152 protein-coding genes, 2 tRNA genes, 5 pseudogenes and 1 riboswitch are annotated in these 182,583 nt (G+C 62.4%); of the genes and pseudogenes, 101 read left to right on the forward strand and 58 right to left on the reverse strand.

From position 1 onward, the window contains the following. Nucleotides 1-77 precede the first annotated feature (77 nt). Complete coding sequence (locus DGA31_RS13180; RefSeq protein WP_109512860.1) at nt 78-629, forward strand: arsinothricin resistance N-acetyltransferase ArsN1 family B; 552 nt, start codon at nt 78-80, stop codon at nt 627-629. Between the two features lie 26 nt (nt 630-655). Here the strand turns inward: DGA31_RS13180 and DGA31_RS13185 are convergent, their stop codons facing one another. The 7 genes and pseudogenes from DGA31_RS13185 to DGA31_RS30280 all read right to left on the reverse strand — a co-directional run. Continuing rightward, on the reverse strand, nt 656-1,729 hold the full coding sequence (locus tag DGA31_RS13185) for an ArsO family NAD(P)H-dependent flavin-containing monooxygenase (RefSeq protein WP_109512861.1): 1,074 nt from the start codon (nt 1,727-1,729) through the stop codon (nt 656-658). 37 nt (nt 1,730-1,766) lie between these two features. Further along, nucleotides 1,767-2,189 (reverse strand): arsenate reductase (glutaredoxin), encoded by a 423-nt coding sequence (arsC, locus tag DGA31_RS13190; RefSeq protein WP_109512862.1) that lies wholly within the window; start codon nt 2,187-2,189, stop codon nt 1,767-1,769. 20 nt (nt 2,190-2,209) lie between these two features. Then, a complete protein-coding gene (gene arsH, locus DGA31_RS13195; protein ID WP_109512863.1) occupies nt 2,210-2,923 on the reverse strand; it encodes an arsenical resistance protein ArsH in 714 nt (237 codons plus the stop codon). A 47-nt stretch (nt 2,924-2,970) separates the two neighbouring features. Next, nucleotides 2,971-3,441 (reverse strand): arsenate reductase ArsC, encoded by a 471-nt coding sequence (locus DGA31_RS13200; RefSeq protein WP_109512864.1) that lies wholly within the window; start codon nt 3,439-3,441, stop codon nt 2,971-2,973. A gap of 16 nt (nt 3,442-3,457) precedes the next feature. Beyond that, nucleotides 3,458-4,741, reverse strand: coding sequence for an arsenic transporter (locus tag DGA31_RS13205; protein WP_109512865.1), 1,284 nt, complete (start codon nt 4,739-4,741; stop codon nt 3,458-3,460). A 24-nt stretch (nt 4,742-4,765) separates the two neighbouring features. Beyond that, on the reverse strand, nt 4,766-5,122 hold the full coding sequence (locus DGA31_RS13210) for a metalloregulator ArsR/SmtB family transcription factor (RefSeq protein ID WP_060708143.1): 357 nt from the start codon (nt 5,120-5,122) through the stop codon (nt 4,766-4,768). Beyond that, nucleotides 5,119-5,217: pseudogene (locus DGA31_RS30280) on the reverse strand (arsenate reductase ArsC); the annotation flags it as partial. The pseudogene DGA31_RS30280 and the gene DGA31_RS13210, both read right to left, overlap by 4 nt. A 124-nt stretch (nt 5,218-5,341) precedes the next feature. On the opposite strand from DGA31_RS30280, the gene arsN2 reads away from it, so the two are divergent. Next, nucleotides 5,342-5,806, forward strand: coding sequence for an arsenic resistance N-acetyltransferase ArsN2 (gene arsN2, locus DGA31_RS13220; RefSeq protein WP_109512866.1), 465 nt, complete (start codon nt 5,342-5,344; stop codon nt 5,804-5,806). A gap of 182 nt (nt 5,807-5,988) precedes the next feature. Here arsN2 and DGA31_RS13225 read toward each other — a convergent pair whose 3' ends face one another. Further along, nucleotides 5,989-6,756 (reverse strand): SIR2 family NAD-dependent protein deacylase, encoded by a 768-nt coding sequence (locus tag DGA31_RS13225; protein ID WP_109512867.1) that lies wholly within the window; start codon nt 6,754-6,756, stop codon nt 5,989-5,991. Between the two features lie 89 nt (nt 6,757-6,845). Further along, the gene (locus tag DGA31_RS13230; protein WP_109512868.1) at nt 6,846-7,106 is read right to left on the reverse strand and encodes a hypothetical protein; all 261 of its coding nucleotides are present in this window, start codon (nt 7,104-7,106) and stop codon (nt 6,846-6,848) included. A 98-nt stretch (nt 7,107-7,204) separates the two neighbouring features. Between DGA31_RS13230 and DGA31_RS13235 the strand changes: the two genes are divergently transcribed. Continuing rightward, nucleotides 7,205-8,878, forward strand: coding sequence for a DUF262 domain-containing protein (locus DGA31_RS13235; protein WP_109512869.1), 1,674 nt, complete (start codon nt 7,205-7,207; stop codon nt 8,876-8,878). Between the two features lie 686 nt (nt 8,879-9,564). Here DGA31_RS13235 and DGA31_RS13240 read toward each other — a convergent pair. The 3 genes and pseudogenes from DGA31_RS13240 to DGA31_RS13250 all read right to left on the reverse strand — a co-directional run. Further along, nucleotides 9,565-11,025, reverse strand: a complete 1,461-nt coding sequence (locus DGA31_RS13240) for a hypothetical protein (RefSeq protein WP_109512870.1) — start codon at nt 11,023-11,025, stop codon at nt 9,565-9,567. Continuing rightward, on the reverse strand, nt 11,022-12,008 hold the full coding sequence (locus DGA31_RS13245) for a nucleoid-associated protein (protein WP_161959187.1): 987 nt from the start codon (nt 12,006-12,008) through the stop codon (nt 11,022-11,024). Before DGA31_RS13245 ends, DGA31_RS13240 begins: the two co-directional genes overlap by 4 nt. 383 nt (nt 12,009-12,391) lie before the next feature. Then, nucleotides 12,392-13,252 (reverse strand): annotated as a pseudogene (locus DGA31_RS13250) (cation:proton antiporter); the annotation flags it as partial. A gap of 193 nt (nt 13,253-13,445) precedes the next feature. On the opposite strand from DGA31_RS13250, the gene DGA31_RS13255 reads away from it, so the two are divergent. Together DGA31_RS13255 and DGA31_RS13260 are read left to right on the forward strand one after the other, a co-directional pair. Continuing rightward, nucleotides 13,446-14,282 carry a DMT family transporter gene (locus DGA31_RS13255; protein WP_109512872.1) on the forward strand — a complete coding sequence of 279 codons (837 nt, stop codon included), beginning with the start codon at nt 13,446-13,448 and terminating at the stop codon, nt 14,280-14,282. Nucleotides 14,283-14,295: 13 nt separating this feature from the next. Beyond that, nucleotides 14,296-14,691, forward strand: coding sequence for an MAPEG family protein (locus DGA31_RS13260; RefSeq protein WP_056840570.1), 396 nt, complete (start codon nt 14,296-14,298; stop codon nt 14,689-14,691). 26 nt (nt 14,692-14,717) lie between these two features. Here the strand turns inward: DGA31_RS13260 and DGA31_RS13265 are convergent, their stop codons facing one another. Further along, entirely contained in the window at nt 14,718-15,122 is a 405-nt protein-coding gene (locus DGA31_RS13265; protein WP_109512873.1) for a DUF1090 domain-containing protein, read from the reverse strand. Between the two features lie 42 nt (nt 15,123-15,164). Next, nucleotides 15,165-16,862: an NAD-dependent DNA ligase LigB gene (gene ligB, locus DGA31_RS13270; protein WP_109512874.1), complete on the reverse strand. Its 1,698-nt coding sequence runs from the start codon at nt 16,860-16,862 to the stop codon at nt 15,165-15,167. 208 nt (nt 16,863-17,070) lie between these two features. Here ligB and DGA31_RS13275 point away from each other — a divergent pair, with 208 nt between their 5' ends. Further along, the gene (locus tag DGA31_RS13275) at nt 17,071-17,691 is read left to right on the forward strand and encodes a LysE family translocator (RefSeq protein ID WP_109512875.1); all 621 of its coding nucleotides are present in this window, start codon (nt 17,071-17,073) and stop codon (nt 17,689-17,691) included. A 59-nt stretch (nt 17,692-17,750) separates the two neighbouring features. Continuing rightward, nucleotides 17,751-18,296 carry an RNA 2'-phosphotransferase gene (locus DGA31_RS13280; protein ID WP_109512876.1) on the forward strand — a complete coding sequence of 182 codons (546 nt, stop codon included), beginning with the start codon at nt 17,751-17,753 and terminating at the stop codon, nt 18,294-18,296. Nucleotides 18,297-18,672: 376 nt separating this feature from the next. Here the strand turns inward: DGA31_RS13280 and metK are convergent, their stop codons facing one another. Beyond that, on the reverse strand, nt 18,673-19,863 hold the full coding sequence (gene metK / locus DGA31_RS13285) for a methionine adenosyltransferase (RefSeq protein WP_056840577.1): 1,191 nt from the start codon (nt 19,861-19,863) through the stop codon (nt 18,673-18,675). A 2-nt stretch (nt 19,864-19,865) separates the two neighbouring features. Next, on the reverse strand, nt 19,866-20,879 hold the full coding sequence (locus DGA31_RS13290; RefSeq protein WP_056840578.1) for an ArsR/SmtB family transcription factor: 1,014 nt from the start codon (nt 20,877-20,879) through the stop codon (nt 19,866-19,868). 256 nt (nt 20,880-21,135) lie between these two features. Here DGA31_RS13290 and tkt point away from each other — a divergent pair, with 256 nt between their 5' ends. The 7 genes from tkt to fba all read left to right on the forward strand — a co-directional run bounded on the left by tkt (nt 21,136) and on the right by fba (nt 27,509). Further along, the gene (gene tkt, locus DGA31_RS13295) at nt 21,136-23,133 is read left to right on the forward strand and encodes a transketolase (RefSeq protein ID WP_056840579.1); all 1,998 of its coding nucleotides are present in this window, start codon (nt 21,136-21,138) and stop codon (nt 23,131-23,133) included. 81 nt (nt 23,134-23,214) lie between these two features. Then, nucleotides 23,215-24,264, forward strand: coding sequence for an erythrose-4-phosphate dehydrogenase (gene epd / locus DGA31_RS13300; RefSeq protein WP_109512877.1), 1,050 nt, complete (start codon nt 23,215-23,217; stop codon nt 24,262-24,264). 15 nt (nt 24,265-24,279) lie between these two features. After that, on the forward strand, nt 24,280-25,446 hold the full coding sequence (locus DGA31_RS13305; RefSeq protein ID WP_109512878.1) for a phosphoglycerate kinase: 1,167 nt from the start codon (nt 24,280-24,282) through the stop codon (nt 25,444-25,446). Between the two features lie 24 nt (nt 25,447-25,470). Further along, entirely contained in the window at nt 25,471-25,701 is a 231-nt protein-coding gene (locus tag DGA31_RS13310) for a hypothetical protein (RefSeq protein WP_056840582.1), read from the forward strand. 74 nt (nt 25,702-25,775) lie between these two features. After that, on the forward strand, nt 25,776-25,970 hold the full coding sequence (locus tag DGA31_RS13315) for a hypothetical protein (protein WP_056840583.1): 195 nt from the start codon (nt 25,776-25,778) through the stop codon (nt 25,968-25,970). Between the two features lie 31 nt (nt 25,971-26,001). Further along, nucleotides 26,002-26,328 (forward strand): MliC family protein, encoded by a 327-nt coding sequence (locus DGA31_RS13320; RefSeq protein WP_109512879.1) that lies wholly within the window; start codon nt 26,002-26,004, stop codon nt 26,326-26,328. Between the two features lie 116 nt (nt 26,329-26,444). Next, a complete protein-coding gene (fba, locus tag DGA31_RS13325; RefSeq protein WP_056840585.1) occupies nt 26,445-27,509 on the forward strand; it encodes a class II fructose-bisphosphate aldolase in 1,065 nt (354 codons plus the stop codon). Between the two features lie 112 nt (nt 27,510-27,621). Here the strand turns inward: fba and DGA31_RS13330 are convergent, their stop codons facing one another. From DGA31_RS13330 to DGA31_RS13345, 4 genes are all read right to left on the reverse strand, one after another. Then, nucleotides 27,622-28,068, reverse strand: a complete 447-nt coding sequence (locus DGA31_RS13330; RefSeq protein ID WP_109512880.1) for a RidA family protein — start codon at nt 28,066-28,068, stop codon at nt 27,622-27,624. Between the two features lie 30 nt (nt 28,069-28,098). Continuing rightward, nucleotides 28,099-29,079 carry an alpha/beta fold hydrolase gene (locus DGA31_RS13335; protein ID WP_241509585.1) on the reverse strand — a complete coding sequence of 327 codons (981 nt, stop codon included), beginning with the start codon at nt 29,077-29,079 and terminating at the stop codon, nt 28,099-28,101. Between the two features lie 239 nt (nt 29,080-29,318). Continuing rightward, nucleotides 29,319-29,738, reverse strand: coding sequence for a DUF3010 family protein (locus DGA31_RS13340; protein WP_056840588.1), 420 nt, complete (start codon nt 29,736-29,738; stop codon nt 29,319-29,321). Between the two features lie 55 nt (nt 29,739-29,793). Next, entirely contained in the window at nt 29,794-30,204 is a 411-nt protein-coding gene (locus DGA31_RS13345) for a lysozyme inhibitor LprI family protein (RefSeq protein WP_056840589.1), read from the reverse strand. A 227-nt stretch (nt 30,205-30,431) separates the two neighbouring features. On the opposite strand from DGA31_RS13345, the gene DGA31_RS13350 reads away from it, so the two are divergent. The 6 genes from DGA31_RS13350 (at nt 30,432) to etfB (ending at nt 38,307) form a co-directional block, all read left to right on the forward strand. Then, nucleotides 30,432-31,409: a dipeptidase gene (locus DGA31_RS13350; RefSeq protein WP_056840590.1), complete on the forward strand. Its 978-nt coding sequence runs from the start codon at nt 30,432-30,434 to the stop codon at nt 31,407-31,409. An 82-nt stretch (nt 31,410-31,491) separates the two neighbouring features. Continuing rightward, complete coding sequence (locus DGA31_RS13355) at nt 31,492-32,022, forward strand: DUF5943 domain-containing protein (protein ID WP_056840591.1); 531 nt, start codon at nt 31,492-31,494, stop codon at nt 32,020-32,022. Nucleotides 32,023-32,139: 117 nt separating this feature from the next. Then, complete coding sequence (gene dgcA, locus DGA31_RS13360; protein ID WP_109512882.1) at nt 32,140-34,200, forward strand: dimethylglycine demethylation protein DgcA; 2,061 nt, start codon at nt 32,140-32,142, stop codon at nt 34,198-34,200. Between the two features lie 144 nt (nt 34,201-34,344). Then, complete coding sequence (dgcB, locus tag DGA31_RS13365; protein ID WP_109512883.1) at nt 34,345-36,297, forward strand: dimethylglycine demethylation protein DgcB; 1,953 nt, start codon at nt 34,345-34,347, stop codon at nt 36,295-36,297. Beyond that, nucleotides 36,297-37,517, forward strand: a complete 1,221-nt coding sequence (gene etfA / locus DGA31_RS13370; RefSeq protein ID WP_056840594.1) for an electron transfer flavoprotein subunit alpha — start codon at nt 36,297-36,299, stop codon at nt 37,515-37,517. Before dgcB ends, etfA begins: the two co-directional genes overlap by 1 nt. Next, entirely contained in the window at nt 37,507-38,307 is an 801-nt protein-coding gene (etfB, locus tag DGA31_RS13375; protein ID WP_056840595.1) for an electron transfer flavoprotein subunit beta, read from the forward strand. The genes etfA and etfB overlap by 11 nt, the downstream gene beginning before the upstream one ends. Nucleotides 38,308-38,563: 256 nt before the next feature. Here the strand turns inward: etfB and DGA31_RS13380 are convergent, their stop codons facing one another. Together DGA31_RS13380 and gbcA are read right to left on the reverse strand one after the other, a co-directional pair. Further along, entirely contained in the window at nt 38,564-39,997 is a 1,434-nt protein-coding gene (locus DGA31_RS13380; RefSeq protein ID WP_109512884.1) for a glycosyl hydrolase family 18 protein, read from the reverse strand. Between the two features lie 744 nt (nt 39,998-40,741). After that, a complete protein-coding gene (gene gbcA / locus DGA31_RS13385) occupies nt 40,742-42,040 on the reverse strand; it encodes a glycine-betaine demethylase subunit GbcA (protein WP_109512885.1) in 1,299 nt (432 codons plus the stop codon). Between the two features lie 318 nt (nt 42,041-42,358). On the opposite strand from gbcA, the gene gbcB reads away from it, so the two are divergent. Further along, nucleotides 42,359-43,459 (forward strand): glycine-betaine demethylase subunit GbcB, encoded by a 1,101-nt coding sequence (gbcB, locus tag DGA31_RS13395; RefSeq protein ID WP_056840598.1) that lies wholly within the window; start codon nt 42,359-42,361, stop codon nt 43,457-43,459. 406 nt (nt 43,460-43,865) lie between these two features. Here gbcB and DGA31_RS30745 read toward each other — a convergent pair whose 3' ends face one another. Continuing rightward, nucleotides 43,866-44,738 carry a methyl-accepting chemotaxis protein gene (locus tag DGA31_RS30745; RefSeq protein ID WP_421957966.1) on the reverse strand — a complete coding sequence of 291 codons (873 nt, stop codon included), beginning with the start codon at nt 44,736-44,738 and terminating at the stop codon, nt 43,866-43,868. Then, nucleotides 44,721-45,578, reverse strand: a pseudogene (locus DGA31_RS30750) (MCP four helix bundle domain-containing protein); the annotation flags it as partial. The gene DGA31_RS30745 and the pseudogene DGA31_RS30750, both read right to left, overlap by 18 nt. A 233-nt stretch (nt 45,579-45,811) precedes the next feature. Between DGA31_RS30750 and DGA31_RS13405 the strand changes: the two are divergent. Together DGA31_RS13405 and DGA31_RS13410 are read left to right on the forward strand one after the other, a co-directional pair. Beyond that, nucleotides 45,812-46,045: a hypothetical protein gene (locus tag DGA31_RS13405; RefSeq protein WP_056840600.1), complete on the forward strand. Its 234-nt coding sequence runs from the start codon at nt 45,812-45,814 to the stop codon at nt 46,043-46,045. Beyond that, nucleotides 46,042-46,341, forward strand: a complete 300-nt coding sequence (locus DGA31_RS13410; RefSeq protein WP_056840601.1) for a cell division protein ZapA — start codon at nt 46,042-46,044, stop codon at nt 46,339-46,341. Before DGA31_RS13405 ends, DGA31_RS13410 begins: the two co-directional genes overlap by 4 nt. Before the next feature lie 43 nt (nt 46,342-46,384). Here DGA31_RS13410 and DGA31_RS13415 read toward each other — a convergent pair whose 3' ends face one another. After that, complete coding sequence (locus DGA31_RS13415) at nt 46,385-47,428, reverse strand: threonine aldolase family protein (RefSeq protein ID WP_109512887.1); 1,044 nt, start codon at nt 47,426-47,428, stop codon at nt 46,385-46,387. A 111-nt stretch (nt 47,429-47,539) separates the two neighbouring features. Between DGA31_RS13415 and DGA31_RS13420 the strand changes: the two genes are divergently transcribed. The 9 genes from DGA31_RS13420 (at nt 47,540) to fdhA (ending at nt 59,621) form a co-directional block, all read left to right on the forward strand. Then, nucleotides 47,540-48,277 carry a TraX family protein gene (locus DGA31_RS13420; protein ID WP_056840603.1) on the forward strand — a complete coding sequence of 246 codons (738 nt, stop codon included), beginning with the start codon at nt 47,540-47,542 and terminating at the stop codon, nt 48,275-48,277. Between the two features lie 217 nt (nt 48,278-48,494). Then, nucleotides 48,495-49,712 (forward strand): alanine transaminase, encoded by a 1,218-nt coding sequence (alaC, locus tag DGA31_RS13425; protein ID WP_056840604.1) that lies wholly within the window; start codon nt 48,495-48,497, stop codon nt 49,710-49,712. 666 nt (nt 49,713-50,378) lie between these two features. Continuing rightward, nucleotides 50,379-51,632 (forward strand): serine hydroxymethyltransferase, encoded by a 1,254-nt coding sequence (gene glyA, locus DGA31_RS13430; protein WP_109512888.1) that lies wholly within the window; start codon nt 50,379-50,381, stop codon nt 51,630-51,632. A gap of 16 nt (nt 51,633-51,648) precedes the next feature. Next, nucleotides 51,649-52,899 carry a sarcosine oxidase subunit beta family protein gene (locus DGA31_RS13435; protein WP_056840606.1) on the forward strand — a complete coding sequence of 417 codons (1,251 nt, stop codon included), beginning with the start codon at nt 51,649-51,651 and terminating at the stop codon, nt 52,897-52,899. Nucleotides 52,900-52,915: 16 nt separating this feature from the next. Further along, nucleotides 52,916-53,212 (forward strand): sarcosine oxidase subunit delta, encoded by a 297-nt coding sequence (locus DGA31_RS13440; RefSeq protein WP_056840607.1) that lies wholly within the window; start codon nt 52,916-52,918, stop codon nt 53,210-53,212. Further along, nucleotides 53,209-56,229 carry a sarcosine oxidase subunit alpha gene (locus DGA31_RS13445; RefSeq protein WP_056840608.1) on the forward strand — a complete coding sequence of 1,007 codons (3,021 nt, stop codon included), beginning with the start codon at nt 53,209-53,211 and terminating at the stop codon, nt 56,227-56,229. Before DGA31_RS13440 ends, DGA31_RS13445 begins: the two co-directional genes overlap by 4 nt. A gap of 147 nt (nt 56,230-56,376) precedes the next feature. Beyond that, on the forward strand, nt 56,377-57,009 hold the full coding sequence (locus tag DGA31_RS13450) for a sarcosine oxidase subunit gamma (protein ID WP_056840609.1): 633 nt from the start codon (nt 56,377-56,379) through the stop codon (nt 57,007-57,009). Between the two features lie 224 nt (nt 57,010-57,233). Further along, a complete protein-coding gene (locus DGA31_RS13455; protein ID WP_056840610.1) occupies nt 57,234-58,091 on the forward strand; it encodes a formyltetrahydrofolate deformylase in 858 nt (285 codons plus the stop codon). A 330-nt stretch (nt 58,092-58,421) separates the two neighbouring features. Next, a complete protein-coding gene (gene fdhA, locus DGA31_RS13460; RefSeq protein WP_056840611.1) occupies nt 58,422-59,621 on the forward strand; it encodes a formaldehyde dehydrogenase, glutathione-independent in 1,200 nt (399 codons plus the stop codon). Between the two features lie 244 nt (nt 59,622-59,865). Here fdhA and DGA31_RS13465 read toward each other — a convergent pair whose 3' ends face one another. Next, nucleotides 59,866-60,753: an acyltransferase gene (locus DGA31_RS13465; protein WP_109512889.1), complete on the reverse strand. Its 888-nt coding sequence runs from the start codon at nt 60,751-60,753 to the stop codon at nt 59,866-59,868. Between the two features lie 170 nt (nt 60,754-60,923). Between DGA31_RS13465 and rloA2 the strand changes: the two genes are divergently transcribed. From rloA2 to creC, 3 genes are read left to right on the forward strand one after another with little or no spacing between them, the layout of a single operon-like run. Further along, the gene (gene rloA2 / locus DGA31_RS13470) at nt 60,924-61,427 is read left to right on the forward strand and encodes a retropepsin-like aspartic peptidase RloA2 (protein ID WP_056840613.1); all 504 of its coding nucleotides are present in this window, start codon (nt 60,924-60,926) and stop codon (nt 61,425-61,427) included. 56 nt (nt 61,428-61,483) lie between these two features. Continuing rightward, nucleotides 61,484-62,176, forward strand: coding sequence for a two-component system response regulator CreB (gene creB / locus DGA31_RS13475; protein WP_109512890.1), 693 nt, complete (start codon nt 61,484-61,486; stop codon nt 62,174-62,176). Continuing rightward, the gene (gene creC, locus DGA31_RS13480; protein WP_109512891.1) at nt 62,177-63,592 is read left to right on the forward strand and encodes a two-component system sensor histidine kinase CreC; all 1,416 of its coding nucleotides are present in this window, start codon (nt 62,177-62,179) and stop codon (nt 63,590-63,592) included. Nucleotides 63,593-63,948: 356 nt separating this feature from the next. Here creC and DGA31_RS13485 read toward each other — a convergent pair whose 3' ends face one another. Further along, complete coding sequence (locus DGA31_RS13485) at nt 63,949-70,074, reverse strand: membrane-targeted effector domain-containing toxin (protein ID WP_161959188.1); 6,126 nt, start codon at nt 70,072-70,074, stop codon at nt 63,949-63,951. Nucleotides 70,075-70,365: 291 nt separating this feature from the next. Here DGA31_RS13485 and DGA31_RS13490 point away from each other — a divergent pair, with 291 nt between their 5' ends. The 7 genes from DGA31_RS13490 to DGA31_RS13520 are packed head-to-tail and all read left to right on the forward strand — an operon-like array spanning nt 70,366 to nt 78,508. Beyond that, entirely contained in the window at nt 70,366-72,123 is a 1,758-nt protein-coding gene (locus DGA31_RS13490) for a carbamoyltransferase family protein (protein WP_109512893.1), read from the forward strand. Continuing rightward, entirely contained in the window at nt 72,107-73,237 is a 1,131-nt protein-coding gene (locus tag DGA31_RS13495) for a glycosyltransferase (RefSeq protein ID WP_109512894.1), read from the forward strand. Before DGA31_RS13490 ends, DGA31_RS13495 begins: the two co-directional genes overlap by 17 nt. Next, the gene (locus DGA31_RS13500) at nt 73,237-74,133 is read left to right on the forward strand and encodes a GNAT family N-acetyltransferase (RefSeq protein WP_056840620.1); all 897 of its coding nucleotides are present in this window, start codon (nt 73,237-73,239) and stop codon (nt 74,131-74,133) included. Before DGA31_RS13495 ends, DGA31_RS13500 begins: the two co-directional genes overlap by 1 nt. Continuing rightward, a complete protein-coding gene (locus DGA31_RS13505) occupies nt 74,130-75,536 on the forward strand; it encodes a PIG-L deacetylase family protein (RefSeq protein WP_109512895.1) in 1,407 nt (468 codons plus the stop codon). The genes DGA31_RS13500 and DGA31_RS13505 overlap by 4 nt, the downstream gene beginning before the upstream one ends. A gap of 37 nt (nt 75,537-75,573) precedes the next feature. Continuing rightward, nucleotides 75,574-76,530, forward strand: coding sequence for a glycosyltransferase family protein (locus tag DGA31_RS13510; protein ID WP_109512896.1), 957 nt, complete (start codon nt 75,574-75,576; stop codon nt 76,528-76,530). A 39-nt stretch (nt 76,531-76,569) separates the two neighbouring features. Beyond that, on the forward strand, nt 76,570-77,343 hold the full coding sequence (locus DGA31_RS13515) for a glycosyltransferase family 2 protein (protein WP_056840623.1): 774 nt from the start codon (nt 76,570-76,572) through the stop codon (nt 77,341-77,343). Then, a complete protein-coding gene (locus DGA31_RS13520) occupies nt 77,333-78,508 on the forward strand; it encodes a hypothetical protein (protein ID WP_109512897.1) in 1,176 nt (391 codons plus the stop codon). The genes DGA31_RS13515 and DGA31_RS13520 overlap by 11 nt, the downstream gene beginning before the upstream one ends. 159 nt (nt 78,509-78,667) lie before the next feature. Here the strand turns inward: DGA31_RS13520 and DGA31_RS29805 are convergent, their stop codons facing one another. Both DGA31_RS29805 and DGA31_RS13525 read right to left on the reverse strand, forming a co-directional pair. Continuing rightward, entirely contained in the window at nt 78,668-78,835 is a 168-nt protein-coding gene (locus DGA31_RS29805) for a hypothetical protein (RefSeq protein WP_153811675.1), read from the reverse strand. A gap of 147 nt (nt 78,836-78,982) precedes the next feature. Next, a complete protein-coding gene (locus DGA31_RS13525) occupies nt 78,983-79,621 on the reverse strand; it encodes a BUD32 family EKC/KEOPS complex subunit (RefSeq protein ID WP_109512898.1) in 639 nt (212 codons plus the stop codon). 115 nt (nt 79,622-79,736) lie between these two features. On the opposite strand from DGA31_RS13525, the gene msbA reads away from it, so the two are divergent. Both msbA and hldE read left to right on the forward strand, forming a co-directional pair. Then, nucleotides 79,737-81,539 (forward strand): lipid A export permease/ATP-binding protein MsbA, encoded by a 1,803-nt coding sequence (msbA, locus tag DGA31_RS13530; RefSeq protein WP_056840626.1) that lies wholly within the window; start codon nt 79,737-79,739, stop codon nt 81,537-81,539. 118 nt (nt 81,540-81,657) lie between these two features. Continuing rightward, nucleotides 81,658-83,079, forward strand: a complete 1,422-nt coding sequence (gene hldE, locus DGA31_RS13535) for a bifunctional D-glycero-beta-D-manno-heptose-7-phosphate kinase/D-glycero-beta-D-manno-heptose 1-phosphate adenylyltransferase HldE (protein ID WP_056840627.1) — start codon at nt 81,658-81,660, stop codon at nt 83,077-83,079. A 271-nt stretch (nt 83,080-83,350) separates the two neighbouring features. Here the strand turns inward: hldE and DGA31_RS13540 are convergent, their stop codons facing one another. The 4 genes from DGA31_RS13540 to DGA31_RS13555 are packed head-to-tail and all read right to left on the reverse strand — an operon-like array spanning nt 83,351 to nt 86,714. Continuing rightward, nucleotides 83,351-84,313 carry a hypothetical protein gene (locus DGA31_RS13540; protein ID WP_056840628.1) on the reverse strand — a complete coding sequence of 321 codons (963 nt, stop codon included), beginning with the start codon at nt 84,311-84,313 and terminating at the stop codon, nt 83,351-83,353. Between the two features lie 36 nt (nt 84,314-84,349). Continuing rightward, entirely contained in the window at nt 84,350-85,165 is an 816-nt protein-coding gene (locus DGA31_RS13545; RefSeq protein ID WP_056840629.1) for an aldo/keto reductase, read from the reverse strand. Beyond that, the gene (locus tag DGA31_RS13550; protein ID WP_109512899.1) at nt 85,162-86,337 is read right to left on the reverse strand and encodes an NAD(P)/FAD-dependent oxidoreductase; all 1,176 of its coding nucleotides are present in this window, start codon (nt 86,335-86,337) and stop codon (nt 85,162-85,164) included. Before DGA31_RS13550 ends, DGA31_RS13545 begins: the two co-directional genes overlap by 4 nt. Before the next feature lie 44 nt (nt 86,338-86,381). Then, nucleotides 86,382-86,714: a DMT family transporter gene (locus tag DGA31_RS13555; RefSeq protein WP_056840631.1), complete on the reverse strand. Its 333-nt coding sequence runs from the start codon at nt 86,712-86,714 to the stop codon at nt 86,382-86,384. A gap of 85 nt (nt 86,715-86,799) precedes the next feature. Here DGA31_RS13555 and DGA31_RS13560 point away from each other — a divergent pair, with 85 nt between their 5' ends. After that, entirely contained in the window at nt 86,800-87,690 is an 891-nt protein-coding gene (locus tag DGA31_RS13560; protein ID WP_109512900.1) for a LysR family transcriptional regulator, read from the forward strand. Between the two features lie 36 nt (nt 87,691-87,726). Continuing rightward, entirely contained in the window at nt 87,727-88,998 is a 1,272-nt protein-coding gene (waaA, locus tag DGA31_RS13565) for a lipid IV(A) 3-deoxy-D-manno-octulosonic acid transferase (protein ID WP_109512901.1), read from the forward strand. Between the two features lie 284 nt (nt 88,999-89,282). Here the strand turns inward: waaA and DGA31_RS13570 are convergent, their stop codons facing one another. After that, the gene (locus DGA31_RS13570; protein WP_056840634.1) at nt 89,283-90,722 is read right to left on the reverse strand and encodes a TolC family outer membrane protein; all 1,440 of its coding nucleotides are present in this window, start codon (nt 90,720-90,722) and stop codon (nt 89,283-89,285) included. 150 nt (nt 90,723-90,872) lie between these two features. Further along, a riboswitch (TPP riboswitch) is annotated at nt 90,873-90,977 on the forward strand. 157 nt (nt 90,978-91,134) lie between these two features. Here DGA31_RS13570 and thiC point away from each other — a divergent pair. Then, complete coding sequence (thiC, locus tag DGA31_RS13575) at nt 91,135-93,024, forward strand: phosphomethylpyrimidine synthase ThiC (RefSeq protein WP_056840635.1); 1,890 nt, start codon at nt 91,135-91,137, stop codon at nt 93,022-93,024. A 174-nt stretch (nt 93,025-93,198) separates the two neighbouring features. Beyond that, nucleotides 93,199-94,488 carry a putative hydroxymethylpyrimidine transporter CytX gene (gene cytX, locus DGA31_RS13580; RefSeq protein ID WP_109512902.1) on the forward strand — a complete coding sequence of 430 codons (1,290 nt, stop codon included), beginning with the start codon at nt 93,199-93,201 and terminating at the stop codon, nt 94,486-94,488. Here cytX and DGA31_RS13585 read toward each other — a convergent pair. Continuing rightward, nucleotides 94,457-95,203 (reverse strand): RsiV family protein, encoded by a 747-nt coding sequence (locus DGA31_RS13585; RefSeq protein ID WP_056840637.1) that lies wholly within the window; start codon nt 95,201-95,203, stop codon nt 94,457-94,459. The two genes, cytX and DGA31_RS13585, sit on opposite strands and share 32 nt — an antisense overlap. A gap of 211 nt (nt 95,204-95,414) precedes the next feature. Between DGA31_RS13585 and DGA31_RS13590 the strand changes: the two genes are divergently transcribed. The 9 genes from DGA31_RS13590 to DGA31_RS13630 all read left to right on the forward strand — a co-directional run bounded on the left by DGA31_RS13590 (nt 95,415) and on the right by DGA31_RS13630 (nt 104,941). After that, nucleotides 95,415-96,035 carry an NUDIX domain-containing protein gene (locus tag DGA31_RS13590; protein ID WP_109512903.1) on the forward strand — a complete coding sequence of 207 codons (621 nt, stop codon included), beginning with the start codon at nt 95,415-95,417 and terminating at the stop codon, nt 96,033-96,035. Further along, nucleotides 96,026-96,478 carry a DUF1249 domain-containing protein gene (locus DGA31_RS13595; RefSeq protein WP_056840639.1) on the forward strand — a complete coding sequence of 151 codons (453 nt, stop codon included), beginning with the start codon at nt 96,026-96,028 and terminating at the stop codon, nt 96,476-96,478. The genes DGA31_RS13590 and DGA31_RS13595 overlap by 10 nt, the downstream gene beginning before the upstream one ends. A gap of 343 nt (nt 96,479-96,821) precedes the next feature. After that, nucleotides 96,822-97,631, forward strand: a complete 810-nt coding sequence (gene cpdA / locus DGA31_RS13600; protein WP_082481733.1) for a 3',5'-cyclic-AMP phosphodiesterase — start codon at nt 96,822-96,824, stop codon at nt 97,629-97,631. Between the two features lie 82 nt (nt 97,632-97,713). After that, a complete protein-coding gene (locus DGA31_RS13605; RefSeq protein WP_056840640.1) occupies nt 97,714-98,331 on the forward strand; it encodes a YqiA/YcfP family alpha/beta fold hydrolase in 618 nt (205 codons plus the stop codon). Between the two features lie 65 nt (nt 98,332-98,396). Further along, entirely contained in the window at nt 98,397-100,301 is a 1,905-nt protein-coding gene (parE, locus tag DGA31_RS13610; protein WP_109512904.1) for a DNA topoisomerase IV subunit B, read from the forward strand. Then, on the forward strand, nt 100,298-101,272 hold the full coding sequence (locus DGA31_RS13615) for an esterase-like activity of phytase family protein (protein ID WP_109512905.1): 975 nt from the start codon (nt 100,298-100,300) through the stop codon (nt 101,270-101,272). Before parE ends, DGA31_RS13615 begins: the two co-directional genes overlap by 4 nt. Beyond that, nucleotides 101,269-101,790 (forward strand): retropepsin-like aspartic protease family protein, encoded by a 522-nt coding sequence (locus DGA31_RS13620; RefSeq protein ID WP_109512906.1) that lies wholly within the window; start codon nt 101,269-101,271, stop codon nt 101,788-101,790. The genes DGA31_RS13615 and DGA31_RS13620 overlap by 4 nt, the downstream gene beginning before the upstream one ends. A 13-nt stretch (nt 101,791-101,803) precedes the next feature. Continuing rightward, nucleotides 101,804-104,059 carry a DNA topoisomerase IV subunit A gene (gene parC / locus DGA31_RS13625; protein ID WP_056840644.1) on the forward strand — a complete coding sequence of 752 codons (2,256 nt, stop codon included), beginning with the start codon at nt 101,804-101,806 and terminating at the stop codon, nt 104,057-104,059. A 180-nt stretch (nt 104,060-104,239) separates the two neighbouring features. Next, nucleotides 104,240-104,941: a PqiC family protein gene (locus tag DGA31_RS13630; RefSeq protein ID WP_056840645.1), complete on the forward strand. Its 702-nt coding sequence runs from the start codon at nt 104,240-104,242 to the stop codon at nt 104,939-104,941. A gap of 98 nt (nt 104,942-105,039) precedes the next feature. On the opposite strand, the pseudogene DGA31_RS30755 reads toward DGA31_RS13630, so the two are convergent. Both DGA31_RS30755 and DGA31_RS30760 read right to left on the reverse strand, forming a co-directional pair. Then, nucleotides 105,040-105,750: pseudogene (locus DGA31_RS30755) on the reverse strand (histidine kinase); the annotation flags it as partial. Between the two features lie 74 nt (nt 105,751-105,824). Then, nucleotides 105,825-106,545 (reverse strand): annotated as a pseudogene (locus tag DGA31_RS30760) (histidine kinase); the annotation flags it as partial. A gap of 130 nt (nt 106,546-106,675) precedes the next feature. Here DGA31_RS30760 and serB point away from each other — a divergent pair. After that, nucleotides 106,676-107,890 (forward strand): phosphoserine phosphatase SerB, encoded by a 1,215-nt coding sequence (gene serB, locus DGA31_RS13640; RefSeq protein WP_056840647.1) that lies wholly within the window; start codon nt 106,676-106,678, stop codon nt 107,888-107,890. 29 nt (nt 107,891-107,919) lie between these two features. On the opposite strand, the gene DGA31_RS13645 is transcribed toward serB, so the two are convergent. From DGA31_RS13645 to DGA31_RS13660, 4 genes are all read right to left on the reverse strand, one after another. Next, nucleotides 107,920-109,698 (reverse strand): molecular chaperone, encoded by a 1,779-nt coding sequence (locus tag DGA31_RS13645; RefSeq protein WP_109512907.1) that lies wholly within the window; start codon nt 109,696-109,698, stop codon nt 107,920-107,922. A 268-nt stretch (nt 109,699-109,966) separates the two neighbouring features. Then, complete coding sequence (asd, locus tag DGA31_RS13650; protein ID WP_056840649.1) at nt 109,967-110,830, reverse strand: archaetidylserine decarboxylase; 864 nt, start codon at nt 110,828-110,830, stop codon at nt 109,967-109,969. A 55-nt stretch (nt 110,831-110,885) separates the two neighbouring features. Then, entirely contained in the window at nt 110,886-111,701 is an 816-nt protein-coding gene (locus DGA31_RS13655) for a rhodanese-like domain-containing protein (RefSeq protein WP_109512908.1), read from the reverse strand. Between the two features lie 86 nt (nt 111,702-111,787). After that, the gene (locus DGA31_RS13660) at nt 111,788-113,317 is read right to left on the reverse strand and encodes an HDOD domain-containing protein (protein WP_056840651.1); all 1,530 of its coding nucleotides are present in this window, start codon (nt 113,315-113,317) and stop codon (nt 111,788-111,790) included. A gap of 217 nt (nt 113,318-113,534) precedes the next feature. Here DGA31_RS13660 and motA point away from each other — a divergent pair, with 217 nt between their 5' ends. After that, nucleotides 113,535-114,386, forward strand: a complete 852-nt coding sequence (gene motA, locus DGA31_RS13665) for a flagellar motor stator protein MotA (protein WP_056840652.1) — start codon at nt 113,535-113,537, stop codon at nt 114,384-114,386. 3 nt (nt 114,387-114,389) lie between these two features. Next, a complete protein-coding gene (gene motB, locus DGA31_RS13670; RefSeq protein WP_056840653.1) occupies nt 114,390-115,406 on the forward strand; it encodes a flagellar motor protein MotB in 1,017 nt (338 codons plus the stop codon). A 286-nt stretch (nt 115,407-115,692) separates the two neighbouring features. On the opposite strand, the gene rsgA is transcribed toward motB, so the two are convergent. Further along, a complete protein-coding gene (gene rsgA / locus DGA31_RS13675) occupies nt 115,693-116,724 on the reverse strand; it encodes a small ribosomal subunit biogenesis GTPase RsgA (RefSeq protein ID WP_056840654.1) in 1,032 nt (343 codons plus the stop codon). 139 nt (nt 116,725-116,863) lie between these two features. On the opposite strand from rsgA, the gene orn reads away from it, so the two are divergent. Further along, nucleotides 116,864-117,397, forward strand: a complete 534-nt coding sequence (orn, locus tag DGA31_RS13680) for an oligoribonuclease (protein WP_109512909.1) — start codon at nt 116,864-116,866, stop codon at nt 117,395-117,397. Between the two features lie 98 nt (nt 117,398-117,495). Beyond that, nucleotides 117,496-118,107: a trimeric intracellular cation channel family protein gene (locus DGA31_RS13685; RefSeq protein WP_056840656.1), complete on the forward strand. Its 612-nt coding sequence runs from the start codon at nt 117,496-117,498 to the stop codon at nt 118,105-118,107. A gap of 74 nt (nt 118,108-118,181) precedes the next feature. Here the strand turns inward: DGA31_RS13685 and queG are convergent, their stop codons facing one another. After that, nucleotides 118,182-119,288, reverse strand: a complete 1,107-nt coding sequence (queG, locus tag DGA31_RS13690) for a tRNA epoxyqueuosine(34) reductase QueG (RefSeq protein ID WP_109512934.1) — start codon at nt 119,286-119,288, stop codon at nt 118,182-118,184. A gap of 63 nt (nt 119,289-119,351) precedes the next feature. Between queG and DGA31_RS13695 the strand changes: the two genes are divergently transcribed. The 12 genes from DGA31_RS13695 to DGA31_RS13750 all read left to right on the forward strand — a co-directional run bounded on the left by DGA31_RS13695 (nt 119,352) and on the right by DGA31_RS13750 (nt 134,411). After that, nucleotides 119,352-120,848: an NAD(P)H-hydrate dehydratase gene (locus tag DGA31_RS13695; protein WP_109512910.1), complete on the forward strand. Its 1,497-nt coding sequence runs from the start codon at nt 119,352-119,354 to the stop codon at nt 120,846-120,848. Next, nucleotides 120,836-121,318: a tRNA (adenosine(37)-N6)-threonylcarbamoyltransferase complex ATPase subunit type 1 TsaE gene (gene tsaE / locus DGA31_RS13700; protein ID WP_056840821.1), complete on the forward strand. Its 483-nt coding sequence runs from the start codon at nt 120,836-120,838 to the stop codon at nt 121,316-121,318. The genes DGA31_RS13695 and tsaE overlap by 13 nt, the downstream gene beginning before the upstream one ends. A gap of 14 nt (nt 121,319-121,332) precedes the next feature. Continuing rightward, nucleotides 121,333-122,751 carry an N-acetylmuramoyl-L-alanine amidase gene (locus tag DGA31_RS13705; protein WP_109512911.1) on the forward strand — a complete coding sequence of 473 codons (1,419 nt, stop codon included), beginning with the start codon at nt 121,333-121,335 and terminating at the stop codon, nt 122,749-122,751. Continuing rightward, complete coding sequence (mutL, locus tag DGA31_RS13710; protein ID WP_056840659.1) at nt 122,748-124,715, forward strand: DNA mismatch repair endonuclease MutL; 1,968 nt, start codon at nt 122,748-122,750, stop codon at nt 124,713-124,715. Before DGA31_RS13705 ends, mutL begins: the two co-directional genes overlap by 4 nt. Further along, a complete protein-coding gene (gene miaA / locus DGA31_RS13715; protein WP_109512912.1) occupies nt 124,716-125,687 on the forward strand; it encodes a tRNA (adenosine(37)-N6)-dimethylallyltransferase MiaA in 972 nt (323 codons plus the stop codon). It begins immediately after the preceding gene. A gap of 92 nt (nt 125,688-125,779) precedes the next feature. After that, complete coding sequence (gene hfq, locus DGA31_RS13720) at nt 125,780-126,040, forward strand: RNA chaperone Hfq (RefSeq protein ID WP_056840661.1); 261 nt, start codon at nt 125,780-125,782, stop codon at nt 126,038-126,040. 12 nt (nt 126,041-126,052) lie between these two features. Beyond that, on the forward strand, nt 126,053-127,354 hold the full coding sequence (gene hflX, locus DGA31_RS13725; protein ID WP_109512913.1) for a ribosome rescue GTPase HflX: 1,302 nt from the start codon (nt 126,053-126,055) through the stop codon (nt 127,352-127,354). A 96-nt stretch (nt 127,355-127,450) separates the two neighbouring features. Further along, nucleotides 127,451-128,641, forward strand: a complete 1,191-nt coding sequence (gene hflK, locus DGA31_RS13730) for an FtsH protease activity modulator HflK (protein WP_056840663.1) — start codon at nt 127,451-127,453, stop codon at nt 128,639-128,641. Continuing rightward, nucleotides 128,641-129,510, forward strand: coding sequence for a protease modulator HflC (gene hflC, locus DGA31_RS13735; protein WP_056840664.1), 870 nt, complete (start codon nt 128,641-128,643; stop codon nt 129,508-129,510). Before hflK ends, hflC begins: the two co-directional genes overlap by 1 nt. A gap of 271 nt (nt 129,511-129,781) precedes the next feature. Next, the gene (locus tag DGA31_RS13740; protein ID WP_109512914.1) at nt 129,782-130,966 is read left to right on the forward strand and encodes an ATP phosphoribosyltransferase regulatory subunit; all 1,185 of its coding nucleotides are present in this window, start codon (nt 129,782-129,784) and stop codon (nt 130,964-130,966) included. 54 nt (nt 130,967-131,020) lie between these two features. Beyond that, the gene (locus tag DGA31_RS13745; RefSeq protein WP_056840666.1) at nt 131,021-132,313 is read left to right on the forward strand and encodes an adenylosuccinate synthase; all 1,293 of its coding nucleotides are present in this window, start codon (nt 131,021-131,023) and stop codon (nt 132,311-132,313) included. A gap of 163 nt (nt 132,314-132,476) precedes the next feature. Then, nucleotides 132,477-134,411, forward strand: coding sequence for a methyl-accepting chemotaxis protein (locus DGA31_RS13750; protein ID WP_109512915.1), 1,935 nt, complete (start codon nt 132,477-132,479; stop codon nt 134,409-134,411). 219 nt (nt 134,412-134,630) lie between these two features. Here the strand turns inward: DGA31_RS13750 and DGA31_RS13755 are convergent. Further along, nucleotides 134,631-134,717 (reverse strand) — tRNA-Leu (locus DGA31_RS13755). Between the two features lie 78 nt (nt 134,718-134,795). Next, nucleotides 134,796-134,882, reverse strand: a tRNA-Leu gene (locus DGA31_RS13760). Nucleotides 134,883-135,106: 224 nt separating this feature from the next. Between DGA31_RS13760 and rnr the strand changes: the two genes are divergently transcribed. The 15 genes from rnr to azu all read left to right on the forward strand — a co-directional run bounded on the left by rnr (nt 135,107) and on the right by azu (nt 156,757). Continuing rightward, complete coding sequence (gene rnr, locus DGA31_RS13765; RefSeq protein WP_056840668.1) at nt 135,107-137,722, forward strand: ribonuclease R; 2,616 nt, start codon at nt 135,107-135,109, stop codon at nt 137,720-137,722. Further along, nucleotides 137,719-138,477, forward strand: a complete 759-nt coding sequence (gene rlmB, locus DGA31_RS13770; RefSeq protein WP_056840669.1) for a 23S rRNA (guanosine(2251)-2'-O)-methyltransferase RlmB — start codon at nt 137,719-137,721, stop codon at nt 138,475-138,477. Before rnr ends, rlmB begins: the two co-directional genes overlap by 4 nt. Nucleotides 138,478-138,694: 217 nt before the next feature. Further along, the gene (locus tag DGA31_RS13775; protein WP_109512916.1) at nt 138,695-139,711 is read left to right on the forward strand and encodes a catalase family protein; all 1,017 of its coding nucleotides are present in this window, start codon (nt 138,695-138,697) and stop codon (nt 139,709-139,711) included. Between the two features lie 48 nt (nt 139,712-139,759). After that, the gene (locus DGA31_RS13780) at nt 139,760-141,727 is read left to right on the forward strand and encodes a LodA/GoxA family CTQ-dependent oxidase (RefSeq protein ID WP_206606837.1); all 1,968 of its coding nucleotides are present in this window, start codon (nt 139,760-139,762) and stop codon (nt 141,725-141,727) included. Continuing rightward, nucleotides 141,724-142,788, forward strand: coding sequence for an FAD-dependent oxidoreductase (locus DGA31_RS13785; RefSeq protein ID WP_109512917.1), 1,065 nt, complete (start codon nt 141,724-141,726; stop codon nt 142,786-142,788). The genes DGA31_RS13780 and DGA31_RS13785 overlap by 4 nt, the downstream gene beginning before the upstream one ends. 211 nt (nt 142,789-142,999) lie before the next feature. Next, nucleotides 143,000-143,425, forward strand: coding sequence for a 30S ribosomal protein S6 (gene rpsF, locus DGA31_RS13790; RefSeq protein WP_109512918.1), 426 nt, complete (start codon nt 143,000-143,002; stop codon nt 143,423-143,425). A gap of 28 nt (nt 143,426-143,453) precedes the next feature. Further along, nucleotides 143,454-143,684 carry a 30S ribosomal protein S18 gene (gene rpsR, locus DGA31_RS13795; RefSeq protein ID WP_002551829.1) on the forward strand — a complete coding sequence of 77 codons (231 nt, stop codon included), beginning with the start codon at nt 143,454-143,456 and terminating at the stop codon, nt 143,682-143,684. Between the two features lie 39 nt (nt 143,685-143,723). Then, nucleotides 143,724-144,620 carry a YybS family protein gene (locus DGA31_RS13800; protein WP_056840672.1) on the forward strand — a complete coding sequence of 299 codons (897 nt, stop codon included), beginning with the start codon at nt 143,724-143,726 and terminating at the stop codon, nt 144,618-144,620. An 18-nt stretch (nt 144,621-144,638) separates the two neighbouring features. Beyond that, the gene (gene rplI, locus DGA31_RS13805; protein WP_056840673.1) at nt 144,639-145,085 is read left to right on the forward strand and encodes a 50S ribosomal protein L9; all 447 of its coding nucleotides are present in this window, start codon (nt 144,639-144,641) and stop codon (nt 145,083-145,085) included. 121 nt (nt 145,086-145,206) lie between these two features. Continuing rightward, nucleotides 145,207-146,601: a replicative DNA helicase gene (gene dnaB / locus DGA31_RS13810; RefSeq protein WP_056840674.1), complete on the forward strand. Its 1,395-nt coding sequence runs from the start codon at nt 145,207-145,209 to the stop codon at nt 146,599-146,601. Nucleotides 146,602-146,750: 149 nt separating this feature from the next. Beyond that, complete coding sequence (locus tag DGA31_RS13815) at nt 146,751-149,063, forward strand: YgiQ family radical SAM protein (protein ID WP_109512919.1); 2,313 nt, start codon at nt 146,751-146,753, stop codon at nt 149,061-149,063. Between the two features lie 290 nt (nt 149,064-149,353). Further along, nucleotides 149,354-152,650 carry a transglutaminase family protein gene (locus tag DGA31_RS13820; RefSeq protein WP_109512920.1) on the forward strand — a complete coding sequence of 1,099 codons (3,297 nt, stop codon included), beginning with the start codon at nt 149,354-149,356 and terminating at the stop codon, nt 152,648-152,650. 178 nt (nt 152,651-152,828) lie between these two features. Further along, entirely contained in the window at nt 152,829-155,324 is a 2,496-nt protein-coding gene (locus DGA31_RS13825) for a circularly permuted type 2 ATP-grasp protein (protein ID WP_109512921.1), read from the forward strand. After that, nucleotides 155,324-156,217 (forward strand): transglutaminase family protein, encoded by an 894-nt coding sequence (locus tag DGA31_RS13830; RefSeq protein WP_056840678.1) that lies wholly within the window; start codon nt 155,324-155,326, stop codon nt 156,215-156,217. The genes DGA31_RS13825 and DGA31_RS13830 overlap by 1 nt, the downstream gene beginning before the upstream one ends. Nucleotides 156,218-156,310: 93 nt before the next feature. Next, complete coding sequence (gene azu, locus DGA31_RS13835) at nt 156,311-156,757, forward strand: azurin (RefSeq protein ID WP_056840679.1); 447 nt, start codon at nt 156,311-156,313, stop codon at nt 156,755-156,757. Nucleotides 156,758-156,874: 117 nt separating this feature from the next. Here the strand turns inward: azu and nadE are convergent, their stop codons facing one another. Together nadE and pncB are read right to left on the reverse strand one after the other, a co-directional pair. After that, the gene (nadE, locus tag DGA31_RS13840) at nt 156,875-157,702 is read right to left on the reverse strand and encodes an ammonia-dependent NAD(+) synthetase (RefSeq protein WP_109512922.1); all 828 of its coding nucleotides are present in this window, start codon (nt 157,700-157,702) and stop codon (nt 156,875-156,877) included. 32 nt (nt 157,703-157,734) lie between these two features. Continuing rightward, complete coding sequence (pncB, locus tag DGA31_RS13845) at nt 157,735-158,946, reverse strand: nicotinate phosphoribosyltransferase (protein WP_109512923.1); 1,212 nt, start codon at nt 158,944-158,946, stop codon at nt 157,735-157,737. A gap of 330 nt (nt 158,947-159,276) precedes the next feature. Here pncB and DGA31_RS13850 point away from each other — a divergent pair, with 330 nt between their 5' ends. Further along, nucleotides 159,277-160,230, forward strand: coding sequence for a hypothetical protein (locus DGA31_RS13850; protein WP_152035033.1), 954 nt, complete (start codon nt 159,277-159,279; stop codon nt 160,228-160,230). A 122-nt stretch (nt 160,231-160,352) separates the two neighbouring features. Here DGA31_RS13850 and DGA31_RS13855 read toward each other — a convergent pair whose 3' ends face one another. Next, entirely contained in the window at nt 160,353-161,309 is a 957-nt protein-coding gene (locus tag DGA31_RS13855) for a GlxA family transcriptional regulator (protein WP_109512936.1), read from the reverse strand. Nucleotides 161,310-161,508: 199 nt separating this feature from the next. On the opposite strand from DGA31_RS13855, the gene DGA31_RS13860 reads away from it, so the two are divergent. Beyond that, nucleotides 161,509-161,847, forward strand: coding sequence for a hypothetical protein (locus tag DGA31_RS13860; protein ID WP_056840683.1), 339 nt, complete (start codon nt 161,509-161,511; stop codon nt 161,845-161,847). Here DGA31_RS13860 and DGA31_RS13865 read toward each other — a convergent pair. Continuing rightward, nucleotides 161,820-162,788 carry a hypothetical protein gene (locus DGA31_RS13865; RefSeq protein ID WP_109512925.1) on the reverse strand — a complete coding sequence of 323 codons (969 nt, stop codon included), beginning with the start codon at nt 162,786-162,788 and terminating at the stop codon, nt 161,820-161,822. The two genes, DGA31_RS13860 and DGA31_RS13865, sit on opposite strands and share 28 nt — an antisense overlap. A gap of 586 nt (nt 162,789-163,374) precedes the next feature. Between DGA31_RS13865 and DGA31_RS13870 the strand changes: the two genes are divergently transcribed. The 6 genes from DGA31_RS13870 (at nt 163,375) to DGA31_RS13895 (ending at nt 169,972) form a co-directional block, all read left to right on the forward strand. Further along, nucleotides 163,375-164,511 carry a branched-chain amino acid ABC transporter substrate-binding protein gene (locus DGA31_RS13870; RefSeq protein WP_056840685.1) on the forward strand — a complete coding sequence of 379 codons (1,137 nt, stop codon included), beginning with the start codon at nt 163,375-163,377 and terminating at the stop codon, nt 164,509-164,511. Nucleotides 164,512-164,673: 162 nt separating this feature from the next. Beyond that, on the forward strand, nt 164,674-165,588 hold the full coding sequence (locus DGA31_RS13875; RefSeq protein ID WP_056840686.1) for an ABC transporter permease subunit: 915 nt from the start codon (nt 164,674-164,676) through the stop codon (nt 165,586-165,588). 2 nt (nt 165,589-165,590) lie between these two features. Continuing rightward, nucleotides 165,591-166,889, forward strand: coding sequence for a high-affinity branched-chain amino acid ABC transporter permease LivM (gene livM / locus DGA31_RS13880; protein ID WP_056840687.1), 1,299 nt, complete (start codon nt 165,591-165,593; stop codon nt 166,887-166,889). After that, a complete protein-coding gene (locus DGA31_RS13885) occupies nt 166,886-167,761 on the forward strand; it encodes an ABC transporter ATP-binding protein (protein WP_056840688.1) in 876 nt (291 codons plus the stop codon). The genes livM and DGA31_RS13885 overlap by 4 nt, the downstream gene beginning before the upstream one ends. Then, the gene (locus DGA31_RS13890; protein WP_056840689.1) at nt 167,758-168,474 is read left to right on the forward strand and encodes an ABC transporter ATP-binding protein; all 717 of its coding nucleotides are present in this window, start codon (nt 167,758-167,760) and stop codon (nt 168,472-168,474) included. The genes DGA31_RS13885 and DGA31_RS13890 overlap by 4 nt, the downstream gene beginning before the upstream one ends. 733 nt (nt 168,475-169,207) lie before the next feature. Further along, complete coding sequence (locus DGA31_RS13895) at nt 169,208-169,972, forward strand: SDR family oxidoreductase (RefSeq protein WP_109512926.1); 765 nt, start codon at nt 169,208-169,210, stop codon at nt 169,970-169,972. A 221-nt stretch (nt 169,973-170,193) separates the two neighbouring features. Here the strand turns inward: DGA31_RS13895 and DGA31_RS13900 are convergent, their stop codons facing one another. The 7 genes from DGA31_RS13900 to fabR form a co-directional block, all read right to left on the reverse strand. Then, complete coding sequence (locus tag DGA31_RS13900) at nt 170,194-171,345, reverse strand: AGE family epimerase/isomerase (RefSeq protein ID WP_109512927.1); 1,152 nt, start codon at nt 171,343-171,345, stop codon at nt 170,194-170,196. 74 nt (nt 171,346-171,419) lie between these two features. Next, nucleotides 171,420-171,992, reverse strand: a complete 573-nt coding sequence (locus tag DGA31_RS13905; protein ID WP_109512928.1) for a HupE/UreJ family protein — start codon at nt 171,990-171,992, stop codon at nt 171,420-171,422. 34 nt (nt 171,993-172,026) lie between these two features. Then, nucleotides 172,027-172,644, reverse strand: coding sequence for an urease accessory protein UreG (gene ureG, locus DGA31_RS13910; RefSeq protein WP_056840693.1), 618 nt, complete (start codon nt 172,642-172,644; stop codon nt 172,027-172,029). 16 nt (nt 172,645-172,660) lie between these two features. Continuing rightward, a complete protein-coding gene (locus tag DGA31_RS13915; RefSeq protein WP_109512929.1) occupies nt 172,661-173,335 on the reverse strand; it encodes an urease accessory protein UreF in 675 nt (224 codons plus the stop codon). Beyond that, entirely contained in the window at nt 173,332-173,832 is a 501-nt protein-coding gene (ureE, locus tag DGA31_RS13920; RefSeq protein WP_056840695.1) for an urease accessory protein UreE, read from the reverse strand. Before ureE ends, DGA31_RS13915 begins: the two co-directional genes overlap by 4 nt. A 294-nt stretch (nt 173,833-174,126) precedes the next feature. Then, the gene (locus DGA31_RS13925; protein ID WP_109512930.1) at nt 174,127-175,578 is read right to left on the reverse strand and encodes a trypsin-like serine peptidase; all 1,452 of its coding nucleotides are present in this window, start codon (nt 175,576-175,578) and stop codon (nt 174,127-174,129) included. 136 nt (nt 175,579-175,714) lie between these two features. After that, the gene (gene fabR, locus DGA31_RS13930) at nt 175,715-176,341 is read right to left on the reverse strand and encodes an HTH-type transcriptional repressor FabR (protein WP_109512931.1); all 627 of its coding nucleotides are present in this window, start codon (nt 176,339-176,341) and stop codon (nt 175,715-175,717) included. A gap of 150 nt (nt 176,342-176,491) precedes the next feature. On the opposite strand from fabR, the gene DGA31_RS13935 reads away from it, so the two are divergent. Continuing rightward, nucleotides 176,492-178,558, forward strand: a complete 2,067-nt coding sequence (locus tag DGA31_RS13935; protein WP_109512932.1) for an AsmA family protein — start codon at nt 176,492-176,494, stop codon at nt 178,556-178,558. A 157-nt stretch (nt 178,559-178,715) separates the two neighbouring features. Here the strand turns inward: DGA31_RS13935 and DGA31_RS13940 are convergent, their stop codons facing one another. After that, nucleotides 178,716-179,258: a ferritin-like domain-containing protein gene (locus tag DGA31_RS13940; protein WP_056840698.1), complete on the reverse strand. Its 543-nt coding sequence runs from the start codon at nt 179,256-179,258 to the stop codon at nt 178,716-178,718. A 206-nt stretch (nt 179,259-179,464) separates the two neighbouring features. On the opposite strand from DGA31_RS13940, the gene DGA31_RS31045 reads away from it, so the two are divergent. Continuing rightward, nucleotides 179,465-179,551, forward strand: coding sequence for a small membrane protein YohP (locus DGA31_RS31045; RefSeq protein ID WP_442963079.1), 87 nt, complete (start codon nt 179,465-179,467; stop codon nt 179,549-179,551). 70 nt (nt 179,552-179,621) lie between these two features. Here the strand turns inward: DGA31_RS31045 and osmE are convergent, their stop codons facing one another. Beyond that, the gene (gene osmE, locus DGA31_RS13945; RefSeq protein ID WP_056840699.1) at nt 179,622-179,960 is read right to left on the reverse strand and encodes an osmotically-inducible lipoprotein OsmE; all 339 of its coding nucleotides are present in this window, start codon (nt 179,958-179,960) and stop codon (nt 179,622-179,624) included. Nucleotides 179,961-180,155: 195 nt separating this feature from the next. Between osmE and DGA31_RS13950 the strand changes: the two genes are divergently transcribed. Together DGA31_RS13950 and DGA31_RS13955 are read left to right on the forward strand one after the other, a co-directional pair. After that, a complete protein-coding gene (locus DGA31_RS13950) occupies nt 180,156-181,046 on the forward strand; it encodes an alpha/beta hydrolase (RefSeq protein WP_056840700.1) in 891 nt (296 codons plus the stop codon). Between the two features lie 116 nt (nt 181,047-181,162). Beyond that, a complete protein-coding gene (locus DGA31_RS13955; protein ID WP_056840701.1) occupies nt 181,163-182,173 on the forward strand; it encodes an AI-2E family transporter in 1,011 nt (336 codons plus the stop codon). The last annotated feature ends 410 nt before the right edge of the window (nt 182,174-182,583 follow it).

Raw genomic sequence — 182,583 nt, forward strand, 5'->3', positions numbered from 1 at the left:
CTAAGAGGGAGCGTGGGGAAATCGAAAATTTGTTCCGAAAAAGGTACTGTTACCGCTTTGGATCATGGATGACCGATATGGCTTTGAAAATCCGTACGGCGAAGGTAGCAGATGCTGTAACCATCCAGCGCATTTACGCCCCCATCGTTTCAACAACGGCCATCTCGTTCGAAGAGATTCCGCCAAGTGCTGAGGGAATCGCTCAGCGAATAGCGACAACGCTTCAGACATATCCCTACTTGGTGGCCGAAGAAGGTGGGGAGATCAAGGGCTATGCCTACGCAAGCCAGCATCGCGCTCGTCCGGCCTACCGATGGGCTGTCGACGTGACGGTGTATATAGCCGAGTCGGCTCGCCGGCAGGGCGTTGGCCGTGAACTCTATGAAACCTTGCTTCCGATTCTCGAACAGCAGAGGTTTCGCGCAGCTTACGCCGGAATTGCGCAGCCCAATGAAGGAAGTGTCGGTCTGCACGAGTCGCTAGGATTCGTACTCGTTGGGACGTATCCAGAGGTGGGCTTCAAGCTTGGAAAATGGCACGACGTCGGTTACTGGAGGCTTGGGCTGTGCCAGGTAACTCCTCCACTCGAGCCTATTCTCTTTCCCGAGCTTGAAGTCGTATCACAGTAGGCGTATTCGATTTGCGTCGCGAGCCATCAGGCTTCGCTTGCGAGATAGCTTTGCACTTGCTTGACTACATCTCGAGCGGTGCGGGTTACTCCGATCAATGTCGCAGAGGCGAGCCCCGTCCAATCGCCGTAACCCACCAGCCACAGATTGGGTGAAACAACACTCCGGTTTTCGTTCACAGCTACTTTGCCATCCTGGACTACAATGCCCAGGCTGTTCAGGTGGTCGAGCGCTGGAGAAAACCCAGTGCACCAGATGACGACATCCACCGCTGTTTCGTCTCCTGATGACCAAACAACGCCTGTTGAAGTGAAGTGCGTGAATGGCCGTACTGCGCTCAATACACCGCGTTCACGAGCGCCCTTCACCGATGGCACCATTACGATGTCGCCCAGCCCCCCAGCGGGCTTTTCAGGTTCCACGCCATCCTGTTGCGCCTTCAATCGAGCAGTAGCTCGTTCGAACAGGACGCGCCCATCAACCTCATCAGGTAGAAACTTTGGGGCCTCTTGAGTTACCCAGGTTGCCTGAGCCACTTTAGAAACCTCGGAGTAAATCTGGGCTCCCGAGTTGCCACCACCCACGACAAGGACGGTTTTCCCCTCAAATTCATTGGGCCCAACGTAATGAGCGGAATGAAGCTGCCGCCCTGAGAACAACTCCTGTCCGGCATAGCTCGGGGTAAATGGGCGGCTCCAGGTGCCTGTTGCACTGATAACCGCCTTGGCATCCCAGTTTCTATCCCCGGAGACAACCCGTAATCCTTCTTCGATTTTTTCGACACGGGTCACCCTGGTGGATCGGATGATGGAGAAGTCATATCGACGCTCGTACAGAGTCAGATAGTCGATAACATCATCCCGGTGAGGCGTTTCTTCTGATACGGCAGGCATCGGCCAGCCCGCAATCGAGCTCCATGCCGATGGAGAGAAGAGTCGCAGCGAGTCCCAGCCATGCCGCCAGGCTCCTCCTGGTGCCGACTCCGCATCGAGCAGCACGTAAGACAAGCCTGACCGCTTCAAAAAATAGGCGACTGTCAGCGCGGACTGGCCACCACCAGTGACTACAACATCAAGTTTCGGATTCTGACTCACCAGCATCCTCCAGACTCATTGGCGACAATTCGCCGGTGTCGTTTCAGACTCTGCGACCTTGCTCATCAATGACGACTTGTCCGTCTTCTTTGATGAAGCTGCCACGCTGCTCTTGCGGTAACAGGTCGAGGACTGCCTCTGAAGGACGACACAAGCGTGTCCCCAAGGGCGTCACGACGATGGGGCGATTGATCAGAATGGGGTGAGCCATCATGGCATCGATGAGCTGATCATCAGTAAGTGAGGTATCACCGAGTCCCTGCTCCTCGTAGGGAGTGCCTGTGATACGAAGCAGGGCCCGCACCTCGATACCCATATCTTTGATCAGCCTGACAAGCGTGGTGCGGTCAGGTGGGGTCTGTAGGTACTCGATAACCGTCGGCTCGTCTCCGCTGTTGCGGATCAGCTCCAAGGTATTGCGAGAGGTTCCACATTGCGGGTTGTGATAAATCGTTATCTGACTCATACCGTTTCCTCGCGGTGGTATCAAATGGAGCGCTGGTTGACGCGTTTGGAAAGCTCTTCGGCGGACTCTTTACGCTCGGAGTACCGATCAACCAAATAATCCTGGCGATCCCGCAACAGCAGGGTGAACTTCATCAGCTCTTCCATCACGTCCACGAGACGGTCGTAGTACGAGGACGGTTTCATACGACCTGCCTCGTCAAACTCGGTGAACGCCTTTGCTACCGAAGATTGGTTTGGGATGGTGAACATCCGCATCCATCGACCCAGTACGCGCAGCTGATTAACCACGTTGAAAGATTGCGAGCCACCGCAGACCTGCATCACTGCAAGGGTCTTTCCTTGCGTAGGTCGTACAGCACCTATCGCCAGCGGAACCCAGTCAATTTGGGCTTTGAATACTGCGCTCATGGAGCCGTGACGCTCAGGGGAGCACCACACCTGTCCCTCAGACCATTGCATCAGCTCGCGCAGCTCAGCGACCTTGGGATGTGTATCGGGAGCGTCATCCGGAAGCGGCAAACCCGAGGGGTCGAAGATTTTGGTTTCGGCGCCAAACTCCTCCAGCAAACGGGCTGCTTCCTGAGTCACCATACGGCTGAAAGAGCGCTCTCGCGTCGATCCGTACAAAAGCAGAATTCGAGGCTTATGGAGTGACGGTGTACGCGGCTCCAGTTGCTCCAACGACGGAATGTCGATCAAGTCGGTGTGTACGTTTGGCAATGTGTCTTGCATATAAACTCCTACCACGGCGCCGGCTAGGCCACCGCCTCGGTTGATCTTTAAAGCGAACCGATGCGGTTCAGTTCAGCTTTCAACTGGTCAGGGCTCATGGTCTTGAGCGGCAGCGCAAGAAACGCACTCACGCGTTCGTGAATTTTGGCCAGTGTGGTTTCGAACGCTGCGCTAATGTCTGCTTCCGACCCGGTGGCTTCGGACGGATCAGCCAGCCCCCAATGCGCCTTTAAGGCTGGGCCGAAGAAGATGGGACATGCTTCTCCTGCAGCCCGATCACAGACGGTAATCACGATGTCGGGAGGCGAGCCCTCGAAAGCATCCGAAGCCTTGCTGCGCAAGCCCGCAGTGGAGATACCCGCCGCCTCCAGCGTTTGCAATGCCCGTTGATTCACCCGGCCACTGGGAAAGCTTCCTGAGCTGACGGCTTCTACACCCTTGGGCGCCAAGTGGTTGAAAAGCGCCTCGGACAGAATGCTGCGGCAGCTGTTGTGGGTGCACATGAACAAGACTTTCATCAGACGATTCCTTGATTCAGAAACTGAGGCGCAGTGCCAGGGCGGACAATGTGGCGACGAGGATGGGCACGGTCAGCACGATCCCGGTCTTGAAGTAGTAACCCCAGCTGATCGTTATGTTTTTCCGGGCTAGCACGTGCAGCCACAACAGAGTGGCCAAGCTCCCAATTGGAGTGATCTTCGGGCCCAAATCGCAGCCGATGATGTTGGCGTAAACCATCGCTTGCTGGACTACACCATCGACTTCAGCGGCATGAATGGATAAGGCGCCTACCAGAACGGTGGGCATGTTGTTCATGATCGAAGACAGCAACGCTGTTAGCAGCCCTGTACCAAGGGACGCGCCCCAAACGCCATAACCGGCGAACACGTTCAGGATCTGCGCAATGTGGTCGGTCAGGCCGGCGTTCTTCAGGCCATAAACAACCAGGTACATCCCCAAAGAAAAGATCACTACCTGCCATGGCGCCTCTTTGAGCACCTTGCTTGTATTGATGGCGTGACCACGAGCCGCGATGACGTAAAGAATGAATGCACAGACCGCTGCAATGGCGCTGATTGGCACCCCCAGTGGCTCAATGACGAAGAAGCCGATCAGGAGTAGTGCCAACACCCTCCAGCCGGCTACAAAAGTGGCCCGGTCGTGGATTGCTTCGTCCGGATTGTCCAGTTGGTTGAGGTCATAGGTCTTTGGTAATTCTTTGCGGAAAAACCACAGCAGCATGGCTAACGTCGCCGCCACGCTGACGATGTTTACCGGCACCATGATCGATGCATATTCGTTGAAGCCGATATCGAAGTAGTCGGCAGAAACGATGTTGACAAGGTTGGAAACCACCAGCGGTAAGCTCGCCGTATCGGCGATAAAACCGGCTGCCATGACGAATGCCAAAGTAGCCGCAGGAGAAAAACGCAACGCCAGCAACATAGCGATCACAATGGGTGTGAGGATCAATGCTGCTCCGTCATTGGCGAACAGTGCCGACACCGCTGCGCCCAGCAGGACGATAAATGCGAACAGCTTGCGGGTGCTCCCGCCTCCCCATCGGGCCACATGCAGCGCAGCCCACTTGAAAAAGCCTGCCTCATCAAGCAGCAGACTAATGATGATGACCGCGATGAAAGTCCCAGTGGCATTCCAGACAATGCGCCAAACCTCTGGTATGTCGGCAAGGGTAACGACACCTGCCAGCAACGCCACGATGGCACCGAACATCGCACTCCATCCAACCCCAAGCCCCTTGGGTTGCCAGATGACAAGGACGATGGTGGCGATAAAGATCAATACGGCAATCAGCATTTCATTAATCCGGTTGGGCGTGAATCAGCTACACACGGCTTGGTTGATCGGACGGTCGTTCATGCCGCAGAGGCGCTTAGCCTCGGTTTCCAGCCATTGCTGATTGGCGTCTACCACTTCCTTCAAAACTGCCGTCACCCACGCGGGCAAGTCAGGATTCAGTCGGTAATACACCCATTGGCCTTGGCGACGATCCAACAGCAAACCGGCGGAGCGCAGCAGCGCCAAATGACGAGAAATCTTCGGCTGACTCAGGTCAAGTGCTGCCGTCAGCTCGCATACACACAGCTCACCTTCACTCACGACAAGCAGCGAAATTTTTGCTCGGGTGTCATCCGCCAGGCACTTGAATAAGGTGGTGGGGTTCATGGGTTCTGTCATAGATCCTCCAGGTGTTTGGTCTTGACCAAAACGAAGAGCTTGATGCGCTCGTGGATGTCGTGGAGCGTGTGGTGAAATGCGCCGGGATCGTCGCTAGCTAATGCATACGAAAAATCGAATATATGCTTTGTCGAATATTCGGTAAAGCGAATATGATGATTGCTGCTTCGGCTTGAGCCGTGACAGGCCATACCAACCGGCACAGAAGGAGACGAAGGGATGGGTAAGGAGATGGTGATCCAGGCAACGGAAATAGCCGAAGGACAACGGCAGCGTTTTCGCGACGCGCTGAAGTCCGCTGACCTTCCAGCAGATGATATTGATCTTCCAGGCCGAACCTTTTTTGAGTTCAGACAGGACAGTGAGACGGTCGCATGGGGAGGATTCGAAACGCATGGTGCGGACGGGTTGCTGCGTTCCCTGGTCGTAGTCTCGACACACAGATCGAAGGGGGTCGGTGTCACGGTGCTTCGGGTCATTGAAGCGAAAGCCGCCGAGCAGGGAATCGCTCGACTTCATTTGCTGACAACAACTGCGCCAGGCTTTTTTGAGCAGCAGGGCTATGCAGTAAATCAACGAGGCTCTGCGCCACCTCTTATTTCTCAGACGGAGCAGTTCATGGGGCTTTGCCCTGGCTCGGCTTGCTACATGTGCAAGGCGTTATCTGGAGCGGCAAGAAGGTAGTCGTTGAGATAAAGATGTACGTTGTGGTCAAAGCGTAAGCGGAGCGCGCAGGCCCACGACGGGCCAAAGGCTTGAGGATGGAAGCCCGTAGGGCCGAAACCAGGCATAGCCGGGTTCGGTTTACGACAGCCGTACCCCGAAGGGGGCAAGCTCAAAGCAGAAGTGATATGGATCACCGCCAACTACGATGCAGGATGGTTGCCGAACGTCTCGCGAAGCAGGCTCTGCATCACCACCGAAGCAGGGCCTTCAAGAAAGTGCTCTTGGCTGCTGACATCGAAGCGCACAGGATTAATGTGGACAACAGTCGCCCCGTGGCCCAAAGCACGTAGCGGAAGCTCAGCAGCTGGGTAAACAATCCCGGAAGTACCAATCGAGAGGAAGACATCACATTCCTCAGCAGCTGCGAGCCCTGCGCTCCATGCATCCCCAGGCAGCATTTCACCAAACCACACAACGCCTGGCCGAACATACCCGTTACATGCGGTGCATCGCGGCGGCTCAATCCGACGTCCATCCTCAGGCAGTGCGTCAGACGTGAGAGGCAAGGTATGCGCTTGCCCACAGTCAATGCAGCGGGGCGCATGCAGGCTGCCATGCAGGTGAATCACATCTCGGCTGCCAGCGCGCTCATGAAGGTCATCAACGTTCTGGGTGACCACGGTCAGACTAGGGACATGCTTGGCAAGCTCAGCGATAGCGAGATGAGCACCGTTTGGCTGCGCCTGGAGAACCTTGTGCCGACGCCATTCGTACCATCCCCAACACAATGATGGATCGGCTCTGAATGCTTCGCTGGTGGCGAGCTGTGCAGGATCAAACCGCTCCCACAGCCCTGTGAGTGCGTCTCGGAATGTCGGGATGCCACTCTCCGCCGATGCACCTGCCCCGGTAAAGACCACGACGTGCTGAGTGTCCCTCAACTGCTTAGCCAGGGTACTGATGGTCATGAGCATTCCTTGGGCCGGATACTGTTGAGGTGCCAACACTTTGGGCATTGGATTGGTGGCTGCTGTTGTCGGCCAAAAACCAAGGGATCCTACGCCAATTCTCTTTCAGCCATGCGATCCAGAAGCGCTTGAGGATGAATGCGGTAAGTGCCTACACCAACCCGCTGCGTGAAGTGGTCATAGGTTGGGCTGCTAACGCCAGTGGTCATCTCCGAATTGGATAGGAAGACGCCTGTGTAGGTTTCAGCTACGTCGCTGAAAAGCTGGATAACAGCTTGCCTCGTGACAATCAGACCTTTGCCAAGATGACCGTCGATTACAGCAACCAGCACATTGGTGCGCAGACTCATGTCGTGTTCCTTTTGTCAGGGAGAACTGGCAGGGGGTCGCTAGCTATTTTTGCTGGCTAATGGCTATTCTCTCATCATTTCTACAGCAAGGAACGCGCATGAAGCTTAATCCACTCCACCTCAAGATCGCTGGTTTGCTTGAAGGCAGGCTTTTTCGAATCCCAGAGTACCAGCGCGCCTACTCTTGGACATCTCGCCAGCGTAAAGACTTATTCGGCGACATCGAGGAGGCATTTCGATCTGGTCGGGAGCATTTCATGGCTACTTTGGTCGCCTTGGCCAAGGAGAAAGAAACCCGCCTTCTCGGCGTTGACGAGTTCAAGACTGTCGAGCTGGTTGATGGCCAACAACGTGTAACGACTCTCATCATCCTTATGAAGGCGATTGAGAAGGCTCTAGACAACGACGATGCTACGCAAGCCAAGGTGCGACGGGAGTTGGGTGAGCTCCTTGTAAAGGGAGACGACCATTCTCTGATTCTGCTTCAGACAAACCATGACGCGAGTCAGGTTTTCACCAACTACGTCCGCAAGGGAGTGGTGGAGGAAGGCTCAGCCAAAACTGCTGCAGATCAGAACCTGGTTGAAGCTGCCCGTGACTGCGAACTCTTTGTGAGCAAATGGTTGGCTCGTGGAGATACGATCTTTGAGCTGTTGGTGACCATCAGGAACAAGCTAACGATCATTTACCATGAGATTTCTGACGAGGCTACGGTATACCGAGTCTTCGAGGTTCTTAACAGCCGTGGGCTGGATGTGAAATGGATCGACAAGCTTAAAAGCCAGCTAATGGCACTCATTTTCGAGCACGTTGAGGGTGGCACTCGCGACGAGGCAGTGTCTGAAATGCAAGACGTCTGGAGGGGCATTTATCGCTCGCTGGAAAACAGCACACGAATAGGAGACGAAGCTCTCCGCTTCGCAGGAGCATGGGCGTGTGACGCACGACCGAATCGGATTCCCAGTGAAGCAGACTCGACCGCATTACTAACCTTGAACGCGGGCACGCAGTTAAAAACGATTGCAGAGGTTGGTCATGAGCTCGAAGGGGTCGTGCAAGCAAACCTGCGCCTTTTCCGGGATCCGCGCCTTCGCGCTGTTACGCGCATTGTACACGCTCGATTTGTTGCGGCAGCGATACTGCTGCGGAAGTTCGACAAGAAGACAGAGCAGGAACTACTCGGTAAATGGGAGCGAGCTACTTTCAGGATCTACGAGCTGGCGAGCCGGGACAGCCGGCACAAAGTTGGGGAGTATATTCGTCTTGGCTATGAAATCTACCGGAACAACCTGAGCAAGGATCTAATCCTCAGTGGGTTGGAAAAAATCTCCAAGGGTTATTCGATTGACCAAGTTTTGGAGAATATTGAGTGGCTGAGCAGCTACGATGGCTGGCAAAATCAGCTGCGCTATGTTCTGAACCGTTATGACGAACACTTGGCCAAGCTCGCAGGGCAGAAGCTAAATGAGAGCCAATGGGGAAAGATCTGGGAGCAGGATGCCGCTAGCTCAATAGAACATATCGCACCGCAGAGCAGTGGCGTCGACTGGATGCACCATCTCGGGAATCTGACGATGCTGCCACCTGGAACAAACTCTTCGCTAAAAGCTAGGCCTCCCGTTGAGAAAATAGACGTCTATCGAAGCTGCGGCCTGATTGCCACGATCCATGTCGGCCAACAGATTCATGAAGCTGGTTCTTGGACAGAAGACATGGCTTTAGCTCGAGCAAAAAGCATCGAAGATTTTATCAGGCTTGAATGGGCGGACTGAGCGATAAGTGGGTGGTGACTGTAGTTTGACGACGCCCCAAAAAAGGCCGATCACTATTTTGCTCAAGGCGTGCATCCTGGAAACTTCTGGCCACACTGGCATAGCGCCTCAGCGTAGCTGGAGAATGGCGATAGGCTACTGCCCTCCCTCAGCGCAGTTATGGCGGAAATACCCAGCCTGTATGCCCGGATCTACCCATGAGCTTGGACGTACATAGAGGGATGAATGCCTTCAGAGAAACCTCGGTCTTTTCGCTTTTTACCCGGTGGGGAGTGTCGGCCTCCGATGGTAGGAGCACGTAATGATCCCGATCTGGCACATTAAGCCTATTTTTCACGCTCAATGTGCCGATTCGGGATCACTGCGTAGCGCTTGCAGGGCCGAGACGGCGGGATGGTCGCCATTCCTAAGGGGGCACGGTCTTCAGATGCGAGATGGGCGAATGGTTCGAATCAAACCAAGCGGCCACGGTTTGCAAGATCGATGGACGAGTGGTCGCAATGCCTAAAGGTGGGCACGGCCTTCAAGGGAGATATGGTCGTATTGTTGCGATTCCGAAATGCAAGCAAGGGGCCGAAAGCGATGAAGTCCGCATTCAGGTGAAAGGTTAAGCGCCCAAATTACAACTGTTGGGCTGAACTATTACCATCCAGTTTTGATGCAGCATTATGATATTGTTGCTTTATTTAGAAGCTACCATAAATTATAGATAGAAGGTTTTTTATGCAATTCCACATCGAGACAAGGTAAGAGTTAAAATATTTGTCCACAACATCAGGCGCTGCAAGTGAAAGGAAGTAATGAACAATGGATGCGTACAGGAAAAAGCACACAGTCCAAGCAAACCAGTAAACGGTGCGTCCAGCGGATATAGGCTTCTCAACCAATCGATGCCAGTCATCAGCAGACATGAAGCTATAGAGTTTTTTACGCCATCCTTCGCGGCTGCTATCCCCAAGGCTGTTGAACCTCAAATTTGATAGAGTGTTTATCAGGATACTAAATATCAGAAGCGCGGAAACGCCTAAATAGAGAACTGTCATGGCTGTAGTCTCGACACCTGTTTTTACCATCGGAGTTCTGAGGGCTAATACAATACCAGCCACAGCAAAGTCTCTCCAGAGCGCAGATATTAGATCTCTTGTAGCAGTCTGGGTCTTGTTTACCTCCTCTTGCAAGCCCTTGCGCAGATCCCCCAAACTCTTTACCGCCTCCTTGCTCTGATCTTGAAGGTGAAAGGCAAATGCTTCCTTTGCACCAGACAGGCTGTTTCTCAGAAGAGGTTTCAAACCTGAGGGCCATGTCGCATCGTTGTTCCAGTTAATGGCGATGTGATTGTTAAATAGCTGGAATTTTGTTTCAGATTCCCGAGGCGTAGAGTAAATCCACTGGCAGGTCTCATGCATCGTTATGAAATCGACGTCTGTCCAGTTGATGGGCTCCTCTACGGTTATCGGTAGAGAGCGACCCCCTCGGAAAACAACATGCGTTCCGCCATCTTCCCTTCGGATTTCGGTAGGCAAGCAAAATGCGAGCTTTTCTACTGCGACATTTTTCCAAGTCTTGAAGGTTTCGCTTTCCGCTACTGGCTCCGTTAGCAGCAACCAGGGTTCGAGCGATGAGGGCGCGTAAGCTTGGGTAAGATCTCGGACTGTTTTCCAAGGCTTTTCAGGGCAATGGGTAGTGGTTGGTAGATCCTTATGGCCACCCATCTCTGTTACTGAAAAGCTATAGGTGGAAAAATCGATGACCTCGCCCGCTACCCAAATGCACATTTTTTTTTGCAGTTGCTGCGGTGAGGATAGGCCTGCTCGTAGCCAGTTTTCAAAGCCCTTTAGCGTTAGAAAGTAGCACCAGTGACGTTCTACCGGTTTTTCGAGAATAATCGTCAATCTATCGTTTTCTATGTCCGCATACTGGAAGGTACTAACCTCAATGCTGTCCGAAACTTCCCCAAATAGCTCTATCAGCCCCAGTCCCGCAGTTTTAATGCGAGAGGCAAAGTCTTTTAGCTCGCGGACAAAGTCAATAGAAACATTACTTACTTCGTCGATTCGGAACGTGCCTGCGGTTTCAACCTGAGCAGACCCACCTGACAACGAAAGCCGTTCAAAGAAATTATGAAGCTCTAGGGCTAAATTTTTCATGATTCACGTAGGCGACTTGTTCGGATGGTAATGACGGTTTCATCTGCCCCATTGTCAATAGTTAAACTACCTTTTGCGCGTGCGGGCATATTGATCGTTATACCTTCGCTTGTTACGTATTTTTTTGCTTCATTGGTTGGTAGTTCATCGTTGTCATAAGCAAAGACCTCGCCTGTCAGGTTGAGAGCTTCTAAATCTTTGTTGAAGGTTTCTCGAATTTCATCTCCCCCATTAATGCCAAAGAAGTCGGTGAAAAATTCCTCGACTTCAAATTCCTTGCGCTTCTTCGCTATTTCAATAACTTTTTCAGAAACTTTGGAAGTAATGGTAGGCGGCAGATCGCCTAGATGCGTTCTGACAGTCTTTTTTATAGCCTTGACAAAGTCTGCTGTCATTTCCTTGGAGTTTCGCAGGCGCTCCACACCTAGAAACTCTTTAAAGAAATCACTGATCCCAGATCGGCTCATCTTGTCGATGATTACTACTTCTGAATCATGTGAATCCAAATCTATCAGGGCAGATTTTTGAAGCGCTTTTGGTGATTCAGTAAAGTTGTTGGTCACAGCCTGAAGTATAGCTTTAGCACCCTGTGTTTCAAATGTTACTACTTTTTCAGAGTCGTATTTAATGAGTGAGTAAAATTTCTTGTTCCCTGTAATCAAACCAATGACAATCAATACCCCTGATTTCATCCGTCTATCACCAAGTCGGTGAAATTGGCGGGCTAGACTCTTAGACACGTCCACAAAATCAGACTCGCCTTTTTCCCACCCTTTCAGTTTTGCTTTTACTTGGGATATTTCAGCGAAAGAAAACTTATTACCTTTAAGAGTTTCTTTGATTCGTTCAATAAAGAACGGCTCGAATGTCCCAAGGGGAGTGTCGTCAAAAAGTATGGGGTCGTCGGCCCGGTGATGTACCACGTGAAATATAAAATTCACGATTTTCAGGGCGTCTATTTCTTTATCGGTAAGAGTGGCCAAGGTAATCCCTCATCCTTGCTAGTGGCGACGTGATATCAATCATCGATATAAGCACCTTTCTAGCATTATGCCTAGCGCCTTCCATAGCCTTTGCGATGAAACACTACTGTATGAATATACATACACCGAGGGCATTTGCCAGCACCTAGCTTCAATAAGGATTACCTATCCGATGGAAGGCCAGTTGGAGTGCGTCAGGCGTCTTGGCTTGGGCTGTAACCCTGACCTAGGTATTTTGGGAGTCGAAGTTGGCTGCAGGCGCGGCGATTAGCTTAGTCAGCAGCTTGGCAGGGATAGAGGGGGGCTTCCCAGCTTTAAGTGGCGTTGTACACTCCCTCTCGATGTGACAAGAATGGTTGCTTTTCTGGCCCCTTTGGGAAAACCCAGAAGCCGTCCATGTAGCGTCGGGTCATGTCGTTCATCGCCAGGTTGCGCCCCAGGTTGCCGATGATCAGGCCGGCCACCACCATTGCGATGGGCGCCGAGACATGCAGTTCGGAGGCCATCGCCGAGCCGCCGATGACCAGCGCCAAGGTCAGCATGACTTCGATCTGGTGCTGCTCGATGCTCTTGATCATCAGGTACACCGCGTAGCCGATCAGGCCACCGAACAGCGCGCCACCGATGGCTTCATGGGCAAACAGCCAGGCGGTTTCGCCAACGCTCGGGGTCTCGCCCAGTTGCGCGATGCCCAGCAGCACCGTGAAGACCACCACGGCGGTGCCGTCGTTGAACAGGCTCTCGCCGACAATCGTGGTCTTCAGCGGTTTGGAGGCATTGGCGGTGCGCAACACACCGAGCACGGCGATCGGGTCGGTAGGAGAAATCAGCGCGCCGAACAGCAGGCAGTACAGGAAGCTGACGTGCCAGCCGAACAGGGCAAAGATCCACCAGGCCAGGGTGCCGATGACCACGGTGGCGATCAGCACGCCAAAGGTGGCCAGCAGGCCGATCGGCCAGCGGTAACTCTTGAGGTCGGCGAGGTTGACGTGCAGGGCGCCGGCGAACAGCAGGAAGGACAGCATCCAGTTCATCAGCAGGTCGCCGAAGTCGATCTGGCCGATCAGTTGCTGGACGCGTTCTTCAAGCCCTGGAAAACCCGCCACGCTCAAGCCTTGCAGGATCAGGGAAAACAGCAGGGCGGTGACCATCACGCCGATGGTCGGCGGCAGGCCGATAAAACGGTAGTTCACATAAGTGAGCAGGGTGGTCAGGCATATGAAGGCAGCAGCAAGTTCAAGCATCCGTAAAGTCCGTATCCATCATGTATCAGGGTGCATTTCAGTGGGTCAGGCGCACGCATTGACCCCCGGGAACCGTTCATAGTGCACCACCGGGGAAATTTTTTGCCACACACGGTGGCTTGACGCAGCGCTGAGCCTGTCGGGCGGACGGATCATCGACTATGCTCGCGGACTGTCCTTGAGGAACACGGGTGTGCTGGCAACCGCATTGGTGTTGATGGCGGCGGTGCTGCACGCCACCTGGAATACCCTGGTCAAATTCAGTGGCGAGCGTCTGCTGGTGATCGCCAGCATGGATTTCGTGGCCCTGGTGTTTGCCTTGCTGGCGCTGGGTTTCGTCACACCGCCTGCCGCGACTGTCTGGCCCTGGCTGATCGCCTCGGCGCTGTTCGAATTGCTCTATCGAGGGCTGTTGATCAAGGCCTATCAGGTCGGTGACCTGGGGCTGGTCTATCCCTTGATGCGCGGCTTGTCGCCCCTGGTGGTGCTGGGCCTGACTTTGCTGTCTGGCGGCGAGGTCCTGAGCAGTGGGCAAATCCTGGGCATCCTCTTGATTCCTGCCGGGTTGGCCTGCCTGCTCTGGCAGGGCGGAGGCGGCGTGCGATTACCCTGGTCGATGCTGCCGGTGGTGGGGCTGATCGGCCTGTGCATCGGCAGTTATACCTGGATTGACGGGCAGGCCCTCACGCTCGGCGCGCCGCCGCTGGATTACCTGGTGTGGCTGACGCTGATCAGTGCCTGGCCGTTTCCGGCAGCGGCCGTCGTCTGTCGGCGCCCTGCCTTCGTGTTGTTCTGGCGCCAGCAGTGGCGACTGGGAATGAGCGTCGGGCTGTGCGTGCTGGTGAGCTATGCGCTGGTGCTGTGGGCCATGCAACTGGGGTCGGTGGCCGAAGCGGCGGCCCTGCGCGAAATCAGCGTGGTGCTGGTGGTGCTCATGGGCATGCGCTACCTGCAAGAACCTTTCGGGCGTCCCCGGCTCTTAGCTTGTGCCCTGGTATTGCTCGGCCTGTTGGTCATGAAGCTCAATTGAAAGGAACGAAAAAATGACAGTAGCCTTCTGGTGCGTATTGATCGCGATCATCCTGCCGATCCTGTGCGCAGGCATCGCCAAGTTCAGCAGCGGCTTCAAGATGCGCGACAACCACGACCCGCGCGACTACCTCGAGGATCTTGAAGGGCTGCCACGGCGTGCCCATGCCGCGCAACTCAATGGCTACGAGGCCCTCCCGGCGTTCGCGGCGGCCGTGATCATTGCCCATATCGCCGGCAATGCGCAGTTGGTGACCATCGATGTGCTGGCGGTGTTGTTCATCACCACGCGCCTGCTGTACATCATCTTCTACCTGGCCGACCTGGCCATGCTGCGCTCGCTGATCTGGCTGGTCGGCATGGGCCTGATCATCGCGCTGTTCGGTGTCTCGGCATTTCCGGCGGCCTGACCGGGATAGCCACAGAGCGCGCCGGCTCAGTCCTGGACTTTTTCAAGCTCGGCCTGGGCTTCGAGCAGTTCCTTGCGCGACTCGGCCAGCTTGTCTTTGCGCTTGTTGATTTTCTCCGGGTCGCCCTTGGCCATGGCCTGGTTGAGGTCAGTCTGGCGGCGGCTCACTTCGCGCTTGGCCTCCAGCACTTTCTGCTCGCGCTGTTTAAGCAGCGAGGTTTCGCTGCAATTGGCGTTGGCTTCGCTCAGGGCCTTTTCCAGGCCGGCCTGTTGGCGTTTGTCACCGTCGGCCTTGGCCTGCTGAAGCTTGCTGCTGATGTCCTGGCTCTTGAGCAGGCACTCCGGGACCGGCGCGGGCATCTCGGCGGCCAGCAGGGCAGAGGGCGCCAGGGTGCAGGCCAGCAACAGGACCAGGGGGGAAACGCGCTTCATGTGTACTCCTTGTGAAGGCCGGGCGGGGTCGACAACCCGGTATTAAAAACCCGCAATGTTCAAGGCGTGCAGTCGATCGCGCAGCGCCAGCACCTGCGGGTCGAGAAAAAAGGCCTGCAATTGCGCCGCCCGCCCAGGGCCGATGCCGGGTTCAGCCTGCCACTGCTCAAGGCTGCGTTCGGCCAGTGGCTGCCAGTGGTCAGCCAGCCGGGCGTCGCCGGTCGGCGGCAGGCCCAGGGCCTTGAGCCAGAGCTGAAAAGGCTTGTCGCGTGCGCTTTGCAGGCTGGCGAACAGTTTGGCGGCGCTGCGTTCGCCAAGGCCCGGCATCTTAACAAGCTCGGCGGCTTCGAGGGTCATCCAGTCGAGCAGATTGTCGAGTCGTCCTGCAGCCAGCAATTTGTCCCAGGTGCCGGGCCCCACGCCTGGCAGGTTCAGCGCCTGCTTGCCGGACAGCCAGACCAGGCGGGCCTTGAACTGGCTTTCACAGCCGGGCGTGGGCTGCCAGCAACTGAGCGCATGAAAGGCTTGCGGGTCTGGCACTGCCAGTTCGACGCGCTCGGTGCTGCGCAGCACCACGCTGTCCAGGCGCGGGATGGTCAGCCCGGCCAGGCTCAGGGCGATCTGGTCGCCGGGACGGATGTCCATTTCCCGCCAGCGTTGCAGCGAGCCGGCACTGAGCGAGCGGATGGTGCGGTCGTCCAGGCGTACCGGGTGTACATCCAGCACCGGGGTGATGCGACCGCTACGGCCAATGTTGAAGTTCACCTTGCGCACTTCGGCCAGGGCAGTGGCATAGGGGTATTTCCAGGCCACTGCCCAGTAAGGTGCCTTGGCCTGCCAGCGCTCGGCCGCCGGACGCCGGCCCTGGCGCAAGACCACGCCGTCGCTGGCGAAGGGCAGCGGCTGGCGATACCAGAACTCACGCCAGTGGCGGGCATTTTCAAACGTTTGCAGTGGATGGGTGTAGGCCAGGCTGTCGGCAAAGCCCATGGCCTTCAGGCCCGTCAGGCGCTCGGGCAGGGTCGCCGGCCCATCGGGCCAGTCCCAGACGAACAGGCCGATCCGGGCCAGCTCCGCATCAAGGGGATCATGACGGGCCAGGGTGCCGGCGACTTTACTGCGGGCATTGGCGCTGCCGGCGCTGGCCTGCACATGATCGCTCAGGCGCCAGTACAGCTCGCCTTGCAGCACGGCGTTGTGGGGGCCTGGCAATTGACCGGGAATGGCGGCCATGCGCAGGGCGTGCGCGGTCCAGTCCTGGCCGTGCACACCATCGCCGCGACTGATGGCCCGGCTCAACCGGCCCTGCTCATACACCAGCGTGACCGCCACGCCGTCGACCTTGGGCTGGATCCACAGGTCCTCGCGGCCGTTGAGCCACTGCGCCACGGCCTGGTCGTCGGCCAGCTTGCCAAGGCCCGTATGGAGCACGGGATGAGGCACTGGGCCCTTGGCCGTGTTGAGTGGGCTGTCCGTGCTGTTGGCCGGCAGGTCAAAGCACTGTCGCCAGTGGGCCAGTCGCTCGCGGGCCTGGTCGTAGATCTCGTCGGCCACCTGTGCAACGCCCTGGCGATGGTAGCTGTCGTCCCACCGGCTGATCCGGTCCTGCAGCGAGCGAACTTCCTGCCCCGCCCTGGACGCGTCCCAATCCGGGCAGGCCTGGGCATAGGTGGGTGCAGCGGTCGACAGCAACCCCAGGCTCAAGCCCAGGGCGGTGATAAAGCGAATGGTCAATGACATCGAAAGCATCCTTGCCGAGAACGATGCCCGACAGGCTAGTCAGCTTTGTGCAGGCCTGGCTGTCGGCGTGGTCACCGGCTTTTGCAAGGCGTTAGCAGATGTGTCGCAGCAGTACAGTCAGGGGGTGTAAACATCCGTGGCTGTGCCTTGAGATGGCACGGGGCGCGTGTCAGATTGCAGGTCGCTGTCTTGCTCTGGAGAACCTGCAATGGACCTGTCGACCCTCGCCGTATTCATTCCCGCCTGCTTTGCGCTGAACATGGCGCCCGGCCCGAACAACCTGCTGTCGGTCAGCAATGCCAGCCGTTACGGCTTTGTCCGCGCCTGCACCGGCGGCGTCGGTCGCCTGCTGGCGTTTGCGATCATGATTGCCCTGGCGGCGGTGGGGCTGGCGGCGGTGCTGCACACCAGCGAGTGGCTGTTCCATGTGATCAAGGTGGTGGGCGCAGCTTACCTGTTCTACCTGGCCTGGCAGCTCTGGCGCGCGACGCCGCAAGCCGATGAGCACGTCGGCATGCGCACGGCCAGTGTGTTGCGGCTGGCGCGCCAGGAGTTTCTGGTGGCCATCGGCAATCCCAAGGCCATCCTGCTGTTCACGGCGTTCCTGCCGCAATTCGTCGACCCGGCGCAAGACGTCACGGCTCAGTTTGCCGTGCTGGGCGGGCTGTTTCTGCTGATGGAATGCGTGGCCATCGCGCTGTATGCCGTGATGGGCGTGCACGCCCGCAAGCTCTTTGCGCGTCCGTCCAGCAGGCAACTGTTCAACCGTGTGTGCGCCGGTCTGCTGGCCAGTGCGGCATCGGCCTTGCTGGTGGCGCGTCGGGCCTGATCTGAACCGGGCGCAATGACGCCGGTCTCAAGGCTCGAACATTGACGAATAGGGACATCATGAACAGCAAGCAGTTGTCTGAAACCAGCAAGTTTCTGAGTTATGTGCTGCGTCACGAACCGCAAGCGATCGGCCTGCAACTCGACAGTGAGGGCTGGGCGGATCTTGACGCGTTGATTGCCGGTGCCGCTACGGACGGTCGGGTGCTGGACCGGGCGCTCATCGAGGCGGTGGTCGCCGGCAACGACAAGAAGCGCTTTGCGTTTTCCGAAGACGGCCTGCGCATCCGCGCCGTGCAGGGGCACTCGACCAGAACGGTCGAGCTTCAACATGTGGAGAAAACCCCGCCGGTGCTGCTGTACCACGGCACCGCCACGCGGTTTCTGGAATCGATCATGCAACAGGGGCTGATTGCCGGCAGCCGTCATCATGTGCACCTGTCAGACGACGAGACAACGGCAGTGTCGGTAGGGCAACGCTATGGCAAGCCGGTGGTGCTGCACATTGAGGCGGCGCGCATGCAGCAGGCCGGGTTCCGGTTTTTCCAGGCCGACAATGGCGTGTGGCTGACCGAGGCAGTGCCGGTGGGGTTTATCAGGCAGTGAGTGCCTTTCCCGGCTGAAGCGGATCGCCGCCCGACGGTTCTTCTCACGCATAAAATAACTTGCTGATTTATCGGATATTAAATCCACCCTTGGTAGAAGCGCGCTTGGCCTGGACCGCACTCGGTCGCGGTGGTCCGGCATTCCGGCAAGCGCTCCTGCACCGTGCGATCCGACGATGAGGCCAGCAAGGCCCATACATCTGCTGCGCCTGTTACATAGCCATCGCCAGCAACTGCCTCCCACAGGTCCGGGTCGAGGCTTGGCTGAGCGGTATCAGTCCTGGAGTGGATGATGCGAATCGGGATGCCCGGCAGGAACGCCCAACAAAAAGCCCCGCACGATTGCTCGTGCGGGGCTTTTTAGTACCGCTTGGCTATTACAGGCCGGCGGCGGCGCGCAGGGCGTCGGCGCGGTCGGTTTTTTCCCAGGTGAACGCGGTGAAGGTGTCGTCACCCACGGTCATCTCGAACGGCTTGCGACCGAAGTGGCCGTAGGCGGCGGTCTGCTTGTACATCGGGTGCAGCAGGTCGAGCATGGTGGTGATTGCGTAAGGACGCAGGTCGAAATGCTCGCGCACCAGCTGGATGATCTTGTCGTCCGACAGCTTGCCGGTGCCAAAGGTGTTCAGCGAGATCGACGTCGGCTGGGCCACGCCGATGGCGTAGGAAACCTGAATCTCGCAGCGCTCGGCCAGGCCGGCGGCGACGATGTTCTTGGCCACGTAGCGACCGGCGTAGGCGGCCGAACGGTCGACCTTCGACGGGTCCTTGCCGGAGAACGCGCCACCGCCGTGACGGGCCATGCCGCCGTAGGTGTCGACGATGATCTTGCGACCGGTCAGGCCGCAGTCGCCCACCGGGCCGCCGATGATGAAGTTGCCGGTCGGGTTGATGTGGAACTGGGTGTCCTTGTGCAGCAGTTCGGCCGGGATCACGTGCTTGACGATCAGCTCCATCACGCCTTCACGCAGGTCCTTGTAGGACACGTCCGGGTTGTGCTGGGTCGACAGCACGATGGCGTCGACGCCCACGACCTTGCCGTTTTCGTAGCGGCAGGTGACCTGCGACTTGGCATCCGGGCGCAGCCACGGCAGCAGGCCGGACTTGCGGGCCTCGGACTGGCGCTGCACCAGGTGGTGCGAGAAGGTGATCGGCGCGGGCATCAGTACGTCGGTCTCGTTGCTGGCAAAGCCGAACATCAGGCCCTGGTCGCCGGCACCCTGGTCTTCAGGCTTGCTGCGGTCAACGCCCTGGGCGATGTCCACCGACTGCTTGCCGATGATGTTCATCACGCCACAAGTGGCGCCGTCGAAGCCGACGTCGGAGCTGTTGTAGCCGATGTCGAGAATGACGTTGCGGACGATATCTTCCAGGTCGACCCAGGCCGAGGTGGTGACTTCGCCGGCAATGATTGCCACACCGGTCTTGACCAGGGTTTCGACCGCGACACGGGCGAATTTGTCTTCAGCGATGATGGCGTCCAGGACCGCGTCGGAGATCTGGTCGGCAATCTTGTCCGGATGTCCTTCGGACACGGACTCGGAGGTGAAAATTGAGTATTCGCTCATGTCTACGGGTTTCCTGAATGTAACCGAGGGTAAGTGTCGCCAGACGGTCGCTGAAAATGGCGAACCTGGATCTGGAAACCATTGCGTAAGCCCACGTAGAGGCTCTGTTCGGGGACCAGCCCCGCAGCGATGGCCCAATGGGCCAGGTCTTCCTGTTCAAAGCCCAACCAGAGATCGCCACAGGCCTCCCTGGCCCAGCTCTGATCGTGGCTGCACAAGTCCGTGATCAACAGGCTGGCGCCTGGACGCAGGTGCAGGGCCAACTGTTTTATGGCATCGGCCGGCGCGGCAAAATGATGAAGCACCATGTTCAATACGACGCAATCGACCTGCACTTTAGCGTCGCTCAAGGCATCGGCCAGGCGCAATTCGACATTGTTCAGCGCCTGGTGCTCGCAGCGCTTGCGCGCCAGTTCGAGCATGGCCGGGCTGTTGTCCATCGCCGTGACCCGGGCAAAGCGCAGCGCCAGGTCGGGCAGGAAGCCGCCGTCGCCGGGGCCGACTTCCAGCGCCGTGGCCGCAGGGCCGAACGGCAGCTTGTCGAGCAACGCCAGCAGGCTGTCGCGGTACTGGCCAAGGCCGGCGATAAGGTCCTGCTGAGCATGGAACTTGTCGGCCACCCGGGCAAAGAAATCCTGGCTGGCCGCCGCTCGCTGGCGATGCACCGCATCGACCCGCGCCTGGGCATCGCCGGGCAGCTGCAACGCGTCGACTTCTTCAAGCAGGGCCGCATGCAGGCGCCCACCGACAGCCTGGGCATGGGGCAGGGCGCGACGATAGAAAATCGCATTGCCTTCGCGACGCGTCGCCACCAGTCCGGCCTGGGCCAGGACCTTGAGGTGATGACTCATGCCCGACTGGCCGATGGCGAAGATCTGCGCCAACTCCAGCACCCCGAACGAATCGTTGGCCAGGGCGCGCAGAACGTTCAGCCGCAGCGGATCGCCGGCGGCTTTGCACAGGGCAGACAACTCGTCGCAGCCGTCATGGCTGATTGCAGGTACGCGAAGGTTCATGAGGCGGCAGTCTAGACAGCGACCGGACAAGTCGCAAGATCAATATCAAAAAGTTTTGATATTGCCTGTGTGCGCTGCCGAAGCCGCGTGTCCAGAGGGCTGGCCCGTACTGGCATATCGGGTGCTGACAGCAAATGACGCCTGGATGACAGGAAAAAAGCACCTGGGCGACTATCTTTCATTGCCCCCAGCCAGTCGCTGAGGGAAAATGACCGCCTTTTTCCGATCCCATTTCTTACCCTCCAGGAGATCAGCGATGCCTAGCCGTCGTGAGCGTGCCAACGCCATTCGTGCCCTGAGCATGGATGCCGTGCAAAAAGCCAACAGCGGCCACCCAGGGGCCCCCATGGGGATGGCGGATATCGCCGAAGTCCTGTGGCACGATTTTCTCAAGCACAACCCGGCCAACCCGTCGTTCGCCGACCGCGACCGCTTCGTGCTGTCCAACGGTCACGGTTCGATGCTCATCTACTCGTTGCTGCACCTGACCGGCTACGACCTGTCCATCGACGACCTGAAGAACTTCCGCCAGCTGCACAGCCGCACCCCGGGCCACCCGGAGTTCGGCTACACCCCGGGCGTCGAAACCACCACCGGCCCGCTGGGCCAGGGGTTTGCCAACGCCGTGGGCTTCGCCATTGCCGAAAAGACCCTGGCGGCGCAGTTCAACCGTCCAGGCCATGACATCGTCGACCACAACACCTATGTGTTCATGGGCGACGGCTGCATGATGGAAGGCATTTCCCACGAAGTCGCTTCCCTGGCCGGCACCCTGGGCCTGGGCAAGCTGATCGCTTTCTACGATGACAACGGCATCTCCATCGACGGCGAAGTCGAGGGCTGGTTCACCGACGACACCCCCAAGCGTTTCGAGTCGTACAACTGGCAGGTGATCCGCAATGTCGACGGCCACGACGCCGACGAGATCAAGACCGCCATCGAGACAGCGCGCAAAAGCGCCCAGCCGACCCTGATCTGCTGCAAGACCACCATCGGCTTCGGCTCGCCGAACAAGTCCGGCAAGGAAGAGTCCCACGGCGCGCCACTGGGCGCCGACGAGATCGCCCTGACCCGTGCCGCGCTGAAGTGGACACACGGCCCGTTCGAGATCCCGGCCGACCTCTACGAGCAATGGAACGCCAAGGAAAAAGGCCTGGCCGCCGAAGCCGAGTGGGACCAGCGCTTCGCTGCGTACTCCGCTGCCTTCCCTGAACTGGCCAACGATTTCATCCGTCGCATGAGCGGCGAGCTGCCGGCCGATTTCGCCGAGAAGTCCGCCGCCTACGTGGCCGAAGTCAACACCAAGGGCGAGACCATCGCCAGCCGCAAGGCCAGCCAGAACGCGCTGGGCGCCTTCGGCCCGCTGCTGCCCGAGCTGCTGGGCGGCTCGGCCGACCTGGCCGGCTCCAACCTGACCATCTGGAAAGGCTGCAAGAGCATCACCGGCGAAGACGCCAACGGCAACTACCTGCACTACGGCGTGCGTGAGTTCGGCCAGGGCGCAATCATGAACGGTATCGCCCTGCATGGCGGCTTCGTGCCGTACGGCGCGACCTTCCTGATCTTCATGGAATACGCCCGCAACGCCGTGCGCATGGGCGCGCTGATGAAGCAGCGCGTGATCCACGTGTTCACCCACGACTCCATCGGTCTGGGCGAAGACGGTCCGACCCACCAGCCGATCGAGCAACTGGCCAGCCTGCGCACCACACCGAACCTGGACACCTGGCGCCCGGCCGATGCCGTGGAGTCGGCCGTGTCGTGGAAATATGCCCTGGAGCGCAACGACGGCCCGTCGGCTTTGGTGTTCTCGCGCCAGAACCTGACGCACCAGGCGCGCGATGCGGCGCAACTGGCCAATATCGCCCGTGGCGGCTACGTGCTGCGCGACAGCGTCGGCGAGCCGGAACTGATCCTGATCGCCACCGGCTCCGAAGTCGGCCTGGCCGTTCAGGCCTACGACGCACTGACCGCGCAGGGTCGTCAGGTGCGCGTGGTGTCGATGCCGTGCACCAGCGTGTTCGAGTCCCAGGACGCCGGCTACAAGCAGTCCGTGCTGCCGTTGCAAGTCAGCGCACGCATCGCCATCGAGGCGGCGCATGCCGACTACTGGTACAAGTACGTGGGCCTGGAAGGCCGCGTGATCGGCATGACCACCTTCGGTGAGTCGGCGCCGGCCGCCGCCCTGTTCGAAGAGTTCGGCTTCACCCTGGAAAACATCCTGGGCACCGCCGAAGAACTGCTCGAAGACTAAGCCACAACCGCGTGCTCCGCTGCAGGAACGCGCCTGGCCCAGGCCAGGCGCGTTCCTGCAGTATCCACCTGCGAGAAATCCATGCCCCAGCCCCGCCCTTATAAAGTTGCACTGAACGGCTACGGCCGCATTGGCCGCTGTGTCGTTCGCGCCTTGTGCGAACGCGGTGCAACGGCGGGGTTCAAGGTCGTGGCCATCAACGACCTGGCCGACATGGCCAGTCTCGAATACCTGACGCGCTTCGATTCCACCCATGGCCGCTTTCCTGGCCATGTGCGGGTCGAAGGCGATTACCTGCACATCAATGACCACCGCATCCGTGTGCTGCGCAGCGCGACGCCCGAAGGCATCGACTGGGCTGCCCTGGAAGTCGACCTGGTGCTGGAGTGCTCCGGCGTCTACAACACCCGTGCCGACGGCCAGCGCTTTCTTGATGCCGGTGCGCCGCGGGTGCTGTTTTCCCAGCCGATGGCCAGCGAGGCGGACGTCGACGCGACCATCGTGTACGGCATCAACCAGCAGGACCTGACCGGTCGCGAGCTGCTGGTCTCGGCGGCCTCGTGCACCACCAACTGCAGTGTGCCGTTGCTGCGCCTGCTGGATCAGGCGCTGGGCCTGGACTATGTCACCATCACCACGATTCACTCGGCGATGAACGACCAGCCGGTGATCGACGCCTATCACCATGAAGACCTGCGCCGCACGCGCTCGGCCTTCCAGTCGATCATTCCGGTGTCTACAGGGCTGGCACGGGGCATCGAACGTCTGCTGCCGGAACTTGCCGGCCGGATTCAGGCCAAAGCGGTGCGGGTGCCGACGGTCAATGTCTCGTGCCTGGACATCATCGTGCAGACGGCGCGTGATACCGACGCCGTCGAGATCAACCGGATCCTGCGTGAGGCGGCCAGTGTCGGGCCGCTCAAGGGCTTGCTGGCCTACACCGAATTGCCGCATGCCAGTTGCGATTTCAACCATGACCCTCATTCGGCGATCGTCGATGCGAGTCAGACCCGCGTGTCCGGCCCCAGGCTGGTCAACGTGCTGGCCTGGTTCGATAACGAATGGGGTTTTGCCAACCGTATGCTCGACGTTGCAGGCCATTTCCTGCACGTTGCACACCCACAACAGTAAAGACAGGAACGCCTCATGACCGTGTTGAAAATGACCGACCTTGATCTGCAAGGAAAGCGTGTACTGATCCGCGAAGACCTTAACGTGCCGATCAAGGATGGCGCTGTCAGCAGCGATGCGCGGATTCTCGCCTCCCTGCCGACCATCAAGCTGGCGCTGGAGAAGGGCGCGGCGGTCATGGTCTGCTCGCACCTGGGTCGTCCGGTGGAAGGCGAATTCTCGGCCGAGAACAGCCTCAAGCCGGTCGCCGCCTACCTGAGCAAGGCGCTGGGCCGTGACGTGGCGCTGGTCGCCGATTACCTGGACGGCGTCGAGGTCAAGGCCGGCGACGTGGTCCTGTTCGAAAACGTGCGCTTCAACAAGGGCGAGAAAAAGAACACCGACGAGCTGGCACAGAAATACGCCGCCTTGTGCGACGTGTTTGTGATGGACGCCTTCGGCACCGCTCACCGTGCCGAGGGTTCGACCCACGGCGTGGCCAAATTTGCCAAGGTCGCTGCGGCCGGCCCGCTGCTGGCCGCCGAGCTGGACGCGCTGGGCAAGGCGCTGGGTGCACCGGCCAAGCCGATGGCGGCCATCGTGGCCGGTTCCAAGGTGTCGACCAAGCTCGACGTACTCAATAGCCTGAGCACGATCTGCGATCAGCTGATCGTCGGCGGCGGCATTGCCAACACCTTCCTGGCCGCTGCCGGCCACCCGGTCGGCAAGTCGCTGTACGAGCCGGATCTGCTCGACACCGCCCGCGCCATCGCCGCCAAGGTCAGTGTGCCGCTGCCGGTCGACGTGGTGGTGGCCAAGGCCTTTGCCGAAGACGCCGAAGCGACCGTCAAGCTGATTGCCGATGTGGCCGAGGACGACATGATCCTCGATATCGGCCCGCAGACCGCCGAGCAGTTCGCCCAATTGCTGAAATCTTCGAAGACTATCCTGTGGAACGGCCCTGTCGGCGTGTTTGAATTCGACCAGTTCGGCAACGGCACCCAGGTACTGGCCAAGGCGATTGCCGAGAGCGAGGCGTTCTCCATCGCCGGTGGCGGCGACACCTTGGCCGCCATCGACAAGTATGGCGTTGGTGCGCAGATTTCTTACATTTCCACTGGCGGCGGTGCGTTCCTCGAGTTCGTCGAAGGCAAGGTCCTGCCGGCGGTCGAAATGCTTGAGCAACGCGCCAAGGCGCAGTAAACCGCTGTGTTCGAGGTGTCAGGTATGGTCAGGGTCTTGCCGGTGTTGCTGATGGCGGGGGTGCTGTGCGGTTGCGCCGGCACGCCTGCAGCCGATGAAGTGCAGGACCAGGATCAGGCCGCGCCCGTGCAACTGAGCTGCTATCAGGCGCGCTGGCAAGCCGAAACGATTCAGGTGGTGGACAAGCGCAGCGGCCAGGCGTTCTGGGACCGCTACGACTTCATGCCACGGATCGGCAATGTCGGCTGTCGCTGATACGGTACAGGCAACATCCAGGCGTCATGGCGGTCATTAAAGGTGAATATCTTTTAATGCAAAGGAGTGTTGCCATGAAAATCGCCGCCGTGATGCTGTTGAGTTGCGCTGTGCTGGCCGGTTGCAGCGGTTCGGGGACCAACCGGGCCTGCGAAGTGTTCAGCCCGGCAGCGGTCACCGTGCCGACCACCGAGAACAGTCAGCGCGTCGAAGCCCAGGCCACGGGCGAGCCGTCTGACGATGGTAAAAACGAACAGCACTGCCCTTGATGCCATCAGGCGGGGCAGGCCAGGAGAGTGAATGAAAGGCGTTATGGCTCTTGGCGCACTGGTCTTGCTGGGCGGTTGCTCCGTCTTCAAGCCGGCGCCGCAACAGGTCGACCCGTGGACACGCTGGGTCTGTGACAGCAAGGCCGAGGTCAACTGGCGCTATGCCGATGCGGCCCACAAGGCCGTTGATGTGCGCCTGAACCAGAGCGACCAGGTGTACCGCCTGCAAGCCGAGCCCGGCGCGACCGGTGAGCTGTATGGCAATGGCGTACTCTCGTTCGCCCGTAACGGCGACGACGGGCTGGTCTACTGGACCGTCACCAATGATTTGATCGGTCGCGGCTGCAAGGTCAGATAAACTGCAGCACGGCCAGGCGCAGGTGATTTCGCAATGCCTGCGCCCATGACTTGAATAGCAGCCGCCACTGGGGCAGGCTCGCACGATTAACGACCCGATCGGGAGAGAAACAGACAATGGCACTTATCAGCATGCGCCAGATGTTGGACCACGCCGCCGAATTTGGCTATGGCGTTCCAGCTTTCAACGTAAACAACCTGGAACAGATGCGCGCCATTATGGAAGCGGCCGACAAGACCGACTCTCCGGTGATCGTTCAGGCCTCGGCCGGCGCCCGTAAATACGCCGGTGCCCCGTTCCTGCGCCACCTGATCCTGGCGGCGATCGAAGAATTCCCGCACATCCCGGTGGTCATGCACCAGGACCACGGCACCAGCCCGGACATCTGCCAGCGCTCGATCCAGCTGGGCTTCAGCTCGGTGATGATGGACGGCTCGCTGGGTGAAGACGGCAAGACCCCCGCCAGCTACGACTACAACGTCGACGTGACCCGTCGCGTCGTCGCCTTCGCCCACGCCTGCGGCGTGTCGGTAGAAGGTGAGCTGGGCGTGCTGGGTTCGCTGGAAACCGGCCTGGCCGGTGAAGAAGACGGCGTAGGCGCCGAAGGCGTGCTGGATCACAGCCAGATGCTGACCGACCCGGAAGAAGCCGCTGACTTCGTCAAGCGCACCCAGGTCGATGCCCTGGCCATCGCCATCGGCACCAGCCACGGTGCCTACAAGTTCACCAAGCCGCCGACCGGTGACATCCTGGCCATCGAGCAGATCAAGGCCATCCACAAGCGCATCCCCAACACCCACCTGGTGATGCACGGCTCCTCGTCGGTGCCGCAAGAGTGGCTGAAAATCATCAACGAATACGGCGGCGACATCAAAGAGACCTACGGTGTGCCGGTCGAAGAAATCGTCGAGGGCATCAAGCACGGCGTGCGCAAGGTCAACATCGACACCGACCTGCGCCTGGCTTCCACCGGCGCCATCCGTGAGTTCCTGGCCAAGCACCCGGCCGAGTTCGACCCGCGCAAATACCTGGCCAAGACCGTCGTGGCCATGCGTGACGTGTGCATCGCCCGTTACGAAGCGTTCGGCACGGCCGGCAACGCCTCGAAGATCAAGCCGGTCTCCCTGGACCGCATGTTCGAGCGCTACGCCCGTGGCGAGCTGGATGCCAAGATCAACTGAGTGTTGCTCGGCTGAATGAAAAACCCGCGCTTGCGCGGGTTTTTTCATGGGGCAGGGTGCATTGGGCCAGACCGTACAGCGGCTGGCCAGGCAGTCTTGGGCGCTCAGTGCGCTATCTGGCTGCAATGCACTCCACTTCCACCCGGGCATCAAGGGCCAGGCCCTTGACGGCCACGGTGCTGCGGGCCGGGAAGGGCTTGCTGAACGCGGTACGGTACTGTGCGTTGAAGGCCGCAAACTCGGCCATGTCCGCCAGAAAGGCCGTGCACTTGACGATGTTGTTCATCTGAAAGCCGCTGGCTTCGGTCGTGCGCTTGATATTGGCCATGACTTGCCGGGTCTCGGCCTCGATGCCCCCCGGCACCAGGCCATTCTGGCCGGGGACGACGCCCAGTTGGCCAGACATGAACAGCAGGTTGCCGACCCGGGCGGCGCTGGAAAAGGGGTAGGTGTCGTTCTGGCTGAAGTTGAGGATCTCAACCGGTTGATGACTGTCGGCGACGGCGGCAAAGGCGGTCAATGAAGCGCAAAGCGAAAGCACCCAGGCGCTTTTTTTCATGGGGATGAACTCCTTGTCAGAGGGTGATATTCAGGGTTTGAGGGCTTTAAGCAGGGCCGGATAAAACTGCTGCGGGGCCTGCAAGTGCGGCGAATGTCCGAGCGTTTCGAACTCGATCAGGGTCGCCTCGGGAATGCGCCTGGCAGCCGACTTGCCCAGTTCGGCATAGTTGGCCAAGGTGGCCATTACGGCAGGCGATGCGCCATGACCAATGGCGGTTTTATCGGTCAGGCCGATAAACAGCGTGGTGGGCACTTTCAGATACTCGAACTCGTGAACGACCGGTTCGTTATAAATCATGTCGTAGGTCAGGGCGGCGTGGTAAGCCATCATTGTCCGGTGCGGGCCACTGAACAGTTTTTCCTGCATCTCGATCCAGCGATCAAACTCGGGGCGCCATTCGCCGTTGTAATGCACGCGGCGTTGATAGTCCTTGAGTGCCGTGGCACTGAAGCCCAGTTCATCTTCGAAGTAACTGTCGATGCCTTTGTAAGGAACGCCAAGCGCCTTCCAGTCCTCAAGGCCAAGCGGATTGATCAGCGCCAGTTGTTCGGTGACCTCGGGGTACATCAGTGCATAGCGGGCGGCCAGCATGCCGCCCATGGAGTGACCGATGATTGCGCTGCGGCTGATGCCCAGAGCTTGCAGCAGTTCATGGGTATTACTGGCCAGTTGCTGGAAGCTGTACTGGTAGCGTTCGGGCTTGCTGGACTTGCAGAACCCGATCTGGTCCGGGGCAATGACCCGGTAGCCGTCATCGCTCAGGGTCTTGATCGTGTCGGTCCAGGTGTCGGCACAGAACAACTTGCCGTGCATCAACACGACGGTGCGGTTTTTCGGCTGGCTGTTCGGGTTGGGTGGCACATCGACGTAAGCCATGAGCATGTTCTGACGCTGTGAGCTGAGCGCGTGGTAATAAACCTTGTAATGGTAATTGAATGTTTCAAGTTCCGGGCTGCGGCTGGATAGTTCATCGGCCGTGATGGCCTGGGCAGACGTGGACATTGCCATGAGTGCGCAGGCCACTAATAACAGTGGCCTGTGACAGAGACGAAGGGGAATGTTCATGCGTTATCAAGTTACGAAGGCAGGCGAAAGTGCAGAGCAATTAGTAGGGCGTTAATCGGCCGATTGCAAAGCCGCCTGTATTGCAAGACTTTCAAGTGCGTTACTTGATGATTCGCATGTAGGTGGCCTGCCGCGCTGCCCGGCGGCGGGCAGCGCCATCAATGCGGCGTGCCAGAGGCGTTCTACTGGATTTTGACCAGCGCTGCGCAGGCGGCCTTGTAGGCTTCGTGCTGATATTTATTCAGCGACTCAGGCAGGTCGAAAGTGTGTTTTTTGTTTGCAGCGTTAATCGTCTGGGGCGACAACAGGGTCACCTCGCAATCAGGCAACAACTGAAACACGGTCTCGATCTTGAACGTGGTCGGGCCGCCGGCGAATTCGCCTTTCTTGCTGCGCTTCTTGATGACGATATGGCTGATGCCGTTTTCGCGCACGAAGGCGGCGATCTGTGTGGCAAAGGCCTTGACGTTGGCCGCCTCGTCATCGTCGGCCAGCGCCAGTTTGCGGGTTGCCAGGGGCAGGTGGCCGATGCTGTCGTTCTGCCGTGTCGCCAAGGCAAAGATGGCTTCGCTGCCTTTGATTTCCACGCCGCAAATAATCATGTGATGCCCTGTGTCTTGAGTCGAAAAGTCACAGGGTAGCGCATTGAGAGGCGGATTATTCCTGAGCGATCGACTCCAGGTATTCCGAGCGCTCGTCACTCATGCGCGCGATGCAGTCGTTTTCGCTGATCCTGAATGCCTTGCTGCCGGCAGCCGACGGGAAGACTTCCACGGCACAGTCGGCGTCACGCAGCTTTTCCCAGGCCTGGTGGGCGGTCTTGAGCTTGCTGGTGAAGTCGTTGAACTGGGTCTTGTTGGCGACGAATTGCGACTGCACCCGGTTGAGCAGGTTCTGGAAGTTTTCCTTGAGCAGCGCCTCGGCGGTCTCACGGCTGTAGATGGAGCACTCCAGGGTCTGGTTATCGCTGTCGACGCCATCGCAAGGGGATGTTTCAGGATCCTGTGCAGCCCAGGCATTGCTTGCCAGGGCACTTGTCAGCGCCAGTCCCAGGAAAAAGGTTTTCATCTACTCGCTCCGATCCGTTGATGCGCTGAATTCTGGCTCAAGCGCATGACAATGAACAGGTTTGACATGCCGCTGGAGGGTTGTGCCCTACCCTTTGTCGCGGATTGACGCTTTCGGCAATTCCCCTGTCGTTTTTGCATCCGGCTTTCCCGAGCCTGCGGCATATGCTGGCCCCAATAGCGCCGACAGTCGATTTGGCGCACCAGCACCTATAAAGGGGACGCCTGATGAGCCCAGCCGAACTTCACGCCGACAGCATCGTTATTGACGGGCTGATCATCGCCAAGTGGAATCGCGAGCTGTTTGAAGACATGCGCAAGGGCGGCCTGACCATGGCCAACTGCACGGTGTCGGTGTGGGAAGGTTTCCAGGCCACCGTCAACAGCATCAGCGCCAGCATGAAGCTGATGCGCGAAAACAGCGACCTGGTGATGCCGGTGCAGACCACTGCCGACATCCGCAAGGCCAAGGAACTGGGCAAGACCGGCATCCTGTTCGGCTTCCAGAATGCCCATGCCTTCGAAGACCAGATCGGCTATGTCGAGATCTTCAAGAAGCTCGGCGTGGGCATCGTGCAGATGTGCTACAACACCCAGAACCTGGTCGGTACCGGCTGCTACGAGCGCGACGGCGGCCTGTCGGGTTTCGGCCGCGAGATCGTCGCCGAGATGAACCGCGTCGGCGTCATGTGCGACCTGTCCCACGTCGGCTCCAAAACCAGCGAGGAAGTCATCCTCGAATCGAAAAAGCCGGTCTGCTACTCCCACTGCCTGCCGTCGGGGCTCAAGGAACACCCGCGCAACAAGTCCGATGAAGAACTCAAGTTCATCGCCGACCACGGCGGTTTCGTCGGCGTCACCATGTTTGCGCCGTTCCTGGCCAAGGGCATCGACTCGACCATCGACGACTACGCCGAGGCCATCGAGTACACCATGAACATCGTCGGCGAAGACGCCATCGGCATCGGCACCGACTTCACCCAGGGCCATGGCCAGGAATTCTTCGAATACCTGACGCACGACAAGGGCTACGCCCGGCGCCTGACCAGCTTCGGCAAGATCATCAACCCGCTGGGCATCCGCACCGTGGGCGAATTCCCGAACCTGACCGAGACCCTGCTCAAGCGCGGCCACTCCGAAAGCGTGGTGCGCAAGATCATGGGCGAGAACTGGGTTCGTGTTCTGGGTGACGTCTGGGGGGAATAACCCACCCGCGTCGCTGACACCTTCTATTTCAAGGCAGGCAACGGTCTGCCTCATCACAAGAATTTTTCCGGAGTCACGTTTCATGGCCAAGATCGCCCCGCAACTGCCTATCGAAGTCGACAGCGAAACCGGTATCTGGACGTCCGACGCCCTGCCGATGCTGTACGTCCCGCGCCACTTCTTCGTCAACAACCACATCGGTATCGAGGAAGTGCTGGGCGCTGACGCCTATGCCGAGATCCTCTACAAGGCCGGCTACAAGTCAGCCTGGCACTGGTGCGAGAAAGAGGCCGAGTGTCATGGCCTGGAAGGTGTCGCGGTGTTCGAGCACTACATGAAGCGCCTGTCGCAGCGCGGCTGGGGCCTGTTCAAGATCCAGGACATCGACCTGGACAAGGGCACCGCCAGCGTCACGCTCGAGCATTCGGCGTTCGTGTACGTGTACGGCAAGGTCGGGCGCAAGGTCGACTACATGTTCACCGGCTGGTTCGCCGGTGCCATGGATCAGATCCTGGCCGCACGCGGCAGCGCGATCCGTACCGTGGCCGAGCAGGTTTACGGAGGCTCTGAAGAGGGCCATGACGATGGTCTGTTCGTCGTCAAACCACTTTAACCGCGCCGTTGGAAAGCACCGCGCGTAACGCTCTGGCAACGCGCAGCCGGCCTGGGCCGGCTGCGCACCATTAGACCGAGCGTACGCCACCCGCTTTCGCCTTGAGGAGTTTTGGAAATGGCTTTTGAAGCGATGTTCCAGCCGATCCAGATCGGCAAACTGACCATCCGTAACCGTGTACTCAGTACTGCCCACGCCGAGGTGTATGCCACCGACGGCGGCATGACCACCGACCGTTACGTGAAGTACTACGAAGAGAAGGCCAAGGGCGGCATTGGCCTGGCCATCTGTGGCGGCTCGTCCGTGGTTGCCATCGACAGCCCGCAAAGCTGGTGGAAGTCGGTCAACCTGGCCACCGACCGGATCATCCCGCATTTCCAGAACCTGGCCGACGCCATGCACAAGCATGGTGCCAAGATCATGATCCAGATTACCCACATGGGCCGTCGCTCGCGTTGGGACGGTGATCACTGGCCGACCCTGATGTCGCCGTCGGGCATTCGCGAGCCGGTGCACCGTGCCACCTGCAAGACCATCGAGCCCGAGGAAATCTGGCGCATCATCGGCAACTACGCCCAGGCCGCGCGCCGGGCGATGGAAGGCGGGCTGGACGGCATCGAGCTGTCGGCCGTGCACCAGCACATGATCGACCAGTTCTGGAGCCCGCGGGTCAACAAGCGCACCGACGAATGGGGCGGCAGCTTCGAAGGCCGCATGAAGTTCGGCATGGAAGTGCTCAAGGCCGTGCGCGCCGAAGTCGGTCGCGACTTCTGCGTGGGCATGCGCATCTGTGGTGACGAGTTCCACCCCGATGGCCTGTCCCACGACGACATGAAGCAGATTGCCAAGTACTACGACGACACCGGCCTGCTGGACTTCTTCGGCGTGATCGGCTCGGGGTGCGATACGCACAACACCCTGGCCAACGTCATCCCGAACATGAGTTATCCACCGGAGCCGTTCCTGCACCTGGCCGCCGGTATCAAGGAAGTGGTCAAGATCCCTGTGCTGCACGCACAGAACATCAAGGACCCGAACCAGGCCACGCGGATCCTGGAAGGCGGCTATGTCGACATGGTCGGCATGACCCGTGCGCACATGGCCGACCCGCACCTGATCGCCAAGATCAAGATGGGCCAGATCGACCAGATCAAGCAGTGCGTCGGTGCCAACTATTGCATCGACCGCCAGTACCAGGGCCTGGACGTGCTGTGCATCCAGAACGCCGCCACGTCCCGCGAATACATGGGCCTGCCGCACATCATCGAGAAATCCACCGGGCCCAGGCGCAAGGTGGTGGTGGTCGGGGCCGGTCCGGCCGGCATGGAAGCGGCGCGGGTGGCGGCCGAGCGTGGCCATGAGGTGACCCTGTTCGAGAAGAAAGACGCCATCGGCGGGCAGATCACCACGGCCTCCAAGGCACCGCAACGCGACCAGATCGCCGGCATCACCCGCTGGTATCAACTGGAACTGGCGCGCCTGAAAGTCGACCTGCGCCTGGGCACCGCTGCCGATGCCGCGACCATTCTCGACCTGCGCCCGGACATCGTGGTGCTGGCGGTGGGCGGTCATCCGTTCGTCGAGCAGAACGAGCACTGGGGTGCGGACGAAGGGCTGGTGGTCAGCAGCTGGGACATCCTTGACGGTAAAGTGGCGCCAGGCAAGAACGTGCTGGTCTACGACACCATCTGCGAATTCACCGGGATGTCGGCCGCGGATTTCCTCGCCGACAAGGGCTGCCAGGTCGAGATCGTCACTGATGACATCAAGCCGGGCGTGGCGATGGGCGGCACGACCTTCCCGACCTACTACCGCAGCATGTACCCCAAGGAAGTGATCATGACCGGGGACATGATGCTGGAGAAGGTCTACCGCGAAGGCGACAAACTGATTGCCGTGCTGGAAAACGAATACACCGGGGCCAAAGAGGAGCGGGTGGTCGACCAGGTGGTGGTGGAGAACGGTGTGCGTCCCGACGAGGCGATCTACTACGCGCTCAAGGAAGGTTCGCGCAACAAGGGCCAGATCGACATCGAAGCCCTGTACGCGATCCAGCCACAACCGATGCTCAGCCAGCCTGGTGATGGTTACCTGCTGTACCGGATCGGCGACTGCGTGGCGCAACGCAACATTCATGCGGCCATCTACGACGGGCTACGGCTCTGCAAGGATTTCTGACGGCCACCACCTTCTGTAGGAGCGCGCTTGCCCGCGACCGAGTGCGTAGCGCTCGCAAAATCTGCGAAACGCTACGAATTCACGACTGCTAACGCACTCGGTCGCGGGCAAGCGCGCTCCTACGGGGTACACCCAGGAGCCATCATGCTCAACACCATTCTCCCCATCCTGCTGTTCGCCGCCCTGGGCCTTGGGCTCCTGGGCGCCTTGCGGCGGGTCAAGCTGTGGCGCAACGGTCGGGCCTCGAAGGTCGACCTGCTGGGCGGCCTGCTGGCCATGCCCAAGCGCTACATGGTCGACCTGCACCACGTGGTCGCCCGTGACAAATACATTGCCAACACCCACGTGGCCACGGCCGGCGGTGCGGTGGCATCGATCGTGCTGGCGATTCTGGTGCATGGTTTTGGCCTGCACAACAAGATCCTCGGCTACGCCTTGCTGCTGATGACAGCGGTGATGTTCGTCGGCGCGATCTTCGTGTTCCGCCGTCGCCTCAACCCGCCGTCGCGCCTGTCCAAAGGGCCGTGGATGCGCCTGCCGAAAAGCCTGTTGGCGTTTTCGGCCAGTTTCTTCCTGCTGACCCTGCCGGTCGCCGGTATCCTGCCGCAGGATTTCGGCGGCTGGGCAGTGGCGGCCGTCCTGGCGCTGGGCGTGCTGTGGGGCGTCAGCGAGCTGTTTTTCGGCATGACCTGGGGCGGGCCGATGAAGCACGCCTTCGCCGGTGCCCTGCACCTGGCCTGGCACCGTCGCGCCGAGCGCTTCGGCGGCGGCCGTTCCACAGGCCTCAAGCCCTTGGACCTGGACGATCCGCAAGCGCCTTTGGGCGTGGAAAAACCCAAGGACTTTACCTGGAACCAACTGTTGGGCTTCGACGCCTGCGTGCAGTGCGGTAAATGCGAAGCCGCCTGCCCGGCGTTTGCCGCCGGCCAGCCGCTGAACCCCAAGAAGCTGATCCAGGACATGGTCGTGGGCCTGGCCGGTGGCACCGATGCCAATTTCGCCGGCAGCCCGTACCCCGGCAAGGCCATCGGCGAGCACGGCGGTCACCCGCACCAGCCGATCGTCAACGGCCTGGTGGACGCCGAGACCCTGTGGTCGTGCACCACCTGCCGCGCCTGCGTCGAGGAGTGCCCGATGATGATCGAGCACGTCGACGCCATCGTCGACATGCGTCGCCACCTGACCCTGGAGCGCGGCGCCACGCCGAACAAGGGCGCCGAGGTGCTGGACAACCTGATCGCCACCGACAACCCCGGCGGCTTCAACCCCGGTGGCCGGCTGAACTGGGCGGCGGACCTGAACCTGAACCTGTTCAGCGACAAGAAAAGCGCCGATGTGCTGTTCTGGGTCGGTGACGGTGCGTTCGACATGCGCAACCAGCGCACCCTGCGCGCCTTCGTCAAGGTGCTCAAGGCCGCCGGTGTCGACTTTGCCGTACTGGGCCTCGAAGAGCGCGACAGCGGCGACGTGGCGCGGCGCCTGGGTGACGAGGCGACCTTCCAGAGCCTGGCCAAGCGCAATATCCAGACCCTGGCGCGCTACCGGTTTGCCCGCATCGTGACGTGCGACCCGCACAGCTTCCATGTGCTCAAGAACGAATATGGCGCCTTTGGCGGCGAGTACCAGGTGCAGCACCACAGTACGTTCATCGCCGAGCTGATCCAGGCCGGCGCGCTGAACCTGGGCCAGCACAAGGGCGGCAGCGTGACCTACCACGATCCTTGCTACCTGGGCCGCTACAACGGTGAATACGAGGCGCCGCGCGATGTATTGAAGGCGCTGGGCATCGAGGTCAAGGAAATGCAGCGTTCCGGCTTCCGTTCGCGGTGCTGTGGCGGTGGCGGCGGGGCGCCGATTACCGACATCCCCGGCAAGCAGCGGATTCCCGACATGCGCATGGAGGACATCCGCGAAACCCAGGCCGAGCTGGTGGCGGTCGGGTGCCCGCAATGCACCGCCATGCTCGAAGGTGTGGTCGAGCCGCGTCCGTTGATCAAGGACCTGGCCGAGCTGGTGGCCGACGCCCTGATCGAACAGGATGCCGAGCCTGCGCGCCAGCCGGCCCAGGCCAAACGTGAACCTGCGGAGGTGCACTGATGAGCGACATTATCCGCCGCGACCCACGCGCCGCGTGGATCGCCCGTAACCGCCTGCACCCGCTGCATGCGGCCATGCAACCGTTGCAGGAGCGCTGGATGGGCCCCAACGGGGTCCTGCGCAAGAACGTCCACGGTATCGGCTTCATCGGTCCCAACGGCCTCAAGCGTATCGACCGCAGCGGCGCCCAGCAGGGCGGCGCGGTCAAGCGCAGTGCGGCAGTGGCGGTGCAACTGCCGCTGCATGTGGTGGCGCAACCGGCGTTTCACATCTGTGTAGTGCCCGACATGGTCGGCGGCCGCCTGGGCAGCCACGACCGCGACCTGCTCGGCCTGGCGCGGCAGATGGCCGGTGCCGACGGCGCGGTGCTGGCGGTGGTCTTCGGTGAACACAAGGAAAGCGCATTCGACACCGCCGGCGTGGATCGCCTGCTGGTGCTCGACGACGACGCCTTCGACGGCTATTCACCGGAACAGCGTGTCCAGGGCCTGCGGGCGGTGGATAACCAGTTCGACCCGCGCCACTGGTTGCTGCCCGACAGCCGCACCGGTGGCGGTGAACTGGGCCGGCGCTTTGCCGCCAGCCTGGGCGAGCGCCCGGCCACGCGGGTCTGGCAGGTCAAGGACGGGCAGTGCAGCGCCCGTGCCGGGGCCGGTCGCGAAGACCTGGTGCGGCCATTGGCGCGGCTGATCCTGGCGGCCGCCGAATGCGCAGAGCCTGTCAGCGAAACCCGTCATGAAGCCGTGCCGGTCGAGTTATCCACAAGCGTGGTGCGCAGCCTGTCGCGTATCGAAGACCTCGGTGCCGTGGCCGTCGACCCGGCGGCTATCCCTATGGCCGAGTCGGAGTTCATTGTCTCGGGTGGCAACGGCGTCCAGGACTGGGACCTGTTCCACCGCACCGCCGCCGCCCTGGGGGCCACCGAAGGCGCCTCGCGGGTGGCGGTGGACAACGGCTTCATGGCTCGCGACCGGCAGGTCGGCGCCACCGGCACCTGGGTCACGGCGCGGGTGTACATGGCCGTTGGGATTTCCGGGGCGATCCAGCACCTGCAGGGCATCGGTGCCTGCGACAAGGTGATTGCGATCAACATGGACCCTGGTTGCGACATGATCAAACGGGCTGATCTGTCGGTCATCGGCGACAGCAGCGAGCTGTTCCACGCCCTGATCGCGGCGGTCGATGCCTGGCGCAATGGAGACAAACGTGATGCAGCCTGAATCTGTCACAAAGAACACTCCGGCCCTGCAGGTCATCAGCCTGGTGTCGGTCGGCGCCCACCCGACCTCCGGGCGCGCCCGCCGTGCCGAACAGGACGCCCGTGCCGTCGAGCTGGGCCTGCGCCTGGTGGGCAACAACCTGCAGATGCTGCATGCCGGCGACCCACAGGAACCGGCACTGCGCGCTTACCTGGGCATGGGCCTGGATGAGATGCACATCCTTGAACAGCCGGCGGGCAGTGATGCCTTGCCCGCCCTGGCCGAATACATTCGCGACTGCAACGTGCAGATGGTGCTGACGGGCAGCCAGGCCGAAACCGGCGAGGGCTCCGGCATGTTGCCCTTCCTGCTGGCCGAGCGTCTTGGCTGGCCTTTGGTGATCGGCCTGGCCGAAGTGGAGTCGCTGGAAAACGGCACGGCCCTGGTGTTGCAGGCCCTGCCACGCGGCCAGCGCCGGCGCCTCAAGGTGCGCCTGCCATTCTTGGCCACTGTGGATAACGCCGGTCCCACGCCACGGCAAAGTGCCTATGGTCCGTCCCGGCGCGGTGTGCTGGGAGCGGAGCAGACCGAAGTGATCAGCGATGAACTGCTCACCGGCGACAGCCTGCAACCGGCCAGGCCACGGCCCAAGCGCCTCAAGGTGATCAAGGCCAAGAGCGGTGCCGACCGCATGAAGGCCGCGACCGCCAAGGCCAGCGGCGGTGGCGGCAAGGTGCTCAAGGGCGTCAGCGCCCAGGAAGGCGCCGAGGCGATCCTCAAGCTGCTGGTGGAAGAGGGCGTGATTCGCTGAAACAGCGTCAAGGCAGAGCGCTGCCGCGCAGTCGTCTGGGACCCGGTAGGAGCGCGCTTGCCGGAATGCCGGACCACCGCGACCGAGTGCGAAGCGCTCGCAAAATCTGCGAAACGCCGCAAATTTACAGTTGTGAACACATTCGAAATCTACGAAACGCCACAATTTTACGACTGCTGCGCAGCCGGTCGCGGGCAAGCGCGCTCCTACGCAAGAGGCGGCGCGCCAAGGCGGCGCGCTGGCGGTTGTGGATGATTCATTGCGCGCGCTTCCACAGCACCACGTCCGGGGCGGTGATGGCGGTCGAGGTGTGGGCCTGCTCGCAGGTGTACTTCACGGTGTTGTGGACCACGGTATCGCCTGCTTCATAGGCCACGTCTTCTTTCCAGTCGGGTGTTTCGCCACCTTCCCCGGGTTGGGTACGGATCGTGAGCATGGCTGACCAGTCCGAGCTGACCCCTTGTGTGTCCGTGGCCCTGATCTGATAGCCATAAGCCTTGCCAGGCACAAGCCCGGTGTCTTCGAACGGTGGCGCGTTGGTGGTGCCGATTTCGACGCCGTCGCGCCGCAGGTTGTACTGGAACACCGGATTGGGACCGGTGGAGAGGTGCCAGCTCAATTTCACCGAGTCCTGCATCGGTTCGGCCGCAACGAAACTGGCCGGTACGGACGGTTTGCCGGGCGCCGGCGTCTCGCCTTCGGTCAGGTAGCCGTAGCGTTTGACGAACGCCCAGTCATAGGCCTTGCCGGTCTTGTCCTTGCCATCATCCCAGTTGACCGACCAGGTCATCAGGCCGCGAATCGGGTTGTTGTCTCTGGTCAGGCTGTCCAGTGCCCATTTCACATCTTCAGGGTCGATCACATAGCCGGTGGCGGCCGCATCGTTATTGGTCGGCAGGCCGATCGCCAGCCGGTCGGCCGCAATCTGCGAGAAACCTCGCGTGCCGTGGATCAGGCTGTCGGTCAGGTAATACAGGAACAGTTCCTTGTGCTCGTCACTTTCCTGAGTGATCCACAGGCTTTCCTCATCGACCCAGACGCCGTCAGCGCCCTGGTTGTAGTACTGCGGCGCAATGAAGTCGTAGAGGTCTTCCAGCGCCTCGATGTAGGCAAGATAGGCGCCGTCCGTTCTCAGGTAAGGAAACTCCGGCGCCATGCTGATGATGAAGTGCTTGCCTTCGCTTTCGTAATGTTCACGAACCATACGCAGCGCCGCTGGCAAGACGGTACGGTTATCGGCAAGGGTGATTGCACTTTGCTCCAGATCGATGTCCAGGCCGTCAAACCCATACACCTCGACCAGACGGATGATTTCATAGGCCAGCGCCTCCTGCTGGCCTTCATGCAGCTCGATATGGGCATCGGCGCCGCCCAGCGAAATCAGTACCGCACGTCCTTCGGCATTGAGCTGTGCGACCTGGGCACGAAACTCGGCATCGCTGACGTTATAGGGCTTGAAGGTCGGGATGCCGCTGCCTTTCATGAAAGCCACGGCCACGACGTTATACGCCTTGGGAATATCGGTCAGGGGCATCTCGGCAAACACGCCCTGTTGATAACCCTGGCCGGGCGAGGTCGGCCAGTTGTGCCAGAAGCCCATGAGAATGTTCTTGCCTGTAAGGTCCGGCATGGCCGAGGCCGCATCAAGGGCCGAGTTCTTGTACTGGGCCAGAACGCTTGGCTTGAGCATGGTGATGTCTCCTTCCGCTGGATAGACGCTGCATAAGCATGAGTGTCAGCCAGGGGCCAAGGCTTTTGTACTGGTAGAACTGACAGGGTTGGGGCCGATCAGGGCGACTTATCCAGTGAATGCTGTTTACTTACGCACATTCCCTGTGCGCCTGCCTGTGGATAAGGTGTTCGCTTGTGTCTGGAGGCCACGTAAATCGGGGTTTGCAGGGGTGTGGTTAAAAAATAATCAGCGGGTATGGGCGTTTTTTCGCTGCACGGGCTGTGGATAAGCGTTCTGACACGGGTGACGGTTGCCCACAATCTCTGTTGGCTGCTCTGTGGACAAGGTGTTTGCTATGTGCTGGAAGCCTTGAACGGCGTGGCATACAGAGGTTTGTACAAAAAACAGCCAAATAGCGCAGACGAGGTGGAAAGCCAGGTCTTTGCACTGTTTTCCACAGCCCGGAGTACCAAACGGTCAAGTTGCCCCCAAAGTCTGTTGGCGCTTCTGTGGATAAGGTGTTCGCTGTCCTATAAAAGTCTTTATATACAAAGGCTTGATAGAGTCGATCAATAAATGACCAGGCGCTGGCGTGTGCACAACCGGATATCGGCATGGGCGCGCAGCGTCATGGATCCATGCTTTTGACAGGATTGCCCACAATTGCTGTGGGCTGCCTTGTGGATAAGTTGTTTGCGAACTGCGCCAGGCACTACGGGCGGGGGATTGCAAGTGCCTGGCTGTTTTTTGATCAATCAGGCCTTATTCGTGGTTGACCGCTACACCCTTGAGGTAAGGCGCAGGTTCCGCGCCCAGGTTTTCCAGCACGCGCGCGCTGTACCAGTCGATGAAGTTGACCACGCCGAACTCGTAGGTCTTGGAATACGGGCCTGGCTGGTAAGCCGTGGAGTTGATGCCGCGCTGGTTTTCTTCGGCCAGGCGACGGTCCTGGTCGTTGGTGGCGTCCCACACCTCGCGCAGGCGCGCCACGTCGTAGTCGACGCCTTCGACGGCGTCCTTGTGCACCAGCCACTTGGTGCTGACCATGGTTTCCTGGGCGCTGATCGGCCAGACGGTGAAGACGATCAGGTGATCGCCCATGCAGTGGTTCCAGGAGTGCGGCAGGTGCAGGATGCGCATCGAGCCCAGGTCCGGATTCTGGATGCGGCCCATCAGCTTGTTGCAGCCCTGCTTGCCGTCCATGGTCATCGACACGGTGCCCTTGAGCAGCGGCATGCGCACGATACGGTTGCGCAGGCCGAAGCCGGCATGCAGGTAAGGGATTTTCTCGGCTTCCCACTTGGTGGCCGACTCGGCCACATGGTCCTTGAATGACTGGCTGGCACGCGGATCGTGGGTGTCGTCCCACTCCAGCAGGGTGTTGAGCAATTCAGGGTGCGAGCCGCTGCAGTGGTAGCATTCGCGGTTGTTTTCCAGTACCAGCTTCCAGTTGGCCTTTTCCATCAAGGTGGTCTGCACCGCCACCTTGGTGTTCTCCATGTCGTAGGGTTCCATGTAGTGGCTCAACGTGGCCAGGAACTCGTCGATCGCAGGCGGATTCTCTGCCAGGCTGATGAAGATGTAGCCACCGGCCGTCTTGACGTTGATCGGCTTAAGGCTGAATTTCTTCATGTCGAAGTCATCGCCCATCTCGGTGCCGGCGTACAGCAGGCGGCCGTCCAGCTCGTAGGTCCACTGGTGGTAATGGCACACCAGCTTGGCGACCTTGCCTTTCTCGGCCGTGCACAGGCGCGAGCCACGATGGCGGCAGACGTTGTGGAAGGCATTGATGGCGCCGTCCGCGCCGCGCACCACCAGCACCGGGTTGTTGCCGATCTGCAAGGTCAGGTAGTTGCCTTTCTTGGGGATCTCGCACGTCATGCCGGCGATCAGCCACTCCTTGTGGAAGATCTCCTGCATGTCGATCTGGAACAGGCGCTCGTCGTTATAGAACGGTTGTGGCAGCGAATAGGTGCGTTCGCGGTTCTGCAGCATCTCGGCTGTCGCCTTGCGTGCTGCTTCAAGTGGGTCGCCCAGGCTCAGGTTTGCAGTGACGTCCATCTTCGGATTCCTCAAGACCGCCTCGGGCGGTCGCGATTGTGGCTAATACGGTGGGGTTTTCTCAGCACGCAAGGCGATCTTTGGTGGTCGCTCTTGCCGGGTATTATTGCGTAACGATTTAGCCGCGAGTGTGGAGATGCGCGCGCCGACAACCTTATCCATGCACGACATGGCCGAATCCGTTCCCGACGGGCAAGCCCATGTCGTTGGGGGCTGGTCGCCGTAAGTACGTCAATGTCGCAGATAGATAAATGGCAGGAGAGGGCGTTACGCAGAATTCGCTCATGAAAGGCCGGCTGTCGGCCGTGGAGATCGAGCATGTCCCAAACCTTCCTCAACCCGGTCAATACCCAGACGTGGGCCAATGGTCGCCACGCCGTGCGGGTGGTCAAAGTCATTCAGGAAACCTGGGACGTCCGCACGTTTTGCTTCATGGCCGACCAGCCGATCCTGTTCTTTTTCAAGCCGGGCCAGTTCGTCACCCTGGAGCTGGAAATCGACGGTCAGCCGGTGATGCGCTCGTACACCATTTCCAGCTCGCCCTCGGTGCCGTACAGCTTTTCGATCACGGTCAAGCGCGTGCCGGGCGGCAAGGTCTCGAACTTCCTGCACGACACCCTGCATGAGGGCCAGGAGCTGGCCGTGCACGGCCCGGTGGGGCTGTTCAACGCCATCGACTTTCCGAACCCGAAGATTCTCTACCTCAGCGGCGGGGTGGGCATCACCCCGGTGATGTCCATGGCGCGCTGGTACTACGACACCAACGCCAACGTCGACATGGTGTTCGTGCACAGCGCCCGTTCACCCAAGGACATCATCTACCACCGCGAAATGGAGCACATGGCGTCGCGGATCGATAACTTCAGTCTGCACCTGATCTGCGAGAAGCACGGCCTGGGCGAGCCGTGGGCCGGCTATCGCGGTTACCTGAATATCCGCATGCTGGAAATGATGTCCCCGGACTTCCGCGACCGTGAAGTGTTCTGCTGCGGCCCGACGCCCTACATGGCAGCGGTCAAGCGCATGCTGCAGGACAACGGCTTCAACATGGCCCAGTACCATGAAGAGTCGTTCGGTGCCACGCCGCCCGAGGCCAAGGCCGATGCAGTCGAGCACGCCGAACAGGCCGCCGACGCGCCGGATATCGACGCCAGCGACCTGCACGAAGTGGCGTTCACCGACACCGGCAAGAGCATCCGCATCACCCCGGGCGAAACCGTGCATGCGGCGGCCGCCAAGCTGGGCCTGATGATTCCCAAGGCCTGCGGCATGGGCATCTGCGGCACCTGCAAGGTGATGAAGCTCAGCGGCGAGGTCGAGATGGAGCACAACGGCGGCATCACCGAGGAAGACGAAGCCGAGGGCTACATCCTGTCGTGCTGCAGCGTGCCCAAGAGCGACGTACGGATCGAATATTGATTACGGTAGGACCATGTAGGACCGGCTTTAGCCGGGAAGCGGTCACCACGTAACGGCCGTTCCCGGCTGAAGCCGCCTCCCACAAGAGCGCGCTCTGGGCATGCCGCCAATCCCGTAGGAGCGACCAACGGTCGCGAAGTGTGCTACAGCCATCGCCGGCAAGCCGCCTCCCGCAGTCTGGTGCCAGGCACCAGATCCGGGATGCTCATCAACCTTGTGGGAGGGGGCTTGCCCGCGATGTGGCCAGCAAGGTCCATACACCTGCTGCGCCTGACGCATAGCCATCGCCGGCATGCCGCCAATCCCGTAGGAGCGACCAACGGTCGCGAAGGCCGGCAAGACTGCGCCATCGTGTGTGCCTGGACGGCAGCCATCGGCTGAAGCCGCCCCTGCGCAAGCAGTGCATCTAGAGCCTGAAGCGCAGCACCATGCCGTTGAGGTCCACCGCCAGGCGTGACAGTTCGGTACTGGCCGCCGAGGTCTGGTGGGCGCCGGTGGCGGTCTGGGTCGACAGGTCGCGGATGTTGACCAGGTTGCGATCCACCTCGCGGGCCACCTGGGCCTGTTCTTCGGCGGCGCTGGCGATCACCAGGTTGCGCTGATTGATCTGCTCCACCGCCGTATTAATGGTGTCCAGCGCCAGGCCCGCGCCCTGGGCGATGCTCAGGGTCGACTCGGCGCGCTCGGTGCTGCTGCGCATGGCCCCCACGGCCTGCTCGGTGCCGCTCTGGATGGTCTCGATCATGCGTTCGATTTCACTGGTCGATTGCTGGGTGCGATGCGCCAGCGCGCGCACCTCGTCGGCCACCACCGCAAATCCGCGTCCGGCTTCCCCGGCACGCGCCGCCTCGATGGCCGCGTTCAGGGCCAGCAGGTTGGTCTGGTCGGCCAGGCCACGAATCACATCCAGCACCTTGCCGATGTCCTTCGATTGCTCGGCCAGGTGGCTGATCTGCTCGGCACTGCCCTGCACGTCGCGGCTCATGCGCTCGATGGCGGTGACCGTTTCCTGCACCAGATCGCGGCCGTCACGGGCCGAGGCGGTGGCGCTCTGCGAGGCCTGGGAAGTGTCGTTGGCGTTGCGCGCCACTTCCTCGACCGCACAGGTCATCTCGTTGACTGCCGTGGCGGCCTGTTCGATCTCACCGTTCTGCCGGCCCAGGCCGCGGGCGCTTTCGTCGGTCACGGCGTTGAGTTCTTCGGCGGCTGAAGCCAGTTGCGAGGCCGAACCGGAAATGCGCTGCAAGGTGTCACGCAGCTTGTGCTGCATGGTGTGCATGGCCTGCAACAGGCGCCCGGCCTCGTCACGGCCATCCACCTCGATGGGCTGGGTCAGGTCGCCCTCGGCAATGGTTTCGGCGGCTTGCAAGGCAGCGGCGATCGGCTGGGTGATGCTGCGGGTCAGCAGCCAGGCAAACAGCACGGTCAGCAGGGTGGCGACGATCAACAGGCCGACCACCAGGACAAAGGCTTGCTGGTAACGCTCGGCGGCGTGCGCATTGGTCTGGTTCAGTTGCGTGGTGTTGAACTCGACCAGGCGGGCGATCACCTCGTTGATCTGATCGGAGTTTTCCATCATCTCGGTGTTGAGCAAGGTTTGCAGGCCGTCGAGGTTGTTGGCCAGCGACAGCTCGCGAAGACGCGTTTCCAGCTGCAGGCGGGTGTCGCGCAGGCGCAGGTACTGGTTGTAGATCGTCTGCTCCTGCGGGTCATCGATCAATGCCTCGTATATCCCTCGGGCCTCTTCGATCTGCTGGTTGCGCAGCGTCATGGTTTCCTTGGTTTTCTGCTGGATGTCCGGCTCGCGGTTGACCATCAACCGGTAGGACAGCACGCGCATGCGCTGGGTGAGTTCGTTGATGCGGTCCAGCGCCTTGATGGTCGGCACGCTGTTATTGGCCAACGCCTCTGTGTCGCTGCGGATCTGGCTCATTTGTGACAAGGCGAACACGCCGAGGATCAGCATGAGGGCGCCGATAAAGGCGAAACCGAGGGAGGCGCGCGGTGCGATGTTCAGGGTGCGTAAGGGCATGATAGAAATTTCCAGGGCAAGAGGCGCAACCCGGTGTGGCTTGCAGGCGATAAGCCTCTGACCGGGGTCCCTGGCAATCGGTTGCATCAAGTGATGGCAAAAAGTTATCACTTTGTTTCGGTGCCCGGTCGTCGCGCCAATGACCGATTTGACTTGCGCCGGGAACCGAAACCGGCAAGTAAAGTCAGATGGGCCCTTGAAGGTGGCTTGTCTCGCCTCCACTTATGGCTAAAGGCCGGTTTCCAAGGCCCAAGCGCTGGCATGCACCTCCACTTTTCTTTATGGTGTGTGCCCCTCTGGAACGTGTTCGAGTAATCAAAATGTTGGAAACATCCCTCAGTCAGTTGGAACAACTCGTCAGCGATCTGGTACAGCAGAATCAGCAACTGCAGGCCACCGCCGATCAACTGCGTGCCGACCTGGCCCAGGCCCGTGAAGAGAACGACACCCTGCAGCTGAGCCTGCTGGAGCAGGAAGAAAAACAGGGCAGCGCCGCCGCCCGCATCCAGGCACTGGTTGACCGTGCTACCAGCGCCAGTCATGTGAGCGCATGAGTTCAACGAGTGATGTGACGGTCTTCTCGATCCTGGGGCAGGACTACTCGGTCAAGGCCCCGCCTGGCGAGGAGCACGCCCTGCTGCAGGCCGCCGCCATGCTCCAGGCTTCGCTGGCCGACACCAAGCGCCAGTACCCGGCCCTGATCGGTGACCGGTTACTGGTGCTGGCGGCCCTGAACCTGTGCTCGCGGCACCTTGAGCTCAAGGAGCAGCACAAGGTCGAGCTGGCGCGGTATCAGGAGCAGGTCGAGGCAACCGTCGAGGCGATCTCCCGCACCATTTCCCAGAACTGACGGCGGCCTCGCGGGCGCCGTCGGTCTTGCGCCTGCCAGGTCATCAGCCGGCCTGCATTACCCGGCGAATATCCGCCGCCAGTTGCCGCACGCGTGCCTCTTCGGTGTCCCAGGAGCACATGAAGCGTGCGCCGCCCTTGCCGATGAAGGTGTAGAAGCGCCAGCCCAGGCCGGTCAGTGCCGCGATGGCCGGTTCCGACAGTTGCAGGAACACGCCGTTGGCCTGCACCGGGAACATCAGTTCGACGCCCTGTACATCCTTGACCAGTTCGGCCAACAGCTGAGCGCAGTGGTTGGCGTGGCGGGCGTGCTTGAGCCAGGCGTCGTTTTCCAGCAGGCCGACCCAGGGCGCGGACAGAAAGCGCATCTTGGAGGCCAGTTGGCCGGCCTGCTTGCAACGGTAATCAAAGTCCTCGGCCAGGTCGCGGTTGAAGAACAGGATCGCCTCGCCGACCGCCATGCCGTTCTTGGTCCCGCCGAAACACAACACATCCACCCCCGACTTCCAGGTCAGTTCGGCTGGCGAGCAGTCCAGGTACGCGCAGGCGTTGGAAAAGCGTGCGCCATCCATGTGCAGGTGCAGGTTCAGCTCCTGGCAGGTGGCGCTGATGGCCTTGAGCTCTTCGGGCTGGTAGATCGTCCCCACCTCGGTGGCCTGGGTCAGGGTCACGACCCGGGGCTTGGGGTAGTGGATGTCCTGGCGCTTGAGGGCGATCTCGCGGATCGATTCAGGGCTCAGCTTGCCGCCAACACTGGGCGCGACCAGCAGTTTCGAACCGTTGGAAAAGAATTCCGGCGCGCCGCATTCGTCGGTCTCGACGTGGGCGGTTTCCGAGCAGATGACGCTGTGGTAACTCTGGCACAGCGCCGACAGCGCCAGGGAGTTGGCGGCGGTGCCATTGAACGCGAAGAACACTTCGCAGTCGGTTTCGAACAGACGACGGAATTCATCAGCGGCGCGGGCCGTCCATTGATCATCGCCGTAGGCCCGTTGATGCCCGTGGTTCGCCTGCTCCATCGCGGCCCAGGCCTCAGGGCAGATGCCGGAATAGTTGTCGCTGGCAAACTGTTGGCTTTGATCTGTCATGGCCGAATCCTTGTGGTCGATTATTGCATCACTGTAAACGAACGAAGCGCATTCGGGCATCTGTCGTTGTACATGTCTATACATTAAGTATTTGCTTGCCAGGGATTTGTCATGGACCTTTCCAATCCACCCTTTCTGCCGGTGCGCAACCGGGCGCTGGACCTGCTCAAGTGGCTGGCGATGCTGAGCATGGTGCTCGATCACCTGCGCTATGTGGGCGCATCGATCGATGAGCTGTACGTGCCGGGACGCCTGGCGTTTCCGTGGTTCTGCCTGGCGATCGCCGCCAACCTGGCCCGGCGCAGCGCCGCCGAGGTGGGGCCACAGGTGAAATGGCGCTACCTGGGCTGGATGCTGGGCTTTGCGCTGGTGTCCGAGGTGCCGTACCGGTTGTTCATGGCCGACGCGACGGTGCTCAACGTCATGCCGACCCTGCTGTTGGGGCTGCTGATTGCCCAGGGCTGGCGCCAGCGCCGGGTCGAAACGCGGATCATGGCGCTGGTGGCCTTGTTGCTGGCGGCGGTGCTGCAACAGCACCTGATGTTCGGCCTGCCCGGTGTGCTGCTGCCGCTGGTGCTGTTGCAGGTGATGCAGCGCGCGCTTGGCTGGGCCTTGCTGGCCGGCGTGGTGTGCGTCTTTGCCAACGCCTGGCAGGAGCTGTTCGCGGGGATGGGGCGGGGCGATCCGGTGGCGACTGGCGCGTTTGTGGCCTGCCTGCTGGCGCCGCTGGCCGGCGTGGCGCTGCTGCAGCGCAAGGTGCGCTGGCAGGTCTGGCCGATGCGGCGCTGGGCCTACGCGATCTACCCGCTGCACTTTTTGCTGTTGTCGGGTGTACGGCACATCACCTGACGGTCGCTTCGCGCTGCGGGCGACACAGGCCGGGCCTGTACTGCAGCCATCGCCGGCAAGCCGCCTCCCACAGAGTGATCCCGGTACACAGGCCGGTCATCTACGCTGAAGATCGCTGTAGACAAAACGCCATCAACGCCCTTATCGTTCGCGCAGGCCGCCTCATGTGGCCAACGTCGCTCGGACGGTTCCGGGCGCTTACGTCTGCGAGATTCTCATGGCTGACCAAGGTTTGCCGCGCCGCTTTGCGCGCATTGATCGACTCCCCCCTTATGTGTTCAACATCACTGCCGAGCTGAAGATGGCCGCTCGTCGTCGTGGTGAGGACATCATCGACCTGAGCATGGGCAACCCCGACGGGGCCACGCCGCCGCACATCGTCGAAAAACTGGTCACCGTCGCCCAGCGCGAAGACACCCACGGCTATTCCACGTCGCGGGGCATTCCACGCCTGCGCCGGGCGATTTCCAACTGGTACAAGAAGCGCTACGAGGTCGACATCGACCCCGAAAGCGAAGCCATCGTCACCATCGGCTCCAAGGAAGGCCTGGCGCACCTGATGCTGGCCACCCTGGACCAGGGCGACACGGTGCTGGTGCCCAACCCCAGCTACCCGATCCACATCTACGGTGCCGTGATTGCCGGCGCCCAGGTGCGTTCGGTGCCGCTGGTACCGGGGGTGGATTTCTTCGCCGAGCTGGAAAAGGCCATCCGTGGCTCGATTCCCAAGCCGAAGATGATGATCCTGGGCTTTCCGTCCAACCCCACCGCACAGTGCGTAGAGCTGGACTTCTTCGAGCGCGTGGTGGCCCTGGCCAAGCAGTACGACGTGCTGGTGATCCACGACCTGGCCTACGCCGACATCGTCTATGACGGCTGGAAAGCGCCGTCGATCATGCAGGTGCCGGGTGCCAAGGACATTGCGGTGGAGTTTTTCACCCTGTCCAAGAGCTACAACATGGCCGGCTGGCGGATCGGCTTCATGGTCGGCAATCACGAGCTGGTCGGCGCCCTGGCGCGGATCAAGAGCTACCACGACTACGGCACCTTCACGCCCTTGCAGGTCGCGGCCATTGCCGCCCTGGAAGGCGACCAGCAATGCGTGCTGGACATCGCCGAGCAGTACCGCCAGCGCCGCAACGTGCTGGTCAAGGGCCTGCACGAGCTGGGCTGGATGGTCGAGAACCCCAAGGCCTCGATGTACGTCTGGGCGAAAATTCCCGAGGCCTATGCGCACCTGGGGTCGCTGGAGTTCGCCAAGAAGCTGCTGGCCGAGGCCAAGGTCTGCGTGTCGCCGGGTGTCGGCTTTGGCGAGTACGGCGATGACCATGTGCGCTTTGCCCTGATCGAGAACCAGGACCGTATCCGCCAGGCGGTGCGCGGCATCCGCACGATGTTCCGTGCCGATGGCCTGGTAGGCAAATCGGGGGCTTGAAGCGTTGGCGGGCGATGACCCGATCTCGCTGCCCGGCAAGCATGGGGCACTGTAGGAGCGCGCTTGCCCGCGACCGGCTGCGTTAGCAGTCGTAAATTTGTGGCGTTTCCGAGATTTCTGCGAGCGCTACGCACTCGGTCGCGGGCAGAGCGCGCTCCTACACTCCTCTCGCAGGGCGACGATATTGCCCGCGACCGAGTGCGCAGCGCTCGCAAAATTGGTGAGGCCCCACAAATTTCCGATCTGGAATCTACGAAACGCCACAATTTTACGACTGCTAACGCAGCCGGTCGCGGGCAGAGCGCGCTCCTACAACCCCTCGCAGGGCGACGACAGCGTCGCCTTGTACTTGTCTGAATACGCCATTGCCGTTCTCCGGCCGCGTGTCCGCGCCGCCAGAACAGCGCCTTTTCGATCTGCGTTCGATCCGCCCCTACAAGCGCCGAAAGCCTTGGCAGACCGGGCGTTTTGTCGTCTTTGCCCGGCAAACGCGAAGCCTTCGCGATTCGCCGGGTTTGATGGCGTTCAATCCATGTCGTAAATGCGCCTTTGCGTGGCGTGCGCAGGCATTTGATCGGACCCTGTCGGCCCTACCATCGCAGCCAGAGGGTTGATCAATGCCCTGACCATAATGAAAGGCGCCGCGACGCCGCTGGAGAGAACGCGATGTTCAGCAAACAAGATCAGATCCAGGGTTACGATGACGAGCTGTTGGCGGCGATGAATGCCGAAGACCAGCGTCAGGAAGATCACATCGAACTCATCGCTTCTGAAAACTACACCAGCCAGCGCGTCATGCAGGCCCAAGGCAGCGGCCTGACCAACAAATACGCCGAAGGCTACCCGGGCAAGCGCTACTACGGCGGCTGCGAGCACGTCGACAAGGTCGAGCAACTGGCCATCGACCGCGCCAGGCAACTGTTCGGGGCCGACTACGTCAACGTCCAGCCGCATTCCGGCTCTTCGGCCAACTCGGCGGTCTACCTGGCGCTGCTGCAAGCCGGCGACACCCTCCTGGGCATGAGCCTGGCCCACGGCGGTCACCTGACCCACGGCGCCAAGGTGTCGTCTTCGGGCAAGCTGTACAACGCCGTGCAGTACGGCATCGACAACGACACCGGGCTGATCAACTACGACGAAGTCGAGCGCCTGGCCGTCGAGCACAAGCCGAAGATGATCGTCGCCGGCTTCTCGGCCTACTCCAAGACCCTGGACTTCCCGCGCTTTCGCGAGATCGCCGACAAGGTCGGGGCCCTGCTGTTCGTCGACATGGCCCACGTGGCCGGTCTGGTCGCCGCCGGCCTGTACCCCAACCCGCTGCCGTACGCCGACGTGGTCACCACCACCACCCACAAGACCCTGCGCGGTCCGCGTGGCGGCCTGATCCTGGCGCGTGCCAACCCCGAGATCGAGAAAAAGCTCAACGCCGCCGTATTCCCCGGCGCCCAGGGCGGCCCGCTGATGCACGTCATCGCCGGCAAGGCGGTGTGCTTCAAGGAAGCGCTGGAGCCAGGTTTCAAGGCCTACCAGCAACAAGTGATCGATAACGCCCAGGCCATGGCCGGCGTGTTCATCGAGCGCGGCTTCGACGTGGTGTCCGGCGGTACCGACAACCACCTGTTCCTGGTCAGCCTGATCCGCCAGGGCCTGACCGGCAAGGACGCCGACGCGGCCCTGGGCCGTGCGCACATCACCGTCAACAAGAACGCCGTACCGAACGACCCGCAGTCGCCGTTCGTGACCTCGGGCCTGCGCATCGGCACCCCGGCCGTCACCACCCGTGGCTTCAAGCAGGCCCAGTGCATCGAACTGGCCGGCTGGATCTGCGACATCCTCGACAACCTCGGCGATGCCGATGTCGAGGCCAATGTCGCCAGCCATGTGGCCGCCCTGTGCGCCGATTTCCCGGTTTACCGCTGATTCAGGAGTCGCCTCAATGAATCGTTACTCAGGCTTCGGCCTTCTCAAGCACTCCTTCAGCCACCACGAAAACTGGCAGCGCATGTGGCGCACGCCCACGCCCAAGCAGGTCTACGACGTGGTCATCGTCGGCGGTGGCGGCCACGGCCTGGCCACGGCCTACTACCTGGCCAAGGAACACGGCATCACCAACGTGGCCGTGATCGAAAAGGGCTACCTGGGCGGCGGCAACACCGCCCGCAACACCACCATCGTGCGCTCCAACTACCTGTGGGACGAATCGGCCCACCTGTACGAGCACGCCATGAAACTGTGGGAAGGCCTGTCCCAGGACCTGAACTACAACGTGATGTTTTCCCAGCGCGGCGTGTATAACCTGTGCCACACCCTGCAGGACATCCGTGACTCGGAGCGCCGCGTCAGCGCCAACCGCCTCAACGGCGTGGATGGCGAGCTGCTCAACACCCAGCAGGTGGCCGACGAGATCCCGTACCTGGACTGCTCGAAGAACACCCGCTACCCGATCCTGGGCGCCACCGTACAACGCCGTGGCGGCGTGGCCCGCCATGACGCCGTGGCCTGGGGCTTTGCCCGCGCCGCCGACGCCCTGGGCGTCGACCTGATCCAGCAGACCGAAGTCATCGGCTTTCGCAAGCAGAACGGCGTGTGCATCGGGGTCGAGACCACCAAGGGCTTCATCGGCGCCAAGCGTGTCGGCGTGGTTACTGCCGGTAACTCCGGGCACATGGCCAAGCTGGCCGGTTTCCGCCTGCCGGTCGAATCGCACCCGTTGCAGGCGCTGGTGTCCGAGCCGATCAAGCCGATCATCGACAGCGTGATCATGTCCAACGCCGTGCACGGCTACATCAGCCAGTCCGACAAGGGCGACCTGGTGATCGGTGCCGGTATCGACAGCTGGGTCGGCTACGGCCAGCGCGGTTCGTACCCGGTCATCGAGCACACCATCCAGGCCATCGTCGAGATGTTCCCGGTCCTGTCGCGGGTGCGCATGAACCGCCAGTGGGGCGGCATCGTCGACACCACGCCGGACGCCTGCCCGATCATCTCCAAGACCCCGGTGCCGAACATGTTCTTCAACTGCGGCTGGGGCACCGGCGGCTTCAAGGCCACGCCGGGCTCGGGCAACGTGTTTGCCGCAAGTCTCGCCAAAGGCGAAATGCATCCACTGGCGGCACCGTTTTCCATCGATCGCTTCCATAACGGCGCGCTGATCGACGAACACGGCGCTGCGGCTGTCGCTCACTGATACGGGGATTTCGAACATGCTTTATATCTTCTGTCCTCACTGTGGCGAACTGCGCAGCGAAGAGGAATTCCACGCCGCCGGACAAGCGCACATTCCGCGCCCGCTGGACCCCGGTGCCTGCTCCGACAAGGAGTGGGGCGAGTACATGTTTTTCCGTGACAACCCGCGTGGCATCCACCACGAACTGTGGGACCACGCCGCCGGCTGCCGGCAGTATTTCAACGTCACCCGCAACACCGTGACCTACGAAATTCTCGAAACCTATCCGATTGGCGCCAAGCCGCAGTTCACGGCCGAGGGAGACAAGGTATGAGCCAGAGCAATCGACTGCCCAACGGTGGCCGTATCGACCGGAGCAAGGTGCTGCACTTCACCTTCAACGGTCAGACCTACCAGGGCTTTGCCGGTGACTCGCTGGCCTCGGCCCTGCTGGCCAACGGCGTGGACGTGATCGGCCGCAGCTTCAAGTACTCGCGTCCCCGCGGCATCTTCGCCGCCGGTGCCGAAGAGCCCAATGCCGTGCTGCAGCTGGGCGCCACCGAAGCCACCCAGATCCCCAACGTGCGGGCCACGCAACAGGCGCTGTACGCAGGTCTGGTCGCCGCCAGCACCAACGGCTGGCCGAACGTCAACAACGACATGATGGGCATCCTGGGCAAGGTCGGCGGCAAGCTGATGCCGCCGGGCTTCTACTACAAGACGTTCATGTACCCCCAGTCGTTCTGGATGACGTACGAGAAGTACATCCGTAAAGCGGCCGGCCTTGGCCGGTCGCCGCTGGAAAACGACCCGGACCGCTACGACAACTACAACCAGCACTGCGACGTGCTGGTGGTCGGTGCAGGTCCCGCCGGTCTGGCGGCTGCCCTGGCCGCCGGGCGCAGTGGTGCCCGGGTGATCCTGGCCGATGAACAGGAAGAGTTCGGCGGCAGCCTGCTCGACACCCGTGAAAGCCTGGACGGCAAGCCGGCCACTGAGTGGGTTGCCAGTGTCGTCGCCGAACTGGCGGGCCTGGACAACGTGATCCTGTTGCCACGCGCCACCGTCAATGGCTACCACGACCACAACTTCCTGACCATTCACGAGCGCCTGACCGATCACCTCGGTGACCGTGCGCCGATCGGCCAGGTGCGTCATCGCGTGCACCGTGTGCGCGCCGGCCGTGTAGTCCTGGCCACCGGTACCCACGAGCGTCCGCTGGTCTACGCCAACAACGACGTGCCCGGCAACATGCTGGCCGGCGCGGTGTCGACCTACGTGCGCCGCTATGGCGTTTCGCCCGGCAAGAAACTGGTCCTGAGCACCAACAACGACCACGCCTACCGCGTGGCCCTGGACTGGCTCGACGCCGGCCTGCAAGTGGTGGCCATTGCCGATGCGCGGCACAACCCGCGTGGTTCGCTGGTCGAGGAAGCCCGGGCCAAGGGCCTGCGCATCCTGACCTCCAGTGCGGTGATCGAAGCCCGTGGCACCAAGCGCGTGACCGGTGCCCGTGTCGCGGCCATCGACCTGAAATCCATGAAAGTCACCAGCCCCGGCGAGTGGCTCGATGCCGACCTGATCGCCAGCTCCGGCGGCTACAGCCCGGTGGTCCACCTGGCCTCGCACCTGGGCGGCAAGCCGGTCTGGCGTGAAGACATCCTGGGCTTCGTGCCCGGCGAAGCCCCGCAGAAACGCGTGTGCGTCGGTGGCATCAACGGCGTCTACAGCCTGGGCGATGCCCTGGCCGACGGCTTCGAAGGCGGCGTGCGCGCGGCCAGCGAAACCGGCTTCAAGGCGGTCGAAGGCGTACTGCCCAAAGCCGTCAATCGCACGGAAGAACCGACCGTGGCGCTGTTCCAGGTGCCGCACGAGAAGGGCACGGCACGGGCGCCCAAGCAGTTCGTCGACCTGCAGAACGACGTGACCGCTGCTGCCATCGAACTGGCAACCCGCGAAGGCTTCGAGTCGGTCGAGCACGTCAAGCGCTACACCGCGCTGGGCTTCGGCACCGACCAGGGCAAGCTGGGCAACGTCAACGGCCTGGCCATCGCGGCCCGTTCGCTGAACGTGACCATCCCCGAGATGGGCACCACCATGTTCCGCCCCAACTACACGCCGGTGACCTTCGGCGCGGTGGCCGGCCGGCACTGTGGGCACATCTTCGAGCCGGTCCGCTTCACCGCGCTGCATGCCTGGCATGTGCGCAACGGCGCCGAGTTCGAAGACGTCGGCCAGTGGAAGCGTCCGTGGTACTTCCCGAAGAACGGTGAAGACATGCACGCCGCCGTGGCCCGCGAATGCAAGGCCGTGCGCGACAGCGTCGGCCTGCTCGACGCCTCGACCCTGGGCAAGATCGACATCCAGGGCCCGGATTCGCGCGAGTTCCTCAACCGCATCTACACCAACGCCTGGACCAAGCTGGACGTAGGCAAGGCGCGCTACGGCCTGATGTGCAAGGAAGACGGCATGGTCTTCGACGACGGCGTGACCGCCTGCGTCGCCGACAACCACTTCGTAATGACCACCACCACCGGCGGCGCGGCCCGTGTGCTGCAATGGCTGGAGCTGTACCACCAGACCGAATGGCCGGAACTGAAGGTGTACTTCACCTCGGTCACCGACCACTGGGCGACCATGACCCTGTCGGGCCCCAACAGCCGCAAGCTGCTGGCCGAGGTCAGCGACATCGACCTGGACCGTGAAGCCTTTCCGTTCATGACCTGGAAAGAAGGTCAGGTCGGCGGCGTGCCGGCGCGGGTGTTCCGCATCTCGTTCACCGGCGAGCTGTCCTACGAGGTCAACGTCCAGGCCGACTACGCCATGGGTGTGCTGGAGAAGATTGCCGAAGCCGGCAAGAAGTACAACCTGACCCCGTATGGCACCGAGACCATGCACGTGCTGCGCGCCGAGAAGGGCTTCATCATCGTCGGCCAGGACACCGACGCCTCGATGACCCCGGACGACCTGAACATGGGCTGGTGCGTCGGCCGGACCAAGCCATTCTCGTGGATCGGCTGGCGCGGCATGAACCGTGAAGACTGCGTACGCGAGCAGCGCAAGCAACTGGTCGGCCTCAAGCCGGTCGACCCCAAGCGCTGGCTGCCGGAAGGCGCGCAACTGGTGTTCAATCCGAACCAGACCATCCCGATGAAAATGGTCGGTCACGTGACCTCCAGCTATGCGCATAACTCGCTGGGTTATTCATTTGCCCTGGCCGTGGTCAAGGGCGGTCTGAACCGCATGGGCGAGAAGGTCTATGCACCGCTGGCCGATGGCAGCGTGATCGAGGCCGAGATCGTGTCTTCGGTGTTCTTCGATCCGAAGAACGAGCGCCAGAACGTGGAATGACCCGATGGCCGCGGGGCGTGGAGGGTGGGTGTGGGACCGGCTTGAGCCGGGAAGCAGACACCCCCTTCCATGCACCTCGCTGCTGCATCGGATCGTCGCCCGGCCTGTTGCTGCGGGCACTACAACAGAATTGATTACAGGTGCGTCATGACTACAGTCAACGTATACCAGCAACGTCCCGCCACCGGCGCCAAGGCCGAGTCGCCGCTGTTCCATGCCGGCTTCGACAAGCTGGTGGGCAAGGGCCACACCAATCCGGGCGTGGTGCTGCGCGAGAAGAAACTCCTGGGTCACCTGACCCTGCGTGGCGACGGCCATGACCCGGCCTTTGCTGCCGGCGTGCACAAGGCCCTGGGCCTTGAACTGCCAGGCGCCCTGGGCCTGGTGATCGACGGCGAGCGTTCGCTGCAATGGCTGGGCCCGGATGAATGGGTGCTGATCGTGCCGACCGGCGAAGAGCTCGACGCCGAGCTGAAACTGCGCGAAGCGCTGGACGGGTTGCACATTGCTATCGTCAACGTCAGCGGTGGCTGGTCGGTGCTGGAACTGAGCGGTCCACACGTGCGCGATGTGCTGCAGAAATCCACCAGCTACGACGTGCACCCCAATAACTTCCCGGTCGGCAAGGCCGTGGGTACGGTGTTCGCCAAGTCGCAACTGGTGATCCGCCGCACCGGCGAAGACACTTGGGAACTGCTGGTACGCCGCAGCTTCTCCGACTACTGGTGGCTGTGGCTGCAGGATGCAACGGCTGAATATGGTCTGGGCGTAAAAGCCTGATCCGGCCCTGAACCCGACCGGGGGGGGTAGGAGCGCGCTTGCCCGCGACCGGCTGCGTCAGCAGCCGTAAATTTGCGGCGTTTCGCAGATTTTGAAGACGTTCACAGCCGTAAATTTGCGGCGTTTCGCAGATTTTGCGAGCGCTTCGCACTCGGTCGCGGGCAAGACGGATGGCCGCCCCCACGCTACAGCGGTTGTACCGCTCTGAACCAGGGAAATGACTTATGAGCCGCGCCCCCGATACATGGATTCTGACCGCCGATTGTCCGAGCGTGCTGGGCACGGTGGATGCGGTGACCCGCTATCTGTTCGAGCAGGGCTGCTATGTCACCGAGCACCATTCGTTCGATGACCGCTTGTCCGGCCGCTTTTTCATCCGGGTCGAGTTTCGCCAGCCCAAGGACTTCGACGAGGCCGGCTTTCGGGCGGGTCTGGCCGAACGCGGGGCCGGCTTTGGCATGGTCTTCGAGCTGACCGCGCCGGCCTATCGGCCCAAGGTGGTGATCATGGTCTCCAAGGCCGATCACTGCCTCAACGACCTGTTGTACCGCCAGCGCATCAACCAGCTGTCGATGGACGTGGTCGCGGTGGTGTCCAACCATCCTGACCTTGAGCCGCTGGCCGCCTGGCATTCGATTCCCTACCACTGTTTCCCGCTCGACCCCAACGACAAGCCGGGCCAGGAAGCGAAAGTCTGGCAGGTGATCGAAGACTCTGGCGCCGAACTGGTGATCCTTGCCCGCTACATGCAGGTGCTGTCACCGGACCTGTGCCGCAAGCTCGACGGCAAGGCCATCAACATCCACCACTCGCTGCTGCCCGGCTTCAAGGGCGCCAAGCCGTATCACCAGGCCTACAACAAGGGCGTGAAGATGGTCGGTGCCACCGCGCACTACATCAATAACGACCTGGATGAAGGCCCGATCATCGCCCAGGGCGTCGAGGTGGTCGACCACGCGCATTACCCCGAAGACCTGATTGCCAAGGGCCGTGACATCGAGTGCCTGACCCTGGCGCGTGCCATCGGCTATCACATCGAGCGGCGCGTGTTCCTCAACGCCAATCGCACCGTCGTGCTCTGATTCACGTCGACGTTTCGCCGCGCTGCCGCCCGGTTGAAACGTCGATGTTTCTTTCTTGCGCATTCGCCGCGCATTTTCTCCATCAGCCACTATTCTCAATTTCCGCTGCCTGCTGCACGGAAAACACGACAAATCTGCACCGTTGTCGTTTTTGGAATAGCTGAGGGCGGTGTGGCTGAAAATTCCCGGCTCGATTCAGCGCATCCTTGGCAGCAAGCGACACGCGACGTGTGACCTGCTCGACGACGGGCCAATGCCTGGCCGTATTCGCCATCGAGTCTGCAATGCGTCGTGCTCCCTCGTTAAAAACAACGAATAGAGGTGACATGCATGTCTGGAAATCGCGGTGTGGTGTATCTCGGCGCTGGCAAGGTCGAAGTACAGAAAATCGACTACCCGAAAATGCAGGACCCCCGTGGCCGCAAGATCGAGCACGGCGTGATCCTGCGCGTGGTCTCGACCAACATCTGTGGCTCCGACCAGCACATGGTCCGTGGCCGTACCACCGCCCAGGTCGGCCTGGTGCTGGGCCATGAGATCACCGGTGAAGTGATCGAGAAGGGCACCGGCGTCGAGAACCTGCAGATCGGCGACCTGGTGTCGGTGCCGTTCAACGTGGCCTGCGGCCTGTGCCGTTCGTGCAAGGAACAGCACACCGGCGTGTGCCTGACCGTCAACCCGGCCCGTCCGGGGGGTGCCTATGGTTATGTCGACATGGGTGACTGGGTCGGTGGCCAGGCCGAGTACGTGCTGGTGCCGTACGCCGATTTCAACCTGCTGAAACTGCCGGACCGCGACCGCGCGATGGAGAAGATCCGCGACCTGACCTGCCTGTCCGACATCCTGCCGACCGGTTACCACGGTGCTGTCACCGCCGGTGTCGGCCCAGGCAGCACCGTGTACGTGGCCGGTGCCGGTCCTGTCGGCCTGGCCGCCGCTGCCTCGGCCCGCCTGCTGGGCGCGGCCGTGGTCATCGTCGGTGACGTCAACCCGGTGCGCCTGGCCCACGCCAAGGCCCAGGGTTTCGAGATCGCCGACCTGTCCACCGACACCCCGCTGCACGAACAGATCGCCGCGTTGCTGGGCGAGCCGGAAGTCGACTGCGCGGTCGATGCCGTGGGCTTCGAAGCCCGTGGCCACGGCCACGCCGGTGCCAAGGCCGAAGCGCCTGCTACCGTGCTCAACTCGCTGATGGGCGTGGTGCGCGTGGCCGGCAAGATCGGTATTCCCGGCCTGTACGTGACCGACGATCCAGGTGCGGTAGACGCTGCGGCCAAGCAGGGCGCCCTGAGCATCCGCTTTGGTCTGGGCTGGGCCAAGTCGCACAGCTTCCACACCGGCCAGACCCCGGTGATGAAGTACAACCGCCAGTTGATGCAGGCGATCATGTGGGACCGCATCAACATCGCTGACGTGGTGGGCGTGCAGGTGATCAGCCTGGACCAGGCCCCGGCCGGTTACGGCGAGTTCGACGCCGGCGTGCCGAAGAAATTCGTGATCGACCCGCACAAGCTGTTCAGCGCGGCGTAACAGCGATCTTCGCGGCGCAAGCCGCGATTTTCAAACATAAAACCACTCACTGATTTATTGCACTTGAAATTCGCCCTCTGGTAGGAGCGCGCTTGCCCGCGACCGAGTGCGAAGCGCTCGCAAAATCTGTGAAACGCCACAATTTTACAGTTGTGAACACATTCGAAATCTACGAAACGCCACAATTTTACGACTGCTAACGCACTCGGTCGCGGGCAGAGCGCGCTCCTACGGCAGGAGTGGCTCAGCCGCGCACCCTGCGCAGTTCGTGAATGCGCGCGTCCTTTTCGATCCACAGCTGGTTCACCCAGTCCTGCACCCTGGCCCGGAATACCGGGTCATTCTCGTAATCGCCCTGCCACAATCCGGCGTCCAGCTCGCGCGTGCGGATATCGACGATCACCTTCGGCACCCGCCCGCACAATAAATCCCAGAACCCCGGAATCCGTGAATCGGGGTATACCACCGTCACATCCAGGATCGCATCGAGTTGCTCGCCCATCGCCGCCAGCACAAAGGCCACGCCGCCGGCCTTGGGCTTGAGCAGGTGATCATAGGGCGACTGCTGGGCTTTCTGCTTGGCCTGGGTGAAGCGCGTGCCTTCGAGGTAATTGACGATGGTCACCGGCTGGCGCTTGAACAGCTCGCACGCCGCCTTGGTGATTTCCAGGTCCTGGCCCTTGAGCTGGGGGTTTTTGGCCAGGAAGGCCTTGGTGTAGCGCTTCATGAACGGATAATCCAGCGCCCACCAGGCCAGTCCCAGGAATGGCACCCAGATCAGTTCCTTTTTCAGGAAGAACTTGAAGAACGGCGTGCGCCGGTTGAAGGTCTGGATCAGCGCCGGGATGTCCACCCACGACTGGTGGTTACCGATCACCAGGTACGAGGTGTCGCGGCGCAGGTGGGCATCACCGAGGATTTCCCATTGGGTGGGCAGGGTGGCCGCAAAGATCCCTTTATTGATCTCGGCCCAGGTTTCGGCGATCCACATCACCGCGGCCGAGCAGTGATCACGCATCTCGCCCTGAAAGATCAGCTTGAGCAGGGCAAAGACCAGCAACGGGCCGATCAGCACCAGGGTGTTGGTCAGCAACAACAGGGTAACGAAACACCCGGTGAGCACGCGGCGCATAACAATCTCTGTCAGTCAGTGGTGGGCACATGATAGATAGCCTGGCTGGACACGCCAACGACACAGGTGCTTACAGATGTTTCGCAAGGCCCTGTTCGCGAACCAAGTGCCGTTACGCTGTCTAAAACCGGGCGCCAATCGGGCGCCGAGTCGTGTAAGGAGTCCATCGCGTGAAGACTGCCCTGATGTTGCTGTCCCTGTTGGCATTGCCGGCCCTGGCTGCCGAACCGACCCTGTACGGTCGTTATGAAAACATCAAGGTCCCCGAAGTGGGCGAGACCTTCAAGGCCAAGATGGACACCGGGGCGGTGACGGCCTCGTTGTCGGCCAGGGACATCGAGCTGTTCAAGCGCGACGGCGAGCAATGGGTACGCTTTCGCCTGGCGGCCGAGGGCTCCAGCGACAAGGTGTTCGAGCACAAGCTGGCGCGCATCAGCAAGATCAAGGGTCGCGCCGACGAAGACGATGAGGACGAGGGCGGCGTCGAGGCCGCCACACGTCCGGTCATCGAGCTGCAGCTGTGCCTGGGCAAGGAACAGCGCATGGTGGAAGTGAACCTGGTCGATCGCAGCCACTTCAACTACCCGCTGCTGATCGGTGCCAAAGCCCTGCGTGAGTTCAACGCGGCCGTGAACCCGGCACGGCGCTACACCGCCGACAAACCCGATTGCTGATTGACGAATGATGGCCAATCGCGCACCTTGCGCCATCGCTCACGGGCCTGGATGCCATGCCGCACATTCTGATTGTCGAAGATGAAGTCGCGATTGCCGACACCCTGATCTACGCCCTGCACAGCGAGGGCTTCACCACCGCCTGGCTGCAGCTGGGCCAGGCCGCCGTCGAGCATCAGCGCCAGACACCGGCCGACCTGATCATTCTGGATGTCGGCCTGCCGGACATCACAGGCTTCGAGGCGTGCAAACAGTTGCGCCGTTTCAGCGATGTGCCGGTGATGTTCCTGACCGCGCGCAATGCCGAAATCGACCGGGTGGTGGGCCTGGAGATCGGCGCCGACGACTACGTGGTCAAGCCATTCAGCCCGCGTGAGGTGGCCGCCCGGGTCAAGGCCATCCTCAAGCGCATGCTGCCGCGCGAGGCGATCGCACCGGTGCAGGCGCCGGCCAACGGCCTGTTCCAGCTGGACCTGGAGCGGGTGCAGATCAGCTATCGTGGCCAGCCGCTGAGCCTGACCCGCCATGAGTTTCGCCTGTTGCAGTGCCTGCTGGAGCAGCCGGAGCGGGTGTTCAGCCGCGAGCAGTTGCTCGATGCCCTGGGCGTGGCCGCCGATGCCGGCTACGAACGCAGCATCGACAGTCATATCAAGAGCGTGCGTGCCAAGCTGCGGGCGGTGGCGGCCGAGTCCGAGCCGATCCAGACCCACCGCGGCATCGGCTACAGTTTCAGCCCGGTCCACAGCTGAATGTCGCTCAGTATCCGCATCTTTCTGGTCTATGCGGTGTTCATCGCCCTGACCGGCTATTTCGTGCTCAGCACGGTGATGAAAGAGGTGCGCCCCGGCGTGCGCCAGTCCACCGAGGAGACGCTGGTCGACACCGCCAACCTGCTGGCCGAGATTTTTCAGGACGATGTGCGCAAGGGCACCCTGGGCCAGAGCCGCTTCAACGAAGTGCTCAAGGATTATGGTCTGCGCAAGCCCGACGCCACCATCTGGGAGCTGCGCAAGAAACAGGTCAACAACCGCATTTACGTGACCGACGCCCGCGGCATTGTGCTGCTCGACTCGGCCGGCCTGGCGGTGGGACAGGATTATTCACGCTGGAACGATGTTTTCCTGACCCTGCGTGGCCAGTACGGTGCGCGTTCGACCCGTAGCGATCCGGAAGACGAACATTCGTCGGTGATGCACGTCGGCGCGCCGATCCTTGACCAGGGGGTGATCATCGGCGTGGTGACCGTGGCCAAGCCCAACAGCTCGCTGCAACCGTATGTCGACCGCGCCGAGCGCCGCCTGCTGTGGTACGGCGGCGGCCTGATGGTGCTGGGGCTGCTGATGGGCGCGCTGTTTTCCTGGTGGCTGAGCTCGGCCCTGCGCCGCCTGACCCGCTACGCCCAGGTGGTCAGCGAAGGTCAGCGCGTCGAGGTGCCGCACTATCGCGGTGGCGAGCTGGAGCAACTGGCCACGGCGGTGGAGCACATGCGGACCCAACTGGAAGGCAAGGCTTATGTCGAGCGCTACGTGCATACCCTGACCCATGAGCTCAAAAGCCCGCTGGCGGCCATCCGTGGTGCTGCCGAGCTGTTGCAGGACGACATGCCCGAGGTTCAGCGCCAGCGGTTTGCGAGCAATATCCAGAACGAAAGCCAGCGCATGCAGCAACTGATCGAGCGGTTGCTGAACCTGGCCATGGTCGAACAGCGCCAAGAGCTGGAAGAACGTGTCGCCGTGCCGCTGGCGGCGTTGATCGATGAACTGCTCGCCGCCCGCAGCCTGGCGGTCGAACGCCTGGAACTGACGGTCGAGCAGCACATCGAGCCGGCGTTGAGCCTGTACGGCGAGCGCTTTCTGTTGCAGCAGGCCTTGGCCAACCTGCTCGACAACGCCCTGGACTTCACCCCATCAGGCGGCACCCTGCGCCTGGCAGCCGAGCGCAAGGGCGCGGGCGTCCAGCTGACCCTGTTCAACAGCGCCGCAGCCATTCCCGATTACGCCCTGAGCCGCTTGTGCGAGCGTTTCTACTCCCTGCCACGCCCGCACACCGGGCGTAAAAGCACAGGCCTTGGGCTTAACTTCGTGGCCGAGGTGGTGCAACTGCATGGTGGTGAGCTGAAGATCGAGAACGTCGAAGGCGGGGTGCTGGTCAGCCTGTGGCTGTAGGACTCATGCCGATCAGTCAAGCCACGACGCGGACTTGTGGCAGACAGCAACCGTCTGGCGATGACTGTGTGACAGGCGCAGCAGGTGTGCTGGTCTTGCTGGCCTCATCGCGGGCAGAGCCCCCTCCCACAGGTTTGATGTGACCCTGAATTTCGGGCCTGACACCTGACTGTGGGAGGCGGCTTGCCGGCGATGGCGATGTGTCAGGCGCAGCAGGTGTATGGGCCTTGCTGGCCTCATCGCCGGATCGCCGGCTGGAACCGGGGACAGGCATCCTGAGCGAGCGTAGAGCTCGCGAAGTGGCCTGTACACCCGGCGTCTCTGTGGGCCGGCACTCAGCCAGTGCCGTCAGCGGCTCAGCTCACCTGAACCAGTTGCAGGTCGCGCAGGGCCTGGACGAGTGCCGGCAAATCCTCGAAAGGACGCAGGTGCAGGCGTTGCCAGTGTTGCCGGTCGATGTACCAGCGGCCCTCGGCATTGCGCAGCACGGGCGTGCGCTCGATCAGGTTCTGCCGTGAACGATGGACGATCACCGGTTGGGCGGTGTCGCGACCTTCGATCATGAACAGGCCCGGACGGTACAGCTTGCGCTCGACCGGCGCGGCCTGGGCGGCGGTCAGCAAATCATCGGCCAGGTCGACCGGACCATGCGGGGTGGGCAGGCCCAGTGCATAGTCGTTGCGAATGAATGCCCGTTGCTTGCCCAGCTCATCGCCGGCCATGCGTCCCGGGTCGCCGGCCGGGCCGAAGTGTTCCCCTGGCGGCATGTCGTAAACGCGCAGGCTGATGCCTTGTTCCAGCTCGGCCAGGCCCGGTACGGCCGTCTCGAAGGTGCTGGCATGGGTTTCGCCTACCAGCGCGATCCAGTTGTGCGGCCCTGCCAGCTCCTGATGGCGACGAATCGTGCGTGAAGCGAAGAAATTCATCATGAACAGTCGGTCATGGTGATGACTCACCTGCATGTTGCGCAGGTAATAGCTGGGCATGCAGTCCAGGGCGCGTACTTCGATGCCGTGTTCGCGCGCCTTGATGACCAGTTGCTCAAACGTGTAGATGCCGTTCGGGTCGGTGTAGAAGCCGCGGTCCATCTGCTTGAGGTAGTGCAGCAGGCGCTTGCTCATCAGGCCTTTTTCGGCGAACAGGTCCAGGTCCAGCTGGTGCATGTCGGCTTGCAGGTGCTCAAGGTACAACGTCTTGACCTGGCGCCGGGACAAGTGCGGCAGGTTGTCGATGATGAACTGCTTGCTGGCGATCGAGCTGTGGTATTCGCCGATGATCAAGGCCGGGGTCTGGGCATAGAGGCTGTCGATCAGGTCGGCTTGCGAGTTCAGCCCGGACACGTCAGGCAAGGTGGGGCGTGGCCGCAGAGGCTGTTGGGGCAGTGTCCTGGCATCGGCCTGCAAGCGGTTGCGCAGCCGGAAGAATACCCGGCGTGCCGGCTCCTGATGCTTTTTGTGGGGGCCGTACAGCGGGTGCAGCCCGCGGTGCTCGAACAGGGCCAGTTCATGGGCGACATCCAGGTGCGACGTGGGCACCTCGTACAAAGGATCGGCCAATGAACGCTGCAGGGCGGTCGGCTCCAGGTCCGCCGGCCAGTCGGCGGCCGCAACGCGCTGCCACTGGCCGTTGTCATCAAGCCTGAAGCCATGGGCACCGGGGTTTTCCAGGAGTTGCTGGCTGAGCAAGGCGCCTGGGCTTTCCGGCTGCGCCCGCAGGGCTTGCCTTTTGAACAACTGCGCCAGGGCCAGATCCAGCGCCTGTGGCCTGGCGGCCTCGATGTCTGGCGTGGCGACCGGGATCGCAGGCTTGATGTCGGGATTGGCCATGTCGAGCCGGAAGTCGCCCCGGCTGACGCTGTCGTCGATACCGGTGCCGGGCAGATCACGCACGATGCGCAGCGGCTGGCCGCTGGCGACGTCCTGGACACGAATGCTGAGGGCACCGTGCAGCTCGGCAATGCCGGGCACCTGGTGGTGGAGGTTGGCATGCTTGTGGTCGAGCAGCGCCACCCAGCGCCGCCCCGGCACTTGCGCGGTGTCGGCGGCAATGAGGCGCGAGCCGAAGAACACTGACATCCTTTGCAGGTCTGTCGGGTCCATCGGTGCCGTGCTGTCAATGAAGTCGTAGCTCACCGAGGAGCTGAACGGCCTGACCTCGATGCCATGACGATGCGCTGCCTTGATCAGGTGATAGTAGTCATGGCTGTCGCTGCCATTGAACAGGGCGCCCTTGTTCAGCGTATAAAGATGCTCCCTGAGCTCGGCCGAGCCTGTGCGGCTTTTCTTGCCCAGCGCGTAGTACTTGCGCAGCTTGGCCAGGTGCTGGTCGGTAAACAGGTGCTCGAGGTAGAGCACGCTGACGTTCTGCTCGGCCAGTCGCGGCATGTGCTCGATCAGCAACTGCTTGCTGGCTTGCGAGGCCGGCGTCTCGCTGATCACCAGGCCCTGGCTGCGGCTGAAGGCGGCCTTGATCAGGTCGTCGGCGGTCATGGCCTCGTGCAGTTCCGGCAGGTCGGCCTTGGCCGCCAGCGCGGGCTGTTCGAAGAAGGCAGCAGCATCCTTGCGCAGGGCTTCACGCAATCGTGCATACACCTCACGCCCTTCGCGCAGCAGCGGGGCGAAGAATTCCGGTGGCAATGCCATGCCGACATCGACTGACAATGTCCAGTTGCGGTTGACGATGCCTGGCAGTTGCTGCATCCACTGCTCGCTCAGTTCATAGGCACTGCTCGAAGAAGGCAGGGGCGCGCTTGAGGGACCGGCGGTGGCCGGCTCGTTTTCCAGCGGCTCGAACCGGGTGCCACCACCGCCACGCAGGCCCCGGCTGTCGAGCAGTCGCCACTGACCACTGTCGGTCAGGTAGACCGGTTGCTTGCCATAGAAGGCATAAGGATTGGCCGGGTCGATGATCTGCCACAGGCGTCGGTGTGCGTCGAACTGCACCTCATAGACATTGCCCTCCAGCGAAATGTAATAGTGGCCGTCAAGGCGGGTCACCCCCTTGGCATGGCCGTTGCTCACAGGTTCGGTGCCGTCCAGCGATTGCCGGGTCACGTAGGCCGGGTTGGGCTGCGGCGTCGTGCGGATCACCGGGCGCGGGGCTTCGGGCGTCCGAGGGCGCAGGAACGCGGCGATTTCCTGCTGAGTGAAATGACCGCTGGCAAGCAGGGCGTAGGGATCATGCCCGGCCGCACGTCGCAGCGGCGCGTGGGTGCCGGCGTGCAGGCGGCTGACGGTGCTGACTTGTGCCTGCTTGACCGATGCCAGCAGCGGATTGTGCCCGCCTTGGTCGGTCAGTTGTTGCAGCAGCCCGCCGAAGCCTTTCAGGCCGGTGCTGGCGTCGCCGGCGGCGCCAAAGGCATTGAGCCAGGCGCTGAGCACATGCAGGCTGGCCGCTTCGCGATCACCTTCGCTCAAGGCTTGCAGGGCCCGCGCGCTGTCGCGCAGGGTCAGGACGGCGCCGACGGCAAAGCTGGCGGGCGGGAACGGCAAGGTCACCGTCAAGGCAATCAGTTCAAGGGTGTTCCAGGTGATCCGGGCGATCAGGTCGCTGCGCCCGCTGACAGTGTCCTGCACATCCCGGATACGGCGTTCGAGGAGGTGATTGAAGCAAACCGCCTGCAGGTCTGCAAAAGGTTTGTCGGCCAGCGCAGGCGGCGGGCTGTTGTTGGTTTTTTTCAGGTCGATGAACCAGAAGGCCAGCGTCCTGTTCATCACTTGACGGCAGCGGTCCTTGTAGTAGTCGCTCATGCCTGGGGCATGCAGGCTGTGCATGAATTGTCCATGCACGCGCCATTCGAGGCCGTCGGGTGCATTGGGGGTGTAAAGCAACGCCTGGTCCGGGGCGGTTTTGCCCGGCGGGCACAGGATGTAGCAGCCTTGCGCAGTTTCTCGCCGGGCCAGCGGAATGTCGATCGGCAAGAGCTGGTCGAGGGTTTTCAGTGCATCCCCCAGTGCCGGCACATCCGAAGCGATGAACGGGTTGTCGACCACAAACTGCAACGGGTAGACCGGGTAGCGCTGACGGCTTGCGGCGTCGCTGTTGTGCATCTGATTGATCGACTGCTTCAGCCAGAGGTACTGGCTTTCGGACAACTGGCGCTTGAGGTGGCTGCGCAGGGCGGCGGCACGCATCTGCAGTTGCGTGATCAGCAGGCTCACCCGGCGCCGGTAGGCATAGCCCTCGCTCTGTGGGTCGAGCTGCGTCTGTCGGAGATGGGCAATCCAGGCATCGCTGCTCCAGGCGCCACGCACGGAGGCGGCGACTTTTTCCGGGGTCAGGGGCGACAGGTCGACGCCAGCCGGGCCGCTGAACGTGGCCTGGGTGTCGGCGGTGGCCGTCAGCACCCCCAGGCTGTCGTCATAGCCGTCGCGCAGCATGCGCGTGTAGCTGAGGGTCTCCCTGGGGGAGGTGACGATGATCCGGTCCGGATCGACTGTGCCGTCGGGCACGCCCAGCAGGGCGTTGATTCTGTCGCTGGCGTACTGGTGCACGAACGCCTCGTATTCGGGCGTGCGAGTGTGCCGTTGGGCCTGGTACTGGCGGGACACGCCTTCGACCGCGTCTTCAAGCGCCAGCAGTTCGCATCGCTGGCTGGCGCTGGCGCGCACGTACCAGTCCGGGGTGTGCTGCTGGTGCTCGGCAAGCTTGAGCTGGACATGGGCGGTGGCCATGGCGTGCAGGGCATCGTTGAACCCGGGATGCTCGATAAACCCCAGGAAGTCTTCAGGTGCCAGGGGTTTGTCGCGCAGCGCCAGCAGTTGCCTGGCAAGGTCCGGACGCTGTAGCGGCGTGACCTGATCGAGCAGGTACTGGCTCTGCTGCACCACGGCCGTCCAGGCGACCAGTTCCTGGCGCACCTGGCGCTCGTTATTGAAACTGTACAGGGCCTGCCCGCCAGGATTATTCGGCGTCCACAGCAGCAGGCGCCCGGGGCTGCCGTCAGGCTTTTCCAGCGTCAGCAAGAGCATGTCGCTCATGAGCTGCCGGTTGTTCAGGCGCACCTGTCGCACACTTACGCGGGGCGCCTCGGGGTGGCCGAGCAAGCGGTCGGTGAAGGCAAAGTCGCCGGGCTGTATATGGCCCTGGTACAAGGCGCTGTAGGCGTGGACCAGCAATTGGCGGCGCAGCACTTCGCCGATCATGTCCTTGACGCTGGCGGTGCCGTACACCTGGCGTTGCCGCTCGCTGAACTGGATACGCAAGTCCAGCTCGGTGACCGTGGCGCCCAGCCATTGCGCGGTCAGCAAGGGGCAACTGACGCTCAGCGACTGGCCGTCCAGGCTGAAGTGCGTGCCGGTCAGCCAGTCCGATGACGGATCGAGGTCATGGCTGTGCAGGCCGTACAGCCCGACCTCGCTCAGGGTGCGACGGGTCTCGAAAGGCGCCTGGCCAAGCAGGCTGCGACGGCGGGTCGTGACGATCACCTGATCGGGATCCAGCGGGTAGCCCAGGTCATTGTGCAAGCGTTCGGTCAGGCGCAGGCGCGCAAAGGCCTGGGCTGAACTGCACCCTTGCATCAGGCTGCCCAAGGTCAGGCGCACCTGCTCGTAGGCCAGCAGGCTGTCCAGGTAGCGCTGGCGCTCTTCGGCGCTGGCGTAGCGCAGCCATTCAGGCACTTCCAGGGCCTGGCGACGTTGCTGCAACTCGCTTTCGCGGCGGTGCAGCATGGCCGCCGGGCCCAGCAAGCCGGGCATGGCCAGGGCCGTCTGGATGCCCAGTTGCCAACTGGCCAGGTCATGCTGGCGCAGGCGGGTGTCGTTGCAGGCGTAGGCGACATCCTGGTGCTGCTTGTCGAGCTGCTGGGCAATCGCATGTTCGAAGGGTGGCGCGACAAACGGTGCCAGAATGAGATGGTCATCGGTGTAGGGTTCGGCGCTCAGGTCGGGGTCGGCTGCCAGTTGCCAGCCCAGGTCCTGATACGCCTGGCTCATGTTGCGCAGCAACGGCCCGCGCAGAGCCTGATCGTTGAGGCGCGTGACCAGGTCGGCCCGCAACTGCTGCAGTGACGCAAAGCCTTCCACGCCCCAGCCCGGCAGGTACAACAGGCACGCCCCGTCCTCGCGGGCGAACATCAGGGCGCCGTAGACCGGCTGGCCCTGTTGGTGTTCGTGGGCCAGGTACAGGGCATGGCTTTCGGGCCAGGCCGCGTTGCGGGCGGCGGTGCCGGTGCTGTCCGGGGGCAGGCAGTCCAGGTAGTCCGGGTGCAGGCTGCCGTCGATGATGCGCAGCAGCACTTCATCGTGCAGATCGTCACGCAGCGCCGTGGCCAGGACCTGGCGACGCGGCAGGCCGCTGGCATCCGGAGCGTTCCAGTATTGGGTCAGGGCGTGTTGCAACGCCTGGGCCTGTTCATCAACGGGTTGCCCGGACTCCGGCAGGCCGGGCAGGTGGGTCAGTTCTGCCGCCAGGTGGGTGGCGCGCGCGTTCAGGCGGGCCAGCAGGCGGTCGAGGGTGGCGGTTGAATAGTCGGGTAAAGACATAAGACAAGCGGTTCCTGTATGTAAGGGCATGCAGGCTTGGTGGCGCACATGCGTTCGGGCGCAATGCCCGGTAAAACATCAGGTCAATCAATCCCGCTTTGCCGTCTTGTGCGCGCTACATAGTTATGGCGTGCATCCGGCCAGGCCCCTGGGGCTGATCAAGCTTCACGCCAAATTGATAGTCTATAGGCTATAATCCCGCGCTTTGGCTGACCCTCGCCTTCCGTGCAGGGCCCACAATTTTTCTCGGGCGCACGACGCCTGCATGCAGACAAAAGAGGCTAGACCCTAGTGGCATTGACGATCCTTGGCCTGTCCGGCGCCCTTAGCCATGATCCTTCCGCCGCCCTGTACATCGACGGCAAGTTGATCGCCGCGGCCGAAGAAGAACGCTTCGTGCGCGACAAGCACGCAAAGAACCGCATGCCTTACGAGTCGGCGAAGTTCTGCCTGGAGCAGGCCGGCATCAAGCCTTCGGACGTTGACGTGGTGGCGATTCCTTTCGCCCCGATCAGCCTGTTCGGCAAGGCACGCTGGCATTACGCCAAGCGTTACTGGTATGCCCCGGACCGTGCCCTGGACGCGCTGCTGATGGGCAACCGTCGCTACAAGCGCTACCGCAACAAGATCGTCTGGTGCCTTGAACAACTGGGTTTTGACCCGAAAAAGATCAAGATCGAGCCGGTCGAGCACCACCTGGCCCACGCTGCCAGCGCCTATCACTGCTCCGGATTCAAGGAAAAGACCGCGATCCTGGGCATCGACGGCAAGGGCGAGTACGCCACGACCTTCTTCGGCTATGGCGAGAACGGCAAGATTCACAAGATCAAGGAATTCTACGACCCGGACTCGCTGGGCGGCTTGTATGGCGCGATCACCGAGTTCCTCGGCTTCGAGATGCTCGACGGCGAGTTCAAGGTCATGGGCATGGCGCCGTATGGCGATGCCAGCAAGTATGATTTCTCGCGCCTGGCGACCTTCGAGAACGGCGAGCTGGTGATCAATACCGAGCTGGCCAACGTCATCGGCCTGCGCCGCTATAAAGAGAAGGGCAAGGGCTTCTACTTCTCGCCCAAGCTGATCGAATGGCTGGGGCCCAAGCGCGTGGGCGACGTGGCCGACGAGCCATACATCCACTATGCCGCCAGCATGCAGGCGCTGTTTGAAAAGCTCGCCCTGCAGATGATGGACCATTACCTGGGTGACATTCTCAAGCAGACCGGCAAGATCGCCTTTGCCGGCGGCTGTGCGCTGAACGTCAAGCTCAACCAGAAAATCATCGCCCGTCCCGAGGTCAAGGAGCTGTTCGTGCAGCCGGCCTCCGGTGACGCCGGCACCGCCGTGGGCGCTGCCGCCTATGTGTCGCATGCCCGTGGCGTGCCGGTCGAGAAGATGGAACACGTCTACCTCGGCCCTTCGTACAGCAACGAAGACGTGATTGCCGCCTGCGCCCGTCACCCCAGCCAGCCCAAGTGGCGCCAGATCGACAACATGCCCGAGCGCATTGCGCAGATCATGGTCGACGGCAACCCGGTGGCCTGGTTCCAGGGCCGCATGGAGTTCGGCCCGCGTGCCCTGGGCGGTCGTTCGATCATCGGCTGCCCGAGCGTGCCGGGCGTGGCCAACCGCATCAACGAACAGATCAAGTTCCGCGAGCGCTGGAGACCCTTCTGCCCGTCGATGCTCGACACCGTGGCCCCGCAGATGATCACCATCGACCATCCGGCGCCGTTCATGACCTTCACCTTCGAAGTCGCCGAAGAGTGGAAGACCCGCGTGCCGGAAGTCGTCCATGAAGACGGCACCTCGCGGGCCCAGGTGCTCAAGCGCGAGTACAACCCGCGCTACTACGACATGATGAAGGCGCTGGAAAACCTCACCGGCAACGGCGTGTCGCTCAACACCTCGCTCAACCGCCGTGGCGAACCGATGATCTGCTCGCCCACCGATGCGCTGAACATGTTCTTCGGCTCGGACCTGGAATACCTGATCATGGAAGACATCCTGGTCGTCAAAGAGGGCGTGAAGGCTTATGACAGCGTCGGCTGAGCGCCATGTGCTGCAGTTCTGCCACGGCTATGACGGGCCGTTCCTGGATTGCGCACGGCAATACGCCAGCCTGTTCGCCGGCAAGGGCTACCGGGTGACCACGGTGTTCCTGACCGGCGAGTACAACCCGGACGTGATCGCCGATTGCGGCTCGGACGAGGTGCTGTTCATGCAGTTCAGCTCCAGCGCCATTCGTGGCCTGAAGCTGGGCGCCATTGCTGCCCTGCGCAAGATCGCCGCCACTCGGCGCTTCGACTTCTGCATCGCGCACCGCTTCAAGCCGGTGTACATCGCCTTGCTGGCGACAAAGCTGCCGGTGATCGGTGTGCACCATGCCTTCGGCGACTACCAGCGCGGCAGCCGCCGGCTGTTCGCGCACCTGTTTCGCCAGCGCCTGAGCCTGCTCGGTGTCTCGGACGCGGTGCGCGACGACATGCGTAAAAGCCTGCCCAAGTGGCCGGCCGAGCGTATCGAAACGCTGTACAACCGTATCGATGTCGAGCAACTGCAAGGCCGCCAGTGCAGCCGCGAAGAGGCCCGCCTTGAACTGCAACTGCCTCCCGACGTCTGGGTGGTCGGCAATGTCGGCCGCCTGCACCCGGACAAGGACCAGGCCACGCTGTTGCGTGGCTTTGCCCAGGCCCTGCCGGACCTGCCGGCAGACAGCCGGCTGGTGATCCTCGGCAAGGGCCGCCTGGAGCAATCGCTCAAGGACCTGGCGCTGGCGCTGGGCATCGGGCCGCAGGTGCTGTTTCTGGGCCAGGTGCCCGAAGCGCGGCGCTATTTCAAGGCGTTCGATGTCTTTGCCCTGAGCTCGGACCACGAGCCGTTCGGCATGGTGCTGCTCGAAGCCATGGTCGCCGGCGTGCCGCTGCTGGCCACGGCGTGTGGCGGCGCCAAGGAGGTGGTCGAAGGCGTCGGTGTGCTGTTTCCGCTGGGCGATGCCGAGCACCTGGCCCAGGGGCTGGTGCATGTGTCGCGCCTTGATGAACAGCAGCGCCAGGCCTGTGCCGAGCAGATGCTGCAGCGGCTGCAAAAGCGTTTTTCCGATCATGCGGTGCGCCAGGTGTTCTGGCAGTTGCCGCAGGTCAACCGGCTGGCTGTGGGGGCCTGATGCTCAATTTTCTGCAGGGCTTTCGCGAGCGCGGCTGGACCGCGATCGACGCCGCCACCTACGAGCAGGCCTGGCAGCGCTACGGCGGCAGCGTGGCCACGCACCCCGAGGTGGTGGCACGGCTTTCCGCCCTGGCCGGCATTCCCGTGCGTTACCTGGCCTGGGAGCAGGGCGGCGAACTCAAGGCGGCGATTGCCACCTGGGGCCGCGCCCTGGCGCTGGACAAGGGTGAGCTCAAGCGGCATGGCAAGAAGGGCCTGTTCGACCTGGGCAATGCCGAGCTGATCCTGCCGGTGGCCGAGGACGCCAGCGTAGCGCTGCGTCATCAAGGGCGCTACCTGTCGGCGCTCAATGAAGGCCGGATCAGCACTTACAAGGCCCAGGCCGAGTCGCTGGCCATGGCCCGCACGCCCGAGGAACTGTCGAAAAAGTTTCGCTACAACCAGCGCCGCGAATTGCGCCTGCTCGAAGAAGCCGGGGGCACGGTGCATGCGGTCAGCGAGTTCGACAGCGCCACCCTGGCACAGATTTACTGCGACCTGTTTCAGCGCCGCTGGGGCTTTGCCGCCACCGGGGCTGCGCGCATGGCCGAGGTCATCGAGCTGCTGCGCGAATGGCTGATCGGCGCGGTGCTGTTTCTGGACGGTGCACCGATTGCCACGCAACTGGTGTACCGCGTCGAGGCGCCGCAGTGGGTCAGCGTCGAGTACGTCAATGGTGGTGTCGACCCCGAGAATCGCGGGTTCAGCCCTGGCAGCGTGCTGAGTTTCATCAATACCCAGAGCGCGTGGGAAAGCGCCCGGGCCCTCAACAAGCCGTTGCGCTTCTCGTTCGGCCGCGCCGACCGCGAATACAAGGACCGTTGGTGCAACCCTGTCCCGGTATTTCAGGTGTGAGCCGCAAACAGCAGTTACTCAAGCGCCACCGGCGCAATAAACGCATGGCTTTGCTGGTCGTCCTGCTGACCTTGATCGCCGCCGGCCTGCTGCTGGCCTGGTGGCTGGTGCCGCTGCTGGCGATAGCGGCGTGGATGGCCCACGAGGCCTGGTTTGCCGATCATCTGTTCTATGCGCCGGGCGATGATTACCAGTACCGCTTCGCTGACCACGACGAAGTGCCGGGCGTGCGCCTGGACAACGGCCGCCTCAGCGTCGACCTGCCAGGCCCCTTGCAGGGCGACGAAACCCTGATCCTGGCGGTGACGGTGCGCAGTGGCTGGTTGGGGCGATTTCTCGACCCGGCCGTACAATTGCTCGGCAATGACGAGGGTGATGTGCAGACCTTCGAGCGCGGCGTTGATGGCGTGCGCTACCTGAACCTCACTGGCCTTGGCCGTTCGCTGAGCGAAGGCCGGCTGCAACTGGCCGGACGCTTTTGCCGCATTGCCGGCACGCCGCGCCTGTGGCTGTGGCGTCAGGCTGATGCTCGTCGCCAGCGGGTCATGGTCATCGCCCCGCATGCCGACGACGCCGAGTTGGCGGCCTACGGTCTGTACAGCCAGGCCGATGAAGCCTGGATCGTGACCCTGACCGCCGGTGAAATCGAGGCCGGGCATTACCGGCGCATGGGGCTGGGCAACAGCGAGGCGGCGCGGCTCAAGGGTCGCCTGCGTGCCTGGGACAGTATTGTCGTACCGCGCTGGGCCGGGGTGCCCGAGGCACGTTGCGTGCAGCTGGGTTATTTCTGCCTGCAACTGCCGGCCATGCAGGCCGCGCCTGACCAGCCGATCGCCTCGCGCGAAGCCGACCTGGCCGATACCCGGTTGTTTCGCCAGTTCAATTCGCTGGCGCTGCCCGGCGACGACGGCGTGCCGAGCTGGAACAACCTGCTGGCCGACCTGCGCGCCTTGATCGTGCAGGCCCGACCGCAGGTGCTGGTCATGCCGCACCCGACCATCGACCCGCACCCGGACCACATCTGTGCCCAGGCGGCGGTGCGCGAAGCCTTGCAGGGCCTGGCCTGGCGGCCGGAAATGATCCTGGCCTATGCCAACCACCTGCATGACAACGACCGCTGGCCCATGGGCAATGCCCATGAAGGTGTCAGCCTGCCGCCTGTCTTCGATGACCGGCAGACGCTGGTGCCCTGCAGCCTGGTGCTGCCGGCCGAGGTCCGCCGTGACAAGGCCATGGCACTGGGCATGATGCACGACCTGCAACCGCCCATGCCCTTCAAGCGCAAGCTGCGTCGGTGCCTGCAACGTGTGCTGGCCGGGCGGCGCGTGCCTGCCGAAGGCGAGAACGAATTTTTCCGTAAGGCTGTGCGGCGCCATGAACTGTTCTGGCGCAGCGATATCTGATTCCGCTTCAGCAGGCAGCCCGGCTGCAAGGAAACCCATGAGAGTTCTATTTCTGGTGCAGAAAGAACAGCGCGCCATTCTGGACCGTCTGTATGAGGGCATTGCGGCGCACTGTGAATGCGACCTGCGCTGGCTCACCTCTGAAGAGCAGCGCGACCTGCGCGGGTATTTTCGCCGCGAAGTGGATGTCACCCGCTATGACCGCATCGTGTTCTTCCTGCGCTTCAAGCAGGAGGTGCGGCAGGTGGGGTTTATCCGCAGCCTGCCCAACCTGGTGATCCTCGAGCACGATGCCTACCAGAACTATATCCCGTGCAAGTACACCGGCAAGTTCAGCGCCCACTACCGCAAGCTGCCCTGGGCGCGGGTGATCACCTCGGGCTTCATGGTCACCGAGCGTCTGCGCGCCGAGGGCTTCGATGCAGTGTTCGTGCCCAAGGGCTATGACCAGGGCCTGGTACAAGGCCTGGGCCGCGAGCGTGACATCGAGCTGGCGTTCGTCGGCAGCACCAAGAGCGTGGCCTACAGCGGGCGCAAGGCCCTGCTCGATGAGCTGGCCAAGGTCGAGCCATTGCTGGTGACCCGGACCAAATCCGGCGAAGAGTACTGCGCCACCCTGAACCGCATTCGTTTTTTCGTCAGTGCCGATGTCGGCATGGGCGAGTACATGATCAAGAACTTCGAGGCCATGGCCTGCGGCTGCGTGCTGCTGGCGTTCGATCAGGGCGCCGAGGAAAACCGGGCGCTGGGCTTCGAAGACATGAACAATATTGTGCTGTATCGCGATATCGACGAGTTGCGCAGGAAACTGCATCAATTACGTGAAGATTCGGCTCTGGCGGATGAAATCTCCCGTAACGGGCAGACGCTGGTGGAGCAACGCTATACATTCCATGCCCTTGGCAAGGCCATCGTCGATGCCCTGCAGGCGCCGTTGCGGGCGCGGGCCGCCCCCGGCCTGCTGGATCGCGTGCGCTCCTGGATCGGCGCATGACTGGCACAGACCGTTTGAACATTCAATGATTGGGAGCCCATGATGGTATTCAGCGAAAACAGCGAGATCACACTGGTTGTCACCAGCTGTGGCCGTTTCGACCTGTTGAAGCGCACCCTGGAAACGTTCGATCGTTTCAATACCGCGCCCATCCGCCATGTCCTGATTACCGAGGACTCCGGTGACGAGCAGGTCCGCACCTGCATTCCCGAGCATTGGCAGGCGCACACCCGGTTCATCGTCAACAATCCCAAGCTGGGCCAGATGCGCTCGGTCGATGCCGCCTATGCGCTGATCGAGACCCAGTGGGTGTTCCATTGCGAGGACGACTGGGACTTCTATCGCCCAGGCTTTATCGAAGAGTCCATGACCCTGCTGATCAACGACCCGCAGGCCCTGCAGGTCTGGCTGCGCAGTTTCAACCATGACCTGATGGTGCACAGCCCGTATATGTTTCTCAACGAGCGTGAAGTGGTGCAGGGCATCCCGTTCTACAGGCTGGGTTCGCACAAGGCCGAATGGCAGGGCTTTTCCTTCAACCCGGGTCTGCGTCGTCTTACAGACTATAAGGAGCATGCGCCCTATGCTGATCACGGCGGCGAAAAAAAGCTGTCCCAGGTCTATGCTTCGCAGAACCGCTATGCCCTGATCCTGGAGAACGATGCAGTCCTGCACACCGGCTTTGGCAATCATGTGGTGGTGTCCCAGGAGCGTGTGGACAAACAACGCCGCAAACGCCGCGAACGCGCCAAGCTGTTCGCCACGCTGGTTGCGGGTCTGATAATAGGTTGGTTACTCAATAATGTCGGTTGATGGTGTTCGCGCCCCCTTCAGCAAGAGTCAGCTCTACTTTGGCACCGCGTTGTGCGCTTTTCTGCTGAGTTTCATCCTGCACGACTCGGCCAAGTTCACCAATAACCTGTTCTACGCCACCATGGCGCTGCCGGGCCTGTTCTTCCTGGTCAAGGCACGCGGCGCCAAGGTGTTCAGCCAGCCCCTGGGGCGCGTGTGGGCGGCCTTCATGCTGTGGTTCCTGGTGCCGGCGCTGTTCTCGGCCGACTTCCAGTTCTACAAGCACATTGTCTACGTCAGCCTGTTCGTGTTCATCATTGCCGGATTGACGCCGACGGCGATGTTCAACGGCGGGGTGTTCGTACGCGGGCTGTTCTGGACCATCTGCCTGTACATCTTTGTCGGCAGCCTGCACAGCTGGACTACCGGCCAGTTCGTGCTGGGCCAGCGCGTGGCGATCCTGCCCGGTCGGGTCGACAACGTTATCTACAGCAGCGCCTGGCTGGTCTGTGCGCTGGCCCTGGCCATGCCGCTGTGGGTCCGGCAGCGACGCTGGATCGAAGCCGCCTGCGCTGTCGCCCTGACCTTGCTGGCCGCCGCCTATGTGGTGCAGACCCGCACGGCCCTGGTCGGCCTGGGCGTATTGCTGGGGTTGTGGGGGCTGCACATGCTGTACCGTTTCCCGCGGGTGACCAGCCTGGCCTTGCTGGGTGTGGCGGCGGCGATCAGCCTGACGCTGTGGCTGTGCTGGGAAGAACAGTGGGTAAGGCTGTTGTTCGTGCGCGGCGATTCGTTTCGCATCGAGCTGTTCGAGATCATGACCGCCGAGTGGGGGCATTGCGGCTGGATACTGGGCTGCGGGGTCGATTTCCAGACCACCCGGACCCTGACCGGTGGTATCCCGATCCAGCATCCGCACAATGTGTTCGTCGCCATGGGTCTGTACACCGGTGCGGTATCGCTGCTGCTGTTCCTGGTGGTCATGATCATGAGCCTGTGGCAGGCCTGGCGGCTGCGTGACGCCTGGGGCTGCTACCTGGCCTGTGCGCTGATGATGCTCAATTTCGACGGCAGCAAACTGGTGGGCAACCCTGACGAGCTGTGGCTGCTGGTGCTGCTGCCGGCAGCGATGATCCTGGGCCGCCGCGTACAGCGCGGCCCCGTCCCGATCCTGGAACGCCAGTAGGAGCGCGCTTGCCGGAATGCCGGACCACCGCGACCGGCTGCGTAGCAGTCGTAAAATTGCAGCGTTTCACAGATTTCTGCGAGCGCTTCGCACTCGGTCGCCGGCAAGCGGGCTCCTACCCGTAACCCGTAACCCGTAACCCGTAACCCGTAACGGTATTCAACCCAGCGCGTGTTTCAGCTCTGTCTCACTGCAAATGCCCTGCGCCGCCAGGTAAGCCTGGACAAAGGCGGGGTTGCCTTCGCCCAGCAGCCATTGGCGATCCTCGGTGTAGGAGCGCGCTTGCCCGCGACCGAGTGCGAAGCGCTCGCAAAATTGACTGAGCACTACAAATCTCTGACTGTGAACGCATTCGAAATTTGTGAAACGCCACAATTTTACGACTGCTACGCAGGCGGTCGCCGGCAAGCGGGCTCCTACCCGTAACCCGTAACCCGTAACCCGTAACCCGTAACCCGTAACCCATAACGATATTCAACCCAGCGCGTGTTTCAGCTCTGTCTCACTGCAAATGCCCTGCGCCGCCAGGTAAGCCTGGACAAAGGTGGGGTTGCCTTCGCCCAGCAGCCATTGGCGATCCTCGGTGTAGCGCAGCATGTGCTTGAAGTTGCGCAGGCGCAGGGCCTTGCGCAGGGGTTGCCGGTAGGTCTTCATGTCGGCAATGTCGATCAGGCCCAGCGTGCCTTCCGGGGTGAGCACCACGTTGCCCAGGTGCGCCGAGCGAAAGTAAATGCCTTTTTCATGCAGATAGGCGATGAAGCCCCCCAACTGGCGGCGCAGTTCATCGTCGCGGCCGACCTCGTGCAGCAACTGGCGCAGGGTCTGCCCAGGCAGTGGCGTGTAATGCACCGCGTCACGCTCGATCGCGGCAATGCGGAACACACAGCGTACCTGCGGGCACGGCACCGCACGTTGTGCCAGGGTCTGGCAATTGTCGGCAAAGCGGGTGGCGTAGGGGTACCAGGCGGCCGAACTGATCAGGCGCTTGCGGCGAAACAGTTTGAGCATCGAACCGTCGAGCAGGCGCAACACCTTGTCGCCTGTGCCGTCGGCTTCGAGTACTTCTGCACCCTGGACCAGGTCAAGGTAGCGGGCATGGTCAAGTGCTTGCATCGATACTCCGAAATCTGTGCCATCAGGCTTTCAAGGTCCGCCATGTTACCCCAGCCGGCAGCCACGAAAAGCGCTTGTGATACAATTGCGCCTCTTTTTGACTCGACGGATTCCCATGGCAACTTCCGAATCGTCCGCGCCGTCCAGCGTGAAGATCTACCTGCGCCTGTTGACGTATGTGCGGCCGTATGTGGGCATTTTCCTGCTCAGCATCGTCGGCTTTGTGATCTTTGCCTCCACCCAGCCCATGCTGGCGGGCATTCTCAAGTACTTTGTCGACGGCCTGACCAACCCCGCCGTGGTGTTGTTTCCCAACGTGCCGTACCTCAACCAGCTGCAATTGCTGCAGGCCGTGCCGCTGCTGATCGTACTGATCGCCGCCTGGCAGGGGCTGGGGTCGTTCCTGGGTAACTACTTTCTGGCCAAGGTTTCGCTGGGGCTGGTGCACGACCTGCGCGTCGAGCTGTTCAACAAGCTGCTGGTGCTGCCTAATCGCTATTTCGACACGCACAACTCCGGTCACCTGATCTCGCGCATCACCTTCAACGTGACCATGGTCACCGGTGCCGCCACCGATGCCATCAAGGTGGTGATTCGCGAGGGCCTGACCGTGGTGTTCCTGTTCATCTACCTGCTGTGGATGAACTGGAAGCTGACCCTGGTAATGCTGGCCATCCTGCCGCTGATTGCCGTCATGGTCGGCAGCGCGAGCAAGAAATTTCGCAAGCAGAGCAAGAAAATCCAGGTGGCCATGGGCGATGTGACCCATGTGGCCTCCGAAACCATCCAGGGCTACCGCGTGGTGCGCAGCTTCGGTGGCGAGGAGTACGAGCAGGCGCGCTTCGCCAGGGCCAGCGACAGCAATACCGAGAAACAGCTGCGCATGACCAAGACCGGCGCGGTTTATACACCCATGCTGCAACTGGTGATCTACACCGCCATGGCCACCCTGATGTTCCTGGTGCTGTTGCTGCGCGGTGATGCCACGGCGGGCGATCTGGTGGCCTACATCACGGCTGCCGGCCTGTTGCCCAAGCCGATTCGCCAGTTGTCGGAAGTCAGCTCGACCATCCAGAAAGGTGTGGCCGGCGCCGAAAGCATCTTCGAACAACTCGATGTGGTCCCGGAAGTCGACACCGGCACCTTCGAGCGCGAGCGGGTCCAGGGCCGTCTTGAAGTCAGGAACCTGAGCTTTGCCTATCCGGAGACCGGGCGACAAGTGCTCGATGACATCAGCTTTACCGCCGAGCCCGGTCAGATGGTGGCCTTGGTCGGGCGCTCGGGCAGTGGCAAGTCGACCCTCGCCAACCTGATTCCGCGCTTTTATGTCCATGAAACCGGGCAGATCCTGCTTGATGGTGTCGACATCAACGACTATCGCCTGCGCAACCTGCGTCGGCACATCGCCCAGGTCAACCAGAACGTCACCCTGTTCAACGACAGCGTGGCCAACAACATCGCCTATGGCGACCTGGCCGGCGCGCCGCGTCCTGACATCGAGCAGGCCGCCGCCGCCGCTTATGCCAAGGAGTTCATCGACCGCCTGCCCGAGGGCCTGGACACCCAGGTCGGCGAAAACGGCGTGCTGCTGTCCGGTGGCCAGCGCCAGCGCCTGGCGATTGCCCGGGCCCTGTTGAAAAATGCACCGCTGCTGATCCTCGACGAAGCCACCTCGGCGCTCGATACCGAGTCCGAGCGGCACATCCAGGGGGCGCTGGACCAGGTCATGCAAGGTCGCACGACACTGGTGATCGCTCACCGCCTGTCGACGATCGAAAAAGCCGACCTGATTCTGGTCATGGACGGTGGTCGTATCGTAGAGCGCGGCACGCACACCCAGTTGCTGGCCCAGAACGGCTATTACGCCCGCCTGCATGCCATGGGCCTGGACGAGCCGGCGCCAGGCGGGGCGATCTGAGGCCGGGCCGGGCTCAGTGGTTTTTACAGGGTCCGGGCGGATCGCTGTCCGCTCGGTCCATGGGTAAAAACCCTGTGCTAAGATTCCGCCCCTGTTCAGTTCTGGTACGAGTTGCTCTATGAAGTTGTCCATGCCGCGTTTCGATCAAGCGCCTGTCCTGGTGGTGGGCGATGTCATGCTCGACCGTTACTGGCATGGTGGCACCTCGCGTATTTCTCCCGAGGCGCCGGTGCCGGTGGTCAAGGTCGACCAGATCGAGGATCGTCCCGGTGGCGCCGCCAACGTGGCGCTTAACATCGCCGCCCTCGGCGCCCCGGCCTCGCTGGTCGGCGTCACCGGCACCGACGAGGCCGCCGACAGCCTGGCCAACAGTCTCAAGGCGGCCGGTGTGGTCGCGCGTTTCCAGCGCATTGCGCACCAGCCGACCATCGTCAAGCTGCGGGTCATGAGCCGTCACCAGCAGTTATTGCGCATCGATTTCGAAGAACCTTTTGCTACCGATGGCCAGGCCTTGAGTGCCGAGGTCGACGCCTTGCTTGAAGGCGTGCGCGTGCTGGTGCTCTCGGATTACGGCAAAGGCGCATTGAAAAACCATCAAGTGCTGATCAGCGCCGCGCGTGCGCGCAATATCCCGGTGCTGGCCGATCCCAAGGGCAAGGATTTTTCGATCTATCGCGGCGCCAGTGTAATCACGCCGAACCTCAGTGAATTCGAAGCCATCGTCGGCCATTGCAGCGACGAGGCCGAACTGGTCGCCAAGGGCGCACAGCTGATGCATGAACTGGAGCTGGGCGCCTTGCTGGTGACCCGTGGCGAGCACGGCATGACCCTGCTGCGCCCGGATCACGCCGCGCTGCACCTGCCGGCCCGGGCCCGCGAAGTGTTCGACGTGACCGGTGCTGGCGATACGGTCATTTCCACCCTGGCCGCTGCGCTGGCTGCCGGTGAAGACCTGCCTAACGCCGTGGGCCTGGCCAACCTGGCCGCCAGCATCGTGGTCGGCAAGCTCGGTACGGCGGCCATCAGCGCCCCTGAACTGCGCCGGGCGATCCAGCGCGAAGAGGGTTCCGAGCGTGGGGTGCTGGGGCTGGAGCAGTTGCTGCTGGCCGTCGACGATGCCCGGGCGCACAACGAGAAGATCGTCTTCACCAACGGCTGCTTCGATATCCTGCATGCGGGCCACGTGACTTATCTGGAACAGGCCCGCGCCCAGGGCGACCGGTTGATCGTGGCCATCAACGACGATGCCTCGGTCAGCCGCCTCAAGGGGCCGGGCCGGCCGATCAACAGCGTCGACCGGCGCATGGCCGTACTGGCAGGGTTGGGTGCGGTGGACTGGGTGATCAGCTTTGCCGAAGGCACCCCGGAAAACCTGCTCGGCCACATCAAGCCCGACGTGCTGGTCAAGGGCGGCGACTACAGCGTCGATCAGGTGGTCGGCGCCGACATCGTCAGCGCCTATGGCGGTGAAGTGAAAGTGCTCGGCCTGGTCGAGAACAGCTCGACCACCGCCATCGTCGAGAAAATTCGCGGCCAGTGAGTGACCTTGATCACCTCCTTGGGAGCCCACCCTGTGTCACTGACACAGCGCCAAGGCGGCACGCTGTCGCGCAGCAAACATGGACCCGGTGTAGGAGCGCGCTCTGCCCGCGACCGAGTGCGTAGCGCTCGCAGAAATCTCGGAAACGCCGCAATTTTACGAGCGCTAGCGCACTCGGTCGCGGGCAAGCGCGCTCCTACAAACGGTGAGTTTAATAGCGAATAAAATCAATAAGTTATTTTGTGTTTGATGAGAGCGACCAGCGCGAAGGTCACTTCGCCAGCCTGGAACGTGCCCGTTGCAGCAGCTCACGGGCCTTGCCGGTCAGGCGCGTCAGGCCGGTGTTCTTCGGCGGTGGCGTCAGGCCTTGCTGGCGCAGCCAGTCTTTCCAGCGGATCCGCTCGTCACTGACCACCCAGCCGTCCTGGCGGGCAAAACTCTCGGCCAGATACAGGCCGCGGGTGCCCACCGGGGTCAGCCGGTCGCGCTTGAGGGTGTACAACTCGGGCAGCGGGTTGCCGTTTTCCAGCGGCATCAGGTACAGGTCGGGCTTGCTGCGGTTCAGGCGTGCGACCAGGTGCTGGTCTTCCAGGCTCTCGTCAACATGAAACAGGCTTACCGGCCGGGCTTCGCGCGGGATTTCCAGGCGCATGTCGTAGATCAGTTGCAGTGAGGCGGTCGGCAGGTGCACGTAGGCTCGCGGGCGCTCGAGCAGCGCCTGGCTGCCACAGCGCACCGGCAGCGCCGCGCCCGACAGCGGGCTGAGGCGAAACGGCATGGCCTCGCGGTAATGCAGGGCGGCGGCGTAGGGCGCCGGCAGCCAGGTGTCCTTGTAGCGCCCGCTGAGCCAGCCTTGCGGGGTTTCGATCAGGCATTCTTCGGCCACTTCCTGGATGGCCGTGTGCAGCGGCAGGGCCAGTTCATGGGCCGGTACATAGCCTGAAATCAGCTTGAGCACCACATCGCCACGGTCCTTGCGTCGTTGCCGCACCAGCACCCAATAGTCGCGGTTCTGCCAACTGAGCGTCAGGCGGATCGACACCCCCAGGTTGGCCAGTTCGACGATGAAGCGTTCATTGTCCGGCACCTCGATCTTGCGCCGGCGTTGCAGGGTCTGGGCAAAGTTGAGCGGCATGCCGATGCTTTCATAACCGAGGCCCTCTGGCGTGGCCTCGACCAGCAATGAAAGGGTCTTGAAGTTGCTGGGGTTACTGCGGATCAGGGTACGCGGCATATCGGCTCCTCCTTGCGTTGGGGTCGGCCGCCGACGTCAGGCTTGACGGCGAATCACGGCTGCGGCACAGGCCACGTTATGCGCCAGGTGCACGGGGTTGATGGTGCCGACGATGGCACTTGCCACGCCCGGATGCCCGAACAGCAAGCCGAAGCTGGCCCGTACCGGGTCGACACCCGGTTCCAGACAGATATGACCGCTGGCCAGCGCCTTTTTCACCAGAATCGCTTTGCCATGCGCCGCAGCGTAGTCCAGAACCGGTTTTTCGCCTTGTTCATTGAGGTTGTAGGTGACCATGGCGCAATCACCCTGCTGCAAAGCCAGCAGCCCGCCTTCGACCGTCTTGCCGGAAAAGCCGTAGCTGCGGATCTTGCCTTCGTGCTTGAGCTCGGCCAGGGTCTGGTACACCGCGGTGTCGGTCAGGATTGTCAGGTCATTGCCGTCGGAATGCACCAGCACCATGTCGATAAAATCGGTTTCCAGACGTTTCAGGCTGCGTTCGATGGAAGCACGGGTGTGCGTGGCGCTGAAATCGTGGTGCGACAGGCCATTATCGAATTCTTCACCGACCTTGCTGACGATCACCCAGTCCTGGCGCTGACCGCGCAGCAGCGGGCCGAGGCGCTCTTCGCTGATGCCGTAGGCCGGCGCGGTGTCGAGCAGATTGATGCCCAGTTCGCGGGCCTGGCGCAGCAGGCTGGCTGCTTGCTGGTCGTCGGGAATGCGAAAGCCGTTGGGGTACTTGACCCCCTGGTCGCGGCCGAGCTTGACGGTGCCCAGGCCCAGCGGCGATACGCTCAGGCCGGTGTTGCCCAGCGGGCGGTGCAGGTCGTGCAGGGTCGGCAGGCTCATGGCAGCAACTGGTCCCAGACCGGTGTGGCCAGTGGCGGCCTTGGCAGCTCGCCCAGCGGCGGTTGAGCGCTCGGCTTGATGCCGTCCTTGTCCAGTGCCGCCAATACACGGTCGGCAAAGTCCGGGGCCAGTGCCAGCTTGGTCGGCCAGCCCACCAGCAGGCGCCCCTGGACATCGACGAAGGCGTTGTCGGGGCGGACCAGGCCGGACTGCTCGGGCTCGGCGCGGTCGACCCGCAGGGTGGCCCATTGCGCCTGGTCGAGATCAATCCAGGGCAGCAGTTTGTGCAACTCGTCGCGGGCCGTGGCGATCTGCGCCGCGGGCTCGCGGGCCACGCCCTCGGCTTCGGCAATGTCGCCGCCCAGGTACCAGACGTGCTGGCCATCGGCAGCCGGGTGGGTGGTGACGGTGATGCGCGGCTTGGGACCGCCGCCCAGGCAGTGGGCGTACAGCGGCTTGAGGGTCGGGCCCTTGACCAGCACCATGTGCAGTGGCCGGCGCTGCATGGCTGGCTGGCGGATGCCCAATGCCTCAAGCAGGGAGGCGGTGCCGGCGCCGGCACTGAGCACGATGCGTCGCGCATGAATGTCGCGGCCGTCGACGCGCAGGCCGATCAACTGGCCGTCGGTATGCAGCGGTTCGATGTGCTGGCCGGCCAGCAGGCTGTCGCCGGCCAGGTGTGCCAGGCGCTCGATCAGGCTCGGAACGTCCACGACCAGTTCGGCCAGGCGATAGACCTTGCCCTTGAACTTCGGGTGCTGCAAGGCCGGTGGCAGGTCGTCGCCCTTGACCTGGTCGACCCGGCCACGCACGGCCTTGCTGGCGAAAAAGCTGGTGAGGTTGCCGGCCAGGGTGCCGGGCGACCACAGGTAGTGGGCCTCGGACAGCAAGCGTACGCCGGCCAGGTCGATCTCACCCTGGCCGTCCAGCGCTTCGCGCCAGCGGCGCGGCATGTCGGCAATGGCTTCGGAGGCGCCGCTGAGTGCGCCATGCAATGCGTACTTGGCGCCGCCATGGATGATGCCCTGCGATTTGAGGCTTTGCCCGCCACCCAGATGACCGCTTTCCACCAGTACGGTGGAAAAGCCCTGGCGACGCAGGCGGGCATTGAGCCAGAGACCGGCAACACCACCGCCCACGATCAGGACGTCGGTGGAAAGAACAGATGGCATGGGCACCTCTTGGGCTGAACGATGCCGGCCATTATAGGGGGTAATCAGTGCCCTGCGGTTTTCGAGAACAACTGGATGACCACCACGCCCAGCACGATCAGGCCCATGCCGAGGATGGCCGGCAGGTCGAGCTTCTGCCCGTAGATGAACAGCGCGGCGATGCTCACCAGCACGATGCCCATGCCGGACCACACGGCATAGGTCACGCCCACCGGAATGGTGCGCACCACGATGATCAGCATCCAGAACGCAATGGCGTAGCCGCCGATCACCAGCAGCAACGGCAATGGTGTGCTCAGGCCCTTGACGGCTTTCATCGAGGTGGTGGCGATGACTTCGGCGCAGATGGCAATGGCCAGCAGGTAATAGGCATTCATGGACCGACTCCTTCTTCAATGGCGCCATTCTAGGCCAGGCACAGATGCGGTAAAGTCATTAGCCATCTGCTGGGGAGATAGGTTGATGGCTGAACAGTGGAGTCTTGAACAACTGCGTATCTTTCTGCGCGTGGCCGAACTGCGCTCGTTTTCGGCCGTGGCCCGTGAGCAGCGCAAGGCGCAGTCGGCCATCAGCAATGCCATCGCCCTGCTGGAGGCCGACCTGGGGGTAACCTTGTTCGAACGCAGCAGCGGGCGCCAGCCGCGCCTGACCGACAACGGCGAGGCGTTGCTGGCCGATGCCCATGAGTTGCTGCGCCAATGCGAGCGCCTGGATGGCCGGGCACTGGCACTGATGCGCGGGCAGGAGGCGCTGTTGCGCATTGCTCAGGACGAAGCCATGCCTTATCAACCGGTGATCGACAGCCTCAAGGAGCTGGCCAGCCGCTTTCCGTACCTGCAAGTGCAACTGGCCAGCAACGCCCAGGGCGACGTGGCGCGCAAGCTGGTGGAGCGCCGGGCCGACCTGGGCCTGTTTTTTCACCATGAGCACATTCCGGCCTCGCTGGAGCGCCGCACCCTGGGCAGCGTCGAGATGGTCACCGTGTGTGCGGTCGATCATCCGCTGGCCCGCGAGCGGCAGGTGACCCGCCAGCAACTGGCCTGTCATCGCCAGTTGTTGATCACGCCACAGCAAAGCGATTACCCCGGCGGTGAGGCGATCAGCCCGCTGGTCTGGCGTGCCGACAGTTTCTACGCCATGGCCGAGCTGCTGATGCGCGGCCTGGGCTGGGCCTGGTTGCCGCGCCATGTGGTGCAGTACCCGACCTATCAGGCGCAGATGGTCGAACTGGCCAGTGAATGGCAACCCCCGGCGCTGGTGGCCGAACTGGCCTGGCGTCGCGACGAACCCCTGGGCCCGGCCGCGCAATGGCTGGCCGAACGCTTTGCCGTGCACTTGCAAGCGATCGGGTAGGCGCGGCCGCGCGCAGATCCTTGTAGACTTCGCCCCATGAACAGAACGCTCTATACCCTGCTTTTTCATCTGGGCCTGCCGCTGGTCGCGCTGCGCCTGTGGCTGCGTGCGCGCAAGGCGCCGGCTTATCGTCAACGCATCAAGGAGCGCTTTGGCTTCGGCCTGCCGGTGATGCGGCGTGGGGGGCTGTGGGTGCATGCGGTCTCGGTGGGCGAGAGCATTGCCGCCGCGCCCATGGTGCGCGCCCTGCTCAAGGCCTACCCGGACCTGCCCATCACCCTCACCTGCATGACCCCGACCGGCTCCGAGCGGATCCGCGCGCTGTTTGCCGACGAGCCGCGCATCCAGCATTGCTACCTGCCGTACGACTTGCCCTGGGCGGCGCGGCGGTTTCTCGATCATGTGCAGCCGCGGCTGGGCATCATCATGGAGACCGAGCTGTGGCCCAACCATATCCACCAGTGTGCCCGTCGCGGTATCCCGGTGGTGCTGGCCAATGCCCGGCTGTCCGAGCGTTCGGCCCGCGGTTATGGGCGTTTCACCGGCCTGACCCGGCCGATGCTCGCCGCAATGAACGGCTTTGCCGTGCAGACCGAAACCGAGGCCGAGCGCTTCCGGGTATTGGGGGCCCGGCCTGAATGCGTGACGGTGACCGGCTCGATCAAGTTCGACCTGACCATTGACCCGCAGTTGTTGGTGCAGGCGGCCAGCGTGCGCGCGCAATGGCAGGCCGTTGGCCGGCCCGTGTGGATCGCGGCCAGCACCCATGCCGGTGAGGATGAGCCTATTCTGGCGGCGCATCGCCAGGTGCTGGCCAGCCATCCCGAAGCCTTGCTGATCCTGGTGCCGCGCCACCCGGAGCGCTTTGCCAGCGTGCATGAGCTGTGTGTGCAGCAAGGCTTCGCCACAGTGCGCCGCTCGACGGGCGCGGCGGTCATGCCGGCCACCTCGGTGCTGCTGGGCGACACCATGGGCGAGCTGCTGTTTCTCTATGCCCTGGCCGACTGCGCCTTTGTCGGCGGCAGCCTGGTGGCCAATGGCGGGCATAACCTGCTGGAACCGGCGGCCCTAGCCAGGCCGGTGCTCAGCGGGCCGCACCTGTTCAACTTTCTGGAAATCGCCGCCATGCTGCGCAGCGCTGGCGCCTTGCTCGAAGTCAACGACGCGCAGGCGTTGGCGACAGCGGTGCAACGCCTGTTCGACGAGCCCGAACAGGCCCGCACAATGGCCGAGGCGGGGCTGCAGGTCATGCAGGCCAACCAGGGCGCCCTGCAGCGATTGCTGGGGCTGATTGCCCGGCTGATGTAACACCAAGACCTGAAATCCCTGTGGGAAACGGCTTGCCGGCGATGCGGCCAGCAAGTTGCCTCCCACCGTCTGGTGCCAGACCCGAAATTCAGGGTCACATCACCGTGGTAGGAGCGCGCTCTGCCCGCGACCGAGTGCGTAGCGCTCGTAAAATTTCGGAAACGCCACAAATTTCTGAGTGTGAACACGTCCAAAATCTACGAAACGCTGCAAATTTACGACTGCTGACGCAGCCGGTCGCGGGCAAGCGCGCTCCTACCCCGGGTCCAGCGCGGGGCTGCCGGTCAGCGCTTGGCCGGGCGTTCGAAGTTCTTGCGGGCGGCCTCGGCCAGGTCCGGGGGCAGGAAGTCCTTGTCCGGGTTGTAGTCGGGCTTGAGGTAGCGCGCCAGGTCTTGCAGGTCGTCGGGGCTCAGGGTGCCGGCGGCCTGTTTCAGGCGCAGGCTGTCGAGGATGTAGTCGTAGCGGGTGTTGTTGTAGTCACGCACCGAGGCGTACAGCTGGCGCTGGGCGTCGAGCACGTCGACGATATTGCGGGTGCCGACCTGATAGCCGATTTCCGTGGCTTCCAGCGCGCTCTGGTTGGAGATGATCGACTGCTTGCGCGCCTGCACCTGCTCGACATCGGTGTTGACCGCGCGGTGCAGGTTACGCGTGTTCTCGACCACCTGGCGGCGCAGGCTTTCGCGACGCTGTTCGCTCTGGTTCAGGCGTGCGTATGCCTCACGCACCTGCGAGCTGGTCAGCCCGCCGCTGTACAGCGGGATGTTCAGTTGCACGCCCACGGTGCGCTGCTCGACGTCGCCGCTGTAGCTTTGCCCGGTGTAGTTGGGGTTGGAAAAGCCCAGGGCGTCGTTGTCGCCACGCTGGTAGGTGGCCACGGCGTCGACCGTCGGCGCATGGCCGGCCTTGCGCTGGCGCACGGTCTGCTGCGCGGCTTCGACCGCATGGTTGCTGGCTTGCAGGTCAAGGTTCTGCTGGGCCGCAGTGTCGACCCAGGTCTTGGCGTCGTTGGGCGAGGGCGGCAGCACCGGCAGGCTGTGGACCATGCCTTCGATGGCGCTGTACTGGCGATTGGTCAGGGTCACCAATGCCTGGAACGCATCGTCGACCTGGCGTTGGGCGATCAGCCGGTTGGCGCGGGAAGTGTCGTGGCTGGCCTGGGCCTGGAGCACGTCGGTCTTGTCCGACAGGCCGACATTGAAGCGCTCGTTGGCCTGGTCCAGCTGGCGCTTGAGCGCCGCCTCTTCGGCCTTGGTGGTCGCCAGGTTGTCCTGGGCGCGCAGCACCGTGAAGTACAACTGCGCCGATTGCAGGATCAGGTTCTGCTCGGTGGCCGACAATTCCAGCGCCGCCTGCTCGTTCACCGCCTCGGCGGCCTGCAGCTGGAACCAGCGGTCGGCGCGGAACAGCGGCTGGCTGAGCGTGGCCTGGTAGACCGTGCCGCTGCGGCTGGCCGTTATTCTGGGTTGATCGATGCTGGTGCGGGTGTTGTTGCTCTGGGCGCTGGCCGACAGGTTCGGCAACAGCCCGGCGCGGGCCTGTGGCACGCCTTCGCTGCGTGCCTGGTAGTCGGCGCGGGCCGCGGCCAGGTCGGCATTGTTGTCCACCGCCTGCTGGTAGACATTCACCAGCCCGGTGCTGGCCGTGAGCGGGGCGTCGTAGGCCCAGGCGTGCGGGCTGCAGGCATATGACACAGCGATGACCCACGACAGTTTGCGCAGCATGAGGTGTTCCTTCCTGAAAATGATCGCGGCCTGGACCGGTCAGCGAGTGTAGAGCCTGACGTTGGGCGCAACAATCGGTCATATCGGTCATTTATCGCCGGGGTTGTATGCGGGGCTGGCGTTGGGGCCCCTGGCCGGCATAGACTGGCACCGTTCTTGTCGGGGTGCCTTGCTATGAGGCTGAGATCGGTTAAGCCGGATCCCGTTGAACCTGATCAGGTTAACGCCTGCGTAGGGAACAAGATTGCTCGCTCCCGGCGAGTCCTCTTGAGTGTCGTCCGGGGTCGTGCGTTCAATTTATTCGAACACCCGCCTTCCTGCGATGCTCTGCGTCTGTGTTTCATGGCGCGCCCCCCGTCCGTTCAGGTCACTCCGACAATCAATCCGCCCCAGGATGTCAGGAGAGACCGTGATGAGCACAAAAGCAAAAAACGCCCCCCATCTGAGTGAATCGGCCCAGGTCGACTCAGGCTCCGTGAAGCCGTTCACCCGCTCGCAGAAAATCTACGTTCAAGGCTCTCGGCCGGACATCCGTGTGCCGATGCGCGAAATCAGCCTGGACGTGACGCCGACCGATTTTGGTGGCGAGATCAATGCGCCGGTCACCGTCTACGACACCTCGGGCCCCTACACCGACCCCAATGTGATCATCGATGTGCGCAAGGGCCTGGCCGATGTGCGCACGCCGTGGATCGAGTCGCGCAACGACACCGAACTGCTCGACGGCCTGAGCTCGAACTTCGGCCAGCAGCGCCTCAACGATGCCGAACTGACCGCCCTGCGCTTTGCCCATGTGCACAAGCCACGCCGCGCCAGGGCCGGCGCCAACGTCAGCCAGATGCACTATGCCCGCCAGGGCATCATCACCGCCGAGATGGAATACGTCGCCATCCGCGAAAACATGAAGCTGCAAGAAGCCCGTGCCGCCGGCCTGCTGCAGCAACAACACGCCGGCCACAGCTTTGGCGCCAGCATCCCCAGGGAAATCACCGCTGAGTTCGTGCGCGAGGAAATCGCCCGTGGCCGCGCGATCATCCCGGCCAACATCAACCACACCGAACTTGAGCCGATGATCATCGGCCGTAACTTCCTGGTGAAGATCAACGGCAATATCGGCAACAGCGCACTGGGCTCTTCCATCGAGGAAGAGGTGGCCAAGCTGACCTGGGGCATCCGCTGGGGCTCGGACACGGTCATGGACCTGTCCACCGGCAAGCATATTCATGAAACCCGCGAGTGGATCATCCGCAACTCGCCGGTGCCGATCGGCACCGTGCCGATCTACCAGGCACTGGAAAAGGTCGGCGGCGTGGCCGAGGACCTGACCTGGGAGCTGTTTCGCGACACGCTGATCGAACAGGCCGAGCAGGGCGTTGACTATTTCACCATTCATGCCGGCGTGCTGCTGCGCTATGTGCCGCTGACCGCCAAGCGCGTCACCGGGATCGTCAGCCGCGGCGGCTCGATCATGGCCAAGTGGTGCCTGGCGCACCACAAGGAAAACTTCCTCTACACCCACTTCGACGACATCTGCGAAATCATGAAGGCCTACGACGTCAGCTTCTCGCTGGGCGACGGCCTGCGCCCGGGCTCGATTGCCGACGCCAACGACGCCGCGCAGTTCGGTGAGCTGGAAACCCTGGGCGAGTTGACCAAGATCGCCTGGAAGCATGACGTGCAGTGCATGATCGAAGGCCCGGGCCATGTGCCGATGCAGTTGATCAAGGAAAACATGGACAAGCAGCTCGAGTGCTGCGACGAGGCGCCGTTCTACACCCTGGGCCCTTTGACCACCGACATTGCACCGGGCTACGACCACATCACCTCCGGTATCGGCGCGGCGATGATCGGCTGGTTCGGCTGCGCCATGCTCTGCTACGTCACGCCCAAGGAACACCTGGGCCTGCCGAACAAGGATGACGTCAAGACCGGGATCATCACTTACAAGATCGCCGCCCATGCTGCCGACCTTGCCAAAGGGCATCCCGGCGCGCAGATCCGCGACAACGCCCTGAGCAAGGCGCGCTTCGAATTTCGCTGGGAAGATCAGTTCAACCTCGGCCTGGACCCGGACACCGCCCGCGCCTACCACGACGAAACCCTGCCCAAGGACTCTGCCAAGGTCGCGCACTTCTGCTCGATGTGCGGACCGAAGTTCTGCTCGATGAAGATCACCCAGGAAGTGCGCGAGTACGCCGCCAACCAGCGCATCGACAGTATCGATGTGTCAGTGGAGGCGGGCATGCGCGAACAGGCCGAGCGCTTCAAGCAGGAAGGCAGCCAGCTTTACCAGAAAGTCTGATCATACGACCCCTGGTAGGAGCGCGCTTGCCCGCGACCGGCTGCGCTAGCAGTCGTAAAATTGTGGCGTTTCGCCGATTTACCAGCCGTACATCTATGGCGTTTCGCAGATTTTGCGAGCGCTGCGCACTCGGTCGCGGGCAAGCGCGCTCCTACTAACCATTGAGATTCTGATGTGAACACACCCGGCACTTACTCCCCCGACCTGCCTGTCTCTGCCGAGCGGCGGGTATTGGGCGGACGCGATCTGTTTTCCCTGTGGTTTTCCCTGGGCATCGGCCTGATGGTCCTGCAAACCGGTGCCTTGCTGGCACCGGGGCTGGGCATGAGCGGTGCGTTGCTGGCCATTGCCCTGGGCACGCTGGTCGGCGTCCTGCTGCTGGCCGGCGCCGGGGTGATCGGCACCGATACCGGCCTGTCGTCCATGGCTTCGCTCACGCTCAGCCTGGGACGACGCGGCGCGATGCTGCCGGCGGTCCTCAACCTGCTGCAACTGGTGGGCTGGGGCTCGTTCGAGATCATCGTCATGCGCGATGCGGCCAGCTTGCTGGGGGCGCGCGCCTTTGGCGAAGGCGGGCTGTGGACCAGCCCGTTGCTCTGGGCGTTGTTCTTCGGCGGCCTGGCGACCTTGCTGGCGGTCAGCGGGCCCTTGACGTTCGTGCGCAAGATCCTGCGCCAGTGGGGTATCTGGCTGTTGCTTGGCGCATGCCTGTGGCTGACCTGGAACCTGCTGGCCAAGGCCGACCTGGCGGCATTGTGGGCGCGTGGCGGTGACGGTTCGATGCCGTTTGCCACCGGTCTGGACATTGCTATTGCCATGCCACTGTCCTGGCTGCCGCTGATTGCCGACTACTCGCGCTTCGGCCGACGGGCGAAGCCGGTGTTCTTCGGTACGGTGCTGGGATATTTCATCGGTAACTGCTGGCTGATGAGCCTGGGCGTGGGCTACACCCTGGCATTCGCCGCCGATGGCGAGGCCAATGCCCTGCTGCTGGCCCTGGCCGGGGCCGGGATGGGCATTCCGCTGTTGCTGGTGCTGCTCGACGAGTCGGAGAAGGCTTTTGCCGACATCCACTCGGCGGCAGTGTCCGGTGCCATGCTGTCGGGGGTGAAGGTTGAGCACCTGGCGTTGGCCATTGGCGTGCTCTGTACCTTGATCGCCTGCTTTGCACCACTGGCGCAGTACGAAAGCTTCCTGCTGCTGATCGGCTCGCTGTTCGCGCCGTTGTTCGGCGTGGTGCTGGTCGATCACTTCGTGCTGCGCCGGCGGCGTTCGCCGGCCCAGGTGCCGGGGCTGCGGGGCTTGAGCCTGCTGGCCTGGCTGGGCGGCGTCAGCACCTATCATCTGCTGGCCAATCTGTACCCCGAAGTGGGTGCCACCCTGCCAGCACTGGTCATGGCCGGCGTATTGCAGTTGTTGCTGGGGCGCGGTGTCAGCTGCGACCGGGGAACAGCTCAGGCCTGATCACGCCATTGAGCTGCGGATAGGGAATCTTCAGCTCGACATGGCCCATGGCGTAGGGCGCAATGGTGGTCACCGGGTACTTGAGGATCACCGCGCCATAGGTCAGCGCCACGTTGGTGGTGCGCTTGAACGGCCAGGTCTTGAGAAATTCAGGGTCCTCATTGACTTTGGTTGACACCTGCCAGGCCTGGTGGGCCATCTGGGCCTTTTCCCAGAACTCGGCTTCCTTGCCGGGCACGACCATGTCCGCCAGGGTCAGGACCTTCTGTTGCTGGCGCGAATAGCTGAACAGCGAGCGACCCGGGTCGCCGTGGGCGCCGCCGGTGTCCAGGTAGCTGGACAGCTCCATCACCACGATGCCGTCATGCTGCTCGCGGACCTTGGCCTGCAGGTAGCTGGCGTTGCGGCCCTGGGCACGGCTCAGAAACTGCTGTTCGTACGCCTTGAGCGTGGCCGGCGGCGTCGCGCCCGGTTCGCTGTGAGCCATCTGCAGCAGGTTTTTCTGCACGATGGCGTCCAGCCGCGGCTCGGCGGGAAAGTGCACGGTATCGATGTTCACCAGCGGGCAATCGTCACTGTTGCAACCCGGCTTGATCTGCTCCGAGGTTTCGCGCTCGACCTGCAGCGGGGCACGCATGTTGGGCTGGAACAGGCTTTGGCAGGCACCCAGCGTAACGGCCAGGCAGGCCAGTGCGGCGATCTTCGATAACGACATTGATGATCCTTGGCGGTGTCGGAAAAAACGCGTGCGGCGTACGCATGCAGGCTGCTTGGACTGCAAACCGCGATTTCGGTTCGCCACTGGGCGGATTAGAAATGTTTTGGCGCCTGCGCGTCTACCCTGCTTGTTGAGAGGGGGGGCTGCATCTGGTGGTCGATGCGCGTTAGGATGGCCCGAAGCCAAAGCGTCCTGCAGCGAGACATTCATGACCCAGACCACCCCCCGTTCAAACCCCTGCGCGTTTGAAATCACCCGACGCGAAACCTGTTTCCAGGGGTTTTACAAACTCGACAAGCTGTACCTGCGCCATGAACTGTTCAATGGTGGCACCGGTCGCGAAATCGGCCGTGAACTGTTCGTGCGCCATGATGCGGTCTGCGTGCTGCCCTACGATGCCAAACGCGATGAAGTGGTGTTGATCGAGCAGTTCCGGGTCGGTGCCCTGGAGAAAGTCGGCAACCCGTGGCTGATCGAACTGGTCGCCGGGCTGATCGACAAGGATGAGCAACCGGAAGAGGTTGCTCATCGTGAGGCAGAAGAGGAAGCTGATCTTGCATTCCAGGCCCTGTGGCCGATTACCCGGTACTTTCCTTCGCCGGGCGGCAGTGATGAATACGTTCATCTTTTCCTGGGACAATGCGACAGCCAGGGCGCCGGTGGCGTGCACGGGCTGGAGTCGGAGGGGGAGGACATCCGCGTCACGGTCTGGTCGTTCGACGACGCCCTGCAAGCCGTGGCCGATGGCCGGATCATGAACGCGGCAACCATCATTGCCTTGCAATGGCTGGCCTTGAACCGCGCTGAAATAAGGGGGCTATGGTCGTGAATCTCTTGCGCGAGCGCTATCGTGTCGATCTTGCCGGCCTGCAGGCAGCATGCGAGGCCAACTACGCCCGCCTGATGCGCCTGCTGCCCGACATGCGCACGCAAAAAAGCTCGCGCCGGGTGGCCGTGACCCAGGGCGAGCAGATGCTCGGCGTACTGGCGGTCGAAGTGCTGCTGGACTGCCCGTACACCACTACCTTGCAGGTCAGCCAGGAGCACAGCCTGCCCTGGCTGCCGGTGCCGCGCCTGGAAGTGCAGGTCTATCATGACGCGCGCATGGCCGAAGTGATCGGCGCCGAACATGCGCGGCGCTTTCGCGGCATCTATCCCTACCCGAACACCCACATGCACCAGCCCGACGAAAAAGCCCAGCTCAATCTGTTCCTGGGCGAGTGGCTGAGTCACTGCCTGGCCTGCGGCCATGAATACGAAGCCGTAAGGTAGGAGCGCGCTTGCCCGCGACCGGCTGCGCAGCAGTCGTAAATTTGTAGCGTTTCGCAGATCTAAAACCGTAAATTGCTAGCGTTTCGCAAATCTCCAGCCATGAATTTTCAGCGTTTCGCAGATTTCCAATCATAAACTTGCAGCGTTTCCCGGATTTTTGCGAGCGCTGCGCACTCGGTCGCGGGCAGAGCGCGCTCCTACGACAGCCGACGGGTGTCAGCTGCCGGCACAGCGATAATGGCCTTTCGATCATCATTGCTGTGATCGACCACTCAATTCCCGGTTTGCCGTACCCGGCAACAGCTACCATAATTCGCCACGTATCGCCCCCGGGAGACGGCCGTTGCCGAGTTCATCTATCAAGGACTCTTCAGTCCTGCTGGTCCAGTTGTCCGACAGTCACCTGTTCGCCGAGGCGGACGGCACGCTGATGGGCATGAATACCCGTGAGGGGCTGGAAAATGTGCTCGAGCTGGTAAAGGCCGAGCAGCCGCATATCGACCTGCTGCTGATGACCGGGGATATTTCCCAGGACGGTACCGTGCAGTCGTACCGGGCGTTTCGTGAGCTCAGCGAGCCGCTGGGCGTGCCGGTGCGCTGGTTGCCGGGCAACCATGACGAATGGGCGCAGATGAACGAGGCGGCGCAAGGCAGCGAAGTCCTGGTGCCGGTGACGGACATCGGTGGCTGGCGGGTCACCATGCTCAACTCCGAGGTCGAGGGGGCGGTGTTCGGTCATCTGGACGAGCTGCAGCTGCAATTGCTCGAGCAATCGCTCATCGACGCACCCGATCGCCATCATCTGGTGTGCCTGCATCATCACCCTGTACCCATCGGTTGCGCCTGGATGGTGCCCATCGGCCTGCACAACGCCGTGGCGCTGTTTGCCGTGCTCGATCGCTACCCGCAGGTGCGGGCGGTGCTGTGGGGGCATGTGCACCAGGCCTTCGATGAGGTGCGCGAGGGCGTGCGCCTGCTGGCCACGCCGTCCACCTGCATCCAGTTTGCGCCCGGCAGCGAGGCATTCGGCCTCGACACCGCCGCCCCCGGCTATCGCTGGCTGAGGCTGCACGACGACGGACGGCTGGACACCGGCATCAGCCGGCTGGCCGGGACGGATTTCGGGGTGGATTTCTCCGGTACTGGTTATTGATACAGTTTGAAGGTGCATTTCTGCCCCCGGACTCCTGTAAACTATGCGGCTTTGTGACGTTGCGAGTTTTCGGAGGCCTGGCGTGACCGGCGATAACCCCACTCTGCTGTACATCCACGGCCTGAACAGTTCGGCCCTGTCGAAGAAGGCCACCCAGTTGACGACCCTGATGCACTCGCTGGGCCTGCAGGCGCAGGTGCGGGTGCCGGAGTTGCATCACCATCCCCGCCAGGCCATCGGCCAGCTGGATGAGGCCATCGAGTCGCTGGGTCGGCCATTGCTGGTCGGCAGCTCGCTCGGCGGCTACTATGCGACCCATCTTGCGCAGCGCCATGGACTCAAGGCCGTGCTGATCAACCCGGCGGTCAATCCGCACCGGTTGTTCGACGGCTTCCTGGGCACCCAGCAGAACCTCTACACCGGCGAGCGCTGGGAGCTGACCCTCGACCATGTGCAGGCGCTGGCCGAGCTGGAAGTCCCGGCCCCGAGCGATCCGCAACAGGTCCGGGTGTGGCTGCAGACCGGCGACGAAACCCTCGACTACCGCCGTGCCGAGGCGTTCTACGCCCGTTGCAGCCTGGATATCCAGGACGGCGGCGACCACAGCTACCAGGGCTTTGCCGCGCGCCTGCCGGAACTGCTGGCCATCGCCGGCTTTGCCCCGTCGGTGTTGCAGGCGATTGACCTTTCACGATTGTGAAAGGCAAGCGTGCGACGATGCGGCACCCTGTGCGATCTTTCATGAATCCTTGATAACGAGAACCCATGGCCACTCCCAGCGCTAGTTCCTATAACGCCGATGCCATCGAAGTCCTCTCGGGCCTCGATCCGGTTCGCAAGCGTCCGGGCATGTACACCGACACCTCGCGGCCCAACCACCTGGCCCAGGAAGTCATCGACAACAGTGTCGACGAAGCCCTGGCCGGTCACGCCCGCTCGGTGCAGGTGATCCTTCACGCCGACCACTCCCTGGAAGTCAGCGATGACGGTCGCGGCATGCCGGTGGACATTCACCCTGAAGAAGGCGTGTCCGGGGTCGAGCTGATCCTGACCAAGCTGCACGCCGGCGGCAAGTTCTCCAACAAGAACTACCAGTTCTCCGGCGGCCTGCACGGCGTGGGGATTTCGGTGGTCAACGCGCTCTCGACCCAGGTGCGGGTCAAGGTCAAGCGCGATGGCAACGAATACCAGATGACCTTCGCCGACGGCTTCAAGGCCTCGGACCTGCAGGTGGTCGGTACGGTGGGCAAGCGCAACACCGGCACCAGCGTGTATTTCAGCCCGGACCCCAAGTATTTCGACAGCCCGAAGTTCTCCGTCAGCCGCCTCAAGCATGTGCTCAAGGCCAAGGCCGTGCTGTGCCCGGGGCTGCTGGTCAGCTTCGAGGACAAATCCACCGGCGAGAAGGTCGAGTGGCATTACGAGGACGGCCTGCGCTCTTACCTGCAGGATTCGGTCACCGACTTCCTGCGCCTTCCCGACGAGCCGTTCTGCGGCAGTTTTGCCGGCAATAAAGAGGCAGTGGACTGGGCCTTGCTGTGGTTGCCCGAAGGCGGTGACAGCGTGCAGGAAAGCTACGTCAACCTGATCCCCACCGCCCAGGGCGGCACCCACGTCAACGGCCTGCGCCAGGGCCTGCTCGATGCGATGCGCGAGTTCTGCGAGTTCCGCAACCTGCTGCCGCGCGGTGTGAAGCTGGCGCCGGAAGACGTCTGGGAGCGCATTGCCTTTGTGCTATCGACCAAGATGCAGGAGCCGCAGTTCTCCGGCCAGACCAAGGAGCGCCTGTCGTCGCGTGAAGCGGCGGCCTTCGTCTCCGGGGTGGTCAAGGACGCGTTCAGCCTGTGGCTCAACACGCACTCGGACCTGGGCATGCAACTGGCAGAACTGGCGATCAACAACGCCGGCCGCCGGCTGAAGGCCAGCAAGAAGGTCGAGCGCAAGCGCATCACCCAGGGTCCGGCCCTGCCGGGCAAGCTGGCCGATTGTGCCGGGCAGGACCCGGCGCGCTCCGAGCTGTTCCTGGTCGAGGGCGACTCGGCCGGCGGTTCCGCCAAGCAGGCCCGTGACAAGGAGTTCCAGGCCATCCTGCCGCTGCGCGGCAAGATCCTCAACACCTGGGAAGTCGACGGCGGCGAAGTGCTGGCCAGCCAGGAAGTGCATAACATTGCCGTGGCCATTGGTGTCGATCCGGGCTCGGCCGACATCGGCCAGCTGCGCTACGGCAAGATCTGCATCCTGGCCGACGCCGACTCCGACGGCTTGCACATCGCCACCTTGCTGTGCGCGCTGTTCGTCCAGCATTTCCGCCCGTTGGTGGATGCGGGCCATGTGTATGTGGCCATGCCGCCGCTGTACCGCATCGACCTGGGCAAGGAGATTTTCTACGCCCTGGACGAAGCCGAGCGCGATGGCATCCTCGACCGCCTGGTGGCCGAGAAGAAACGCGGCAAGCCGCAGGTCACGCGCTTCAAGGGCCTGGGTGAAATGAACCCGCCGCAGTTGCGTGAAACCACCATGGACCCCAACACCCGGCGTCTGGTCCAGCTCACTCTGGACGACTATGCCGCGACCACGGAAATCATGGACATGCTGCTGGCCAAGAAGCGCGCTTCCGATCGCAAGGCCTGGCTTGAAGCCAAGGGCAACCTGGCCGAGGTCCTGAGTTGAGGCGAGCCTGGCTCGCCGCGCTGACCTTGCTGGCGGTTCCGGCTCACGCGCAGGTACCGCTGCAGCAACTCAAGCTGCTCTCGGAACACCCGGTAGAGGGCATGACCGGCGGTAACCTGTCGGGCCTGGCCCTGTGCGACGGTCAATTGTGGACGGTGTCGGACCGCGATGACCGCGTGCTCTATCGACTGGACCGCACGCAGACCGTGTGGCAGGCCGAGGCGCACGAATTCGACGTGCCTGAGCCGCACAGCGACCTGCCGGCCCGCCTGCGTTCGCTGGCCACCCTGTCAACCGTGGTCCGCGGCGGCAGCCTGGATTATGAAGGCATCAGCTGCGACGCGGCGGGCAACCGCTATGTGGTCAGCGAAGCCACCGCCGCGGTGCTCAAGGTACCGGCGACAGGGCCGGCCACCTGGCTGGTCCTGCCGCCGGCGCTGGTGGCCCAGGCTCAGGCCAAGGGCATGTTGCAGCACTTCAATGCCCTCTTCGAAGGTATCGCCATCGATCCGCAGGGCGAGCGACTCTGGCTGGCAGCGGAGCGTCAGGAGCGCGGCCTGCTGGTGGTGCGGCGCGAGGGCGAGCAATGGCGCTGTGCGCCGGACTGCGTGCTGTATGCCCAGGTCGACCACCCACCCACCGGCCGGGCCGACAAGGCCATCACGTCATGGGACTTTGCCGACTTGTCGCTGTACCAGGGCAAGCTGTTTACCCTGGAGCGCTCGGTGTACCGGATCTGCCGGCGTGACCCCGAAGACGGCGTGGCCGAGCGCTGCTGGTCGTTCGGCCATGAGGCCCGGCAGCCAGAGCGACGCTATGATCAGCCCTATGGCCTGACCGAAGCGCTGGTGATCGACGGCACCGGGGCCTGGATCGGCACGGACAACAACTTCGGCGCCCGCGCCGATGGTGAAAAACGACCCGTCGTCTGGCGTTTTGCAGCGCCTGCCGGCGGCTGGAGCGCGCCATGACCTCACCGCAGCCTGGCCGGCGTGCCGGCAAGATCCTGATGCTCATGGCCTGGGCGGCCGGGCTGTTTCTGGCCACGCGCTTTTTTGGCGAGTGGGAAGACAAGCAGCACAACCCCAATACCGCCATGGAGTCGGTGCACACCCAGGGGGCGATAGAAGTGCGCCTGGTGGGCAACCGACAGGGGCATTTTGTCGGCACCGCACGCCTCAACGGTCGCGACGTACCGTTCATGATCGACACCGGCGCCACCGATGTCGCCATCCCTGGTGACCTGGCCGACGAACTGGGCCTGGAGCGCGGCGTACCGGTCACGGTCAGCACCGCCAACGGCCGGGTGCAGGGCTTTCGCACCCGCCTGGACCGGGTCCAGTTGGGCGAGATCGTGCTGCGCGATGTGCGGGCGCTGGTAACCCCCAGCCTGGATGGCGATGAAATCCTGCTGGGCATGAGCGCGATGAAACAACTCGAATTTACCCAGCGTGGCGGCACCTTGCTGCTGCGCCAGACGACCCCTTAATGACGAGGCCCGCATGAGCGACTCCCTTGACCTCAGCCTGGACGGCGTCGAACGCCGCTCCCTGGCCGACTTCACCGAACAGGCCTACCTCAACTATTCCATGTACGTGATCATGGACCGCGCCTTGCCGCACATCGGCGACGGCCTCAAGCCGGTGCAGCGTCGTATCGTGTACGCCATGAGCGAGCTGGGCCTGGGCGCCGACGCCAAGCACAAGAAGTCGGCCCGCACCGTGGGCGACGTGCTCGGCAAGTTCCACCCGCACGGCGACTCGGCCTGCTACGAGGCCATGGTGCTGATGGCCCAGCCGTTCAGCTACCGCTACACCCTGGTCGATGGTCAGGGCAACTGGGGTGCACCGGATGATCCCAAGTCGTTCGCGGCCATGCGCTACACCGAGGCGCGCCTGTCGCGCTATTCCGAAGTGCTGCTCAGCGAACTGGGCCAGGGCACGGCCGACTGGGTGCCGAACTTCGACGGCACCCTCGATGAGCCGGCGGTGTTGCCGGCGCGGTTGCCCAATATCCTGCTCAACGGCACCACCGGCATCGCGGTCGGCATGGCCACCGACGTGCCGCCGCACAACCTGCGGGAAGTGGCCAGCGCCTGCGTGCGCCTGCTCGATGAGCCCAAGGCCACGGTCGAGCAGCTGTGCGAGCATATCCAGGGCCCTGACTATCCGACCGAAGCCGAGATCATCACCCCGCGTGCCGACCTGCTGAAAATGTACGAGACCGGCAAGGGCTCGGTGCGCATGCGCGCCGTGTACCGGGTCGAAGACGGCGACATCGTGGTGACGGCCTTGCCGCACCAGGTCTCCGGGGCCAAGGTGCTGGAGCAGATCGCCGCCCAGATGCAGGCCAAGAAGCTGCCGATGGTCGCCGACCTGCGTGACGAGTCGGACCACGAAAACCCGTGCCGCATCGTGATCATCCCGCGTTCCAGCCGTATCGATGCCGGCGAGCTGATGCAGCATCTGTTCGCCACCACCGACCTGGAGTCCAGCTACCGGGTCAACGTCAATATCATCGGCCTGGACGGCAAGCCGCAGCTCAAGAACCTGCGCATGCTGCTCAACGAGTGGCTGGCGTTCCGCATCAGCACCGTGCGCCGCCGCCTGCAGTTCCGCCTGGACAAGGTCGAGCATCGCCTGCACCTGTTGGAAGGCTTGCTGACCGCCTACCTGAACCTGGATGAAGTGATCCACATCATCCGCACCGCCGAACACCCCAAGGCCGAGCTGATCGCGCGCTTCGGGTTGTCGGAGATCCAGGCCGACTACATTCTCGACACCCGCCTGCGGCAACTGGCGCGCCTCGAAGAAATGAAGCTGCGCAGCGAGCAGGACGCCTTGCTCAAGGAGCAGGCCAAGCTCAAGGCCCTGCTGGGCAGCGACGCCAAGCTGCGCAAGCTGGTGCGTACCGAACTGATTGCCGACGCCGAAACCTATGGCGACGACCGCCGCTCACCGATCGTCGAGCGAGCCGAAGCCCGTGCGTTGTCGGAAAACGAGCTGATGCCGACCGAGCCGGTCACCGTTGTATTGTCCGAAAAGGGCTGGGTGCGGTGCGGCAAGGGCCATGACATCGACGCCACCGGGCTCTCTTACAAGGCTGGCGATGGCTTCAAGACCTCGGCCATCGGGCGTTCCAATCAATTTGCCGTGTTCATCGACTCCACCGGGCGCAGCTATTCGGTGGCCGCGCACACCTTGCCATCGGCCAGGGGGCAGGGTGAGCCGTTGACCGGCAAGCTGCAGCCACCGCCCGGCGCCAGCTTCGAATGCGTGCTGCTGCCTGATGACGAGGCGCTGTATGTGATTGCCTCCGATGCCGGCTACGGGTTTGTGGTCAAGGGCGAGGACCTGCAAGCCAAGAACAAGGCGGGCAAGGCGCTGCTGACCCTGCCGGCTGGCTCGAAAGTCATTGCGCCGCGTCCGGTGGGCGACCGCGAGAGCAACTGGCTGGCGGCGGTGACCACCGAAGGCCGGCTGCTGGTGTTCCGTATCAGCGACCTGCCACAACTGGGCAAGGGCAAGGGCAACAAGATCATCGGCGTGCCGGGTGATCGGGTGGCCAGCCGCGAAGAGTACGTCAGCGACCTGGCGGTCATCCCGCAAGGCGCCACCCTGGTGCTGCAGGCCGGCAAGCGCACCCTGTCGCTCAAGGCCGACGACCTTGAGCACTACAAGGGTGAGCGTGGGCGGCGGGGCAACAAGCTGCCCCGCGGGTTTCAGCGCGTGGATGCGTTATTGGTCGAAAACGGCTGAAAACACCCGTTTACTGCCAGCGATCTTCGGTTTGCGCCGAAGATCGCCGCAGAATCGCTGGAGTCATGAACGATATTAACGGATGATATGGGGTCTTCAAGCCGGCGTGGCTCTATGCCTGTATGACGCTGGCGAGCTTTCAATTTGTAACCTGCCGCTCACAGGTTCCTGGACGGGACGATGAATTTTCTACGCCTTCCCATTATTTTGCTGATGACCGGCGTACTTGGCCTGGCCGGTTGCAGCGTGCATCAACCGGCCGCGCTGTATCAGCTCGACAGCGGCCAGCCAGGCCAGCCCAGGCAGGGCACCGGTCTGGCGGTATTGCTGGGGCCGGTTTCGGTCGCGGACTACCTGCAACGCGAAACCCTTCTGCAACGCCAGCCTGACGGCACCCTGACCGCATCCCCCGACGGTCGCTGGGCCGGTAACCTGTCGTCCGATATCGACCAGTTGTTGCTGCGCCAGGTGGCCTGGAAACTCGACAGCCAGCGCGTGGTCCTGGCGCCTGCCCAAGGCGCCAACTTCGTGCCCGATGTGCAAGTGATCCTGTCGATCACCCGCCTGGACTCCGGCAGCAAGCAGCCGGCCATCCTTGACGCCCAATGGCGCCTGCTGGATCGCAAGGGCAAGGTGCGCGACAGCCGCCTGGTGCATCTGCAAGAGGTTCACAGCGGCAGTACGGCCGCCCAGGTCAAGGCCCAGGGCCTGCTCCTGCAGCGGCTGGCCGATCAGATCAGCACGGCGATCAAGCCGATCTCCTGGGTGATCGAAGAGCCAAAGAAAGCCGCGCCCATCGTGCGTGCCAAGCCTCAGGCCGACAAGCCGAAAATCCCCATGGCCGCGCCCATCCGTACCGATCTGGAAGTGTTCCGCTTCTGATTGCGCCTCTGCGCGCAGCCCCGTCAGGGACTGCGCGCTTTCCTGAACAACCGCGGGCAGAGACGGATGTGGCCGCCCCCGCGCTCCTGCAGCGTGTTTTATACGTCGTGCATCCGTGCCAGCTGGCGCTCGAGCATCGAGGGGTAGGGCTCCATCAGGCGTTCTACACAGCATGCGCCTTCGGGGCTGGCGATGGGGCGGATGCGGGCACGCTGGCGGATCAGTTCGTCGTCGTTGATCGAGCGCTCCACCAGCAGCAGGTTGCGGCTGTGCTGCGACAGGGCCAGGGCGTCCTGGGCCTTTTTGGTCAGTAGCAGGTCGATCTGGCTCAAGCCCTTGAGACCCTCGTCCAGCGTCAGGCCCAGTTGCAATTGCAAGGTAATGCCGCTGTCGGCGACTTCGACCTGCAAGGCATGACTCAGGGCGCGCAGCAGTTCACCGCAGCAGATGGCGTTGGTGAGGTAGTCCTCGCCGATGACCTGGCTGTGGAACAGCAACAAGGTGCTGCCGTCATTGAGGGTGTGCATCTCGCCGTCATACAGTGAGGCGGCCTGCTCCAGGCAATCGCGATAACGTTGCTGCAGGTCGGTCAGGCGTGCGCGCGGCAGGCGGCGCAACTGGTCCTGTGCACCCAGTTGGGCGGCGAGGATGGCGGTGTGCTGTGGTTCGTTATAGACAGGGACGACCGGTACCGGCATGGCCGCCGGGCGCACGACGGGTTCGTGCAGGTCGGCGAAGGCGTCATCGTCGTCCAGGTCCTCCTCGGCCATGATGCGTCGCGGCACCGGGGCCGGCGCCAGGCGTGGCCTGACAGGTTTTTCGATGATCTCGTCATGGGCCGAGAACGACTCGTCGCCCAGGTCGTCGTGCAGGTCCGGGTCGAACTCCGGCTCCGGTGCGGGCTCCGGAACCGGTGGCGCGAACGAAGCGCGCAACTGGCGGGCCAGGTCACCCACTTCGTCCTGGCGCTCGGTGCCCGGAGTGTAGGGGTCAATGTTGCGCAGCCACAGGCGCAACTGCAGCAGCGGCGTGGAAATGTGCCGGCCCAGGCGCAGGCTCAGGGCCAGGGCCAGGGCCAGCAGGATACCGGCCAGGATGCCCATGCTTTGCAGGCTGATGGTCAGCGGCTGCTGGAATTGCGACATGTCCAGGCTGATGCGCAGATGCCCGGCCATCACGTCCTGGAACGTGATCTTGATTTCGTACAGGCCCTGGCTTTCACCCAGCAACCCGCTTTTCGGACGCTGCCCGGCCTCGGCGAGAATGCGGTTGTCGACGCTGTAGATCGCCGCATGGGCCACCAGCGGATTCTTGACCAGGTTACCCAGCAGCACATTGAGGCTGAGGATGTCGTTGGCCACCAGCAACTCGGTGGCCGAGGTCGCCGTCTGGGTGGTCAGGGCCTGGCCCAGGGCGTCGGCCTGCTCGTGCATGGCCTGCTTGAACTGCAGGCCCATGACGCCGGCATAGATCACCAGGGCCAGCGCCACCAGAATCACGTTATGACTGGCGATACGCAGCGCGATCGGCACGCGGCGGTGACGCACGGCACGAAAGATCAGCAGGAAGAAGTTATCGGATTTGACAGGCGTGGGCCGGTTCACAGAGCGCGGCTCTTTCGAAGAAGTTGCCGCGCAGTATAGCGAGCGCCCCTGAGACGGCAAAGCGCTGGCTGTGCCCGGTGGGCCTTGAAAGCAGGTAGAATGCGATTTTTTTCCATAGCGGGGGTGCGCCTTGCGCGAAATCGTCCTGATTAACATCACTGGTGAGGATCGTCCCGGTCTCACCGCAGCCATTACCGGCGCTCTTGCCCAAGGTGGCGTGAACATTCTCGATATTGGTCAGGCGGTGATCCACGACACGCTGTCGTTTGGCATCCTGGTTGAGATTCCGGATACGGTGCAGGGTTCCTCGGTGCTCAAAGAGGTTTTGTTCACCGCCTACAAGCTCGACCAGCAAGTGCGTTTCACGCCCGTGTCCGAAGAGGACTACCAGCATTGGGTCGACGGTCAGGGCAAAGCCCGGCATATCGTGACCCTCCTGACCCGCAAGGTCACCGCCGAGCAACTGCAATGCGTCAGCTCGATCATTGCCCGCTATGGCCTGAACATCGACCAGATCGATCGATTGTCCGGGCGCACGCCACTGGATACGCCGGCAGACCAGAGCAAGGGCTGCATCGAGTTTTCCGTGCGCGGTGAAGCGGGTGATCTCAAGGCCATGCAGGCCGAGTTCCTCAGTGTCGCGCAAGAGCTGAACGTCGACATTGCGTTCCAGCAGGATTCGCTGTTCCGTCGCAACCGCCGCCTGGCGGTGTTCGACATGGACTCGACCCTGATCGAGGCCGAGGTCATCGACGAACTGGCCAAGGCGGCCGGGGTGGGCGAGCAGGTCTCGGCCATCACCGAGCGCGCCATGGCCGGCGAGCTGGATTTTCGCGCCAGCTTCAAGGAGCGCCTGGCGTTGCTCAAGGGGCTGGACGTCAGTGTGCTCGACGACATCGGCGCCTCGCTGCGCCTGACCGAGGGCGCCGAAAACCTGTTCGCCGAACTCAAGCGCCTGGGGTACAAGACCGCGATCCTGTCCGGTGGCTTTACCTACTTTGCCAAACAGTTGCAGCAGAAGCTGGGCATCGACTATGTATTTGCCAATGAACTGGAGGTGGTCGACGGCCGGGTGACCGGTGTGGCCGTGGAACCGATCGTCGATGCCCAGCGCAAGGCCGACCTGCTGCGCGAGCTGGCGCACAGGGAAGGCCTGAGCCTGGAACAGACCATTGCCGTGGGCGACGGCGCCAACGACCTGCCCATGCTGGCCATCGCGGGTCTGGGCGTGGCTTTCCGTGCCAAGCCGCTGGTCAAGCAGTCCGCCAAACAGGCAATCTCGACCCTGGGCCTGGACGGCGTGCTGTACCTGCTGGGCTTTCGCGACCGCGAAGGCCGTCATTAAGCGTTAAACGCTGACGGCCATGGCCGCCGTCAAAGCGTTCCCCAGAGCGAGTCGAACTCTTCGCCGCCCCGGGCCTTGTCGTGGCCGGCGACCTTCGGTGCCTCGAACAGCTGGTACTCGAACTGGTTGTAGCTGGCGCTGGCGATGTGGCGTGTCTTGAGGGCGGCGCGTGTTTCGTCGCCGTTGATGTTCATCATCACCTTGCTGCCCTCCTTGAAGGGCAATCGCGGTGCCAGCACCATCGGTGGTCTGTCCAGCGGCCGCACTTCGGGCAACATCAGGCTGCGCAGGTACTGGCTGTTCAGTTCTTCACCAATCAACTGCATGCCGCAGGGCTGGGCGAAGGGCGCGATCAGCTCGATGCCCATCTGCGTGCCGCCGCTGCGTACCTGGCGTATCCAGCGCACGATGGCAACGCTCCAGCCCAACCCGCTTTCATCCTGCAAGCCGATGACTTCGCCGGCCTGGAGCTGGCTGGGCACGTCCTTGTGCCAGGCCAGGCAATAACCGCCCGGGCTGTGGTTGACGATGTTGAGTTCATAGACCGGAAAGTCCTGCTGGGCGTTGTTGCCATCGGCATCGCTTTCGGCTTGCGGGTACTGGATTTCCTCGAACGGCAGCAAGGTCGAAGAGGTGTTGCCGCGCTGGGTGTCGAATGCCTGCGACCAGGGGTCGTCATGGTCATTGACGAGCTTGAGGCTGAAGTCCGCCGCCTGGATCACCGCCGGGAGTTGCAGTTGTTCGCTGAACGATTTGCGCCCGCCCAGGTAGTAGTGCAGGGCGCTCATGCCCAGGCACAGTTTCAGGGAACCCTGGCCCGGGATGCGCTGAAAGGTCCGCTCTGCCACATCACCCCAGGCCACTGCCAGGTGTTGCAGCAGGTCGGCACTGACCCCCGGTGGCACAGTCAGGCGTGCCTGTGCACGCTGCTCGGCTGGCAGTTCCAGGTATTGATGAATGGCACCGGCCAGGTTCAGGGGGTTGATGCCGAGCAGGCGCGGCAGGATCTCTTCACCATACAGATTGCGGTAACGCGGTGGTTTGTCGACGCCTGGATCCAGCGCGAACAGGCTGCCGTCCTCATGCGCATCCTGCAACCGGACCAGGCTGCTCCAGGCTTCGAGCGCCTCGGCCAGCCTGCCGATGTTGAGCTGGCGCATCTGGTTGCAGCGCGCATTGCCCATCATCAAGGCAATGACATAGGTCTGTTCGACGCTCAGGCTGCGCACATGCAGCGCCTGGGGTTCGATAACCTGCACGTTGTGCAGCTGCTGTTGACGTGCGATCTGGTAGATCTGGTGCAGCTCAAGCCACAGACCGTCCTGCACCGGGCAGTACAACTGACTGGCGCGTACCAGAGGGCCGTTCAGGCAATGCAGGGCACGCTGCAGTGCGGTGGTGAACACGGTGGCCTGATCACGGCTGTAGTGGGGCGCAACCTGATGAATGATCAGTTTGTAGCCGGTAGCCAGGTGGTTCTGCAGGGCCTGGCACAGGTTGGCAACCTTGCGCGGACGTTCGTCCAGCACGATGGACTGGTTGAGAAAGTGGCGCTCCAGGTGCTTGCACACGAAGTACACTTCCGGACGCAGCAGCTCCAGCAGTTGCAGGCGATTGTCGGTAGGGGTGAGCAGCAGGTTGAGTTCTGTAAGACCTTGATACAATTGCCGGGCCATTTCGCCGAGGTTGGCCTTGGGCAGTGTCGAGATCCAGCGCTTGAGATCGCGCGGATTGGCATCACAGAAGGTCAGGCTCGACTGTGTCGGTGCTGGAACACGCAACAACAAAGGAAAGCTCAATTTACTCATGTGACAGGCAGACTCCTGCGTATTACTGGCCCGAACGGTGGTCTTCGATCGGCACGCTGGCACCTGACTGAGTCAGGCCACTGGATGTGCCGGTTGAATACAAAGTGTCCTACAACACCGATGGGCCGACTGTAACAGTATCGACCTGATCCCGCAGCTTAATCTGGCTTATGGCCATGGCGCGAGCCGGGCCGGACAGCGCGATACAGACGGGGCTGGCCGGTTGCAACGGTCTGTCTGACAACACCGCCGCAGCCGGCCGAATGGCTCAGGCCGAGGTGGCGTGAGCCAGGGCCTGGCCCATATTGACCTTGGATTCAGCTGCCAAGTGCTCGGCCCATTTGACCTGTTCGGGCCCGAACAGGACGATGACAGTGGAGCCCAGCTTGAAGCGGCCCATCTCGGCGCCTTTTTCCAGATGGATCGGTGCCCGTGCCGCTTCGTCGTAGCGCACGGTCTTCAGCGTGCGCTTGGGCGGCGTGACCAGCCCGGCCCAGACCGTTTCGACCGAGGCGACGATCATCGCCCCGACCAGCACCATGGCCATCGGGCCGCGCTCGGTGTCGAAGATGCAGACCACGCGCTCGTTGCGTGCGAACAGCTCCGGCACGTTTTCAGCCGTGGTCTGGTTGACCGAGAAGATGCGCCCCGGCACATAGATCATTTCGCGCAGGGTGCCGGCCAATGGCATGTGCACGCGATGGTAGTCCTTGGGCGACAGGTACACAGTGGCGAACTCGCCGCCCATGAACGGCGCCGAGACGGCCGGGTCGCCGCCCAGCAGTTCAAGCACGCTGTAGCTGTGGCCCTTGGCCTGGAAAATCCGGCCCTGTTCGATCGGGCCCAGCTGGCTGATGGCGCCGTCGGCCGGGCTCAGTACTGCACCGGGCGTGGCATCCAGCGGGCGCGCGTCGGGTTTCAGCGCACGGGTGAAAAAGGCATTGAAGTGCTCATAGGCGGTGAGGTCTTCGACCTGGGCCTGGGACATGTCGATCTGGTAGCGACGTGCGAACCACGCCGTGAAGGCATTCTTGAACCAGCGCACGCGGCATTCGGCCACGCAGCCGGCCAGGCGCGACAACAAGTGATGGGGCAGCAGGTACTGACTGAGAATAAACAGACGCTCTTTCATGAATCTTCCTAAGTAGTGATTGGGAGCCTGCCTGATCGGGCGGCAAGCTGCAGAGTCATTGTTCGACCGGCGTGTCGGGGTGGTTGCCCCATTCGCTCCAGGAACCGGCATAGGCCTTGACCTGCGGGTAGCCCAGCGCCTTGGCGGCCAGGTAGGTAAAGCCCGAGCGGCGATGGCTCTGGCAATGGGTGATCACTTCCTTGTCGGGGGTAATGCCCAGGGCCTGCAGCGTTTGGGCGAGGTCCTGGCGAATGCGCAACTGGCGTGACGGGTCCATGCCACGCGTCCACTCGAAATTCACGGCGCCAGGAATATGCCCGCCTTTGGCCGAGAGGCGTTTTGCCCCGGAAAACTCTTCCGGGGCACGGGCATCCCAGATCGCCAGATCCTCGGCGCCCAGGCGGCTTTGCAGGTACTCACGGGTCGCGGTGGGCTGATCGTGCAGTTCCAGGGTCACCGCAGCGGTGCCCGGTGCCGGTACGTCGGTGGACAAGGGCAGGCCCTCGGCGGTCCACGCCAGGACGCCGCCATTAAGGTAGTGGTAGTGCGTGTGGCCGATCACATCCAGCAACCAGATAAAGCGCCCGGACCAGCCGCCGCCTTCGTCGTCGTAGACCACATAGACCGCATCGGGATTATGGCCCAGCTCACCAAACAGGCGTTGCAGGTCGCTCAGGGCAGGTGTCAGGCCCGGCGCCGGCAGTTGGCCCAGGTGGGTGCGTTTGGGCTCTATGAAGCGGGCGCCGGGGATGTGCCCGGCGTCGTAGCGGGCCTGGGTGGTCAGGTCTACCAGAATCAGTTCCGGCGCGGCCAGCCGAGCCTGCAGGTCGCGGGGCTCGATGACCAGCGGCAAGTCGTTGAACACGGACATTTCCAGCCTCCCTTGATGAGCAAAGGCACAAATTGTAGCCCAGGCCGAGCTGGAAAAGGGCCTGGGCGTCGATCAGCGCTGCCCGGTCAGGACTTGAGCTGGACGAAATTGGCCAGCGCCCGCTCGATGCATTGCGCGGTTTTGCCGAAGGCCTGCACAGCGATGTCCGACAGCGGGCTGCCGCCCTGGTCGGCGATGGCCAGCATCAATACCTTGCCGTTGCGGCTCAATGAGCGAATCAGCAAGTGCTGGCCCTTGAACAGAGTCTTGAACACCGGCGGCAGCAAGGCGGCGAACTGCGCGTGGTTGGCCGGTGTCAGGCGCAACTGGGTCGGCTGGCCGAGCAGGCGCTCCAGCACCTTGCTGTCCTTGAGCGGGAACTGCAAGGCGGCGTTATCGGTGCTCATGCCGGCCAGTTGGTGCACGCGCAGCAGGCTGGCGGTCTTGTCGGGCATCAGCAGCATGACCCGTTGCATGCCGCAGGCCACCAGCGCATCGCGGGCCAGGGTGGTCAGGTGCATGGCATTGTTGAACGGGCTGGGTTCGACCAGCAGCTCCGCGCACAGCTTGCGCCAGCGTTGCAGGGCATCGGCCGAGGGCGGCGGGGCGGGCTCGTGGTTGTTGGCAATACGCCTGAAGTCCCACGGCCAGAGCAGGGATTCGACCGGGTGCCACAGGTCTGGGCTCGCATGCTGGCGACCACTGCTGGCCGCGTTCTGGTGCACCTGCTGCTGGACATCCTCCAGTGGCTGTTGCAGGTACAGGCTGCTGAGCAGTTCCCAGCGCAGGCAGTGCGGGCTGTTCCAGGCCTGCTGGGCTGACAGCGCCAGACCATTGCCCAGCAACACGGTGTTGGCCGGCTGGTTGAACCAGCGCTGCAGAGGGTTATCGGCGTCCATGTCGCGCTGCTGCTGCAGGGGGTCATGGTTCTCGCGGGCGATGCGCAGGGTCTTGACCCACTCGCGACGTTCCTTGATCAGCACGGTATAGCCGCGGGTGACCCACAGCGGCAGGCGCCAGGTTTCGGCCAGCGCCAGGCACAGGTCCAGCAGGTTGATACCGAACAGTTCCTGCTCGACGCGCCGGCTCGACTCGCCCTTGTGGATGACCCGCAGCTCCCACTCTTCAAGCAGCGTGGGGTGTGCCAGTGCCATCGGCCACAGCGGTGAGAGAAATAACAGGCTGCCCAGATGAATGTCCTGCCACAGGCGTGCCAGGCGGCTGGCGAACAGGCCGCTGGCCTGCTGGGTCGCGTGCTGGCTGATCAGGATCAGTTGCCGATAGGCCTTGGGGATCTCGTCTGCCGGCTTGGCCGGCAGGCGATTGAGCAGCACCTCGGTGCGCGCAAGGCCCAGGCGGTTGAGCGCCACTTCCAGGCTCTCGGCCTGTTCGGCCAGGCCGTGGGCATGCTGATTGGCTTCGCGCAGCACGCTCAGGACCAGGGCCGGGCTTTCCTGCATCATGTCGGCAATGTCACGCAACGAGCGGCGGCTGTCATTGAGCGCCGAGCGTACATGGGCGTGATTGTGCTGCGGAATCGGCAGCGCAAGGCCATCCAGTTGCCTGACCCAGGCATCAAGTGTTCGTGGGCGTGGAAAATGTGGCGTTGTCGGCATACGGGGCGGCCTGTACGGCTAGGAATCTGTCAGTTGTGGTTTACGCTTATTCAGACCTTGCGATGTCATGTATTGTTACACCCTGCCTCATGGACGAAACAGGTTTTTTCACAGGATCAGCCTACAGTCTGGCTCAGTGAAGCCGATAAGCAGAACAGCAGCTCCATCGTTGCATCGCACCTATCCCTGAATCCGACTGAACAAGTAGTTTTTACCTATGGCTAAAATCATCGGCATTATTGTCGTTTTCGCAAGCGTCCTCAGCGGATACGTGCTGTCCCACGGCCAGATCATGGCCCTGTTCCAGCCCTTCGAGGTCCTGATCATCGGTGGTGCGGCCCTGGGTGCCTTCTTGCAGGCCAACCCGGGTCATATGACCATGCATGTGTTCAAAAAGTCGCTGAAGATGTTCGGCACCCGCTTTACCCATGCCTATTACCTCGAAGTGCTGGGGCTGATCTACGAGATTCTCAACAAGAGCCGTCGCGAAGGCATGATGGCCATCGAAGGCGACATCGAAGAGCCGGCCTCCAGCCCGATCTTTGCCAAGTACCCCGGCGTACTCAAGGATGACCGCATGACGGCGTACATCTGCGACTACCTGCGCATCATGTCCTCGGGCAACATGGCGCCCCACGAGCTTGAAGGCCTGTTCGACATGGAGCTGCTGAGCATGAAGGAAGAGCTCGAGCATCCTTCCCATGCGGTCACCGGCATCGCCGACGGCATGCCCGGCTTCGGTATCGTTGCGGCGGTACTGGGGATCGTGGTGACCATGGCCTCGCTGGGCTCCGGCGACAAGGCCGCCATCGGTCAGCACGTGGGTGCGGCCCTGGTGGGTACCTTCTTCGGTATTCTGGCGGCCTACGGCTTCTTCGGCCCGCTGGCCACTTCCCTGGCGCACGATGCCAAGGAAGAGATGAACGTCTACGAGTGCATCAAGGCCTCGCTGGTCGCGTCCGCTTCCGGCATGCCGCCGTCACTGGCCGTCGAGTTCGGCCGCAAGGTTCTTTACCCGGCTCATCGCCCCAGCTTCAGCGAGCTGGAACAAGCCGTACGCGGTCGCTAAGCCATGGAAAACAATCAGCCGATAATCATCAAGCGGGTCAAGCGCTTCGGTGGCGGACACCACGGTGGTGCCTGGAAAATCGCCTTCGCCGACTTTGCGACGGCGATGATGGCGTTCTTCCTGGTGCTCTGGCTGATGTCGGCCGCCACGCCCGAAGAGCTGGTGGCGATTGCCGGCTACTTCAAGGACCCGGTCGGTTTCAGCGACAGCGGCTCGCCGTATGTGATCGACCTGGGTGGCTCGCCGGAAATGGCGCCGGACCGCTCCCTGAACCCCGAGATCAAGAGCACGCCAAGCCCGGACACCGTGCCGATCGAGTCTGACGACGCCGAGGCCAAGGCCGATCAGGTCGAGAAAGAACGCCTGGAAATGCTCCTGCAAGAGCTGCAGAACAAGGTTGAAGAAAGCCCGCAACTGCAGAAATTCAAGGACCAGATCCTGCTGGAAATCACCCAGGACGGCTTGCGCATCCAGATTGTGGATGCTGATAACCGGCCGATGTTCGACTCCGGCAGTGCGCGGCTCAAACCGTACTTCGAAGACATCCTCCTGGCCCTGGCCGACACCATCAAGGATGTGCCGAACAAGATCAGCGTCAGCGGCCACACCGATGCCAAGCCGTTTGCCGGCGCGGGCGAGTTCGGTAACTGGGAGCTGTCGGCCAGTCGTGCCAACGCGGCACGTCGTGCCCTGGTGGCCGGCACTTATCCGGAGTCGCAAGTGGCGCGGGTGGTGGGCTATGCCTCCTCGGCGCTGTATGACCGCAACCAGCCGCTCAATCCGATCAACCGGCGCATCGACATCGTGGTTCTGACCAAGAAGGCCCAGCAGTTGATCGATGGCGACCAGGGCACCGGTACGGCCCCGGCAGGCACGCCGGCCGCACCTGCCACGCCGGCCGCGCCAGGCGCTTCCGGCACGGCCCCTGCGGTTGATCCACAGGCGGGTGTGCTGCCGCGTGATGTGCGCCAGCGCCTGAACCTGTTCGAGCAGGGCGGTGTGCAGGCGCCGAGGCAGTAAGCCCGGCCGGCGGCAGGTTTTGGTCCGGGCGTCGTTCCCGGCTGAAGCGGTTTGCCGCCCGGATGGTTACGGCGCTACTTGGCTGATTGGCATCAGTCCGTAGGAGCGACCAACGGTCGCGATTGCATCCTGCCAGCCGCCGGCGATATTGAATGTACTGGCCCCTTCGCGACCGGTGGTCGCTCCCACAGGATCTATGTCAGACCTTGAATAGGGGCCAGACGCAAAACCCGCAGGCGCGACCCACGGTCGCGAATGCCGCTGCCGCCGCTCGGCAGCAGGGCGCTTAGTATTCGTCTTGCGGCAGGCTGGCCAGGATCGAGCGGTAGCTGTGCATCCGCTGCGGTGAAATCCGGCCTTCTTCCAGCCCCTTGAGCAGTGCGCAACCCGGCTCGCGGTCATGATTGCAGTCACGGAAGCGACAGGTACCGATCAGGTTGTTGAACTCGATGAAGCCGGCTTCCACGTCATGACGGCTGACGTGCACCAGGCCGAACTCTCGAATGCCCGGTGAGTCGATCAGTTCGCCGCCGTTCGGGAAGTGGAACAGCCGTGCGGTCGTCGTAGTGTGCGTGCCTTGCCCGGAAAATTCCGACAGCGGCCCGACCCGTGTGCCCACGTCCGGCAACAGGCTGTTGACCAGCGATGACTTGCCCACCCCCGACTGACCCACGAATACGCTGACCTGGCCGTTCAGGCGTTCCTGCAGTTGCTGCATGCCATCGCCGTGGTGCGCCGACACTTCCAGCACCGGATAGCCCAGGCCGCGGTACACCGACAGCATCTCGTTGAGCACGATCGCGTTCTGCTCGTCGATCAGGTCGGCCTTGTTGAGCAACAGCAACGGGTGAATGCCGGCATGTTCGGCGGCCACCAGGTAGCGGTCGATCAGGTTGGCATGGGGCTCGGGCATCGGCGCAAACACGATCACGATCAGGTCGACGTTGGCCGCCACCGGCTTGAGCTGGCCGCGCGAGTCCGGACGGCACAGCTCGGTGCTGCGCGGCAGTTGTGCAACGATCACGCCGATGCCCTGGTTGCCGGCCCGCCAGACGACCCGGTCGCCGGTGACCAGCGCCGGCAGGTTGGCACGCAGGTGGCAGCGGTAGGTCTGGCCCTGCAGCTCGCCTTCCTGGGCCTCGACTTCGACCTGGACGCCGAAGTGCGCAATCACCAGGCCGACCTGCTCAGGGCCCAGATCGCCGCCTTCGAGGATTTCGACCGCCTGTGACTCGCGTTTGGCAGCGCGGGCGGCGCGCTCGCCCTGGATCTTTTCGATGCGCCAGTTCTGGCGGCGATTGAGTTGGCGTTTGGCCATGGGGACTTCCGATGTGTGAGGCCCGAGCCCCGCCATCTGGCAGCGACCGGCCCGCAAAAATGAACAGCAAGGGTGCAAGGGGCCGATACTAGCACGCCGCGCTAGGCTAAACTGCGCCCCTACGCCGAGGAGCCCGAACATGCAGAGCAAGCACAACCTGATCTGGATCGACCTGGAAATGACCGGTCTCGATCCTGATCATGACGTCATCATCGAGATGGCCACCATCATTACCGACAGCGAACTCAATACCCTGGCTGAAGGCCCGGTGATCGCCATTCATCAGAGCGATGAAATCCTCGCCGGCATGGACGAATGGAACACCCGCCAGCACGGCGGCTCGGGCCTGACCCAGCGGGTGCGCGAAAGCCAGGTCGACATGGCGCAGGCCGAGGCCCTGACCCTGGACTTCATCAAGCAGTTGGTGCCGGAGCGCAGTTCGCCGATCTGCGGCAACAGCATCTGCCAGGACCGCCGCTTCCTGTACCGGCACATGAAAAGCCTGGAAAACTACTTTCACTACCGCAACCTGGACGTCTCGACGCTCAAGGAGCTGGCCGCCCGCTGGGCGCCGGAGCTGAAGTTCAAGAAGGGCAGCACCCACCTGGCGCTGGACGACATTCGCGAGTCCATTGCCGAGCTGCGTTACTACCGCCAGCATTTCATCAAGTAAGCACCACTGCCTGCGTGCGGTGAATAAACTTCGCCGCACCCTTTCAGTGCGCAGGGCGGCTGGGTAGACTGCGCGCCTTTGTCACCGGGGCTGCCGCCATGTTGTTGATGCTTTACCTGATTGCCATCACGGCCGAGGCCATGACCGGAGCCCTGTCGGCCGGACGTCGTGGCATGGACTGGTTCGGCGTGGTGCTGATCGCCTGCGTCACGGCCCTGGGCGGCGGTTCGGTGCGTGATGTGCTGATCGGCCACTACCCGCTGACCTGGGTCAAGCACCCCGAATACCTGGTGCTGACCAGCGTGGCAGCCTTGGTGACCATTTTCATCGCGCCGTTGATGCGTCACCTGCGCTCGCTGTTTCTGGTGCTCGACGCCCTGGGGCTGGTGGCCTTTACCCTGATCGGCTGCATGACCGCTCTGGAAGCCGGCCACGGCATGTTGATCGCCTCGGTGTGCGGGGTCATCACGGGGGTATTCGGCGGCATCCTGCGCGACATCTTCTGTAACGACATCCCGCTGATCTTCCGCCGCGAACTGTACGCCAGCGTGTCGTTCCTGGCGGCCTGGTGTTTCCTGCTGTGCGGCTATTTCAACCTGCCCGAGGAGCAGGCGATCCTGATCACCCTGTCAGGCGGTCTCCTGCTGCGCCTGCTGGCCATCCGCTTCAAATGGGAAATGCCCAAGTTTGTCTACAAGGATGATCATTAGGTACAGGGCATCATCTGCCACCTTGGCGCCAGATCTGGAGGAGCGACCAACGGTCGCGAAAAGGTCTGCATGATTCATTGTGGCATTCGCGACCGCTGGTCGCTCCTGCTGGTGTGTTGTTCGATCGCCCATTGCACATGTTCGCGCACCAGCTCTGACGGATAGTCGCGGCGTGCTTCGAGGGCCTGCAGCACGCTGATGGTCGAGGGCGCGTTGCCCAGGCCGACCGCCAGGTTGCGCAGCCAGCGCTCGTAGCCGGCGCGGCGCAGCGGGGAGCCTTCGGTGCTGGCCAGAAAACGCTCTTCGTCCCACATGAACAGTTCGGCCAGGCCGGCGTTGTCCAGGTTATGGCGCGGCTGGAAGTCGCCTTGCGTCGTCGGCCTGGCGAAGCGGTTCCAGGGGCAGACGATCTGGCAATCGTCGCAGCCGAACACGCGGTTGCCGATCAGGGGCCGCAGCTCGACAGGGATGGCGGTCTTGAGCTCGATGGTCAGGTAGGAAATGCAGCGCCGCGCATCAAGCACATAAGGGCCGACGAAGGCGGCGGTCGGGCAGATGTCCAGGCAGGCGGTACAACGTCCGCAGTGTTCGCTGGCATGAGGCGCATCAACCGGCAAGGGCAGGTCGACAAACAGCTCGCCCAGAAAGAAGAAGCTGCCGGCCTTGCGGTTGAGCACCAGGGTGTTCTTGCCGATCCAGCCCAGGCCGGCCTGCTCGGCAATGGCCTTTTCCAGCACCGGCGCGCTGTCGACGAAGGCGCGAAAGCCGAACGGGCCAATGGCCTGCTGAATGCGCTCGGCCAGTTGTTGCAGGCGCTTGCGTACCAGCTTGTGGTAATCACGGCCCAGGGCATAGCGCGAGACGTAGGCTTTTTCCGGCTCACCAAGACGCTGGTTCATCTCGCTGTCGCCCGGCAAGTAATCCATGCGCAGCGACACCACGCGCAAGGTGCCGGGCACCAGTTGCCCGGGATGGGAACGTTTGCTGCCGTGCGCGGCCATATAGTCCATCTCGCCGTGGTAACCCGCGTCGAGCCAGCGTTGCAGGTGCAGTTCGTGCTCCTTGAGGTCCAGCCCGCTGATGCCGACTTGCTGGAAACCCAGCTCAAGGCCCCAGGTCTTGATCGACCGGGCAAGGGTGGCAAGGTCGTCGTCGGTCAGTTGTGCGGTAGTGGCGGACATGCGAAAGGAGAAACCAGAGACAAGGTGCGTATAATTCTGCCAGACATTGGAGCTCATGAACGCATGCCAGACACTCAAGTCCATTTACCCGACGCGCTGTACAGCGCCGCCCAGGTCCGCGACCTCGATGCGCGGCTGATCGGCAGCGGCACGCCAGGGCTGGAGCTGATGCAGCGTGCCGCCCACGCCGCCTGGCGGGCCATGCGCCGGCGCTGGTCCGACGCCGGGGTGCTGAGCGTGCTGGCCGGGCACGGCAACAATGCCGGTGACGGTTACCTGGTGGCAGCCCTGGCGCACAAGGCCGGCTGGTCGGTGCGGGTGCTGGCGGTGGGCGATCCCGCCGCCTTGCGCGGCGATGCGGCCACGGCGTGCGCCGAGGCCCGGGCGGCGGGTGTCGATATCGTGCAATGGCTTGACCAGCCGCTGTCTGGCGTGGTGCTCGATGCGCTGCTGGGCACCGGGCTTGCCGGTGAAGTGCGTGAACCTTATAAGTCGGCTATCGAGGCCATCAATGCCTCGGGTTTGCCGGTGGCTGCGGTCGACCTGCCTTCGGGGCTGTGTGCCGATACCGGACGAATGCTGGGGGGCGCAGTGCGCGCCGACCTTACGGTGACCTTCATTGGCCTGAAGCTGGGCCTGTTCACGGCCCAGGCGCCCGATTGCGTCGGGCATCTGGTGTTCGACGACCTGCAGGCCGACCCGCATGTACTCGGCACGACACCGGTCAGTGCGCAGCGCCTGGACAGCTTCAACCTGCCGCCACTGGCGCCCCGACCGCGCACAGCACACAAAGGCCAATACGGCCGGGTGCTGGTGGTCGGTGGCGATCATGGCATGGGTGGTGCGGCGTTGCTCAGTGCCGAAAGCGCCCTGCGCAGTGGCGCCGGCATGTTGAGCCTGGCCACCCGCCCCGAACACATCCCGGCAGCGCTGGTGCGCATGCCCGAAGTCATGAGTGCCGGGGTGAGTTCGGCCAATCAGCTGATGGACCTGATCGCGGCTGCCAGCGTGCTGGTGGTCGGGCCGGGACTGGGGCAGGGCCGTTGGGGCCGCAGCCTGTTGTCGGCCGTTGCCTGTGCCGACAAGCTGCAGGTCTGGGATGCCGATGCGCTCAACCTGCTGGCCGCCGGACACGTGAGTATCCCGGGCGCTTGCGTGATCACCCCGCACCCCGGTGAAGCGGCGCGCCTGCTGGGTGTCGACCTCCATGAGGTCCAGGCCGACCGGCCTGCCGCTGCGCGGGCGTTGGCGAAAAAGTATCAAGGTGTGTGCGTATTGAAAGGCAGCGGCAGTCTGATTGCCGATGCCCAGGGGCGTCTGGCACTGTGCGACCGGGGTCATCCGGCCATGGCCAGCGCCGGCCTGGGTGATGTCCTGGCCGGCCTGATCGGCGCGCTGCTGGCCCAGCACATGGGGGCCTATGAGGCCGCCTGCCTGGGCGTCTGGCTGCACGCCAGGGCGGGCGAGCAGGCCGGTGCGGCAGGCCGGGGCCTGTTGGCCAGTGATCTTGTTCCTGTCATTCGTCGCTTGTTGGAGGAGCATCAACCGTGTCTGAAATAACCCTGCAAGTGGACGGCGACGAGGCCATGACGGCCCTGGGTGCGCGCCTGGCCCAAGAGGCCGGCGGCAAGGGTGTGATCTTTCTCGAGGGTGATCTGGGGGCGGGCAAGACCACCCTGTCACGCGGTATGATCCGCAGCCTGGGGCATGAGGGCGCGGTGAAAAGCCCGACCTTTACCCTGGTCGAACCCTACGAAATCGGCGCGCTGCGGGTCTTTCACTTCGATCTGTACCGCTTGGTCGATCCGGAAGAGCTTGAGTTCATGGGCATCCGCGACTACTTCGAAAGCGATGCCCTGTGCCTGATCGAGTGGCCTTCACTGGGTGCAGGCTTTTTGCCAAAGCCCGACCTGACCATTACCATTAGGCACCAGGGTCAGGGTCGCGCCGTGACGCTGAGCCCGCAAGGTTCGCGTGGCGAGCGCTGGTGTTCGGCACTGGCCATGCAATTCAATCGTAAATGCCAATAGATATGGGGAAGTGTATGCGCATGCGCGCGCCGATGGCGGTGCTTGGTTTGCTGTTGATGGCCCTGGCCGTGGATGTATGGGCGGCTACCCAGGTACGCAGTGTCCGTCTGTGGCGTGCACCGGATAACACCCGGCTGGTGTTCGACCTCACCGGGCCCGTGCAGCACAGTGTCTTTACGCTGACTTCGCCCGATCGCCTGGTCATCGATATCAATGGCGCCACCCTGGGCGGGCCGTTGAACATCGCTACGGCCAATACGCCGATCACCAGCATGCGCTCGGCGCAGCGTACGCCAACCGACCTGCGCGTGGTGATCGACCTGAAAAAGGCGGTCACCCCCAAGAGCTTTACCCTGGCGCCCAACCAGCAGTATGGCAACCGTCTGGTGGTCGACCTGTTCGATGACGCCGCCGATGCCAATCCGCCTCCAAGCCTGCCTGAAACCACCGTGGCCACCGCTCCGGCGGTGCCGATCAGCCCGGCCAAGCCCGAGATCAAGCTGACCCCGGTGCCCAGCGGCAAGCGTGACATCGTGGTGGTGATCGACGCCGGTCACGGTGGCGAAGACCCTGGCGCCTCGGGCGGCAAGGGCCAGGTGGAAAAGCACGTGGTGCTGTCCATCGCCAAGGAGCTGCAACGCCAGGTCAACGCCGAAAAAGGCTACCGTGCCGAACTGACCCGTACCGGCGACTACTTCATCCCGCTGCGCAAGCGTACGGAAATCGCCCGGGCCAAGGGCGCCGACCTGTTCGTGTCGATCCACGCCGACGCCGCGCCGTCCAAGGCCGCGTTCGGTGCCTCGGTGTTCGCCTTGTCCGACCGTGGGGCCACTTCGGAAACCGCGCGCTGGCTGGCTGACAGCGAAAACCGCTCCGACCTGATCGGCGGTGCCGGTGCGGTCAGCCTGGACGACAAGGACCGGATGCTGGCCGGCGTGCTGCTGGACCTGTCGATGACCGCTTCGCTGTCGTCGAGCCTGAACGTGGGGCAGAAGGTGTTGAGCAACATCGGACGGATCACCTCGCTGCACAAGTCGCGGGTCGAGCAGGCCGGCTTCATGGTGCTCAAGTCGCCGGACATCCCGTCGATCCTGGTCGAGACCGGCTTCATTTCCAACGCCAACGAGGCCAACAAACTGACCACGGCCTCGCACCAGCAGGCTCTGGCGCGCTCGATCAATGCCGGCGTCAAGCAGTTCTTCCAGCAGAACCCGCCCCAGGGGACTTACATCGCCTGGCTGCGTGACAACGGAAAGCTGGCCCAGGGCCCACGCAATCATGTCGTACGCTCCGGCGAAACCCTGGCCATGGTGGCGGCCCGCTACGACATGAATGTCGCCACGCTGCGCAGTGCCAACTCGTTGAAAACCGATGAGTTGCGTGTTGGCCAGGACCTGCGAATCCCCAGTGCCGAGGTTGCTTCACAGCCATGACCGATCTGCTTGCCGACAGCGTGCCTGTCGAGGGGCCCGACAATGGGGTCGAGGCTGCGCGTATCGAATTGCTCAGCCCGCGGCTGGCCAACCAGATCGCCGCCGGCGAGGTGGTCGAGCGCCCGGCTTCGGTCATCAAGGAACTGCTGGAAAACAGCCTTGATTCCGGGGCGCGGCGCATCGATGTCGATGTCGAACAGGCCGGTATCAAGCTGCTCAAGGTGCGCGATGACGGGCGCGGCATTGCCGCTGACGACTTGCCGCTGGCGCTGGCCCGCCACGCCACCAGCAAGATCCGCGAACTTGAAGACCTCGAGCGGGTCATGAGCCTGGGGTTCCGGGGTGAGGCGCTGGCCTCGATCAGTTCGGTCTCGCGCCTGACCCTGACCTCGCGCACGCAAGGCGCCGACCAGGCCTGGCAGGTCGAGACCGAAGGCCGTGAAATGAACTCCCGCGTGCAGCCCTCGGCGCACCCGGTCGGTACGTCCGTGGAAGTGCGCGACCTGTTCTTCAATACCCCGGCACGGCGCAAGTTTCTCAAGGCCGAGAAAACCGAATTCGATCACCTGCAGGAAGTCATCAAGCGCATGGCGCTGGCGCGCTTCGACGTCGGCTTTCATCTGCGCCACAACGGCAAGAGCGTCCTGAGCCTGCACGAGGCTCATGACGAGAACGCCCGTGCCAGGCGCGTTGGCGTGATCTGCGGCCCCGGCTTTCTGGAGCAGGCGCTGCCGATCGAGATCGAGCGCAACGGTCTGCACCTGTGGGGCTGGGTCGGGTTGCCGACCTTTTCGCGCAGCCAGGCCGATCTGCAGTATTTCTTCGTCAACGGCCGCGCTGTGCGTGACAAACTGGTCGCCCATGCGGTGCGCCAGGCCTATCGTGACGTGCTGTTCAATGGTCGGCATCCGACCTTCGTGCTGTTTCTGGAAGTCGATCCGGCGGCCGTGGACGTCAACGTTCACCCGACCAAGCACGAGGTGCGCTTTCGTGACGGGCGCATGGTCCACGATTTTCTCTATGGCACCCTGCACCGTGCCCTGGGCGATGTGCGGCCACAGGACCATCTGGCCGATACACAGGTCGAGCCCGAAGCGCCGCGTCCGACCGGGGTGGCTGCCGGTGAGTTCGGCCCGCAGGGCGAGATGACGCTGGCCGCGCACACCCTGGAGCGCCCGCAAGGCCCGGCTTATGGCGGCGCTGCGGGCGCAGGACCCGGTGCCGGTTACCAGTACTCGCCACGCCCGGCTTCCGGCCTGCCGACGGGTGAAGCGCAGCAGGTCTATCGCGAATTCTTTGCGCCGTTGCCGGGGGCTGCCACAGGTGGCGCACCCGGTGCCACGCCCCTGTCGGCCAGCTTGCCGGAGTCCGGCGGTGATGTGCCGCCGCTGGGCTACGCCCTGGCGCAGCTCAAGGGTATCTACATCCTGGCGGAAAACGCCCATGGCCTGGTGGTGGTCGACATGCACGCCGCCCATGAGCGGATCATGTACGAGCGCCTGAAGGTGGCCATGGCCCAGGAGGGCCTCAGTGGCCAGCCGCTGCTGGTGCCCGAATCGCTGGCGGTGAGCCAGCGCGAAGCCGATTGCGCCGAGGAGCATCTCGACACCTTCCGCCAACTGGGCTTCGAACTGCATCGCCTGGGGCCTGAAACCCTGGTGATCCGGCAGATCCCGGCGCTGCTCAAGCAGGCCGAGGCCAATCGGCTGGTCAGTGATGTGCTGGGTGACCTGATGGAGTATGGCACCAGCGACCGGGTCCAGGCGCACCTGAACGAACTGCTCGGCACCATGGCCTGCCACGGCGCGGTGCGGGCCAACCGGCGCCTGGCCATCCCGGAAATGAACGCCCTGCTGCGCGACATGGAGCACACCGAGCGCAGCGGTCAATGCAATCATGGACGGCCCACCTGGACCCAGATGGGCCTGGATGATCTGGACAAACTCTTCCTGCGCGGTCGCTGAATGAACGCTTTACCCCCGGCCATCTTTCTCATGGGGCCCACTGCGGCCGGCAAGACCGACCTGGCCATAGAACTGACCAAAGTGCTGCCGTGCGAGCTGATCAGTGTCGATTCGGCCCTGGTCTATCGCGGCATGGACATCGGCACCGCCAAGCCTTCCAGGCAGCAACTGGCTGAATTCCCGCATCGGCTGATCGACATCCTTGACCCGGCGCAGAGCTATTCGGCCGCCGATTTCCGGCGTGATGCGCTCGCGGCCATGGCCGACATCACCGCACGCGGCAAGATTCCTTTGCTGGTCGGCGGCACTATGTTGTATTTCAAGGCTCTATTGGAGGGGCTGGCCAGCATGCCGTCCGCCGATGCCGAGGTTCGGGCGCAGCTCGAGGCCGAGGCAAAGGTACATGGCTGGCAGGCCTTGCATGACCAGTTGGCCGCGGTGGATCCGGTTTCGGCTGCACGCATTCATCCCAATGACCCGCAGCGTCTGGTCCGGGCGCTTGAAGTGTATCGGGTCAGTGGAAAAAGCATGACCGCGCATCACGAGCAACAAATTGCGCAAAGTGCCGATGGATCAGCATCGGGACAGGGGCAATTGCCCTATACTGTCGCCAACCTCGCGATAGCACCGGCTGATCGCAAGGTCTTGCATGACCGCATTGCATTACGTTTTGGGCAAATGCTGGAACAGGGATTTCTGGATGAAGTACTGGCGTTGCGCTCAAGGACAGACCTGCACGCAGGATTGCCCGCTATCAGAGCCGTCGGTTATCGCCAGGTCTGGGATCATCTGGATGGAAAGCTGACACGTGAAGAAATGCAGGAGAGGGGCATCATTGCCACGCGCCAACTGGCCAAGCGGCAGTTTACCTGGCTACGCAGCTGGGAAAATCTGCAGTGGCTTGACAGCCTGGATCGCGACAATCTGCCACGCGCCTTGAAATACCTGGGATCGGTCTCCATATTGAGCTGAGTCCTTGCAATTGCCGTCTATCCTTGGGGGGTAGCGGCCAAGCCTATCGAATTCTTGTTTATTTATTATTGATCCTTAAAGGAGTGCGGCACATGTCAAAAGGGCATTCGCTACAAGACCCTTACTTGAATACCTTGCGCAAGGAGAAGGTCGGCGTCTCGATCTATCTGGTCAACGGTATCAAGCTGCAAGGTACGATCGAGTCGTTCGATCAGTTCGTCATTCTGCTGAAAAACACCGTCAGCCAGATGGTCTACAAACACGCTATTTCCACCGTGGTCCCGGTTCGTCCGATCCGTCTGCCAAGCGCTTCGGAAACAGAAGCCGGTGATTCCGAGCCCGGTAACGCCTGATAGGAGCCTGCCTTGTTCTTTGAGCGCCACAGCGGTGGTGAGCGGGCGATACTCGTTCATCTGGAAGGTCAAGACCCTGAGGCGCGCGAAGATCCGCAGGAGTTTCAGGAACTGGCTCTTTCGGCAGGTGCCGATACCGTCGCGTTTATCAACGTGCCGCGTCATCGGCCATCGGCCAAATACCTGATCGGAAGTGGCAAGGTCGAGGAACTTCGCGACCAGATCAAATCCGGTCATGTCGATCTCGTGATCTTCAATCACACCCTTACGCCCAGTCAGGAGCGTAACCTCGAACGTGTCTTCGAATGCCGGGTACTCGACCGTACCGGGCTGATCCTCGACATCTTTGCCCAACGCGCCCGTACCCATGAAGGCAAGCTGCAGGTCGAACTGGCCCAGCTTGAGCACATGAGCACCCGCCTGGTTCGTGGCTGGACTCACCTCGAACGCCAGAAAGGCGGTATCGGCCTGCGCGGTCCGGGTGAAACCCAGCTTGAAACCGACCGTCGCCTGTTGCGGGTCCGCCTGCGCCAGATCAAGGGGCGGCTGGAAAAGGTGCGCAGCCAGCGCGACCAGGCCCGGCGTGGCCGCAAGCGTGCCGATATCCCGTCGGTTTCGCTGGTGGGCTACACCAACGCCGGCAAGTCGACGCTGTTCAACGCCGTCACCGACTCCGAGGTCTACGCGGCCGACCAACTGTTCGCCACCCTCGACCCGACCCTGCGCCGTCTGCAACTCGACGACCTGGGGCCGATCGTGCTGGCTGACACCGTGGGGTTCATTCGTCATCTGCCGCACAAGCTGGTCGAGGCCTTTCGGGCAACCCTCGAAGAGTCGAGCAACTCCGACCTGCTGCTGCATGTGATCGACGCCCACGAGCCCGAGCGCATGGCGCAGATCGAGCAGGTCATGGCGGTGCTGGGCGAGATCGGCGCCGAGGGCTTGCCGATCCTCGAGGTGTATAACAAACTCGATCTGGTCGAGGGCGTCGAGCCGCATATCCAGCGCAATGCCGAGGGCAAGCCCGAGCGGGTCTGGGTGTCGGCGCGCGATGGCCGTGGTCTTGAGCTGCTCAAGCAGGCGGTTGCCGAGCTGCTGGGCGACGACCTGTTCGTCGCGACCTTGCGCCTGCCACAGGATCTGGCGCGCTTGCGCGCACGGTTTTTCGAGCTGGGCGCGGTGCAGAGCGAAACGCATGATGATGAAGGCTCCAGCCTGCTGGCTGTGCGATTGCCGCGTGTCGAACTCAATCGGCTGGTGAGTCGCGAAGGATTGCAGCCGCTGGAATTCATTGAGCAACACACTTTGCAATAAAAGCACGGGAAAGCGCTTGCACGGCTTTCCCGGGCATTCTGTAGCATGGGGCGGCGCGCCGAGGGCGCGTCTTTGCTTTATCAGATGGAGAGCGCTATGGCTTGGAATGAGCCGGGTGGCAACTCGAACAATCAGGATCCCTGGGGTGGCAACCGTCGTGGTGGCGACCGCAAGGGGCCACCGGATCTCGACGAAGCCTTCCGCAAGCTGCAGGACAGCCTGAAGGGGTTGCTCGGCGGTGGTAAGAAACGTGGTGGCGACGGCAATGGCAGTGGCAATGGCGGCGGCTCGAACAGAGGCGGCGGCTATGGCCTGCTGGGCATCGGCCTGTTCGTGGTTCTGGCCTTCTGGCTGTACAACGCCATCTATGTCGTCGACGAGCAGGAGCAGGCTGTCGTCCTGCGGTTCGGCAAGTACTACGAAACCGTAGGGCCGGGCCTGAACATCTACTTCCCGCCGTTCGACCGCAAGTACATGGAAAACGTCACCCGCGAGCGCGCCTACAGCAAGCAGGGCCAGATGCTGACCGAAGACGAGAACATCGTCGAAGTGCCGCTGACCGTGCAGTACCGCATTTCCAACCTCCAGGATTTCGTCCTCAACGTCGACCAGCCTGAAATCAGCCTGCAGCACGCCACCGAAAGCGCCCTGCGCCACGTCGTGGGCTCCACGGCGATGGACCAGGTGCTGACCGAAGGCCGCGAGCTGATGGCCAGCGAGATCAAGGAGCGCCTGCAGCGTTTCCTCGATACCTATCGCACCGGTATCACCATCACCCAGGTCAACGTACAGAGCGCGGCAGCCCCGCGTGAAGTGCAGGAAGCCTTCGACGACGTGATCCGCGCCCGTGAAGACGAGCAGCGTGCCCGCAACCAGGCCGAAGGCTACGCCAATGGCGTGATCCCTGAAGCCCGTGGTCAGGCCCAGCGCATCATCGAGGACGCCAACGGTTATCGCGACGAAGTGATTTCCCGCGCCAAGGGTGAGGCCGACCGCTTTACCAAGCTGGTGACCGAGTACCGCAAGGCACCGGAAATCACCCGCGAGCGCCTGTACCTGGAAACCATGCAGCAAGTCTTCAGCAATACCAGCAAGGTGCTGGTGACCGGCGACAAGGGGCAGAACAACCTGCTGTACCTGCCGCTGGACAAGATGATCGACAACACCCGCAGCGGCAACAGCACCGCGTCGCCTGCGACCGGTAGTTCGTCTTCCGCGAACTCCGATGCCGGCACCCGGGCGACCGAGATCCAGCAGCGTGAGACGCGTACCAGGGAGAGCCGCTGATGAGCAATAAATCACTGTTCGCACTCATCGTGGGCGTGGTGCTGGCGATCGTCGCCTGGAACAGCTTCTACATCGTGTCGCAGACCGAGCGTGCCGTACTGCTGCAATTCGGTCGCGTGGTTCAGGCCGATGTCCAGCCAGGCCTGCATGTGAAGGTCCCCTACGTCAACCAGGTGCGTCGTTTCGATGCCCGCCTGCTGACACTGGATGCGCCGACCCAGCGGTTCCTGACCCTGGAAAAGAAAGCCGTGATGGTCGATGCCTATGCCAAGTGGCGGGTCAAGGATGCCGAGCGCTTCTACACAGCGACCTCCGGCCTCAAGCAGATTGCCGACGAGCGCCTGTCGCGTCGTCTGGAGTCGGGCCTGCGTGACCAGTTCGGCAAGCGCACCCTGCACGAAGTCGTGTCGGGTGAGCGTGACGCACTGATGTCGGACATCACCGGCTCGCTCAACCGCATGGCGGAGAAAGAGCTGGGCATCGAGGTGGTCGACGTCCGCGTCAAGGCCATCGACCTGCCCAAGGAAGTCAACCGCAGCGTGTTCGAGCGCATGAGCACCGAGCGTGAGCGTGAGGCGCGCGAACACCGTGCCAAGGGTAACGAGCTGGCCGAAGGCATTCGTGCCGACGCTGATCGTCAGCGCCGTGTGCTGCTGGCCGAAGCCTATCGCGAGTCCGAAGAGTCGCGCGGTGAGGGGGATGCCCAGGCCGCTGCGATCTACTCCAAGGCCTACGGTCAGGACCAGGAGTTCTACTCGTTCTACCGCAGCCTGATGGCGTACCGCGAAAGCTTCTCGAGCAAGAGCGACGTGCTGGTACTGGACCCGAAAAGCGAGTTCTTCCGCTATCTGGAGAAGGTCAAGCCTTGATCTGAATCACCCCGCCGGGCGGCAAAACCGTCCGGTAGGGTGATCGGATGCAAAAACGTGTGTATGATGCGGCAGCCGGGGAAATCCCGGCTTTTTTGCGTCTGCACGATTGATTGGTCGCATCCCGTTTCGGGTATGTGGCAGGATTTTTCGAGGAGAGTGGTCCGAGGCCTGTTCTCGGGTATTTGTCGTGCCCGTCGTATGGCCCCGCTCTCTGCTTCACTCAAGGCTTGCCGCACGGCTTGCCGCCCGCATAAAGGGGAATGGCTTAATGGCAACGGTTGACCGCTGGCTGCTACCAGATGGCATCGAAGAAGTACTGCCACCGGAAGCTGCGCGTATCGAAGTCGCGCGGCGTCGGGTGTTGGATCTGTTCCAGAGCTGGGGCTATGAGTTCGTCGTCACCCCGCATATCGAATACCTGGAATCGCTGCTGATTGGCGCCGGGTCCGATCTGGACTTGCGCACCTTCAAGGTGATCGACCCGCAATCGGGTCGGCAGATGGGCTTTCGCGCCGACATCACGCCACAGGTGGCGCGCATCGACGCACATACCCTCAAACGCGAAGGGCCGACCCGCCTGTGCTATGCCGGCAGCGTACTGCATGCCAAGCCGCGCGCGCTGTCCAACTCGCGCAGCCCGATCCAGCTGGGCGCCGAATTGTATGGCGATGCCAGCACCAGCAGTGACGTCGAAGTCATCAGCCTGATGCTGGGCATGCTGCAATTGGCCGAGGTGCCGGATGTGCACATGGACCTTGGGCACGTGGGGATCTACCGTGGCCTGGCGCGCGCGGCGGGCCTGTCCGGCGAAGTCGAGCAGTTGCTGTTCGACGCCCTGCAGCGCAAGGCCATCGATGAAGTGGTGACCCTCACGACTGGCCTGCCGGCCGACCTGGCGGCCATGTTGCAGGCGCTGGTCGATTTGTGCGGTGATCGTGACGTGCTGACGGCTGCGCGTGAGCGCCTGGCCGGTGCACCGGCGCCGGTGCTGGCCGCGCTCGATGACCTGCTGGTGGTCGCGCAGCGCCTGACCGCACGCTTCCCGGAGCTGCCGCTGTATTTCGACCTGGGCGAGTTGCGTGGCTACCACTACCACACCGGTGTGGTGTTTGCCGCATTCGTGCCGGGTGTGGGCGAGTCGATTGCGCAGGGCGGTCGTTACGACGACATCGGCGCCGACTTCGGCCGCGCGCGTCCGGCCACCGGTTTTTCCACCGACCTGAAAACCCTGGTGACCCTGGGGCAGGCCGAAATCGAACTTCCGTCCGGCGGTATCTGGGTGCCGGACAGCACGGATTCGACGCTCTGGCAGCAGGTCTGCCAGTTGCGCAAAGACGGGCAGCGTGTCGTCCAGGCCCTGCCTGGGCAGCAGGTAAGCGCCGCGCGAGAAGCTGGCTGTGACCGGCAGTTGATCCAGCAGGGCGAGCACTGGCAAGTACTGCCGCTGGCCTGAGTTATTCCTGCCGGCGTCGCCGGTACCAAGTTTGCGTGAATGAGGACAAGTGTTATGGGTAAGAATGTCGTAGTCCTGGGCACTCAGTGGGGTGATGAGGGCAAAGGCAAGATCGTTGATCTGCTGACCGAACATGCTACCGCCGTCGTGCGTTACCAGGGTGGCCACAATGCGGGCCACACCCTGGTGATCGACGGTGAAAAGACCGTGCTGCACCTGATCCCGTCCGGTGTGCTGCGCGAAGGCGTGCAGTGCCTGATCGGCAATGGCGTGGTTGTGGCGCCCGATGCGCTCATGCGTGAAATCGTCAAGCTTGAGGAAAAAGGCATTCCGGTGCGCGAGCGCCTGCGCATCAGCCCGTCCTGCCCGCTGATCCTGTCCTACCACGTCGCGCTGGACCAGGCGCGCGAGAAGGCCCGTGGCGAGCTGAAGATCGGCACCACCGGTCGCGGCATCGGCCCGGCCTATGAAGACAAGGTTGCGCGTCGCGGCCTGCGCATCGGCGACCTGTTCCATCGCGAGCGTTTTGCCGCCAAGCTGGGCGAGTTGCTGGACTACCACAACTTCCAGCTGGTTCATTACTACAAAGAGCCGGCCATCGATTTCCAGAAGACACTCGACGAGTGCATGGAATACGCCGAGCTGCTCAAGCCGCTGATGCTGGACGTGACCGCGACGCTGCACGAGTTCCGTCGTGACGGCAAGGACATCATGTTCGAAGGTGCCCAGGGTTCACTGCTGGACATCGACCACGGTACCTACCCGTACGTCACCAGCTCCAACACCACCGCTGGCGGCATTGCCACCGGCTCCGGTTTTGGCCCGCTGTACCTGGACTACATCCTGGGCATTACCAAGGCCTACACCACGCGTGTCGGTTCCGGTCCGTTCCCGACCGAGCTGTTCGACGATATCGGCGCCTTCCTGGCCAAGCGTGGCCACGAGTTCGGCTCGACCACCGGTCGCGCCCGCCGCTGTGGCTGGTTCGATGCCGTGATCCTGCGTCGCGCCATCGAAATCAACAGCATCTCGGGCATCTGCCTGACCAAGCTGGACGTGCTCGACGGCCTGGAGACCATCAATATCTGTGTCGGCTATGAAAACGAAGCCGGTGCCGTTATCGATGCGCCAACCGATTCGGACAGCTACATCGGTCTGCGTCCGGTGTACGAGCAAATGCCGGGCTGGAGCGAGTCGACCCTGGGTGCCAAGACCCTGGAAGACCTGCCGGCCAATGCGCGTGCCTACATCAAGCGCATCGAAGAGCTGGTCAATGCCCCGATCGACATCATCTCCACCGGTCCGGACCGCAACGAAACCATCGTGTTGCGTCACCCGTTTGCCTGATTGATCGCTGTTGCATAAAACCTGCTGTACAGACAAAGGGCCGCGTTTGCGGCCCTTTGTCATTTCTGCTTGACCTGCGTCTTGCTGCCGGCACGGCAATTGCTGTAGAAACGTCAGAAAAGGTGCCATCATTTTAATGGCGTTAGTGTCGGGGGTGTCTCCTGTGTCAGCTGTCCTGTCTCTTCTGCGTAGTCGCTTGCTGCGGCCAGTGTTCATTGCACTCGGCATTGCTCTTTTGGTGCAGGTCCTGATCGCGGTTGCGCTGACGCGAAGCACCGTCACTGCACTGGAGGCGGATCTGGCGCAAAGCCTGGGGGTAGATTCGCAACAACTGTCCTCGCAGCTGGAGCAGGCCAGTAACGAAGTTGCATCCAGCCTCAATGCCTTGTCGGTCAATACCCAGCAGCGCCTGAGCCAGGGGCTGTCCACTCGTCTGAAGGATGAGCAGGTGCAGTTGCGGGCCACGCTGGAAAAGAGCCTGCGCGAATCGGCCAATGACATGGCCGAGCTGTTGGCGGCCGTGGCGCCGCGTGCGATGTGGGACAACGACACGCCCACCCTGTCCGAGTTTGCCCGGCGGGCGCAGCGCAACCCCAATGTGCTGTTCGTGGTGTATGACGATGCCGCTGGCGAGCACTTGACCCGCTACCTGGATCGCGACAACCCCAAGGTCAAGACACTGCTGGCCAACGGACAGGGCGAGCGGGCCATGGACAAGGTGCTCAATGCGGCCAGGACCGATCCTGGTGTGTATTACGTCGAAGCCTCGATCAGCCCCAATGGCGTCGAGATCGGCAAGTTGCGCATGGGCGTCTCGACCACCTCTGTCGAAGAAAGCCTGGTCGCGCTGGACAAGCGCTTCTCCGCCCTGATCACCAGTGGCGAGCAGCTGGTGTCTGCCAGCCTGACCGATGCTTCGGCCGGCAGTGCGGCGGCCTTGCGCAGTCGTTTGCAGGCGGCGCACAGCACCGCCGGCACCATGGCCGACAACACCCGGATGGCGGTCAAGGAAGCGGCTGAGTCGCTACGCTGGAGGATTGGTCTTAGCCTGGCGCTGATCGGGCTGGGCGTGCTGTTGCTGGTGGCTGTCGTGCTGGGGCATCGGGTGGTCAACAAGCTGCGCCTGCTGATTGCCGCACTCAACGACCTGGCGGCGGGCGAGGGTGACCTGACCAAGCGCGTCAGGCTCGACAGCAACGATGAGATTGGTGACATGTCGGCGGCGGTCAACCGCTTCGTCGACAAGCTCCAGCCCATCGTCCGTGAGGCGGGCGAGGTGGCGCAGCGTACCGGTGTCGAGATCGGGGTGATGAGCGAGCGCAATGCCGGTGCCGATGCTGCTGCCGAGTTGCAGCGCGATGAGGTGGCGGCCAGCCTGCAGGCGCTGGAGCGCATGGCCGACGAGGCGCAGAACGAAAGCCAGGCCATGCAGGCTGCCTTGCAGCAGGTCGTGGGCATCAAGCGGGCGACTGACGAAAATACGCGTACTTCCAATCAGGTGGGTGGCCTGATCGAGGCCCTGGCCGGGCAGGTCGAGACCGGTGCGCAGGTGATCGAGCGGCTGGCCCAGCAAAGTCAGCAGATCGAGGTGGTGCTGGAGGTCATTCACGGAATTGCCGAGCAGACCAACCTGTTGGCCCTGAACGCTGCCATCGAGGCGGCGCGGGCCGGCGAGACCGGGCGCGGCTTTGCGGTGGTGGCCGACGAGGTGCGGGCGCTGGCCAGCAAGACCCAGAGTTCGACGGGCGACATCCAGGCCCACATCGGCGCGCTGCAGCGTGGCGCCAAGGAGGCGGTGGCTGCCATCGATCAGGCTGGCCGACAGGCCAAGGAGGGGCTGGCAGTGTTGCGTGACAGCACCCGCTTGCAGCAATCAGTGCAGGAGTCGGTCGAGCAGGTGCATGCCGCGATCGGCCTGGCCACCCAGGCCGCCGTGCATCAGGCGCAGGGCGCGCAGGCTGTGCGCGGGCGCGTCGAGGTGATCCATGCCCAGGCCGAGCGTGCGGCCAAGGTGGTGTCGGCAACCACGGCCAGCGGCAAGGTGCTCAATGGGCTGGCTGCACAACTGAAGGCCAGTCTGGGACAGTTCAAGGCGTGATCGGGCGGGGCGCTGGCGCGCGGCAAGCAGGGGGGCTTGCCGGAATGCCGGACCATCGCGACCGGCTGCGTTAGCAGTCGTAAAATTGTGGCGTTTACACAATTTTGCGAGCGCTATGCACTCGGTCGCGGGCAAGCGCGCTCCTACGGCACGCAGGTTGCTCGAAAGCCATACGCCAGAAAGCACAAAACCGAGCACTTGGCTCGGTTTTGTCTGAATTGGTGCCCAGGAGAAGACTCGAACTTCCACGACCGTAAGGTCACCAGCACCTGAAGCTGGCGTGTCTACCAATTTCACCACCTGGGCGGATATTGCATTTGAAGCGTTCGACCGGAATCGAAATCCTGGTCTACTTTAAAACAAGGCAGTACCTTGTTTTTGAATTGGTGCCCAGAAGAAGACTCGAACTTCCACGACCTTGCGGTCACCAGCACCTGAAGCTGGCGTGTCTACCAATTTCACCATCTGGGCAATTCGTTGCTTTCAACCGCATTTTCGTTCGAGAATGCTGTCTGATTCAACTCAACACAGCCTTGGCTGTCGTTGTGGTGCGCATCTTAGGGATGGCCCAATGGCCTGTAAAGCTCTTTTTCATGTTTTTTGAAAAAAAGTGATCAGGGGGCTGAAACGGCTGCTTAGCGTTTCAATCCTGTATATGCGAAACTGCGCCCTTCCGAAAAGGTGAATGAATACTAATGGCCGATTGGCAGTCCCTCGATCCCGAGGCCGCTCGAGAAGCGGAAAAATACGAAAACCCCATTCCCAGCCGCGAGCTGATCCTGCAGCATCTTGCCGAGCGTGGTTCGCCGGCCAGTCGCGAGCAACTGGTCGACGAGTTCGGCCTGACCACCGAAGACCAGTTCGAGGCCCTGCGCCGCCGCCTGCGCGCGATGGAGCGCGATGGTCAACTGATCTATACGCGGCGTGGAACCTATGCGCCGGTCGACAAGCTGGACCTGATCCTGGGCCGCATCAGCGGTCACCGCGACGGTTTCGGCTTCCTGATCCCCGACGATGGTTCCGACGACCTGTTCATGAGTCCGGGCCAGATGCGCCTGGTGTTCGACGGTGACCGTGCCCTGGCCCGCGTTTCCGGCCTGGACCGCCGCGGGCGCCGTGAAGGCGTGATCGTCGAAGTCATCTCCCGTGCGCACGAATCCATCGTGGGTCGCTATTTCGAAGAAAGCGGCATTGGTTTCGTGACCCCGGACAATCCCAAGATCCAGCAGGAAGTGCTGGTCACCACCGGTCGTAACGGTGGCGCCAAGGTTGGCCAGTTCGTCGAGGTGAAGATCACCCACTGGCCGACACCGCGCTTCCAGCCGCAGGGCGATGTGGTCGAGGTCGTGGGCAACTACATGGCCCCCGGCATGGAAATCGACGTGGCGCTGCGCAGCTACGACATTCCCCATGTCTGGCCACAAGGCGTTCTGAAGGAAGCCGCGCGGCTCAAGCCTGAGGTCGAAGAGAAAGACAAGGCCAACCGCATCGACCTGCGTCACCTGCCGTTCGTGACCATCGACGGCGAAGACGCCCGCGACTTCGACGATGCGGTCTATTGCGAAGCCCGTCCCGGCAAGCTGCGCCTGTTCTCCGGCGGCTGGAAACTGTACGTGGCGATCGCCGACGTTTCCAGTTACGTCAAGATCGGCTCGGCGCTCGACGACGAAGCCCAGGTGCGTGGCAACTCGGTGTACTTCCCCGAGCGCGTCATTCCAATGCTGCCCGAAGAGCTGTCTAACGGCCTGTGCTCGCTGAACCCGCATGTCGATCGCCTGGCGATGGTCTGCGAGATGGATTTCTCCAAGACCGGCGAGATGGTCGACTACGTGTTCTACGAGGCCGTCATTCACTCGCATGCACGCCTGACCTATAACAAGGTCAGCACCCTCCTCGAGCATGGCCGTACCTCCGAAGCGCGAAAGCTGCGTGACGAATACAACGAGGTGGTGCCGGACCTCAAGCAACTGTATGCGTTGTACAAGGTGCTGCTGGGCGCACGTCATGCGCGTGGGGCCATCGATTTCGAGACACAGGAAACCCGGATCATCTTCGGCTCCGAGCGCAAAATCGCCGAAATCCGGCCGACTACGCGCAACGACGCCCACAAGCTGATCGAGGAATGCATGCTGGCGGCCAACGTGGCCACCGCAGAGTTTCTCAAAAAGCATGAAATCCCGGCCCTGTACCGCGTCCACGACGGTCCGCCGCCAGAGCGCCTGGAAAAGCTCAGCGCTTTCCTCGGCGAGCTGGGGCTGTCGTTGCACAAGGGCAAGGACGGTCCGTCGCCCAAGGATTACCAGGCCCTGCTGGAAACCGTGCGCGAGCGCCCGGACCATCACCTGATCCAGACCGTCATGCTGCGCTCGCTGAGCCAGGCGGTGTACACCGCCGACAACAACGGTCACTTTGGTCTGAACTACGAGGCCTACACCCATTTCACCTCGCCGATCCGTCGCTACCCCGACCTGCTTACGCACCGGGCGATCCGCAGCGTAATCCGCTCCAAGCGCGAAACGACCCATGTGCGTCGCGCCGATGCCGCCACCATTCCCAAGGCGCGCATCTACCCGTACGACGAGCCGCAGCTCGAGCAACTGGGTGAGCAATGCTCGATGAGCGAGCGCCGTGCCGACGAAGCCACGCGTGACGTGGTCAACTGGCTCAAGTGCGAGTTCATGAAGGACCGCGTCGGTGAGTCCTTCCCGGGCGTGATCACGGCCGTGACCGGTTTCGGCCTGTTCGTCGAACTGATCGACATCTATGTCGAAGGCCTGGTGCACGTTACCGCGCTGCCGGACGACTACTACCATTTCGACCCGGTGCATCATCGCCTGGCCGGTGAGCGCAGTGGCCGCAGCTATCGCCTGGGCGACACCGTCGAGGTCAAGGTCATGCGTGTCGACCTGGACGAGCGCAAGATCGATTTCGAAGTGTCGGCCAAGGCCAAGGCCGCCGACACGGTCGCACCGGGCAAGCGCAAGCAGCGCCTGCACGAGACCGCGCCGCCGGCCGAGTCAAAGAAGGCCGCAGCGCCGGCACCGGCGCGTGGCGAGCGTCGCAAGTCGAGCGACAAATCCTCGGACAAGGCTTCGGGCAAGCGTGCCGTCAGCGATGCCTACTACCCCAGCGATGCGGTGGCCAAGAATGCCGAGGTGCGCAAGAGCCGCGAACTGAAGCAGGCACTGCTGAACGAAGCCAAGGGCGCCGGCAAGTCGTCGAGCAAGCCTGCGCGCACTGAGGACTCGTCCGGCAAGCCCAGCAAGCACCGCAAGGGGCCGTCGCGGTCCAAAACCAAGGGCAAGACATGAGTGACCTGGAAAAAATCTACGGTGTGCATGCCGTAGAGGCGCTGTTGCGTCATCATCCCAAGCGGGTCAAGCAGATCTGGCTGGCCGAAGGGCGCAGCGAGCCGCGGGTCCAGACTCTGGTCGAGCTGGCCGGGCAGAATCGCGTACAGATCGGCCAGGCCGAACGGCGCGAGATGGACGCCTGGGTCGAAGGCGTACACCAGGGCGTGGTGGCCGAAGTCAGTCCCAGCCAGGTCTGGGGCGAGGCCATGCTCGACGAGCTGCTTGAGCGCCATGAAGGGCCGCCGTTGCTGCTGGTGCTCGACGGTGTGACCGACCCGCACAACCTCGGCGCCTGCCTGCGCACCGCCGATGCGGCCGGTGCCCTGGCGGTGCTGGTGCCCAAGGACAAGTCGGCGACGCTCAATGCGACCGTGCGCAAGGTGGCCTGTGGCGCGGCCGAAGTGATTCCGCTGGTGGCCGTGACCAACCTGGCGCGTACCCTGGAAAAACTCCAGAATCGCGGCTTGTGGATCGTCGGCACGGCCGGCGAAGCCGAGCAGGAGCTGTACGAGCAGGACCTGACCGGGCCGATCGTGCTGGTCATGGGGGCCGAAGGCAAGGGCATGCGCCGCCTGACCCGCGAGCATTGTGATTTCCTGGTGCGCCTGCCGATGGCGGGCAGTGTCAGCAGCCTCAACGTCTCGGTGGCTTCCGGTGTGTGCCTGTTCGAAGCCTTGAGACAGCGCAGCGCCAAGTCGGTGAGCAAGAAGTAAGCGGCTTGCCTGCTTGAAAAATACCCCGACCTGTTCGGGGTATTTTTTTATCCGGGAGAAACATCGCCAGTCGATAGTTACCGCGACGTGCAGGCATTTCTTCATCCGCCGTAGGGCATGTCTGTATTTTCTTGAATACTGGCCTGCGGGCGAGTGAGCGCCTATCCATTAAGCATGCCCACATGAAGTGGCATGCCTCTGGAGAAGGACGCTCAGCATGAAAGAATTCGCACCACCGCTCGCTTCGGCCGATCGGCAAGACCCTGATCACGAAGCGATTGCCTGTCTTGAAGACCTCTTTATCGAAAAGACCCAGATGCGCCGTATCCGTGAAGGGCAATGCCCTGTGCGGCGCCCTGTTTTCCTGCGCCTCAACGGGGTGGCGCACGGCCGTTTCGAGGTGCTGGAGGGTTTGCCCCAGGCCCTGCGTGTCGGGCTGTTTGCCAAGCCGGGCAGTTATCCGGCCTGGGTCCGGTATTCCTGCGACGTTCCCGATGATCAGCCTGATTTCAAGGCAACGGTAGGGCTGGGCATCAAGCTGTTCGATGTCCCTGGGCTCAAGGGGCTTGCACCGGATGAGCACGCACCGACCCTGGACTTTCTGCTGCAGAATCACCCGGTTTTTTTCGTCCGCACCGCGCAAGACATGTGCGAAGCCTTCCGCGACTTCAATGCCTGGGTTCGTGATCACCCGGAAACCCGGCAGGTGCTGGATGACATGGAGAAAATCGTGCCCAGCGTGCTGCAAAGCGAGCTCTGGAGCGTGGTGCCTTATCGGTTCGGCGCATCGGGTTACTGCAAGTACAAGATCGTGCCCGAATCTGTGCCCGCGGCAGAAGAGCCTGACTACAGTGATCCTGGTTACCTGCGCAAGGACCTGCGCAAAAGGCTGGCGGCAGGCGAGGCGCGTTTTCACTTCATGGTGCAGCGCTGGACTGCAGACACGCCCGCGCCAGTGGACGATGCCATGGCGCTGTGGGACGAAAGCCTCATGCCGGCCGAGCGCGTAGCGACACTGACGCTGCCGGCGCAAGACATTGATGCCCGCAGCCAGACCGAATATGGCGAGGCACTTTCCTATAACCCGTGGCGCACGTTGCGCGAACATGCGCCGCTCGGCAGCATCGCCCAAGCCAGGAAAGTGGTCTACCAGGCTTCGGCCAATGTGCGGCGCAACTACAACGGCCAGACACTTGGCGAACCGCATATGCCGCGCCCGACGCGGCTTGAATGACCGGCGGCATCCAATCTCTCCGATTCACTTCGTTCAAGGATGAACAGCATGAACATGCAGGCTCCCCAGCAAAGCCCGTCGAACCCTGACCTGAGCAGGATTGTGCGCGCCGCCATTCACCCCGGCATCGGCATTGCGCGGCTCGGCAACAGCCGTGAAGCCGATGGTTTTTTCATCGGGCCGGAAACCGTCGACCTGGCTGCCGATGCGCTGGGCGATGTGCGTGACGTAGTCGGTGCGCTCAAGCGCCAGGCGGCCCGGTTTCGCATTTATGGCTACGACGCCGAAGGCCAGGTGGTTACTGAACTGACCGCCGACCAGGCGCAGATCGACTGGCAGGTGCATCTGGTCAATCGCAAGGCGCAGTGGTTCAAGTTCGACATGGCAATGGATCTTGAGCAGGCGGCGCACATCGAAGTAGCGCTGCGCAACGAACATCTGACGGGGGCGGCACGCGAGGCGTTGGTCATTGACCCGGGCGTCCGTTCTATTACGGGCAAGAACAATGCTGGCGAAAAGGCTTGTTTCGACAGTGGCGAGTTCATGGGGATCAAGGTCCCGCTTGGCGAGTTACGTACCGATTCGGCCGGGCGCCTGCTGGTGCTGGGCGGCTTTGCGCAGTCGGGTTCGCCGTCGGGCCGGCCGATCTATGACCCCGATGAGCCCGGCAGCTTTCCCAATGCCAGCGAGTGGTTCGACGACACCTCGGACGGCCCGGTGCGCGCCAGTGTGATCCTCGACGGTCGGCACCTGCCGGTCGAGTCAGCCTGGGTCGTGGCCGCGCAACCCAGTTTTGCGCCGCATGCAGTGGGTTGGCGAACACTTTACGATCTGCTGGTCGACACCTATATCGGCTGTGGCTGGATCAAGCCTGCCGAGCAGGTTTCCTTCCAGCGTGATGTGCTGCCGGTGCTGCAGCGCCTGAGTGGCCTGCAGTGGGTCAACAAGGGGTTTGCCGGCCTGTTCGGTCATGGTGCGCCAATGGATTTCAACAATCCGCACCTGCTGGCAAGGCTGTCATGCGCCGACGAAACCTATCGTCATCTGCGTCGTGCGGTGTTCAATGCCTTTCGCGCCGCCGACAACGACGTTCATGAGCCACGTACCTGGCCCTGGCTGTACGGCGATACCTACGGTGGTGATGATGACTTGCCGGCCAACCATCTGGCGCCTTCCTCTGTGCGTAGCGACTTGCTGCGGCGCTGGGTGGACGGGGACTTCATCGATGACTGGCAGGCCGCATCCAGCCCTGTCGACTCACTCGACAAACTGCCTCTCGCACAACAGCCGGCAATGCTTGACCGGGCGGCGCTGCATTTCTGTGTGGCCGATGCTTTCCATCCCGGTATCGAGTTGAGCTGGCCCATGCGCCATGCATCGCTGTATCGCGCGCCGTTTCGCATCCGGGAGAGAGCAGGTGACCAGCCCTTGCCCGATTACGGATCACACCTGGACCAGCCGACCGCCCTGGGGGCCAGTGGTCCCTTGCATGACCAGCCGCCCGGTGGCCTGAGTCGCTGGATGGCGCTGCCCTGGCAGATCGACGCGGTGGGGTGCCGTTCAGGGTACGACAAGGACTACGATCCCTATCTGCCGACATTCTGGCCGGCGCAGGTGCCCAATCAGGTGCTGAGCGAGGCCGATTACGCGGTGGTGATCGACGGCTCGCGGTCACGCGAACAGCGCCTGGCGTCATTCCACAGCAGGGAGCATTGGGGGCGACAGGTCAAAGGCAACTTTATTGAGAAAGCCATGCAGGTGGTCGAGGATGCCAGCGTGCTGGGCGTGCTGGAGGTGCGCCCCGGCATTGCCGATGACACTGATTTTCCGGCCGTCATGCATGTCGAGGTCGAGCGCAGTCCCGGTGGCGGTAGCGCGCCTGACGTCCTGTCTGCCCGCGATCTGCCCGTGCCGGAGCAGGACGCGTACGCCACTGATGAGGCGCGACGTCTGGCTCAGGCAGGCTGGGACAGCGCCGGGCAGTATGAAGAGTTCTGCCGGATACTTCGGCGTTGACCGCGCTCGATGTAGCGGTGGTCGGTGCCGGGCCTGCCGGTGCGATCGCCGCCCGGTACCTGGCGCAGCAAGGTTGCCGGGTGCTGTTGATCGACCCGGCGCCCGACGTGCCGCGAATCGGTGAGAGCCTGCCGGGCGCCGCCCGGCCCCTGTTGCGCGATCTCGGGCTGCTCAATCACCTGCAGCACAGTTTGTCGCAGGTGTGCATTGGCAATCAGTTCGCCTGGGGAGGGGCGCAGTTGCGCACGCATGACTTCATGCTTGATCCCCACGGTGCCGGCTGGCATCTCGATCGCGCTCGCTTCGACGACGCCTTGCGCCAGGCGGCCCTGTCGTCTGGGGTGATGTGGTGGCGCGAGCGCCTGGGGGCTTTCAGGCGCCTGGCAAACGGCTGGCAGTTGCAGTGTGCGCACAAAAGCGTTCAGGCACGCTGGGTCATCGATGCCAGTGGCAGGGCGTCGGTTGTGGCCAGGCGCCTGGGAGCAGGGCGGGCCCGGGACCAGGCCTTGATTGCGGTCTATGCCTGGTCGCTGTGCGACAGCCGCGATCAGCGCACCTTGATAGAGGCCGTGGACAAGGGCTGGTGGTATCAGGCGCAGTTGCCCGGCGGCCGTTGCGTGGTCGCGTTGCATACCTGTCCTGCCGAGGCCGCCGTGTTGCAAGGGTGCCGGTCATCCTGGCTCGAACAGTTGGCGCGCACGCAGCATCTTCGATCGTTCTGCCAGGCTGATCAGTGGAGCCTGCCGCGTGCCTGCGATGCCAGCGGCAGCCAGTTGCAACACGGGCTGAGCGATGGATGGCTGGCGGTGGGCGATGCGGCCCTGGCCTTCGACCCCTTGTCATCCCAGGGGCTGTTCAATGCGCTCTACACCGGCTTGCGCGGTGCCCAGGCGGTGCACCAGGCCTTGCAAGGCCAGCCTCAGGCGCTGGCGCCTTATCGTCTTGTGTTGCAAAGCATCCGCCAGGCTTATGTGCGCCAGATCGACTACCACTACCGACGCGAACAACGCTGGCCGCGTGAGCCGTTCTGGCAGGCGCGCAACGGCCGTGTCGGGCAATGACAGGCAGAATGGGACGCGAACAGGCGGGTCTTGGATGGGCTGTTCAAATAATCACCAATTGCCTTGCGCCGCACCTGCCCCTTCTCTACAATTGCGCCCCTTGCTGTCGCGGCAGGCCATCATGTGCCTGTCCATGCGCAAGGCACACACGAGTCATTCACTCCTTGTCTGACCACATTTCGTGGCAGGCTACAACCCGTAAGGAGCATTCATGCGTCATTACGAAATCATCTTTCTGGTCCACCCGGATCAGAGCGAACAAGTCGGCGGCATGGTTGAGCGTTACACCAAGCTGATCGAAGAAGACGGTGGCCAGGTTCACCGTCTGGAAGACTGGGGCCGTCGTCAACTGGCCTATGCAATCAACAATGTTCACAAGGCTCACTACGTGATGCTGAACGTTGAGTGCACCGGCAAGGCCCTGGCCGAGCTGGAAGACAACTTCCGCTACAACGATGCCGTGATCCGTAACCTGGTCATCCGTCGCGACGAAGCCGTTACCGGCCAGTCCGAGATGCTCAAGGCTGAAGAGAACCGCAGCGAGCGCCGTGAGCGTCGTGACCGTCCTGAGCACTCTGACAGCGCCGATGGCGATGACAGCGACAACAGTGACGTTAGCGATAACGCTGACGAGTAATCCACGGACCTTTTGAGGAGCCTATTACATGGCACGTTTCTTCCGTCGTCGTAAATTCTGCCGCTTCACCGCTGAAGACGTGAAAGAGATCGATTACAAGGATCTCAACACTCTGAAAGCCTACGTATCGGAAACCGGCAAAATCGTTCCAAGCCGCATCACCGGTACCAAAGCTCGTTATCAGCGTCAGCTGGCCACCGCTATCAAGCGCGCCCGCTTCCTGGCCTTGCTGGCTTACACCGACAGCCACGGCCGCTGAGACCGGGTCGTCGACAAGACGTAACAAGGGATAGATCGCATGCGCGCCTTAGCTGAATTGATCATGCGCGGTCGTATGCAGGCCACTCTGATTGTGGCCGGATGTGCGGCATTGCCGCTGCTGTTCTGGTTGAGTGCTGCCGCAGGAAGCCTTGTGCTCCTGCGACGCGGGTTCAGTGATGCCGCCGGCATCCTGGCCTGGGCTCTACTGCCGGCCTTGGCCTGGTGGTATTTCGGTGAACCGCGTACCGCTATGGTGCTGGTCGGTTCGCTAGGCCTGGCAATGGTTTTGCGTGCCAGCGAGTCCTGGGTCCGTGTGCTGCTCGCCAGCGTGGCGTGGGGATTGTTGTATGCAGTGATCCTGGGTTCGGCGTTTCGCGAACCCATCGAGATGTTGTCGCAGGAGATTCAGAAACACCTGCCGGCAATGCTCCCCGGTATCTACGATCAGATGAGCGTAGAAGAGCGGGCCCGCCTGGGGTCATTGATTGCACCGGTCCTTAACGGCCTTATAGCGGCATTGTTGCAGATCGTCAGTGTGCTGACCCTGATGCTGGGGCGTTACTGGCAAGCGTTGTTGTACAACCCTGGCGGTTTCGGGCGCGAATTTCGCGCCGTGAGACTGCCGCGGATACCGATGTTCGTGCTGTTGGTGTGCATGCTGGTGGGACCGAACTTCGGTCCGCACATGGCCATGTTGACACCGTTGTGCAGCGTGCCACTGGTGTTTGCGGGTGTGGCCCTGATTCATGGCCTGGTGGCTGAAAAGCGCCTGGCCAGGTTCTGGCTGGTGGGGTTGTACATCACGCTGCTGTTATTCATGCAGCTGATCTATCCGTTGCTCGTGGTCTTGGCCATTGTCGACAGCCTGATTGATTTTCGCGGCCGCCGGGGGTCGAAAGACGCCGGTAATGGTTCTGCGAACGGTGAAGGTTAAAAGTTAGAGGATTTCCACATGCAACTGATCCTTCTGGAAAAAGTCGCCAACCTGGGCAACCTGGGCGACAAAGTAAACGTCAAGGCCGGCTACGGTCGTAACTACCTGCTGCCTTACGGCAAGGCCACCCCTGCGACCGCTGCCAACCTGGCTGCGTTCGAAGAGCGTCGTGCCGAGCTGGAGCAACTGGCTGCCGACAAGAAAACTTCGGCCGAAACCCGCGCCGCCCAACTGGCCGAGCTGGAAGTGACCATCACTGCCACCGCTGGCGACGAAGGCAAGCTGTTCGGTTCGATCGGTACTCACGATATCGCTGACGCACTGACCGCCTCGGGCGTTGAAGTGTCGAAAAGCGAAATTCGTCTGCCGAACGGCACCATCCGTAACGTCGGTGAATTCGACGTGGCCGTGCACCTGCACAGCGACGTTGACGCAACCGTTCGCGTTGTCGTGGTGGCTGCTTAAGCAGCACATGGTCGTCTGGCGGGTTGACCGCCAGAGGATTAACATCGGGCACGATCCTGTTCACAGGTCGTGCCCTTTGTCTTTCTGCAAGCCTGATGAGTAACCTCGAATTCCAGTGGCCATGAACGATATCTCCGCCCCCGAGCAGTACGATCTGCAAACCGCCGCCCTCAAGGTGCCGCCTCACTCCATCGAAGCCGAACAGGCTGTGCTCGGTGGCCTGATGCTGGACAACAACGCCTGGGAGCGCGTGCTCGATCAAGTCTCGGATGGCGACTTTTATCGTCATGATCACCGCCTGATCTTCCGTGCCATTGCGCGTCTGGCCGATCAGAACCTGCCGATTGACGTCGTGACCCTGTCCGAGCAACTGGACAAGGAAGGCCAGGCCTCGCAGGTCGGTGGCCTGGGCTACCTCAGCGAACTGGCCAAGAACACCCCGTCGGTGGCCAACATCAAGGCCTACGCGCAGATCGTGCGTCAGCGGGCCACCTTGCGCCAACTGATCGGCATCAGCAGCGAAATCGCCGACAGCGCCTTCAACCCCGAAGGCCGCACCGCCGAGGAAATCCTCGACGAAGCCGAGCGCCAGATCTTCCAGATTGCCGAGGCCCGTCCCAAGACCGGCGGTCCGGTGGGCGTCAATGACCTGCTGACCCGGGCCATCGACCGCATCGACACGCTGTTCAACAGCAACAACGCCATCACCGGCCTGTCCACCGGCTACACCGACCTGGACGAAATGACCAGTGGCATGCAGCCGTCCGACCTGATCATCGTGGCCGGTCGTCCGTCGATGGGCAAGACCACCTTCGCCATGAACCTGGTGGAGAACGCCGTCTTGCGCAGCGAGAAGGCCGTGCTGGTCTACTCGCTGGAGATGCCGGGCGAATCGCTGATGATGCGGATGCTGTCTTCGCTGGGGCGCATCGACCAGACCAAGATCCGCTCCGGTCAACTGGACGACGACGACTGGCCGCGCCTGACCTCGGCGGTCAACCTGCTCAACGACCGCAAGCTGTTCATCGATGACACCGCCGGTATCAGCCCGTCGGAAATGCGCGCCCGGACGCGCCGTGTCGCCCGTGAACATGGCGAGATCGGCATGATCATGATCGACTACCTGCAGTTGATGAAAGTCCCCGGTGCCGCCGGCGACAACCGCACCAACGAGATCTCCGAGATCTCGCGCTCGCTCAAGGCACTGGCCAAGGAATTCAACTGCCCGGTCATCGCCCTGTCGCAGCTCAACCGCTCGCTGGAGCAACGTCCGAACAAGCGCCCGATCAACTCCGACCTGCGTGAGTCCGGTGCAATCGAGCAGGACGCCGACGTGATCATGTTCGTCTACCGCGACGAGGTGTACCACCCGGAAACCGAGTACAAGGGTATCGCCGAAATCATCATCGGCAAGCAGCGTAACGGCCCGATCGGCACCTCGCGGCTGGCGTTCATCGGCAAGTACACCCGCTTTGAAAACCTGGCGCCGGGCAGTTATCAGTTTGACGATGACTGATACGCGAGTCTTGTAGCCGCGTCCCTGCACCGACCTCTACCTGATAATCCGACCATCCCGGTCGGACTTGATCATTTTTTGTGCTATATTGCGCGCCGCGAATTCCCATGCGCGATCCGCCTCCCCTGACACCAACACCGGTCACCGTCATGCAAGCAGCCAAGCCGTTATTTGACTATCCCAAGTACTGGGCCGAATGTTTCGGGCCTGCGCCTTTCCTGCCGATGAGCCGGGAAGAGATGGATCAGTTGGGATGGGATTCGTGCGACATCATCATCATCTCCGGTGATGCCTACGTCGATCATCCATCCTTTGGCATGGCGATCATCGGCCGGCTGCTGGAGTCCCAGGGCTTCCGCGTCGGGATCATTGCCCAGCCAGACTGGACCTCCAAGGATGACTTCATGAAGCTCGGCGAGCCGAACCTGTTCTTCGGGGTCGCGGCCGGCAACATGGACTCGATGATCAATCGCTACACCGCCGACAAGAAGATCCGCTCCGACGACGCCTACACGCCGGGCGGCATGGCCGGCAAGCGTCCTGATCGCGCCAGCCTGGTGTACAGCCAGCGCTGCAAGGAAGCCTACAAGCATGTGCCGATCGTGCTCGGCGGCATCGAGGCTTCGCTGCGCCGCATCGCCCACTACGATTACTGGCAGGACAAGGTCCGCCACTCGATCCTGGTCGACGCCTGCGCCGATATCCTGCTGTACGGCAACGCCGAGCGCGCCGTGGTCGAGGTTGCCCAGCGCCTGTCCTACGGGCAGAAGATCGAAGACATCACCGATGTGCGTGGCACCGTGTTCGTGCGCCGCGACACGCCCAAGGGCTGGTACGAGGTCGACTCGACCCGCATCGACCGGCCGGGCAAGGTCGACAAGATCATCAACCCGTATGTAAACACCCAGGACACCGAGGCCTGCGCCATCGAGCAGTCCAAGGGCGAGGTCGAAGACCCCAACGAAGCCAAGGTCGTGCAGATTCTCGAAAGCCCGCGCATGACCCGCGACAAGACCGTGATCCGCTTGCCGTCGTTCGAGAAAGTGCGCAACGACCCTGTGCTTTATGCCCACGCCAACCGCGTGCTGCACCTGGAAACCAACCCGGGCAACGCCCGTGCACTGGTGCAGAAGCATGGTGACACCGACATCTGGCTCAATCCGCCGCCGATTCCGATGACCACCGAAGAAATGGACTACGTGTTCGGCATGCCTTATGCGCGCGTGCCGCACCCGGCGTACGGCAAGGAAAAGATTCCGGCCTACGACATGATCCGTTTCTCGGTGAACATCATGCGTGGCTGCTTCGGCGGCTGCACCTTCTGCTCGATCACCGAGCACGAAGGCCGCATCATCCAGAACCGCTCCCACGAGTCGATCATTCGCGAGATCGAAGAGATCCGCGACAAGGTGCCGGGCTTCACCGGGGTGATCTCCGACCTCGGCGGGCCGACTGCCAACATGTACCGCATCGCCTGCAAGAGCCCGGAAATCGAATCGGCCTGCCGCAAGCCCTCGTGCGTGTTCCCCGGCATCTGCCCGAACCTGAACACCGACCACTCGGCGCTGATCAAGCTGTACCGCAGTGCCCGTGCCTTGCCAGGCGTGAAGAAGATCCTCATCGCCTCGGGCCTGCGCTACGACCTGGCCGTCGAGTCGCCGGAGTACGTCAAGGAGCTGGTCACCCACCACGTGGGCGGCTACCTGAAGATTGCCCCGGAACACACCGAGGAAGGCCCGCTCAACCAGATGATGAAGCCGGGCATCGGCAGCTACGACCGCTTCAAGCGCATGTTCGAGAAGTACTCGAAAGAGGCGGGCAAGGAGCAGTACCTGATCCCGTACTTCATCGCCGCCCACCCGGGCACCACCGACGAAGACATGATGAACCTGGCGCTGTGGCTCAAGGGCAACGGCTTCCGTGCCGACCAGGTGCAGGCGTTCTATCCCTCGCCGATGGCCTCGGCGACCGCCATGTACCACTCTGGCAAGAACCCGCTGCGCAAGGTCACCTACAAGAGCGATAACCTGACCATCGTCAAGAGCGATGAGCAGCGCCGCCTGCACAAGGCCTTCCTGCGCTACCACGATCCGAAGGGCTGGCCGATGCTGCGCGAAGCGCTGGAACGCATGGGCCGTAGCGACCTGATCGGGCCGGGCAAGGATCAGTTGATCCCGTTGCACCAGCCGGCGACCGACAGCTACCAGAGCGCCCGTCGCAAGAACTCGACGCCGTCGGGCAGCCACAAGGTCGGCAAGAGCGATGGCACCAAAGGCAGCGGCAAGATCCTGACCCAGCACACCGGCCTGCCACCGCGTGCCAGTGACGGCAGCAAGCCGTGGGACAAGCGCGAACAGGCCAAGGCCGCCGCCGAAGCCCGCAACAAACAGGCCGCGCGCGACCGCGCCCAGGCCAAGAAGGGCGGCAACAAGCCGACGCGACAGCCCGTCTTGCCACGCTGAGACCGTTTGCCTGACGGCAAGACGCCAACCTTCGGGTTGGCGTCTTGCGTTTGGGCGTGCAGCCTGCAGGGCTGACAAGCCCCACTGGCTGACGGTTGGCGCCTATCGCCTGCGCCGGCCATTGCGCCCTTTTTTTGTGCGCATCTGCGCACGCACAATGAACTCTGGCGCCAAGGTGGTGCTCGGCCTGTCTTTAGGCGCATTATTCAGGCCTTGGGCGCCGGGCTTGTCGCCGATGGCATAAGTCTTGCGCGGCCCAGGCACTTGTTCAGGCTCGCAGGAGGCACGCCGTGTCGATTCATATCGCCTTGCATCACGTCACGCATTACCGCTACGAACGCGCAGTCGAACTCGGGCCTCAAGTGGTACGCCTGCGGCCGGCCGCCCATAGCCGCACGCGGGTGCTGTCCTACTCGCTCAAGGTGCTGCCGGACAACCACTTCATCAACTGGCAGCAGGACCCGCAGGGCAACTACCTGGCACGCCTGGTCTTCCCCGAGAAGACCAACGAGTTGCGTATCGAGGTCGACCTGGTCGCGGAAATGGCGGTGTTCAACCCGTTCGACTTTTTCCTCGAGCCCTATGCCGAAAAGATTCCGTTCACCTACGCCAGCGAAGAACTGCGTGAACTGGCGCCGTACCTGGAAAAGCTGCCGCTGACGCCGAAGTTCGAGGCCTACTTGCAAGGCATTGCGCGCGAGCCGTTGCCGAGCATCGATTTTCTGGTAGCGCTCAACCAGCGGGTCAACAGCGATATCGGCTACCTGATCCGCATGGAGCCCGGGGTGCAGACCCCTGAGCACACGTTGAGCAATGCCTCCGGCTCATGCCGGGACTCGGCCTGGCTGCTGGTGCAGTTGCTGCGTCACCTGGGGTTGGCGGCACGCTTCGTGTCCGGTTACCTGATCCAGCTCAAGGCCGATGTCCAGGCGCTGGACGGCCCGTCCGGCACCGACGTGGACTTCACCGACCTGCACGCCTGGTGCGAGGTGTATCTGCCGGGCGCCGGTTGGGTCGGCCTGGACGCCACCTCCGGCCTGCTGGCCGGTGAAGGGCATATTCCGTTGGCCTGCAGCCCGGAGCCGTCGTCGGCGGCGCCGATCAGCGGGCTGGTCGAACCGTGCGAAAGCGAATTCAGCCACGAGATGTCGGTAACCCGCATCTGGGAAGCGCCGCGCGTGACCCAGCCGTACACCGACACGCAGTGGGGCGAGATTCTTGCGCTCGGGCAACAGATTGACCGTGACCTGGAGCAGGGCGATGTGCGCCTGACCATGGGCGGCGAGCCCACCTTCGTGTCCATCGACGACCGCGACGGCGCCGAATGGAACACCGCCGCCCTGGGCCCTAACAAGCGACGCCTGTCGGCGCAATTGTTCCAGCGCCTGCGCGAGCATTACGCGCCCGGCAGCCTGGTGCATTTCGGCCAGGGCAAGTGGTATCCCGGCGAGCAACTGCCGCGCTGGTCGCTGAACTGCTTCTGGCGCAAGGACGGCCAGCCGGTGTGGCGCAATCCCGAGCTGGTCGCCGATGAGCTGCGTGATCATGGCGCCACCAGCGAACTGGCCGCCCGCTTCCTGGCCAGTGTTGCCGAACGCCTGGGCGTGGCCTCGCGCTTCGTGTTCCCGGCGTATGAAGACAATTTCTACTACCTGTGGCGCGAAGGCCAGTTGCCGGTCAACGTCAGTGCCATCGACGCGCGGCTGAGCGACGAGATGGAACGTGCGCGGTTGCGCAAGGTGTTCCATCAGGGCCTGGACAAGGTCATCGGCCAGGTGCTGCCGCTGGCCCGTACCGCTGCCGGCGAGCAGTGGCAGAGCGGGCGCTGGTACCTGCGTGATGAGCATTGCCGTCTGGTGCCGGGCGATTCGGCGCTGGGCTATCGCCTGCCGTTGGCCTCGCAGCCCTGGGTCAAGGCGGCTGAATACCCGTTCATTCACCCCAATGATCCCAATCAGGATTTCCCGGCGCTGGCGGATGCCGACAGTCTGGCCACGGCGGCGCCTGCTAGCGCAGACGACACCGAGCGCACACCGGAAATCGACGAGTCTGCCGACTGGCTGACCCGCACCGCACTGTGTGCCGAAGTGCGCGAAGGGCGCCTGTACCTGTTCCTGCCACCGTTGCAGAAGCTTGAGGAATTTTTGGAGCTGGTGGCCGTGATCGAGGCCACCGCCGAAGAGCTGCAGTGCCCGGTCCTGCTCGAAGGCTACGAGCCGCCGAGCGATCCGCGCCTGGCCAACTTCCGCATCACCCCGGACCCGGGTGTGATCGAGGTCAACGTGCAGCCGTCCGCCAACTGGGATGAGCTGGTCGAGCGCACCGAGTTTCTTTACGAGCAGGCGCGCCTGACCCGCCTGACCACCGAGAAATTCATGATCGACGGGCGCCACACCGGCACCGGCGGTGGCAACCATTTCGTGCTCGGTGGCGCGACGCCCGGCGATTCGCCGTTCCTGCGCCGTCCTGACCTGCTGCGCAGCCTGATCAGCTACTGGCATAACCACCCCTCGCTGTCGTACCTGTTTTCCGGGCTGTTCATCGGCCCGACCTCCCAGGCGCCGCGCATCGACGAGGCGCGCAACGACTCGTTGTACGAGCTGGAAATTGCCTTTGCGCAAATGCCGGCCCCCGGCGAGGAGGTCGCGCCCTGGCTGGTCGACCGCTTGCTGCGCAACCTGTTGATCGATGTCACCGGCAACACGCACCGCGCCGAGTTCTGCATCGACAAACTGTATTCGCCCGACAGCGCCAGCGGCCGCCTGGGCCTGCTGGAGCTGCGCGCCTTCGAGATGCCGCCGCATGCGCGCATGAGCCTGGCCCAGCAACTGTTGCTGCGGGCCCTGGTGGCGCGTTTCTGGCGCGAGCCTTACCAGCCCGAGCGGCTGGCGCGCTGGGGCACCGAACTGCATGATCGCTTCATGCTTGCGCATTTCATCGAGCAGGATTTTGCCGATGTCATCACCGAACTCAACGAGGCGGGGTATCCGCTGAAGGCCGAGTGGTTCGCGGCGCACCTGGAATTTCGCTTTCCCAAGGTGGGCGACTACGAGGTCAATGGCATCGAGCTGGAACTGCGCCAGGCGCTGGAGCCCTGGCATGTGCTGGGTGAGGAGGGTTCCGGCGGCGGAGCGGTGCGCTACGTCGATTCTTCGCTGGAACGGCTCCAGGTGCGCCTCAAGGGCCTTGCGCCGCAGCGCTATGTGCTGACCTGCAACGGCATTCCGGTGCCGCTGCAACCGACCGGTACGGTGGGTGAGTTCGTGGCCGGGGTGCGTTACCGTGCCTGGCAGCCTTCCAATTGCCTGCAACCGACCATCCCGGTGCATGCGCCACTGGTTTTCGACCTGGTAGACACCTGGATGCAGCGCTCACTGGGTGGCTGCGAGTATCATGTCGCCCATCCGGGCGGGCGCAACTACGAGACCCTGCCGGTCAACGGCAACGAAGCGGAAAGCCGGCGCCTGGCGCGCTTTTTCCGTTTCGGTCATACACCGGGCAAACTCAGTGTGCCGGCGCTCAATATTAACGCCGAGCTGCCGATGACGCTGGATATGCGCCGCCACCGACCGGCGCCCCGGGACTGACCGATCGTGATTGACGGCCCGCCGCCTTGCATGACCTGCAAGGCGGCGGGCCGTCATGGGCTCAAGCCGCGTAAAAACGTAGCGAGCACAATCGTTTCATACGACCGCACTCGGCAGCACCGTAGTGACATCCGTGTGAGTCAACCTGTCGTACCCATCGCCATCTGCCGAGCCTTGCATGCCTGATCTGCTTGACTGTTACCCCTTTTCGCCGGGGACCTACCACGAGATGCTCGACGCCCCAGGCACATTGCGTGCGCACTGGCGGCGCCTGCATGCGCATCTGCAACGCAGCAGTCCGACGCAACTGGTGCAGCGTCAGGCCTTGCTGACCCGGCAGATCCAGGAAAACGGCGTGACCTACAACGTCTATGCCGACCCCAAGGGCGCCGACCGGCCCTGGGAGCTGGACCTGTTGCCGCATGTGATTGCGGCCGATGAATGGCAACAGATCGAAGCCGGCATCGCCCAGCGTGCACGCCTGCTCAATGCCGTGCTGGCCGACCTTTACGGGCCGCAGACCCTGATCGCCGAAGGCTTGCTGCCGGCCGAACTGGTGTTCGGACACGACAACTTCCTGTGGCCGTGCCAAGGCATGAAACCGCCCGAAGGCACCTTTCTGCATATGTATGCAGTGGACCTGGCGCGCACCCCTGACGGACGCTGGTGGGTGACTGCCGACCGTACCCAGGCACCCTCGGGCGCCGGTTATGCCCTGGAAAACCGCCAGAGCGTTGCCCGTGCCCTGCCGGAAATCTACCGCGACCTCAAGGTCCGTCACCTGGCGGGTTTTTTCGACACCTTGCAGCAGACCCTGGCCCGTCAGGCGCCGGCCGACCAGGAGGCGCCGCTGGTGGTGCTGCTGACGCCGGGACGGTTCAACGAGAGCTACTTTGAACACCTGTACCTGGCGCGCCACCTGGGTTACCCGCTGGTAGAGGGCGGCGACCTCACGGTGCGTGATGCCAAGGTCTACCTCAAGACCCTGAGCGGCCTGCGCCGGGTTCACGCCATCATGCGCCGGCTCGACGACGACTTCTGCGACCCGCTGGAGCTGCGCACCGATTCGGCCCTGGGCGTGCCGGGGCTGCTTGAAGCGGTACGCCAGGGCCAGGTATTGGTGGCCAACGCGCTGGGCAGCGGCGTGCTGGAATCGCCTGGCTTGCTGGGGTTCCTGCCCAAGATCTGCGAGTACCTGTTCGGCGAAACGCTGCTGTTGCCGTCGATCGCGACCTGGTGGTGCGGTGAGCCGCCGGTGCTGGAGCAGGCGCTGGCGAAACTGCCCGACCTGCTGTTCAAGCCGACCTTTCCGTCGCAACGTTTTGCGCCGGTGTTCGGTCGTGACCTGGATGACACGCAGCGCGAGGCTTTGGCTCGGCGCATTCAGGCGCGTCCCTACGCCTATGTGGCCCAGGAACTGGCGCAGTTGTCCCAGGCACCGGTGTTACAGGACGACGGTACTGCCCTGGAGCCGCGTGCGATTGGCATGCGCCTGTACGCGGTGGCCAGCGAAGAAGGCTACCGGGTATTGCCTGGCGGCCTGACCCGTGTCGCGGCGCAAGCCAATGCCGACGTGGTGTCGATGCAGCGTGGCGGGGCCAGCAAGGACACTTGGGTGCTGGGCGAGCGCGCCCATGCCAGCGAACCCTGGAAGGGGCGGCGCAGCATCGGCGTGCATGACCTGATTCGCCGCGACCCCTACCTGCCGTCGCGGGTGGTGGAAAACCTGTTCTGGTTCGGCCGTTACAGCGAACGCTGCGACGACAGTGCGCGGCTGTTGCGCATCATGCTGGCGCGCTACATCGACGGCGACGACCCGCTGGCCTTGCAGGCGGCGGTCGAACTGGCCGAGCGCCTGGGGCTGCTGCCCGAGGTCGAAGAAGACGAGACCTTGGAGCAGCGCCTGCTGACCGCTGTTGTAGGGGAAGACTGGGTGTTCAGCCTGCGCGCCAGCCTGCAGCGCTTGCAGTGGGCCGCCTCGCAGGTGCGCGGCAAGCTGTCCCGGGAAAACTGGCAGGCGCTGATCGAGTTGCAGCGCGAAGCCCAGAGCCTGGAAACCGAGACGCCGGACTTTGGCGAGTTGCTGGACTTTCTTAACCGCCTGGTGATGTCGCTGGCGGCGCTGTCCGGGTTTGCCCTGGACGACATGACCCGTGACGAAGGCTGGAGCTTTCTGATGATCGGCCGGCGCATCGAACGCCTGCGCTTTCTCAGCAACACCCTGGCGGCCTTTCTGCGCGGGGCGGCGGTCAAGGACCAGCCGGCGCTGGAGTGGCTGCTGGAGCTGGGCAACAGCAGCATCACCTACCGCTCGCGCTACATGGCCGTGCCGCAGCTGATCCCGGTGCTGGACCTGCTGCTGCTCGACGAGCAGAACCCGCATGCCGTGCTGTTCCAGCTCAAGCAGGTGTCGCGCTCGTTGCGGCGCCTGAACGAAACCTTCGACTCGCCACGTGACAACAGCCTGGCTGACCTGTCCCGGCAGTTGGCGCGTGTCGACCTGGGCAACCTGGAAAACCCGTTGTTCGGTGACAGCGGCGTGGCCTCGGCGCTGGAAGCGCTGGCCGACCTGTTGCAAGCCGTGGGCGATGCCAGTGGCCAGGTCTCCGATCGCCTGGCACTGCGCCATTTTGCCCATGTCGATGATGTCAGCCAGCGTACGGTGTCCGTCTGATGAGTGCTCACTACCAGATCTTTCACGATACTCACTACCACTACGACAGCCCGGTCTCGCTGGCTCAGCAACTGGCGCACCTGTGGCCACGCAACAGCCCGTGGCAGCGCTGCCTGGAGCAGCAACTGGAGATCAGCCCGGTGCCGACCATGCGCCGCGACGAGCTGGATGTGTTCGGCAACCCGGTGACCCGCCTGGCCTTCGAGCGCCCGCACGACGAGTTGCAGATCAATGCCCAATTGCGCGTCGAGGTGCTCGAGCGTCCGGTGCTGGACTTCGAACAGTCCAGCGCCTGGGAGCTGACCCGCAATGCCCTGACCTACAGCGCGCAGCCCTTGAATGCCAACATTCTGGATGCCTGTCGCTATCGCTTCGAATCGCCCTACATTCACCTCAAGCGTGCGTTCACGGACTTCTCCGACGACTGCTTCGTGCCGGGTCGCCCGGTACTGCTGGGCGCCCAGGCCTTGATGGAAAAGATCTTCAAGGAATTCACCTTCGACGCCGAGGCCACCCAGGTTGCCACGCCGCTGGTGGAAGTACTGGAGCGCCGGCGCGGGGTTTGCCAGGACTTCGCCCACCTGATGCTTGCCTGCCTGCGCTCGCGTGGTCTGGCGGCGCGCTATATCAGCGGCTACCTGCTGACCCAGCCACCTCCCGGCCAGCCCCGGCTGATCGGCGCCGATGCCTCGCACGCCTGGGTGTCGGTGTTCTGTCCGGCCCTGGGTTGGGTCGATTTCGACCCGACCAACAATATCCAGCCGGCGCTGGAGCACATCACCCTGGCCTGGGGCCGGGATTTTTCCGATGTCTCGCCCCTGCGCGGTGTGATCCTGGGCGGCGGTAGCCATGATCCGGAAGTCAGCGTGACGGTGATGCCGGTCGAAGGCTGACCGCAGGCGGCGTCACGTTGCCGCAGATGATTGGAACCCTGGCCCGGATCAGGCAGTCTTCTCGGCACACCCTATTATTCTCAGGAGTTTTACATGAGCGCCAAGCTTGTGATGCTGTCCCTGTTGACCCTGGCCAGCGGCCAGGTGCTGGCCGCCGAATGCAAGGCCACGGTCGAGTCCAACGACATGATGCAATTCACCACCCCGGCCGTTGAAATCGACAAGAGCTGCAAGACTTTCACCGTCGAACTCAAGCACATCGGCAACCTACCCAGAAATGTCATGGGCCACAACTGGGTGCTGACCAAAGAGAGCGACATGCAAGGCGTCGCCACCGATGGCATGAGCGCCAGTATCGATAACGGTCATATCAAGGAAGGCGACACCCGCGTCATCGCCCATACCAAACTGATCGGTGGCGGTGAAAGCGATTCGGTCACCTTCGATGTCTCGAAGCTCGATCCGGCAGAAAAATACAAATTCTTCTGCTCGTTCCCAGGCCATGTGGCCGTGATGCAAGGCGACGTAATCCTGAAATAACCCCATGCAGGCCTGGCTGGGCGGCAATCCGCCGGGCGGCGATCCGCTTCAGCCGGGAACGGCGCACCACGGTATCGGGAAAGGCCATGACACCCCTCAGGCCCTTCCCGCCAGCCATCAAGGCGCGTAAGGCAATTCCCGCTTGTGCTGGGTCTTGGCATAGGTCTCGCTGATGATCCTGAACGCCTCTTCACGCACCGGCTCGCCATGCAGAAAGGCATCGATCTCGGTATAGGTCACGCCATGCGCCGCCTCGTCCGGCTTGCCGGGGGCCAGGTCTTCCAGATCGGCAGTGGGCACTTTCTCTACCAGAAACTCCGGCGCACCAAAACTGCGGGCGATGGCACGCACCTGGTTCTTCACCAGGCCGCTGAGCGGTGCCAGGTCGCAGGCGCCATCACCAAACTTGGTGAAAAAGCCCATCACCGCCTCAGCCGCATGGTCCGTGCCGATCACCAGGCCCTGGCAGGCACCCGCGATGGTGTACTGCGCCACCATGCGTGCACGGGCCTTGGTATTGCCGACCACGAAATCCACGGCTGCCGGTGTCTGGTCGTCGAACGCCCTGACCTCGGCCACCAGAGCCTTGACACTGGGGCCGATATTCACGGTATGGCGCTCGTCCGGGGCAATGAAGTCCACGGCGGCGGTGGCTTCGTGCTCATCATGCTGGACGTGATAAGGCAGGCGTACCGCCACAAAGCGATAGGCAGTGTCGCCGGTGCTTTCGCGCAGCTCACGCACCGCACGCTGGGCCAGCAAGCCTGCAGCCAGGGAATCGACGCCGCCACTGATGCCCAGTACCAGGGCCTTGAGGCGGGCATTGCGCAGGCATTGCTTGATGAACTCGACACGCCGGGTCACTTCGGCCTGCAGCGCAGCGTCATTGGCAAACGGCGGTTGGACCTTGAGGTGTTCGGCAATCTGGCGTTGTAGGGCTTGCATGAAACGCTCCTTGTGAAATGAGGATTGGAGACTTATTTGCCGGGCTCTGCGGGCACCTTGAACACATGGCGCAGGTAGGCGACAAAGTTGGGGTCCTTGCACTGGGCCTTGCCCGGCTCATCGGAAATCTTCGCCACCGGCTGGCCGGCGCAGGCCGTCATTTTCAGCACCATGTTCGTCGGTTTGACACCCGGAATGTCGGCCGTCAGGTTGGTGCCGATACCAAAACTGACATTGATGCGCCCGCGCAGTGCCCGAAAAATCTCCAGGGCGCGTGGCAGGCTCAGGCCATCGGAAAACACCAGGGTCTTGCTCATCGGCTCGATGCCCAGCTTATGGTAGTGGGCAATGCATTTTTCGGCCCACTTCACCGGGTCACCCGAGTCATGCCGCAAGCCGTCGAACAGCTTGGCAAAGTACAGATCGAAATCGCTCAGGAAGGCATCGGTGGTGATGCAGTCGGTCAGGGCAATACCCAGCAGGCCGCGGTATTCGCGCACCCAGCAATCGAGGGCGGCGCTCTGGCTGTCGATCAGCCGTGGCCCCAGCTGCTGGTGCGCCATGATCCACTCGTGGGCCATGGTGCCCAGTGGCTTGATGTCCATTTTTTGCGCCAGGTGCACGTTGCTGGTGCCGACGAACTGGCCGGGAAAGTCGCGTTTCAATACCTCGACCACGGTCTCTTGCACGGCATAGGAAAAGCGTCGGCGCGTGCCGAAGTCAGCGACTTTCAGTTCCGCCAGTTCATCGGCAGCAGCATTGGCGCTCAACCAGTCGAACTTGGCGTGCAACTGGTCGCGGGCCTGATCGAGGATGATTTCCGGGTGCCGGTGACGATTGCGCACCTCGCTGACAATGGCCAGCAGCGGTACTTCAAAGAGAATCACATGCAGCCACGGCCCGTGCAGGCGAATGCACAACTCATCGTTCTCGACACTGGCTTTCACATAACGGGTATTGAAGCGGAACAGGCCGAGAAAGCGCAGGAAGTCCGGCTTCAGGAAGGTGATGTTTTCCAGGAAGCCCAGTTGCTCGTCGCCCAGCGACAGCTCGCACAACCGCTCGATCTGCTGGCGAATCTCCGGCAGGTAGGGCCGCAGGTCCTCGCCATTGCGGCAGCGAAACTCCCATTCCACATCCACGTTCGGGTAGTTGTGCAGCACGGCCTGCATCATGGTCAGCTTGTAGAAATCGGTGTCGATCAGGTTCTGCACGATGCGTTCGGAGAAAGCGCTCTCGCTCATCGGGTGACTCCGGCATGGCCGCGCGCACGGCGCGACCTGGACAAAAGTAGGTTTGGCAGCACGAGGCTCAAGGGTCAGGCCGCCTGATCGATGTGCGTACCGAGAGCGACATGATGCCAGCGGTGGAGGGCGAGGGGGGATTTCTTTCATCAGGACAGGGGGGTGAACGGGTTGTTTCAACATCGCTTACTTGATAAGGGATAAGTTCGTATGGTGTGTAGGACTTATCCTGAAGTTATGTAAGTGGTGTCTTTGAATTAAGGCGGTCGGTAGACTTTTTCTGGTTGCAGTGTAGGGTTTTCATCTCAATGGAGTGTTGAAGGTATTTTAATGAAACCCAGTTGTTTGCCGGTTAAAGGCACCGTGCTGGCCAGTCTTTTGTTTTTGGCAGGCTGCTCGCAAGAGTTTGCAACCTTGCATTTCGATAATGCCGTGGACAGGAGATTCCAGGTGCCAGGGCGCGAAGAAAAGATGGACTATCGGGAGGCGTTGCTTGATGAGTTATCAAAACGGGACGTCAATGTCGAGCAGCTGGAAGTCCTGCCGGATAAAAAAGATGCCCACGCACTTCACCTTCGTGTCAGTCGCTCACTGGACCCGCTGCAAAGGGCGCGCATTCAGCATTATCTTGCACAGCAGCTGGATGATCGCAAGGCGGCCAGCTATGCCGCCACGCTGGACACTTATCCCGAGCGGGTGAAACTTCCAGAAGGCAGAGGCACGCCTGATCTTTCCGAGAGGGCCAGGACGTTCAGTCTTGAGCCCCAAGGCCAGCCGACGATAAACATCCTCAGGGTCGGAAATTATATAGAGCTGGTGTTGAATACAACGTCATCGCTCATGCAGTGTGAGGTTTCATATTCCCTGGAAAAGGGCTTGCCTTTTTATACCGTGAGGCTGGTTTCGGATGAGCCGGGGCAGGCGCAAAAGACTGATCATAATGCCGAGGTCACTGGACGCGTGTCCCAGGGTGCCTATGCTGGCGTTATTGAAGCCGACCTCAGGTTTCATGATCCGAAACTGGCCAGGCTTGTTGATGAAGGCAAGGTCGATGTCAGGATGAAATCCAGGCCATTCAAGGGAATCGAGGACCTTAACTTCATTATTGACGGGCTGGGTCATGGCAGTCACCAGAATGGCGCTCTTTCCTCAGGTGCCTATTATGCGCGTCAGCGCCAATGCGACGAGTTGGCAAGGGATTTGGGCAGGCCGTTTTCATTTCATATGGGCGAAGGGCTGGATCGACTGTCCCGTGTGACATTCAAGGGGGGCGGATCAACGTGACAGGTTGACTGGCTTGAACAAGCGGGCCTGCTCCATCCGGACAGGTCCGCCATTCAATTTGACGACCAGAGCGTTGCCTTGGGAATTTGAAAGCCAGGCTACCGTAGACGCGAAGCATGACATTACCGGGGCCCGAAGCGGGCCCGGTGCTCGGCCGGCGTGATGCCGAAGGCCTTGACGAAGCGCCGGATCAGCGTCGACTCATTGCCCAGCCCGCAGCGGTGCGCCAGGGTCTTGAGCGGGCTGCTGGAGGTCACGAGCAGGCGGCGCACCTCTTCAAGGCGCAGCGCCTCAACCCGCTTGCTTGGTGTGTGGCCGGTATGCGCCTGGTATTTGCGCACGAACGTGCGCTCGCTCATGTTCATGTACGCCGCCAGCGCCGCCACGGATAAATCCTTGTCCAGATGAGCCGTCATCCAGGCATGCAGGTCCGAGAACTGCGGGCTTTGGGCTTGCAGGGCAAGGGTTGGGCTGAACTGGTCCTGATCGCCCGGGCGCTTGAGAAACACCACCAGGTGCCGTGCCACTTCCAGGGCCGCTGCGTGCCCAAGGTCCTGCTCGACGATAGCCAGGGCCAGATCGATCCCGGAGGTGACGCCAGCAGAGGTCCAAACATCGCCATCGTTGATGAAGATGGGCCCGCGCTTGACCGACACGCTCGGGAAACGCCGTTCCAGTTCATCGTAGGCCGACCAGTGGGTGGTGACGTTGCGACCTTCCAGTTTGCCGGCTGCCGCCAGGGCAAAGACGCCGGTGCAGACTGAAACCAGGCGCTGTGCGGTATGGGTCTGTTCGACAAAACGGGAGAAACCGGGGTCCTGGCAGAACGCCTGGATGCCTGGCCCGCCGGGAACAATAAGGGTATGCGCTGGCGCTGTTTCAGCCTCCAGTGGCTCGGCCTTGAGGGAAAAGCCCGACAGCACGGGCGTGTCGGCCTGCAGCGCAATGATCGAAAGCGAGTAGGGCTGCCAGGGGGGCGTGGCGTAGTGATTGGCGGCGATGAAGACATCCAGTGGCCCGCCCAGGTCCAGCAGGCTGACGCCGGGGTAGGTGACAAACTGTATCAACTTGGCAAGCACGGCAAAGGGCTCCACGACCGACAGCGCGGGTGAGCGTGACCGCTTTGGCGGGAATGATCAATGCTTTGTCATTTTCCGGCCGGGCTGCTCACGTAGTGTGCCCTTGCGTCTGGGGGGCATCTTCCAGACGCGTTCAGGGCCGCGCTGCAGGCCTGAATAAGCGTGCCCATTTATTTCTTCGCGCAGGGAGTCCGATGTCATGCCACGCCTTGTCAGCAATCTGATGGAGTTCGAAACCACAATGGACCCCGCGCTTGGCCAGGCGATCAACAGCATGCTGGCCTTGATCGATGAGCAATCGGAGCACTGTAAAGGCTGCGAGATGCGCCCATCCGGACATGCCAATGGCTGGATCATCGAATGCTCATGGCGTGACACCCGCTCGATGCACGCCCACTTCGCCTCACCGTCCCTGCAGGTGCTTATCAATCTGCTGATTTCACGCTCGACCCGGATTGCTTTTGGTCTGGGTGCCAGTCGGGGCGCGAAGGACGCCAGTGTCAGCGCGGCTCATTCTTCATCCCAGAAGGTCACATAGACCAGGCTGTCGAGGCCGACGCTGGCCTTGAATGAAAAGGGCCGGCCCAAAACCCGGAGCTGGTCGGTGCAGGTGCGCTTGAGCTGCTCGAGGGTATTCTCGGCTGACTGATCCGCAGGCGCGTCAACGGTGCCCAGAATGAAGTTCAGCATCACGATGGCCGACACTTCGCCGTACGGCACCTTGGGCATGCTGAGTGGACGGGGCCTGATAGCCAGGTGCAGCCGCACCTTACCCTCGTTCAATAACCCTCTGAGGTCGGCATTCTCGATGTTCAGGGACACCGGAACCTGCACCTTGCGCTGCGCTGCGGATGGCAAGGTCGTGCGCAGTTCTCCTCGCATATTCGGCGTCCCGAGATTGTCGAACATGATCCCTTCGATGGGTTCGAGCCTGGTATACGCCAACCATGCCGGCCGCAGCCCTACCTGCACTGCACACAGCAGCCCCTGGCGCGGCCGCCCGGGCAGGTAGGGCATGTAGGTCTTCGGTAGCAGGGCACGGATTTCCATGTAGGTGTACGGTTCAAAGATGACCGGCTTCAGGGCCGCCTCAACGTCACCGGCAGGAAGGGTGTCGGCAGAATCGACTTTCGCGGTGGTCAGCGACATCTTGAAGGCCGGCTGCTGGCGTGCCTCGATGATGCCCTTGAGGTACCACTTGATCATTTCCTTCTGTCGGTCATCGAGCGCATCCTTGCGCGCCAGCAGGTGCATCACCCAGGGGTCGTCGCTGTCACGCTCGATCTGCAGGGCGCCGGGGGCGATGCCCATTTTTTCGAAGGCACGCGCCAGCTTCGATTCGTTGGAGTAAGGCGATGCCGCGCTGACCACTTCACTGTTGTGCAGCCCATCGGCTGAAAAGATCAGGGTGGCCAGTTTTTCCTTGCAGCCGACCAGCAGCGTGCTCAGTAACAGGATCAGGCAGGTGGAGAACTTCATGGGCATCCTTGCGGGGTGTGGCTGACTTCGTTGGCGCGTCATGCGCCGGGCTCTTTATACGGATCACGCTCTGGTTTGCAAAGCCAGGGCTGGATAGGCGCCCTTGCGTCTGCACCACGGGCAGGGCCGCGCGCAGGGCGCGAGTTCATGCCCAAATGGAATGACATCCAGCGCATTGCTCGTTTGCCCTGCCTCGTCCGCCCGGTTATCAATACCCGTGGAATCAACCGTACCCGCCGACAGCTTTTCCGGCGTTACGCCCACAATCCACTAATCTCAAAATGGTGCGTCCCGTAGCGTTCCCGCACCGCCAGTGTGCACTTCGGTGACAGATCCGGTTACCGTCAGGTTGCCCATCTCTGGATGGGTGGGTTGCTGCTTTTTGTCTCCCGTGGTTGCGCTTTTTTGTGTGTTGGTTGCAACCAATTGAAACAGACGGTTGCACCTCCTTGTGTTGCTGGCCCGCTGGCGTGCAAATGTCGCCCCGGCGTTGTGTTTTGGAAAAATAAAAAAATGATGGCACGGCGCTTGCTGAAAGCAATTTCGTAGTCGCAGTGCTAACTAAAAAAACCCAGGAGCACCACTCATGTCGCAGACGTTCTACCGGAAAGGCTTTCTTGCAATGGCCGTGGCAACGGCATTGGGCGTGTCGTCTTTTGCGCAGGCGGACGTGAAGATCGGTGTCGCCGGTCCCATGACCGGCGCCAATGCGTCGTTTGGCGAGCAGTATATGAAGGGTGCACAGGCCGCAGCCGATGCCATCAACAAGGCCGGCGGCGTCAATGGCGAGAAGATCGTGCTGGTGGCCGGTGACGATGCGTGCGAGCCCAAGCAGGCCGTGGCTGTGGCCAACCGCCTGGTTGACCAGGACAAAGTCGTGGGCGTGGTCGGGCACTTCTGCTCTTCTTCAACCATTCCGGCTTCTGAGGTGTACAGCGATGCCGGTGTGATCGCCATCACTCCCGGCTCCACCAACCCGACCGTCACCGAGCGCGGGCTCAAGGAAGTGTTCCGCATGTGTGGCCGCGACGACCAGCAGGGCATTGTCGCCGGCGACTACATCGTCGATGTGCTCAAGGGCAAGAAAGTGGCGGTGATCCACGACAAGGACACCTATGGCCAGGGCCTGGCCGATGCGACGCAGAAACAACTGATCGCACGGGGCGTGAAACCGGTGCTGTATGAAGGCCTGACCCGTGGCGAGAAAGACTTCAGCGCCCTGGTCACCAAGATCCGCTCCACCGGCGCCGATGTCGTGTACTTCGGCGGCCTGCACCCCGAAGCCGGCCCGCTGGTGCGCCAACTGCGCGAGCAGGGCCTCAAGGACATCAAGTTCATGTCCGACGACGGCATTGTCACCGACGAACTGGTCACCACCGCTGGCGGCGCGCAATACGTCGATGGCGTGTACATGACCTTCGGCGCCGACCCGCGCCTGCTGCCTGACAGCAAGGCGGTGGTCGACGAGTTCCGCAAGTCCGGTTACGAGCCTGAAGGCTATACCCTCTACGCCTATGCCTCGCTGCAGGCGCTGGCCGCCGGCTTCAACGGCGCCAAGTCCAACAAGGGCGACGCCGCCGCTGCATGGCTCAAGGCCAACCCGGTCAAGACCGTCATGGGCGAGAAGACCTGGGATGCCAAGGGCGACCTGAAAATCTCCGACTACGTGGTCTACCAGTGGGACGCGACAGGCAAGTACAAACAACTCGAAAAACAGAAGTAATCCGTCTGCAATAAGCCCCTGCGCCTGAACGCAGGGGCCGGATACGGGCGCCACAGGCGTGGCCCCGGCTTCTTCCGAGCCTGACTACCTGCTGGCCGCTGTCCTTTGAAGAGGTGCGGCAGGCAGGACCCTGAGCGGCCTTCAAGTGTGTGAGCGTGCGTGATGGACGGTATTTTCCTGCAACAAATGGTCAACGGCCTGACCCTCGGGTCGGTCTACGGCCTGATCGCCATCGGCTACACGATGGTCTACGGCATCATCGGCATGATCAACTTCGCCCACGGCGACGTGTACATGATCTCCGCCTACCTGACCGCCATCGGTCTGGCGGTCCTGTCGTTCTTCGGCATGGAGTCGTTCCCTTTCCTGATTCTGGGCACGCTGGTGTTCACCATCGTGGTCACTGGAGTCTACGGTTTCGTCATCGAGCGGGTGGCCTATAAACCCCTGCGCAACTCGACCCGCCTGGCGCCGCTGATCAGCGCCATCGGTATTTCCCTGATCCTGCAGAACTACGCGCAGATCAGCCAGGGTGCCCGCCAGCAAGGCGTGCCCACGCTGCTCGAAGGCGCCTGGCGCTTCGAGATCGGCACCGGCTTCGTGCAGATCACCTACACCAAGATCTTCATCCTGATCGCCGCTTTTGCCGGCATGGCAATCCTGACCTACATCATCAAGTGCACCAAGCTGGGCCGGATGTGCCGCGCTACGCAGCAGGATCGCAAGATGGCGTCGATCCTGGGCATCAACACCGACCGGGTGATTTCCTACGTGTTCATCATCGGTGCTGCCATGGCCGCGCTGGCCGGTGTGCTGATCACCATGAACTACGGCACCTTCGACTTCTATGCCGGCTTCGTCATCGGCATCAAGGCCTTCACCGCGGCGGTGCTGGGCGGCATCGGCTCGTTGCCGGGCGCCATGCTGGGCGGGCTGATCCTGGGCATTGCCGAGGCGCAGTTCTCCGGCCTGATCAACTCCGACTACAAGGATGTGTTCAGCTTCGGCCTGCTGGTATTGATCCTGATCTTCCGTCCCCAAGGCCTGTTGGGTCGCCCACTCGTGGCTAAGGTGTAAGCATGAGCGCTCCTATCAAAGCAATCGATTACAAGAAAAGCCTGATCGATGCGGTGCTGGCCGGTCTGCTGGCGCTCATCGTGTTCGGTCCGGTCGTCGGCGTGGTGCTCGACGGCTACAGCTTCAACCTGCAACCGGCCCGGGTCGCGGTGCTGGTCGGGGTGGTCATGGTTGGCCGCCTGCTGCTCAGCCTGTTCCTGCAGACCTCCAGGGGCCGGCGCATCGCCGAGGGCATCGAGTCAGGCGGGTCGGGCGTGCATGTGCTCAAGCCTGACCACAAGTCGAGCCTGTACTGGATCATCCCGGCGCTGATCGTGATCGCGATTGTCTTCCCGATCTTTGCCAACAAGTACCTGCTGACCGTGGTCATCCTCGGGCTGATCTACGTGCTGCTGGGCCTGGGCCTGAACATCGTGGTGGGCCTGGCCGGCCTGCTCGACCTGGGCTACGTGGCGTTCTATGCCATCGGCGCTTACGGCCTGGCGCTGGGCTACCAGTACCTGGGCCTGGGCTTCTGGTCGGCCTTGCCGCTGGCAGCCATCGCCGCCGCGCTGGCCGGGTGCATCCTGGGCTTTCCGGTGTTGCGCATGCACGGTGACTACCTGGCCATCGTGACCCTGGGCTTCGGTGAAATCATTCGCCTGGTGCTCAACAACTGGCTGTCGTTCACCGGCGGCCCCAACGGCGTGCCGGTGCCGTCGCCGACCTTCTTCGGCCTGGAATTCGGCCGGCGGGCGAAAGAGGGCGGGATTCCGATCCACGAGTATTTCGGCTTCGAATACAACGGCGACCTGAAATTCCTGTTCATCTACACCGTGCTGTTCCTGGTGGTGCTGGGGGTGCTGTTCATCAAGCATCGCCTGACCCGCATGCCCATCGGCCGTGCCTGGGAAGCGCTGCGCGAAGACGAAATCGCCTGCCGCTCCATGGGCCTGAACCATGTACTGGTCAAGCTCTCGGCCTTCACCATCGGCGCCTCGACCGCAGGTCTGGCCGGGGTGTTCTTTGCCTCGTACCAGGGTTTCGTCAACCCGACCTCGTTTACCTTCTTCGAGTCGGCGCTGATCCTGGCCATCGTGGTGCTGGGCGGCATGGGCTCGACCGTGGGCGTAGTGATCGCCGCGTTCGTGCTGACCATTACCCCCGAGCTGCTGCGCAACTTTGCCGAATACCGTGTGCTGCTGTTCGGCATCCTGATGGTGGTGATGATGATCTGGCGGCCACGTGGCCTGATTCGTATCAGCCGTACCGGCGTCAAGCCGCGTAAAGGCGCCCTGGTTCAGGAAGGAGCTGCCCGATGAACAACCCGATCGTTCTTTCGGTCGAGCACCTGATGATGCATTTCGGTGGCATCAAGGCGCTCAGTGACGTCAGCCTGCAAGTGCGTCGCAACTCAATCTTCGCCCTGATCGGCCCCAACGGCGCCGGCAAGACCACGGTGTTCAACTGCCTGACCGGTTTCTACAAGGCCACCGGCGGGCGTATCGAGCTGCACACCCGGGGCAAGACCACCAATGTGATCAAGCTGCTGGGCGAGTCGTTCCAGCCCACCGACTTCGTGTCGCCGGCCAGCTTCCTCAGTCGGGTGTACTACAAGATGTTCGGCGGCACCCACCTGGTCAACCGTGCCGGCCTGGCGCGCACCTTCCAGAACATTCGCCTGTTCAAGGAAATGTCGGTGGTGGAAAACCTGCTGGTGGCCCAGCACATGTGGGTCAATCGCAGCCTGATCAGCGGCATTCTCAACACCCGTGGCTACCGCAAGGCCGAGGAGGACGCGCTGAGCACGGCGTTCTACTGGCTTGAAGTGGTCGACCTGGTCGATTGTGCCAACCGCCTGGCCGGTGAGCTGTCCTACGGCCAGCAACGCCGTCTGGAAATCGCCCGTGCCATGTGCACCCGGCCACAGGTGATCTGCCTGGACGAGCCGGCCGCCGGCCTCAACCCGCAGGAAACCGAAGCCCTGAGCGGCATGATCCGCAAGCTGCGCGACGAGCACGACATGACCATCGTGCTGATCGAGCACGACATGGGCATGGTCATGGGCATTTCCGATGACATCGTGGTGCTCGACCATGGCAACGTGATTGCCAAGGGCGGTCCGGAGCAGATACGCAACGATCCGAAAGTGATCGCCGCCTACCTGGGCGCGGATGAAGAGGAGTTGGTATGAGCAATCCGATCCTCGAAATGAAAGAGATCGACGTGTACTACGGGCCGATCCAGGCCCTCAAGAAAGTCTCGCTGCACATCAATGAAGGCGAGACGGTCAGCCTGATCGGCTCCAACGGCGCCGGCAAGTCGACCCTGCTGATGTCGATCTTCGGCCAGCCACGTGCCGCGGCCGGGCAGATCATTTATCAGGGCACCGACATCACCCAGAAGTCGTCGCACTACATCGCCTCCAACGGCATTGCCCAGTCGCCGGAAGGGCGCCGGGTGTTCCCCGACATGTCGGTGGAAGAAAACCTGTTGATGGGCACCATCCCGATTGGCGACAAGCACTGCGCCGAAGACATGCAGCGCATGTTCGAGCTGTTCCCCAGGCTCAAGGAGCGCCGCAACCAGCGCGCCATGACCATGTCCGGCGGCGAGCAGCAGATGCTGGCCATCGCCCGTGCGCTGATGAGCCGACCCAAACTGTTGCTGCTCGACGAACCCAGCCTCGGGCTGGCGCCGATCATCGTCAAACAGATCTTCTCGACCCTGCGTGAGCTGGCCGCCGGCGGCATGACCATCTTTCTGGTCGAGCAGAACGCCAACCATGCCCTCAAGCTCTCCGACCGGGCGTATGTGATGGTCAATGGCGAGATTCGTTTGTCAGGCACCGGCCAGGAGCTGCTGAGCAACGAGGAGGTGCGTAACGCTTATCTGGGCGGGCATTAATCATCGCTGTCAGTTGTCCACAACACGCCCCGGCCGGTTTCCGTCCGGGGCGTTGCTTTTGCAATTGTGGAAAACCTTTTTCGGTGTCCACGCAAAAGGCTTGCAAATACCCCGAAATGGCCTGTTTTGTCACGCTTTTGACTTGTTCAGGATTACTGTGGAACGGGCTGTTGATAAGTTGGTAGCAGCTGGCTGCAGGCCAATGAAATCAAAGGCTGCAGGAGTTTGATCAAAAAATGACCAGTGCCTTTGTTTGCTTGTGGGCAAGGGTTTGTCAACAGATTTAAGGCTGTTTATTCATACAGCCAAGCCGTACGCGAAAGCTGTGGATAAGTCTGTGGGAAAGCCTTGGAAAGACCTCGCAATCCAGCGCCGCCACTGGCCTGCAGGCAATCGACAGCGGTTTTGTGTGAACATCGCATGACATGAAACGTGCTGGCGTCAAGTGAAAACGCCGCCTTGCAGTGCTGCAGCCCTCGCCATACGCGGGATGTAACGTGGCTGACTTGCCCCCAGAGACTGTGGGCCTGGCTGTGGATAAGGTGAGCAAAACCTTCTGTAACGCCCACGGGGCATGGCGTGCACAAAGTTGATCGTTTTTTGCTCAATGTGCCTCATGCTGCAAGCCATCGTGCCCCTTGTACTTGATCCACAGGCCCAGGCACGGGCATTCTGCCGCTCTTGTGTACTTATCAACAGCTTGCGCGACCGTGCGCCCTTTCAGGAGAACGAGATGACTTCCACCGTATTCATCACAGGTGCCACTTCCGGGTTCGGCGAAGCCTGCGCCCGTCGTTTTGCCGAGGCTGGTTGGTCGCTGGTGCTGACCGGCCGCCGCCAGGAGCGCCTGGAGGCCCTGCAGGCCGAATTGTCGGGCAAGACCCGTGTGCATACGCTGGTGCTGGATGTGCGCGACCGTGCCGCTGTCGAGAGCGCCATTGCGACCCTGCCGGAAGAGTTCGCCACTATTCGCGGCCTGATCAACAACGCCGGTCTCGCCCTGGGTATCGATCCTGCGCCCAAGTGCGACCTGGATGACTGGGACACCATGATCGACACCAACATCAAGGGCCTGGTCTACACCACGCGCCTGTTGCTGCCGCGCCTGATCGGCCATGGCCGTGGCGCCAGCATCGTCAACCTCGGCTCGGTGGCCGGCAACTACCCGTACCCGGGCGGTAACGTGTATGGCGGCACCAAGGCGTTCGTCGGCCAGTTTTCGCTGAACCTGCGCAACGACCTGGTCGGCACTGGTGTGCGGGTGACTAACCTGGAGCCGGGCCTGTGTGAAAGCGAGTTCTCGCTGGTGCGCTTCAACGGCGACCAGGCCAAGTACGACGCCACTTACGCCGGTGCCGAGCCGATCCAGCCGCAAGACATTGCCGACACCATCTTCTGGATCATGAACACCCCGGCTCACGTCAACATCAACAGCCTGGAGCTGATGCCGGTGAGCCAGACCTGGGCAGGCTTTGCCATCGACCGCAATCGCGGCTAGGCAAAATCCCATCGCCATCGCCGGCAAGCCGCCTCCCACAGTCTGGTGTCAGGCGCGAGATTCAGGGTCACATCAATGGTGGTAGGGGGCTTGCCGGCGATGAGGCCAGCAAGACCAGTACACCTGCTGCGCCAGTCATCGCCAGTTGCTGCTCCCACAATTGAGCGTCAGACGCAAAATCTGGTGAAAACCGGCTAAAGCGGATCGCCGCTCGGCCGGTCCTATGGAACGCCGGCCGTGCGGTTGAGCAGGTATTCGGCCAGGCCGATATAACAGGTCGCCAGGTGATAAGGCGTGGTCGAGGGCATGTCGCTGCGGCTGACCTGTCCTTGCTCATCCAGGCACTCATTCCAGCCGCTGGCATGCAGGAAGTCCTGGCGCAGTGCCTGCGCCTGGCGCTGCAGGTCGGCCTGCGCGTCGTCGCGCAGGGCCAGGGCGCGCAGGTATTCGGCTTGCGCCCAGATGCGCCGGGTGCCGTCGAGCACCTGGCCATCGAGCCTGAGCATGCCGCTGACACCGCCACGGTTATCGACGCCTTGCGCCTGGGCCTGGGCAAACGCCTGGGTCAGTGCGCGGTGCAGCGGCTTGCCGTGCAGTTCACGGGCCGATTGCAGCAGGAAGAACCACTCGAACTGGTGTCCCGGTTCATACCAGTTATCCACAGCCCCGCGCGGTTTCTCCAGCATTACCCCGGTGGCCGGGTCGATGAAGCGGTCATGCAGATGCTTGAGCAACCCGTCCAGCGCCTCTGTGGTCGCCGGGTCCGGACGCACCTGCAGGGTGGCCAGGAAGGCCTCGGCCAGGTGCATCAACGGATTCTGCAAAGGGCCTGTGCCCTGTGTCGACCAGTCCTCGGCCAGGCAGGCTTCATACAGGCCCTGGCCGTCGGCGAAACGCTCGCGCACCACGCTCAAGGCGGCATTGAGCACCGATTCGGCCAGCGGCTCGCGGGTGCGGTGCCAGTAATGGGCGCAGGCGAAAATAATAAACGCGTGGGTATACAGGTCCTTGCGCCGGTCCAGCGGTGCGCCCTGGGCGTCGATGCTGTAGAACCAGCCGCCGTGTTCGGCATCGTGAAAGTGCCGTTGCAACGAACGGAACAGGGCATGGGCGCGCGTGGCGGCGTCCTTGACCTGGGGGTGGTCGATCAGGCTGGCAAACACGAACAGTTGCCGGGCACACGCCATTGCCCTGTAGCGCTGCGCCGGCAGCGGCTGCTGAGTGTTACCCACCGCCTCATAGGGCAGTGCGAGGGCGGCATTCCAGCCAGGGCCTTGCCACAAGGGTACGATGACCTGCAGAAAATGCGCCTGCAGGTCGGCGAAGATCGCAGTCAGTTCAGGCTGGGGGGCGGAGCTGGTGGCGTGGGTCATCGGCGGGCGTCACGGCAGGATCGGGTGCGCGCCATGTTAACAGGCGTCGATCCTGCCGTGGCCGGGAAAAATACTCAGCCCATCAGCAGCCAGGCCCCGGCCATCGCCGAGCCGGCGCCGGCGACGCGCACCAGCGGTGCGGCAGCACGCGGCAGGTAGCGCACGGCGGCATAACCGGCGGCATGCAGCGCGGCGGTGGCCGCGACGAAGCCGATCGCATAGGTCCAGGCACTGCTCATCTCCGGCAGCTCAATACCGTGCGCCACACCGTGAAACAGGGCGAAGGCCGCCGTGGCGAGCATTGCCAGCGGCAAGGGTGGACGTACGGCCAAAGCCACGGCCAGGCCCAGTGCCAGCACCGAGGCGGCGATACCGCTTTCCAGCGCTGGCAGTTGCAGCCCGGCAAAGCCCAGCAGCCCGCCGACCAGCAAGGTGGCGACGAACGTCACTGGCAGCGCCCAGCGCGCCGCGCCGCTCTGTTGTGCCGCCCACAGGCCGACGGCCAGCATCGCCAGCAGGTGATCCAGGCCGCCCAGGGGGTGACCCAAGCCGGCCATCAGGCCGTGATCGCCGTGGCCGGGGTGGGCGAAGGCCAGGCTCGGTGCCAGCAGCAAGGCCAGCAGGCCAAGGGATTTCGAAGCGGTCATGAGGTGCGTTCCTTGTTCAAGCGGGTAATCGGGTTCAGGCGGCCGTGTTCAACAGGCCCTGGCGTTCAATGAAGGCGATGATCTGTTCAAGGCCCTGGCCGGTTTTCTGGTTGCTGAACACGAAGGGCCGCTCGCCACGCATCTTGCGCGTGTCGCGGTCCATCATCTCCAGCGAAGCGCCGACCAGGTCTGCCAGGTCGATCTTGTTGATCACCAGCATGTCGGACTTGCAGATGCCCGGGCCGCCCTTGCGCGGCAGCTTGTCGCCGGCCGACACGTCGATCACATAGATCGTCAGGTCTGACAGTTCCGGGCTGAAGGTGGCCGACAGGTTGTCGCCGCCGGACTCGACCAGAATCAGGTCCAGGCCCGGAAAGCGCCGGTTGAGCTGGTCCACCGCCTCCAGATTGATCGAGGCATCTTCGCGAATGGCAGTGTGCGGGCAGCCGCCGGTTTCCACACCAATGATGCGTTCCGGTGCCAGCGCCTCGTTGCGCACCAGAAAGTCGGCGTCTTCACGGGTGTAGATATCGTTGGTCACCACCGCCAGGTTGTAACGCTCGCGCAGAGCCAGGCACAGCGCCAGGGTCAGGGCAGTCTTGCCGGAGCCGACAGGGCCGCCGATGCCGACGCGCAGGGGTTGGCTGTTCATTGTGTTCTCCAAGGGTTCAGGACCGGAACAACCGGCTGTATTGACGTTCATGGGCCATGCTGGCCAGCGCCAGGCCAAAGGGCGCACTGCCCCACGGCGGGCTGTCCAGGGCGGCGGCCCGGTGGCGGGCCTCTTGCAGCGCCGGCAGCAGTTCGCTGGTCAGGCGCTGCGCGGCCTGCTGGCCCAGCGGCAGGGTTTTCATCAGCACCGCCAGCTGGTTTTCCAGCCAGCTCCACAGCCAGGCGGCCAGCGCCTCTGGCGGCGCGATGTGCCAGGCGCGCGCGGCCAGCGCCCAGCCCAGCGCCAGGTGCGGTTCCTCGATCTGTTGCAGAAAACCGCGTGCCGGACGGTCCAGCTCGGCCAGGCCATTGAGCAGTTGCTGCAACGAATAGCCCATCTGCCGGCTTTCCTGGTGCAGCTCGCGGGTTTCACGGCTGGCACGGTGCTCCTCGCTCAACTGCAACAACTGCCCCCAGTCCTCATCGGCGGCGGCAGTGCAATGGGCCAGCAGCAGCGGCGCCTCGAAACGCGCCAGGTTGAGCAACAACTGATCCGCGATCCAGCGCCGGGCACTGGCCGGGTCGTGCACCAGGCCGTTCTCGACCGCCAGTTCCAGACCCTGCGAATAGCTGTAGCCGCCGATCGGCAACTGCGGGCTGGCCAGGCGCAACAGCGCCCAGGCGTTGTTCATGTGCGCACGCCAAACTGATGCAGGCGCGGCGCATAGTTGAAGTCTTCTTCACCGGCCCTTGAATGATGATGGCCGCCGCCGTAGGCGCCATGTTCCGGCTGGAACGGTGCTTCAAGGGTTTCACAGCGGGCCCCGAGCTGGTCGAGCATGGCCTTGAGCACATAATCGTCGAGCAGGCGCAACCAGCCATCTCCTACTTGCAAGGCCACATGACGGTTGCCCAGGTGATAGGCGGCGCGGGTCAGCTCGAAGGCGCTGGTGCAAGTGACGTGCAGCAACTGCTCGGGACGCGCCCGCACCCGCACGATGCGCCCGTCCTCGGCTTGCAGGCATTCGCCGTCGTACAGCGGCGACTGGCCACGCGGCAGGAACAGACCGACGTCTTCCTGCTCGGTGCTGAAGCAGCGCAGGCGGCTCTTGCTGCGCGCCTCGAAGGTGAGCAGCAGTTCGGCGTCCCAGTGGTCCCGGGGTTCGATTCGTGTGTGAATGACCAGCATCGGCAGGCTTCCCGCAATGAGCAATGCCTCATCACAGAGCAAGGGCCTTGCCAACGTGCCTTGAACGAGCAAAAAGCCACTGTCTGGCCAATCGGTTGTAGAGGGAAGGTATGTTTTGTGCGCTTTTCCGGTGCGAAAAAGTATGCCTGTATCGAAATGGTGCTGAAGCTGTCTGCGTGGTGCGTGCGTTTCACACCCTCATAAGTCCCCATGCACGTCCGATGGCGCTAACCGGACAATGCAGGGGGACATTTACAGCGAGTGCCAGCGTCTATGATGACTCCCGCCCGATGCTCAAGGTTGAGGAGGCAGGTATTCAAAAGCAGGACCCTTATTCCTGGCCAGGTCATACCCATAAACACATACCTTGGCTAACGAGGAGGGTGCTTTGAGCGGAACCCTGAGATAGTGCACGTAATCCACCTCAGCGCATGTCAGCGATGGATCAGTGGTCAGGCCAACGTAGAAGTCGGAGTACTCCGGAAGGTCGAAAACCGGTTCAATCAAGACGTTATGATTCTTTGGCAAGATATTGACCCAGGGTTTCAGGGACGGTGGAGTGTTGTCGACGATGACCTGGACCACTTCAGGGTATCTGGCCGTTTCATCATCACCGGCGATGACGCAATACTGGTGCACACCCTCGTCGCTGGCGGACAGCAACTCCTCTTTAGGCCGGAAAGTGTTCGCCTGAATGAGCGGGCCATAACCGGTCATGACCTGACAGCTGTCACCCGGAGTGTCCAGCCTGATTTTCTTGACCCTTATGTCTTTGACGGAAGTCTGGACATCGAACTGCCAGGTCGTATTGAGGGTTTCATTATGCCCGGCAAAGATCGTCGGATAGTTCTGTACGTCCAGTCCTGAAGGTTTGGGCAGAGGACAGCCAGGGGCGCCGAGTGTAAAGATGCCTTGCGGGTCAAAGCAGGCTGAAAGTCCCTGGGTCGGCACGACATAGTTGTGTTCGGGTATGACTCTGGGCCCCTTGTCCGTGACCTCGCAGGGATTGCCGTTATAACAGGTCTCGCCCACGGCGCCAGTGCTGGTGGTGTTGAGCACGCCGATGACGGCCCGGTCTGCATTGAAGACAGGCGAGCCGGAACTGCCGGTGGAGATGCCCTGACAGGTATTGCTGACCTGCGCATACCAGTGCCAGTTGTTTTCGACCACATCAACCTGGCGGCCATGGGTGCAGGTAGCGTTCTGCAAGGCATCGACCCGGGCTGGAATACCCGAGATCATGATCGTGTCGCCGACGGTTGTTTCGGCATCACTCAACCTGAACGGCTCAAGCCCCTGTTCGCGCAACTGGGCAACCGTCCTGTCGGTTTTCAGAAGCGCAATGTCCATGCCTTTCATTGTGCCGTAGGCAATCGATGCGATGCGTACGGGCAAGGTCTTGTCCTTGCTGTCGTGAAAGTAATTGAACTCGATCGTGTAATCGACCGGCTCATTGACCATGATCCGGTTGGAGGATTGCAGTTGGAACGGGTTTGCGGCGCAATGCCCGTTGCTCAGTATGTACGCTGGTGCATCGGGTGACGCGTTAGGAGCAATCAATGAGCCGGTACAGGTCAATGCGCCGCGGAGTTTGCCGACCGCACGATAGAAGTCGTTGCCCTGGTAACCAGGTTGTTCGACTTCATGAGGGGGTGTTCTATCGTCGGCCGTAACATTTGCGGCGGAGCCAAGGGTCGCCAGGCTGGATAGCGAGACGGTTATCAATGTTCTGAGTGTTGTGTTCATCGTTCATCTTCCATGATGAGAGTGGGGTTGCCGTTCAACGCTACCACTTCGATGGTGATCAACTGTGTATATATAAATGTTCGACTCTGGCCGAGGGAGCATTGCGGTAGAGACGCGCTGCAGGCCTTGCCTGAAATCAGTGGTTCAACCCGCGCCAGTGCCGGGCGCCCATGAAGATAAAGCGCAGTTGTTCGGTGATCTTGGCTTGGGGGGTCTGGTGGGCGGGTAGCGGAGTGGCGGGTGGGTCGATCAGTTCGGGCAGCATGGCGAACACGCTCTTGACCACCAGGTCAGCGATAATCGCCAGCGACGCGCTGCTCAGGTGCTGCCACTTGGACATCTTGCCCAGGTCGGTGACGAGGTCAGTCACGATGCCTTCGCGCAAGGCGGCCAGTGCCTGGCGTACCTTGAGCGAACCGCCGTATTGCTCGCGCGCCAGGAACAGGAACTGCGCCCGGTTGGCGGTCACATCTTCGAGAAAGATGCGCACCGAAGCTTCGATCAGCCCCCCCATGACCATTTCGTTGTGCCGCACCAGGCGGATGGTCTGCCGGAAGGTCTGGCCCACTTCGGTCACCAGCGCCAGGCCCAACTGGTCCATGTCGTCGAAGTGCCGGTAGAAACCGGTCGGTACGATGCCGGCGGTGCGTGCCACTTCGCGCAGGCTCAGGCTGGCGAACCCGCGCCCGCTCTCCATCAGCTTGTGTGCGGCTTCAAGCAGGGCTTTGCGGGTCTGTTGCTTTTGTTCGGCGCGGGCTGACATCTCAGGGCCATTGTGGCGATAAACTGCGCGGCACTTTACCACGCCCTAATTTGATTCACGATTGGGGCAAACGCTGATGGCTTTTTGAAGTCCTAAGCGATATGTCGTTTTCGGCGCGTCCTGGATGGCGGGCTGGTTTTGGAGAGTGCAATGACGCGCAGCCGCAAGATTTTCGCCTGGACGGGCATCACCCTGATCGCCCTGCTGGCCATTGTGATCGTGGTCATCGCCACCTTCGACTGGAACCGCATCAAGCCGATGCTCAACGACAAGGTCAGCCAGGCGCTGAACCGGCCGTTCGCGATCAATGGCGACCTGAGTGTGCACTGGCAGCGCGAGACCCAGGAAGGCGGCTGGCGCGCCTGGGTGCCGTGGCCAAGGTTCGTGGCGCAGGACCTGACCCTGGGCAACCCCGACTGGTCGAAGCAGCCGCAGATGGTCACCCTCAAGCAGGTCACCTTTACCTTGTCGCCCTTGCCCTTGCTGGTGCAGCAGGTCGTCATCCCGCGCATTGAACTGACCGGGCCCGATGCGCAGCTGGAGCGGTTGGCCGACGGGCGAGCCAACTGGGTGTTCGACCTGCCGGCGTCCGACCCCGACGCCAAGCCGTCGGCCTGGGTGCTGGACATCGGCGCGATCAAGTTCGACAAGGGCCTGGTCAATTACAGCGACCAGACCCTCAATGCCCGGATGGACGTGGTCATCACCCCGCTGGGCAAGCCGATTCCGTTCAGCGACATCGTGGGCGGCAAGGAGGCGAAGAAGGTTGCTGACAAGGGGGCCACGCCGCAGGACTACGCCTTTGCCTTCACCAGCAAGGGCCAGTATCGCGGCCAGGCGGTGGCCGGCAGTGGCAAAGTCGGTGGCCTGCTGGCGCTCAAGGATGCCGCGCAGCCGTTTCCGGTGCAGGCCGATGTGCGGGTCGGCGACACCCATGCGGTGATCGCCGGCACCCTGACCGACCCACAGAATTTTGGTGCCCTGGACCTGCGCCTGAAGCTTGAAGGCGCCAGCCTGAGCAATCTATACCCGCTGACCGGCGTGACCCTGCCCGACTCGGGGGCCTATTCCACCGACGGGCGTTTGATCGCCCGGCTCAAGGATCCGCAAGGGGCCAGCTTTCGCTATGAAGGCTTCAACGGCCGGATCGGCAACAGCGACATCCACGGCGACCTGGGCTTTGTCGCCAGCCAGCCCCGGCCCAGGCTGACCGGCAAGCTGGTCTCTGATCAACTGCTGTTCAGCGACCTGGCGCCGCTGATCGGTGCCGACTCCAATACCGAGCAGAAAAAGCGCGGCGGGCAGGGCAAACAGCCTTCGGCCAAGGTGTTGCCGGTCGAAACCTTTGACACCGCACGCTGGCGGGCCATGGATGCCGATGTCGAATTCACCGGCAAGCGCATTGTGCAAAGCCCGGAACTGCCCTTCAGCGATCTCTATACGCACCTGCTGCTCGACGACGGCCAGCTCAGCCTGCAACCACTGCGCTTCGGCGTGGCCGGTGGCAAGCTCGACGCCGACATCCGCCTGGACGGGCGCGCCCAGCCGATGCAGGGGCGGGCGAAACTGACGGCGCGTGGCTTCAAGCTCAAGCAGTTGTTCCCGACCTTCGAGCCGATGAAAACCAGCTTTGGTGCACTCAATGGCGATGCCGATATCAGTGGTCGCGGCAACTCGGTGGCCGCCTTGCTCGGCAGCGCCAATGGCGAGCTGCGCATGCTGATCAACGATGGCGCGGTCAGCCGTGGCCTGATGGAAATTGCCGGACTCAATGTGGGCAACTACATCGTCAGCGAGCTGTTTGGCGATAACGAAGTGAAGATCAACTGTGCGGTCACCGACTTCGGCATCAAGGACGGCCTGGCCACCAGCCGCTTGTTCGTCTTTGACACCGAGAACGCGATCATCCATATCACCGGCACCGCCAACCTCAAGACCGAGCAACTGGACCTGGACATCAACCCCGAGTCCAAGGGCTTCCGGGTCTTCTCGCTGCGCTCGCCGCTGTATGTCAACGGCTCGTTCGCCAACCCCAATGCCGGGGTCAAGACGGGTCCATTGCTGCTGCGCGGCGCTGGCATGATCGCTCTGGGCATTGCCGCCGGCCCCGCCGCCGGACTGCTGGCACTGGTGGCCACCGGCGACAGCGAGCCGGATCAGTGCACACCGTTGCTGGAGCAGATCAAGGCGGGGAAATTGAACAAGACGGTTAAATGAGTCTGGGGGACCGATAATTCGGCCCAGGCCGGCGCATGCTTAGACAGCGCATTGTAGGAGCGACCAACGGTCGCGAAGGCCGCAGCGCATCATTCGGGCCTTTTCGCGACCGTTGGTCGCTCCTGCAGATCGGCGTCTGCTGCCGGGGGCAGGGGTGTTACAGGTCGCCCAGGATATCGGCCATGTCGTCGGCGTGTTCTTCTTCCTGGGCTAGGATGTCTTCGAAGATACGGCGGGTGGTGGGGTCGGATTCGCCGATGTACTGGATGATCTCGCGATAGCTGTCCACCGCGATGCGCTCGGCGACCAGGTCTTCGTAGACCATTTCCTTGAGGGTGGTACCGGCCACGTACTGGGCATGGGAATTCTTCGACAGGGTGTCGGGGTTGAATTCCGGCTCGCCGCCCAGTTGCACGATGCGTTCGGCCAGCTTGTCGGCATGCTCGGCTTCCTGCTGGGCATGCTCGAGAAACTCGGAGGCGGCCACACTGGCCTTCAGGCCGGTCGCCATGTAGTAGTGACGCTTGTAGCGCAGCACGCACACCAGCTCAGTGGCCAGGGACTCGTTGAGCAGGCGCAGGATGGTGTCGCGATCCGCGCTGTAGCCTTCGGTGACCGCGCCGTTTTCCACATTTTGCCGTGCGCGTTCGCGCAGCGTGTTGACGTCGGACAGTTGCGGGGCCTGGTTCAGGCTGTTCATGGTGGATCTCCTCACTCATCAGGGTTTGACGCTTCGCTGTTTTACGGTCTGTGCCGGCAAAGTCGTTACAAGGTGTGAGTAAGCCACGGCCAGAAAGTTTTATCGGATTTTCAGGGCCCGACCGTTTGCATGGCCGCTGTCAATTTCACGAAACGACTGCGCCAGCCAGGGGTCACAGCCGTGAGACCCATTTCTGGAGAAGCACCATGCTGAAGTTCCTTGGCGGCACCGTCGGTATCATTTTCCTGATCGGTTTGATTGTGGTCATTGCCCTGTTCAAGCTGGTGTTCTGACCTTCGCACCCTGAATAAAAAAGGCCCGGTTGCAGTCACTGCACCGGGCCTTTCTGTTAGCCGGGCGGGCTTAAAGGGCGCGTTCGTTCTGCTCGCGCTGCTCGCACGTCATGAAACCTTTGTTCACCACACGACCGTCGCTATTGAAGCTGACGTGATACACCTGCTGGTGGCCATCACGGGTCAGGACATAGTTGTTGCATGTGCCAGGGTTGACCTTGCGCTCGACCACCGACGACGGCGTGCCACCCAGTTTCAGGACTTGCTCGCGGGTCATGCCATCCTCGACCTGCTTGACCAGTGGCTGGTCGCGGTAGGTCACGAAATCCACCGGGTTCTGCGCGGTGCTGTTGGTGCACCCGGCCAATGCTGCCAGCACGCAGGTCGCCGCGAACATGCTCTTGTACATTACTGCCTCTCCTCTAGAAAGCCGCAAGCCGGCTCGATACGGTTTTGAGCAACGAGCCGGTCCGGGAGTTCGATGCAATATATCCACATGGCCTGAGCCGGCACGCGCTGTGCCTCTTCGTCGCGTCGCACGGCCCGGCCGCTCGACAGCGCCTAGGCTCAATCGCGTCAAAGGTTTGCCATCAGGAGCGCCTCCATGAGCGATGAATATGCGACCCGCTATCCGTTGTTACTGGTGCCCGGCCTGCTGGGGTTTGTGCGGTTTGTGGTCTACCCCTACTGGTTCGGCATCATCAAACCCCTGGAACGCGGCGGTGCCCGTGTATTTCCGGTGATGGTGTCCGGGGTCAACTCCTCCGAGATCCGCGGCGAACAACTGCTGCTGGTGATCGAGCAGGTCCTGCGCGACACCGGGGCGACCAGGGTCAACCTGATCGGCCATAGCCAGGGAGCGTTGACCGTGCGCTATGTCGCCGCCCGGCGCCCGGATCTTGTGGCCTCGGTCACCTCGGTCGCCGGTCCCAACCACGGTTCGGAACTGGCTGACTACCTGGAGCGGCGCTTTGCGGTCGGTACGCCGGGCGGGCGAGTGGTCAATGCCATCATCGGCCTGCTGGCCTGGCTGATTACCGTGTTCGAGACCGGCTATCGCGGCCCGAAGCTGCCGACCGACATCAGCGCTTCGCACCAGTCGCTGACCACCACCGGGGTGGCGTTGTTCAATCGCCAGTACCCGCAAGGCCTGCCGGCCACTTGGGGCGGGCAGGGGGCTGAGGAGGTCAACGGTGTGCGTTACTACTCCTGGTCGGGGGTTCTCAAGCCCGGTGTGACCAATCGCGGGGGCAACCTGATCGATGGTTCCAACCTCACCTGCCGGCTGTTTGCCCGCACCTTCGTCAAGGAGCGTGGCCAGTGCGACGGCATGGTCGGGCGCTACAGTTCGCATCTGGGCCAGGTCATCGGCGACGACTTTCCGCTGGATCATTTCGACATCGTCAACCAGATGATGGGCCTGGTGGGCAAGGGCGCCCGGCCTGTGCAACTGTTTCTCGACCATGCCGCGCGGCTGAAGGCCGCCGGCCTCTGACACGCCTGGCATCGATCTTTATGACATTGCACGCGCCCTTGGTTGTCCGATCACTGGTTCTCGGTGTGGAAGGCTGGCAGACTGCCTGCCTGTTCAGGCTGCCGGTATGAGGCTGTATGCCAACGTTTTCTTCACGCCAGGTGTTCCTGGCCAGCTGGATCATCATGTTCGGCGGTTTGCTGCTGATTCTGCCATTCAGGTTATTGCCCAGCCTGCTGGCCGGTTTGCTGGTGTTCGAGCTGGTCAACATGCTGACTCCCAAGCTGCAACGGCTGATTGCCGGCGAGCGCGCCCGCTGGCTGGCGGTGGCCCTGCTCGGCACGCTGGTGGTCAGCCTGCTGGCCTTGCTGTTCGCCGGTGCTTTCAGCTTTATCGTGCACGAGGCAGAAAACCCGGGCGCCTCGCTGGATAAATTCATGACCCTGATCGACCGGGCGCGCGGCCAGTTGCCGCCGTTCATCGAAGGCTACCTGCCGGCCAGTGCGGCAGAGTTCCGGGTGTCGCTGGTGGTGTGGCTGCAAAAGCACATCGGCGAACTGCAACTGATCGGCAAGGGCGCGGCGCACATGTTCGTGACCATGCTGATCGGCATGGTGCTGGGGGCGATCATTGCCTTGCAGCGCATCAGTGACGTCAGCAGCCGCAAGCCATTGGCCGCCGCGTTGTTCGACCGCTTGTACCTGCTCAGCCAGGCGTTTCGCAACATCGTGTTCGCGCAGATCAAGATTTCGCTGCTCAACACCGCGCTGACCTCGATCTTCCTGGCGGTGGTGCTGCCGTTGTGCGGCATTCACCTGCCGCTGACCAAGACCCTGATCTTCATGACCTTCCTGCTGGGCCTGTTGCCGGTGGTCGGCAACCTGATGTCCAACACGCTGATCTTCATCGTCGGCCTGTCGGTGTCGCTATGGGTCGGGGTGGCCGCGCTCAGCTACCTGATCGTGATCCACAAGGTCGAGTATTTCCTCAATGCCCGCATCGTCGGCGGCCAGATCAGCGCCAAGTCCTGGGAGCTGCTGCTGGCCATGCTGCTGTTCGAAGCCGCCTTCGGTCTGCCCGGCGTGGTGGCAGGACCGGTGTACTACGCCTACTTCAAGAGCGAGCTGCGCAAGGAAGGGCTGGTGTAAAACCCGCACAGTCGCGTAGGAGCCCGCTTGGCGTGGGCCGCACTCGGACGACCGGCTGCGCAGCAGTCGTAAAATTGCAGCGTTTCACAGATTTCTGCGAGCGCTGCGCACTCGGTCGCCGGCAGAGCCGCCTCCCACAAGTGGCGATGCCTCGGCCGTGTTGGACGGCCGGATCGACAACCGCCTCAACCGCTGACACCACCACGCCCCGCCGGCTTACGCGCCCCCCGTAGGAGCCCGCTTGGCGTGGGCCGCACTCGGACGACCGGCTGCGCAGCAGTCGTAAATTCTCAGCGTTTCACAGATTTCTGCGAGCGCTGCGCACTCGGTCGCCGGCAGAGCCGCCTCCCACAAGTTGATCTGCACCCCAAAAGTTGGACACCAATCTGACTTCCTGGGGTTTTTTCATG

This window comes from Pseudomonas ovata, from assembly GCF_003131185.1.
GTDB classification, from domain to species: Bacteria; Pseudomonadota; Gammaproteobacteria; order Pseudomonadales; family Pseudomonadaceae; genus Aquipseudomonas; species Aquipseudomonas ovata.

Coding starts and splice junctions, on each gene's coding strand:
- DGA31_RS13180 (WP_109512860.1), top strand. CDS start 78: ATGGCTTTGAAAATCCGTACGGCGAAGGTAGCAGATGCTGTAACCATC.
- DGA31_RS13185 (WP_109512861.1), bottom strand. CDS start 1,729: ATGCTGGTGAGTCAGAATCCGAAACTTGATGTTGTAGTCACTGGTGGT.
- arsC (WP_109512862.1), bottom strand. CDS start 2,189: ATGAGTCAGATAACGATTTATCACAACCCGCAATGTGGAACCTCTCGC.
- arsH (WP_109512863.1), bottom strand. CDS start 2,923: ATGCAAGACACATTGCCAAACGTACACACCGACTTGATCGACATTCCG.
- DGA31_RS13200 (WP_109512864.1), bottom strand. CDS start 3,441: ATGAAAGTCTTGTTCATGTGCACCCACAACAGCTGCCGCAGCATTCTG.
- DGA31_RS13205 (WP_109512865.1), bottom strand. CDS start 4,741: ATGCTGATTGCCGTATTGATCTTTATCGCCACCATCGTCCTTGTCATC.
- DGA31_RS13210 (WP_060708143.1), bottom strand. CDS start 5,122: ATGACAGAACCCATGAACCCCACCACCTTATTCAAGTGCCTGGCGGAT.
- arsN2 (WP_109512866.1), top strand. CDS start 5,342: ATGGGTAAGGAGATGGTGATCCAGGCAACGGAAATAGCCGAAGGACAA.
- DGA31_RS13225 (WP_109512867.1), bottom strand. CDS start 6,756: ATGACCATCAGTACCCTGGCTAAGCAGTTGAGGGACACTCAGCACGTC.
- DGA31_RS13230 (WP_109512868.1), bottom strand. CDS start 7,106: ATGAGTCTGCGCACCAATGTGCTGGTTGCTGTAATCGACGGTCATCTT.
- DGA31_RS13235 (WP_109512869.1), top strand. CDS start 7,205: ATGAAGCTTAATCCACTCCACCTCAAGATCGCTGGTTTGCTTGAAGGC.
- DGA31_RS13240 (WP_109512870.1), bottom strand. CDS start 11,025: ATGAAAAATTTAGCCCTAGAGCTTCATAATTTCTTTGAACGGCTTTCG.
- DGA31_RS13260 (WP_056840570.1), top strand. CDS start 14,296: ATGACAGTAGCCTTCTGGTGCGTATTGATCGCGATCATCCTGCCGATC.
- DGA31_RS13265 (WP_109512873.1), bottom strand. CDS start 15,122: ATGAAGCGCGTTTCCCCCCTGGTCCTGTTGCTGGCCTGCACCCTGGCG.
- ligB (WP_109512874.1), bottom strand. CDS start 16,862: ATGTCATTGACCATTCGCTTTATCACCGCCCTGGGCTTGAGCCTGGGG.
- DGA31_RS13275 (WP_109512875.1), top strand. CDS start 17,071: ATGGACCTGTCGACCCTCGCCGTATTCATTCCCGCCTGCTTTGCGCTG.
- DGA31_RS13280 (WP_109512876.1), top strand. CDS start 17,751: ATGAACAGCAAGCAGTTGTCTGAAACCAGCAAGTTTCTGAGTTATGTG.
- metK (WP_056840577.1), bottom strand. CDS start 19,863: ATGAGCGAATACTCAATTTTCACCTCCGAGTCCGTGTCCGAAGGACAT.
- DGA31_RS13290 (WP_056840578.1), bottom strand. CDS start 20,879: ATGAACCTTCGCGTACCTGCAATCAGCCATGACGGCTGCGACGAGTTG.
- tkt (WP_056840579.1), top strand. CDS start 21,136: ATGCCTAGCCGTCGTGAGCGTGCCAACGCCATTCGTGCCCTGAGCATG.
- epd (WP_109512877.1), top strand. CDS start 23,215: ATGCCCCAGCCCCGCCCTTATAAAGTTGCACTGAACGGCTACGGCCGC.
- DGA31_RS13305 (WP_109512878.1), top strand. CDS start 24,280: ATGACCGTGTTGAAAATGACCGACCTTGATCTGCAAGGAAAGCGTGTA.
- DGA31_RS13310 (WP_056840582.1), top strand. CDS start 25,471: ATGGTCAGGGTCTTGCCGGTGTTGCTGATGGCGGGGGTGCTGTGCGGT.
- DGA31_RS13315 (WP_056840583.1), top strand. CDS start 25,776: ATGAAAATCGCCGCCGTGATGCTGTTGAGTTGCGCTGTGCTGGCCGGT.
- DGA31_RS13320 (WP_109512879.1), top strand. CDS start 26,002: ATGAAAGGCGTTATGGCTCTTGGCGCACTGGTCTTGCTGGGCGGTTGC.
- fba (WP_056840585.1), top strand. CDS start 26,445: ATGGCACTTATCAGCATGCGCCAGATGTTGGACCACGCCGCCGAATTT.
- DGA31_RS13330 (WP_109512880.1), bottom strand. CDS start 28,068: ATGAAAAAAAGCGCCTGGGTGCTTTCGCTTTGCGCTTCATTGACCGCC.
- DGA31_RS13335 (WP_241509585.1), bottom strand. CDS start 29,079: ATGGCAATGTCCACGTCTGCCCAGGCCATCACGGCCGATGAACTATCC.
- DGA31_RS13340 (WP_056840588.1), bottom strand. CDS start 29,738: ATGATTATTTGCGGCGTGGAAATCAAAGGCAGCGAAGCCATCTTTGCC.
- DGA31_RS13345 (WP_056840589.1), bottom strand. CDS start 30,204: ATGAAAACCTTTTTCCTGGGACTGGCGCTGACAAGTGCCCTGGCAAGC.
- DGA31_RS13350 (WP_056840590.1), top strand. CDS start 30,432: ATGAGCCCAGCCGAACTTCACGCCGACAGCATCGTTATTGACGGGCTG.
- DGA31_RS13355 (WP_056840591.1), top strand. CDS start 31,492: ATGGCCAAGATCGCCCCGCAACTGCCTATCGAAGTCGACAGCGAAACC.
- dgcA (WP_109512882.1), top strand. CDS start 32,140: ATGGCTTTTGAAGCGATGTTCCAGCCGATCCAGATCGGCAAACTGACC.
- dgcB (WP_109512883.1), top strand. CDS start 34,345: ATGCTCAACACCATTCTCCCCATCCTGCTGTTCGCCGCCCTGGGCCTT.
- etfA (WP_056840594.1), top strand. CDS start 36,297: ATGAGCGACATTATCCGCCGCGACCCACGCGCCGCGTGGATCGCCCGT.
- etfB (WP_056840595.1), top strand. CDS start 37,507: ATGCAGCCTGAATCTGTCACAAAGAACACTCCGGCCCTGCAGGTCATC.
- DGA31_RS13380 (WP_109512884.1), bottom strand. CDS start 39,997: ATGCTCAAGCCAAGCGTTCTGGCCCAGTACAAGAACTCGGCCCTTGAT.
- gbcA (WP_109512885.1), bottom strand. CDS start 42,040: ATGGACGTCACTGCAAACCTGAGCCTGGGCGACCCACTTGAAGCAGCA.
- gbcB (WP_056840598.1), top strand. CDS start 42,359: ATGTCCCAAACCTTCCTCAACCCGGTCAATACCCAGACGTGGGCCAAT.
- DGA31_RS30745 (WP_421957966.1), bottom strand. CDS start 44,738: ATGCACACCATGCAGCACAAGCTGCGTGACACCTTGCAGCGCATTTCC.
- DGA31_RS13405 (WP_056840600.1), top strand. CDS start 45,812: ATGTTGGAAACATCCCTCAGTCAGTTGGAACAACTCGTCAGCGATCTG.
- DGA31_RS13410 (WP_056840601.1), top strand. CDS start 46,042: ATGAGTTCAACGAGTGATGTGACGGTCTTCTCGATCCTGGGGCAGGAC.
- DGA31_RS13415 (WP_109512887.1), bottom strand. CDS start 47,428: ATGACAGATCAAAGCCAACAGTTTGCCAGCGACAACTATTCCGGCATC.
- DGA31_RS13420 (WP_056840603.1), top strand. CDS start 47,540: ATGGACCTTTCCAATCCACCCTTTCTGCCGGTGCGCAACCGGGCGCTG.
- alaC (WP_056840604.1), top strand. CDS start 48,495: ATGGCTGACCAAGGTTTGCCGCGCCGCTTTGCGCGCATTGATCGACTC.
- glyA (WP_109512888.1), top strand. CDS start 50,379: ATGTTCAGCAAACAAGATCAGATCCAGGGTTACGATGACGAGCTGTTG.
- DGA31_RS13435 (WP_056840606.1), top strand. CDS start 51,649: ATGAATCGTTACTCAGGCTTCGGCCTTCTCAAGCACTCCTTCAGCCAC.
- DGA31_RS13440 (WP_056840607.1), top strand. CDS start 52,916: ATGCTTTATATCTTCTGTCCTCACTGTGGCGAACTGCGCAGCGAAGAG.
- DGA31_RS13445 (WP_056840608.1), top strand. CDS start 53,209: ATGAGCCAGAGCAATCGACTGCCCAACGGTGGCCGTATCGACCGGAGC.
- DGA31_RS13450 (WP_056840609.1), top strand. CDS start 56,377: ATGACTACAGTCAACGTATACCAGCAACGTCCCGCCACCGGCGCCAAG.
- DGA31_RS13455 (WP_056840610.1), top strand. CDS start 57,234: ATGAGCCGCGCCCCCGATACATGGATTCTGACCGCCGATTGTCCGAGC.
- fdhA (WP_056840611.1), top strand. CDS start 58,422: ATGTCTGGAAATCGCGGTGTGGTGTATCTCGGCGCTGGCAAGGTCGAA.
- DGA31_RS13465 (WP_109512889.1), bottom strand. CDS start 60,753: ATGCGCCGCGTGCTCACCGGGTGTTTCGTTACCCTGTTGTTGCTGACC.
- creB (WP_109512890.1), top strand. CDS start 61,484: ATGCCGCACATTCTGATTGTCGAAGATGAAGTCGCGATTGCCGACACC.
- creC (WP_109512891.1), top strand. CDS start 62,177: ATGTCGCTCAGTATCCGCATCTTTCTGGTCTATGCGGTGTTCATCGCC.
- DGA31_RS13485 (WP_161959188.1), bottom strand. CDS start 70,074: ATGTCTTTACCCGACTATTCAACCGCCACCCTCGACCGCCTGCTGGCC.
- DGA31_RS13495 (WP_109512894.1), top strand. CDS start 72,107: ATGACAGCGTCGGCTGAGCGCCATGTGCTGCAGTTCTGCCACGGCTAT.
- DGA31_RS13500 (WP_056840620.1), top strand. CDS start 73,237: ATGCTCAATTTTCTGCAGGGCTTTCGCGAGCGCGGCTGGACCGCGATC.
- DGA31_RS13510 (WP_109512896.1), top strand. CDS start 75,574: ATGAGAGTTCTATTTCTGGTGCAGAAAGAACAGCGCGCCATTCTGGAC.
- DGA31_RS13515 (WP_056840623.1), top strand. CDS start 76,570: ATGATGGTATTCAGCGAAAACAGCGAGATCACACTGGTTGTCACCAGC.
- DGA31_RS13520 (WP_109512897.1), top strand. CDS start 77,333: ATGTCGGTTGATGGTGTTCGCGCCCCCTTCAGCAAGAGTCAGCTCTAC.
- DGA31_RS13525 (WP_109512898.1), bottom strand. CDS start 79,621: ATGCAAGCACTTGACCATGCCCGCTACCTTGACCTGGTCCAGGGTGCA.
- msbA (WP_056840626.1), top strand. CDS start 79,737: ATGGCAACTTCCGAATCGTCCGCGCCGTCCAGCGTGAAGATCTACCTG.
- hldE (WP_056840627.1), top strand. CDS start 81,658: ATGAAGTTGTCCATGCCGCGTTTCGATCAAGCGCCTGTCCTGGTGGTG.
- DGA31_RS13540 (WP_056840628.1), bottom strand. CDS start 84,313: ATGCCGCGTACCCTGATCCGCAGTAACCCCAGCAACTTCAAGACCCTT.
- DGA31_RS13545 (WP_056840629.1), bottom strand. CDS start 85,165: ATGAGCCTGCCGACCCTGCACGACCTGCACCGCCCGCTGGGCAACACC.
- DGA31_RS13550 (WP_109512899.1), bottom strand. CDS start 86,337: ATGCCATCTGTTCTTTCCACCGACGTCCTGATCGTGGGCGGTGGTGTT.
- DGA31_RS13555 (WP_056840631.1), bottom strand. CDS start 86,714: ATGAATGCCTATTACCTGCTGGCCATTGCCATCTGCGCCGAAGTCATC.
- DGA31_RS13560 (WP_109512900.1), top strand. CDS start 86,800: ATGGCTGAACAGTGGAGTCTTGAACAACTGCGTATCTTTCTGCGCGTG.
- waaA (WP_109512901.1), top strand. CDS start 87,727: ATGAACAGAACGCTCTATACCCTGCTTTTTCATCTGGGCCTGCCGCTG.
- DGA31_RS13570 (WP_056840634.1), bottom strand. CDS start 90,722: ATGCTGCGCAAACTGTCGTGGGTCATCGCTGTGTCATATGCCTGCAGC.
- thiC (WP_056840635.1), top strand. CDS start 91,135: ATGAGCACAAAAGCAAAAAACGCCCCCCATCTGAGTGAATCGGCCCAG.
- DGA31_RS13585 (WP_056840637.1), bottom strand. CDS start 95,203: ATGTCGTTATCGAAGATCGCCGCACTGGCCTGCCTGGCCGTTACGCTG.
- DGA31_RS13590 (WP_109512903.1), top strand. CDS start 95,415: ATGACCCAGACCACCCCCCGTTCAAACCCCTGCGCGTTTGAAATCACC.
- DGA31_RS13595 (WP_056840639.1), top strand. CDS start 96,026: ATGGTCGTGAATCTCTTGCGCGAGCGCTATCGTGTCGATCTTGCCGGC.
- parE (WP_109512904.1), top strand. CDS start 98,397: ATGGCCACTCCCAGCGCTAGTTCCTATAACGCCGATGCCATCGAAGTC.
- DGA31_RS13620 (WP_109512906.1), top strand. CDS start 101,269: ATGACCTCACCGCAGCCTGGCCGGCGTGCCGGCAAGATCCTGATGCTC.
- parC (WP_056840644.1), top strand. CDS start 101,804: ATGAGCGACTCCCTTGACCTCAGCCTGGACGGCGTCGAACGCCGCTCC.
- DGA31_RS13630 (WP_056840645.1), top strand. CDS start 104,240: ATGAATTTTCTACGCCTTCCCATTATTTTGCTGATGACCGGCGTACTT.
- DGA31_RS13645 (WP_109512907.1), bottom strand. CDS start 109,698: ATGAGTAAATTGAGCTTTCCTTTGTTGTTGCGTGTTCCAGCACCGACA.
- asd (WP_056840649.1), bottom strand. CDS start 110,830: ATGAAAGAGCGTCTGTTTATTCTCAGTCAGTACCTGCTGCCCCATCAC.
- DGA31_RS13655 (WP_109512908.1), bottom strand. CDS start 111,701: ATGTCCGTGTTCAACGACTTGCCGCTGGTCATCGAGCCCCGCGACCTG.
- DGA31_RS13660 (WP_056840651.1), bottom strand. CDS start 113,317: ATGCCGACAACGCCACATTTTCCACGCCCACGAACACTTGATGCCTGG.
- motA (WP_056840652.1), top strand. CDS start 113,535: ATGGCTAAAATCATCGGCATTATTGTCGTTTTCGCAAGCGTCCTCAGC.
- motB (WP_056840653.1), top strand. CDS start 114,390: ATGGAAAACAATCAGCCGATAATCATCAAGCGGGTCAAGCGCTTCGGT.
- rsgA (WP_056840654.1), bottom strand. CDS start 116,724: ATGGCCAAACGCCAACTCAATCGCCGCCAGAACTGGCGCATCGAAAAG.
- orn (WP_109512909.1), top strand. CDS start 116,864: ATGCAGAGCAAGCACAACCTGATCTGGATCGACCTGGAAATGACCGGT.
- DGA31_RS13685 (WP_056840656.1), top strand. CDS start 117,496: ATGTTGTTGATGCTTTACCTGATTGCCATCACGGCCGAGGCCATGACC.
- queG (WP_109512934.1), bottom strand. CDS start 119,288: ATGTCCGCCACTACCGCACAACTGACCGACGACGACCTTGCCACCCTT.
- DGA31_RS13695 (WP_109512910.1), top strand. CDS start 119,352: ATGCCAGACACTCAAGTCCATTTACCCGACGCGCTGTACAGCGCCGCC.
- DGA31_RS13705 (WP_109512911.1), top strand. CDS start 121,333: ATGCGCATGCGCGCGCCGATGGCGGTGCTTGGTTTGCTGTTGATGGCC.
- mutL (WP_056840659.1), top strand. CDS start 122,748: ATGACCGATCTGCTTGCCGACAGCGTGCCTGTCGAGGGGCCCGACAAT.
- miaA (WP_109512912.1), top strand. CDS start 124,716: ATGAACGCTTTACCCCCGGCCATCTTTCTCATGGGGCCCACTGCGGCC.
- hfq (WP_056840661.1), top strand. CDS start 125,780: ATGTCAAAAGGGCATTCGCTACAAGACCCTTACTTGAATACCTTGCGC.
- hflK (WP_056840663.1), top strand. CDS start 127,451: ATGGCTTGGAATGAGCCGGGTGGCAACTCGAACAATCAGGATCCCTGG.
- hflC (WP_056840664.1), top strand. CDS start 128,641: ATGAGCAATAAATCACTGTTCGCACTCATCGTGGGCGTGGTGCTGGCG.
- DGA31_RS13740 (WP_109512914.1), top strand. CDS start 129,782: ATGGCAACGGTTGACCGCTGGCTGCTACCAGATGGCATCGAAGAAGTA.
- DGA31_RS13745 (WP_056840666.1), top strand. CDS start 131,021: ATGGGTAAGAATGTCGTAGTCCTGGGCACTCAGTGGGGTGATGAGGGC.
- rnr (WP_056840668.1), top strand. CDS start 135,107: ATGGCCGATTGGCAGTCCCTCGATCCCGAGGCCGCTCGAGAAGCGGAA.
- rlmB (WP_056840669.1), top strand. CDS start 137,719: ATGAGTGACCTGGAAAAAATCTACGGTGTGCATGCCGTAGAGGCGCTG.
- DGA31_RS13775 (WP_109512916.1), top strand. CDS start 138,695: ATGAAAGAATTCGCACCACCGCTCGCTTCGGCCGATCGGCAAGACCCT.
- DGA31_RS13780 (WP_206606837.1), top strand. CDS start 139,760: ATGAACATGCAGGCTCCCCAGCAAAGCCCGTCGAACCCTGACCTGAGC.
- rpsF (WP_109512918.1), top strand. CDS start 143,000: ATGCGTCATTACGAAATCATCTTTCTGGTCCACCCGGATCAGAGCGAA.
- rpsR (WP_002551829.1), top strand. CDS start 143,454: ATGGCACGTTTCTTCCGTCGTCGTAAATTCTGCCGCTTCACCGCTGAA.
- DGA31_RS13800 (WP_056840672.1), top strand. CDS start 143,724: ATGCGCGCCTTAGCTGAATTGATCATGCGCGGTCGTATGCAGGCCACT.
- rplI (WP_056840673.1), top strand. CDS start 144,639: ATGCAACTGATCCTTCTGGAAAAAGTCGCCAACCTGGGCAACCTGGGC.
- dnaB (WP_056840674.1), top strand. CDS start 145,207: ATGAACGATATCTCCGCCCCCGAGCAGTACGATCTGCAAACCGCCGCC.
- DGA31_RS13815 (WP_109512919.1), top strand. CDS start 146,751: ATGCAAGCAGCCAAGCCGTTATTTGACTATCCCAAGTACTGGGCCGAA.
- DGA31_RS13825 (WP_109512921.1), top strand. CDS start 152,829: ATGCCTGATCTGCTTGACTGTTACCCCTTTTCGCCGGGGACCTACCAC.
- DGA31_RS13830 (WP_056840678.1), top strand. CDS start 155,324: ATGAGTGCTCACTACCAGATCTTTCACGATACTCACTACCACTACGAC.
- azu (WP_056840679.1), top strand. CDS start 156,311: ATGAGCGCCAAGCTTGTGATGCTGTCCCTGTTGACCCTGGCCAGCGGC.
- nadE (WP_109512922.1), bottom strand. CDS start 157,702: ATGCAAGCCCTACAACGCCAGATTGCCGAACACCTCAAGGTCCAACCG.
- pncB (WP_109512923.1), bottom strand. CDS start 158,946: ATGAGCGAGAGCGCTTTCTCCGAACGCATCGTGCAGAACCTGATCGAC.
- DGA31_RS13850 (WP_152035033.1), top strand. CDS start 159,277: ATGAAACCCAGTTGTTTGCCGGTTAAAGGCACCGTGCTGGCCAGTCTT.
- DGA31_RS13860 (WP_056840683.1), top strand. CDS start 161,509: ATGCCACGCCTTGTCAGCAATCTGATGGAGTTCGAAACCACAATGGAC.
- DGA31_RS13865 (WP_109512925.1), bottom strand. CDS start 162,788: ATGAAGTTCTCCACCTGCCTGATCCTGTTACTGAGCACGCTGCTGGTC.
- DGA31_RS13870 (WP_056840685.1), top strand. CDS start 163,375: ATGTCGCAGACGTTCTACCGGAAAGGCTTTCTTGCAATGGCCGTGGCA.
- DGA31_RS13875 (WP_056840686.1), top strand. CDS start 164,674: ATGGACGGTATTTTCCTGCAACAAATGGTCAACGGCCTGACCCTCGGG.
- livM (WP_056840687.1), top strand. CDS start 165,591: ATGAGCGCTCCTATCAAAGCAATCGATTACAAGAAAAGCCTGATCGAT.
- DGA31_RS13885 (WP_056840688.1), top strand. CDS start 166,886: ATGAACAACCCGATCGTTCTTTCGGTCGAGCACCTGATGATGCATTTC.
- DGA31_RS13890 (WP_056840689.1), top strand. CDS start 167,758: ATGAGCAATCCGATCCTCGAAATGAAAGAGATCGACGTGTACTACGGG.
- DGA31_RS13895 (WP_109512926.1), top strand. CDS start 169,208: ATGACTTCCACCGTATTCATCACAGGTGCCACTTCCGGGTTCGGCGAA.
- DGA31_RS13900 (WP_109512927.1), bottom strand. CDS start 171,345: ATGACCCACGCCACCAGCTCCGCCCCCCAGCCTGAACTGACTGCGATC.
- DGA31_RS13905 (WP_109512928.1), bottom strand. CDS start 171,992: ATGACCGCTTCGAAATCCCTTGGCCTGCTGGCCTTGCTGCTGGCACCG.
- ureG (WP_056840693.1), bottom strand. CDS start 172,644: ATGAACAGCCAACCCCTGCGCGTCGGCATCGGCGGCCCTGTCGGCTCC.
- DGA31_RS13915 (WP_109512929.1), bottom strand. CDS start 173,335: ATGAACAACGCCTGGGCGCTGTTGCGCCTGGCCAGCCCGCAGTTGCCG.
- ureE (WP_056840695.1), bottom strand. CDS start 173,832: ATGCTGGTCATTCACACACGAATCGAACCCCGGGACCACTGGGACGCC.
- DGA31_RS13925 (WP_109512930.1), bottom strand. CDS start 175,578: ATGAACACAACACTCAGAACATTGATAACCGTCTCGCTATCCAGCCTG.
- fabR (WP_109512931.1), bottom strand. CDS start 176,341: ATGTCAGCCCGCGCCGAACAAAAGCAACAGACCCGCAAAGCCCTGCTT.
- DGA31_RS13935 (WP_109512932.1), top strand. CDS start 176,492: ATGACGCGCAGCCGCAAGATTTTCGCCTGGACGGGCATCACCCTGATC.
- DGA31_RS13940 (WP_056840698.1), bottom strand. CDS start 179,258: ATGAACAGCCTGAACCAGGCCCCGCAACTGTCCGACGTCAACACGCTG.
- DGA31_RS31045 (WP_442963079.1), top strand. CDS start 179,465: ATGCTGAAGTTCCTTGGCGGCACCGTCGGTATCATTTTCCTGATCGGT.
- osmE (WP_056840699.1), bottom strand. CDS start 179,960: ATGTACAAGAGCATGTTCGCGGCGACCTGCGTGCTGGCAGCATTGGCC.
- DGA31_RS13950 (WP_056840700.1), top strand. CDS start 180,156: ATGAGCGATGAATATGCGACCCGCTATCCGTTGTTACTGGTGCCCGGC.
- DGA31_RS13955 (WP_056840701.1), top strand. CDS start 181,163: ATGCCAACGTTTTCTTCACGCCAGGTGTTCCTGGCCAGCTGGATCATC.